General features: G+C 70.3%; 195 protein-coding genes and 3 pseudogenes (1 of these 198 only partly in view). 98 read left to right on the top strand and 100 right to left on the bottom strand.

The window, feature by feature from the left end:
• Positions 1 to 110: 110 nt before the first annotated feature.
• A complete protein-coding gene (locus tag HF323_RS00005; RefSeq protein WP_169580540.1) occupies positions 111 to 659 on the bottom strand; it encodes a hypothetical protein in 549 nt (182 codons plus the stop codon).
• Positions 660 to 1,056: 397 nt separating this feature from the next.
• Between HF323_RS00005 and HF323_RS00010 the strand changes: the two genes are divergently transcribed.
• A complete protein-coding gene (locus HF323_RS00010) occupies positions 1,057 to 1,374 on the top strand; it encodes a hypothetical protein (protein WP_169580541.1) in 318 nt (105 codons plus the stop codon).
• Positions 1,375 to 2,125: 751 nt separating this feature from the next.
• Here HF323_RS00010 and HF323_RS00015 read toward each other — a convergent pair.
• Positions 2,126 to 2,713, bottom strand: a complete 588-nt coding sequence (locus tag HF323_RS00015; RefSeq protein WP_169580542.1) for a TetR family transcriptional regulator — start codon at positions 2,711 to 2,713, stop codon at positions 2,126 to 2,128.
• A 119-nt stretch (positions 2,714 to 2,832) separates the two neighbouring features.
• On the opposite strand from HF323_RS00015, the gene HF323_RS00020 reads away from it, so the two are divergent.
• The 3 genes and pseudogenes from HF323_RS00020 to HF323_RS00030 all read left to right on the top strand — a co-directional run bounded on the left by HF323_RS00020 (position 2,833) and on the right by HF323_RS00030 (position 5,212).
• Positions 2,833 to 3,378: a small multidrug efflux protein gene (locus HF323_RS00020; protein ID WP_169580543.1), complete on the top strand. Its 546-nt coding sequence runs from the start codon at positions 2,833 to 2,835 to the stop codon at positions 3,376 to 3,378.
• 105 nt (positions 3,379 to 3,483) lie between these two features.
• Positions 3,484 to 4,278 carry an ATP-binding cassette domain-containing protein gene (locus HF323_RS00025; protein WP_211160171.1) on the top strand — a complete coding sequence of 265 codons (795 nt, stop codon included), beginning with the start codon at positions 3,484 to 3,486 and terminating at the stop codon, positions 4,276 to 4,278.
• Between the two features lie 87 nt (positions 4,279 to 4,365).
• Positions 4,366 to 5,212 (top strand): annotated as a pseudogene (locus HF323_RS00030) (IS5 family transposase).
• Here the strand turns inward: HF323_RS00030 and HF323_RS00035 are convergent.
• Complete coding sequence (locus tag HF323_RS00035; protein WP_026095586.1) at positions 5,193 to 5,522, bottom strand: hypothetical protein; 330 nt, start codon at positions 5,520 to 5,522, stop codon at positions 5,193 to 5,195. The pseudogene HF323_RS00030 and the gene HF323_RS00035 sit on opposite strands and share 20 nt — an antisense overlap.
• A gap of 184 nt (positions 5,523 to 5,706) precedes the next feature.
• On the bottom strand, positions 5,707 to 6,645 hold the full coding sequence (locus HF323_RS00040) for a LysR family transcriptional regulator (protein WP_169580544.1): 939 nt from the start codon (positions 6,643 to 6,645) through the stop codon (positions 5,707 to 5,709).
• Positions 6,646 to 6,770: 125 nt separating this feature from the next.
• Here HF323_RS00040 and HF323_RS00045 point away from each other — a divergent pair, with 125 nt between their 5' ends.
• Together HF323_RS00045 and HF323_RS00050 are read left to right on the top strand one after the other, a co-directional pair.
• On the top strand, positions 6,771 to 10,244 hold the full coding sequence (locus tag HF323_RS00045) for a bifunctional proline dehydrogenase/L-glutamate gamma-semialdehyde dehydrogenase (protein WP_169580545.1): 3,474 nt from the start codon (positions 6,771 to 6,773) through the stop codon (positions 10,242 to 10,244).
• An 89-nt stretch (positions 10,245 to 10,333) separates the two neighbouring features.
• A complete protein-coding gene (locus HF323_RS00050) occupies positions 10,334 to 11,398 on the top strand; it encodes an ester cyclase (protein ID WP_169580546.1) in 1,065 nt (354 codons plus the stop codon).
• A 59-nt stretch (positions 11,399 to 11,457) separates the two neighbouring features.
• Here HF323_RS00050 and HF323_RS00055 read toward each other — a convergent pair whose 3' ends face one another.
• Positions 11,458 to 12,528, bottom strand: coding sequence for an ester cyclase (locus HF323_RS00055; protein WP_169580547.1), 1,071 nt, complete (start codon positions 12,526 to 12,528; stop codon positions 11,458 to 11,460).
• Between the two features lie 64 nt (positions 12,529 to 12,592).
• Between HF323_RS00055 and HF323_RS00060 the strand changes: the two genes are divergently transcribed.
• From HF323_RS00060 to HF323_RS00090, 7 genes are all read left to right on the top strand, one after another.
• Complete coding sequence (locus HF323_RS00060) at positions 12,593 to 13,594, top strand: LacI family DNA-binding transcriptional regulator (RefSeq protein ID WP_169580548.1); 1,002 nt, start codon at positions 12,593 to 12,595, stop codon at positions 13,592 to 13,594.
• 73 nt (positions 13,595 to 13,667) lie between these two features.
• Entirely contained in the window at positions 13,668 to 14,696 is a 1,029-nt protein-coding gene (locus HF323_RS00065) for an ornithine cyclodeaminase (RefSeq protein ID WP_169580549.1), read from the top strand.
• A gap of 272 nt (positions 14,697 to 14,968) precedes the next feature.
• Entirely contained in the window at positions 14,969 to 16,285 is a 1,317-nt protein-coding gene (locus HF323_RS00070) for an extracellular solute-binding protein (protein ID WP_169580550.1), read from the top strand.
• 28 nt (positions 16,286 to 16,313) lie between these two features.
• Positions 16,314 to 17,189, top strand: coding sequence for a sugar ABC transporter permease (locus HF323_RS00075; RefSeq protein WP_169580551.1), 876 nt, complete (start codon positions 16,314 to 16,316; stop codon positions 17,187 to 17,189).
• Entirely contained in the window at positions 17,186 to 18,100 is a 915-nt protein-coding gene (locus HF323_RS00080; RefSeq protein ID WP_169580552.1) for a carbohydrate ABC transporter permease, read from the top strand. Before HF323_RS00075 ends, HF323_RS00080 begins: the two co-directional genes overlap by 4 nt.
• Before the next feature lie 59 nt (positions 18,101 to 18,159).
• On the top strand, positions 18,160 to 19,122 hold the full coding sequence (locus HF323_RS00085) for an ester cyclase (RefSeq protein ID WP_169580553.1): 963 nt from the start codon (positions 18,160 to 18,162) through the stop codon (positions 19,120 to 19,122).
• Positions 19,122 to 20,132, top strand: a complete 1,011-nt coding sequence (locus HF323_RS00090) for a nuclear transport factor 2 family protein (RefSeq protein ID WP_169580554.1) — start codon at positions 19,122 to 19,124, stop codon at positions 20,130 to 20,132. The genes HF323_RS00085 and HF323_RS00090 overlap by 1 nt, the downstream gene beginning before the upstream one ends.
• Before the next feature lie 57 nt (positions 20,133 to 20,189).
• Here the strand turns inward: HF323_RS00090 and HF323_RS00095 are convergent, their stop codons facing one another.
• The 3 genes from HF323_RS00095 to hisD are packed head-to-tail and all read right to left on the bottom strand — an operon-like array spanning position 20,190 to position 23,031.
• Positions 20,190 to 20,936, bottom strand: coding sequence for an aldolase/citrate lyase family protein (locus HF323_RS00095; RefSeq protein WP_169580555.1), 747 nt, complete (start codon positions 20,934 to 20,936; stop codon positions 20,190 to 20,192).
• Positions 20,933 to 21,691, bottom strand: a complete 759-nt coding sequence (locus tag HF323_RS00100) for an SDR family oxidoreductase (protein ID WP_169581298.1) — start codon at positions 21,689 to 21,691, stop codon at positions 20,933 to 20,935. Before HF323_RS00100 ends, HF323_RS00095 begins: the two co-directional genes overlap by 4 nt.
• Entirely contained in the window at positions 21,691 to 23,031 is a 1,341-nt protein-coding gene (hisD, locus tag HF323_RS00105; RefSeq protein ID WP_169580556.1) for a histidinol dehydrogenase, read from the bottom strand. Before hisD ends, HF323_RS00100 begins: the two co-directional genes overlap by 1 nt.
• Before the next feature lie 250 nt (positions 23,032 to 23,281).
• On the opposite strand from hisD, the gene HF323_RS00110 reads away from it, so the two are divergent.
• The 5 genes from HF323_RS00110 (at position 23,282) to HF323_RS00130 (ending at position 29,163) form a co-directional block, all read left to right on the top strand.
• On the top strand, positions 23,282 to 24,133 hold the full coding sequence (locus tag HF323_RS00110; protein ID WP_317450990.1) for a substrate-binding domain-containing protein: 852 nt from the start codon (positions 23,282 to 23,284) through the stop codon (positions 24,131 to 24,133).
• Positions 24,134 to 24,247: 114 nt separating this feature from the next.
• Positions 24,248 to 25,228, top strand: a complete 981-nt coding sequence (locus HF323_RS15670) for an ester cyclase (protein WP_169580558.1) — start codon at positions 24,248 to 24,250, stop codon at positions 25,226 to 25,228.
• 30 nt (positions 25,229 to 25,258) lie between these two features.
• On the top strand, positions 25,259 to 26,407 hold the full coding sequence (locus HF323_RS00120; RefSeq protein WP_169580559.1) for a cupin domain-containing protein: 1,149 nt from the start codon (positions 25,259 to 25,261) through the stop codon (positions 26,405 to 26,407).
• Positions 26,408 to 26,555: 148 nt separating this feature from the next.
• Entirely contained in the window at positions 26,556 to 27,242 is a 687-nt protein-coding gene (locus HF323_RS00125) for an alpha/beta fold hydrolase (protein ID WP_169580560.1), read from the top strand.
• 709 nt (positions 27,243 to 27,951) lie between these two features.
• Positions 27,952 to 29,163, top strand: a complete 1,212-nt coding sequence (locus HF323_RS00130; protein WP_169580561.1) for a low temperature requirement protein A — start codon at positions 27,952 to 27,954, stop codon at positions 29,161 to 29,163.
• A gap of 62 nt (positions 29,164 to 29,225) precedes the next feature.
• Here the strand turns inward: HF323_RS00130 and HF323_RS00135 are convergent, their stop codons facing one another.
• Entirely contained in the window at positions 29,226 to 29,726 is a 501-nt protein-coding gene (locus HF323_RS00135) for a MarR family transcriptional regulator (RefSeq protein ID WP_223169112.1), read from the bottom strand.
• A gap of 81 nt (positions 29,727 to 29,807) precedes the next feature.
• Between HF323_RS00135 and HF323_RS00140 the strand changes: the two genes are divergently transcribed.
• The 3 genes from HF323_RS00140 to HF323_RS00150 are packed head-to-tail and all read left to right on the top strand — an operon-like array spanning position 29,808 to position 33,731.
• Positions 29,808 to 31,946 carry an MMPL family transporter gene (locus HF323_RS00140; RefSeq protein WP_317450954.1) on the top strand — a complete coding sequence of 713 codons (2,139 nt, stop codon included), beginning with the start codon at positions 29,808 to 29,810 and terminating at the stop codon, positions 31,944 to 31,946.
• Positions 31,947 to 31,977: 31 nt separating this feature from the next.
• Positions 31,978 to 32,934, top strand: coding sequence for an ATP-binding cassette domain-containing protein (locus HF323_RS00145; RefSeq protein WP_211160172.1), 957 nt, complete (start codon positions 31,978 to 31,980; stop codon positions 32,932 to 32,934).
• Positions 32,931 to 33,731 (top strand): ABC transporter permease, encoded by an 801-nt coding sequence (locus HF323_RS00150; protein WP_169580565.1) that lies wholly within the window; start codon positions 32,931 to 32,933, stop codon positions 33,729 to 33,731. The genes HF323_RS00145 and HF323_RS00150 overlap by 4 nt, the downstream gene beginning before the upstream one ends.
• Before the next feature lie 42 nt (positions 33,732 to 33,773).
• Here the strand turns inward: HF323_RS00150 and HF323_RS00155 are convergent, their stop codons facing one another.
• The 5 genes from HF323_RS00155 to HF323_RS00175 form a co-directional block, all read right to left on the bottom strand.
• Complete coding sequence (locus HF323_RS00155; protein WP_169580566.1) at positions 33,774 to 34,436, bottom strand: GAP family protein; 663 nt, start codon at positions 34,434 to 34,436, stop codon at positions 33,774 to 33,776.
• Positions 34,433 to 34,954, bottom strand: a complete 522-nt coding sequence (locus HF323_RS00160; protein ID WP_169580567.1) for a TetR/AcrR family transcriptional regulator — start codon at positions 34,952 to 34,954, stop codon at positions 34,433 to 34,435. The genes HF323_RS00155 and HF323_RS00160 overlap by 4 nt, the downstream gene beginning before the upstream one ends.
• Before the next feature lie 160 nt (positions 34,955 to 35,114).
• Positions 35,115 to 36,551 carry an amidase gene (locus tag HF323_RS00165; RefSeq protein ID WP_169580568.1) on the bottom strand — a complete coding sequence of 479 codons (1,437 nt, stop codon included), beginning with the start codon at positions 36,549 to 36,551 and terminating at the stop codon, positions 35,115 to 35,117.
• The gene (locus tag HF323_RS00170; protein WP_169580569.1) at positions 36,548 to 37,264 is read right to left on the bottom strand and encodes a 2-oxo acid dehydrogenase subunit E2; all 717 of its coding nucleotides are present in this window, start codon (positions 37,262 to 37,264) and stop codon (positions 36,548 to 36,550) included. Before HF323_RS00170 ends, HF323_RS00165 begins: the two co-directional genes overlap by 4 nt.
• Before the next feature lie 104 nt (positions 37,265 to 37,368).
• The gene (locus HF323_RS00175) at positions 37,369 to 37,758 is read right to left on the bottom strand and encodes a VOC family protein (protein ID WP_169580570.1); all 390 of its coding nucleotides are present in this window, start codon (positions 37,756 to 37,758) and stop codon (positions 37,369 to 37,371) included.
• A 334-nt stretch (positions 37,759 to 38,092) separates the two neighbouring features.
• Here HF323_RS00175 and HF323_RS00180 point away from each other — a divergent pair, with 334 nt between their 5' ends.
• The 5 genes from HF323_RS00180 to HF323_RS00200 all read left to right on the top strand — a co-directional run bounded on the left by HF323_RS00180 (position 38,093) and on the right by HF323_RS00200 (position 42,379).
• Positions 38,093 to 38,917, top strand: coding sequence for a DUF4397 domain-containing protein (locus HF323_RS00180; protein WP_169580571.1), 825 nt, complete (start codon positions 38,093 to 38,095; stop codon positions 38,915 to 38,917).
• 11 nt (positions 38,918 to 38,928) lie between these two features.
• Positions 38,929 to 39,558 carry a class F sortase gene (locus HF323_RS00185; protein WP_169580572.1) on the top strand — a complete coding sequence of 210 codons (630 nt, stop codon included), beginning with the start codon at positions 38,929 to 38,931 and terminating at the stop codon, positions 39,556 to 39,558.
• A gap of 136 nt (positions 39,559 to 39,694) precedes the next feature.
• Positions 39,695 to 40,447 carry an ABC transporter ATP-binding protein gene (locus HF323_RS00190; protein WP_169580573.1) on the top strand — a complete coding sequence of 251 codons (753 nt, stop codon included), beginning with the start codon at positions 39,695 to 39,697 and terminating at the stop codon, positions 40,445 to 40,447.
• Positions 40,444 to 41,742 carry an ABC transporter permease gene (locus tag HF323_RS00195; protein WP_169580574.1) on the top strand — a complete coding sequence of 433 codons (1,299 nt, stop codon included), beginning with the start codon at positions 40,444 to 40,446 and terminating at the stop codon, positions 41,740 to 41,742. The genes HF323_RS00190 and HF323_RS00195 overlap by 4 nt, the downstream gene beginning before the upstream one ends.
• 16 nt (positions 41,743 to 41,758) lie before the next feature.
• Positions 41,759 to 42,379, top strand: coding sequence for a TetR/AcrR family transcriptional regulator (locus HF323_RS00200; RefSeq protein WP_169580575.1), 621 nt, complete (start codon positions 41,759 to 41,761; stop codon positions 42,377 to 42,379).
• Here HF323_RS00200 and HF323_RS00205 read toward each other — a convergent pair.
• Positions 42,351 to 43,382, bottom strand: coding sequence for a TerC family protein (locus HF323_RS00205; RefSeq protein WP_169580576.1), 1,032 nt, complete (start codon positions 43,380 to 43,382; stop codon positions 42,351 to 42,353). The two genes, HF323_RS00200 and HF323_RS00205, sit on opposite strands and share 29 nt — an antisense overlap.
• Positions 43,383 to 43,646: 264 nt before the next feature.
• Between HF323_RS00205 and HF323_RS00210 the strand changes: the two genes are divergently transcribed.
• From HF323_RS00210 to HF323_RS00230, 5 genes and pseudogenes are all read left to right on the top strand, one after another.
• Complete coding sequence (locus HF323_RS00210) at positions 43,647 to 44,618, top strand: transporter substrate-binding domain-containing protein (protein WP_169580577.1); 972 nt, start codon at positions 43,647 to 43,649, stop codon at positions 44,616 to 44,618.
• 93 nt (positions 44,619 to 44,711) lie between these two features.
• Positions 44,712 to 45,659, top strand: coding sequence for an amino acid ABC transporter permease (locus HF323_RS00215; RefSeq protein ID WP_169580578.1), 948 nt, complete (start codon positions 44,712 to 44,714; stop codon positions 45,657 to 45,659).
• A 5-nt stretch (positions 45,660 to 45,664) separates the two neighbouring features.
• Positions 45,665 to 46,473: pseudogene (locus HF323_RS00220) on the top strand (amino acid ABC transporter ATP-binding protein).
• Positions 46,473 to 47,666, top strand: coding sequence for a M20 family metallopeptidase (locus tag HF323_RS00225; protein ID WP_317450955.1), 1,194 nt, complete (start codon positions 46,473 to 46,475; stop codon positions 47,664 to 47,666). The pseudogene HF323_RS00220 and the gene HF323_RS00225 overlap by 1 nt, the downstream one beginning before the upstream one ends.
• Positions 47,667 to 47,698: 32 nt before the next feature.
• Positions 47,699 to 48,556, top strand: a complete 858-nt coding sequence (locus HF323_RS00230) for a MurR/RpiR family transcriptional regulator (RefSeq protein WP_169581300.1) — start codon at positions 47,699 to 47,701, stop codon at positions 48,554 to 48,556.
• 111 nt (positions 48,557 to 48,667) lie between these two features.
• Here HF323_RS00230 and HF323_RS00235 read toward each other — a convergent pair whose 3' ends face one another.
• On the bottom strand, positions 48,668 to 49,990 hold the full coding sequence (locus tag HF323_RS00235) for a cyanophycinase (protein WP_169580579.1): 1,323 nt from the start codon (positions 49,988 to 49,990) through the stop codon (positions 48,668 to 48,670).
• Between the two features lie 166 nt (positions 49,991 to 50,156).
• On the opposite strand from HF323_RS00235, the gene HF323_RS00240 reads away from it, so the two are divergent.
• The gene (locus HF323_RS00240; protein ID WP_223169138.1) at positions 50,157 to 51,515 is read left to right on the top strand and encodes an aminotransferase class V-fold PLP-dependent enzyme; all 1,359 of its coding nucleotides are present in this window, start codon (positions 50,157 to 50,159) and stop codon (positions 51,513 to 51,515) included.
• Positions 51,516 to 51,602: 87 nt separating this feature from the next.
• On the opposite strand, the gene HF323_RS00245 is transcribed toward HF323_RS00240, so the two are convergent.
• From HF323_RS00245 to HF323_RS00260, 4 genes are all read right to left on the bottom strand, one after another.
• Positions 51,603 to 52,286, bottom strand: a complete 684-nt coding sequence (locus HF323_RS00245; protein ID WP_169580581.1) for a signal peptidase I — start codon at positions 52,284 to 52,286, stop codon at positions 51,603 to 51,605.
• Positions 52,283 to 53,152 carry a hypothetical protein gene (locus tag HF323_RS00250; protein WP_169580582.1) on the bottom strand — a complete coding sequence of 290 codons (870 nt, stop codon included), beginning with the start codon at positions 53,150 to 53,152 and terminating at the stop codon, positions 52,283 to 52,285. Before HF323_RS00250 ends, HF323_RS00245 begins: the two co-directional genes overlap by 4 nt.
• A gap of 34 nt (positions 53,153 to 53,186) precedes the next feature.
• On the bottom strand, positions 53,187 to 53,738 hold the full coding sequence (locus HF323_RS00255) for a hypothetical protein (RefSeq protein WP_169580583.1): 552 nt from the start codon (positions 53,736 to 53,738) through the stop codon (positions 53,187 to 53,189).
• 97 nt (positions 53,739 to 53,835) lie between these two features.
• Positions 53,836 to 54,390, bottom strand: a complete 555-nt coding sequence (locus HF323_RS00260) for an alternate-type signal peptide domain-containing protein (RefSeq protein WP_169580584.1) — start codon at positions 54,388 to 54,390, stop codon at positions 53,836 to 53,838.
• 283 nt (positions 54,391 to 54,673) lie between these two features.
• On the opposite strand from HF323_RS00260, the gene HF323_RS00265 reads away from it, so the two are divergent.
• The 7 genes from HF323_RS00265 (at position 54,674) to HF323_RS00295 (ending at position 62,605) form a co-directional block, all read left to right on the top strand.
• On the top strand, positions 54,674 to 55,741 hold the full coding sequence (locus tag HF323_RS00265) for a LacI family DNA-binding transcriptional regulator (protein ID WP_169580585.1): 1,068 nt from the start codon (positions 54,674 to 54,676) through the stop codon (positions 55,739 to 55,741).
• A gap of 58 nt (positions 55,742 to 55,799) precedes the next feature.
• Positions 55,800 to 57,089: an extracellular solute-binding protein gene (locus HF323_RS00270; RefSeq protein WP_169580586.1), complete on the top strand. Its 1,290-nt coding sequence runs from the start codon at positions 55,800 to 55,802 to the stop codon at positions 57,087 to 57,089.
• A 58-nt stretch (positions 57,090 to 57,147) separates the two neighbouring features.
• A complete protein-coding gene (locus HF323_RS00275) occupies positions 57,148 to 58,089 on the top strand; it encodes a sugar ABC transporter permease (RefSeq protein WP_169580587.1) in 942 nt (313 codons plus the stop codon).
• Between the two features lie 2 nt (positions 58,090 to 58,091).
• A complete protein-coding gene (locus tag HF323_RS00280; protein WP_169580588.1) occupies positions 58,092 to 59,045 on the top strand; it encodes a carbohydrate ABC transporter permease in 954 nt (317 codons plus the stop codon).
• Positions 59,042 to 59,974, top strand: coding sequence for a carbohydrate kinase (locus tag HF323_RS00285; protein WP_169580589.1), 933 nt, complete (start codon positions 59,042 to 59,044; stop codon positions 59,972 to 59,974). Before HF323_RS00280 ends, HF323_RS00285 begins: the two co-directional genes overlap by 4 nt.
• 120 nt (positions 59,975 to 60,094) lie before the next feature.
• Positions 60,095 to 61,051 (top strand): family 43 glycosylhydrolase, encoded by a 957-nt coding sequence (locus HF323_RS00290; protein ID WP_169580590.1) that lies wholly within the window; start codon positions 60,095 to 60,097, stop codon positions 61,049 to 61,051.
• A 123-nt stretch (positions 61,052 to 61,174) separates the two neighbouring features.
• Complete coding sequence (locus HF323_RS00295; RefSeq protein ID WP_188241612.1) at positions 61,175 to 62,605, top strand: MFS transporter; 1,431 nt, start codon at positions 61,175 to 61,177, stop codon at positions 62,603 to 62,605.
• A gap of 116 nt (positions 62,606 to 62,721) precedes the next feature.
• Here HF323_RS00295 and HF323_RS00300 read toward each other — a convergent pair whose 3' ends face one another.
• The 9 genes from HF323_RS00300 to HF323_RS00340 all read right to left on the bottom strand — a co-directional run bounded on the left by HF323_RS00300 (position 62,722) and on the right by HF323_RS00340 (position 74,080).
• On the bottom strand, positions 62,722 to 63,501 hold the full coding sequence (locus tag HF323_RS00300) for a hypothetical protein (RefSeq protein WP_169580591.1): 780 nt from the start codon (positions 63,499 to 63,501) through the stop codon (positions 62,722 to 62,724).
• Between the two features lie 168 nt (positions 63,502 to 63,669).
• Positions 63,670 to 64,842, bottom strand: a complete 1,173-nt coding sequence (locus HF323_RS00305) for a GDSL-type esterase/lipase family protein (protein WP_169580592.1) — start codon at positions 64,840 to 64,842, stop codon at positions 63,670 to 63,672.
• Complete coding sequence (locus HF323_RS00310) at positions 64,839 to 66,962, bottom strand: hypothetical protein (RefSeq protein ID WP_169580593.1); 2,124 nt, start codon at positions 66,960 to 66,962, stop codon at positions 64,839 to 64,841. The genes HF323_RS00305 and HF323_RS00310 overlap by 4 nt, the downstream gene beginning before the upstream one ends.
• A 16-nt stretch (positions 66,963 to 66,978) precedes the next feature.
• Entirely contained in the window at positions 66,979 to 67,794 is an 816-nt protein-coding gene (locus HF323_RS00315; protein ID WP_169580594.1) for a carbohydrate ABC transporter permease, read from the bottom strand.
• A gap of 2 nt (positions 67,795 to 67,796) precedes the next feature.
• Positions 67,797 to 68,744, bottom strand: a complete 948-nt coding sequence (locus HF323_RS00320) for a sugar ABC transporter permease (protein ID WP_169580595.1) — start codon at positions 68,742 to 68,744, stop codon at positions 67,797 to 67,799.
• Between the two features lie 5 nt (positions 68,745 to 68,749).
• Complete coding sequence (locus HF323_RS00325; RefSeq protein ID WP_169580596.1) at positions 68,750 to 70,024, bottom strand: extracellular solute-binding protein; 1,275 nt, start codon at positions 70,022 to 70,024, stop codon at positions 68,750 to 68,752.
• Between the two features lie 180 nt (positions 70,025 to 70,204).
• Positions 70,205 to 72,022 carry a class I mannose-6-phosphate isomerase gene (locus HF323_RS00330; protein ID WP_169580597.1) on the bottom strand — a complete coding sequence of 606 codons (1,818 nt, stop codon included), beginning with the start codon at positions 72,020 to 72,022 and terminating at the stop codon, positions 70,205 to 70,207.
• On the bottom strand, positions 72,019 to 72,990 hold the full coding sequence (locus HF323_RS00335; protein ID WP_169580598.1) for an ROK family protein: 972 nt from the start codon (positions 72,988 to 72,990) through the stop codon (positions 72,019 to 72,021). The genes HF323_RS00330 and HF323_RS00335 overlap by 4 nt, the downstream gene beginning before the upstream one ends.
• Positions 72,991 to 73,039: 49 nt before the next feature.
• Positions 73,040 to 74,080 (bottom strand): LacI family DNA-binding transcriptional regulator, encoded by a 1,041-nt coding sequence (locus HF323_RS00340; protein ID WP_169580599.1) that lies wholly within the window; start codon positions 74,078 to 74,080, stop codon positions 73,040 to 73,042.
• A gap of 228 nt (positions 74,081 to 74,308) precedes the next feature.
• Between HF323_RS00340 and HF323_RS00345 the strand changes: the two genes are divergently transcribed.
• Positions 74,309 to 75,394, top strand: coding sequence for a DUF4185 domain-containing protein (locus HF323_RS00345; protein WP_169580600.1), 1,086 nt, complete (start codon positions 74,309 to 74,311; stop codon positions 75,392 to 75,394).
• A gap of 77 nt (positions 75,395 to 75,471) precedes the next feature.
• On the opposite strand, the gene HF323_RS00350 is transcribed toward HF323_RS00345, so the two are convergent.
• The 7 genes from HF323_RS00350 to HF323_RS00380 form a co-directional block, all read right to left on the bottom strand.
• The gene (locus HF323_RS00350) at positions 75,472 to 78,063 is read right to left on the bottom strand and encodes a cation-transporting P-type ATPase (RefSeq protein WP_169580601.1); all 2,592 of its coding nucleotides are present in this window, start codon (positions 78,061 to 78,063) and stop codon (positions 75,472 to 75,474) included.
• Between the two features lie 51 nt (positions 78,064 to 78,114).
• A complete protein-coding gene (locus tag HF323_RS00355) occupies positions 78,115 to 78,843 on the bottom strand; it encodes a head GIN domain-containing protein (protein WP_169580602.1) in 729 nt (242 codons plus the stop codon).
• A 31-nt stretch (positions 78,844 to 78,874) separates the two neighbouring features.
• Positions 78,875 to 79,414, bottom strand: a complete 540-nt coding sequence (locus HF323_RS00360) for a universal stress protein (protein ID WP_169580603.1) — start codon at positions 79,412 to 79,414, stop codon at positions 78,875 to 78,877.
• A gap of 89 nt (positions 79,415 to 79,503) precedes the next feature.
• Positions 79,504 to 80,169: a BON domain-containing protein gene (locus HF323_RS00365; RefSeq protein ID WP_169580604.1), complete on the bottom strand. Its 666-nt coding sequence runs from the start codon at positions 80,167 to 80,169 to the stop codon at positions 79,504 to 79,506.
• Between the two features lie 42 nt (positions 80,170 to 80,211).
• On the bottom strand, positions 80,212 to 80,880 hold the full coding sequence (locus HF323_RS00370; RefSeq protein WP_169580605.1) for a BON domain-containing protein: 669 nt from the start codon (positions 80,878 to 80,880) through the stop codon (positions 80,212 to 80,214).
• Between the two features lie 217 nt (positions 80,881 to 81,097).
• Positions 81,098 to 82,984 carry a heavy metal translocating P-type ATPase gene (locus tag HF323_RS00375; RefSeq protein ID WP_169580606.1) on the bottom strand — a complete coding sequence of 629 codons (1,887 nt, stop codon included), beginning with the start codon at positions 82,982 to 82,984 and terminating at the stop codon, positions 81,098 to 81,100.
• Positions 82,985 to 83,021: 37 nt separating this feature from the next.
• Entirely contained in the window at positions 83,022 to 83,537 is a 516-nt protein-coding gene (locus HF323_RS00380) for a pyridoxamine 5'-phosphate oxidase family protein (protein WP_169580607.1), read from the bottom strand.
• 129 nt (positions 83,538 to 83,666) lie between these two features.
• Between HF323_RS00380 and HF323_RS00385 the strand changes: the two genes are divergently transcribed.
• The 3 genes from HF323_RS00385 to HF323_RS00395 are packed head-to-tail and all read left to right on the top strand — an operon-like array spanning position 83,667 to position 86,932.
• Positions 83,667 to 85,394, top strand: coding sequence for a GAF domain-containing protein (locus HF323_RS00385; protein WP_169580608.1), 1,728 nt, complete (start codon positions 83,667 to 83,669; stop codon positions 85,392 to 85,394).
• Complete coding sequence (locus HF323_RS00390) at positions 85,391 to 86,056, top strand: response regulator transcription factor (RefSeq protein ID WP_169580609.1); 666 nt, start codon at positions 85,391 to 85,393, stop codon at positions 86,054 to 86,056. The genes HF323_RS00385 and HF323_RS00390 overlap by 4 nt, the downstream gene beginning before the upstream one ends.
• A 57-nt stretch (positions 86,057 to 86,113) precedes the next feature.
• The gene (locus HF323_RS00395; RefSeq protein ID WP_169580610.1) at positions 86,114 to 86,932 is read left to right on the top strand and encodes a universal stress protein; all 819 of its coding nucleotides are present in this window, start codon (positions 86,114 to 86,116) and stop codon (positions 86,930 to 86,932) included.
• Positions 86,933 to 86,962: 30 nt separating this feature from the next.
• On the opposite strand, the gene HF323_RS00400 is transcribed toward HF323_RS00395, so the two are convergent.
• Complete coding sequence (locus HF323_RS00400) at positions 86,963 to 87,436, bottom strand: hypothetical protein (protein ID WP_188241614.1); 474 nt, start codon at positions 87,434 to 87,436, stop codon at positions 86,963 to 86,965.
• A gap of 3 nt (positions 87,437 to 87,439) precedes the next feature.
• On the bottom strand, positions 87,440 to 88,288 hold the full coding sequence (locus HF323_RS00405) for a universal stress protein (RefSeq protein WP_169580611.1): 849 nt from the start codon (positions 88,286 to 88,288) through the stop codon (positions 87,440 to 87,442).
• 165 nt (positions 88,289 to 88,453) lie between these two features.
• Between HF323_RS00405 and HF323_RS00410 the strand changes: the two genes are divergently transcribed.
• The 3 genes from HF323_RS00410 to HF323_RS00420 are packed head-to-tail and all read left to right on the top strand — an operon-like array spanning position 88,454 to position 91,222.
• A complete protein-coding gene (locus tag HF323_RS00410; RefSeq protein WP_169580612.1) occupies positions 88,454 to 89,206 on the top strand; it encodes an SDR family NAD(P)-dependent oxidoreductase in 753 nt (250 codons plus the stop codon).
• Positions 89,207 to 89,243: 37 nt separating this feature from the next.
• Positions 89,244 to 89,795, top strand: a complete 552-nt coding sequence (locus HF323_RS00415) for a hypothetical protein (protein ID WP_169580613.1) — start codon at positions 89,244 to 89,246, stop codon at positions 89,793 to 89,795.
• A gap of 14 nt (positions 89,796 to 89,809) precedes the next feature.
• The gene (locus HF323_RS00420; protein WP_169580614.1) at positions 89,810 to 91,222 is read left to right on the top strand and encodes an MBL fold metallo-hydrolase; all 1,413 of its coding nucleotides are present in this window, start codon (positions 89,810 to 89,812) and stop codon (positions 91,220 to 91,222) included.
• 10 nt (positions 91,223 to 91,232) lie between these two features.
• Here the strand turns inward: HF323_RS00420 and HF323_RS00425 are convergent, their stop codons facing one another.
• The 3 genes from HF323_RS00425 to HF323_RS00435 are packed head-to-tail and all read right to left on the bottom strand — an operon-like array spanning position 91,233 to position 94,878.
• Positions 91,233 to 91,715, bottom strand: coding sequence for a universal stress protein (locus HF323_RS00425; RefSeq protein ID WP_169580615.1), 483 nt, complete (start codon positions 91,713 to 91,715; stop codon positions 91,233 to 91,235).
• 32 nt (positions 91,716 to 91,747) lie between these two features.
• Positions 91,748 to 94,447 carry an HAD-IC family P-type ATPase gene (locus HF323_RS00430; protein ID WP_169580616.1) on the bottom strand — a complete coding sequence of 900 codons (2,700 nt, stop codon included), beginning with the start codon at positions 94,445 to 94,447 and terminating at the stop codon, positions 91,748 to 91,750.
• A 5-nt stretch (positions 94,448 to 94,452) separates the two neighbouring features.
• Positions 94,453 to 94,878, bottom strand: coding sequence for an Hsp20/alpha crystallin family protein (locus tag HF323_RS00435; RefSeq protein ID WP_169580617.1), 426 nt, complete (start codon positions 94,876 to 94,878; stop codon positions 94,453 to 94,455).
• A 190-nt stretch (positions 94,879 to 95,068) separates the two neighbouring features.
• On the opposite strand from HF323_RS00435, the gene HF323_RS00440 reads away from it, so the two are divergent.
• Positions 95,069 to 95,272, top strand: coding sequence for a hypothetical protein (locus tag HF323_RS00440; RefSeq protein WP_169580618.1), 204 nt, complete (start codon positions 95,069 to 95,071; stop codon positions 95,270 to 95,272).
• Entirely contained in the window at positions 95,269 to 96,222 is a 954-nt protein-coding gene (locus tag HF323_RS15675; RefSeq protein ID WP_169580619.1) for a CPBP family intramembrane glutamic endopeptidase, read from the top strand. The genes HF323_RS00440 and HF323_RS15675 overlap by 4 nt, the downstream gene beginning before the upstream one ends.
• Positions 96,223 to 96,294: 72 nt before the next feature.
• Here HF323_RS15675 and HF323_RS00450 read toward each other — a convergent pair whose 3' ends face one another.
• From HF323_RS00450 to HF323_RS00460, 3 genes are all read right to left on the bottom strand, one after another.
• Entirely contained in the window at positions 96,295 to 97,452 is a 1,158-nt protein-coding gene (locus HF323_RS00450) for an aminotransferase class I/II-fold pyridoxal phosphate-dependent enzyme (RefSeq protein WP_188241615.1), read from the bottom strand.
• 61 nt (positions 97,453 to 97,513) lie between these two features.
• Positions 97,514 to 101,200 (bottom strand): hypothetical protein, encoded by a 3,687-nt coding sequence (locus HF323_RS00455; protein ID WP_169580620.1) that lies wholly within the window; start codon positions 101,198 to 101,200, stop codon positions 97,514 to 97,516.
• Positions 101,200 to 108,051 (bottom strand): DUF6603 domain-containing protein, encoded by a 6,852-nt coding sequence (locus HF323_RS00460; RefSeq protein WP_169580621.1) that lies wholly within the window; start codon positions 108,049 to 108,051, stop codon positions 101,200 to 101,202. Before HF323_RS00460 ends, HF323_RS00455 begins: the two co-directional genes overlap by 1 nt.
• Before the next feature lie 359 nt (positions 108,052 to 108,410).
• On the opposite strand from HF323_RS00460, the gene HF323_RS00465 reads away from it, so the two are divergent.
• Positions 108,411 to 108,689 (top strand): GlsB/YeaQ/YmgE family stress response membrane protein, encoded by a 279-nt coding sequence (locus tag HF323_RS00465; protein WP_169580622.1) that lies wholly within the window; start codon positions 108,411 to 108,413, stop codon positions 108,687 to 108,689.
• A 274-nt stretch (positions 108,690 to 108,963) separates the two neighbouring features.
• Here HF323_RS00465 and HF323_RS00470 read toward each other — a convergent pair whose 3' ends face one another.
• From HF323_RS00470 to HF323_RS00500, 7 genes are read right to left on the bottom strand one after another with little or no spacing between them, the layout of a single operon-like run.
• Positions 108,964 to 110,091, bottom strand: coding sequence for a glycerate kinase (locus HF323_RS00470; RefSeq protein WP_169580623.1), 1,128 nt, complete (start codon positions 110,089 to 110,091; stop codon positions 108,964 to 108,966).
• A gap of 17 nt (positions 110,092 to 110,108) precedes the next feature.
• On the bottom strand, positions 110,109 to 110,474 hold the full coding sequence (locus HF323_RS00475; protein ID WP_169580624.1) for an L-rhamnose mutarotase: 366 nt from the start codon (positions 110,472 to 110,474) through the stop codon (positions 110,109 to 110,111).
• 29 nt (positions 110,475 to 110,503) lie between these two features.
• The gene (locus HF323_RS00480) at positions 110,504 to 111,289 is read right to left on the bottom strand and encodes a DeoR/GlpR family DNA-binding transcription regulator (RefSeq protein WP_169580625.1); all 786 of its coding nucleotides are present in this window, start codon (positions 111,287 to 111,289) and stop codon (positions 110,504 to 110,506) included.
• Positions 111,286 to 112,134, bottom strand: a complete 849-nt coding sequence (locus HF323_RS00485) for a class II fructose-bisphosphate aldolase (protein WP_169580626.1) — start codon at positions 112,132 to 112,134, stop codon at positions 111,286 to 111,288. Before HF323_RS00485 ends, HF323_RS00480 begins: the two co-directional genes overlap by 4 nt.
• The gene (locus HF323_RS00490) at positions 112,131 to 113,090 is read right to left on the bottom strand and encodes a PfkB family carbohydrate kinase (RefSeq protein WP_169580627.1); all 960 of its coding nucleotides are present in this window, start codon (positions 113,088 to 113,090) and stop codon (positions 112,131 to 112,133) included. Before HF323_RS00490 ends, HF323_RS00485 begins: the two co-directional genes overlap by 4 nt.
• The gene (locus HF323_RS00495; RefSeq protein ID WP_169580628.1) at positions 113,087 to 114,037 is read right to left on the bottom strand and encodes an ROK family protein; all 951 of its coding nucleotides are present in this window, start codon (positions 114,035 to 114,037) and stop codon (positions 113,087 to 113,089) included. The genes HF323_RS00490 and HF323_RS00495 overlap by 4 nt, the downstream gene beginning before the upstream one ends.
• Before the next feature lies 1 nt (position 114,038).
• Positions 114,039 to 114,968, bottom strand: a complete 930-nt coding sequence (locus tag HF323_RS00500) for an SIS domain-containing protein (RefSeq protein WP_223169114.1) — start codon at positions 114,966 to 114,968, stop codon at positions 114,039 to 114,041.
• Between the two features lie 119 nt (positions 114,969 to 115,087).
• Here HF323_RS00500 and HF323_RS00505 point away from each other — a divergent pair, with 119 nt between their 5' ends.
• Together HF323_RS00505 and HF323_RS00510 are read left to right on the top strand one after the other, a co-directional pair.
• Positions 115,088 to 116,890, top strand: a complete 1,803-nt coding sequence (locus tag HF323_RS00505) for a sigma-70 family RNA polymerase sigma factor (protein WP_169580629.1) — start codon at positions 115,088 to 115,090, stop codon at positions 116,888 to 116,890.
• Positions 116,891 to 116,962: 72 nt separating this feature from the next.
• Positions 116,963 to 117,646, top strand: a complete 684-nt coding sequence (locus tag HF323_RS00510; protein ID WP_169580630.1) for a FadR/GntR family transcriptional regulator — start codon at positions 116,963 to 116,965, stop codon at positions 117,644 to 117,646.
• 42 nt (positions 117,647 to 117,688) lie between these two features.
• On the opposite strand, the gene HF323_RS00515 is transcribed toward HF323_RS00510, so the two are convergent.
• Positions 117,689 to 118,675, bottom strand: a complete 987-nt coding sequence (locus HF323_RS00515) for an aldo/keto reductase (RefSeq protein WP_169580631.1) — start codon at positions 118,673 to 118,675, stop codon at positions 117,689 to 117,691.
• A gap of 163 nt (positions 118,676 to 118,838) precedes the next feature.
• Here HF323_RS00515 and HF323_RS00520 point away from each other — a divergent pair, with 163 nt between their 5' ends.
• The 4 genes from HF323_RS00520 to HF323_RS00535 all read left to right on the top strand — a co-directional run bounded on the left by HF323_RS00520 (position 118,839) and on the right by HF323_RS00535 (position 123,337).
• Positions 118,839 to 119,687 carry a fumarylacetoacetate hydrolase family protein gene (locus HF323_RS00520; RefSeq protein WP_169580632.1) on the top strand — a complete coding sequence of 283 codons (849 nt, stop codon included), beginning with the start codon at positions 118,839 to 118,841 and terminating at the stop codon, positions 119,685 to 119,687.
• An 18-nt stretch (positions 119,688 to 119,705) separates the two neighbouring features.
• Entirely contained in the window at positions 119,706 to 120,467 is a 762-nt protein-coding gene (locus HF323_RS00525) for an SDR family oxidoreductase (RefSeq protein WP_169581304.1), read from the top strand.
• Positions 120,468 to 120,544: 77 nt separating this feature from the next.
• Positions 120,545 to 122,683, top strand: coding sequence for an Ig domain-containing protein (locus HF323_RS00530; protein ID WP_169580633.1), 2,139 nt, complete (start codon positions 120,545 to 120,547; stop codon positions 122,681 to 122,683).
• A gap of 114 nt (positions 122,684 to 122,797) precedes the next feature.
• Positions 122,798 to 123,337: a YaeQ family protein gene (locus tag HF323_RS00535; RefSeq protein WP_169580634.1), complete on the top strand. Its 540-nt coding sequence runs from the start codon at positions 122,798 to 122,800 to the stop codon at positions 123,335 to 123,337.
• 6 nt (positions 123,338 to 123,343) lie between these two features.
• Here the strand turns inward: HF323_RS00535 and panB are convergent, their stop codons facing one another.
• Genes panB through HF323_RS00550 form a run of 3 tightly spaced genes read right to left on the bottom strand, consistent with a single transcriptional unit; the run spans position 123,344 to position 125,852 of the window.
• The gene (gene panB / locus HF323_RS00540) at positions 123,344 to 124,255 is read right to left on the bottom strand and encodes a 3-methyl-2-oxobutanoate hydroxymethyltransferase (protein WP_169580635.1); all 912 of its coding nucleotides are present in this window, start codon (positions 124,253 to 124,255) and stop codon (positions 123,344 to 123,346) included.
• The gene (panC, locus tag HF323_RS00545) at positions 124,252 to 125,103 is read right to left on the bottom strand and encodes a pantoate--beta-alanine ligase (protein WP_169580636.1); all 852 of its coding nucleotides are present in this window, start codon (positions 125,101 to 125,103) and stop codon (positions 124,252 to 124,254) included. Before panC ends, panB begins: the two co-directional genes overlap by 4 nt.
• Positions 125,100 to 125,852 carry a DUF2520 domain-containing protein gene (locus tag HF323_RS00550; RefSeq protein ID WP_169580637.1) on the bottom strand — a complete coding sequence of 251 codons (753 nt, stop codon included), beginning with the start codon at positions 125,850 to 125,852 and terminating at the stop codon, positions 125,100 to 125,102. The genes panC and HF323_RS00550 overlap by 4 nt, the downstream gene beginning before the upstream one ends.
• A gap of 145 nt (positions 125,853 to 125,997) precedes the next feature.
• Between HF323_RS00550 and HF323_RS15560 the strand changes: the two genes are divergently transcribed.
• The 8 genes from HF323_RS15560 (at position 125,998) to HF323_RS00590 (ending at position 133,332) form a co-directional block, all read left to right on the top strand.
• Complete coding sequence (locus HF323_RS15560) at positions 125,998 to 126,555, top strand: potassium channel family protein (protein ID WP_211160174.1); 558 nt, start codon at positions 125,998 to 126,000, stop codon at positions 126,553 to 126,555.
• Positions 126,556 to 126,604: 49 nt separating this feature from the next.
• The gene (locus tag HF323_RS00560) at positions 126,605 to 126,886 is read left to right on the top strand and encodes a DUF6412 domain-containing protein (RefSeq protein ID WP_169580638.1); all 282 of its coding nucleotides are present in this window, start codon (positions 126,605 to 126,607) and stop codon (positions 126,884 to 126,886) included.
• Positions 126,887 to 126,983: 97 nt separating this feature from the next.
• Positions 126,984 to 127,733 carry a membrane protein insertase YidC gene (yidC, locus tag HF323_RS00565; protein WP_169580639.1) on the top strand — a complete coding sequence of 250 codons (750 nt, stop codon included), beginning with the start codon at positions 126,984 to 126,986 and terminating at the stop codon, positions 127,731 to 127,733.
• Positions 127,734 to 127,787: 54 nt separating this feature from the next.
• Entirely contained in the window at positions 127,788 to 128,474 is a 687-nt protein-coding gene (locus tag HF323_RS00570) for a potassium channel family protein (RefSeq protein WP_169580640.1), read from the top strand.
• A 187-nt stretch (positions 128,475 to 128,661) separates the two neighbouring features.
• Complete coding sequence (locus HF323_RS00575; protein WP_169580641.1) at positions 128,662 to 129,660, top strand: pyridoxal-phosphate dependent enzyme; 999 nt, start codon at positions 128,662 to 128,664, stop codon at positions 129,658 to 129,660.
• Positions 129,657 to 130,817 (top strand): cystathionine gamma-synthase, encoded by a 1,161-nt coding sequence (locus HF323_RS00580; RefSeq protein ID WP_169580642.1) that lies wholly within the window; start codon positions 129,657 to 129,659, stop codon positions 130,815 to 130,817. Before HF323_RS00575 ends, HF323_RS00580 begins: the two co-directional genes overlap by 4 nt.
• A 31-nt stretch (positions 130,818 to 130,848) precedes the next feature.
• A complete protein-coding gene (locus tag HF323_RS00585) occupies positions 130,849 to 132,888 on the top strand; it encodes an NAD(P)-binding protein (protein WP_169580643.1) in 2,040 nt (679 codons plus the stop codon).
• Between the two features lie 117 nt (positions 132,889 to 133,005).
• A complete protein-coding gene (locus tag HF323_RS00590) occupies positions 133,006 to 133,332 on the top strand; it encodes an ATP-dependent DNA ligase (RefSeq protein WP_169580644.1) in 327 nt (108 codons plus the stop codon).
• 203 nt (positions 133,333 to 133,535) lie between these two features.
• Here the strand turns inward: HF323_RS00590 and HF323_RS00595 are convergent.
• Positions 133,536 to 133,826, bottom strand: a pseudogene (locus tag HF323_RS00595) (hypothetical protein); the annotation flags it as partial.
• A 10-nt stretch (positions 133,827 to 133,836) separates the two neighbouring features.
• Positions 133,837 to 134,484: a TetR/AcrR family transcriptional regulator gene (locus HF323_RS00600; protein WP_169580645.1), complete on the bottom strand. Its 648-nt coding sequence runs from the start codon at positions 134,482 to 134,484 to the stop codon at positions 133,837 to 133,839.
• Positions 134,485 to 134,590: 106 nt separating this feature from the next.
• Between HF323_RS00600 and HF323_RS00605 the strand changes: the two genes are divergently transcribed.
• The gene (locus HF323_RS00605) at positions 134,591 to 135,397 is read left to right on the top strand and encodes a sugar phosphate isomerase/epimerase (RefSeq protein WP_169580646.1); all 807 of its coding nucleotides are present in this window, start codon (positions 134,591 to 134,593) and stop codon (positions 135,395 to 135,397) included.
• Complete coding sequence (locus tag HF323_RS00610) at positions 135,397 to 136,527, top strand: Gfo/Idh/MocA family oxidoreductase (RefSeq protein ID WP_169580647.1); 1,131 nt, start codon at positions 135,397 to 135,399, stop codon at positions 136,525 to 136,527. The genes HF323_RS00605 and HF323_RS00610 overlap by 1 nt, the downstream gene beginning before the upstream one ends.
• A 204-nt stretch (positions 136,528 to 136,731) precedes the next feature.
• On the opposite strand, the gene HF323_RS00615 is transcribed toward HF323_RS00610, so the two are convergent.
• From HF323_RS00615 to HF323_RS00630, 4 genes are all read right to left on the bottom strand, one after another.
• A complete protein-coding gene (locus HF323_RS00615) occupies positions 136,732 to 137,367 on the bottom strand; it encodes an NADPH-dependent F420 reductase (RefSeq protein WP_169580648.1) in 636 nt (211 codons plus the stop codon).
• Positions 137,368 to 137,435: 68 nt separating this feature from the next.
• The gene (locus HF323_RS00620) at positions 137,436 to 138,851 is read right to left on the bottom strand and encodes an aspartate aminotransferase family protein (protein ID WP_169580649.1); all 1,416 of its coding nucleotides are present in this window, start codon (positions 138,849 to 138,851) and stop codon (positions 137,436 to 137,438) included.
• Between the two features lie 121 nt (positions 138,852 to 138,972).
• Positions 138,973 to 139,275 (bottom strand): hypothetical protein, encoded by a 303-nt coding sequence (locus tag HF323_RS00625; protein ID WP_169580650.1) that lies wholly within the window; start codon positions 139,273 to 139,275, stop codon positions 138,973 to 138,975.
• Between the two features lie 83 nt (positions 139,276 to 139,358).
• Positions 139,359 to 140,531 (bottom strand): ROK family transcriptional regulator, encoded by a 1,173-nt coding sequence (locus tag HF323_RS00630; RefSeq protein WP_169580651.1) that lies wholly within the window; start codon positions 140,529 to 140,531, stop codon positions 139,359 to 139,361.
• Positions 140,532 to 140,663: 132 nt separating this feature from the next.
• Here HF323_RS00630 and HF323_RS00635 point away from each other — a divergent pair, with 132 nt between their 5' ends.
• The 4 genes from HF323_RS00635 to HF323_RS00650 are packed head-to-tail and all read left to right on the top strand — an operon-like array spanning position 140,664 to position 146,187.
• On the top strand, positions 140,664 to 141,968 hold the full coding sequence (locus tag HF323_RS00635) for an extracellular solute-binding protein (RefSeq protein ID WP_169580652.1): 1,305 nt from the start codon (positions 140,664 to 140,666) through the stop codon (positions 141,966 to 141,968).
• A 1-nt stretch (position 141,969) separates the two neighbouring features.
• On the top strand, positions 141,970 to 142,965 hold the full coding sequence (locus HF323_RS00640; protein WP_169580653.1) for a sugar ABC transporter permease: 996 nt from the start codon (positions 141,970 to 141,972) through the stop codon (positions 142,963 to 142,965).
• Between the two features lies 1 nt (position 142,966).
• The gene (locus tag HF323_RS00645; RefSeq protein ID WP_169580654.1) at positions 142,967 to 143,857 is read left to right on the top strand and encodes a carbohydrate ABC transporter permease; all 891 of its coding nucleotides are present in this window, start codon (positions 142,967 to 142,969) and stop codon (positions 143,855 to 143,857) included.
• Positions 143,854 to 146,187, top strand: coding sequence for a glycoside hydrolase family 3 N-terminal domain-containing protein (locus HF323_RS00650; protein ID WP_169580655.1), 2,334 nt, complete (start codon positions 143,854 to 143,856; stop codon positions 146,185 to 146,187). The genes HF323_RS00645 and HF323_RS00650 overlap by 4 nt, the downstream gene beginning before the upstream one ends.
• 14 nt (positions 146,188 to 146,201) lie before the next feature.
• Here HF323_RS00650 and HF323_RS00655 read toward each other — a convergent pair whose 3' ends face one another.
• Together HF323_RS00655 and HF323_RS00660 are read right to left on the bottom strand one after the other, a co-directional pair.
• Positions 146,202 to 146,519, bottom strand: a complete 318-nt coding sequence (locus HF323_RS00655; RefSeq protein ID WP_223169116.1) for a hypothetical protein — start codon at positions 146,517 to 146,519, stop codon at positions 146,202 to 146,204.
• Between the two features lie 109 nt (positions 146,520 to 146,628).
• On the bottom strand, positions 146,629 to 147,636 hold the full coding sequence (locus HF323_RS00660; protein WP_169580656.1) for a LacI family DNA-binding transcriptional regulator: 1,008 nt from the start codon (positions 147,634 to 147,636) through the stop codon (positions 146,629 to 146,631).
• Between the two features lie 143 nt (positions 147,637 to 147,779).
• Between HF323_RS00660 and xylA the strand changes: the two genes are divergently transcribed.
• From xylA to HF323_RS00695, 7 genes are all read left to right on the top strand, one after another.
• On the top strand, positions 147,780 to 148,967 hold the full coding sequence (xylA, locus tag HF323_RS00665; protein WP_169580657.1) for a xylose isomerase: 1,188 nt from the start codon (positions 147,780 to 147,782) through the stop codon (positions 148,965 to 148,967).
• A gap of 116 nt (positions 148,968 to 149,083) precedes the next feature.
• On the top strand, positions 149,084 to 150,388 hold the full coding sequence (locus HF323_RS00670) for an FGGY family carbohydrate kinase (RefSeq protein WP_188241617.1): 1,305 nt from the start codon (positions 149,084 to 149,086) through the stop codon (positions 150,386 to 150,388).
• Between the two features lie 511 nt (positions 150,389 to 150,899).
• Positions 150,900 to 151,730 (top strand): transposase, encoded by an 831-nt coding sequence (locus HF323_RS00675; RefSeq protein WP_169580658.1) that lies wholly within the window; start codon positions 150,900 to 150,902, stop codon positions 151,728 to 151,730.
• Positions 151,731 to 151,822: 92 nt separating this feature from the next.
• Positions 151,823 to 152,515 carry a GTP pyrophosphokinase family protein gene (locus HF323_RS00680; protein ID WP_169581308.1) on the top strand — a complete coding sequence of 231 codons (693 nt, stop codon included), beginning with the start codon at positions 151,823 to 151,825 and terminating at the stop codon, positions 152,513 to 152,515.
• A gap of 75 nt (positions 152,516 to 152,590) precedes the next feature.
• Positions 152,591 to 153,790, top strand: coding sequence for a cation:proton antiporter (locus HF323_RS00685; RefSeq protein ID WP_169580659.1), 1,200 nt, complete (start codon positions 152,591 to 152,593; stop codon positions 153,788 to 153,790).
• Entirely contained in the window at positions 153,787 to 154,272 is a 486-nt protein-coding gene (locus HF323_RS00690; RefSeq protein ID WP_169580660.1) for a glutaminase, read from the top strand. The genes HF323_RS00685 and HF323_RS00690 overlap by 4 nt, the downstream gene beginning before the upstream one ends.
• Positions 154,273 to 154,351: 79 nt before the next feature.
• Entirely contained in the window at positions 154,352 to 155,149 is a 798-nt protein-coding gene (locus tag HF323_RS00695; RefSeq protein WP_169580661.1) for a tryptophan-rich sensory protein, read from the top strand.
• Here the strand turns inward: HF323_RS00695 and HF323_RS00700 are convergent, their stop codons facing one another.
• Complete coding sequence (locus HF323_RS00700) at positions 155,150 to 155,893, bottom strand: GMP synthase (RefSeq protein WP_169580662.1); 744 nt, start codon at positions 155,891 to 155,893, stop codon at positions 155,150 to 155,152.
• Between the two features lie 114 nt (positions 155,894 to 156,007).
• Between HF323_RS00700 and HF323_RS00705 the strand changes: the two genes are divergently transcribed.
• The 4 genes from HF323_RS00705 to HF323_RS00720 are packed head-to-tail and all read left to right on the top strand — an operon-like array spanning position 156,008 to position 161,335.
• Positions 156,008 to 156,622: a sigma-70 family RNA polymerase sigma factor gene (locus HF323_RS00705; protein WP_169580663.1), complete on the top strand. Its 615-nt coding sequence runs from the start codon at positions 156,008 to 156,010 to the stop codon at positions 156,620 to 156,622.
• Positions 156,612 to 157,079, top strand: a complete 468-nt coding sequence (locus HF323_RS00710; protein ID WP_223169117.1) for a hypothetical protein — start codon at positions 156,612 to 156,614, stop codon at positions 157,077 to 157,079. The genes HF323_RS00705 and HF323_RS00710 overlap by 11 nt, the downstream gene beginning before the upstream one ends.
• Before the next feature lie 52 nt (positions 157,080 to 157,131).
• Complete coding sequence (locus HF323_RS00715) at positions 157,132 to 158,886, top strand: S8 family serine peptidase (protein ID WP_169580665.1); 1,755 nt, start codon at positions 157,132 to 157,134, stop codon at positions 158,884 to 158,886.
• A 4-nt stretch (positions 158,887 to 158,890) separates the two neighbouring features.
• Entirely contained in the window at positions 158,891 to 161,335 is a 2,445-nt protein-coding gene (locus tag HF323_RS00720; protein WP_169580666.1) for a CHAT domain-containing protein, read from the top strand.
• Positions 161,336 to 161,559: 224 nt separating this feature from the next.
• Here the strand turns inward: HF323_RS00720 and HF323_RS00725 are convergent, their stop codons facing one another.
• Positions 161,560 to 162,096: a LysR substrate-binding domain-containing protein gene (locus HF323_RS00725; protein ID WP_317450956.1), complete on the bottom strand. Its 537-nt coding sequence runs from the start codon at positions 162,094 to 162,096 to the stop codon at positions 161,560 to 161,562.
• Between the two features lie 259 nt (positions 162,097 to 162,355).
• On the opposite strand from HF323_RS00725, the gene HF323_RS00730 reads away from it, so the two are divergent.
• A complete protein-coding gene (locus tag HF323_RS00730) occupies positions 162,356 to 162,745 on the top strand; it encodes a DUF1304 domain-containing protein (RefSeq protein WP_317450991.1) in 390 nt (129 codons plus the stop codon).
• Here HF323_RS00730 and HF323_RS15680 read toward each other — a convergent pair whose 3' ends face one another.
• The 3 genes from HF323_RS15680 to HF323_RS00745 form a co-directional block, all read right to left on the bottom strand.
• Positions 162,746 to 163,324 (bottom strand): thermonuclease family protein, encoded by a 579-nt coding sequence (locus tag HF323_RS15680; protein WP_169580668.1) that lies wholly within the window; start codon positions 163,322 to 163,324, stop codon positions 162,746 to 162,748.
• Positions 163,325 to 163,370: 46 nt separating this feature from the next.
• Entirely contained in the window at positions 163,371 to 163,778 is a 408-nt protein-coding gene (locus HF323_RS00740; protein ID WP_169580669.1) for a transferase, read from the bottom strand.
• Between the two features lie 155 nt (positions 163,779 to 163,933).
• Positions 163,934 to 165,316, bottom strand: coding sequence for an aspartate aminotransferase family protein (locus HF323_RS00745; RefSeq protein WP_223169146.1), 1,383 nt, complete (start codon positions 165,314 to 165,316; stop codon positions 163,934 to 163,936).
• Between the two features lie 190 nt (positions 165,317 to 165,506).
• Between HF323_RS00745 and HF323_RS00750 the strand changes: the two genes are divergently transcribed.
• On the top strand, positions 165,507 to 167,090 hold the full coding sequence (locus tag HF323_RS00750) for a PucR family transcriptional regulator (protein WP_169580671.1): 1,584 nt from the start codon (positions 165,507 to 165,509) through the stop codon (positions 167,088 to 167,090).
• Positions 167,091 to 167,186: 96 nt separating this feature from the next.
• On the opposite strand, the gene HF323_RS00755 is transcribed toward HF323_RS00750, so the two are convergent.
• The 12 genes from HF323_RS00755 to HF323_RS00810 form a co-directional block, all read right to left on the bottom strand.
• Positions 167,187 to 167,528, bottom strand: coding sequence for a cupin domain-containing protein (locus HF323_RS00755; protein WP_169580672.1), 342 nt, complete (start codon positions 167,526 to 167,528; stop codon positions 167,187 to 167,189).
• On the bottom strand, positions 167,525 to 168,958 hold the full coding sequence (locus tag HF323_RS00760; protein ID WP_169580673.1) for an FAD-dependent oxidoreductase: 1,434 nt from the start codon (positions 168,956 to 168,958) through the stop codon (positions 167,525 to 167,527). Before HF323_RS00760 ends, HF323_RS00755 begins: the two co-directional genes overlap by 4 nt.
• A 142-nt stretch (positions 168,959 to 169,100) precedes the next feature.
• The gene (locus tag HF323_RS00765; protein WP_169580674.1) at positions 169,101 to 170,756 is read right to left on the bottom strand and encodes an amidohydrolase; all 1,656 of its coding nucleotides are present in this window, start codon (positions 170,754 to 170,756) and stop codon (positions 169,101 to 169,103) included.
• Between the two features lie 99 nt (positions 170,757 to 170,855).
• A complete protein-coding gene (locus HF323_RS00770) occupies positions 170,856 to 171,776 on the bottom strand; it encodes an ABC transporter permease (protein WP_223169118.1) in 921 nt (306 codons plus the stop codon).
• A complete protein-coding gene (locus HF323_RS00775) occupies positions 171,773 to 172,714 on the bottom strand; it encodes an ABC transporter permease (RefSeq protein WP_169580675.1) in 942 nt (313 codons plus the stop codon). The genes HF323_RS00770 and HF323_RS00775 overlap by 4 nt, the downstream gene beginning before the upstream one ends.
• Positions 172,707 to 173,876, bottom strand: coding sequence for a spermidine/putrescine ABC transporter substrate-binding protein (locus tag HF323_RS00780; RefSeq protein WP_169580676.1), 1,170 nt, complete (start codon positions 173,874 to 173,876; stop codon positions 172,707 to 172,709). The genes HF323_RS00775 and HF323_RS00780 overlap by 8 nt, the downstream gene beginning before the upstream one ends.
• 67 nt (positions 173,877 to 173,943) lie before the next feature.
• Entirely contained in the window at positions 173,944 to 175,113 is a 1,170-nt protein-coding gene (locus HF323_RS00785) for an ABC transporter ATP-binding protein (RefSeq protein ID WP_169580677.1), read from the bottom strand.
• Between the two features lie 261 nt (positions 175,114 to 175,374).
• Positions 175,375 to 176,178 (bottom strand): Fpg/Nei family DNA glycosylase, encoded by an 804-nt coding sequence (locus HF323_RS00790; protein WP_169580678.1) that lies wholly within the window; start codon positions 176,176 to 176,178, stop codon positions 175,375 to 175,377.
• On the bottom strand, positions 176,171 to 180,922 hold the full coding sequence (locus HF323_RS00795; RefSeq protein WP_169580679.1) for an ATP-dependent helicase: 4,752 nt from the start codon (positions 180,920 to 180,922) through the stop codon (positions 176,171 to 176,173). The genes HF323_RS00790 and HF323_RS00795 overlap by 8 nt, the downstream gene beginning before the upstream one ends.
• Before the next feature lie 61 nt (positions 180,923 to 180,983).
• Entirely contained in the window at positions 180,984 to 181,166 is a 183-nt protein-coding gene (locus HF323_RS00800; RefSeq protein ID WP_169580680.1) for a PspC domain-containing protein, read from the bottom strand.
• A gap of 143 nt (positions 181,167 to 181,309) precedes the next feature.
• Positions 181,310 to 183,037, bottom strand: coding sequence for an ATP-binding cassette domain-containing protein (locus HF323_RS00805; RefSeq protein ID WP_169580681.1), 1,728 nt, complete (start codon positions 183,035 to 183,037; stop codon positions 181,310 to 181,312).
• A 266-nt stretch (positions 183,038 to 183,303) separates the two neighbouring features.
• Positions 183,304 to 183,963: an alpha/beta hydrolase-fold protein gene (locus HF323_RS00810; RefSeq protein WP_317450957.1), complete on the bottom strand. Its 660-nt coding sequence runs from the start codon at positions 183,961 to 183,963 to the stop codon at positions 183,304 to 183,306.
• A gap of 151 nt (positions 183,964 to 184,114) precedes the next feature.
• Between HF323_RS00810 and HF323_RS00815 the strand changes: the two genes are divergently transcribed.
• From HF323_RS00815 to HF323_RS00825, 3 genes are all read left to right on the top strand, one after another.
• Positions 184,115 to 184,783 (top strand): NUDIX hydrolase family protein, encoded by a 669-nt coding sequence (locus HF323_RS00815; protein WP_169580683.1) that lies wholly within the window; start codon positions 184,115 to 184,117, stop codon positions 184,781 to 184,783.
• Positions 184,784 to 184,850: 67 nt separating this feature from the next.
• Positions 184,851 to 186,764 (top strand): M3 family metallopeptidase, encoded by a 1,914-nt coding sequence (locus tag HF323_RS00820; protein ID WP_169580684.1) that lies wholly within the window; start codon positions 184,851 to 184,853, stop codon positions 186,762 to 186,764.
• Between the two features lie 246 nt (positions 186,765 to 187,010).
• Positions 187,011 to 188,639: a DivIVA domain-containing protein gene (locus tag HF323_RS00825; RefSeq protein WP_169580685.1), complete on the top strand. Its 1,629-nt coding sequence runs from the start codon at positions 187,011 to 187,013 to the stop codon at positions 188,637 to 188,639.
• A 16-nt stretch (positions 188,640 to 188,655) separates the two neighbouring features.
• On the opposite strand, the gene HF323_RS00830 is transcribed toward HF323_RS00825, so the two are convergent.
• From HF323_RS00830 to HF323_RS00840, 3 genes are all read right to left on the bottom strand, one after another.
• On the bottom strand, positions 188,656 to 189,723 hold the full coding sequence (locus tag HF323_RS00830) for a low specificity L-threonine aldolase (RefSeq protein ID WP_169580686.1): 1,068 nt from the start codon (positions 189,721 to 189,723) through the stop codon (positions 188,656 to 188,658).
• 88 nt (positions 189,724 to 189,811) lie between these two features.
• Positions 189,812 to 190,507: an SDR family NAD(P)-dependent oxidoreductase gene (locus HF323_RS00835; RefSeq protein ID WP_169580687.1), complete on the bottom strand. Its 696-nt coding sequence runs from the start codon at positions 190,505 to 190,507 to the stop codon at positions 189,812 to 189,814.
• A 38-nt stretch (positions 190,508 to 190,545) separates the two neighbouring features.
• Positions 190,546 to 191,973, bottom strand: coding sequence for a DUF6421 family protein (locus HF323_RS00840; protein WP_169580688.1), 1,428 nt, complete (start codon positions 191,971 to 191,973; stop codon positions 190,546 to 190,548).
• A 145-nt stretch (positions 191,974 to 192,118) separates the two neighbouring features.
• On the opposite strand from HF323_RS00840, the gene HF323_RS00845 reads away from it, so the two are divergent.
• Together HF323_RS00845 and HF323_RS00850 are read left to right on the top strand one after the other, a co-directional pair.
• A complete protein-coding gene (locus HF323_RS00845; protein ID WP_317450992.1) occupies positions 192,119 to 192,565 on the top strand; it encodes an Lrp/AsnC family transcriptional regulator in 447 nt (148 codons plus the stop codon).
• A gap of 38 nt (positions 192,566 to 192,603) precedes the next feature.
• Positions 192,604 to 193,557, top strand: a complete 954-nt coding sequence (locus HF323_RS00850; RefSeq protein ID WP_169580690.1) for a diacylglycerol kinase family protein — start codon at positions 192,604 to 192,606, stop codon at positions 193,555 to 193,557.
• A gap of 98 nt (positions 193,558 to 193,655) precedes the next feature.
• Here HF323_RS00850 and HF323_RS00855 read toward each other — a convergent pair whose 3' ends face one another.
• The 9 genes from HF323_RS00855 to HF323_RS00895 form a co-directional block, all read right to left on the bottom strand.
• Entirely contained in the window at positions 193,656 to 195,188 is a 1,533-nt protein-coding gene (locus tag HF323_RS00855) for a CoA-acylating methylmalonate-semialdehyde dehydrogenase (RefSeq protein ID WP_169580691.1), read from the bottom strand.
• 52 nt (positions 195,189 to 195,240) lie between these two features.
• Positions 195,241 to 196,557, bottom strand: a complete 1,317-nt coding sequence (locus HF323_RS00860; RefSeq protein WP_169580692.1) for an aspartate aminotransferase family protein — start codon at positions 196,555 to 196,557, stop codon at positions 195,241 to 195,243.
• Between the two features lie 154 nt (positions 196,558 to 196,711).
• Complete coding sequence (locus tag HF323_RS00865) at positions 196,712 to 197,890, bottom strand: ABC transporter substrate-binding protein (RefSeq protein ID WP_169580693.1); 1,179 nt, start codon at positions 197,888 to 197,890, stop codon at positions 196,712 to 196,714.
• A gap of 81 nt (positions 197,891 to 197,971) precedes the next feature.
• Positions 197,972 to 198,802, bottom strand: coding sequence for an ABC transporter permease subunit (locus HF323_RS00870; protein ID WP_169580694.1), 831 nt, complete (start codon positions 198,800 to 198,802; stop codon positions 197,972 to 197,974).
• On the bottom strand, positions 198,799 to 199,620 hold the full coding sequence (locus tag HF323_RS00875; protein ID WP_169580695.1) for an ABC transporter ATP-binding protein: 822 nt from the start codon (positions 199,618 to 199,620) through the stop codon (positions 198,799 to 198,801). The genes HF323_RS00870 and HF323_RS00875 overlap by 4 nt, the downstream gene beginning before the upstream one ends.
• Complete coding sequence (locus HF323_RS00880; RefSeq protein WP_169580696.1) at positions 199,617 to 200,546, bottom strand: ABC transporter permease subunit; 930 nt, start codon at positions 200,544 to 200,546, stop codon at positions 199,617 to 199,619. Before HF323_RS00880 ends, HF323_RS00875 begins: the two co-directional genes overlap by 4 nt.
• Entirely contained in the window at positions 200,543 to 201,559 is a 1,017-nt protein-coding gene (locus HF323_RS00885) for a TIGR03842 family LLM class F420-dependent oxidoreductase (RefSeq protein ID WP_169580697.1), read from the bottom strand. The genes HF323_RS00880 and HF323_RS00885 overlap by 4 nt, the downstream gene beginning before the upstream one ends.
• A gap of 110 nt (positions 201,560 to 201,669) precedes the next feature.
• Entirely contained in the window at positions 201,670 to 203,103 is a 1,434-nt protein-coding gene (gene hydA / locus HF323_RS00890; RefSeq protein ID WP_169580698.1) for a dihydropyrimidinase, read from the bottom strand.
• Between the two features lie 139 nt (positions 203,104 to 203,242).
• Complete coding sequence (locus tag HF323_RS00895; protein WP_169580699.1) at positions 203,243 to 204,091, bottom strand: nitrilase-related carbon-nitrogen hydrolase; 849 nt, start codon at positions 204,089 to 204,091, stop codon at positions 203,243 to 203,245.
• 240 nt (positions 204,092 to 204,331) lie between these two features.
• Here HF323_RS00895 and HF323_RS00900 point away from each other — a divergent pair, with 240 nt between their 5' ends.
• Together HF323_RS00900 and HF323_RS00905 are read left to right on the top strand one after the other, a co-directional pair.
• Entirely contained in the window at positions 204,332 to 205,486 is a 1,155-nt protein-coding gene (locus HF323_RS00900) for a histidine kinase (RefSeq protein ID WP_169580700.1), read from the top strand.
• 50 nt (positions 205,487 to 205,536) lie between these two features.
• Positions 205,537 to 206,121, top strand: coding sequence for a response regulator transcription factor (locus tag HF323_RS00905; protein ID WP_248279576.1), 585 nt, complete (start codon positions 205,537 to 205,539; stop codon positions 206,119 to 206,121).
• 220 nt (positions 206,122 to 206,341) lie between these two features.
• Here HF323_RS00905 and HF323_RS00910 read toward each other — a convergent pair whose 3' ends face one another.
• Positions 206,342 to 207,031 (bottom strand): hemerythrin domain-containing protein, encoded by a 690-nt coding sequence (locus tag HF323_RS00910; protein WP_169580702.1) that lies wholly within the window; start codon positions 207,029 to 207,031, stop codon positions 206,342 to 206,344.
• Between the two features lie 138 nt (positions 207,032 to 207,169).
• Between HF323_RS00910 and HF323_RS00915 the strand changes: the two genes are divergently transcribed.
• Together HF323_RS00915 and HF323_RS00920 are read left to right on the top strand one after the other, a co-directional pair.
• A complete protein-coding gene (locus HF323_RS00915) occupies positions 207,170 to 207,952 on the top strand; it encodes an ABC transporter ATP-binding protein (RefSeq protein ID WP_169580703.1) in 783 nt (260 codons plus the stop codon).
• Between the two features lie 32 nt (positions 207,953 to 207,984).
• The gene (locus tag HF323_RS00920; protein ID WP_223169153.1) at positions 207,985 to 209,415 is read left to right on the top strand and encodes an ABC transporter permease; all 1,431 of its coding nucleotides are present in this window, start codon (positions 207,985 to 207,987) and stop codon (positions 209,413 to 209,415) included.
• A gap of 90 nt (positions 209,416 to 209,505) precedes the next feature.
• Here HF323_RS00920 and HF323_RS00925 read toward each other — a convergent pair whose 3' ends face one another.
• Entirely contained in the window at positions 209,506 to 210,021 is a 516-nt protein-coding gene (locus HF323_RS00925; RefSeq protein ID WP_169580704.1) for a hypothetical protein, read from the bottom strand.
• A gap of 51 nt (positions 210,022 to 210,072) precedes the next feature.
• Between HF323_RS00925 and HF323_RS00930 the strand changes: the two genes are divergently transcribed.
• Complete coding sequence (locus tag HF323_RS00930; RefSeq protein ID WP_169580705.1) at positions 210,073 to 210,708, top strand: 2-phosphosulfolactate phosphatase; 636 nt, start codon at positions 210,073 to 210,075, stop codon at positions 210,706 to 210,708.
• Positions 210,709 to 210,731: 23 nt separating this feature from the next.
• Here HF323_RS00930 and HF323_RS00935 read toward each other — a convergent pair whose 3' ends face one another.
• From HF323_RS00935 to HF323_RS00945, 3 genes are all read right to left on the bottom strand, one after another.
• Positions 210,732 to 211,226: a SprT-like domain-containing protein gene (locus tag HF323_RS00935; RefSeq protein ID WP_169580706.1), complete on the bottom strand. Its 495-nt coding sequence runs from the start codon at positions 211,224 to 211,226 to the stop codon at positions 210,732 to 210,734.
• A 30-nt stretch (positions 211,227 to 211,256) separates the two neighbouring features.
• Complete coding sequence (locus HF323_RS00940) at positions 211,257 to 211,784, bottom strand: hypothetical protein (protein WP_169580707.1); 528 nt, start codon at positions 211,782 to 211,784, stop codon at positions 211,257 to 211,259.
• A 399-nt stretch (positions 211,785 to 212,183) separates the two neighbouring features.
• Positions 212,184 to 213,047 carry a fused MFS/spermidine synthase gene (locus HF323_RS00945; RefSeq protein ID WP_169580708.1) on the bottom strand — a complete coding sequence of 288 codons (864 nt, stop codon included), beginning with the start codon at positions 213,045 to 213,047 and terminating at the stop codon, positions 212,184 to 212,186.
• A gap of 241 nt (positions 213,048 to 213,288) precedes the next feature.
• On the opposite strand from HF323_RS00945, the gene HF323_RS00950 reads away from it, so the two are divergent.
• From HF323_RS00950 to HF323_RS00960, 3 genes are all read left to right on the top strand, one after another.
• Positions 213,289 to 214,962, top strand: coding sequence for an ABC transporter substrate-binding protein (locus tag HF323_RS00950; RefSeq protein WP_169580709.1), 1,674 nt, complete (start codon positions 213,289 to 213,291; stop codon positions 214,960 to 214,962).
• Positions 214,963 to 215,067: 105 nt separating this feature from the next.
• Positions 215,068 to 216,072: an ABC transporter permease gene (locus tag HF323_RS00955; protein WP_169580710.1), complete on the top strand. Its 1,005-nt coding sequence runs from the start codon at positions 215,068 to 215,070 to the stop codon at positions 216,070 to 216,072.
• Positions 216,069 to 217,031: an ABC transporter permease gene (locus tag HF323_RS00960; protein WP_169580711.1), complete on the top strand. Its 963-nt coding sequence runs from the start codon at positions 216,069 to 216,071 to the stop codon at positions 217,029 to 217,031. The genes HF323_RS00955 and HF323_RS00960 overlap by 4 nt, the downstream gene beginning before the upstream one ends.
• 121 nt (positions 217,032 to 217,152) lie before the next feature.
• On the opposite strand, the gene HF323_RS00965 is transcribed toward HF323_RS00960, so the two are convergent.
• A complete protein-coding gene (locus HF323_RS00965; protein WP_169580712.1) occupies positions 217,153 to 218,901 on the bottom strand; it encodes an ABC transporter ATP-binding protein in 1,749 nt (582 codons plus the stop codon).
• A 224-nt stretch (positions 218,902 to 219,125) separates the two neighbouring features.
• On the opposite strand from HF323_RS00965, the gene HF323_RS00970 reads away from it, so the two are divergent.
• Together HF323_RS00970 and HF323_RS00975 are read left to right on the top strand one after the other, a co-directional pair.
• On the top strand, positions 219,126 to 219,881 hold the full coding sequence (locus tag HF323_RS00970; RefSeq protein ID WP_169580713.1) for a 5-oxoprolinase subunit PxpA: 756 nt from the start codon (positions 219,126 to 219,128) through the stop codon (positions 219,879 to 219,881).
• Entirely contained in the window at positions 219,875 to 221,425 is a 1,551-nt protein-coding gene (locus HF323_RS00975; RefSeq protein ID WP_317450958.1) for an urea amidolyase family protein, read from the top strand. The genes HF323_RS00970 and HF323_RS00975 overlap by 7 nt, the downstream gene beginning before the upstream one ends.
• Before the next feature lie 18 nt (positions 221,426 to 221,443).
• Here the strand turns inward: HF323_RS00975 and HF323_RS00980 are convergent, their stop codons facing one another.
• Both HF323_RS00980 and HF323_RS00985 read right to left on the bottom strand, forming a co-directional pair.
• Complete coding sequence (locus tag HF323_RS00980; protein ID WP_169580714.1) at positions 221,444 to 224,083, bottom strand: DUF4062 domain-containing protein; 2,640 nt, start codon at positions 224,081 to 224,083, stop codon at positions 221,444 to 221,446.
• Positions 224,077 to 226,698 (bottom strand): DUF4062 domain-containing protein, encoded by a 2,622-nt coding sequence (locus tag HF323_RS00985; protein ID WP_169580715.1) that lies wholly within the window; start codon positions 226,696 to 226,698, stop codon positions 224,077 to 224,079. The genes HF323_RS00980 and HF323_RS00985 overlap by 7 nt, the downstream gene beginning before the upstream one ends.
• Before the next feature lie 364 nt (positions 226,699 to 227,062).
• On the opposite strand from HF323_RS00985, the gene rpoB reads away from it, so the two are divergent.
• Positions 227,063 to 228,549, top strand: partial view of a DNA-directed RNA polymerase subunit beta gene (gene rpoB, locus HF323_RS00990; RefSeq protein ID WP_169580716.1) — the 5' end (the start) only. It continues 2,005 nt past the right edge of the window; only the first 1,487 of its 3,492 coding nucleotides appear in the window; it begins with the start codon at positions 227,063 to 227,065; its stop codon lies beyond the right edge, outside the window.

The following is a 228,549-nucleotide window of genomic DNA, read 5'->3' on the forward strand; positions in this document are numbered from 1 at the left end:
CCGCCGGCACACCAGCCTGGGCGACCTCAGCCCGGCCGACTACGAAGCACTTCACACCGCCGCCGAGATCGCGGCATGATCAACACACAAGAACCGTCCGGGAAACCGGGTCAGGCTCCATCCGCCGTCCCGATCACCATGTCACCCGACGCGTCATCCGTCACCGGCACTGTCACGACATCTCCCGCCGTGGCGGCCACCCGGCCATCCTCCGCAGCGAGAGAATTCCACTCACGCTCAGGCAGCACGACACCTTGCCGCAACTCCAGCCGTGCCGCCTCGAGCTCGGTCTGCTGATCCTCAGTTGAGGTGTAGCGCGTGTCGGGCGTGAACCAGGAGTCGAGGTACTCAAGCCAGTCCTCGTGGGATGCCTTGGTCGTGTCGAAGGTGGCAGCCGCCTCCAGCGCTGCGACCACGTATACCTCGGAATCCGTCGTGACGGGCTCGCCGCGCCAACCGTTCTGGACCGCGCCCGCATCGACCAGAGTGTCCCCGCCCGGTTCAGTCGACGGGCTGGTCGGAGATGACGAGGGCTGCGGGTTCTTGGAGGGGCCCGGTTGCGCATCCTGCTGGTTCACGGCCGCCGTGATGATGATCGCGATGATGCCCGCCAGCAGGACGGCGCCGCCCGTGATCGCCCACCCTCGAGCTCGGCGCACTGCTGGATTCGACGTCACCATGATCCGCACCTCCCCGCCACCGGCCGGTCCCGATCGGTGCGAGCCGCGACACGCGGGGGACACGCCGTGGTCGGCATCCTACGCACGAAACGCCTGAACCTAAAAGGTTCCTTCAATCGATTTCGGGTGGTGCGCATGGCCGTGTAGCGCGGGTTGCCAGGGGGAGGGCTCGACGCGCTTGGCACGCACCCTACGCCTGGATGGCAAGCGCTGTCTGTCGGAATTTCGGGGGACACGGAGCGCGCCGCAAGAGCAGCGCTAGCGAAGGTGTCCGTCGTTGACATGAGTGTAGGTTACATGCATACACTCCTTCTGTGTAGATGTAATTCATACGGTTCCGCTGGACGGCGACACACGGTCCGCGAAAGAATGAGACATGCCGAGAGTCGCCCGCCCCGCGAACGCAGAAGCCGCGGAGGATCCCATTAAGGCGTTCGGCAGCATGCTCAAAGCCGGCATCATCGGCCACCTCCGCGCCCACCCGAACGGCGGACGTAAGGAGATCTCCGACGCGCTCGACCTCCCCGAGCAGACGGTGATTACCGGGATCGACGAACTGCTCAGGTTCGGACTGCTTATCGCTGACCCACCTCGAGAGCAGGCGACGCGTGGGCAGCGCGTGCGTTACCGGGTTAACGACGAAGCGGTGACCGAGATGTACCTCCGGCTTGGTCTGGCGATCGGCGAGCTCTGAGCTGGCTGGTCGATGGGGCGGTCGTTGACTCAGTCCGCGTGGCTGCTCGGCAGGACGAGATCGCACGTCGCGTCGGGCGAGTCCGCTCCGGAACCATGGTTCGCTCGCCACCGCTGCGACGCTCGAAGGGGCCGTTGACGCGGTGGAGGAAATAGAGGAAACCGCACGCGTCTTCCTACTGCTTCGTGGTCGTTCGCCACGTTATCTGACCAGCGACCGCGTGTCCGAACTGCGGCATCGGCTGGCTTGACGCACTCAAACGCTGATCGCCCTCTGGCTGCAACTGGCTGGCACTGTATCGACGCAGGTGAATGCGACTGCTCTCACGATCTTGCCGCATGTCCGTCGGCGGCTCCTCGTTCAACGCTCAGGCGCCGGGTCGGACATCAGAAAAGCCACGAGCGGCGACCCCTGAAACCATCGTCTCGCGCCGCCAGCACCGGTAGCCCGCGTCAAGCAGTTCAGGCAAGATAGTGCGCTCCTCAGTACGCTGACCGCGCCCGATTCTTTCGCACGAGGGCGGGAAGCCAGACCGAAGGAGCCATCACGCGCCGGGCCGAACCTCTCGAGGGCAAGTGGCGCGAGTGGCGCCACCCCCGCTCGTGAAGTCGTGTCCCCGCCTCCCCGCAGCGCCATGTGGCCGTGCAAGTGCTGTCGACAGATCAGTCGCCGCCGGTAGGCGGGTCGAGGACAGTGGCAGTGGCGGCTCCCGAGCGGGCATTCGCAGACAGGGTGTGGCTTCGCCGACTGATCACTTCGCGTTGAACACCGCGTCTACCGCCAAGTGAAGCGTCGACGCCTCGAACTCCAGTCGTGCGGGCGAGGGCAGCATCGCGCGGTCGAGTGCGATTCCGTCTATGACGGACATGAGGAAACGTGCTCTCGCAGGCGTGTCGCCTGGATCAAGGGTGCCCTCTGATTCGAGAATCGCGAGCCATGACTCCACGCGCTGTTGCGCTTGGCGTACGAGCACGAGGTAGCCCTCACGTGCTTGATCGGTGGCCTCCGGGGCGATGAATGACTCGTAGACCGTGCGCCAGGTCGCCCTCGCCTGGTCTTCGGTGCTGAACGGTTCGAGGAGAACCCAGAGGCATTCGAGGAGCCGCTCACGCGCGGGCACCGAGGAGTCGCGGATCCGAGCGTCGGGCATCGCCTCGGCATAAAGCACGGTTAGGGCCGCGTCGAGGAGAGCGCGCTGCGTCGGGAAGTAGTGCCTCAGCGTGCTTGCGCCGACGCCAGCCCGAGCGGCCACGGCGCGCACGCTCGGCCTGTCGCTACCGGCGCGGATGATCTCCGTCGCCGCGTCCACGATCTTCTCTCGGGTGCCGATGGAAGCCACCTCCTCGCTGAGGGAATACTATCGCCTCGCACCGCGTACTAGTACAGTGTGCCGGCACAGCGTACTAATCGCTGGCTGACCTCAATCAATGTATTGCTTCGTCGCCCTGAAAGGACATCATGAATCTCATCGAGGCTCTCCAAGACCTCATGTCGCACGTTCCCGCGCTCGTGCAACCGCTCATCGTCGCATTCGCCGCAGCCATCCCATTCGTCGAGGGTGAGCTCGCCTCCGTCCTCGGCGTCTGGGCCGGCCTCAACCCGCTCGTCGCCTTCCTCGCAGCCGCGGCAGGCAACTTTCTGTCCGTCTTCGTCGTCGTCGTATTCGGCGCGCGCATCCGCGAAGCGATCACCACGCGCCGTGCCAAGCGCCGCGAACTGGTGCCGGCTGGAACGGGAACGGGCATCGAGCCTGCGCACTCGGAGGAGCCCAAGCCCGAGTCGAAGGGCCGCCAGCGCTTCCGTCGGTTCCTCGTCCGCTATGGCGTTCCTGGTGCGAGCCTCCTCGGACCCCTCGCGCTGCCGACGCAGTTCACCTCGGCGATGCTCGTTGCCGCCGGAGTCTCGAAGCGCTGGATACTTCTGTGGCAAGCGACCGCGATCATCCTCTGGACCGGCTTCGCTACCGCCCTCACCGTCGGCGTTCTCACACTCCTCTTCGGATGACGCATGCGCGAAAGAGGCCATCTCGAGCCCAAGCGAGCGCTGGTATCAGCAACCGCTCGGCTGATGGCAACGCCGCCGCCTTTGCTAGCCGCGCTAGCATTCAGCATGGCTTACATCGAGGCTCATGACCTCGTCAAGACGTATCAGCCCAAGGGTGCACCGGAGGTGCGTGCGCTCGACGGCCTCGACCTCGAGGTGCCGCAGGGTACGGTGACCGCGCTTCTCGGTCCGAACGGCGCGGGCAAGACGACGACCGTGAAGGTGTTGACCACGCTCATCCGCCCGGACTCGGGAAGCGCGCGGATCGCGGGGGTCGACGTGATCGGCGATCCGCAGCAGGTGCGGCGGATGAGCGGTGCGAGCGGCCAGTACGCGGCGGTCGATGAGAATCTCACTGGTTTCGAGAACCTGCTGATGGTCGGCAGGCTGTACCACCTGGGCCGCCGGCGTGCGGCGCAGCGTGCCCGTGAGCTCATCGAGCTGTTCGATCTCGTCGAAGCGCAGAACCGGCCGGTGAAGGGTTTCTCCGGCGGTATGCGGCGGCGCATCGACCTCGCCGGCGCACTGGTCATCAACCCGCCGGTGCTCTTCCTCGACGAGCCGACCACCGGTCTCGACCCTCGCAGCAGGCTGGCACTGTGGGACGTCATCGAGTCCCTCGTCGGCGGAAGCTTCGCCGCATCCCCGAGGCCGGTGGGTGGCGGATCGAGGGCCCAAGTCCCTCAATCACCGGGCGTCAAGGTCTGCATGTGGCATTTGCTAATCCGTAGAACGCGTGAGACGCGGGTGGAGGCGTGGAAACGGACGTCAAGTGCGCGAACGCTCAGGCTCAGCCTCCAAGATGGAGCTGTCGCGTCGGGTCGATCACGGTCATTCCGCCCGGCCAAGCTCCTCACCTAGGGCGTGTTGATCAAGAGGTTCCGCTCCTCGGTGGGTGAGTCTTGAACGGTGACGCGACAGGAGATCTCTGACGAGGTGTGGGCCGTGATGGAGCCGTTGATGCCGACGGTGACCGGTCGGTCGCGGCCGTGGACGGATCACCGGCTCGCTATCGAGGGGATGGCGTGGAAGTACCGGACCGGTGCGCCGTGGCGTGACGTTCCGGAACGGTTCGGGAAGTGGAACTCGATCTACAAGCGGTTCAACCGGTGGGCCGGGGACGGCACCTGGCAGAAGCTGCTCACCGAGGTGCAGAAGCAGGCCGACGCCGCTGGGGAAATCGACTGGGTCGTCTCGATCGACTCCACGATCGCGCGCGTGCATTAGCACGGCGCGACCCTCGCCCGGGACACAGGGGGCTGTGCCGAATCACAAGAATCCGTGGTCCGAGCCGCCTGATCACGGGATCGGACGCTCCCGCGGCGGGCTGACGACCAAACTGCACCTGGTCTGCGACGGCCGCGGCCGGCCGCTGAGCATGATGATCACCGCCGGGAACATCAACGACACCACGATGATGAGCGCGGTGCTGGAGAACATCCGCGTTCCCCGCGACGGGAAGGGCCGCCCCCGCACCCGCCCCGACCGGGTGCTCGCCGACAAGGGGTACCCCTCAAGGGCGAACCGCGCCTGGCTCCGCGACCGGAGGATCGCGGCGACCATCCCCGAGCGGGACGACCAGATCGCGCACCGCCGCAAGAAGCCGGGCCGGCCGATCGCTTTCGGCGACAAGCAGAAGGAACGCTACAAGGGACGCAACGTCGTAGAACGCTGCTTCAACCGTCTCAAGCAGTGGCGCGGCATCGCGATGCGCTCGGACAAACTCGCCCGCAACTACCGAGCCGCCGTCAGCCTCGCCGCGGCGCTGATCTGGATCAAGACCGATCTCCGCTGAGCGCTTCGCGCTCCTGCAGCGTGCGCTCAAGCTGTCCCACCGTCGGCGCACCCGCAAAGCCGCGCTCGGTCAGATAGACCCTGCACGCCAAGTCGGCAGTGTTCCCCTGGGACGGGAACAAGTCCTGACCGTCCAGAAGAATCGTGGGCGAGCCCGCGAAACCAGAGCTCACCGCCTCAGCCTCGGTGCGGATCAACACGAACTCCACCGGAACATCGCCCCGTCCGATCGAGTCGAGCACCAGCCGTACTCGATCGCCCGCCTCCTGCCAATTCGGGCAATCCTCGATATGCAGCACCTGGATCTTCACACGCCCATTCTCCCGCGCAACTCGCGGCGGCTGGCCACCCCGCACCTTCTTGATCAACACGCCCTAGTGGCGATCCTCGGGATCGAGTCGTACTGAAGCTGCCAGTTCAGCGGCGCCGGGACCCCGGAGGTCATCAGCCGCCGGAGTCGAGCGGGCCCCTTGGTGCCGGAGGCGATCGAGCCGTCTATTTCATCTTCGAAGATCGAATCGTAGTGGTCGCACCGCGGTCAGCGTCCAGTGCGAGGGGGTCTTCAAGCGCCGCCGCAAGCGCGGCTACGACCGCAGCTACGGGTGAGCTGTCTCGCGAAGCGAAACGGGTGGCCGCGAATATCTCGCGCACGGGAAACCCGGGCAGATCCAGAAGTCGCACAGGGCTAGGGTTGTCTGCCCACACGAGGTCGGGAAGCATCGCAACGGCGTGCCCCGCAGAGACGAGCCGAGCGTGGGCGGTGAGGTCGGTGGCTTCGAACTGAACGTCCGGCTCGAAGCCCGCCGCCCGACACTGCTGAACCGCCCAGTGACGCACAGCCGCGCCTTTAGGCTCGAGCACCCACGCCCGATCGCGGAGGTCCGTGAGGGCGGTGGAGCGGTCGCCAAGTGGGACGACTAGGCGAATCGGATCGGTGCCCAACACCACTCTGTCGATCCCGTCCTGCAACTGACGCGTCTGTCCGGGGTATTGCTCGGCAACGACAACGTCAAACGCGCGCGCCTGCAGCTCGAACAATCCCTCCTCCGGAGGCATCTCCGCCATCTCGACCCTCAGTGTCGGCAGGCGCCGACTCAGCCACGACAGCGCCTTCGGGACAAGCGCCTGTGCTGCCGTCGCCATCACAGCCATGCGCACTGGCATCGCCGCCGCCTGACTTTGTGAGAGCTCGGCGCGGGCGGCCTCATCGAGCTCAAGAGCTCTCGCGGCGTGGCGAGCGAGCAGGCGGCCCTGTGCCGTGAGACGCACCCGGCGCCCATCCGGTTCCAGCAGCGCGACGCCCGCCTCGCGCTCGAGGATCGCCAGCTGCTGCGACACAGTGGACGGACTGTAGGCGAGTGCCGTTGCGACCTCTGCGATCGTGCCTCTCAAAGCGAGTTCATGAAGAAGGCGCAACCTGCGTAGTTCCAACACGACACGCCTCTCTCAATTCATCAGTAAAAACGAACAGTACTGATCATAAATGTTCGCTTTTCACGAGGCTTACGCTTCCGCACACTGGACTCGCATACCAACCATCGGCACTCCCAGGAAGCACCATGACGTACACCATCCCCTCCGGTACCAGCGCCGATATCGCAGCACTTGCCGACGACGCCGTCGCGCTCGTGGAACACTGGCTGGCGGAGAGCCGGGACGTCCCTGTGGATGCCGCGGCGAACCGACTCGCCGGAGTGCTTCGTGATCCCAACGGCCTGGCCTTCACTGTCGGCTTCGTCGACGGTGTCGTCCGCCCGGAGGACTACGCGGTCGCGGCCGGCAATCTCCGGCGCCTCGTCCCACTCACACCGGCCTTCCTCCCCGCACCGCTGCGGGCCCTCATCCGCGCGGGGGCCGCGCTTGCCCCGGCTTTTCCCGGCATCGTGATTCCCCTCAGCAGGCGGGTTCTGCGCGAGTTGGTGCGGCACCTTATCGTCGACGCTCGCGACGCGAAACTCGGTAGCGCCATCAGCCGCATCCGCGCGACAGAAGGCACACGCCTCAACGTGAACCTTCTCGGCGAAGCTATTCTCGGCGAAGACGAGGCCTTTCGTCGTCTGGCCGGAACCCGGCGGCTGCTCGAGCGTCCAGACGTCGATTACGTGTCCATCAAGGTCTCGTCGACTGTCGCTCCGCACAGCCCGTGGGCCTTTGACGAGGCCGTTCGGCACGCTGCCGATGCCCTGGCACCCCTCTACCGGATCGCGCTCGCTCGCGGCAAGTTCATCAACCTTGACATGGAGGAGTACAAGGACCTCGATCTCACGATCGCAGTCTTCACAAGCCTCCTCGAGCGGGACGAGTTTCGCGCTCTCCAAGCGGGAATCGTGCTGCAGGCCTACCTACCCGACGCGCTGGGCGCGATGATCAGGCTGCAGGAGTGGGCCACCGCCAGACTCGCCGCGGGCGGGGCCCCGATCAAGGTGCGCGTCGTGAAGGGTGCGAACCTTCCCATGGAGCGAGTGGACGCCGAAATCCATGACTGGCCGCTCGCGACATGGCACAGCAAGCAGGCGTCCGATGCCTCGTACAAGGCCGTCTTGGATTACGCGCTGCATCCGGAGCGGGTGGCCGCGGTGCGCATCGGCGTCGCCGGCCATAACCTCTTCGACGTCGCACTGGCCTGGCTGCTGGCGAACAAGCGCGGCATAGCCGCGAGCGGGTCCGATCCGGCTGTCGAGTTCGAGATGCTCCTGGGGATGGCGACGGCGCAAGCAGCGGTGGTGCGCCGGACGGTGGGTTCGCTGCTTCTCTACACGCCCGTGGTGCACCCGGCGGAGTTCGACGTCGCGATCGCCTATCTGATCCGCCGCCTCGAGGAAGGGGCGTCCGCCGAAAACTTCATGTCGGCCGTGTTCGATCTGGGGGCCGACCCCGAGCTGTTCGCACGGGAGCGGCAACGGTTCCTGGCATCGGTGGGGACGATGCCGCGGGATGTGCCCGCACCGAACCGGAGTCAGGACCGTGCGCTGCCGTCCGCGCCCGCGTCGACCGACGGCTTCCGCAATACCGCCGACACTGACCCCAGCCTCGCCTCGAATCGCGCATGGGCGGACGGCATCCGCTCGCGCATGCGGGACTCGACCCTCGGCGTGTCGACCGTGCGTAACCACACGCTATCGCGCGCCGATGAGGTCGACGCCGTCGTCGACCGTGCCGTGCTCGCAGGCCGACGGTGGCGCTCGCTGGGCGCCGAGGCGCGAGCGGCCATCCTCCATCGCGCCGGCGACATCCTCGAATCGCGTCGCGCGGACCTGCTCGAGGTGATGGGGTCCGAGGCTGGGAAGGTGCTCGAACAAGGCGACCCCGAGGTCTCCGAGGCGATCGACTTCGCCCACTACTACGCCGAAAGCGCGAAACGCCACGCGCGGATCGACGGAGCCTCCCCCCGTCCGGTCCAGCTCACGGTCGTGACCCCGCCGTGGAACTTCCCCGTCGCCATCCCCGCGGGCTCCACGCTTGCGGCCCTCGCGGCAGGCTCACCAGTCATCGTGAAGCCCGCTCGTCAGGCGTGCCGCAGTGGCGCTGTCATGGTCGAAGCCCTGTGGGAGGCGGGCGTGCCTCGCGATGTGCTGCAGTACGTGCAACTGGCGGACCGTCGACTGGGCGAGCAGCTTCTGACCAGCCCGGCCGTGGAGCGCGTCATCCTCACCGGCGGCTACGAAACCGCCGAGCTCTTCCGCAGCATCCGACCCGATCTGCCGCTGCTCGCCGAGACCAGCGGAAAGAACGCAATCATCGTGACGCCGAGCGCGGACCTCGATCTCGCGGCCAAGGACGTGGCGTACTCGGCTTTCGGTCATGCCGGGCAGAAGTGCTCAGCCGCATCGCTCGTCGTGCTCGTGGGGACCGTCGCCACCAGCGAACGCTTTCGCCGTCAGCTCCTCGATGCCGTGGGCTCGTACCGGGTGGGGGATCCCAGTGACAGCTCGAGTCGCATCGGTCCGCTCATCGGCCCAGCCAACGGCAAGCTGCTACACGCGCTCACCACCCTCGAGGCCGGCGAGACATGGTTGATGAAGCCCGAACAGCTGGACGATGAGGGTCAGTTGTGGCGTCCAGGCATCCGGGACGGAGTCCGACCGGGAAGCCCATTCCACCTGACGGAGTACTTCGGGCCGGTGCTCGGCATCATGACCGCCGAGTCGCTCGATGAAGCGATCGCGATCGTCAACGCCATCAACTACGGCCTCACCTCCGGCCTGCACTCGCTGGACGATGACGAGATCGCCCGCTGGATGTCCTGCGTGCAGGCGGGGAACCTGTACGTCAATCGCGGGACGACCGGAGCGATCGTCCAGCGTCAGCCGTTCGGCGGCTGGAAGAAGGCCGCAGTGGGGGCCGGCGCGAAGGCGGGCGGACCGAACTACCTGATCGGACTGTCCCGGTGGGAAGACGTCCCGATCGCCGCCGCGGCGCCGCGCGACGCACTGTCTCGGGCAGCGCTGCGTGCCGCGGCGGGTCTTCCATCGGAGCAGAGGGCTTGGCTCGCGGGCGCACTGTCGACGGATGTCGCGGTGTGGGAGGCGGAGTACGGAGTGGTGCGCGACGCGACGGGGCTGCAGACCGAGCAGAACGCGCTGCGCTACCAGGCTGTGCCCGTGACCGTCCGCGTCGAGGATCCCGCCGTCACGGGCCGGCTCGCGCACGCAATCCGCGTCGCGGCGGCCGCTCTGCGCACAGGAGCCTCGCTGACGATGAGCGTGGGCACCAGCTTGCCATCCGACGTGGCTACCTGGCTGGAAGATGCCGGCGTGGTCGCCGCCGTCGAGGCGGCGCCCTCGTGGGCGGAGCGAGCGCAGAACCTGGCCGAGCGCGGCGGCCGAGTACGCCTGCTCGGTGCGTCCGCGGCCGATTTCGCCGCCGTCGCGGGTGGCTCGCCCGCGGTCGCCGTATATGACGGCGCGGTCGTGTCGGCCGGCCGGATCGAGATGCTGACGTTCCTGCGCGAGCAGGCCGTGTCGATCTCGGCGCATCGCTTCGGCACGCCACGCCGCGTGGTCGTTCCGGTGCTCGCCCCTTCTCACCGATGAACGGGGTATGCGTCGGCGGCGCTCGCATACATACGCATACACTTGGTTCGGGGAGCGGTCCCGCACCCGGCTCGCAGAGGAGAGATGTCATGGATGCCATCGGTCGCGCGTCGGACAAGCTGACAATCGTGAAGCTGCTCATCGCGCTCGCAGACGCCGACGCAGGCGGAGCGAGGAAGGCGCTGGCGGAGCACTGCCACGAAGACGCGGTCTTCGAGGTGTTCCATCCGTTCAACACCCTTCGCGGAGTCGGCCAAGCCGCCGACGGATTCTTTGAGCCGCTCAAGGCATCGTTCCCCGACTACGAGCACCGGCTGGGACTGTGCATCGCCGACGTATACGAGGGTCGCAACGTGGTGTCGACGCTCGGGCATCTAATGGGCACATGGTCGGAGCACTGGCTCGGCATCCCCGCGACACACGGCCTGACGTTCCTGCGATTCGGGCTGAACGCCGTCATGGAAGAGGGGAAGGTCGCCAAGGCGTACATCCTCTTCGATGCTGTCGACGTGATGAGGCAGGCGGGACGCTATCCGTTCCGCGCGATGCCCGGGAGTGCGGAGCAGTGGCCCCTCCCCCCGATCGACACGGGCGCGACCGCGCTCGGGCACGACGGCGACCTCGGCGGGCGGACGCTACGGATCGTGCGCGAGATGCAGGGGAGCCTCGGCTCGGGGTCGGAGCTGGCCGACCACGTCCTCACCGTCGACCACAGTCCGCACTGGCACACGAACATGAACTGGTACGGTCCGGCGGGAATCGGCTCCACCCGCGGGCAGAGGGGATTCGACGACTACCACGGCGCGCTGTTCATCCAGGCGTTCCCTGACCGCACGGGCTTCCCCCGTTCGCCGGGAGGGCCCGAAGAAGCGCCCGGCCACTACATCCAGGCGGGAGACGGCAGGTTCGCCGTAACGGGCGGCTGGCCGTCCCTGCACGGCACGCACAGTGGGGGACAGTGGCTGGGGATGCCGCCGACGCGCCGCCGGATCGAGATGCGCGTCGCGGACTGGTACCGCGTCGACGAGGACGACAAGCTGATCGACAACTGGGTGCTGATCGACGTGCTCCACATGCTCGCGCAGATGGGCTACGACGTGCTCGACGACCTCACCTTCATGGTCGACCCTCGCAAGCCGCGCTGGATCGCCTGAGCCAGAGGGTCGCGTGAACGCGCCCGTCGCGGATCGCGGGGATCCGCGACGGGCGCTTCTTACCGAGCCAAGGGCGCGGCGGGGTTCGCCCGCAGCTGCTCGATCTGCACGCGCAGAGCGAGCTCGTCGTACACGCGATGCTCCCGATGGATGCTGCCGGACTCGACGAGGAACTGCGAAGCGCCGATGATCTGCACGGGAAGGCCGGTGGCGGCTCCGTACACCCCGTAGCCCGAGTACGAGCCCTCCAGCAGCCAGATCGCGGTGATCCGGCGACCGGCTCGGGCCGAGTCGTGCGCGCAGATGTCGAGGACGCGCATCCGCACGTCGGGGAACGCGGAGTGGATGTCCAGCGTCTCCGTCGAGTACTGCGCAATCCCCTGCAGGGTGCGTCCGCGCGAGGTGTGCAGGACGACGTCCTTGCCGAAGTGGTCGGCCAGGCGGTCGTGCCGGTGCGTGTTCCACACCGCGTCCATGGCGGCGAGAACCCGCTGGCAGTCGTCGTCGGCCGCGGTGCGCGGACGGTCGCCGGACACCCCCGCGCGCAGCGGGTCGGCGGGGATCGCAAGTTCGAGGGGTCGCCACGCGGATCGCTCTGCCATCTCCAGCGACAGCCGCTCCAGGTCGAAGCCGAGATCCGTGACAAGGCGCGCCTCATCGCGCACGACCCACTCCTCGACAATCCGGCCGTCCCTCACGAGGCAGTGTGCCAGCGCGCGCTTCTCGAAATGACGACCCGTCGGCGGCCCGTACTCCGTCCAACCCGTGTTGGTGCCTGTGCTGTAGACGCGATGCGCCGAGACGAAGCCGCCTCCGCGCTGCTCCCAGACGACATCCTCACCGAAGCCCACTTCGTCGGGGAATGAGCGGATGCTCTGCAGCGTCCCCTGGACGACGGGCTGGACGCCGCGTGAGGTTCCGTACGCCCCGTGCAGGACGACGTCCTCCGCGTAGTAGCGCGAATAGATCAGCCCCACTCCCCGGTCGACCCAGATCTCGTCCGTGCAGCGGAGGATGTACTCCTCCACGCTGCTGAACGGGGCGAAGGCGCTCGTGGGAAGCGAGGGGGAGTCCTGCGCGGATTCGGTCTGTGTGGTGAGCCGCGAGTCGGCGTGCACATCGGTTCGCATTCATCTACAGTATACGTATGCATGCCGCATTACCAGAGTGGGCGGTGCAGGGAGGGGTGCGGCGATGGCGGTGACCAGTCACGATGTCGCCCGTCTGGCCGGCGTGTCGCAGGCCACGGTCTCCCGTGCGCTGCGGGACGACCCGCGGGTGTCGCAGCAGACGAGGAATGCCGTGGCCGAGGCCGCGCAGGCGCTCGGGTACGTGCGGAGCGAGATCGGCCGCAGCCTCTCCACCCGGTCAACGCATCAGATCGCGATGGTCGCCGACCTCGACAACGCGCTCTACCCCAGGTTGGTTGCGCCTCTTCACGATGCGCTGATGCACCGCGGCTACCGGATGGTGGTGCTCGCCGAGCGCGGGGACGAGATGGCCGCGTTCACCCGGCTGTTGGACGGCTCGGTCGACGGCGCGGTGCTCACCACGTCACAGCTGCGTTCATCGCTGCCCTTCATGCTGCGCACCAAGCAGTTCCCCTTCGTGCAGATGAATCGCATCAGCGATCTCGCCGAGGCCGACAGCGTGACCGCCGACAACAGCGCGGGAGCCGCAGCGGTCGCCGGGCTTCTCGCGGCCCAGGGGCACAAGCGCATCGGGGTCCTGGCGGGGCCGGACACCACGAGCAGCTCGCGAGACCGCGAGGCGGGCTTCCGCGAGGCGCTCGACAAGCGCGGGATCGATCTGCCGTCGCGCCGCGTGGCGCGCGGCGAGTTCACCTACGGCGACGGCAGCCGTGGACTTCGCGAGCTGATGTCGGGGGATGACCGACCGACGGCCGTCTTCTGCGTCACAGATCTGCTCGCGGTGGGGGCTCTCCACGAGGCGCACGTCATGGGACTTCGCGTGCCGGAGGACGTCTCGATCGTCGGGTTCGACGATCTCGAGCTCGCTGCGTGGCCGGGAATCAATCTCACCACGGTGCGGGTCGACTTCCTCCGCATGGCGGAGCTCGCCGCGGACCTGATCCTCGATCGCCTCATCGTCGGAAGGGCCGCGCCCACGAGGCATCACGTTTTGCCGACCGAGCTGATCCTGCGCGGCACCCATCGGTCGCGGCTAGCACGGTGAACCGGGCCGCGCACGACCCGACAACACGGCACCGCGACGCGCGCGGTGCTGACAAGAATAGAGAGGTGACGCTGTGACGTCATACGTGGGAGTCGTGGACATGCTGCGGTGGATCGCACAGACCGGCCCCGAGCGCATCATGACCGAGATGGCCGACGCCATCGAGGGCGACTTCCGGCGGTGGGAGTCGTTCGACAAAACCCACAGGGTGGCGAGTCACACTCCGTTCGGAGTCATCGAGCTGATGCCCATCAGCGACGCGGACGTCTACGCCTTCAAGTACGTGAACGGGCATCCGTTCAACCCCGCCCGTGGGTTCCAGACCGTCACGGCGTTCGGCGTTCTCGCCGACGTCCACAACGGATACCCGGTCTTCCTGGCGGAGATGACGCTGCTGACGGCGCTGCGGACGGCGGCCACCTCGGCGATGGTGGCCCGGACTCTCGCGCGCCCCGAGGCGCGGACCATGGCGATGATCGGCGCGGGCAGCCAGGCGGAGTTCCAGGCGCTGGCGTTCCGCGGGGTGCTGGGCATCGACCACCTGCGTGTCTACGACGTGGATCCGGCCGCCACCGAGAAGCTGATGCGCAATCTGGTCCCGAGAGGGTTCGAGGTCATTCCGTGCGCCTCCGCAGCCGAGGCCGCACGGGGCGCCGACATCGTCACCACGTGCACGGCGGACAAGGCAGTCGCCCGGGTGCTCGCCGACTCGAACGTCGCTCCAGGGATGCATATCAACGCGATCGGCGGCGATTGCCCCGGCAAGACGGAGTTGGATCCGGCGATCCTCGAGCGCGGCCCCGTGTTCGTCGAGTACGAGCCGCAGACCCGGATCGAGGGGGAGATCCAGGCAGTGGAGCCGGACTTCCCGGTGACGGAGTTCTGGCGCGTGCTGAACGGATCCGCACCGGGGCGGACCCACAGCGAGCAGATCACGATCTTCGATTCGGTGGGCTTCGCGATCGAGGACTTCTCGGCGCTTCGTCACCTTCGCGCAGGCGTGGCCGGCACGCAGCTCGAGCAGACCCTCGATCTCGTCGCGTCCCCCGAGGACCCGAAGGATCTGTTCGGGATGACGAACCTTCCCGTTCCCGTCGGCTGAGGCCGTCGCGCGCGGCACACGCACGGCCGTCGACGCGAGCTTCATTCAGCCAAGCCAGGGATACTACCTGCGGCGCAGTCGTGACGGCGACCCGGCCTGATCACTCTCCCGCGCCATCGCGCGCCATCCTGGGTGCATACAACGTGCATACGGGTGCACATACTGGATTCACTCTCTCGAATCCCGATATTCCGCCCCTGTTGGCCTTGACGGAGTGGGGTGAATAATGTTCAGATATACGTATTCATGAATCCGAAACAAGGAGGTTTCCGATGGCACGATCACTCAAGATGGCGGGGATGACCGCGGCGGGCGCGATGTCCGTCGTTCTCGTTCTGACCGCGTGCGGCGCCGGATCACGTTCCGGCGCACAGTCCGTCGACGCCGTCGACTGCGAGTTTCCCGAGCAGGACCCGGCGGTCAAGGTCAACGTCCTCGCCTACAGCTCTTCCGCGACCGACCCCTTCACGAACATGATGGTCGCCAGCTGCTCCAAGGACGGGGTGGAGGTCGCGCACGCGCCGATCGACTTCAGCGGTCAGTACACGAAGACCGCGACGACCCTAGCCGGTGACACGGGCACCTACGACATCATCGAGATGTATTCGGGAGCCGTGCCGAGGTACGGGTCGACCGGAGCGCTGCTGGACCTGAACGACCTGTTCGAGCAGTACGCCGAGTCGCACGACCTCGACGAGCTGGCCCCGGCGATGCTCGAGGGACTGTCCCACGACGGCAAACTCTACGCGCTGCCCACGCAGGCCAACGTCTTCACGCTCGCCTACCGGGAGGACATCTACGAGGACCTGGGCCTCGATGCGCCCGAGACCTACGCGGACGTCCTCGAGGATGCGAAGGTCATCCAGGAGAAGGGCGGCATCAAGTACCCCGTCGCGCTCCCGTTCGCCGACAGCACGTCGACGCTCTACGAAGGCACTCTCGCTTCCCAGGGCGCGACCTACGTCGATCCCGAGACCGGCGAGCCCACATTCCTCTCCGATGAGGCGAACAGCGGCCTGAGTGCACTGGCCGACCTCGCCCCGTATATGGACCCGCAGGTGATCTCGTTCGATCAGCCCCGGGTGCAGCAGCAGCTGTTCAACGGCACGGCGGCCATCGGCATCATGTACTCCGGCCGGCTGTCGGACCTCGCGGACCCCGAAGTTTCGCAGTACCCCGATGCCTTCGCGTATGCGCCCGCGCCGTCGGTCGAGCCCGGCGGGAAGACCAGCTCGATCCTCTCCGTGGACGGATGGTCCATCCCGAACAACACCAAGATCGACCCCGATCTGCTCTTCCGGCTGATGGTCGCCTCGATCACCGAGGAGGCCTCGGAGCAGGCGGTGCCGCACGCCTATCCGGCTCGCGTCGACGTCGTGACCGAACGGAACACTCCGTACGCCGAGGCAGTGGAGGCAGCGCTCGCCAACGGCGCCGGCACTCCGCCGATGGAGACCTGGCTGGGTACGGTGCAGAGCGACACGTCCGCACTGCTTCAGCGCGCGATCACGGGCCAGTCCTCGGTCGAGGACGCGCTCGCTGCGGCGCAGAAGGCCGCGGCGCCCGCGATCAGCGGATCCGCCGGATAGATCTCGGGAACGCGAGAAGGAGACGGGAATGCGACACCGCGACCTGTGGCTGGGGGTGGGGCCGACTCTTGCTGTCATGATCCTGCTGCTGGGTGTGCCGCTGATCTACACGGTCGTGTGGAGCTTCCAGAGCGTCGAGTTCGGAGCGCCGGGGGAGTGGATCGGCCTGGGCAACTACGTCCAGGTCCTCGCCGACCCGATGTTCCGATCAGCCGTCGCCTTCACGGTGGGCTACTCCATCATCAGCACGGTGGTGCTCCTGGCCCTCGGATTCGCGCTCGCGACTCTGCTCCACCACGCGGGGCGCGGCAAGTCCGTGTTCCTCGGCGTGCTGCTCGTGCCCTACGTGGTGCCGGCCATCCTCGCGGCCACGGCGTTCTCCTGGCTGTTCGACAACAGCTTCGGCGGACTGGTCAACTTCATCCTGGAGAAGACCACCGGCCAGGAGGTGCAGTGGTTCACCGAGACGTGGGCCAATCGCGGCCTCGTCCTCATGGCCGGCATCTGGCTGGGAGCGCCGTTCTACATGCTGGTTCTGCTCGGGGCGCTCAAGGGCGTCCCGGGCGAACAGCTCGAAGCCGCCGTCGCCGACGGCGCCAACTGGTGGCAGCGCCAGTGGCATGTGGTCATCCCGACGCTCGGACCGATGTTCCGGTTCCTGGCGCTGATCGGCATCATGAACGCCCTGGGGATCTTCGACATCCTGATCCCTCTGGCACCCAACGCCGAGACGGTGGGCTCCCAGTCGGTGAGCCTCTATGTGTACCAGAACGCCTTCGCCCGCGACCAACAGGACCTGGGCCTGGGCAGCGCCGTGAACGTCCTGATGATGATCGTGATGTTCGTCCTCGTCTCGCCCTTCGTCCGCAACATCTACCGAGAAGTGAAATCAGGCACCGCATGATGCTCCCCGCACCTGCACTTCCCGTCGAGGAGACCGCTCCGGCGACCCAGACGCTGGTTCAGCCGAAGCGCGCTCGCTCCACGCGAGCCCAGCGGTCGCGTCGAGCCCTGGTCCTCGTGACCCTCGCACTGCTCGCCGTCTGCTTCGTCATGATGTCGCCCTTCATCTGGACGGCCATGTCAGCGCTGAAGCCGACACGGGTGGCGTTCGCCAACCCGCCGGTGTTCTTCTTCGAGCCGACGATCGACGCGTTCGTCCGGCTGTGGGAGACGACGGACTTCGCGTTCTTCACCATGAACACGCTGATCATCGGCGTGATGGCCGTGGTGGGGACGCTCTTCCTGGCGGCCCCTGCGGCCTACGCTCTTGCCCGGTTCGGGGGCCGCACCAGTGCCATCATCCTCGCTTTCGCGCTCCTGATCCGGTCGATCCCGGGCTTCGCGATCATGCTGCCCATGTACGACTTCGCCACCGCGCTCGGTGTGTACGACACGAAGATCGCGTTAGCGGTCGCCTTCGTCGCCGTGGACCTCCCCTTCACGGTCTGGCTGCTGCGCAACTTCTTCGCCGCGATCCCCGTGGAGCTCGATGAGGCGGCGATGATCGACGGCTGCTCGAGGTGGGGGTCCTTCCGACGCGTCATCCTCCCCCTCATGCAGCCAGGTCTAGTGACGGCGGGTCTGCTGACCTTCCTGCTCGCCTTCCAGTCGTTCCTTCTTCCGGTCGTGCTCGCCGACATCAACGCGCAGACGGTGCCGGTCTTCCTGTCCACGCAGATCGGCCAGTCCCTGCCCCTGCTCCAGCAGGCCGCGGCCGGCATCGTGCTCCTGACGATCCCGGTGCTCGTGCTCGCGGTGTTCGCGCAGCGCTACCTGGTGGCGGGCCTCGCCGCCGGCGCTGTCAAGGGCTGATCCGGACGCCGCCGACCCCCAAGACTCCCACCCGGCTTTCCGCCAGAGAGGCAACGACGATGACCCAGCCGCAGCGCACGATGAGCGTCTACCCCTACACCGACGTGGTGGACTTCGTCGAGAGAACGACGTACGTCATCTGGAACGACAGACAACCCGATCTGGTGCACGAGTGGTATCTGCCCGAGACGGTGATCTGGACCGATGGCGGCGACATCGTCGGCGAAGACGCCGTCACCGCGGACACCTGGGAGCGCCGACGTGGCTTCTCGGACTACTACGGGGTCATCGATGACACCATCTGGACGGGCGACGACGAGTCCGGCTACCGCACCTCGATGCGGTGGATCGCGCACGGCACCCACGACGGTGAGAGCCGGATCGGTGCTCCGACGGGCCGCCGGGTGGCCAACAGCTCGATTTCGCACTGCGTTATCCGCGGGGACCAGTACGTCGAGGAGTGGGCCGGCGGCAACAGCCTCCGGTTCCTCGAGCAGCTCGGCCTGGACACGGAGGCGGCCGCGAAACGGCTGACCTCGACGTCCGCGCCACGGGGTGAAGAGGCACGGGAGGCGACCCGGCGGCTCGGGGTCACCGTCCCCGCGATCCCGGAGGTCGTCGACGGCCCGGGCCGCGTGGTGGCCGACCTGCTTCACGGCCTCTATAACGACCGCGACCTCTCCTGGGCGGATCGCGTGTACGCTCCCGGTGCGCCGTACTCGTTCAGCACCAGTCGAGTCGGCTTCGGCGCGGCTGGCGCGCGGGCCGAGGTGCAGCGCTGGCTCGACCTGCTTCCGGACCTCAGCCTCGAGATCGAGGAGCTCTACTGGAACCTCGACGGCGAGGACGGCGGACGGGTGGCGGTGCGCTACCAGATCCAAGGTCACGCCCACGACGAGACCGGCAAGGAGCGACCGATCTCGCTCATGGGCTTCCACCACATCCATGTCCGTGGCGAGAAGGTCGTCGCGGAGTGGGCGGAGTACAACGAACTCGCGCTTCTCGCGCAGATGGGCCGCTGATGGATTACGCAGCTGAGAAGGCCGTCGTCCGCGCGCACCACGCCGCCATCATGGCCGCCGGTCCGCAGTCCGTGGCTGACGTTCTCGCGGAGCGCACGTCTCCCGACTGGCACTGGCGAGGGATGCATCCCTTCCACGAGCAGGTCGGCCACCGGGCCGTGGCAGAGTCGTTCTGGGCGCCCTTCCTCGCCTCGATGTCGCGGCTGCAGAACCGTCCGGACATCTTCATGGCGGGACGCAACGAGATCGACGGGTTCTCTTCGGTCTGGGTCACCTCGATGGGTCACTTCATGGGCCTGTTCGACCAACCCTTCCTCGGGATCGCGCCCACCGGCCGCATCGCGATGCTGCGGTACGCCGAGTTCAACCGGGTGGAGAACGGCCGCATCGCCGAGACGGCGATGTTCTTCGACATCCCGCACCTCATGATCCAGGCGGGGCAGAATCCTTTCCCACCGCAGACCGGGGCCCATCTGGTGCAGCCCGGTCCGGCGACTCACGAAGGCCTGATGTACGGGCCGCAGGACCCTGCGAGGGGCACGGAGACGCTTCGGGCCATCAACGCCATGCTCAACGGCATGGGCCAGAAGTCCGAGGAGTCCTACGCCGCACACCTGGCGCACACGTGGCACGACGACATGATCTGGTGGGGACCGGCGGGCATCGGGGCCACGTACACGATCCCGCGGTACATCGAGCAGCATGCGATCCCGTTCCGGGACGCGCTGAACGAGGGGTATCGCTTCAACGGGCACCTCTGCCGGATCGCCGAGGGCGACTTCGGCGGATTCTTCGGCTGGGCTAACCTCACGGTCAGGAACTCCGGCGGCTACCTCGGCATGACGGCGGGTCCGGACGCTGCCGACATGAGGGTCGTCGACATCTATCGAGCGCAGGACGGCAAGCTCGCCGAGAACTGGATCTTCATCGACCTGCTGCATTACCTGAACATGCAGGGCCTGGACGTTCTGGAACGCATGCGGTCGCTCCGGCACTCAACACGGCCATGAAGAGGAGCCCAGCACCCGGCAGGCAGTCGCGTCCGGTGCCGGGCTCCTTTTCGTGGGTCAGCGCGGTGCCGACAGCACGTCGCTCAGGCTGCGCATGAGCACGTCGGTGAGGTTGAACACGACGAGCGATGCACCGGCGGAAAAGGCGGCGGATGCGGCATCCCGCGTTCCCACGATGTCCATGCGGAGGATGCCGGCCTCGGCGACCGCGCGGTGGACCTGCCGCGTCGCCTCGGCGACGGGAACGTCGTGCGGGCCGGTGGCAGCCGCGAGATCGGAAGGCCCGATCATGAGGCCGTCGATGCCGCGCGTGGTGGCGATCTCCGCGACCGCCGCGACCCCGGCGGGGGACTCGATCATGCCGATGAGGAGCGTCTCGTCCGACAGGCGCGCCCGGTGGCTCTCGCGATCGACCGTGCCGAAGCGGCCCGCGCGGTTGTACGTCGCGAAACCGCGACGTCCGACGGGCGGATAGTGGGTGGCCTGCACCGTGATGTTCGCGTCGGCGGGCGTGTCGAGGTGCGGCACGAGCACGCCCTGCGCGCCCTGGTCGAGCGCTCGCAGGATCGCCCCGTGATCGCCTTCCCCCACCCGCACGATCGTCGTGATACCGTAAGCGGCGGCGGTGGCGATGTGCTGGCGGAGGGCGACGCCGTCGGCCGGCCCGTGCTCACCGTCGACGACGACGAAGTCGGTGCCGGCGACGGCGGACATCTCGATGAGTTCCTCGTTGGGCATTCGCAGCAGCACGCCGAGGAGCTTCTCGCCCGACCTCGCCCGCAGGCGTAAGGAAGGTGTGTTCATGCCACCATCCCCGCCGAGAGGTCGACGTCCGCGCCGCACAGTCCGGGCATCGCCAGAATGGCGACCACCGCCCGCGCGACTTCCTCCTCGGTGACCATGCGGCCCAAGGCCGACCGCGACACGAAGGCGGCCTCGGCGTCGGCGGCAGAACCGCCCGACCGCTCCGCCTCGAGGCGGAAGTTGCGCTCCATGCGGGGGCCGGCCACCGGCCCCGGGGAGAGCGTGTTGACGCTCACTCCCTGAGGCCCCGCCTCGAACGCGAGCGTCGAGGTCAGGCCGATGACCGCCATCTTCGAGGCGCAGTACGGGGTGCGATGCACCAGGGGCCGCTTGCCCGACACCGAAGCGATGTTGATCACGTCGCCGGATCCGCGCTCGTACATCCCGGGCAGGAAGGCCCGGCAGAGCAGGAAGATCCCGCGTACGTTCACCCCGAACACGTCGTCCCACTCGGCGGGCGTGATGTCGACCAGATCCGCCACCGGGCCCGGGACCCCCGCGTTGTTGACCAGGATCGAGATCTCGACCTCGCTCAATCGCGCGCGCAGCGCATCGACGGAGTCCGGGTCGGCCACATCGCAGGCCTCCCAGCGGGCGCGCTCGCCGAGATCGGCCACGACGGCGGCGAGCTTCGCCTCGTCCCGCCCGACCAGCACCACGTCGGCTCCTGCGCCGTGGAGCATCGAGGCGATCGCGGCGCCGAGCCCGCTGCCGCCACCGGTGATGAGCGCCGTGCGCCCGGCGAGCGAGGTCATCACGAGGTCGGCGTCAGCGGCGCGAGGTCGGCGTCGAGGGCTTCGTCGATCCAGTCGAAGCGGCGACCGCTGTGGCGCCAGGCGCGGGCATCGCCGGACCGGGCGTGGCCTTCGAAGAGCTCGACGCGCGCGGCTCGGCCGCAGACCTCGCCGAGAAGCGCCGACGACGCCGGATCGACGATCTCCTGGTAGGTCACGGTGCGCAGGTACTTGCCGACCCAGAGTCCGCCGGTGTACCGGGCGGCACCGAGCGTGGGCAGCACATGGTTGGTGCCGATGACCTTGTCGCCGTAGGACACGCAGGTGTTCTCGCCGAGGAAGAGCGCGCCGTAGTCGTGCATCTTCTCCAGCGCCGCGCGCGGCTCGGCAGTGAAGACCTGGACGTGCTCCGACGCGAACCCGTCCGCGATCACGTAGGCCTCGTCCAGGTCATCGGCGACGATGACCTGGCCCCAGTCCCGCCACGCCGGCTCGGCGTAGTCGCGCGTGGAGAGGTGCGGCAGCAGCCCCTCGACCTGCTCGATCACCTGTTCGCCGAGCGTCCGTGAGGTCGTCACGAGCACCGCCGGCGACTCCGGTCCGTGCTCCGCCTGCGACAGCAGGTCCACCGCGGTGAGGAAGGGGTCGGCGGTCTCGTCTGCGATGATGAGGATCTCGGTGGGGCCGGCGAAGAGGTCGATGCCGACCTCGCCGAACAGCTGGCGCTTCGCCTCCGCGACATACGCGTTGCCCGGGCCCGCGATCAGGTTCACCGGTGCGATCGTCTCCGTGCCGATGGCCATCGCGGCCACGGCCTGGACGCCTCCGAGGATGTAGATCTCATCAGCCCCCGCGAGCTTCATCGCGGCGACCGTCGCTGCGGGGATCTCGCCGCGGATCGGCGGAGTGCAGGCGACGACGCGCGGCACGCCGGCCACCTTCGCCGTGATGATCGTCATGTGCGCCGATGCCGTCAGGGGGTACTTCCCCCCGGGGATGTAGGCGCCTGCAGCCTGCACCGGAACGTGCTTCTGGCCGAGGTGAACCCCGGGAAGCGTCTCGACCTCGATGTCGACGAGCGAGTCGCGCTGAGCCTGGGCGAAGGTGCGGACCTGCTCCTGCACGAACACGATGTCGTCGATGACCTGCTGGTCCAGCGTTCCCATGATCCGGGCGACGGCGTCGTCGTCGAGGCGGAAGGCATCCGCCGTCCAGTTGTCGAACTTCTCGGCGTAGCGCTGCACTGCGCTGTCGCCCTCGTGACGGATGTCGGCGATGATCTCGCGGACACGGTCTGCGACATCCTTCTGGGCGGTATCGCCGAACGATTTGGTGGGTGCGCTCTTCAGATGGGTGGCCATGCCTGTGGAGTCCTCTCGCTGCATACGTATGTCTTAAGTATGCATGCCTCTGTACCTCTGTCAAGATCGCTAGACTCTGACGACATCCGGGGAGGCCGCATTGGGAATCACGAGTCATGACGTCGCCCGGCTTGCCGGGGTCTCGCAGCCGACCGTGTCGCGGGCTCTCCGCGACGACGCGCGGGTCTCTGAGGAGACGAGGCGGCGAGTTCGCGAAGCGGCCGTCCGACTCAACTACGTTCCGAGCGACGTGGGTCGTGCGCTGTCGTCCGGACGGACGCGACGAATCGGGCTTCTCGTGACCGATCTGGACAACGAGTTCTACGCGCACATCATCGCCCCGATGCACAGGGAGCTCGAGCGCCGCGGTTATCAGCTCATGCTGCACACCGAATCCGGCGACAGCGAGACCGTCGTCGAGCGACTGCTCGCCAACGGGCTGGACGGCGTGATCCTTGCCACGACCACACTGGACGCCGTTGCGCCGCTCCGGCTCCGCGACCGTGGGATCCCCTTCGTCTACTTCAACCGGGTGGGCCGCATCGCCGAGGCGGACGCGGCGACCGTCTCGCCCGTCAGCGGCCTGTCCGCCGGCGTCTCCCGCGCCTACGAACTCGGCCATCGCCGATTCGGCGCCGTGCTGGGGCCGCGGGAGACCAGCACAGGGCAGGAGCGAGAGCAGGCCCTGCGCGAGGCGCTGGGCGGGTTGGGGATCCCGTTGGATGCCGCCTACGTGCGCACCGCGCCGTATGACGCGGCATCCGGAGACTCGGCTACGGCCTCGCTGCTCGCCCTTCCCGAGCGGCCCACCGTGATCTTTTGCGGCAACGACGTCGTGGCCATCGGCGCGCTGAACGCTGCGAAGCGGGAAGGCGTACAGGTGCCCGACGAGCTTTCCATCGTCGGCTTCGACGATCTGCCCGTGGCTTCCTGGCCCATCGTTGAGCTCTCGACGGTGTCGTACGATCTCGCCGGCATGGCCGCCGCGGCCGCGGAGGCTTTGACGCGGCGCATAGCCGACCCCACAGAGCCGTACGCGCGCACGGAGTTCGAGACCGCCTTCGTCGAGCGCCGCACGCTCGGCCCGGCTCCCGTGCGCTGAGGACCACGCGGCTGCGGCTGCAGGCCTCTTGCAATCCGTTTGTGCATACGCATACACTGCTGACCAATACAGACGATCGGCGGGCATGCCGGTTGACGAACGCAAGGAGCAGCAGTGCCTCTCGACGCGGTGGCCTATCGGCCCTACTCCGACCCGGACGACTTCATCCGTGAGGTGACGGACCTCATATGGGTAGACCGCTCGATCTCGTTCATCCGCCAGAACTACGAGGAGGATGCCGTCGTACACGGCGCCTACGGCACGACGACGACCTGCGACGCAGTCGTCGAGTCCACGCTCGCGCGCATTTCGGCCTTGCCGGACCGTGCCGGTCAGGCGGAGGACATCGTCTGGGAGCAGCGTGGGGACGACGGGTTCCTCAGTTCCCACCTCCTCATCTGGGGCGATCTGCCCACCAGGAGGCACAGCCGCACCATCGCCAACTGCCACTACCGTCGCGGTCGCATGGTGCAGGAGTGGATCGTGCGCGACAGCCTTGCCGAGGCTCTCGAGCGGGGCGCCGATCTGGACGAGCTCGCCCGTGCGCGGGCGTTCACCGGCTACTCGGGCTCGTGGACGCGTCCCGCGCCGGTCGACCCGATCGTGTTCGGCGACTCGGGGGCACGCCCCGACGACCACCGTTCCGAGGTCGAACGGGTGCTGGAGATGATCGAGCGGGTGTGGAACCAGCGAGACCTGCAGAAGGTCGAGTCATACTTCGACCGCGACCTGACGCTGGTGACGGTGGGCAATCGCCTGATCATCCGACCCGAGGGCTACCGTCGTGCGCTCCTCGGATTCCTCGAGTCCTTCCCCGGAGGCCGGTTCGAGGTGCGCGACATCCAGACCAACTACGACGTCCGCTACGCCGGGCTGCGGGTCGCCGTGACATGGAAATTCGTCGGCGATTACACCGGTAAGCCCGCTTACGGCGCGGTCACCGGCCGGCCCGTCGACGTGCTGGGGATCTCGCAGTTCACGTTCCACGGTGGCGCGCTGGTGAAGGAAGTGCGCATCTGGGACGACATCGCCCTGAGAGCACAGATCGCCGGCATGCGCGGCGACGAGCCGCTCGGCGCGCCGAGCTTCCACTGAAAACACGAGACGAGAGAAAGAGAAATCAGAATGAGTGACGTCGTCCTCGACAAGACCGAGATCGAGCGCCGCACGATCCGGCGCACGGATTGGGTGGCCTGCAACGCAGCGTTCATCGACTGCCGGACGCCCGGGTCGGACCAGAAGGAGAACTACGCCTTCATCGGCGCAGGGGTCTCGCAGAACGCCTCTCAGGTGATCAACCTCGCCGAGAACCACGGCTTCAACACCGGCGCGGCGGGCATGCCCAACGGCATCTCGAACAACCTTCACCTGCACTTCACGGCGGAGGTCTTCATCAACCTCGGCGGCCAGTTCCGGCTGCGCTGGGGTGTGGACGGCAAGGAGGGTCAGTACGTCAGCACCGACGGCGACATCATCTCGGTGCCGACGTGGATCTTCCGCGGGTTCACGAACGAGGGCCCCGACGACGGCATCCTCTACACCGTCCTCGGGCGCGACGTCACCGGCGGGATCATCTGGGGCCCCTCCGTGTTGAATGAAGCCAAGGGATACGGGCTGTACCTCACCGCGGACAATCGACTCATCGACACCGTCGCAGGTGACGAGGTGCCCGAGGACGTCGCGCTCATCGCCCCCATGCAGCAGCGCTATATCGACGAGCTGTCGAACTATTCCGTCGACGAGATGCGCCAGCGCGTCGTCCAGCCTGGTGATCGAACCTATAGCCGCAACGCGCTCCTCTGCGCGAACCTGCCGGGCGGTGCGGCTGAGCTCGCACTCGTCATCGGCTATGGCATGACCGAGGACCGCCGGCAGGTGCCGGCGATCCACGAGCCGCACTCGTTCAACGTCGCGTGGGTGCGGGCGGTCGAAGATGAGGGGATCCTGCGTCATCGCCACGACAAGGCGCAGGCGATCCTGGTGAAGTCCGGCCGATGGCTTGTGACCCTCAACGGCGACCCTGACGAGACCGTCGAGCTCGGTCCGTCGGACGCTCTCTCCATCCCTGAGGGAGCGTGGCGCGCGTTCCGCTGCGTCGACGCAGGCGAGGCCGACGCCGGCGAGCTGTTGGTCATCAACTCCGGCGACGACCGGGTCTACCTCGACTGGGCTCCCGAGGTGGTGGACGCAGCGCGAGATGCCGATCGCATGCTGGACCCAAACGGATACCTTGCGCCTGTCGGAGTGATGGTAACCGCGACCGAGGACGACTGACGACCCCGAGGCGGGAGATGAATGCGGTGGGGTCACTCGAGCTGACATTGGGCGACCCCACCGATCATTCCGGGAGCTCCGCTCGACCATTTCATCGGGCTGTCGAGCGGCTGCCTCATGCGCGCCGCCGCTGCCCGGGAAGGCTGCGATGATCCCCGTGGTGCTGCTACCCGGCATGAACTGCTCGGCCGACCTCTGGTCGGAATGCGTCGCCGGTGACGTGCTCTACCCGGAGCTCACTAGTACGAGCATCGACGGTCAGGTGGACTCGCTTCTCGATCGACTGCCAGAGCGGTTCGTGCTCGGCGGCTTGTCGCTCGGCGGAATCGTCGCGATGGCGCTCGCCGCCCGTGCGCCAGACAGAGTGAGGGGGCTCGTCCTGGCGGCCACCAACGCGAAGGCGCCGACCGATCTTCAGCGACGTGGTTGGGCTGATTGGATACGCCGCCTGGATGCGGGTGAGACCGCGCGGGACCTCCAGCGCAGCATCCTGCCTGCCCTTCTCATGCCGACCTCGGGTGAAACACGCCCCGATCTCTTGGAGCGCACGTTAGCGATGGGGGACGCAACCGGCGAAGCAACGCTGCGAAATCAGCTCGTCATGCAGGGCACCCGCATTGATCTCCGCTCCAGACTTGGACGAATCTGTTCGCCTACATTGGTCGTTTCCGGGCTCCGCGATCCGATCTGCCCGCCTTCCTTCCACGCCGAGCTCGTCGAGGCGATTCCCGATGCGAAACTAATGACCCTCGACACGAGTCACCTCGTGCCGATGGAGCAGCCTGCTGCATTTGGTCGGCTACTGCGGACCTGGCTAAGGCACCTGGAGATATAGGCGTGACCTGATCCCGAACTGGGGTAAATCACACGGCAGTTCGGGGCAGGGAGTGCACACAAGATCTCGCTCCTCGTCGGGCGCGTGGCGGGCCTCGCCGTGACAAAGAATTGAGAAGGATTGGTGCGGCCCGGCACAGCGCGCATGGTCGGCGCAACCTCGCATCCTGCGGACTCATGCGGCTGCCAACTTGAGATCGTTGAGGAAGCATCGTTGGCGAGGGTTCAAATTCCGCTGTCTCCGCGCGGGAACAGAAGCGGGAACAAACGCAATGAAACGCGTGCGACTCGATGCAGCGTTTGAGAACTGCGACCGTTGATTTCATGCGGTTCTGTGACCTCATGTGACCCCTGTGACCACATCCCGTATGCGTTCAAATCCCACCGTCACCGCCATAGACAAGCCCCGCGAGCCCTTGTAAACACTGGGATCGCGGGGCTTTCTTCTTGCCCGAGATCCCGCCGTGAGAACACGCGTTCTCCGGCGGCCTCGCGCGAGGCGTGAACGAAACCCTCGGCGCGACCGATCCTCCTCGCCGGCGCACCGCCGCCATCCTCGGCTCGAGCCCGCACTCCTGGCGGCGAGGAGCGGCTGCGAAGGCGGGCGCGGTGATTGACGCGGTGGCGGGGATGACGGTCGAGCATGGATCCGCAGCAGTCTCGACTGCGGCGCGACCCGAGCCCGCTGTGGCGGCTTCTACACTGACGGTGTGACTGCGAGGCGTGCAGAGCATCCGGGCGCCGGCCGCCGTCGGGTGCTGCCGATCCCGAGTGTGGCCGACGGGACCAGTCGCGTGACGACGTTCGAGCTGTTCTTCGATCTCGTCTACGTCTTCGCCTTCACCCAGGTCTCGCGGCTGATGGCCGAGACGCACAGCGCCGCGGGAATCGCGCAGGCCCTGATCGTTCTCGCCCTGCTCTGGTGGACCTGGGTCGGATTCAGCTGGATCTCCAACACGGCATCGGCAGATCAGCCCTTCTTGCGCACGGTGATGACGGCCGCGATGATCGCCGTGTTCGTGGCGGCCCTCACCATCCCCGAGGCTTATGAGGACCTCGAGGGCGGATGGAGCGGCCCGGTCGTCTTCGCTGCCGCGTACACCGCGGTGAGGCTGATCCATCTGGCGCTCTACAGCGTGGTGGGCTGGCGGTCGCGGGCGCTGCGCCGGCAGTTGGGGATCTTCCTGATCGCGCTGGTGCCGGCGGTGCTGCTCGTGCTCGTGGGTGCCCTCGTCGGTGGGGCCGCACAGGTGTGGCTCTGGCTGATCGCCATCGTCTATGACGTCGTAGCAACGCGTGTGGGTTCGGCGGTGGGGCGGGGGTGGAGGCTGCCGTCCGCGGAGCATTGGGCCGAGCGGCACGGCCTGGTGGTCATCCTCGCCCTGGGTGAGTCCATCGTCGCGATCGGCGTCGGCGTCGCCCGAGAGCCGATCGACCTCCCAATCGTCGTGGGGTCGGCGATGTCGGTCATCGTCTCGGTCCTGTTGTGGTGGTCGTACTTCGCGCGCCTCGCCGCCGCCGGCGAAGCTGTGCTGGCGGCGCGCGATGAGAAGGAGCGAGCGATTCTGGGGGCGGATGCCTACTCCTACGCCCACTTCGTGATCATCGCCGGGATCATCCTCACTGCCCTGGGTATCGAGGACGCCATGAAGCACATCGACGACACAGAAGCCTTCGGCTGGTTCGGTGCCGCCGCGCTCGGCGCGGGCATCGCCGCATTCGCGGTCGGGACGATCCTCTTCGCCCTCTTGATCGGGCAGCGCCGGTTCCTGATGCGAGGGGTGGAGGCCGTTCTCTTCGTCGCCGCGATCCCGGTCCTCGCAGGAGTTGCACCCCTGTGGGCGCTCACGATCGCGGCCGCATCGATGGCGGCGATCGCGATCACCGAGAGTCGCTTGCACCGCCGGGCTGCTCGCTCCTGAAGCCGGGACGTCGGATCCGCCCCGGGGACCGGACCGTCAGCGTCACTCATCCGGGGCGTTGATCAGCCCTGGCCCGGCGTCGCGTGGGAACGGTACTCGTCGACCACCTGCGCGAGGTAGTTCGTGATCACCGACCGCTCGTCCGGGGTATAGCGATCCAGCACCGCGTCGACGCCGAGGATCATCGGCATGAGCACCGACATCGCACTGCGACGAGAGGTCTCGGTCGGCACGATGAGGACGGCGCGCCTGTCGGTCGGATGCGGCTCGCGAGTGACGTGCCCGAGGGCGACGAGGCGATCGACCATGGCGGTCGTCGACGCCGTCGAGATGTGGAGCCGCCGTGCGAGGTCGCTCGGACCGAGCGGGCCAGACGAGAGAAGATGCTCCATCGCCTCGAGATCGGTCGGGTTCACCGTGAGGTGGGACTGGAGCCGCTTCTCGAACAGGTCGCTCATCTCGATGACCGTGCGCAACAGCATCGTGGCCTCGCGCACCGCGGGCACACCGTTCCCGGATGCTCCCGGGGCGGCGTCCACCGGGGCCGGCACCTCTGCGTCCATGGCTCGAGTCTACCAAGTGTTGCAAAGTTTGGCTTATTACTAGATAATCTAGTTACATGGGAAACTAGGAAAGGGGGAGCCGTGGACGGCTTTCTTCGCTTCGTCACGTCCGCAAAGACGTCGTGGATCGTTCTTGTCTTCGCCGCCCTCTTCGCCGGCGCGTTCTTCGCTCTGGGAAGCGGTTCCGACGAGGAGACCGCCCCGACCGCCGGTCTGCCCGACTCCGCGGAGTCCGTGCAGGTCGACGAGCTCCTCGAGGAGTTCCCGAGCGCCGACACGACGTCCGCCCTCCTTGTCTTCGCGGCAGACGATGGTGAGATCTCACCCGAAGATCTCGCGCTCATCGGTGCGAAAGCCAGCGGAGAGCTCGCGGAATTCACCCCCGACGGTTTCGTTCCTCCTGCTCAGGTCTCCGAAGACGGGACCGTCGCGCTGCTCGTCGTTCCGCTCGATCCCGAATCCGACGTGGACCGCCAGGCGGAGCGTGCCGCGGAGATCCGCGACGCTGCATCCGCCGGCCTGGAGGATGTGCGCGTATACCTGACGGGCGCCGAAGGCTTCGAGGTCGATGTCGCTGCGGTCTTCGCCGGAGCAGACTTCACGCTCCTCCTCACCACCGTGATCGTCGTGGCGATCCTGCTGCTCGTGACCTACCGCAGCCCATGGCTGTGGATCGTGCCGCTGGTCGTCATCGGCGTCGCCGACGCCGTGGCCGGCATCGTCGCCACCCGCGTTGCGAGTGCTGCCGGAATCGTGCTGGATGCGTCGATCTCCGGCATCCTCTCCGTGCTCGTCTTCGGTGCCGGGACGAACTACGCGCTCCTGCTCATCGCCCGCTATCGCGACGAGCTGCGACTGAGCAGCGACCGCCGTGAGGCGATGCGCCGTGCCCTCCGGGGAGCGGGACCGGCGATCATCGCGAGCGGTTCGACCGTCGCGCTCGCCCTGGGAACGCTCCTGTTCGCCGAGATCGCCGGCAACCGCGCGCTCGGGCTCGCCTGCGCGGTGGGCGTGCTCGTGGCGATGGCGTTCGCGCTCATCGTGCTGCCTGCCGCCCTCGTGCTGTTCGGCCGTGGCCTCTTCTGGCCGTACGTTCCCCGTTTCGGCTCGCCTGACGCCATCTCCCGCAGCCCGTGGGGAAGGCTCGGCCGGGCCGTGTCCCGCCGTCCAGCGCTCGTCGCGGTCGGCGGATTCACCGTGCTGGCGGCGCTCGCGAGCGGACTCTTCTTCGTGCAGACCGGCCTCTCGCAGAGCGACCGCTTCCTGGAGAAGCCCGAGGCCGTGCAGGGTCAGGAGGTCCTGGCGGACGCCTTCTCCGCCGGCACCAGCTCTCCGGCCACCGTGGTCGTGGCATCCGACGACGCAGCCGACGCGGTCACCACCCTCGTCGACGTCGACGGGGTCGACACGGCCGCCGTCGCCGAGGAATCCGGTGATCTCGCCCGCATCGACGTCGTGCTTTCGGACGCGGCCGAGACGCCGGAATCGTTCGCCACGGTCGAGCGGATGCGCGAGGCGCTCGCCGAGTCGGATGCCGCGGGCGCACTGGTCGGCGGTCTCGACGCCCGATCCCTCGACATCGCGCAGGCGCAGGCGCGCGACCAGGCCCTCATCATCCCGTTGATCCTGGTGGTCGTGCTGATCGTTCTGATCATCCTGCTGCGGGCGATCGTCGCTCCGCTCCTCCTCCTGCTGGCCGTCGTCGCGAGCTACTTCTCCGCTGTCGGGGCGAGCTGGTGGCTCTTCCAGTCTCCGCTCTTCGGCTTCCCCGCGATCGACACCAACGTGCTGCTCTTCAGCTTCCTGTTCCTCGTGGCGCTGGGCGTGGACTACAGCATCTTCCTCGTGACGCGTGCGCAGGAGGAGGCGCGGACGCTCGGCACCACCCAGGGCATGATCCGCGGCCTCGCCGCCACCGGTGCGGTCATCACGAGCGCCGGCATCCTCCTGGCGGCGGTGTTCGCGGTGCTCGGCGTGCTTCCCCTCATCACGCTCACGCAGATCGGCGTCATCGTCTGCATCGGCGTGCTCATCGACACGCTGCTCGTGCGTACCGTCATCGTGCCGGCGATGGCCTTCCTCACGAGGGATCGCTTCTGGTGGCCGCGTAAGCCGGCGATCAGCGATGCGGATGCCGCGGCCCGACACCTCGATGCACTCGCCGTGTCCCCGGCCGGCGCTGAGCGGGTCGAGGACCGTCCCATGGTCGAGACGCGCTGACCCGCCAGTCAGCGAACGAAGGAGGATGACGATGCCAGCCATCTCGGCGACGCGTCTCACGCGCAGATTCGGTCCGGAGCTCGCGGTGGACGCCGTCGACCTCACCGTGGAGGAGGGGGAGATCTACGGCTTCCTCGGGCCGAACGGCGCGGGAAAGTCGACCACGGTGCGGATGCTCGTCACCCTCCTCGCGCCCAGCGAGGGCGACGCGATCGTCGCGGGTGCGTCGGTGTCGCGCGATCCCGACACGGTCAGACTGCGGATCGGCGCCGCGCTGCAGGCGACAGCGCTGGACAAGAACCAGACCGGTCGGGAGATCCTGGTGCTCCAGGGCCGCCTTTACGGTCTGAGCCGCGCCGACGTCCGTCGTCGGGTCGAAGAGCTGGCCGAGCTCGTCGATATCGGTCCCGCGCTCGACGCGCGAATCTCGACCTACTCGGGAGGGATGAGGCGCCGCCTCGACCTGGCCGCTGCTCTCGTCCACGCTCCACGAGTGCTGTTCCTCGACGAGCCGACCACGGGCCTCGACCCGGTCAGCCGGGCCCGCATGTGGGACGAGGTGCGGCGGCTCAACCGCGACGAGGGCGTCACCGTGTTCCTCACCACCCAGTACCTCGAGGAGGCCGATCGCCTGGCCGACCGGATCGGAATCATCGATCGGGGACGCATCGTGGCGGAGGGGACGCCGTCCGCGCTCAAGCGCTCGGTGGGGACGGACCTCGTGCTGGCTGCGGTGGCGGACCCTGGCGACGAGCTGGTCGAACTGCTCCGGCGCATCCCCGGAGTCGACCGTGTCGACCGCCACCTCGACGGGCTGACGACCGCCGCTCAGGACGGTTCGCTCATCGTCGGCCCGGTCGCGGTGGCTCTGCACGAAGCCGGCGCCACCGTGGGGGAGCTGACGCTGCGGACCGCTTCGCTGGATGACGTCTTCCTCGAGGTCACGGGGTCCCGGTTCGCTGCCGCCGAGGCCGGAGGTGCAGCATGACCGTCGCCGCGCCCGCACACGCGACGCTCGCCCGACCCGCCGGGTTCGGCCGCGACTTGTTCAGTGTCGCCGGACGGGCTCTCCGCGGGGCGGTCCGCGAGCCCGAGGCAGTCATTCCCGCGCTGATCATCCCGATCTTCTTCTTCGCCGTGAACGTGGGCTCGCTGCAGGAGATCGCCCCGGCCGTGGGTATCGACGACTACCGCGCCTTCCAGCTCCCGGTCGCGATCATCTTCGCCGTGACCGGAGTCAACCGCGCGCAGGCACTGCAGCAGGACATCGCCGGAGGGTACTTCGACCGCCTGCTCATGGCGCCTGTGGCGCGGTCTGCGCTGCTGCTCGGACTCCTCGTCGCGGACTTCGTGCTGGTCGTCGCACTGTCGATTCCGGTGCTCCTCCTCGGGGCGCTGCTGGGGATCGGATACGTCACCGGGCCGATCGGGCTTGTCGTGTTCCTGCTCCTGGCCGGTGCGTGGGGACTCGCCTTCAATGGATTCGCCTACGCGATCGCGCTGCGAACAGGCTCGGCCGGAGCCGTAGGGGCGAGCTTCGTCCTGTTCTTCCCGTTCGCGTTCCTCACCACGACGTTCGTTCCCGAGGACGCGCTGACCGGCTGGCTCGCCACCGTCGCGGTGTACAACCCCGTCACGTACGTCCTCGCCGCGCTGCGTTCGCTCATCTCGGAGGGATGGGATCCCGTCGCCCTCGGCGCAGGCGCCCTCGCGGTCCTCGTCGTCGCGGCGGTGTCTTTCACGCTCTGCATACTGGCGATGCGCGGCCGCATCAGCCGCGGCTGACGGCGCTCATCCCCGTGCTGTGAGGCGACGTGTCCAGCGGACTCAGATCCAGAGCGGGAGCGTCCCGACGCCTATGCCGAGAAGTATGAGGATGATCGCGATCGGAACCGAACGACCGACGGTGCCACCGCTGAAGCGGTCGACGAGGCGTACGAGCCGCAACCTGACGCGGTCGCGTGCGATCAGGCCGACACCGAGCAGCACGAGGCACGGCAGGCAGTAGATCAGGGTGTATCCGGCGATGACGGCAAGTCCGACGCCGACACCGGTGCCGTTGCTGACGAGTCGTTCGAGCGCGATGAAGTAGGGAAACGCGTTGGGAAGGTCGGCGGCGGTGAGGACCATCCCGAAGGGCACGGCGGTCGAGGGTCTGAACCATGCGGGCAGCGTGATCGGCTGACGAGGCCGTTCCGTGAAGCGGTGTATGCCGGCGACGATCAGCCCGACGCCGGCAGCGCCGAAGGCGAGATAGCGCAGCGCGAGGACGATTCCTTCGACCGCGCTGGCGGCTGCGCCGGCGGTGAGGAACAGTGCGGCTCCGACGGTGAAGACCGTGATCGCCGCTCCGACCACGGCTGCTCCGGCGAGGAGTGCCGGACGCCGGGGCGCGGCGATGAGGATGAGGGTGACGGCGACGATGGTCGCGGGATTCAGCGAGTCCAGCAATGCGAGCCCGGCGATGCCGGCGAGGAGCGCAAGCGTCATGGGCCGCTGTCGCCCGTCGCGCGGGACAGCAGGAACGCGAGCAATCCGTCGATATCGGATGGTGCGGTCTCCAGGCCGGCGACGGCGTTGGCCACCAGGGCATCCCCGACGAGACGGATCACACGGGCGTGCACGGGGTCTCCGACCTCGGTGGCGATCATCGCCTCCCACCGTGCGGTGGCCGCCCGCGCCTCGGCCAGGAGTTCGTCGAATCGGGCGTCGCCGGGCAGGTAGGCCGACGCGAGGGCCTGCATGAGCTCTCGCTCCTCACGGTTCGGCAGCGACAGGCGTATCCACTCCTCGGCGGCTCTGCCTTCGGCGGCGGCGGCTGTCATCGCGCGATCAACCTCGGCGAGGGCGGTGCGCGCCAGCCCGATCACCAGTGCCGCGCGCGTGGGGAAGTGGTGGATGAGTCCCCCCTTGGAGATGCCTGCCGCTTCCGTCACCGAGTTGAGGGACGGAACGAGCCCCCGCTGCAGGGTGAGGCGACGAGCAGTGGCGAGGATCTCTTCACGCATGACTCCACCATAGCGTACCGACCGACCACCCGGTCGGTACGCAAGCGTCCGTTGACCCCCGCATGTGGGCGTCGGTGAGGATCGCTGGGCACGGAAGGCGGAGTGGCTCCGGGCCGCACCTTCGTACGCAGAACCATGAGGCCCCTGGGCAGCACATGGATCATCTGGGCGCGCGCTCCCCACTCGGGTTCGGCAGAGCGGGGTCGATGGGTGTGAGCGGCGGGTAACTGGCCTCGATCACGGTCGCTGCCATCAGGCACAGGTCCTCCCGGAACCGGCTGCCGATCACCTGCACGCCGATGGGAAGCCCGTGAGCGATTCCGACGGGCACGGTCACCGACGGCAGGCCCAGCACGTTGCATGCGGTCGTGATGGACATCTTCGCGAACGTCCCGGCGACGTCGGCGAGGCTGCCATCGGCCCGGAACGGCAACGCCCCGTAGACGGGCGCCACGATCACACGGCCGCCACGGAGGAACTCGCCCCACGCCCGCAGAAGTTGCAGCCGGCTGATGTATGCGGCGAGCGTGCGGGCCGCCGTGGGCGGTTCGGCCATCGCGAAGAGTTGGTCGACGAAGGTCGCCTGGGGCTGACCCCACGGCGGCGTCATCGTCTGCATGGCTGTCGACATATCGGACGTGAGGATGTCGAGCCACACGGCGGCGGCCCGATCGACTTCGGGGGGATCCTCCTCCTCGACGATGTAGTCCGCGGCGGACAGCGCTGCGCCTGCGGCGCGCACGCCGGCCTGGATCTCCGCCGCGGTGTCGTGTGGAGCGGGGTTCGGGACGACTGCCGCCCTCGGGGGCGAGGGGACGGGCGGACCGTCCAACGGGGCAGGCACCGTCCACGGATCGCGCCAGTCTTCCCCTGCCATGACCGTGTAGGCGAGATGGAGATCGGCGACGGTCCTCGCGAGCGGGCCCTCGGCGAGCATGAGCTGCAGACTCAGCGGCAAGTCGCCCGGTTCCTGCATCGGTGCGCGCGGGATGCGGCCGAGCGTCGGCTTCAGCGCGGCGATGCCGCAGCACGCGGCCGGCCAGCGGAGCGATCCGCTGAGGTCGCCTCCGATGCCGAGGGGACTCATCCCGGTTGCGATTGCCGCGGCTTCCCCGCCGCTCGACCCGCCCGGGGTCACATCGAGGTTCCAGGGGTTGAACGTCGGCCCGTAGAGACTGCTGACGGTGTGCCAGCCGATGCCCAGGTCGGGACAGTTGGTGCGGGCGAGGGGAATCGCGCCCGCGCGGCGCAGGCGCCCGACGTGGGGGGCATCCTCGAGCGGGATCGCGTTCGACAGCGCAGCCACTCCCTGTGTCGTGGGCGAGCCGGCGAGATCGATGTTCTCCTTGACCGTGAACGGGACCCCGTGCAGCCGTCCGAGCGCGCTGCCCGACGCGACCGCCTGATCGGCCTCGCGTGCCGCCTCCCGTGCATCGTCGGCCAGGACGAGCACCACCGCGCCGATCAGATCATCGATCTCGGTGATCCGTTCCAGGTGTGCCTCGATCACATCGGCGACCCGGACATCACGCGACCCGACGGATGCCGCGATCTCAGCCGCGCCCAGGCGCCAGAGCTGTTCATGGATCGCGGTCATGGAGCGCCACCTCCGCCAGCATCCTCGGTGGTCAGCACCGATGCGCTCTCGACCAGACGGCGAAGATCGGCGACGAACCTCGCCGCCGGCGCACCGTCGACGACGGCATGATCGACGGCGATCGCGACATCGACGACCTCACGCGGAACGACCTCGCCGTCCACATATCGAGGGCGGATGCTGATCCCCCCGACGATCATCTCGAGCGACATGATGGTCGGCGGCGAGATGGCGAAACCGCTTCCTCCGCCGAACATGCCTACGCTCGTGACCGCCACCGTGCCGATGCTCTGCCGGATGCGCACGGATCTCGCCATCGCCAGGTACATCAGCCGTCGCCCACCGGGTATGACGAGCACGGCTCGCCCCCATCGGTGCAGGATCCGCCCGGGCGGCCCGGCGAAGGACTCGCCCTTCGCGGCCCGCAGCTCGGCAGTCAGGTCGGCGACCGACCGCGTCTGCGCGTCACGCAGCACCCGCGGAAACGCGATGGGGCGTTCCGGCGTGGGCACCTCGACCAAGACGGTCACATCGACGAAGGAATGGACGATGATCCGACCGCACCAGTCGCGGTAGCCGTGGACTTCGGGGCTCTGCTCCGCAGCGCGGGCCAGGCAGGCGACGAGGAAGGCCGTCATCGACAGCGGTTCGGATCCGGGAGCGGTGAGCAGCTTCCGCGCCTCGGTGACGTCCAGTTCCACCAGACCGATCATGGGATGGATCCGTCGCCCTGACCGCAGACCGGCCACCATGATCCGTCGAGCGATGCCCGGCGGTCGCGCGGACCAGGTCCTTCCGCTGGCGGGTGAGGCAACGGTCACGAAGACTGCACTTCCGAGGTGGTGGAGGGGTCTGGCGGCGTCGGCGTTTCGGCCATGAGCCCGATCGTGTGACCCTCCGGGTCGGCGATCATCGCGAAGGAGCCGAATCCGCTGATCGGTCGGGGCTCGACGATCTGGGTGCCACCGAGCTCGATCGCGCGATCGATCGCGGCGGCGAGGTCATCGACACCGATGTACACAGTGACGTATCCGGGCGTACCTGCGCTGGTCTGCATGATCCCGCCGCCGATGCCACCGTCTTCGCGCTCGACCAGGCCGTACTCCTCGTCGCCGGTGATACGCCACCCGAACAAGTCCGAGTAGAACCGACGAAGCCGCGCAGCGTCTTGCGCTCCGATCTCCCAATGGACGACAGGTCCGGTCATGGCGGTGCTCCTTGTTCGGGGTGCGCGGTCATGGCGAGGGGGCGCCTCCTGTCGGAGACGCCCCCTCGAACTGCACCAGTCTGGGTGCTCGATCGACGCAGTCAGTCGGCGAGCCCCTCTTGAGCGACTGCCCGGGCGCGACCCGTGACAGCGACACTAGGCGGGTGCCGGGTGCGCGCCCGGGGACTTTCGTCCCGCGGCATCACGTCGACAACGCGGCCAGGAGCGGCGGGGTGTCCCTCGGGTACAGCATGCCCTGCATCTGAAAACGTGCCCGTGCGGGAATGACTCTTCGATGGGCGGCGACGGGCCGCTCCGACGAAGGAGGAACACCGTGCGAAAGAAGATTCTCGCGGCCGTCGCCGCCGGGGCCATCGCCGCCCTGGGTGCGATCGCGCCGGCCAGCGCCGACACCTCGAGCAACGCCGTGCTCTCGGTGCTGCATGGCATCCCGGACACCCCGGTCGACGTGTACGTCAACGGCGAACTCACGATCGACGACTTCGAGCCCGGAACCCTGGCCGGTCCGCTCGACCTTCCCGCCGGCGACTACCAGGTCGCGCTGACGGCCCCCGACGCCACCGATGACAGCTCGCCCGTTCTCGGGCCGGTGGACCTCACCCTCGACGCCGGGGTCAACTACACCGCGGTCGCGCACCTGGACGAAGGGGGATCGCCGACGGTGACGCCGTACGTCAACGACACCTCGCCGACCGCGGCGGGCGAAGGGCGCCTGACGGTGCGTCACGACGCGGCCGCGCCGGCCGTCGACGTGCTCGCGGGCGGCACGCCGGTGATCGAGGGGCTCGCCAACCCGGATGAGGCCTCTCTGGATCTGCCGGCCGGCACGATCGAGGCATCCGTCGCGGCTGCGGGCACGACCGAGCCCGTGATCGGTCCCGCGCCCGTCGAGGTGCAGGAGGGCGTGCTCACCATCGTGTACGCGTGGGGCAGCCTCGAGGACGAGAACCTGGATCTGGCGGTGCAGACCATCACCGGCCTGCACTCCGGCCCCGACGGAGTCGAGTCCGGAACGGGCGGGCAGCTCGCCCAGCGCGACATGATGCAGCAGTCGCTGTGGGTGCTCGGCGGTCTCGCCGTGGCGGCGACGATCGCAGCGACGGCCGTGTTCGCGGTTCGCGCGCGGGCCGAGCGCTGAGAGACCGCGACATGCGCAGGACGACCGCAGGGGCCATCGGGGTCCTTGCGGTCGTCCTCCTGCTGACCGGGTGCACCTCACCCGAAGGAGTCGCGCTGCCGACGCCGACAGCGTCACCGAGCCCGACGGTCCGGCCCACCCCCACCGTCGACGTGCCGGTCACGGCAGCTACGGCGAAACCCTCGCGGACGCCGGTGCCGCCCGTGAGGGTGATCGCGCCCTCGGTAGGGGTCGATGTCGCGGTGAAGCCGGTGGGCGTCGAGCCCAGCGGCTTCATGGAGATCCCCGAGAACCCTGAGATCGGCGGGTGGTATCGCTACGGATCCGATCCCTCGAGCACCGATGGGAACGTCGTGATCGCGGCGCACGTCGACTCGCGGAAGTACTCGATCGGACCCTTCAGCAGGCTGCGGGATCTGGCGGTCGGCGCTGTTCTCGAAGTCACCGATGCCGAGGGCCGAGTGCACCGTTACGCGGTGGACAGCGTGGAGTACATCCCGAAGAAGGAACTGGCGGGCGCCGACCTCTTCGCGCGTGAGGGATCGCGGCGCCTGGTCCTGATCACCTGCGGGGGTCCCATCGATCCCGCGACCGGCCTGTACGCCGACAACGTGGTGGCGATCGCGAGCCCGATGGCGTGATCCGGCGGGCCTCGTTGCCTCCGTTGTGGAGACGCGGCGCCTTGCTCTCCCGAGGTCCTTCAGCGAGATCTCAGATTCGTGCAGTGAATGCGGTATAACATGCAGTTACTGCACTTTCTCTCCGAAGGGATCCGTTATGACCGCTGCGCTCGCCGAACCCGATCTTCTGGGCGGACCACCGCCGCTCCTTCGCGCCCGGGGGCTGACGCGCACCTACGGCCGCGGAGACGCCGCCTTCCATGCCCTCCGCGGCGTCGATCTCGACATCCATCGGGGTGAGTCGATCGCCATCGTGGGCAAGTCCGGCTCCGGGAAGTCGACGCTCATGCACCTCCTCGCCCTGCTCGACCGCCCCACCGCCGGCGGAGTCGAGGTCGACGGGTCGGATGCCGCATCCCTCCGTGCCCGCGACCTCAACAAGCTCCGCAACGCCACGTTCGGGTTCGTCTTCCAGCAGTTCTTCCTCACCGCCGGACAATCGGTGTTCGAGAACGTCAGCCTGCCCCTCGTCATCGCGGGCCTGCCCGCACGCGAGCGGCGGAAGCGCACGATGGCGGCGCTGGACGCTCTCGGCATCGCCGACAAGGCATCGAATCGCGCAGTCGACCTCTCCGGGGGCCAGAAGCAGCGCGTCGTCATCGCTCGGGCGCTCGTCGGCGAGCCCTCGGTGATCTTCGCCGACGAGCCGACCGGCAATCTCGACACAGCAACGGGCGCTCAGGTGGAAGACATCCTGTTCGGACTGCAGCGCGATCGCGGGATCACCCTTGTGGTCGTCACGCACGACAGCGAGCTCGCCGGACGGTGCGAGCGATCAGTCACCATCGCCGATGGTGAGATCGTCGCCGACGCTGCATCGGCCACGGCCTTCCGGGAGGTGTCGCGATGAGGACGTCGGATGTGGTCCGCACCGCGACGCGCAACGCGTTCCGCAGCAAGCTGCGCACCACCCTCACGGTGCTGAGCCTCTTCGTCGGTGCGTTCACCCTGACGCTGACGACAGCGCTCGGCGCGGGCGTGAACGACTACGTCGAGCGACAGGTCGCCACGCTGAGCACGGGTGACATCCTGTTGGTCAGCCCGGCCGCATCGACCGACACGCAGGAGGGTCCGAACGAGTACGACCCGGATGGCAGGCAGGAAGGATCCGCGGGCAACCCGCTCACCGGCAGTGCGCTGCTCAACCAGGACGACATCGACGCGATCGAGGCGATGGACGGAGTACGGCGAGTGGAGGCCGTCAGTCAGATCCAGGTCGACTGGGTCGCGGCATCCGAGGATCCGGACGCGAGGTTCGAGGTCGACATCAATCCGACGTCGTCGATCGGGCGGAGCGACCTCGTCGCCGGCGAGCAGCTGGACCAGGAGGCACCCGGAAAGCAGATCGTCCTCCCCGAGGATTATGTGGCAGCGCTCGGCTTCGCAGACGTGCAGGATGCCGTCGGCGAGACCGTCGTGCTCGGATACACCGACGCGGAGCGTGCCGCGGCGGAGGTCGAGGCGACGGTCGTCGGAGTCGCCCGGACGAGCCTGTTCGCCGCCGGCGCGGGGGCGAACGCGGCGCTGGTCGATGAGGTGGCCGATGCGCAGGCGGTCCCCGGCCAGCCCCGCTCGTGGCCGCTCGCCGTCGCGTATCTCGATGGCTCGGGCGAGGACGGTGCGGTGACCGACGCCGACATCACCGACGTCAAGGCGGACCTGGCGGACGCCGACCTCGCGGGGCAGACCGTCGAGGATCAGCTCGGCATCGTCCAGACGGTCATCAACGGGATCATCGGCGTGCTGAGCGCCTTTGCGATCATCGCGCTCATCGCCGCCTCCTTCGGCATCGTCAACACTCTCCTGATGAGCGTTCAGGAGCGAACCAGGGAGATCGGCCTCATGAAGGCGATGGGGATGTCGAACGGTCGCGTGTTCGGGCTGTTCAGCCTGGAGGCGGTGGTGATCGGATTCCTCGGCTCGGCCCTCGGCGCGCTGGCCGCAGTGGCCGTAGGCTCCGCTCTCGCGGGAGGTCTGTCGCAGACGGTGCTCGCTGATCTGCCAGGACTGCAGGTCCTGCTGTTCGAGCCCGCCGGGGTGGTCACCGTCATCGTGGTCATCATGGTGATCGCGTTCGTGTCCGGTGTGCTGCCGGCGCGCCGCGCCGCGCGCCAGGACCCCATCGAGTCGCTACGGTACGAGTGACCCAGGAGCGCAGATCATGTCCATCCCCGCACGTCCTCGTCGCAAGGACGCCGTCGCCAAGGCTGCGGCGATCGAGGCCGCCGCCGTCGACCTCGTCCTCGAGCTCGGCTACGACGCGGTGACGGTGGACATGATCTGCGCCCGGGCGGGCGTGAGCCAGCGCACCTTCTTCAACCACTTCAAGACGAAGGACAACGCGGTCATCGGCCCGGGCGCGCCCAGCATCGATGAGCGCGCCGCGCGCGCGTTCATCGTCTCGGCGAGTCCGCTCCTCGAGGAGGCGATCGGCCTGATCCGCATCGACGCGGGGGCGATGGCGGAGGACCCGCGGCTGCTGGCCCGCCGTATCCGAGCCGTGGCCACGAATCCGATCCTGATGGCCCGGCAGATGGAACGGCTGGTCGCGATCGAGCACGACCTGCGCGAGATCATCGAGCTCCGCCTCCGCACGCAGTACCCCGACGAGTCCACGGAGCAGCTCGGCGAACAGGCGGAGATCATCACGCACGTCCTCGCCGGCGTCATGCGCTACATCGGTCAGTCCTGGGCACGTCAGGTGGAAGAGGGCGGTGCCCCGACGGTCGATCCGGCGACGATCAGCGCCTCGCTCAGCGCCGCCGTTCGTAAGCTCGCCTGACCGCGCCGCGCCAGAGCGGCTCGGCCTGGGTGAGCTCCTCCTCCGTGGCGAGGCGGAACGCGCCGGCGGGGGCTGCCGTCACCGCGGTGCGAGGCTGCCCCCGGGTCGCGATGAGGCTGGCCACGACGGCGACCGCGATGATGCCCGCGACGACCGCGAGACTGACGGTCGTCGGGATCTTCACGACGTCGAGCAGCATCATCTTGATGCCGACCCAGACGAGCACCGCCGACAGGCCGAGCTTGAGATAGACGAAGCGGTGGACGAGGTCGGCGAGCAGGAAGTACATCGCGCGCAGGCCGAGGATCGCGAACGCGTTGGCCGTGAACACCAGGAACGGCTCCGAGGTCACGGCGAAGATCGCCGGGATGGAATCGACCGCGAAGATGATGTCAGTCACTTCGACCAGCACGAGCACGGCCAGAAGCGGGGTCGCGAGCACGGCGCCGGCGCGTCGGATGAGGAACCGCTGCCCGTGGTAGGCGTCGGTCATGGGCACGATCCGGCGGAACAGGGCGATCACCCGCGATCGCTCGGGGTGCACGTGCTCGTTGCGGGAGATGAACATCCGCACGCCCGTGACGATGAGGAACGCCGCGAAGACGTACAGGATCCACGAGAACTGATCGATCAGCACTGCGCCCGCCGAGATGAAGATCGCGCGGAACACCAGTGCCCCGAGCACGCCCAGGAACAGGACCCGGTGCTGGAACTCCCGGGGGACGGCGAACGACGCGAAGATGATCGCCCACACGAAGACGTTGTCGACCGCGAGCGACTTCTCGATGAGGTATCCCGAGTAGTACTGCTGCCCGTACTCGGCGCCCCAGACGTTCCACACCACCGCGCCGAATCCGATGCCGAGGGCGAGCCAGACCGCGGACCACAGCGCGGCCTCCCGCACGCCGATGACATGAGCCCGGCGGTGGGCGAACAGATCCACGGCGAGCATGATCAGAATCACGCCGAGAACTCCGAGCCAAGCCGAGAAAGGAACGTCCATGATGCCTCCACGATCGAGTCGTGAAGGTCTGGTCAGCGGATGCTCCGTCGCACCGGGTTGCGGACGCGAACCGTACTGTCGGCACGAGGCGAGGACTACTCCCCTTCGGTTTCCATGACAGCACATCACGGGTGATCTGGGCTGGGAACGACCGGAGAAGGATGAAACACAGATTACGAAGTAGACACATGCTGGACATTTCGTAACGCGTATTACATGATGGACCTGCGCTCAGAGGCGAGCGCGTCACGAGAAAGGTCCACGATGGAACACCTCACCCCTCGCCTGCGCCGAGCCGCGGTCGCAACGGCCGCTCTGGCTGCAGGCGGCCTGATCCTGGCCGGCTGCGCGGCCGCATCCGGCGACGAGACCACGTCCGCCGAGTCGGCCGACGGCGTCGTCGAGATCGTCGGCGTCGAGGTCGCCGTCGACGAGGCGGCCCGCGAGCTCCTGCCCGAAGACATCGCCGACACCGGGAGCGTCGCGGTCGCAACCGACGCCCCCTACGCACCGTTCGAGATGTTCGTCTCCGAAGGCTCCGAGGAGCTCACCGGCGTCGACGTCCTCCTCGGCCAGGCGATCGGCGTGAAGCTCGGCATCGAGTTCGAATTCGCCCAGCAGGGCTTCGACGGCATCATCCCCGCCCTCCAGGCCGGCAACTTCGACGTCACGATGTCGGCGATGACCTCGAGCGTCGAGCGGATGGACGTGCTCACGTTCGTCGACTACTCGGCGTCGGGCACCGGCATCCTGACTCGCGCGGGCAACCCCGACGAGATCGAGACCTACCTCGACCTGTGCGGCAAGAACGTCGCCGTGCAGTCCGCCACCAGCCAGGCCGAACTCGTGAACGGCGTATGGCAGGCGGAATGCGAGGCGGAGGGGCTCGACCCCATCGTGCTGTCGGAGTTCCCCTCGGATTCGGACGCACAGCTGGCGATCACCGCAGGCAAGGCCGCGGCATCCCTCCTCACCAAGCCCAGCGCGGGCTACGTCGCCAAGACCACCAACGACGGCGACACGTTCATGGTGATCGAGGACCCGACGGCTCCCAACGGATACAACGCGACCCTCAACGGCATCGGCGTCCTGAAGGAGAACGAGGAGCTGGCGGCCGCCATCCAGGCCGCGCTGCAGTCCCTGATGGACGACGGAACGTACACCGCCATCCTGGCCGAGTTCGGCGTCGAGGGCATCGGCATCGACGAGGCGACCATCAACGGCGCCGCGAACTGAGACCCGCTCCCGGTGAGGCCGATCCCACGGCCTCACCGGGGGGCCCGATTCCCCCCACTCCCGGGCATTGGCCCGCCGACATCGAGGAGCACCATGGCCGCAACGTCGCAGCCGCTCGCCGCGAGCGCCCCGCCCGGGAGCGCCGCCCCCTCCCGCCACGAACCCATCACCACCGTCCCGCTGCGCCACCCCTGGCGGTGGGTGTCGGGCGTCATCGTCGGGCTCCTGACCGCGTCGCTCATCCTCGCCTTCGCCCAGAACCCGGCGATCGACTGGCCGACCGTCGGCGAATACCTGTTCGCGCCGCTGACGCTCCAGGGGCTCGCGACGACCATCTACCTCACCATCGCGGCCATGGTGATCGGCCTCGGCGGCGGCATCGTCGTCGCCGTCATGCGCCTGTCCCCGAACCCCGTCCTCCGCGTCGTCAGCGGACTGTTCGTGTGGGTCTTCCGCGGGACTCCCGTGCTGCTGCAGCTGATCTTCTGGGGATTCATCGGCGCGTTCCTTCCCAAGATCGTGCTCGGCATCCCGTTCACGAGCATCGAGTTCTGGTCGATCGAGACCAGCATGCTGATCCCCGCGACCGTGGCGGCGCTGCTCGCACTCGGCCTCAACGAGATGGCCTACGCGTCCGAGATCGTGCGCGCCGGCATCCTGTCGGTCGATCACGGTCAGACCGAGGCTGCATACTCGCTCGGGATGAGCCCCGCCCGCACGATGCGTCGCATCATCCTGCCCCAGGCGATGCGGGTCATCGTGCCGCCCATGGGCAACGAGGTCATCACGATGCTCAAGACGACGGCGCTCGTCTCGGTGATCGCGGGGCGCGACCTGATGTCGAACCTCCAGATGGCTTACGCCCAGAACTTCAAGATCATCCCGCTGCTCGTCGTCGCGGCGATCTGGTACCTCGCCCTCACGAGCATCCTCGCGATCCCGCAGGCCTGGCTCGAGCGCCGCTACGGGCGCGGGGTGGCCGGCGCGCGGGAGAGCGCGGTGGGCCGGATCCTGCGCAGCTGGAAGGACGGAAAGAAGTGACCACCATGCTCCCCACAGAGCCCGTCGTCTCGACCGACTCGGCGCAGACGGCCACCGCCGCCATCATCGACGCGCAGGACGTGCACAAGCGGTTCGGCGCGCTCGAAGTCCTCAAGGGGATCACCCTTCAGGTCGAGCGCGGCCAGGTGGCGTGCCTCCTCGGTCCGTCCGGCTCGGGCAAGTCGACCTTCCTGCGCTGCATCAACCACCTCGAGAAGGTGGACGCCGGCGTGATCAGGGTCGCTGGGCGCACCGTGGGCTACGAGGAGCGGAACGGCAAACTGTACGAGCTTCCCGTGGCAGCGGTCGCACGTCAGCGCCGCGGGTCGGCATGGTCTTCCAGCGGTTCAACCTCTTCCCGCACATGACCGCGCTCGAGAACGTCATCGAGGCCCCCGTTCAGGTGCTGGGCACCGGTCGCGCCGCGGCGAAGGAGCGTGCTCTGCACCTGCTCGAGCGCGTCGGCCTCGCCGACAAGGCCGCGGCGTACCCGAGCGCGCTGTCGGGCGGGCAGCAGCAGCGGATCGCGATCGCGCGCGCCCTCGCCATGGACCCCGAGGTGATGCTGTTCGACGAGCCGACTTCCGCGCTCGACCCCGAGCTCGTCGGCGACGTCCTCGACGTCATGCGCGACCTGGCCGACTCGGGGATGACGATGATCGTCGTCACCCACGAGATCGGCTTCGCCCGTGAGGTGGGCGACCTGGCCGTGTTCATGGACGGCGGCGTGGTCGTCGAGCAGGGCGCTCCCGCCGATGTGCTCGGCAATCCCCGCGAGGCTCGCACGCAGGCGTTCCTCGCCAAGGTGCTGTAGTGCCCCCTCTCCCGGCCGCCGTCGCGACGCCGACGGCGGCCGCTCTCCGCGCGTGGTGCGTCCGCGCGATGCCCGGCTTCCGCCGTGACCTGCGGGAGCTCGTCTCCATCGACTCGGGTTCGGCTTCGCCGGCGGGGGTGGATGCCGCGGGCGACTGGTGCGCCGCGCGACTGCTCGACCTCGGGTTCGAGGTCGAGAGGCAGCCGACGCCCGCCGTCGGGGCTGAGCGCTTCGGGGGAGTGGTCGTCGGGCGCCTGCGGGGGTCGGGTCGCGCCCGCATCCTCCTCTTCGCTCACCTCGACACCGTCTTCGCCGACGGGACGGCTGCGGCCCGGCCCTATCGCGAAGAGGGCGGACGCGCTTACGGGCCCGGAGTCTGCGACGACAAGGGTGGCGCCCTCGCGGGGCTCTACGCCGCGCAGTGCCTCATCGAGTCGGGATTCACGGGGTTCGCCGAACTCGTGCTCGCCTTCACCCCCGACGAAGAGGTCGGGTCGCCGGCATCCCGGCCCTTGCTCGCGACCCTGGCGACGGGCATGGACGCCGCGCTCTGCCTGGAGTGCGCGCGCGAGAACGGCGACCTCGTCTCGGCGCGCAAGGGCGTGGCCGACGTCCGCGTCGAGGTGCGAGGACGCGCCGCTCACGCCGGGGTGGAGCCCCATCGCGGACGCAACGCCGCCGTCGAGGCGGCGCGGCTGCTGCTCGACGTCCACGGGCTCAACGGCGCTCGTCGCGGTTTGACGGTCAACATCGGCGTCGTCCAGGCGGGGGAGCGGGCGAACGTCGTCGCCGCCGCCGCGAGTCTTCACGGCGAGGTGCGCGCTGAGACGCTGGACGATCTGGAGTGGGCGCTCACGCGCATCGAGATGCGCGCGAACGAGACCGTCGTGCCGGGTGTGACGGCCATCGCGGAGCGGGGGGACGTGTGCCCGCCGCTCGAGGGCTCGTCCACTTCCGGGCTCCTCGCTGCGGCGCACGTCGTCGCCGGCGAGCTGGGGCTGCGCATGGATGCGGCGGCCACCGGCGGCGTGTCGGATGCGAACTTCGTCGCGGCGACCGGTGTGCCCGTGCTCGACGGCCTCGGCCCGATCGGCGGGGACGATCACGCCGAGAGCGAGTGGCTCGACCTCGGGAGCGTTCCGGATCGTGTGGCCCTCCTCGCCGGGCTGGTGATCCGCGTGGCCTCGGGGTGAGCGCGCTACTGTCGACTCCGGAGGTGCCCCACATGGCGGAGGCCGGTATTGCGGAGTCGATCCGCCGCGGGATGGGCGACTGCTCGCCCGCCGAGCGGAAGGTCGCGCGCGTGCTGCTCGCTGCGTACCCGTCGGCGGGATTCGAGACGGTCGCGCGGCTCGCCGAACGGGCGGGGGTGAGTGGTCCCACGGTGCTGCGATTCGTGCAGCGCCTCGGCTACCGCGGGTTCCCCGATTTCCAGGATGCCCTCCGCCGTGACCTCGACGAGCGCTCGGCGTCGCCGCTGCGCATCTATGAGGCGCGCACGCCCGCCGGGCCGGACTCCGCGTCGCTTCGCGATCGCGCCGCCGCGATCTCGATGGCGACGCTCGAGCGGACGTTCGCCGAAGTGAGCACACACGAGCTCGACCGCTGCGTCGAACTCATCAGCGACGCCTCCGGTTCCGTCCTCATCGCCGGCGGTCGATACAGCAGTCTGCTCGGCCGCTCCCTCGCACTGCACCTCGAGCAGCTGCGTCCCCGCGTGCGGATGATCCCGGATGAGCCGTCGGCGCGTGCGGCGCTCGCCGAGGACCTGAGCCGACGCGACGTGGTCGTGCTGTTCGACTATCGCCGCTACGAGGAGCACACCCAGCGTCTCGCTCGCGCGGCGCGTCAGCGTCACGCGTCGGTCGTCCTCTTCACGGATATCTGGCTGTCTCCCATCTCGTCCGACGCGGACGTGGTGCTCACGAGCGCGACGACCGCACCATCGCCGTTCGACGCGATGACCCCGGTGCTCGCACTCATCGAGGCGGTCGTCGCCGGATGTCTGGAGCGCCTCGGCGACGCCGCCGTGGAGCGGATGGCCCGAGCCGACCGGTCCGCCAGCGACCTCGGACTCTACTGACCTCCGCGCCACTGACCTCCGCGCTGCGCGGGGGCGCTGCGCTGCGGGGCGCCAGGACGCGAGAACGACCGGCCGCGCACGCGCGACCGGTCGTTCTCGCTGCGCCGTGGGTCAGGGCGCGGCGACGATGTCCATCCGGAGCTGTGAGAACGACACGCCACCGGCGGGTGTCCTCCACGCAGCCGTCGCCTCGTCGCGCGTGAGCCGGGTCACGAACCGCGGACCCGACTCGTAGCTGGTCCCGTCGCCGGTCCGCGCCGAGGAGGCGACGACCTCGCGGGCGAGGTCGCGGAGGGAGTAAACCCCACCTTCGCCGTCGAGCGAATCCCAGACGTCGGCGACGGCCGAGGCATCCGCTCCCCGCGGCTTCACCGGGGCGGACCCGCGCGCCCGCTGCACCTCGACGGCGTCGCCGAGGGTGACACGGTCGCCCGCGGTGGCATAGCTCCAGCGCACCCCGGTGACGCCCTCGGCCGTCGGCTGCGCGGCGCGCAGATCGAGCACCGAGACACCGTGCTCACCGACCACCGTTCCCTTGCCGCTGCGCCGGTCGAGGACCAGGGCGGTCGTCTCGTCGATGCCGAGGACGAAGGGGTGGCCCGTCGCCAGCGCGAGTTGCGCCGCCCGGCCCTGCCGGCCCCAGGTCGTGAAGTGGCTGTCGATGAGAACGCCGTCGACGAAGCCGAAGCCGCCGTGGGGAAGGTATCCCAGGGCGCGGGCATCGTCGAGATAGCCCGGCGTCGCGCCGTCCCGCCATGCCTCGTACGACTCACCGCCTGTGATCATGTCCTCGCCCTGCTGGATGGTGAGTCCCGCGCTGACACCGGACACGACGCCGCGGGCAGCGACGGCGCGGATGGCGGTCATCACGGGGGTGTCGTCGCAGTCGGTGAACGCCTCGAGCGGCGCATCCGCGCACTCGAAGAGCGTCCGGACGTATCGCATCTGGTCCCCGCCGCCGAAGAAGACCCCGGTGGACGCTTCGATGGCGGCGCTGACCTCGGGATCGAACGCCTTCGCGGGCGTGTAGACGTCGCCGTCGTAGTTGATCGCGGTGTCGATGGGCACCGCGTACGTCTCGGCGCCGAACCGCTCGAAGAGGGCGGAGTAGTACAGACCGTTCGCGGCGGCGTTGTTCTTCGAGGCATCCGCGGCGTCCTGCGGCGTGCGTGCGGCCGACGCCGCAACGGTCACGATCGCGATGCGCGCTCTCGCAGGCCCCGAGCCGTCCGGGTCGGCGAGGTCGACGATCGACCGCAGGATCTGATCGTTCTCCTTGAGGTTTCCGCCGATCAGCACGGCATGGGGTGACACGCGTTCGGCGGCTGCCGCGTGCTCGGCTGCTGCTGCGGCCGGCTGCGGCGTGAGAGTGATCACGGCCGCAGCCGCGACTGCGGCGGCGAGGGTGCCGCTCCGGCGATGAGGGGTGCGCATGGATCTCCTTTGAAACATGGGATACAGAACTGCCGTTGACGTGTCAGAATCTAACGCACATTACAAACCGATGAAAGGGTGCTCGATGAAGGGATCTCCCGCCGCTCCGGTCGCGGAACTCGCGGGGCCGACCGCCGAAGAGGTGCCGTCCGCGGCGGCTGCGCCCATGCACGCCGTCACCCCGCAGACCACCGACATCGTCTCGGACGTCCTCGACTACGCTCGCCGCCGTGCTCTGCTGCCGGCGGTGCCCCTCGACCGGCCGATGTCGCCGGCTGAGCTGCGACGGCTGGCGGGGAGATCCATCCGGCGGGACGGCATCGGGGCGCGACGCGCACTCAGTGTGTTCGAGCACGTGCTCGCGCCCGCGTGCATATCGACTGATCATCCCGGCTACCTCTCCTTCATCCCCTCGGCGCCGACCAAGGCCGCGCTCGCGTTCGACCTCGTCGTGTCGGCGTCGGCGATCTACGGCGGGTCGTGGATGGAAGGGGCCGGAGCGGTCTTCGCCGAGAACGAGGTGCTCGAATGGCTCGCCGAGGAATTCGGGCTCCCGTCGAGCACGGGAGGCGTCTTCGTGCAGGGCGGGACCATCGGCAACCTCTCTGCGCTCGTCGCCGCGCGCGAGGCTGCCCGGCGCACGCGTCGCGAACGAGGCGAGCGCATGCCGGAGCGGTGGGCGGTCGTGTGCAGCGATGAAGCGCATTCGTCGATCGCATCCGCCGCGGCCGTCATGGATGTCGACGTCCTGCCGGCGCGAGCGGACGAATCGGGCCGCCTTCGCGGCTCCGCCGTAGACGACGTGATCGCGCTCGCCGACGGCGCCGTCTTCGCGGTCGTCGCGACGGCCGGGACCACGAACCTCGGCATCGTGGACGACATCGCCTCGATCGCCGACGTCGCTCGAGCGCGCGACGTATGGCTCCACGTCGACGGTGCCTATGGGCTGGCCGGGATGCTCGCTCCGAGCGTCAGGCACCTGTTCGCGGGAGTCGAGCACGCCGACAGTGTGATCGTGGACCCGCACAAGTGGCTCTTCGCCCCCTTCGATTCGTGTGCGCTCCTCTACCGCGACCCCCGTGTGGCGCTCGCCGCCCACACGCAGAAGGCGGAGTACCTCGACACCCTCACCGACTCCGCCGACGGGAACCCCTCCGATCTCGCGATCCAGCTCACCCGCCGCGTCCGCGGCCTGCCGCTCTGGTTCTCGCTCGCCACGCACGGCACCGCGCTCTACGCCGACGCGATCGAGGACGCCATCGGCCGCGCCCGCCGCGTCGCCGACGAGATCGCCCGGCGCCCCGGACTCACCCTCGTTCGCGAGCCGGATCTCTCGGTCGTGGCGTTCCGCAAGGACGGCTGGACCGCCGGCGACTATCAGGCGTGGTCGGATCGCCTTCTCGAAGAGCAGCGCGCGTTCGTCGTGCCCAGCTCGCACGCGGGTCAGCCGATGCTCCGGCTTGCGATCGTGTCGCCCCTCACGACCGATGCGCTGCTTCGGGAGATCATCGACTCCCTCTGCTGAGCAGAACGCCGCTGCGCGGAGAGCGTCAGGAAGGCCGGGGGTTCGTCGGAAGCGGTGCGTCAGCCCGCGTCCCCGAGCCGGCCCGAGCTAGATCGCGTCGAGATCCGGATCCGCGAGCGCAGCCTTCTCGCGACGGCGGTCCCGCACGCTGATCGCGATCGTGACGAGCCCGTACACGAACAGTCCGCCGACCACGACGGGCAGCGCCAAGGCGCGCGCCTGGCCGGTGACGACGTTGTTGATCCAGCCGATGTAGGGGACGGAGTACCAGAGCTCCCCGACGATCTGGACCGGCTGCACCGGCTCGGGGTCGTCGGCGTCGTTGGCGTCGCCGCGCGTGATGAACAGCGGCGTCCCGTCGGCGGCGGCGCCGACGGCGACCACCCGGTGGGTCACGACCTCGGGCTTGCCCGACTCCAGCTGATACGTGATCACGTCGCCGAGGTTGATCTCCTCGACCGGCACGGGCTTGACCACCACGAGCGTCCCGGGGGAGTACAGCGGAACCATCGAGCCGGTCAGCACGGTGTAGGGCTTCGACCCCGTGATCGCCGGAACGACGATGACGATGATCGCCAGCAGAGAGACGGCTCCGAGAAGCACCCACGAGAGCGCCTGGAACAGCATGCGCGGGAACGACACGCGGTCGTCGTCGGCGGGAGCGCCATCCGTGCCCGCGGCGGGGGCTGAGGCATCCGGCATCGTGTTCGTCCCCTCGGCGGGCGCTTCGTCTCGGCGCTCAGCGTACTGGTCCGCGATCGTCGCGTTCATGCGCACTCCAGGTTCTTGGACTTGGACGAGGACTGGAAGGTGAGCCGCGCCACGGCGATCGAGCCGCCCTGCGCGTTCTTCACCGTCACGTACGTCTCGGCGGCTTCGGCGCCCTGGCCTGCCGGGTAGGTGAGGCTGAGTGCGCCACGCGAGGCCGACGTGACGGTGCCGGTGAGGGTGGCCCCGGTGTCGTTGCGCACGACCGTGTAGGTCCCGGGGGCGACGGCGGTGGGGAGCATCAGATCGACGCTGTTGCCCGTGGTCTTGCAGGCAGCCCAGCCGGTGCTCGAGACGGCGAGCTGCGCCTGCGCGTCATCGCGCCAGTTGTGCTGCGTCGCGGTGGCGGTGGTCGTCAGGGTCAGGCTCGGTGCGGGAGCGCCCGCTCCGGTCAGGGTGTGCGTGTCGGTGTCGGTGACCGCGAGCTTGATGCAGGCGTGCACGGTCGCGCCGGAGGCGACGGGTGCCGACGCCGTCCACGACGATGAGGTCAGTGCGCTCTTCGGCGTCACGCCCGCATAGACGCCGTCGGTCTGGCACGACCCCGCATCGGCGGAGAAGGCGACCTGCACGGTGGCGATGGCGGCGGCGCCGAATCCGGATGCCGCGGCCACGGTCACGGTCTGACCGCCCCACGGCGCCGAACCGTCGTTGGTGAGCGGCGCCGAGAAGTACTTCGTGCCCGCCCAGCCGGTGAAGCCGGCCGCGGACGGTGCGACCGCGACGGGCGCGATCGAGAAGGTGCTCGCCTGCGCGGTCACGGCGAGCTGAGTGCTCACGACCCAGTAGGCGACGGCCGACAGCGGAGCGATGACGACCAGGCCGATCGCGGCCACGAGTGCCGCGATGAGCTTCGCTCGCTTCGTCATGATGTGCCTTCGTCCTCGAGGTGCCGTGGCGGGGTCAGGGCGCGGTCTGCGTGCCCGTGATGGTCAACGACACTGCGGCGGTCTGGCCCTGCGTGCCGTTGGGTGCGCTCGCTGCCAGACTCTGCCATACGCAGACGGTGCGAGTCGCGCCCGTGGTGAGAGTGTTCGCGACGGCCGTGGTCTGCCCGGCGGTCGTGCCCTGCCACCGGCCGGTGTCGGCGGGCCACGAGGTGGGCGGCGTCGCCGCGCAGGCCCCCGACTGCACGGCCACCGTGAGCACCACGCTCGCGGCCAGGGTGCCGGTCGCGCTGAACGAGCTGCTCAGCGAAAGCGCCACATCGCCGGTGTTGGCGATCGACCGCGTCGCGATGAGCTGTGCGGGTCCGCCTGGGTAGACCCCGGCGGTGGATCCGCCGGTTCCCGAGATCGAAAGCGCCGCCTCTCCTGTGGAGACCGAGACGGCGTCGGCCTGCGCGGTGGAGACGAAGGAGCTGAGCGTTCCGGGCGCGAGCACCACGGCAACGGCCACGACGCCGGCGATGAGCCCGGCGACCCCGAGGGGGCGTCCGCTCTTCTTCCGTGACATCTTCTCGTCCGTTCTCGTGGTGCGCGCGGCGGGTGATGGAGAAGGAGCCGGGCGGCTTTCCGGGTACACGCCCGGCCCCTTCAGTCGTGGGCCGTTGTCAGGACGCGCCGTTGGCGGTCTGCGTGACGGTGACGGTGGTGGCGCCCAGGTTCCAGCTCTGGTTCATCGTCGCCGCGGCGGTGTCCGCCGAGGCGTTGCTGCCGAAGGGCCAGGTGAGCGTGAAGACGAGCTGGCCGTTGACGGTGCCGCTCGCGACGTCGAACGAGGTGCCCGAGATCGCGGCGCCGTTGTAGGTGCCCGCGACGGCCGGGGTCAGGTGCGCCGGCACGGCGGCGAAGCCGCCCCAGGCGATCGTGGCGTTGGCGGTGAGGTTGGTGCCGTTGGCCTTCGTCTGGAAGGGGACCGTGTAGACGATGGTGTCGCCGGGGACCATCTTGAACGACGCGAGCGTGCTCGTGATGTCGGTCGTGGTGCTGCCGCGCTTGACCTGCCAGGTCGCCCCCGAGGTGAGTGCGACGTTCAGCTCGCCGGTCTGGATCGTGGCGGTGCTGGTCTGCGCCGAGCCCTGCCAGTAGGCGAGCGATCCGCCGCCGCCGAGCAGCAGCGCGATTCCGGCGGCGATGGCGATCGTGCCCTTCATGGACTTCTTCATGTCGGTTCCCCCCAAGGGATCTGCGGGTGTCTGAGCCCGGATTCTCTGAGACATCTGCGCGGTGCGCTTGCCTGATGAGAAGAGTCTGGAAAACCGACCTCGTCATGCCGATCAGAGAACCGCAACGTTTCCGCAAGGAATCCACGAGGCTTCCGCGAACCGCAAGACAGCCTCTGCGCCGGCTTCGCCCTTCCTTTTCTGAAAGTCGCGCTTGACGGGGGGAGGAGGACGGGTTCATAATCGTCCCCGTCGGATAAATCGATTTATCACAAGGATGTGAAGAGTGCCTCGTGCTCGTATCTCGGACGTCGCAGCGGCGGCAGGCGTGTCGGTGACGACCGTCTCGCTCGTGATGAACGATGTCGAGTCGCGGATCTCGGAGGACACCCGCAATCGCGTCCGCGAGGCCGCGCGAGCCGTCGGCTATGCGCCGAACTCGGTGGCCCGCGGACTGCGCACGCAGCAGACGCGAACGGTCGGCCTCATCTCTGATCAGATCGCCACGACGCCGTTCGCCGGGCGGATGCTCGCCGGCGCCCAGGACGCCGCTCGGGAGTCGGGCCACCTCGTCTTCCTGGTCGACACCGGCGGCGACGACGACATCGAACGCAACGCGATCAGCGCGCTGACCGCTCAGCAGGTGGACGCGATGATCTACGCGTGCATGTGGCACCGGGTCGTGGATGCTCCCGCAGGCCTCCCCCCGACCACGGTGTTCCTCGACTGCCGCCCCGCGGGAGGCGGCTTCCGCAGTGTCGTGCCCGATGATCGCGCCGGCGGGTACACCGCGACACGGGAACTCATCGACGCGGGGCACCGGCGGATCGCCTATCTCGACACCGACGACGCTCCGATCGCGTCCCGGCTGCGTCACGAGGGCTACCTCGAGGCGCTGTCCGAAGCCGGCATCACGGCCGACCCCACCCTCCACGTGACCGGTGCCACCACCGCTCAGGGCGGCCGATCGGCGGCCGACCTCCTCCTCGATCTTCCCGACGACCGGCGTCCCACCGGCGTCTTCTGCTTCAACGACCGCATGGCCGTCGGCGTCTACACCGCCGCGCATCATCGCGGACTCGAGATTCCGCGCGACCTGTCGGTCATCGGCTACGACGACCAGCAGCTCGTCGCCGCGGAGCAGGATCCCCCACTGACCACGATCGCTCTGCCCCATTACGACATGGGTCGCTGGGCGATGGAGGTCGCGCTCGGCGTCCGCGCGGAAGGGGATGAGGACGCCACGCACCTGATGGAGTGTCCCGTCGTGAGACGAGACTCCGTAGGCCCGCCGCCGGCGCAAGTCGCCAAACCGAACCGGCGACGGGCTTCACACACCGAACGACTGCCGTAGGCAGTCTCCGATCAGCGGCCGGCGCACGCGTCGACCGCCAACAAAAGGAAACCACAGAATGCGCAGAACGACGCCGATGTTCGTCTCGGCCGGGCTGGTGGGGGCAATGGTCCTCACCGGCTGCGGTCAGGCGGGTCAGGGTGAGACCACGACCGAGGATGGCCGCACCGAACTCACGATGTGGACTCACTCCGCCGGCAACCCGGCCGAGCTCGAGGTCTACGAGCGGATCATCTCGGACTTCAACGACTCGCAGGATGAGTACGAGGTCGTCCACGAGTCCTTCCCCCAGGGCGCCTATAACGACGCGATCGTCGCTGCCGCGGCATCCGGCGACCTTCCCTGCCTGCTCGATCTCGACGGACCGATCATGCCCAACTGGGCCTGGGCCGGATATCTCCAGCCGCTCGACCTGCCGACCGAGCTGACCGACTCGCTGCTGCCGACGGCGGTCGGCGTGTGGGAGGACGAGATCTACTCGGCGGGGTACTGGGATGCCGCGCTCGCGATCTTCGCCCGCAAGTCCGTGCTCGAAGCGAACGGGATCCGCATCCCGACGGTCGAGGAGCCCTGGACCGCGGACGAATTCGACGCCGCGCTCGCCGCGCTCAAGGACGCCGGATACGAGACGCCGATCGACATCGGCGCCGAGGACACCGGCGAGTGGTGGCCCTACGCCTACTCGCCGTTCCTGCAGAGCTTCGGCGGAGACCTGATCGACCGCTCCACGATGCTCAGCGCCGAGGGCGTGCTCAACGGGCCGGAAGCGGTCGAATGGGGCGAGTGGTTCGCCGGGCTGTTCGCGGACGGATACGCCGACAACAGCGGCACGGTCGGCAACCAGGAGTTCGTCGACGACGAAGTCGCCCTCAGCTACACCGGCGTGTGGAACGCCGTCGCCGCTCTCGACGCCGTCGGCGACGACCTGCTGATCCTTCCCCCGCCGGACCTGGGCAACGGCCCGAAGATCGGCGGCGGCTCATGGCAGTGGGCGATCTCGTCGGAGTGCAACGACGCCGACGGCGCCCGCCAGTACCTGGAGTTCAGCTTCAAGGACGAGTACATCACCGAGTTCGCCGACAAGCAGGTCGTGATTCCCGCCACCGAGGCCGCCGCGCAGGCGTCGGAGTACTTCGGCGACGAGGGAGCGCTCCGCCCGTTCGTCGAGTTCTCGCAGGAGTACGCCGTGCTGCGGCCGGAGACGCCCGCATACGCGGTCATCTCGAAGACCTTCGAGACCGCCGCGAAGGACATCATGAGCGGCGCCGACGTCCAGGAGACGCTGGATCGCGCCGTTTCGGAGATCGACGCGAACATCGAGTCCAACGACGGCTACGGCTTCCAGTGATCACCGTGCCGGCGGGAGCCGAAGCGCTCCCGCCGGCACACCTCGAGAGAGATCTGCCATGACTGTCACACCTCCGACGGTCGCCGCCGAGGAACCTCGGCGCGCCTACCGTCGCTTCCGCTCCATCCGCGGACGAGAGACCTGGGCCGGACTCGGGATGATGGCCCCCGCGGGCATCCTCCTCGTCCTGTTCCTGATCATCCCCGTGATCCTCGCGTTCACCCTGTCGTTCACCAACGCGCGGCTCATCTCGCCGAACCCGCCGCGCTTCGTGGGATTCGACAACTTCATCCGCGCCTTCACGGCCGATCCCGTCCTCATCCAATCCATCGGGAACACGGCGGTCTTCGCGCTGGTCGTCGTCCCCGTGCAAGCCGCCCTCGGCCTGCTCCTGGCCGTGCTGGTGAACCGGCGCATGCGCGGTGTCACCGCGTTCCGGGTGATCTTCTTCATCCCGGTCGTCACCTCGATCGTCGTGGTCTCGATCCTGTGGAAGTTCATGTACCAGGACGACGGACTGATCAACTCGATGATCGACGCACTCACGTTCGGGCTGTGGTCGGGCGCGGACTGGCTGAACGACCCCCAGACGGCGCTGGGTGCCATCATCTTCATGTCCATCTGGCAGGCCGTCGGATTCCACATGATCATCTGGCTGTCGGGGCTGCAGACCATCCCCGAGGAGCTCTACGAAGCGGCGAAGATGGACGGCGCGAGCCCGTGGCGCCAGTTCACCAACGTCACCTGGCCGGGCCTGCGCCCGACGATGGTGTTCGTCCTCGTCACCATCACCATCGCCGCGCTCGGCCTGTTCGTCCAGGTGGACGTGATGACGCAGGGCGGGCCGGTGAACTCCACCTCGACGATCGTCTTCTACGCGGTGCGCAAGGGATACGAGCAGCAGGAGATCGGGTATGCCGCCGCGATCTCGCTCATCTTCTTCATCGCGGTGCTCATCGTCGCGCTCGTCCAGCGTCGGCTGACGCGAGAGAAGGACTGACCATGTCCGTCACCAGAACGCTGACCACCGCCCCGCGCGATGCGCGACGCCGCGCGAAGATCACGCCGGAGTCGAGCGCGAAGGCCCAGCGCGTGCGCGGCAGGATCCTGCTGTACCTCGCGATGAGCCTGTTCGGGATCGTGTTCCTGTTCCCGCTCGTGTTCATGTTCGTGTCCAGTCTCAAGCCCGACAGCCAGATCCTGCAGGATGTCGACTCCGTCAACGCCTTCCTGCCCGTCGGCGACATCAGCCTCGACAACTACTTCGGCGTCTTCGACCGCGTCCCCGTCGCTCAGTTCCTGTTCAATTCGGTGCTCGTGACGGTGCTCACAGTCGGTCTGGGTCTCGTCGTCAACTCGATGGCCGGATTCGCCCTCTCGAGACTGGAGTGGAAGGGCCGCATCGTCGTGCTGGCCGTCATCATCGCCACGCTGATCGTGCCCTTCGAGACGATCGCGGTGCCGATGGTCTACTGGGTGGCGCAGCTGCCCACCCTGGTGCTCGAGGGCGGCGTGGTCAAGTACGACTTCGGCTGGCTCAACACCTACGAGGTCCAGATCGTGCCGTTCATCGCGAACGCGTTCTCGATCTTCCTGTTCACGCAGTACTTCTCGACGATCCCGAAGTCCCTCGACGAGGCAGCGCGCATCGACGGGGCCAGCTGGTTCACGATCTACCGGCGGATCCTGGTGCCGCTGTCGGGTCCGGCCTTCGCGACGGTGGCGATCCTCACCTTCCTGCCGGCTTGGAACCAGTACCTCTGGCCGCTCATGGTGGTGCAGAAGGAGGAGCTGCGGCCGGTCATGGTCGGGATGCAGTACTTCTTCCAGCTGAACACCGCATGGGGCGAGGTGATGGCCTACACATCGCTGATCACGCTCCCCGTCCTCATCGTGTTCCTCATCTTCCAGCGCGCGTTCGTCAGCAGCATCGCCGCCAGCGGGGTGAAGGGATGACGGCGACGGATGCCTCGCGCATCGTCGTCATCGGCGAGGCTCTCGTGGACATCGTCCACCGTCGATCCGGTGTCGTCGACGAGGCGCCCGGAGGAAGTCCCGCCAACGTCGCGCTGACCCTCGGGCGTCTCGGGCGGCGCCCCGAGCTCATCACGCGCCTGGCCGACGACGAGCGCGGCGACCGGCTTCGGAACTGGCTCGAGGAGTCGGGGGTCACCGTCACGGCGGTGTCCGCGGCGCGGACCGCGACCGCGGTGGCACACCTCGACGACTCGGGTGCGGCGACCTACGAGTTCGACCTGGACTGGGGGCTCGACGGCATCGATGCCGCGGCACTGACGGATGCCCGGCTGATCCACGTCGGGTCGGTCGGCGCGGTTCTCGAGCCGGGCGCATCGCAGCTGGCGTCGCTCGTTCGAGCGGCGCGGGATCGTGCGACGATCACCTACGATCCCAACATCCGCCCCGCGCTGGTGACCGACCCCGCCGCGGTGCGCCGCCGGGTGGACGAACTCGTCGGCCTCGCCGACGTCGTCAAGGCGAGCGACGAGGACATCCGGTGGCTGCATCCGGGTCGGGATCTCGCCGACGTCGCGCGGGACTGGCACGTCCGCGGACCCGCGATCGTCGTGATCACGCGCGGCGCCGACGGGGCCCTCGTCCAGACGGCGGAAGGTCGCGTCGCGATCCCGGCCGAACGCACGCCGGTCGTCGACACGGTGGGAGCCGGCGACACCTTCATGGGTGCTCTCATCGACGGCCTGGTCGGACTCGGCGGATCCGGAGCGGCTCTGCGGCGGCCGGGTGGAGGCATCTCGGAGAGCGCCCTCGAATCGGTGCTCGTTCGCGCGGCGCACGCAGCGGCGATCACGGTCTCGCGTCCCGGAGCAGACCCGCCGTCCGCTGCCGAGCTGGCGGCCGTGCACTGACAGCGGCGCGCGACGCCTCACCGACTCACCCGCCGTTCGCGGCACGACCCTCGGCTCCGGCCCGAGCACACAGACCGACCCAGCGCGGAGGACCGCGCTGCTCACACGAAGGATCGCATCTTGTTCGACCTCCCCGGCTCCTGGGTATGGGACTTCTGGTTCGCTGACGACGGCGACCGGTATCACCTGTACTTCCTCTACGCCTCCCGCGCACTCCACGACCCCGACGCCCGTCACTACCGCGCATCGATCGGGCACGCCGTCTCGACCGACCTGGTCGAATGGACCCAGGTCGCCGACGCGCTCGTGCGCAGCGACGCTCCCGCGTTCGACGACCTCGCCACCTGGACGGGTTCTGTGGTCCGGCATCCCGACGGCACGTGGTTCCTCTTCTACACCGGGTCGTCCCTCGCCCCCGATGGCAAGAACGTCCAGCGCATCGGGTACGCGACCTCGAACGACCTCGAGACCTGGACCAAGAGCGGCGGGCCGGTGCTGGAAGCGCGGGCACCCTGGTACGAGACCCTCGACAGCGGCGCATGGCACGACGAGGCCTTCCGAGACCCGTGGGTGTTCGCCGACCCCGACGGCGACGGCTGGCACATGCTCGTCACCGCCCGCGCGGCCCACGGGCCTGCGGACGGTCGCGGTGTGGTCGGTCACGCGTGGTCGTCGGACCTGCGCACGTGGGAGCTGCGGGAACCTCTGACGGCGCCGACCGCCAACGGGTTCGGTCAGCTCGAGGTGACGCAGGTGGAGGTCGTCGACGGTCGACCGATCCTGATCTTCTCCTGTCTCGACGAGCACGCTGCGGCGGCGCGGAGAGGCCATGCAGGGGGCACGTGGGCGGTCCCCGCAGAGTCCCTGCTCGGTCCTTTCGACGTGGACGCCGCGTACCCGCTGACCGACGAGAGTCTCTACGTCGGCAGGCTCATCCAGCGCCGCTCCGATGGCCGATGGCTGCTGTTCGCCTTCCGCAACGCCGACGAGAAGGGCGCGTTCGTCGGTGGAGTGACGGACCCGATGCCCGTCGCGTGGGAGGGAGAGCGGCTCGTCGTCCGCCCTCGAGAAAACTGATCGGCAAGGGTCCCAGCGACATCCCGGACGCTCTCTGGCGAGAAATCGCTCCCATCCGAAATACCCCTGCGGGGTATCTTGTATACCCCCATAGGGTATCCGCCCGGAAAGAGAGAAGCGATCATGTCAACATCACAACCGCCGGCCCGACGCCGGTGGCTCGGCCTCGCGCTGATTGCTGCGGCGCAGTTCGTCGTCATCATGGACACCTCGATCATCGGTGTCGCTCTGCCCGACATGCAGGCAGAGCTCGGTTTCACGCCGGAGTCCTTGTCGTGGGTCTTCAACGCGTACGTCATCGCGTTCGGAGGGCTGCTGCTTCTGGGAGGTCGTCTTTCCGACCTCTTCGGAGCTCGGCGCATCTTCACCACCGGCTGGGTGGTGCTCGCCGCCGGGTCGGTGCTGGCCGGTGCTGCGGGCAGCGTCGGAGTGGAGCTGGCCGGACGCGCGGTGCAAGGAGCGGGCGCAGCCCTTATCGCCCCCGCCGCCCTGAGCCTCCTCGTCGCCCTCTTCGGCGGCACGAAGGATCTGCCCCGCGCGTTCGCCATCTACGGCGCCGCCGCCCCGATCGGCGGCACCGTGGGGGTCTTCCTCGGTGGGGTGCTCACCGAGTACGCGAGCTGGCCGTGGGTCTTCTACATCACCGTGCCGATCGCCGCGCTCGTCGTGATGCTCACTCCCGGGTCGTTGCCCCGGCTCGCCGGTCAGCGCGGGTCGGTGGATCTCGCGGGAGCGATCACCGGCACAGCCGGCCTGGCTGCCGTCGTGTACGGCGTCGTGCGCGTCCCCGAGGTCGGCTGGCTGGCAGTCGAGACGCTCGTCGCCCTGGGTGCCGGCATCCTGCTCCTCGTCGTGTTCATCGCCGTCCAGGCTCGCTCGCGGCAGCCCCTCGTCCGCCTGGGCATCTTCCGCGCTCCGCAGCTCGGTGCGGCCAACGTCGCACAGCTGCTGCTCGGTGCGGCGTGGGTGCCCATGTGGTTCTTCCTGAACCTGTACCTGCAGAACGTTCTCGGGGCGAGCGCCTTCGGCGCCGGTGCCGCCCTCCTGCCCATGACGATCCTGATCGTGCTCGGAATGACGCTCGTCGCACCGCGTCTGCTGGCGAAGTTCGGGCCGAAGCCTCTCGTGGTGGCCGGGTTCGGCTTCCTCGCGGCGGGTCTGGTCTGGCTCGCCTCGATCCGCCCCGACGGCAGCTTCGTCGTGGACGTGCTCCCGGCTTCGCTGATCGCCGCGTTCGGAATGGCGCTGGCCTTCGTCCCGTCGCTCGGCGTCGCGATCGGGGCGGCACGCCCCGAAGAGACCGGGATCGCCTCAGGACTGGTGAACACCAGCTACCAGATCGGCTCGGCGGTGGGTCTGGCCGGTGCCACCGTTCTCAGTTCGATGATCATCTCGGGCGGCGTCGAGCCGGCCGACCTGACGAACGGCTACTCGGGGGCGTTCATCGGCGCGGCGATCGTCGCCGCCCTCGGCGCCGCGATCGCGGCCGTGACGCTGCGTCGGTCGCAGCGGGCCGAGGTCGCCGACAGCGAGGAGCAAGCCGTGAAGGCCTGACGCCGAACTCGGCGACATCCGTTCGGACGGCGAGCGGAAGCGTGCGCGGCGCGCACGGATCTGAAGGTGCGGAGCCCCGGCGTGGGCGGCCGCACCTTCAGATTGCCCCCGCTCGGTCAGCTCGGTGCGGTCGGCGGTGCCGCCGGCGCCGGCGAGACGGCCGGCTGCCGGCGCGCGCCGACGGCAAGCAGCACGGATCCCGCCACGATCGCGCCGAGGCTCCAGAGAAGCCCGATTCCGCCCGCGGCGAGCATCCCGGCCGTCGCCGGTCCGAGGAGGTCGCTTCGGACGCCGGCGCTCAGATCCACCTCGATGCCCATGCTCGCGTCCGCATTCATGACCACGATTCCCCAGTCTCCGGTCGTGAGCGGCCAGTCGATGTGCTGAGGACCGGTGCCGCTCGCGGACGTCACCCAGATCTCCTCTTCCTCAGGCGGCGAGGAAGGGGCGGTGCCGGGCACCTCGCGGTACTCGACGTCGAACGGCGCGCCCCGCAGCTCGTGCAGCTCGCTGTGCTGGACGCCGTCGAGGTAGGCATCGATGTCGTCCTGTCGCGCCACGCCGATGAACACCGCCCCGGATTGCGACGTCGCCGTCACACGGAGCGTGGCGAGATCGAAGGGAAGCGCGCGGACATCGCCGCCGATGCTCATCGGATCGTCGCGCTCGGTCGTGATGGCGTAGGAGTCGGTGGTGAAGGTGCGCTCGGGCGAGACGAGGAATCCTTCGTCATTCCGAAGTCCGCCGACCGCGGCCGTGGCGATTCCTCCGATGAGGATTCCTGCCGCGCCGAGTGAAGTGAGCAGCCCCAGCACGAGAAGGATGATTCCGCCGACGATCGCCGCCGTGCGACTGCCGTCCATCCGCTGGGCAGGGACCGGAGCAGGAGTGGTCATGCCCCCACGTTCGCTCGTTCCGGCCGGGTGGCACAGTGCCGAAAGTCCCTTCGGACTCGCCTGATGCCGCCTGGGTGACAGAAGGAGCGCACGGACGTCGCCGTCAGCAGGCCGGGGCGGGTCTGCGACCGCGCGAGGGCGGCGGGACGCGCGGCGGCAGGAGCCCCATCACGGCGTCGGCGCGGGGGCCGGAGACCACCGCTCCAGCACCTGATGCGCGAAGCGCTCGCCGATCAGCCGCTGGACGTCGGGCCCGGGGTGCAGGTTGTCGGGCAGCGGCATCCGCCGGGCATCGAGGGCGCCGTACAGCGTGGATCCGTCGACGTAGTGGAGGTTCGGATCGCCTCCTCGCCTGCGTTCGACGATGTCGGCGAGTGCCGCGCGGATCGACCCCAGCGAGAGCTTGCCCAGGGCGACGTCGGCCTCGGTTCCCCCGGCGATCGACCACTCGTAGGGCCGCGTCGGATCCTGCACGGTCGGGCCGGCCGCGAGCTCGACGGGCTCGCAGTAGATGGGGGAGATCACGACGATCGGGGTCGACGGATGCCCCTCGCGGAGGGTGTCGAGGAAGCCGTCGACTGCGGGACGGAACGTGCGCATCCGCATCGTGTCGCCGTTCACGAGATTGATGCCGACCTTGAGGCTGATGATGTCGGCCGGCTGATCCCGCATGGTCCGCGCGGTGAACGGATCGAGCATGGCGCTGCCCGAGAACGCCAGGTTCGTCAGCGTGACGTCCGCGGCGAGCGCGGCCACGACGGGCCACGTGCCGGTGGTCGAATCGGCGCGATATCCGTGGCTGATCGAGCTGCCGTGGTGCAGCCAGCGCGCCCTCGGGCGTTCAGCGGGTCGCGCGACGGGCGCGTCGGCGCGCAGCGCGAGGACCTCGACCGCATCGGTGTACGGCAGCCAGAGCTCGTACTCCCTCTCGACCCCCGGGAGCCCCGAGAAGCGCACGGTCGAGGGCGGGCCCTCGACGACGCGGCCGGACGGGTCCTCGAAGGTGAAGAGGTACCGTGTGCCGGCGATCGCGCCGGCCTGCGCGACGACATCGCCGCCGGTCGTCAGGTCGTAGAGGCTCGGGGGGAGGACGGATGCCTCGTCCGCCGCCATCCGTCGGGCCGACACGTCGAGCTCGATGACGGTCGCCGCGGTGCGCAGCGCGAGTCGCACGCCGGCGCTCTCTGCCGACGTCTGCGCCATGAACAGGTCGGGCACCTGCGCCCGGGCCCACGCCGGAAGCCGGTGCGGGAGCAGGCCCCGAGCCGTGGGCTCCACCTCCACGGCCCCGCGGATCTCGAGGTCGCCCGGGTCGATCGTGCGCAGCAACGTCGCCGTCATGTCCGGTCGATCACTCGTCCGTCCGCGTGCACGTCGACGAGACGGTCGCCCACGCGCAGGCCGCGGAGCACGGCCGAAGGGTCGAGCTGCGCGACGCAGCCGTCGACCTCGCCGAGGCCGTCGATACCGGGAGCCGCGCCGAACAGCGACTCGATCACGAGCGCGACGTAGGCTCCCGCCGATGAGCACGCCCAGTCGTTGATGTACGGCAGCTGCGGCGGCGCCTTGCGTGCTCCGCCGTTGATCAGCGGCTGCGCCTCCTCGACGAAGTGCGCCTGAGCGGGCGGCCCCTGATTGGCCGTGCGCGCGAGACCCGGAAGCCAGTCGAGAGCCACCTTCGGCTCGCCGAGCGCGACGAGCGCGCGTGCGGCGTCGGCCGGCCATGCGGTGTAGGCGCCGTTCCACTGGTGGTCCGGGCGCACGCTGTACGAGGCATCCGGATCCCACGGCGACAACGCGCGCAGCCACTGCGGCGTCTGCAGCTCGCGCTGGAAGAACGCGACCATCTCGGCGCGCGTCGTCTCGTCGAGGTCGTCCGAGATCGTGGTCCCCACGATGTTGAAGTCGTAGCAGTGCCGGACGGGGAGCTTCGACCCGTCGGGCTGGCGTGCCGCGAAGAACCCCTCGCCCGGCAGGTAGAGCTTCCGCACCTCGGCCACGAGCTCCTCTGCCTCAGCGCGCAGCTCGGCCGCACCGGCGGCATCGCCTCGTGCGTCCAGCACCTCGGCGGTGACGCGCAGGTTCCAGACGTTCGCCGCGTTGAAGCTGGCGACCTCGTGCGTGTACGAGCTGACGCACTCGAGCAGGTTCTCGATCTCGCCGTAGTCGGCGAGCGTCGAGGAGCGGCGAAGCCCCTGCCACGCCCGCGCCCAGAATCGGAGGTGATCGAGCACCGAACGCCCGTCCTGCTGCTGCTCGTCGAGGAACGCGGCATCGCCGTTGAACCGCAGGTAGTCCCGTACGAGGCGTGTCATCGCATAGTCGTTGACCGAGTACCACTGGCCGACCGGACCTCCGGTGAGCGAGGAGGTGCCGAAGAGCGTGTGCGTGTCGCTCGCGATCCAGTGGCTGAGCTGGCGGCGCATCGCTGCGGGATCCAGCAGCGCGTGCGTCACCGAGCTCAGGCTGAAATCCCAGATGAACGTCGTGGTCGCCCAGTAGTTGGGCATGAGGGTGTCGTAGCTGCGTCCCAGGACGTTGCCCGCATGGTCGCGACGGAAGTACAGGATGCCGAGAATGCCCCACCAGTACAGCCGGCGCAGCGGTTCCGACGTGGTCTCGAGCATCGGCAGGTGACCCGAGAACTCGCTGTTGCCGGGGGTGACGGCTGCCTCCAGCTGCGCGTTCCAGTAGCGCTCGGACTCCGCGACCGCGCCCGGGACGTCGGCGGCGACGGCGTCGTAGGCGGCGACGGCCTCGTCGCGGGTCCGGCCGACGGCGTTGACGTACCCGAAGCGGCCTTCGCCGCCGGCATCCACGTCGAGCACCACCGTGACGTCGCCGCCGCGGCCCATCCCGCCGATCCCGACCATGAAGTCCTCCGAAGCCGGCGCGACGCCGCTCGGGCGTGCCGTCGCGGGGACGTCGACCCCCTGCACGCTCCACGCGGACGCGGCGTCGTCGACGAACACGAGCCGGGAATCGTCGACGGATGCCTCGTTCTTCGCGTCCGGCGACTCGGGGGTGTTCCACGCCGCCTCGCCCGACACGACGCGGGCCGCGAGCGAGAGCATGACCTCGACCGCACGGCGCTCGGCGCCCGTGTTCCGCACGCGCACGTCGATCGCCACGGCGGTCGTTCCCGGCACGACCACCGTTGTCGTCTCGAGTTCGAGCCCCGGGAGCACGACGCGGCGGACGACCCGGTCGGCACGCCATTCGTGCGTGATGGGAGCGCCGTAGGACTTCACGATGCGACCGTCGACGAAGGCCACCGCGGTCGTCGCGAGGCCCTGCGAGACGGGCGGGAACTGCACCGCCGTGACCGACGTGAGGTCATGATCGACGCGCACCGTGCCGAGATGGTTGGTGAGCCCGGACGGCGCCACCATGTCGTCGTAGTGGTGCGTGATCGGGTCCGCCGCCAGATCGGCGACCGTCGGGACGTGGGACGAGCGCATGAACAAGATCGAACTCCTAGTACTGCCCGAGGGCGAGGCCGCGGGCGAAGAACTTCTGCGTGAAGAGGAAGAGGATCACCGTCGGCAGCGAGACCAGGACGGCCGCCGCGAGCACGGTCGAGATCTGGGCGCCACCGTACGTGCTCTGCATGCCGGCGAGCGTGGTCACGATCGGGCGCACGTCATCGGACTGGCTGAGCGTGAGACCCAGAAGCAGGTCGTTCCAGATGAAGGTCGCCTGCAGGATGAAGATCGCGACCAGAGCGCTCGAGGCCATCGGCACGTAGATGCGGGTGAAGATCCGCCACGTCGTGGCGCCGTCGAGCACCGAAGCCTCGAAGACGTTGTGCGCGACGCCGGTGAAGAAGTTGCGCATGACGAAGGCCGAGAACGGGATCGAGATCGCGGTGTACACGATGATCATGCCGAGGTGCGTGTCGTAGAGCCCGGCGCGCGAGTACGCGTCGAACAACGGCAGCAGGATCATCTGGAGGGGGAAGACGGTGCCTCCGAAGATCACGACGAACCACAGGAAGCCGCGCTTGAGGCGGAGCGCGACGATCGCGAATCCCGCCGCGGCGCCGACGACCACCGCGATGATCGGCGACACCACGGCGTAGATCAGGGTGGCGACGATGCTGTCGCTGAGGCCGGACAGCTGCATCGCATCCGCGATGTTCGTGAAAAGGGCGAACTCGCCCGACGGGATCCACGCCTCGTTCGAGGTGAAGGTCGTCGGGGACTTGCTCGCGTTGACCAGCAGCAGGTAGACCGGCAGCAGCCAGACGAGCCCCAGGATGACGAGCGTTGCGGTGCGGAGGGTTCTCGACATGATCACATCTCGTGCTTCGGTGAGAGCTGCTGGCGGAGGTAGAGCACCGACGCGACCAGCGTGACGACGGACAGGAAGACGGCGATGGCCGAGCCGAGCCCGTAGTCGCTGTTCACGAACGTCTCGCGGTACATCGTGAGCGCGAGCGTCTCGGACGCCCGGCCGGGACCGCCCTTGGTCATGGACAGCACGATGTCGAACGTCTTCAGGCTGGCGACGATCGAGAGGCCGACGACGACCGCGGTGAGCGGGCGGAGCATGGGCCACAGGATGCTGGTGAAGAGGCGCACACCGGTGGCGCCGTCGACGCGCGCCGCCTCGAGCGGCTCCTTCGGGATCGACTGGAGGCCGATCGTGAAGAGGAGGGCGTTGACGCCGACCCCCTGCCACGACGCGGCGATGATCATCACGACGGTGTTCAGCGGAGCGTCGACGAGCCAGCGCGGAGGGTCGGTGATCCCGAACACCGAGAGCGCCTGATCGAGGGCGCCGTTGGCGGACAGGATGAAGGACCAGATGACACCCACGCCGATGCCGGAGATGGCGTAGGGAATCAGGAACGGCAGCCGAAGCCAGACGCCCCCGGGAAGGTTCCAGGTGAGGAGCGCGAGCGCGAGGCCGACGCCGACGGGCACCAGGAGCGTCCCGGCCACCCACAGGAGCGTGTTCAGGAGGGCGCCGACGAAGGCGGGATCCTCGAACATCTCGACGTAGTTGTCGAGGCCGACCCACTCGGGATCGCCGAGACCGTTGTACTCGGTGAAGCTGAGGAAGGTGGTCCACAGCAGCGGAAGGTAGAGGAGGACGGCCACCAGGAGCACGCCCGGGGCGATGAAGCCCCGGGCGGAACCCTGGTACGGCGTCTTCCGGCTCCGGCGGGCCGGGCGGCGCGGGGTCCCGGTGGAACCACGCGCCGCCCGCTCCCGGGCGGGCGTCTCGACGACAGCCATGCGTATTACTCCTGGTCGGCCCAGTACTTGTCCGCCTCGGCCTGGATGGCCTCGAGGAACGGCATCGGGTCGCCGGGGTTGGCGTTGAACGCGCCGAACTGCTCGAGCGCGACGGTGAGGATCGGCGTGGGCGTGGCCTCGAAGTACCGCGTGAACAGCGTGTGCTCGCCGTCGGCGACCGTGGTCCCGAGGTCGGAGAGCATCGGGTCGTTGACGGTTGCCATCGGGTTGAACGCGACGTCACCGCGAGCGGCGTTCCATGCCGTCTGCGCATCGGGCGACATCCACCACTCCGAGTACGCCAGGCCGAGGTCCTTCTGCGACGAGTTCTCGGCGACGCAGAGGGGGCCCGACTCGACCGCGACCGGGGTCGTGCCGAGGTCGGGGTTCACCGCGGGGATGACGAACATGTCGTAGTCCTCGCCCGACACCATTCCGGCGCCGTCGAGCGACCCGTTGAAGAAGGAGCCGAAGTTGATCATGGCGAAGTCGCCCTGCTTGAGGCCGACCGCGGGGTCGGTCGTGCTGCCCGCGTCGCTGAACCAGCCCTTCTCGTGCTGGTCGAGCCACAGGTTCATGATCTCGACGATCTCGGGATCGGTGTACTTGACGTCCCCGGTCGAGAGGCCCTTGTAGAGCTCGGGGTCGGTGCCCGCGACCAGCTGCTGGAACCACTGGAACGTGAACAGGATGCTCGTCTGGTAGTACGGAGTGATGCCGGCGTCCTTGAGCGTCGCTGCCGCGGCGTCGAGCTCCTCCCAGGTGGTCGGCTCCTCGATGCCCTGCTCCTCGAAGATGTTCTTGTTGTAGTACATGACCCAGTACGCGATGTTCATGGGCACGCAGTACTGCTTGCCGTCGATCGTGTACTCGTTGCGCAGGTCCTCGGTGGCCCATCCCTCGTCGATCGCCTCTGTCCACAGGTCCGTGGTCTCGGCGACGAGGTTCTCGTCGACGAGCTGCTTGAGGGAATCGCCCGTGTGCCAGGTGAACAGGCCGGGGCTCTTCTGGGTGCGGAAGGACTGCTTGATGAAGGCGTCGTACTGGGCGGCGTCGGAGTAGCCGGTCGTGTTGAGCGTGATGTCGACGGCTTCGCCACTGGTGGCGTTCAGCTCGTCGAAGTCCGGCTCCCACGCGGCCTTGTCGGTGTAGAAATCGAGCTCGCCCGTCGTGGCGGCCTCCTCATCGCCGTTGCCCCCGCCGCCTGCGCAGCCGGTCAGCAGCAGTGCGGCAGTGGCGAACGCGGCGATGCCGGCTCCGACCATGCGTCGTGACTTCACTGGAACTCCCTTGTTCTTGGTCTGGTATCGTTACCAACCGCTCCGTCAAGCTATCAACTCTCTCGAGGGGATGCAAGGGCGGGCGATCGCGCGGCGGATGCCGCTTCGGTGTGTGCAAGATATTCAATTGTCGGTCGGTGTTCAGTTGTCCGCGCACGCCGCGAACGGCGCCCGCGGCGCTCAGCTGTCGCTGGAGCGTGTTCCCCGCACGTACGCCTTCACGGTGCCGAAGCGCTCGCTCCGGGAGTTCGGCGTCCTGCGGATGACGTAGGGGCCCACGGCCGCGGGAACGATGAACGTCTCCGCATAGTGGACGGTGTAAGGCGCGAATGCGCCGGTCGGGCTCACGATCTCGACCTCATCGCCCTCCACCAGATTCAGGACGTTGACGGTCCCCTCGGTGTCATGGGCGGCCTCCTGCTCGAACCAGTGACGGCGCACCTCGATGAACTCGAGCTCGTGCAGGCCGGTGCGCTCTTCGACGAGCCCGGGCTCGCGCCGCAGCTCCTCCACCTGGCCCACGAGGTTCCGTTCGACCCACTCGGTGTCGCGGTCCCACTGGATGTTGTGCTCGCCGTGGTCGATGTGGACCGGGCGCGGGACGCCGTCCAGTCCCACGCGGCCCCAGTCCCAGAGCTTGAACGTGAAGATGTACGGCGTGGCCGAGATCTCGAGGACCATCGAGTTCTCGCCCGAGCAGTGCACGGTGCCCGCGGGGATCGCGAAGTGGTCGTGCTTGCGTGCAGGGAAGACGTTCACGTACTTCTCCGCGTCGAAGGGATGCTCGCCGTCGGTCGCCGCGCGCAGATCCGCGAGCATCTCCTTCGGGTCCGTTCCCGTCTTCAGCCCGAGGTAGACGACGGCGTCGTCGGCCGCGTCGAGCATGTAGTAGCTCTCGTCCTGGGTGTACGCCATGCCGAACGTGTCGCGGATGTACTCCGTCAGCGGGTGCACCTGGAGCGAGAGGTTGCCGCCGCCCATCGTGTCGAGGAAGTCGAAGCGGATGGGGAACTCGGCTCCGAAGCGCGAGAAGGTGCGCTCGCCGAGGAGCTCGCGGGGACGGCTGAGGACGAGGTCCATCGCCGGGATCTCGACCACGCGACCACCCGCCTCGAGGAGCAGCGAGTTCTCCTCGGGAACGCAGTCGAAGCACCACGCGTAGTTGTGGACGGTCGGGTCGAGGTCGAGGGTGTTCTTCATCCACTGCCCGCCCCACACCCCGGGATCGAAGAACGGGACGACGCGGAACGGCGCCGCCGTGGCGCCCGCGAGCGCGGCGCGGAAGTCGGCCCCGCGCACGGCCCCGGCGACGTCGAGCGCGGCGTTGCCGTCGACGACGAGATCGATGCGGTCGAACAGCGTGCGCTTGTGGCGATCGGCCGTGCGCCACTCCACGAAGAATCCGCGCTTGTACTTGCGCAGCACATCGAGGTCGGCGTTGCCGGCGCGCCAGTTCGTCGCGCCGGCGCGCATGCGCTGCTGGATCTCCCAGCGTGCGAGATCGACCAGCACGAGCGCATCCGCGCGCCGACGCGCCGCGAGGTCGGCGCCCCAGCCGACGAGGACGACAGGTCCGGTGCGGTTCTCGGTGCGCTGCTGGAGGGCCGCGAGACGCTCCCGGTCGTAGAACTCGTCGATGGTGAAGTGGCTCATGACGCCGAAGACGCGGTCGTCGGTGAGGTTGCGGGCGATGAGCGCGTCGATGGCCTCCGGGTCGGCGGCTGCGGCATCCTCCACGTCGATCACCTCTGCGTGAGGCAGCGCCGCCCGGATGCTCGCCGTGATCCCGGGCACATCACCGCCCGGATAGACGTCCACCGCGATGAGCGGATGCCCCGTCGCCGTCGAGGCGATGTCCATCGCCGCCCTCCACGCGTCGGCGCCCACCAGCACCTCGCTGCCGGCGGGCAGCGGAATGGTCGGGTACTTCTCGTAGCTGCTGCGGTCGTCGCGCAGGTAGTCCTCGAGCGGGGTGCTGCCGGAGTCGACGGTCGTCATGGTCGTCCTTTGCTGGGGAGATCGTCGGCGAGTGCCGCCAGTCCTCGGAGGACTGAGGTGGAGGGATCGTCGGGAGTGACGAACGGCGGGCGGAACGACGACGACCACAGGTCGGCGTGCACGCGCTCGCGGAGCGCGGGAAGGATCACCTCGGCTGCCCGCATGATGCCGCCGGTCACGATCACGACGTCGGGGTCGAATGCGTGGCACTGGGTGACGATCACCGCGGCCCACGTGCGGATGTAGCGGTCGAGGATCGCGGCGGACTCCGGCTCATCGCGTGTCTGGACGAGATCGATGATGCCGATCGTGCCCCGTTCGGCGAGGTGGTCGGCGAGTCCGGGACCGAGCGCGAGGACTCCGGCGGCGGCATCCGCGGCGAGCGCCCACGTGCTCGCGAGCGCCTCGGCGCACCCGATGTTGCCGCATGGGCAGCGGGGGCCGTCGAGGTCGACGGTGATGTGACCGCCGAGAATGGCGCCGTGGCCGTGGCGGCCCCGGACGACCCGGCCGTCGAGGACCGCAGCGGCGCCGATCCCGGTGCCGAGCACGATGAGCAGGGCGTCCCGGCTCCCTTGCGCGCAGCCGTCGGTGATCTCGCCGACGAGCGCCGCCCGGGCGTCGTTCTCGACGGCGGCCGGGCAGCCGAATCGCTCCCGCGCCCACGCCGAGAGGTCGATGCCGTGCAGGTCGGCGTACTTGCCGTGCGCGGCGAGCAGGCTCGAGCTGTCCGGGTCGACCACGCCGGGGACGGCGATGCCGATGGCGCGGGCGGGTTCACCGGCGAGGAGGAGGTCGACCCGGTGGGCGACCTCATCGAGCCCGAGGCGGCCGTCGACGGCGGCGAACTCGGTGGCTTCCACCAGGCGACCGGAGTCGAACGAGCCGAGCTTCACGGCGGTGCCGCCGAGGTCGATCGCAACGGTGCGCATCGGCGTGGCCTCCTCGTCGGTGGGGTGGATTGGCATTGGTAACGTTACCATAGTCAGCGTGCGAGCAACGCGCAAGTCCGGCCGCTCAGGCGAGCGGCACAGGCGGGGCGACGTTGACCGGCATCTCCACCAGACGCGCCGGTCCGACGCGGCCCGCCCGGTCGGCGAGGCGGGTCAGCAGCAGCCGGGCGGCTTCGCGGCCCAGCTGGCGCGGGTCGTGGTCGACCACCGAGACCGGCACGGGCATGAGCTCCGCCAGCTCGAAGTCGTCGAAGCTGACCAGCGACGGCATGTCCGCCGCCCGAGCGCCCGACCGCAGGCGACGGCCGATCTCGCGCAGCGCGCCGATGCTGTTGCGGTTGTTCGCGCTGAAGAGGGCGGTCGGCGGCTCATCGAGATCGAGGAGCCGGCGCGTCGCCTCGCTCGCTGAGCCGCCGTCCTGCTGCTCGCGCAGCACGAGGGCGGGATCGGGGCGGATGCCTCGCTCCTGGAGTGCGCGCAGATAGCCCTCGTAGCGGCGGGCGCCCGTGAACGCCGAGCTGACGTTGCCGAGGTAGCCGATGCGGGTGTGCCCGGCGTCGAGCAGGGCGATCGTGCCGCGATACGCACCGCCGACGTCGTCCAGCAGCACCACGTCGACGTCCAGCCCCTGGATGCGGCGGGAGGCGAGCACCAGCGGCACGTCGCCGAGCCGCTCCGGCTGCAGGTGATCGGAAGGGCCGCCCGAAGGCACCAGGACGAGGCCCTCGACCTGCCGGCCCAGGAAGTCGGCGACGAGCTGGCGCTCGCGCGCGGGATCGCCGCCGGTGTTGCCCAGCACGATCCGGCGGCCGGTCTCGGCCACCGCCTCCTCGACGCCCAGGGCGAAGTTGCCGTAGTAGGGATTGCCGAGATTCGTGATCGCGACGCCGATCAGCCCGCTCGCCTGCCCCGGGCGCAGGCTGCGTGCGTTCTCGTTGCGGTAGTAGCCCAGTTCGCGGACCGCCTTGAGGACCTTCTCCTGGAGCTCGGGCCGCACATTCGCGCCGCCGGCGAGGGTGCGCGACACGGTCATCGGGCTCACTCCGGCGTGCTGCGCGACCTCCTTCACGGTCGGCAGCTTGCCGGGCTCGCTGACGCCGACCATGTGGGCTCCTCCTGTCTCGCCGCCGGACTCAACGTATACCGCTGTGCGCGCACCGAGCGATCGAAGGGCGTAGCCATCCGCGGCGAGTCTTGCTACGCTCCCGTGATTGGTAACGTTAACAGGAACGGCGGCGACCCCACCGTTCCCTGACCGGCAAAGATGCCGGGGAGGAGCAAAGCAGTGCTTCATCTTCACAAGCGACCCGGGCGTCTCGCCTTCGCTTCCGCAGTGGGGGCCGTCGCACTGGTGGCGACGTCCGCACCGTTCGCCGCCACCGCAGCCCCGACCTGCGCCGTCATCTCCGCGGCGGTCGACACCGAGCTGCGCGACCGATTCGGCGAGTACGGCGACACCGCCGGCAGGTGGACGGGAGCAGACTCGGCCTACAGCGTCGAGCTGCCCGACGGCCGCACCGCGTGGATCTACTCCGACACGTTCCTCGGGGAGGTCGACGACACGCATGGACGCCCGCTGGACTCGCCGTTCATCCACAACTCGATCAATGTCGACGATGACGGCGTCATCACGACCTATACGGGCGGCTCAGCCGAAGCGCCCGAGTCGCTGGTCAAGGTCGAGGGCGCCGACGAGGGACGCGACTGGTACTGGTTCGGCGACGCCACGGTGCACGGCGACGAGCTTCAGGTCATGCTCGTCGAGTTCGTCAAGACGGGCGACACCATGTGGGACTTCCGGTTCGAGGGCAACGGGGTGGCGACGTTCGACGCCTCGACGCTCGAACTGATCTCGGTCGACGACGTCGCCACCGACGGCATCAACTGGGGCTCGGCGATCTACGAGAACCCGGACGACGGCTACACCTACGTCTACGGGGTCGAAGACCTCGGGGCGCAGAAGTTCGCGCACCTCGCGCGCGTGGCCGGCGGCGACCTCGCCGACGGTGAGTGGGAGTATCTCGGCGACGCCGGCTGGTCGGCCGATCACACCGCCACCAAGCGGATCCTCGAGGGAGTCTCGAACGAGTTCAGCGTCAGCAGGTTCCAAGGGCGCTACACGCTCGTCACCGGCGACGCCACCGAGATCCTGAGCTCCAAGATCGTCATGTACCGCAGCGACAGCCTGGAGGGGCCGTGGACCGGCAAGACGGTCCTCTACTCCACGCCCGAGACCAGCGGGAACGTGTTCACCTACAACGCCAAGGCGCACCCGCAGCTCGGCGACGGCCACACGCTGCTGGTCACGTACAACGTGAACAGCTTCGACACCGACGACCTCTACACCGAGGTCGACAACTACCGCCCGCGGTACGTCGAGGTCGACGCCCGGATCAGCAACAGCAGTCACTGCCGCTGAGTCAGTGGACGATCGGATGCCCCGTGGCCGGCCCGCCACGGGGCATCCGCATCTTCCCTCGACGTCGACGCGGGCGGCTACATCGCCGCATGTCCCTGCCGTCGGCGCGCACGCCCCCTCACTGCCTTCCATGCGGCGTCGGTCAGCAGCACGGCCGGAATCGACAGGGCGGCGAGAAGCCACCCGGTCGGGGTCGGCATCGTCCCGCCGAGGAGCCCGGCCACCGGCGGGATGGCGAGGAACGCGAGCAGCAGCAGAGCCTGCACGGCGACGGCGTAGAGCACCAGGCGATTCCCGAGGAGGTTGAGCCGCCACACCGGCCGCACGGTGCTGCGGCACGCGAACGCGTTGGCCATCTGGCCCAGGGCGATGGCCGCGAACGCGGTCCCCGACGCCGTGCGCAGAAGCGGAGCCGAGACATCCGCCCCCCACTGCCAGCCGCCCTCCACGAGAACGAGGAGGAATGCGGCCAGTGCCACGACAGCCTCCGTCATGCCGAGGACAAGCAGGGCGCGGGTGAGCAGCCCGCGGTCGACGAGCGAGCGGCTGTGGCGCGCGCGCATGACATCGTCCCGCGGCGGCTCCGCCCCCAGCGCGAGAGCAGGGAGCATGTCGCTCCCGATGTCGAGCGCGATCACCTGCAGCACGCCGATCGCGAGCGGCACCGAGCCGCCCGTCATCGCCCACAGCACGAAGGGGGCGAGCTCGGCGACGTTGTCGGTGAGGTGGTAGGTGAGGAACCGCCGCACGTTCTTGAACGTCGCGCGACCGAGTTCCACGGCGACCACGATGGTCGCGAAGTGGTCGTCGAGAAGGACGAGGTCGGCGGCCTCGCGGGCGACATCACTGCCGGTCGCGCCCATCGCGACCCCGACGTCCGCCTCGCGCAGAGCCGGAGCGTCGTTGACGCCGTCGCCGGTCATCGCGACGACGTGTCCGTGTCCGCGCAGCGCGCGGGCGATCCGCAGCTTGTCGGCGGGGGTCGCGCGAGACACGACCACGCCGTCATCATGGTCGATCGCGTCGGCGAGCTCGGCGTCCGTCTCGGGGAGCTCGCGGGCGTCCAGCACGACCCCCCGGGGCCCCAGCAGCCCGACCTCCCGGGCGATGGCGGCGCCGGTTCGCGGGTGGTCTCCCGTGATCATGGCGATCCGGATGCCTGCCGAACGGCACTTCGCCAGCGCGTCGGCGACGCCGTCGCGTGGCGGATCCTCGAGCGCCAGGATGCCGATGAGGTCGAGTTCCCGCTCCATCTCGGGCGATGCGGCGCTGCGCCAGGTGCGGCTCGCGACCGCGAGGACGCGGCGGCCCCGCCCGGTCAGATCGTGCACGGCGGCGGCGACGTCATCCGGTACGGCGCGGCAGCGGGCGAAGACCGCCTCCGTCGCGCCGAGCACCGACACCCGGCCGTTGCTCAGAGCGGAGCTGATCATCCGCTCGGGCGAGTACGGCCGTCGGTCGGCACGGGGCTCCTGGACGATGCCCAGACGCAGCGCGAGGCAGTGGAACGCCGCCTCCATCGGATCTCCGGTCGCCGTCCACCCGCTCGGTCCCTGCGCGACGCGACCGGCCACGCAGCTGAGAGCCGCCAGCGCGACCGAGGGCGCGAGCGCGATCGCCGCCTCCTCGCCGGTGAGCTCCGCGACGGGATCGTAGCCGCCGCCGTGCACGCGCACCGTCCCTGCCAGGGTGACGACCTCGACGACGTTCATGCGGTTCTGCGTCAACGTGCCCGTCTTGTCGGTGCAGATGAAGGTGGTCGCCCCCAGCGTCTCGACCGAGTCCAGCCGGCGCACCAGAGCCCGGTTGTCGGCCATCTTCTCCGCTCCGCGGGCGAGCGACAGCGTCACTGTGGGGAGGAGGCCCTCCGGGATGAGCGCCACCGCCACCCCCACCGCGAAGATGAAGGCGCTCGTCACCGCGAGCCCCAGCGCGAGGGACGCGGCGCCGAGGCCCACGCCGACGGCCGCGGCGATGACGGCCACGACCCGCACCACCCGCTTCAGCTCCTGGGTCAACGGGCTGGGCGGGCGGGCCGCGCCCGCGACGAGCCGCTCGATGTCGGCAAGTCCCGTGCGCGACCCGGTCGCGATCACCACCGCGCGCGCCTCGCCCCGCACGACGAACGTGCCGGTGCGCAGCTGCTCACCGCTCGCGTGACGCACCGCCACGCTCTCTCCGGTGACGAGCGACTCGTCCAACGCGAGATCGTCGGACTCGAGCACCTCGAGGTCGGCGCCCACCCGGTCACCGGCGGCGAGCAGGACGACGTCGCCCGGCACGAGCTCGATCACGGGGATCGCCATCGGAGTCCCGTCGCGCAGGACGCGCACGTCGGACGGGAGAAGCTCCCGCAGGCGCTGAGCCGACGTGTCGGCGCGGTACTCCTGCCAGAACGCGAACGCCGCGTTCAGGAGAACGATCGCGACGATCGCCACGGCGAGTGCGGGGGTGCCCGCGAGGAGGGCCAGCCCGGCGGCGACCCAGAGAAGCAGGGCGAGCAGATGGGTCAGCTGCGCGGCCAGCATGCGCAGCGCCGACCGGCGCCGCGGGGCGGGGACCGCGTTCGGCCCGACCTCGGCGAGTCGTGCCGCGGCTTCCCGGGTCGTGAGCCCGCCGGTGACCACCGTCACCGGAGTCGGCCGGTCACCGCCCGACCCCGCGTTCACCGGTGCCTCGTTCGGGCAGGGCTCCTCCAGGGCGCCGGGCGCACCGCCCCATCAGCGCCGCACGACCTCACCCGATCCCCACACTTCCGTGTCTAGACGGGGGTCCCCCGAGTACGTCACGCTTCCGCTCCCGGCGATCTGCGCCGCGAGCTCCTCCGTCGCCGAGACATCGGCGTCCCCCGACCCGCGGATGACGACGGCGACGTCCCGCGCGTCCAGGTCCATCGTGTCGACGTCCCCGCTCCCGTCGATCTCGATCGAGACATCGGCGGCCGTACCCGACACGCTGGCATCCCCCGATCCCGCGATGCGGATCTCGACACGATCGGCGTCGAGACCGGTCCAGGACACGTCGCCGGAGCCGTTCAGCCGGACCTGAACCGATCCGTCGCCCGCGACTCGCGCGTCGACGTCGCCCGAGCCGTTCAGTTCGACAGCCTCCAGCCGCGGCAGTGTGAGCTCGTACCGCACGCTCCCGAATCCGAACATGAAGCCGGGCGACTCCCCGAGCACGAGGGTGTCGCCGTTGACCTCCGAGGTGAGGCGGCCCATCGCGTCCTCCGGCGCGTGGATCACCAGCGCAGGGTCCCCTTCCGCGATCGACAGCTCGCCGGACGTGCCGAGCACGACGCGGGTGACGTCGTCGACGGCGCGCTCCTCGGAGCTCGCCGGGCCACCCGGGAACATCGGCATGCACGCGGTCACCGCGAGACCGCACGTCAGGACGGCCGTCGCGGTGGTCGCCCGCCGGCCGCCGGCGGACGCTGCCCGGGGCATCATGGGTGACCCGCCAGGGCTGCATCGGTGAAGATCATCGGGTCTCCGCTTCGTCGACGTGCTCGGAAGCGGTGCGCGCCCGCAGCGGCCACTCATGGACGATCAGGACCGGACAGTGGCCGTGCGCGGCGCACGCCCTGCTCACCGACCCGAGCAGCAGGCCGGCGAAGCCGCCGTGACCGCGACTGCCGACGACGAGCATCGCGTTGTCGCGCGATGCGTCGATGAGCTCTGCGGCGGCGCTCCCGCGCCGAGCCGCGCCCGTGAACCAGTCGGGAACCCCCTCGGGAAAGGCGCGCTCGGCCTCGGCGCGGACGACCTGCTCGGCATCCTTCTCGAGCTCGTCGTACGACTCCGGGTAGTACCAGGCGTCCCCCCACGCCAGCGCCGGATAGTCCCAGACGACCAGCCCGTGAAGCGGGAGTCCGAGCTTCGGAGCGATCTCGGCCGCGTATCGCAGCGCCGCCCGTGAGGATTCCGAGCTGTCGATGCCGACGAGGATGCCCGGCTGCGTCCACGGAAACGACTTCCCGGGGGTCGGCGCGGGAACCGGCTCGCTCTGCTGCTCTGGCATGCGGCCATCGTGCTCGACCGCGCCTGCCCGGCTCGGGCCGAAAGTCCCGCGCAGCGGCACGGCGCGCGCCCCGCCGCGGCGGCTGCCGGTCAGGCCGGGTCCACGGTGACGCGATTGTCGACGTGCGTGACGTGCGGCGAACCCCACGCCGCCCTCTCGGCCTCACGCCGCTCCGCCCATGACGTCACCGAGCCCGACAGGACGACGGAGGTGCCGGCGACCGAGACGTCGATGCGGCCGGCGTCCACGAGCGCGTTGCGCGCGAGCGCGCTGCGGATGCGGTCCACCGTGTCGGGAGCGGTCGGACGCGGGGCCAGTGCGATCATGTCGCTCACGGCGTAGACACCGCGCAGCTCACGCACCGCGCGTTTGGCGGCGCGTCGCTGATAGTCCCACTCGGCCTCGCCGGTGAGGACCACGGTGTGGTCCTGGATCTCGGCCTTGACGGTGTCGGGCACGTTGACGGCCGCCTTCAGCGCCCGTTCGACCTCTCCGGCGATCTCCCGCTCGCTGACGGGCCAGCCGCGCTTCGGATAGACCGTCAGGTGGTCGATCACCGTGCGCACGCCGCGCACCCGCAGCGCGGCGCGCTTGGCGGCGACGCGCTGCGCGAAGTCGTCGACCTCCCCGGAGAGCGTGACGGCTCCGTCTTCGACGGAGACGCCGATTCGGGATGCCTCGACCTGCGGCATCCACTCCAGTTCGTTCTGCACCGAATCCCGGACGTCGCGATCGCGACGGGCAATGACGGTCATCGTCGTTCCTCTCTCAGGGCGCTCGTCCCACGAATATTCGCTCTACTGGAGCGGCTCCACGCTGATCCGGTTGTCGACATCCATGACATGCGGCGACGACCATGCGGCATAGCCCGCCTGGGACTTCTCCGCCCAGGAGTGCACCACCCCGGTGAGCACGACGTTCGAGCCCTCCACCGAGACGTGGATGGTCTGAGCGTCCAGCAAGGCGTTGCGCGTCAGCGCGTCGCGAATCCGCTTCTCGGTGTCGTGGGCCGACGGCCGGGATCGAAGCGTGATCTGGTTCTCGACCCGTACGACCCCGCGCAGGTATTCCGCGGCGCGGCGTGCCGCGACGCGCTGATACTCCCAGTCGACCTCGCCGACGAGGGTCACGGTGTGGTCCCGGATCTGCGCCTTGACCGCATCCGGCACGTTGATCGCCGCCCGCAGTGCCCGGTCGACCTGCTTGGCGATGTCGGTCTCGGTGACGGGCCATGCGGCTCTCGGGTGGATGACCATGTCGTCCACGAGCGCTCGAACGCCCCGCACCCTCAGCGCGGCGCGTCGGGCGGCGATGCGCTCGGCCATGGTGTCGATCTCACCGGAGAGTGTGACGGTGCCGTCCTCGACGGCGACCCCGACGCCGGCCGCGTCGACTTCCGGCGTCCAATCGAGTTCCTCTTCGACATCCGTCTTGATTGCGCGGTCGTCGCGCGTCGCGGTGGGCATGTCGCTACCTCTCTCGCTGGGGCTTGGCTCATCGCCAGCCTGGATCGCGCAGACATCCGGCGTCGGGACCTTCGTCCTTCAGCAGCCTCCGGCGACAGTGACGGGGAGGCGTCCCCAGGACGCCTCCCCTAGCTGCAACAGCCGCGGAGTTCATGGACGCAGCTCGTCGGGACTCCGTCAGACGTCGGCTGTACGGGCGCTACCCGCACGCCGGAGGTTACGCGGCTCGGGAGGCCGGAGCCGGGACGAAGGTCCCGCCGCGCGTGGTCGGTTCGCCCCTGCGCCGCCCGAGGGCACGCAGAGCCCACAGGATCGACAGCACGTCGACGGCTTCTTGCAGCAGCGCTCCGACGAGGGCCGGCAGGTATCCGAAGGCCGCGACGAACATCAAGCCGGCGCTCAGCCCCATACCGAGCCACACGCTCTGCAGGGCGATGCGGATCGTGGACCGCGCCGTGGCCTGGACCGCTCCGACTCCGCGGATGTCGTCCTCGAGAAGGACGACGTCGGCCGACTCGCTCGCGGCCGTCGCCCCCGCAGCTCCCATCGCGATGCCGACGTCGGCCGCCGCGAGCACGGGGGCGTCGTTGATTCCGTCGCCGACCATGACGACCGGACGGACGGAGAGACCCTGGACGACGGCGACCTTGTCGGCGGGCAGGCAGGCCGCGTGCACGTCGGTGATGCCCACCGATGCGGCGATGTGCCGCGCGGTCTCTTCGTCGTCCCCCGTCACCATCGAGATCGTCGTGACGCCGTTGCGCCGGAGCTGCTCCACCAGCGCCGCAGCATTCGGCCTCGTCGTGTCGCGGAAGATCAGAGTCCCCGACCAGCGGCCGTCGATGGCGAGGTACGTGGCCATCTCGCCGGGCTCGAGTGCCGCGCGCAGTATCGAAGCGCCCGTCTGCGCCTCGATGAACGACCGCTTTCCCACGAGGACTCGCCGACCGTCGATCTCAGCCGACACTCCGTGTGCGGCGGTCTCCTCGGCGAGGTGCGGCGCACGCAGGCGGATCCCCTCGGCGAGTGCGGCGCTCTCGGTCGCGCGGGCGAGAACGTGGGGGGACACCTGCTCCGCCTCGGCTGCGAGTCGGAGCGCGTCGGCACGCGACACCCCGCTCTCGGTCCGGACCTCCACGAGGGCAGGTCGGCCGCGCGTGAGGGTACCGGTCTTGTCGAAGATGAACGTTCGTGCGCGGTGGAGGATCTCGAACGCTCCACCGGTCTTCACGATGACTCCTTGCCGGGCGGACCTGCTCATGCCGGCGATGAAGGCAACCGGCGCGGCGACGAGCAGCGGGCAGGGCGTGGCCACGACGAGGACCTCGGCGAAGCGCGCCGGGTCCCCGGACGCCCACCACGCGGCGCCGGCGAGGCCGAGCGCGAAGAGCGTGAAGGGGATCGCGTAGCGATCGGCGAGGCGTACGAGCGGCGGTCGGCTGCGCGAGGCCGCCTCGACGATGCGCACGATCGACTGGTACTGGCTCTCCGCGGCCGGACGCAGGGTGACGATCGTGACCGCTGCCGAGCCGTTGACCGTTCCGCTGAGCAGCTCGTCGCCGACGGCCTTCTCGACCGGCACGCTCTCGCCGGTGAGCGAGGACTCGTCGACCACCGCGCCTGTGTCGACGAGCCGGCCGTCCACGGGCACCAGCTCGCCGGGGCCGACGACAAGTCGATCCCCGACGCGCACCTCGTCCACATCGACGTCGCGCATCTCCTCGGCGGAGACGACGAGATGAGCGATTCTCGGCGTGCGATCGATCAGCGCGCTGAGATCATGCCGGGCACGGCGTCCTGCGAAATCCTCGAGCGCTTCGCCGGTTGCGAGCATGAGGACGATCACCCAGCCCGCCCAGTACTCGCCGACGGCGAGAGTCGCAGCGATCGCGACGACGGCGAGGGCATCCACGCCGAAGGCGCCGCTTCGCAGTTTGCGCAGCATCATCAGCGCACTTCGGCCGGCCATGAACACCGCGAAGGCCACCAGGAGCCAGGACGCCGCAGCGACGCCCGAGAGCTGGAGCACACCGGCGGTCAGGCCGACGGCGAGAGCACTCGCGAGGAAGGGGTAGGTCCGGACGAGTCTCAGCCCGCGTCTCATTCCGCTCGGGTGCGGCCGGGGACGGTCGGCCATCAGATCACGTGTCCGAGACCCGCGGCGGCAGCGAGGGGATCTTGAAGGGAACGTCGCGGTGGGGCGTCGGCGCCGGATGCGCGCCGGTCGCAGGAAGCGAACGCGTCTCCGGCGTGGGGGGCGCATCACTCCGGGTGAACCGGCGCCCGGTGACGGTCTGCGCGACGAGCTTGAGGACGAACGGCTTGTAGCGCGGGTTCGACGAGACGAGCTTCGTCACGCCGGCACGTTCGATCTCCACCTGGTCGGTGAGGCGGCCGATGCTGCCCCGGACGACGACGCTCCACAGTTCGTCGCCGTCGGCGCCGTCGACCTCGAACCCCGCCACGGGATGCGCGGCGATCCGCACCAGCTTCGAGTCATGTGCGGTGCGGATGTATACCGCACCCCCGTGGGCGAGGAAGTTCACGGGGAACACGTCGGGCACGTCCTGGTCACCGATCAGCGCCAGGCGCCCCAGGGTCTCGTTCTCGAGCAGGTGCCAGCATTCGGACGTGCTCAGGTGCCTCACCGTCGTCATCGGGTTCCTTCCTCTCCCCTCGCATTCGATCAGCCCTGGTCTGGCGCGAGCGGACCGAAGGTCCCACCGGTCTAGCGGTGGGCCTGCCGCAGTCCTAGTCTGAACGGGGCGGAAGAGGGGAGCCCGCCGATGGCCGCGGACGACAGCCTCGCGTTTCCGGACGGTCCTCGCCTCGAACTCGACGAGGCACTGATGGCTCTGCTGAGTCAGGCGGAGAAGGTCCGGCACACGCAGGGGCGCTTGCGCGCGCTCCTGGCCGCCACCCAGTCCGTTGTCGAGGCCATCGATCTGTCGTCGCTGCTCCGGCGCATCGTGGAGGCGGCGATCGCCCTCGTCGACGCGGAGTACGGCGCACTGGGCGTCATCGCTCCGGATGGCACGCTCCTCGAGGAGTTCATCTACGTCGGGCTCGACGATGCCACCGCGGCCCGCATCGGGCACCTCCCCGAGGGGCATGGCCTGCTCGGCGCGCTCATCTCCGACCCGCAGCCGATCCGCCTCGCGGAGATGGAGGCTGACCCGCGAGCGGCGGGATTCCCTGCGCATCACCCCTCGATGACGAGCTTCCTCGGCGTTCCGATCCGGGTGCGCAACGAGGTGTTCGGCAATCTCTACCTCACCAACCACCGCGACGGGGAGTTCAGCGACGCGGACGAGCAGCTGATCTCGGCGCTCGCCTCGACGGCGGGGTTCGCGATCGACAACGCCCGGCTCCTGGACCACGCACTGACGAGGGAGCGCTGGATGAGGTCGGGTGCCGAGCTCTCGGCGGCTCTGCTCTCTTCTCCGACCGACGGCTCCTTCGACCTGATCGTCAGCCGCCTCTTCGAGCTTCCTGGCTCCGACAAGGTATCGGTGGTGCTCACGGACGACGAGCCGGGCCGGCTGCGTGTCGCGGCCGCGCGAGGAGCGGACGAGGCGACATTGCGCGGCCAGGTCGTGGCAGCCGAATCCGTGTGCGCCGGCTCGGCGCTCGCCGAAGGACGCACCCGCGTCCTGCCGCGGCAGACGCTGCAGGAGCAGGACGTCCTCCGCATCGCGGACGGATCCGAGCTCGGGCCGGCGCTGGTCGTTCCGCTGCGGGCTCGCGCGCGGCTGTGGGGCGCCGTCTGCATCGCGCGGGAGCCCTCCGGCAGACGGTTCACGCAGGCCGAGATCGACAGCGCGGCGGACTACGTCTCACGCGCCGCCATCGCGCTCGAGCTCGCCGCGGCGCGCGAGGAGGCGCAGCGAGCGATGCTCGCCGATGACCGCAGTCGCATCGCCCGGGACCTGCACGACCACGTCATCCAGCAGCTCTTCGGAACGGGACTCACGCTGCAGGCGGTCGCGGGGTCGCTGCCTCCCGGTCCGGACGCTCAGCGCGTGAACGACTCCATCGACCAGCTGGACGATGCGATCTCGCAGATCCGCACGGTGGTCTTCGCCCTCTCACGGCGAGACGAGACCACCATCCGCCACCAGATCATCGATGTCGTCGCCGGCCTCTCCGGATCCATGGCGCGCCCGGCCGGCATCCGATTCACCGGGCCGGTCGACCATCTGATTGTCGGCGACCTCGCCGCCGATGTCGTCGGGGTCTCGCGCGAACTGCTCAGCAACGCGGTCCGTCACGCCCATGCCGACGGGATCTCTCTCGAGCTCTCCGTCGAGGACGGCTGTGCGGTCGTCGTCGTCGTCGACGACGGCATCGGCATCGGCGACATCGCCCGTCGCAGCGGCCTGGACAACCTCGACCAGAAAGCGCGCGGTCGTGGCGGCTCGTTCAACCTCGAATCCGCCGACGGCGGAACGATCGCCACGTGGCGGGTGCCGCTTCGGAACGGAGCGGCCAGGCGGAAGGACGGACCCACATGATCGAAGTCTTCCTCGTCGACGACCACGAGATCGTGCGCCGCGGGGTGGGCGACCTGATACGGTCTCAGCCCGACCTCGACGTGATCGGTGAGGCCGGGACCGTCCGGCAGGCGGCTGGCCGCATCGAGGCCACTCGGCCCGACGTGGCGCTGCTCGACGTGCGGCTGCCCGACGGCAGCGGGATCGACCTGTGCCGCGACATCCGCTCACGGGTTCCCGATGTGAAGTGCCTCATCCTCACGGCGTACGACGACGACACCGCCGTGAGCGCCGCGGTGATGGCCGGTGCGTCAGGGTACGTGCTCAAGGACGTCGGAGGAACGCGATTGATCGACGCGATCCGGGCGGTGGCCGCCGGCCGGTCGCTGCTCGATCCGCGCCTGATCCAGCGCGCCAGTGCGCAGATGCGGGAGCGGGCGGACAACGATGATCCGCGACTCGGGTCCCTGGGGCTGCGGGAACGACAGATCCTCCGCCTCATCGCCGACGGCCTTACCAACCGCCAGATCGGCGAGAAGCTCGGAATCGCGGAGAAGACGGTGAAGAACTACGTCTCCTCGATGCTCAGCAAGCTCGGCCTCGAGCGCCGCACGCAGGCGGCCGTCTTCCAGCTCGAGCACGCAGACCCTGCGCGGGGCTCGGCTTCCGCGCGCAGGACTTAGGTCCTGCGAACCCCCTCGGCCGCCTCCCTACGTTCGGAGGACCGAAGGGGGGCGTCGATGGAGCGTGTTCTGCTGGGCTACGACGGCACGGCCGGCGCGGACGCCGCGCTCGACTGGGTGACCGACCGGGCACTGCGGCGGGACGCCCGGGTCGAAGTCGTCATCGTCACGAACCCTCTTCTCCAGGATCGGCCGATGGCCGAGGAGCAGCTCGCGCGTGCGGAGCGCCGACTGCACACGCAGATCCCCGCGCTCCCCGTCGAGACCGCTCGCATCGACGGTCGCATGCCGGGCGCGCTCGTGGATGCCGCCGCCGATGCCGACATCCTGGTGATCGGCGCCGACCCCGACCGCCCGGCACGTGAGGCCCTTCACGGCTGGATGTCGTTGCGCGTGAGTTCGCGCTCGAGCGTGCCGACCTGCGTGGTCCCCGCCGGGTGGTCCGCCCTCTCGGGCCCCGTCACGCTCGCCCTCGCGACCGACACGTCGAGCGATGCGGCTTCGGGCTATGCGGCCCGCGAGGCGCACGCCACGGGTGAGAGCCTGCGCGTCGTGCACGCGTGGTCGACGCCCCTCTCGTCGGCGCAGTCCTCGGCGATCGCCGTGCCGCGCCGCGAGGCGCGCGACCAGCACCAGGAGCTGCTCACCCGCTCCATCGACGGGATCAGGCAGCTCTTCCCCGGCCTCGTCGTCGAACCGGTGCTCGTCGCGGACAACGCCGTCGCGGCCCTGAGCCGGGCGGCCGCCGACAGCTCGCTGCTCGTGATGGGCACGCACGGGAAGGGCGTCCTCGCGGGCGGGTTCTCCGGCTCGGTCGGCCAGGACCTGATCGGCAGCATCCGCACGCCGGTCGTCGTCGTCCCGTCGAGCGGGTGACCTCGAGGGGTCGCTCCGCGATCCGCCGGGTCAGCGATCGATGGGAAGCGATCCGTTCCTGCCGACGGGGACCGCCGTCGAGCGGCGGGGATGTGGCTCGAACGAGAGGACGCCCAGCCGCAGCAGGGTCAAGCCGATCTCGAGCAGGCCCAGCACGAAGTAGATGGCCTGCAGCGGGCTGAAGGGGATGTAGATCATCTGGACGAAGATCCAGATGAGGCACGCGAATCCGGCCACGGCCGAGAGGAGCGCGGCCCAGCCGTCATGACGTGCAACGGCGAAGAACGCGACGCCGTGCGGCACGGCGACGAGGGCGATGAGCGCGACGCCGGGCAGCGCGTACGAGTCGAACGGCGAACCCGACAGGTAGTCGCCGGGCGGGATCAGGACCGTTCCGAGCGACGGGCTGATGCTCCCGAGCACCAGCGCGACGCCGCCGGCGAGTGCGGTCACGGCGACGAATGCCAACGATGACAGCAGGACGATCCTCTGCAGGCGAGCCATCGGTCATACCTCCTCTTCGAAACGCGAGACCCGTGCCTCGCTGGGAACGACGGTGACGGGGCACTCCGCATGCCACAGCACCTCCTGTGCGACCGAGCCGAGCAGGCTCCCCTCGAACACGCCCCGATGGTGCGTTCCGATGACGAGCATCGAGGAGCGCCCCGCGAATCGCAGCAGGGAGGCGGAACGGCTGTCGCGGACGAGTTCCGTGGTGACCGACATCGTCGCGTACCGCTCCATGACCCGTGAGAGGGCGCGGTCGATGACCTCGCGGTGTTCGGCGACCACCGATTCCGGAGTCCGGACGAGCACGGTGCTCCCGGAGAACGAGGGGGTCGGCATGAGCCAGGCGTGCACGAGTCGCAGCGGGACATCGGTGATCCGGGCCTCCCGTGCGGCGAACGCGAGCGCGGCCGCCGAGGACTCATCCGGGGCGACACCGACGGTGACGGCATCGGCGCGGCTCACCCAGCCGGCGGGGATCATCGTGACGGGCACGCGCGATTGCGCGCTGAGCCGGAGGGGGGTCGCGCCGGCCGCTGTGGCGCGGATCGGGTGGCCGAGGTTGATGCCCACGACCAGCAGGTCCGACGCCTGCGCGAAGTCGCCGAGCGCCGAAACGACGTCCCCCTCCAGCCGGTGCAGGGCGATGCTCGTACCCGGCGCCCGTTCGCGAAGGAAAGCCTCGGCCTCCCCCAGTTCGTCCAGAGTCTCCGCGCGGTCCCTCGCGAACGGTGAGACGACATTCACGACGCCGACGGCGGCGGTCTCCCGCGAGGCGCGCTCTGCGACCCACTCGAGCGCCGAGGCCGAAGCGCGCGTGCCGTCGAAGCCGAGAACGATGCGTTCCATCCGTGCCCCCTGATCGCTCGTGGCGTTGCCGCGAGGCGACGGTACGACGCCGGGGCGATCCCGGAGAGGGTCCTTGGTCCCGCGCGGTCTGCCGCAGGGCGGGACTTAGGGCCCGGCATCCGCACCGACCCGACGGTGCAATGGCATCGACACGAAAGGAACGTCATGACTGAGAACGCATCTCGCTTCACCGGACGCACCGTCATCGTCACCGGTGCCGGCTCGGGGATCGGCAGGGCCACGGCGGCGCGGCTCGCCGCGGAGGAATGCCGTGTGATCGCGGTCGACGTATCGGCGGAGCGGCTGGAAGGGCTCACCGGCGACGTGGCGGGCGACATCGTGGCCGTCGCCGCCGACATCACCGACCCCGCCAGGGTCGCAACCATCCTCGACGCCGCAGGCGACCGCATCGACGGTCTCGCGAACGTCGCCGGCATCATGGACGGGTTCGAGCCGACCGGCGAGATCCAGGACGCGACGTGGGACCGCGTGATGGCGGTGAACCTGACCGCGATGATGCGGCTCATGCGCGCGGTCATCCCCGGGATGGTGACGCGCGGGCAAGGGAGCATCGTGAATGTCGGTTCGGAGGCCGGCCAGCGCGGATCGGCGGCGGGCACGCCCTACACGACCTCCAAGCACGCCGTGAACGGACTGACCGTCAGCACGGCGTTCTTCTACACGCCCCGCGGCGTGCGGTGCAACGCGGTGGCGCCCGGTCCGGTAGCCACGAACATCGAGGCGCCCTTCCACTCGGAGTGGGGCCAGGCGCGCATCGGGCCGTTCCTGCAGACCAACGTTCCGACGGTCGCACGGCCGGAGCAGCTCGCCGCCGCGATCACGTGGCTGCTGAGCGACGACTCCTCCAACGTCTCGGGTGCCGTCATCCCCGTCGACGGCGGCTGGGCGGCGATCTGACATGGCACGCACACCAGCACAAGAGGAGAGCAAGGACATGAATCACGAGCCCACAGGGACCGTCGCCATCGTCTACGAGTCGATGTTCGGGAGCACGCGCCGGATCGGCGAGGCGATCGCCGAGGGACTCGGCGCCGGACAGCAGGTCACCCTGATCCCCGTCCGTGACGCGCACTCGCTGCCGGACGATCTGTCGGTGCTGATCGTAGGTGCCCCGACGCATGCACACGGACTCAGTCGTCCCGAGTCGCGGGTCGACGCGGTGAAGTGGGCGGCGAACGAGCAGATGGATCTCGAACTGGAGCCGGAGTTCGATGCGCCGGGCATCCGCGAGTGGCTCAAGCAGTACGAGCCGCAGGTCGCCCGGCACGTGGCGTTCGACACCCGAGTCGACATGCCGCGCATCTTCACCGGATCGGCGGCCGCCGCGATCGACCGCAGGATGTCGAAGCTCGGCTCGCGGCGGCTGGCCGAGCCGATGAGCTTCCTCGTGGACCGCAACAGCCACCTCGAGGCCGGCGAGATCGACCGCGCGAAGCGGTGGGGTGCCGAACTCGCTGCCGCGCTCGCGCCGACCGCGGCGCACTGAGGCGCTGATCCGCCATGGCCGGAGGGTCGAGCAGACACGATCCGGATGCCCCGGCGCGCCTCGCCGGTCCTTCGCTGCAGTTCCTCGGGGCCGCCGACACCGTGACCGGCTCGCGCTATCTGGTGCGCTCCGGTGACCGTCGTGTGCTCGTCGATTGCGGAATGTTCCAGGGGTACAAGGTTCTGCGCGCCCGCAATCGCGCCCCGTTTCCCGTCGCACCTTCGTCGGTCGACGCGGTCGTGCTGACGCACGCGCACCTCGACCACTCCGGCTACCTCCCGGCGCTCGTTCGCGACGGTTTCCGGGGGCCCGTGTACACCACGGCGGGGACGGCGGACCTGTGCCGCATCATTCTGCCCGACAGCGCTCACCTCCTCGAAGAGGAGGCCCGCCACGCGGCGGCCAAGAAGTGGTCGAAACACGCCGACCCACGGCCGCTCTACACGGTCGAGGACGTCTCCACCGCCCTCGAGCGTCTGGAGCCGCGCCGCTTCCATGAGTCGACGTCGATCAGTCCGGCGATGCAGCTGGAGTTCGTGCCCGCCGGGCACATCCTGGGTGCGTCGGGAGTCCGCCTGACGGTGGACGGGCGCACCGTCCATTTCACCGGTGACCTCGGTCGCGCCACCGATCCGCTCATGCTCCCGCCGGAGCGGATGGGGGCGGCGGATGTCCTCGTGACGGAGTCGACCTACGGTGATCGGAAGCACGACCCGGAGGATCCCGAAATCGTGCTCGGTGACGTCATCCGGCGGGTCGCCACGCGCGGCGGAGTGGTCCTGCTCCCCGCGTTCGCCGTCGGGCGCACCGAGACGATCCTGCTCCACCTGTCACGTCTGGCCGAGCGCCACGAGATCCCCGAACTGCCGATCTTCGTGAACAGCCCGATGGCGGTGTCGGTGGTGGACATCTATCGCCGATACCCCGCCGAGCATCGGCTCGACACCGACGAGCTCGGGCGGGTCTACAGCTTGCCGACGCTCGTGCGCTCGGTGGACGAATCGAAGCTGCTGAACCTGCGGGGTGGACCGATGGTCGTCATCTCGGCCAGCGGAATGCTGACCGGCGGACGCATCCTCCACCACCTCGTCGCGTATGGATCGGACCCCGCGAATGCGATCGTCCTCACCGGCTTCCAGGCCGGGGGCACGCGAGGCGCCGCCCTGCTCGGCGGAGCCGGGAGCCTCCGCATCTTCGGCAAGGACGTGCCTATCCGTGCGGAGGTCGTGAATCTCGACTCCATGTCGGCGCACGCGGATGCGGACGAGCTGCTCGCGTGGATGCGCAGCGCACCACAGGCGCCCGATTCGGTCTACGTCACGCACGGCGAACCGTCGGCCGCCGATACGCTCCGCTCCCGGATCATTCACGAGCTCGGCTGGCCGGCGAGGGTTCCCGAGCACCTCGAGACGGTGCCGCTGGCGTGAGGATCCGACCTCAGCGGTTGTGAACGACGAGCACGGGACAGCGTGCCCGCGCGGCGCATGCGTCGCTCACCGAGCCGAGGAGCAGTCCGGTGAACCCGCCGTGGCCACGGCCGCCGACGACAAGCAGGGCAGCCTCCTCCGACAGCTTCACCAGCTCGCGAGCCGGGCGCCCGCGTCGCACGCTGGAGGTGAACCACTCCGGCACCTCATTCGCAAAGACCTGTTCCGCCGCGGATGCCAGGACCTCGTCGGCTCCCGGACCCGGATCGGGATGGTCGTCGGGGGAGGAGTACTCGCCGGAGAGGAGCGTGGGATAGTCCCAGAGGAGGACCGCGTGGACGGGGAGCCCGAGCCGGGGAGCCATGTCGACCGCGTGTCGGAGAGCTCTCACCGAGGAGGCCGAACCGTCGACCCCCACGAGGATTCCCGGGTGCTCCCATGGCAGGGGAGGACCCGCCTCGTGCGGGGCGGGGTCGCGAAAAGCTTCCGGCATGGACTCAGCCTCGTGGCGCGAGCCCGCGCGTGTCAGGCCGAAGGTCCCGTCGCCGGGGACCTGTGCCGCCGCGCCGCGAGTCGCCGTACGAGCTTGTCGACTTCGACGATCACCAGCACGGTCGAGGCGAGGCATCCCGCGAGCAGCCACTGGCTGAAGGCCAGCGGCGCGAGACCGAGCAGCTCGGCGGCAGGAGCCCACGAGACGGCGACCCAGAGCAGCAGGATCGATGCGACCACCGTCGTCAGCAGCAGCCGGTTGCGCAGCGGGCTCAGCGCGATCAGGGAGAGCCGTTCGGATCTGGCGTTCCCGACCTGGAACACGTTGAACAGGACGAACGTCACGAGCGCCAGCGTGCGCGCGGTCTCGAGGTCGGCACCGCCGCGCAGGGACCACTCGAACATGAGCAGCACGACGATCGCCATCCAGACGCCCGTGATGAAGGTCCGGAACCAGAGCGCCCGCGAGAGCACTCCTTCGCTGCGGGGTCGCGGCCGGCGCGACAGCTCGTCTCCCTGTGCCGGCTCGAAGGCCAGCGCGATGTCCTGAACGCTGTCGGTGACCACGTTGATCCAGAGGATCTGGACGGGCAGGAACAGCAGCGGCTGCCCGAGCAGGACGTTCATCGACAGGGCGAGAACGCCGGCTACCGCCGTGGACAGCAGGAAGAACGTCGCGTTTCGGATGGCGGCGAACGTCACACGGCCCTGCTCGACCGCCGAGACGATCGTCGCGAAGTTGTCGTCGGTCAGGACGATGTCCGCCGCATCGCGTGCGACGTCGGTTCCGGAGCGTCCCATCGCCACCCCGATCGAAGCCGCCTTCAGCGCGGGCGCGTCGTTGACCCCGTCGCCGGTGACGGCGACGACCTCGCCGCGCTCCTCCAGCACGTGCACGATTCGCAGCTTGTCCAGAGGCGTGACGCGCGCCGCGATGCCGGTCTCCTCCAGCCTCGCCGCGAGGATGGCGTCGTCCAGCGACGCCATCTCCGTGCTCGTCACCGGCGGCCGCCCCACGTCGATCCCGAGTCGCGCGGCGACCGCGCAGGCGGTCGCCGTGTGGTCTCCGGTCAGCATCTTGACGGCGATCCCGGCGCGATGGCACGCCGCGATCGCTTCCTCCACTCCCGCCCGCGGCGGATCGGTCATCGCCTCGAGTCCGAGCAGGGTCAGGCCGCGGGGTGCCGGCATCGGATACGAGACCACCTCGTCGGGTCGAAGTGCTCGCTCGGCCGTCGCGATCACGCGCAGCCCCTTGCCGGCGAGTGCCTCGTGCGCACGCCAGATCGGGCCGTCCCTGCCGACCGGCTCGTCCGACCCTGCGACCGCGCGGCTCGCGCCGGCGACGAGGTCGAACGCGCCCTTGACGAAGAGGAAGCGCCGGCCATCGGCATCCCGCCGCACCGACTGCGAGAGGCGCGCCTCGACCTCGTAGGGAGCCGCGATCTCTGCCGCCGCCGCGAACTCGGCGTCGTCGACGGCGCCGGCGTCCAGCGCGATGGCTGCGGCCGCGACGTCGACCGCGTCGCCGATCCACTCGCCGTGCGCATCGCGCACCGCCTCGTTGGTGAGGGCACCGGCCCGCAGCGAGCGCCGGGCGAGGGCGGTGAGCGGATCACCGGGACGCCAGAGTCCGTCCGCGGTCCAGACCGCCTCGACGCCGAGCCGATTCGCGGTGAGGGTGCCGGTCTTGTCGGTCGCGATCACCGTCGTCGACCCGAGTGTCTCGACGGCGGGCAGCGTCCGAACGATCGCTCCTCTGCGCGCCAGACGCGAGACACCCACGCTCAGGGCGACCGTCAGGATCACGGGGAGGGACTCGGGGATGGATGCCACGGCGAGCGCCACCGCCGTCCGGAACATCTCGGCGAGGCCGTAGCCTCCCGCCAGGCCGACGACGAAGACGAAGGCGACGGCGATGAGCAGGGCGATGCCGATGTAGCGTTCCAGATCCCGCGTCACCTTCTGCAGCGGAGTGGGATGGTCCGTCTCCTGCACGAGATCGCTGATGCGGCCCAGCTCGGTGGCGCGGCCGGTGGCCACGACCACCCCCGAGCCGCGGCCGCGCATCACCAGGGTTCCCGTATAGGTCATGTTGGCCCGGTCGGCGAGCGCGGTCGTCTCCGCCAGGGCGCCGACTGCTTTGCCCGACGCGAGCGATTCGCCGGTGAGAGCCGACTCGTCCACCTGCAGATCGAGCACCGACAGCAGTCGGATGTCGGCGGGGACGCGGTCTCCGGGTTCGAGCAGCACCACGTCGCCGACGACCACGTCCCGCGCGGCCAGCACCTCCGTGCCGCTGTCGCGGCGCACTCTCGCCGTCGGAGCCTCCAGCGAGGTCAGCCCTCGCAGATCTCGCTGCGCCTTCCGCTCCTGCCAGAACCCCAGCACCGCGTTGAGGAGGACGACCAGGAGGATGGCGGCGGCATCCACCCACTCCTGTTGCACGACGGTCGCGGCCCCCGCGATCAGGAGGATCAGGATGAGCGGGCTGGCGAACTGGCGCAGCAGCACCGTTCCCCACGAATCCGGCTTCGGCCGGGGGAGCGAGTTGGGGCCGCCCGCACTCCGGCGCCGGGCGGCTTCGTCGCTCGGGAGGCCGCGCTCCGAGGATCCCACGCGTGCGAGGACCTCGTCGGCGCGGATCGCGTGCCAGGACGGGGCGTCCGCGTGCGACCGAGCCTCCGACGGCCCGGGCGGTCTCGTCAGACGCCCGGGGCCGTCGGAGCGCATCGTGATCACTCGTCGTGGGTGCCGATCGAGATCCTGCGCGGTGCAGCCGTCTCGGTCAGCGGGACCCTGACCTTCAGCACTCCGCCGCTGAAGGTCGCGGTGATCGCGCCCTCATCAGCCTGCTCCGGAAGCACGACACTCCGATAGAAGCTGCTGCTGCTCTCGCGCACCACGTACTCCTTCTTCTTGTCCTCTTCCTTCTCCCGACGTTCCGCCTGGATCACCAGCGCGCCCGCGTCGACGTCGACGCTGATGTCCGACTCCTGGAAGTTGGGGAGGTGCGCCTCGACCACGAGTGCCGTGCCGTCCTCGGTGTACACGTCCGTCGTCGGCATCCTGCTCTGCAGCGAACGGAAGCCCCCGTCGAACATGTCGCGGGTCAATGCCGAGAGCTGGGCGAAAGGATCCGCTCTCACAAGGTTGCGTGCCATTGCTGACTCCTATCTTTCAGGGGCGTCCCGCGCCCACCGCGAGCGTCGCACGTCGCCGATGGCCGCAGCGGGACGATGGTCCCCCGCCGGGCCGGGGTCGAGAAAGCGAACGCCACCGCGACGGGACGTTCGGCCCACTGCGCAGACCGGGGCCCGAAGACGCTGGACGCGATCGACACGGGAGGCACGGATGGAAAGCAGCGGACGGACGGTGAGGGTCGTCGAGAAGGCGGGGCCCTGGGGATTCTTCTTCCTCCTCGCCTACATCGGAGCGGCGATCTACTTCATCTCCTACTCGGACGGGAGCTTCTGGGCCGTCGTTCTCGGCCTGCTCCAGGCGGCGGTGTGGCCCGTGTACGTCATCTACTACACGCTCGCTCTCCTCGGCGCGTGATCGCAGACACGGCGATGGACGCGACGACGGCAGGCCTTCGCGCGGAGCTGCGCGAACCTGCCTGGCGAGCCGCTCCCCCCGGTGCGAGACCGGCGATCGGCCTGAGCTGGAGCCTCACCGTGCTCGCCAGTGCGATCCCGTTCATCGTGGCAGCGGAGCTCTTCGACACCGTCCCCTGGTGGATCGCCGCCGCACAGATCGGCCTCGCGCTGGCCGTGCTCGCCGGCTCCCTCCTCATCCGGCGATTGCGCGCGCTGTGGCGGTTCAGCGTCGTGATGGCGGTCCTGCTGTGCGTGCTGGCCGCATCCGCATCACTCGATCTCACCCCCGCCGTGGACGGCCTCCTCGGTCCCGGCGCCTTCGATGCGCGCATGCTGGCTGAGCAGACGGAGAAGCTCGCTGCGGCGCTGGTGATGATGTCCGTGCTCCTGCTGCTCCGCTACCGGCCCGGTGAGTTCTACCTGCGCGTCGGCGACCTGACGGCGCCCATCCGCCCGGTCCGGCTGCTCGGCTTCCCGCGGCCGGATTCGTGGCGTCGCTTCGGACTCATCTGGGGCGTGGGGATCGCCGCCGTCCTCGGGATCGTTCAGTTCGCCGTGACGCGCCCGTCTTCGGCCGTGCTCGCGTCGCTGTGGCCGATGCTGGTGCCGATCGTCGCCTTCGCCGCGATGAACGCCTTCTCGGAGGAGATGACGTACCGGGCGCCGATGCTGGCGACCCTCGACCCGGCGGTCGGCAGCGGTCACGCCCTGTGGCAGTCGGCGCTCTTCTTCGGCGTCGCTCATTACTTCGGCACCCCCGGTGGTCTGCTGGGCGCCGCGGCGTCGATCTTCATGGGATGGCTGCTCAGCAAGGCGATGCTCGAGACGCGCGGGCTGTTCTGGGCCTGGTTCATCCACTTCCTGAGCGACGTCGCCATCTTCGCGTCGATGGCGGCCGTCCTCGCCTGAGTCGTTCCGGTCCGCGTCCGGGTCCGCATCCGCCGTTCTCCGGCGCCGGCCGGGTCACCGACTCCGCCGCGGTCAGGGCTGCACGGCCGCGAGCCGGCTCACCGCCTCGGTGATGGTCTCCGGCGCGCATGCGATGTTCATGCGCGCATGGCCGGCACCCTGCGCTCCGAAGGCGGGCCCGCTCGCCAGAGCGACGCGCCCCTTCCGGCGCGCGGTGACGGAGGGGTCGTCACCCCACCCGAGCGCCGACATGTCGAGCCACGCGAGGAAGCCGGCCGACGGCCTCCGCAGCCGCACCGCCGGCAGCGTCGCGGCGAGCTCCGCTTCGAGGTGATCGACGTTCGCCTCGATCGCGGCGATCGTTCCGTCGAGCCACTCCGACCCGTGTGCGAACCCCTCGCGTGTGGCGATGAGTCCGAAGTGCCCGGTGCGATAAGTCACCTCGTCGGGGAGTCCGCGGATGAGCTCGGTCATGCGGTCCGACGCCGCGACGAAGAACGCTGTCTTGAGCCCGGCCAGGTTGAACGCCTTGCTGCCCGACTCCGCGGCGATCCCGTGCGCACGAGCCTCGTCGGACACCGACAGGTATGGCGTGAACGGCCCCCCGCCGTGGGTGAGGGGCGCGTGGATCTCGTCGGCGAGGACGAAGCCGTCGTACCGGGCGACGATCGCAGAGAGCTCCTCGAGGGTGGCGCGGTCGTGAACGAGTCCGACCGGATTGTGCGGGCTGCACAGGAGCACGCCCTTCGCGCCTGCGGCCAGCGCACGATCGATCCCCTCGAGGTCGAGGGCGAAAGATGCCCCGTCGTCCCGAAGCGGCACCTCGACGACGCTCGCCCCTGCCTCGGGGATCAGGTCGTAGAACGGCGGGTACACCGGGGGCGTGATGATCACGCCGTCCCCCGGCCCTGCCAGCCGCCGAAGGGACTCGACGATGACGACGCTCACGTCCGTCGTGGTGCGCATGCGCTTCGGATCCGGCGACCACCCCCATCTGGTGGCGGCGAAGTCACGGAACGCGTGCTCGGCGTCGGCGTCCCGGGTGCCGACGTAGCCGGTGTCGCCGAGCTCGATCGCCTCGTGCAGCGCCGCGGCGATCGCCGGCGCGAGCGGGAAGTCCATCTCGGCGACGAACATCGGCAGCACGTCCTCGGGATACGTGCGCCACTTCGCGCTGGTGCGCCGGCGCAGCGTGGTCATCGGGTCGGCGGCGGTCGGGATGCTCGTCATGGGACTCCTCGATGGGACCCGTCCGTCGAGGGCCCGTGCTCCCAGTGAACCACTCCCGCGACTACGCCTCGCCGGTCACGGTCACCTCCGCCCCGTCGGGCGCGATGAGCGTGACCGCGACGGACACCGGTGCGCCCAGGGGCACGCCGATCTCGATCGCGCCGCCGATCGGACGGCCCGGGCGCCTCACGCGCCGGAACGAGATCGAGCCCACGGTGATGGGCGGACGCGGGGCTCCGGGGATCGCCGCGAGATCCACCTCGGCGCGCAGCGGCCGCAGCGCCGGCAGCGGCAGCGGCAGGCGGAACGGCCCGCGTGTCGCCCGGCGTCCGGCGCTGACGCGCAACCGGTAGGTCTCATCGAAGGGAGCATCGGTCAGCACCGCCACGACGACGCCGCTCAGCGGCCGCGGGGTGATCCCCAGCAGCTCCAGCGTCGCCGCAGGAGGCGGAGGCGGCGGGGTCCAGCCCGGGATCGTGAGGGTCCGGGTGGTCGCGCGGCCGCGCGGGTCGGTCAGGACCGCTTCGACGGTGACGGATGCCGCGGCATCCGCTCGCTCGAACCACAGCGCGAGCGGCGACCTGCCTGCCGCGCGCGCTCCGCGCTGCCAGACCGCCGGGCCTCCCGGGGCTGTCGTGAGCGGCGTCTCGGCGAGAGACGCGAGCGACACGGGTCCGACATCGACCGGCGTCGGTCCTGCGCCGGTGATGCGGGCCCGCAGGGTGTGCTCGCCGAGTGCCACCGATGCCACCGGAGCCGTGGTCGCGGTGCGGACGACGAGGCCGGTGTGCGCGGCATCCGTCTCCGCGGACACGAGGTCCTCGAGAACCGGCGGCGTCTCGGGCGCCGCGAGCAGCGAGACGACGTCGGAGGCGGGGGAGTGCAGTCCGCGGATCGCCTTCTGCGGCTCGACCGCCTGCGGCACCGCGATGGCCCGGACGAGCCACGGCGTCCACGCGGGCGGCAGGGCGCCCTGCCATTGCGCGGCGTAGACCGGCGTGCCCGTCACCGCGTCGAGCACCGGCGTGCCGCCGTCGAGCTTCGGTGTTGCGGTCACCTCGGCGAACGGCGGACCCATCGTGTCGGCGCGGAGGGCGGCGCGGTCGCTGCGGGTGCGCAGCAGCCGGAACCGCTCCACCGGGATCGCGCTGGCCGCCTCGAGGGTGAGGAGCGTCTCGACCCCCGCTCCGACGGCGACCGGCGCCGAGCGCACCACCGGCGGCTCGGGGCGGGTGAGGCGCGGCGCGATCACCGCGCGCAGGTGCTCGTGCGGCTGCGTCCCGCCCGTGCCCTGCGGCCACGGGGACTCGATCGCCGTCGACGAGACGATCGTCACCGCGAAGAGGTGGATGTCGGTCGAGCCCCTCGGAAGGGTGACGTCGGTCGTGCGGACCGCGGCGTCGACCTCGGCCATGCGGCGGAACGCGCCGCGCTGACGATCCGGCGAGAGCGCGTCGTACGCCGCCCGGAGGGCGACGAGACGCTCGGACGGGCTGTCGGTCGGATCCGCCTGCGGCGAGAGGCCCGCCGTCTGGCGCAGCGCCGTCTCGGCGCACTCCCATACGACCGCGGTGCGCGCGTCCGCACCGGCGGCCAGGCTCCACGAGACGGCGGCGTGCGAGCATCCCGACGCATCGGGCAGACTCGCGAGCGGCACGTCGGGCAGGAGCGGAGGCGGAAGCGGATGCACCGGCAGGGGACTCGCAGCCCGGATGTCGGTGCGCGCACCGTAGGGGGTCGGCGACGGGCCCGTGAGCAGATGGCGTTTCGCCCACAGTGACGCCTCCCACCGGCGGACCGTCGCGAAGTCGAGTGTGGGGACGCTCGCCGTCAGCCGGTACCGCCGGGCTCCGTCGCCCCGCGGTGCACCACCGAGCGGCGCGGTGCCCTCTTCGTTCAGCTCGACCACGGTGCATCCGATGCCGGTGGGCACATCACCCGAGAAGGTCACCGCGAGGTCGCGCGCGAAGCCGTCCGCGGGCACGACGTTCGGATCCGGCACCGGCGCTGCCGGCGGTGGAGGCGGCGGCGCGGGACGGAACACCACGCGCACGTCGATCCGCGACGGCCGGCGCTGCGTCCACTCCGTAGCGACGTCGACCTCGAGGGTCGTCGGCGCCGCGGTCGAGCCCGCGTAGCGGGTGTCGAGCTTCGCCGTGACGATGGCGGGCAGCTCCGGCGCCGGTTCGTTGCCGGCGTAGGGGATGTCGCGCCACGGCGACCACACGCCGAACACGTCCGCCACGGCGAGGCCGTAGCTCACGGAGCGCCCCCCGCTGCCGAGCGGGATCGTCGCGGGAGCGTGCATCAGACTCGCGCGGTCGAATCCGGGCTGCCCCTGCGCCGCGTCGGGCGAGACGGCGACCGTGCGCCAGCCCTGGGGGTTCCGGCGCTCGATGATCGGCTCGGCGGTGGGTGCACCGGCCTCGGCGACGATCGCCGCCTGCTGTGTCGGGGTGCCCAGCATGGCCGACGCGAGGGTGCGCCGATAGGAGAGGCGGATGCTCTCCCCCCACGCCTCGTCGGGGTTGCGCGGCTCGACCAGCCCCGCCCGCGTCGCGCTCGCCTGCGTCGGGGCGGCGATCTGGCTGAGGCGCGCGCCGCGCGGCGCGTAGGCGGCGAACTCCGCTGAGCCGGTGCCCGGCGGGAGAGGCTGGCCCTCGACGACGCGCTCGCCGGGCGCCAGGGCGTTCCCGTACTTCGCGGTGACCATGAGCTCGTCCCCGCCGATGGGGATCTGATCGTCGCCGAGGGGCTCGACGACGTAGGCCGAGCCGAAGCCGGTCGCGAGATTGAGGAACGGGTCCACCTGCGCGGTGAGCCCGAGCACCGCCCACGGCCGGACGTCGGTCCTCGTCGGCAGCGAGGAGGTGCGAGCCTCCTCGTGGTGAGGGGCCGTCACCGAGGTCCAGGCCTCCGTGATCATCTGAGCGAACTCGGGGAGACCGGGGTCGTAGAGCGGCTCCACGGCGGGGAAGACGAGCTTGCGCAGCTCCTCGACCAGCGCCACCGGGTCGGGCTCCTCCCACGCGGGCGCCTGGATGCCTCCGGGTGTGAGCGCATCCCAGCCGAGAGGCGGGGCTCCGCGCAGGATCCGGCGGACCGCCGCGTCGAACGGGCGCTCCGGAGCGTCGACCCAGCCCTGATCCTGGGTGTCGTAGTCGCCCAGCGGCGAGTCGACCGGCAGGCCGACGAGTTCGAGCGGCACCCAGTCGTCGGCGTTCACGATGTCGTGCAGGGCGGTGATGGCGACGCTCGGCGAGTGACCGTTGACCAGGACCGCCCACGTCGCGCCGCTGGTGCGCAGGTCGAGGTTCGCCGTCGCGCCCGCGGGCACGTGCTGCGCGATGGCTCCGACGGCGCCGGCGATGCCGTCCCGGCCGGTGCGGTAGAGGAACAGACCCACCGGCTGCGCAGGATCGGAGGGGAGGCACCGCACGACGACCCGGCCGGCGTCGACGCCGCCCCAGGTCAAACGCAGACCGTCGGATGTGCCGTCGACGGCGGCGTCGACGGGTTCCGGCTTGCGTCGCTGCGACACCGGCCGGCGCCACACGGTGAAGGGGCCATGGGGGACGCCGAGCTCGGCCGAGCACGCCCACGCGAGCCGCACGTCGCCGGAGCGGCGCTTGAGCCGCTCCCAGTCGACCTTCTCGCCGAGGAGCTGGAGGCGTGCGCGAGCGACGTGGGTCCAGTCGATCTCGACCGCTTGAGCCCGCATGCGGAACGGGTCGGCGATGCGTGCCATCAGTCCTCCACCTCCCAGGGCGCCCGCTGCAGGTCGACCCGGACGGCGGTGGTCGCCGTCTCGGTCGTGCTCGTGGGCATGACGTCGCGGTGCACGAGGGCGAACCGCGCCTCGCATCCGCGTGCGGCCGGGCCGAGGATCGCGATCGCCCTCGTCCCCCCGGGTCCGCGGATGATGCGCTGCACGGTCGCCCGCGGCAGGTCCCCGGCCGCGGGCGCGGTGGTGTCGGCGCGCAGCACCAGCCACTCGCCCGGCCGGCCCGCCCAGTACCCATGGCTCGGGTCGGGTGCGTCGGGTGGCGCTGCGATCCACGTCGGCACGGTGCGCGTGCGCCAGAGCGGCTCGCTGCCTTCGATCACCACCGCGAGCGGCTGCGGCACGGCGGCCGTGCTCCACAGGACGCTCGTGCGCGGCCAGTCGGGGACGGCGCCGACATCGAGACCGGCGAGCTGGAGGGCGTTGTCGACCGCGGCGCCCGTGGGCTGATCGCCGAGCGCCGAGATCGCCGAGAAGTCGGCGACCGCCCGGTGCTCGGTCGTGGCGCCCGAGGTCAGTGCCGCCAGGTCGGCGGTGTCGCGGAACCTCGAGGTCGTGAACCCGACCCGGTGGACGAGGACGGCATCGGCCCCGGTCCCCTTGACGACGCTGTGCACGTCCACGAGGTAGTCCGTGAGCGGCTCGAAGTCGTACTCGAGGGTGGTCGTGTACACGTTCGTCGCGTCGGCGTCGACGTTCACGCAGCCCAGCCCGTCCTCGGCGATCATCTCGAGGGCCGCCGTGTGCCAGGGCTTGAGCACTCCGTCAGCGCTCTCGAGCGTCGCCAGGACGCCGTCGGGATCGATCGGCAGGACCACCCCGTCTGCCGGGCTCCCGCCGCCGGGAGGAGCGGGATGGTCCCCGGATGCCGCCCGCACCGTCACCCGGAGTTCGCGGCCGTACGCGTCGAACAGTCCGGTGACACGCTGCGTCGCGAAGACGATCCGCACCTTCTCGCGCGTGAAGACGCCGACCTCGTCCATGCTGGGCGACGTGCTGGTGATCCACGGGTCGAGATCGATGGGTGCGGTCGCCGACGTCCGGAACGCGAACGTCTGCGGAGACGGCACCGGATTCCAGCCGTCGCCGTCGTCACCGGACGCCGGCTGCGTCTCGCCGGTCTTGCTCGTCGCCTCCCACGACACCGCGATCGTGTAGTCCCGGCCCGGCATCAGGAGCGCAACGTCGTCGGTGCCCTTGGAGAGCGCGTTGGACAGTGCGGTGCGATCGCGGTCGGTGGTCAGTTCGTCCCAGTCGAAGCGCTCCGTCTCGCTCGCGAACCCGCCGGTGGCCGCGACCACGACGAACGGGTCGGTGAGCTGCTGGCGGTACATCTCGCGGCGGCGCCCGATGACGACGCGGAGCGTCCCATCGGGCACGTGCTTCAGCGGCACGAAGGCGGGGATGAGCAGCTTCCCGCCCTGCCGCAGCCGGCCGGCGATCACCCCCGCGCGCCACACCGGATCAGCCCACGGACCTCCCGGCTCGACCCACTCGTCGGGAAGGCGGTGCGCGCCCCCGAGCATGTCGGACCCGTCGAGCGGGCGCTCGTCGAGGGTCGTTCCGTCGCGGCTCTCGCAGCGGATCACGACGCCGCCGTTGAGCCCGCGCTCGTCGACCAGCAGAAGCACCGCGAACGCGGTGAAACTGTCGTCGTCGCGCACGAAGGCGACCGCATCACCGAGCTCGTGCGGGCGGAACCGCGACTCCTTCCATGCCTGCTTCACCAGGGCCCGCTCGTCATCGGTGCCCCACGGTGCCGGCTCGTCGAGGTCGCGATACGGCGAGCGCAGCACCGCGCCGCGGCATCCGCCCCGCTTCGGTCGCCGGCCGCGGCGGATCGGCTCCCGTTCCGCACCGTCGTCGGCCGCACCGGCCTCCCATCCGCTGCGCTGAGCCGTCGCGGCGAGGTCGTGAAGCGATCCGCCCTCGCTCAGGTAGGCGGTCGCCTCGGCGAGCGAGACCCCGCTCGAGAACGCGCCCGCGCTGAAGGTCGTGGGCGGCAGGCCATCCCATCTGCCGAACGGGTCGCGTGGATCCACCGGCTCGCCGTTCGGGTCGAAGCACGCGACCTGGTCGCCGATGACGACGGCGGGCGCCGTGCCCTGTGCGTGGTCGATACGGGGTTCGATGCGCCACGGCTCGATCACGCGCACGCGCGCATCGGCCGGCTGGCCCCGGACCGTGCCGGGAGGATCCGGCCACAGCACCCCGGTGAGGCGCCAGCCGTCGTCGCTCGGGCCGTCGGGGCTGTCGTGGAAGGTCCACAGCACGCGCGCCGGTGGGGCGCCCTGCGCGCACACGGTGCCCCACTGGTGTCGCACCGTCTCGACCAGGTTCTCGCCGTACGGCACGGCGGTCGGCGTCGCGGTGGGCAGCCAGTCCAGCAGCGCCAGCGTCGGGCCGGCGTGCGGCCCCGTCGTCGCGAGCGGGGCGAGCCACGTGCTCGGTGCGTCGCCGGGTCCGATGCCGCCAGTGACCATGATGGTATTGACGCGATACCGCCACCAGCGGTCGCCGACGCGGGTCCAGAAATTGGGCCCGCCCGGCGGAAGGTTCACGGGGGGCTCGCCGAGGATCTCGACGTCCGTCCCTCCGGGTCCGCCGTTCATGTGCGGCGCGGTGCGGAACGAGATGAGCGGGATCGCGTCGATCGGCACGACCGGAACGGGCTCGCTCGTGCCGGTGCGCGCCGCGTCGCCGAGTTTGCCGTCGATGACCTCGCCGGCGCCTGTGCCCTCGACCTTGGCCGGTGTGCGCGCGATGAGGGAGACGCCCGAGATGAGATCGAGCGGCGTCGGCGTCGGCGTCGGCTCGGCGCCGATCGTCAGGCTGACGCACCCCTTGACCGAGAAGAAGAAGAAGTCGACGCTGCCGCACACCTCGCCGTGGACGTACGGCTGCTGGCTGATCGATCCGTCCGGGTTCTCGCGCGTGCCGACCTGCACCTCGAGGGTGGCGCTCGCCGAGATGCCGATGATCCACAGTCGCAGCTCGCCGCGGACATAGATGATGCCGGCGAGGTAGAACGGGTCCAGCCCGAGGATCGCGTCGAACCCGGCGGCGACCTCGAGGTAGAGCCCCACCGACTTGCTGCCCATGAGCACGGCCTGCAGGTGGAACCCGGTGGCTACCGCGAAGCCCGACGGCACCGCGAGCGGCGGAGTGGTCCCGAGGGTGATGCCGTTGCCGTGGACCATGAGGTACCCGCTGCCGCGGATGACGTCCAGGACGCTCACCGTCACGCGCTCCGCTTCGGGGAACCGCCCCAGATCGACGAACCAGTTCTCGGGGTTCGCCGTCTCGAAGCTCGCCGTCACGGGGACGCGGACCGTCAGGATGCTCTCGATCTCGTAGGCCGCCACGATGCCGATCAGGATCGATCCTCGGGCGAAGTCGATGTCGAGCACGGCGAAGAACGTCGCCGTCTGGTTGCTCCCGAACACCGGTGGCAGGCTCAGCACATCGGCCTTCATGATGAGCACCAGTCGCGGGCCGGGCAGTTCGATCAGCACGATGCCGTCGAGGTGCACGGTGAAGCCGCCGTCGACGGTGCCGACGGCGAGGCCGGCCGCGAAGGCGAAGGCGCCGGGCTCGAGGGTCCACCCCTCGGGCGCCATCACCTGACCCGTGCGCGGGTACTGGGCCATCACCCAGTCGAGAGCAGGCGTGAGCGACCCCGCGAACGGGGATTCGTCTCGGCGGTAGTTGACGCCGACGCCGCCCATGAAGCCGTAGATGCCGAGGCCCGAGCTGCCCAGCAGGATCGGCACGGGGAACTCCACCCGCCCGCCGACCAGCACGCCGGTCACCCCGCGCGCCGGGTCGCGCTCGACCGCGAGCACGGCGGCGACCCGGATGTTCACCGGTGTGACGGTCAGGTCGAAGGCGCCGCGGAACCCGAATTCGGTGAATTCCAAGGAGCCCGAGCCGTGCAGCGTTCCGGGGATCTCGATGCTCGCGCGCAGCTTGGTGATCTGCAGGTCGAGCGGCGGGCCGTCGAGACGCACGCGCACCCGCACCGCGTCGACGCTCACGATTCCCAGGTCGACGCCGAGCCCGACTTCCACCTCGAGGTACGTCGGGTTGTCGCGGCTGACCCGGAAGCCCAGGATGCGAAGGATCTCGTCCAGCGGCGGCGTCGCGGTGAGGGCGCCGGCCGGCACGTCGAGCGAATAGCCGCGGCTCGGGTCGAACACCGGCAGCGGCACGTACTCGAGCCCGCCCGGCGTGGTGCCGGTGCCCCACTCCGAGCGCACGCCGATCGCCTTGTAGCGGGCCTTGATCGGCTTGGCGGGATCGACGCGCACCAGCTCGATGTCGAAGCTGAACGCGATCTCGAGGTCGAGCAGGATGCTGATCTGAGCGCCGCGATCGGATGCCGCGGTGATCCCGTCCGGTCCCAGCACGCCGCTCGAGACGACCAGCTCGCCGCCGCGGAGCATCAGCTCGTGGGTGTGGAGCACATCGCTCGCGCCCAGCGCGACGCTGCCGAGCGCGACGATCGCGCCTGCGGCGGGCGAGAGCTCCACCGCACTCGCCGTGAGCGGCGCCATCACGGCGAGGGCGCCGAGCACGTTCAGCGTCTGCGCGTTCGCCTCGCCCTCGGTCATGATCGCGAGGCCGTCGAGGTCCTGGTCGGCGGCGCGGAACTCCGCCGTCACCTCCCAGGCCGCGCGGTCCTCGCTGAGGCGGAGGCGCACGAGGAACAGGCAGATGCCGTCGGAGGCGTTGCGTGTGCCGGAACGCAGCGGGCTCTCGCCGCGGCGCGCGAGCGACGACTCGGCCGTCGTCTCGATGTCGAACTCGCCGTAGATCTCGGCGCGGACGAGGGTGTCGCGGACGATCTCGACGCGGACGCCGATCTTGCGGAAGCAGTCCGGGCGCTGCGCCTGCGGAGGCCGCGGGTCGGTGCGCGGTGCGGGCGGCAGCACGGTGCGGGTGATCTCCGCTCGGCAGATCTCCTCGGTCGCGGGCACCGGCTGCCACCGGGCGACCGCGAGCCACCAGTACGACGAGCCGCGTGCGGGCCGAGGCGTCACCGCGTCCATCAGCCCGGGAATCGTACCCGTGGAGTTGGCGAACGCCGATCCGTGCGGGGTTCCGGCCGCGACGTTGGTGAAGCCGGCGTTGCGCAGTGCGCGGATCGCGGCCTCCATGCGCCGCCGCGAGAGCAGCAGGTTGTGGCTGTCCTGGGTCGTCGACCCGGGATCCTCGTGCGAGGCGTACCCGTCGACGGTGATCAGCTGACCGGCTCCGATCTGCGCCACGCGGGCGGCCATGGCGGACTCGAACGCCGATCCGCCGGTCGCGCTCGTCGTCCGGCCCGATGCCGGCCGGTCGCGCATGTCCTGGTTGCTGTCGGCCCACGCCAGGCGGGCGTCTTCGCGGACCTGCTCCTCGGGTGAGAGCGGGGGGACCGGTGCCGGCACCGGAGCGGGGGGCAGCTGCCCGGCGGTGGGGCGGTCGAAGTGGAACCAGCAGCCCGCGGTCTGGGCGACCCCGGCCGGGATGGTCGCGGTCACCGATACGGGCGCGCCCGCGGCGACCGGGACGGTGAGCGTCTCGCCGGTGTGGCTGCCGCCACTCCACGTCCACGCGACGCTGCGGCGTGGCTCCAGGCGGACGGTGACGTGCGTGGCGGTCTCGCTCTCCTTGACGATCACGTGGGTCCCACGCTGGGTGGGCCGCACCTCGGTCGTCGATCCCCCCGGCGCAGCACCGCCGGAGGGTGCGGTCTCCCGCTGCACCGTGATCGTGCGGACCGTCGCCGGGGCCGGGCCGCCGTCGTCGGCGGTCACCGTGATCGTCATCGTCCCCGTGGCGGGCGTCGTGACCGGGGCGCGGTCGTCGGTGACCGGCATCCCTCCTCCGACGGTGATCGAGATCTCGACCGGCGCGATACCGCCCTCCGTGTCGACGACGATCTCGGAGCTCTCTGGCAGCGCTGCGGTGCCGCTTCCGGGGTCGGGGATGTATCGGCCGCCGGTTCCCCGGAAGCTGACGTGGATGCGCGGAGCCCCGCCGCGATTGACGACCTCGGCTTCGAAGATGCCCGTGATGCCCTGGTGCTCGCCGACGCCGATCCACAGGTTCCGGACGCCTGCGCTGACGGCAACGCCCTCGAGCCCGCCGGGGGAGACGAACAGGCGCAATTCCGGCAGGAACAGGCCCTGCCAGGCCGCGGGCTGCACGCGTGCCTCAGGGGGCAGGCCCGTGGGCGCTGCTGCGCCCGACAGATCGAGCACCGCCGTGCGATAGGCGAAGCCGAGCGTGGAGCCGGGTCCGATCAACGCGTAGGGCGGCTCCATCCGGACGAACTCGTAGATGTCCTCGGTGCCGCCGCCGGACGTGGTCGACGAGGACAGCAGCTTGACCCCGACCGACTGGCCGGCCAGCTGCATGACCCGCACCCGCAGCTGCGGCACGACGAAAGAGACGTCGGGGAACGCCGGGTCGGGGATCAGCTGCCCCTGGGGGTCGAGTTTCGCCCCGACGAGACCCGGGACCCGGATGGCGGCGAGCGGAGACGTGATGATGACCCGCCAGCCCGAGGCAGGCGCCCGGAGCACGCCGACGGCGACCGTCACATTCGGATCCCGCAGCTGCAGCAGCGAGCCGCCGGTGCCGAGGCCGCCGGTCGCGAGATCGAGCCCCGGCAGGCCTGTCACGCTCTGGGTGACCGTGGCCACATCCCAGGTTCCGAACTCGTCGGTATCGGTCGAGGTCGTGACCGTGTCGGTCATCTGCTCGAGCAGCGGCTGGAGGCGATCCGCGCCGCCGCCCGCGCCGGAGAGAGTGTCCCAGAGGCTCATGGCGCCCCTTCCGCAGGGTGGATCACCGGTGGTGGGCCACGCCCGCAGGCGCGCCCGATGTCGAACTCAGAGAGGTTCGCACTCCCGTGCTGATACGCCCGCACCCTTTCCGCGTGCGTTCAGCAGATCCCCCGTTGCGATGCGATGCACATCATCCTCCGGGCCGTGCCGTCGCGCAAGACCTCGGACGACGAGCACTGCACCAGCGCGGCGCGGGCCGGGAATGATACGCCGTATCGCGTCCCGAATCCATGGGTAGTTGCAGGGAATCCGCGCCCGCTAGCGTCCTTGTACCGCCTTAGGCGCTCGAATGCCGGCCTCACCCCCCGGGGACGGCACGAACAAGGGAGAGGGAAAACATGCTCTGGACCATCCTCGGGCTCATCATCATCGGCCTCATCGCAGGTCTCATCGCTCGCGCTGTCATCCCCGGCAAGCAGAGCATGGGCATCCTGCTGACGATCGTCCTCGGAATCGTGGGATCGTTCGTCGGCGGCTTCCTCGGGTTCCTGCTCTTCGGCGCGGACCCGAGCGGCGGCTTCCTGCAGCCGGCCGGCATCATCGGCTCGATCCTCGGGGCGATCATCGTGCTCGGCCTGTACGTGCTGTTCACGCGCCGCCGCAGCGTGGCCCGGTGATCCACACCTGCTGACTTCCAGCGCCCGGACGGGGCTGCGCGACTGATCCGCGCAGCCCCGTCCGCGTGTGCGCACACCGGTGTCTTCGGGAGGGACCCGGGAGATGCCGGGTTGGGGACCGACATCTCCCGGGTGTGGAGGGAGCCCCCGGCTCGACCTCACACAGGGGATGAGAGCGACACACCAGAGCGCTCTCGATACGTAGAGACACAACGGGCCTCGCCATTACGCGGTTTCGCAGAATTTCTTCCAGAAGTTCTGCGCGACGGGTCGGTCAGCGCCGAAACCGCTGCGCCAGCTCGGCTCCCGCCGCCGAGAGCCAGCGCGCAGGCTCTGCGAGAGCGGCGTCGGCGCTGCCCGAGATGACGGTGAGCGACAGCGCGTGCGCGAACTCCGCCGTCGACACGTCGGGGGCGATGCGCCCGGCGACGAGCGCGGTCGGAACGTCGGCCGCGCGGGCGACCGCGCGCACGAGAGCGGGCGCTTTGCCGCTCTCGGACTGCCCGTCGTAGGAACCCTCGCCGGTGACGACGAGGGATGCCGTCGCGACCGCATCCTGCAGGCCGACAAGATCGGCGACGGCCTGCGCTCCCGGCACGAGCTGCGCGCCCCATGCGAGCAGCCCGAAGCCCGTTCCGCCCGCGGCCCCCGCACCCGGTGACTCGGGATCGGCGGCGAGCAGGGAGGCGAGGTGGCCCAGACCCAGGTCGAGAGCCGTGACCGTTCCGGGATCGGCGCCCTTCTGGGGCGCGAAGACCGCCGCCGCGCCCTGGGCGCCGCACAGCGGATTGGTGACGTCCGTGAGCACCGTCACGCCGCCCGGCGGCAGCGCGGCCAGCGAAGAGAGGTCGGCTGCCGCGATCGAGCTGAGGCCGCGCCCGCCGGGCGGGACGGCGCGGGCCGAGGCATCCGTGAATCTCGCCCCCAACGCCGCGAGCATGCCGGTGCCGCCGTCCGTCGACGCACTCGATCCGATGCCGAGCACGAGGCGCGAGACACCGTGCGCCAGCGCCGCCGCGATCGCCTCGCCGAAGCCGCGGGTGTCGGCATCGAGCGGACGCAGTCGCGGCGGGCGACCGAGCAGCTCGATTCCCGAGGTCGAGGCGAGCTCGACCACGGCGGTGCCGCAGGGGGCGTCCTGATCGGGCGGGAGCAGCAGCCAGGATGCCTCGACCCGCCGATCGTCAGGACCGGTGACGGTCACCGGCATCCGCGTCGCACCCGGGACCGACGCCGCGAACGCGTCGAGCGTGCCCTCGCCTCCGTCGGCCATCGGCAGGAGCCGCAGCTCACGGATCGGGTCGACCGAGCGCCACCCGTCCCGCACGGCACGTGCGGCCGCGGCGGCGCCGATGCTGTTCTTGAACGAGTCGAGCGCGATGACGACGGGGCCCGCGCTCATCGGGTCGCTCGGCCGCATCAGCCGGCGGTCTCGGACCACGCGGTGCGCACGTCGTCGCCCGATACCTGGCGGTTCGGCGTCATCGCCCAGATCGGCTCGAGGTGCAGGGTCGCGTCGGGCGACGGCGAGCCCAGCGCCCCGATGATCTCGTCCCATTCGGGGTCGATGGGGTCCAGCGCCGCCAGGCGGCGCGAGAGGGCCTCGAATCCGTCGGCGGTCTCGAGAACGTGGACGAGCTCGTCGCCGTCGCGCCAGATGCTGTAGCGCACGACCCCCGCCTCGCGCAGGGCGCGGGCGATCGCCTCGGGTATCTCGGCGTGGACACGGCGATAGGTGTCGGCCGCGCCCGGTCGCAGGGTCGTGCGCTGGACGAAGAGTTCCATGGGGGAGGCTTCCTGTCGGAGGATGTCGTCTAAGCGAGGATGAGCTCGTAGCCCGCGTCGGTGACACGCTGTCGCTGCTCGGCGGTGGCCGAGGCATCCGTGATCACCGTCGAGAAGAGACCCGGACGCCCGATCCCCGCGAACGAGCGCCGGTCGAGCTTCGTCGCGTCGGCGACGATCACCGCGCGCTCGGCGCGCGAGGCCATCAGCGCGCTGACCGAGGCCTCGCGCTCGTCGTGGGCGGTCGGGCCGACGGCCGCGTCGAAGCCGTTGACCGCGATGAACGCGATGTCGAGGGTGATGCTGCCGAGGACCGCCTCGGCGTAGGAGCCGACGAGCTCATAGGACCGCGCGTGGACCACGCCGCCGGGCATGACGGTCTTGATCTGGGGACGCATGGCGAGCTGCATGGCGATGTTGACGGCATTCGTGACGACGGTCAATCCCGGCTCGGCCGACGGCTCCATGACGTCCGCGCGCGACATCAGGGCGTCGGCGATGGCGGTGGCGGTGGTGCCACCGCTCAGCCCGACCACGGCGCCGCGGGGAACGAGCGTGCTGGCTGCGCGCGCGATCGCCGCCTTCGCCTCGGGATTCTGCAGCTTTTTGTACCGCAGCGGGAGGTCGTACGCGACGGAATGGGCGACAGCGCCCCCGCGGGTCCTCGTGAGGAGCTGCTGCTCGGCGAGCGCATCGAGATCACGGCGCGCGGTCGCCGGTGACACCGTGAGCCGCTCGACGATCTGGTCGACCTCGATCTGACCGGTCTCGGCGAGCAGGTCCAGCACGGCGCTGAGTCGGTCGGCTCGATTCATGTGACTCCACCCGTCGATGCGAACAGGGCGAGCAGGCGGGCGGACTCACCCCGCACCGCAGCGCGGCCTGCCGCGATGTACTTGCGTGAGTCTACGGCCGTGGCGTTCTCGGCCAGGAATGCCCGCAGCGCGCTGGTGAAGGCGCTGTTGAGGTGGGTCGACACGTTGATCTTGGTGAGGCCGGCCGCGATCCCTTGGATGATCGTCTCGTCGGGCACCCCCGAGGACCCGTGCAGCACGAGGGGGACCGCCACGCTGTCGGCAAGGCGCGAGATGAGGTCGAGGTCGATCGACGCGACCCGTTCGGTCATGGCGTGCGAGGAGCCGACGGCGACCGCGAGCGCGTCCACCCCGGTCTCGGCGACGAACGCGGACGCCTCTGCGGGATCGGTGCGGACTCCCGGCGTGTGCGCACCCCCCTTGCCCCCGATCTCACCGAGCTCCGCCTCGACCAGCACCCCCGCTGCGGCGGCCCGCTCGACGACGCGGCGGGTCTGGGCGACGTTGTCGGCGAAGTCGAGCTTCGCGCCGTCGAACATGACCGACCCGAAGCCGGCATCGATCGCGCGGAACGCCAGCTCGGGGTCCTCCGCGTGGTCGAGGTGCACCGCGACCCTCGCCGGCGTGGCCTCGGCCGCGGTCAGCATCGCGCGTGCGATGGGGTCGAAACCGCCGTGGTAGGCGACGCAGTTCTCCGAGAGCTGCAGGATCACGGGCAGCCCGGCGTCCTCGGCGCCCGCGATCAGCGCTTCCGCCGTCTCGAGGTGGACGACGTTGAAGGCGCCGATGCCCCTCCCTCCGGCGTGAGCCTCGTCGAGGAGCGTGCGGGTGGCGGTGAGGGTCATGCAGTCACCTCGGTGATCGTCGTGATGAGCACATCGGCCTCGAGGGCCTCGTGCCGCGGGCTCAGCTCTCCGGCCAGCGGCATGAGCACGGCGGCGGCCGACCAGGCCGTCGCGCGCCGGGCCAGGGCGATCCGTGCTGCATGCGCGGAACTCCCGGCCGACCACAGGTCGTCGCCGGCAGCCAGAGCAGCGGCCACGGCGGCGACGGCGGCATCGCCGGCGCCCGTGGCGTTGCCCCGGAGAGGCCGCGGAAGGCGGGCTGAGATCGGGTCGCCTTCTCGCGGGAAGAGGGCGAGGCCCTCCTCGCCGAGGGAGAGCACGACGAGTCCGGCGCCGAGATCCCGCAGAGCGCGCGCGCCGGCACGAGGATCGGCCAGCCCCGTCGCGGCCTCAAGCTCTTCGCGGTTGGGCTTGAGCACGTGCGCACCGGCGCGCGCGGCAGCCAGGAGGCCGGGGCCGCTGGTGTCCACGACCACCGGTGCGGACCGGGCGACGCGGCCGACCAGAGCGGCGAGCTCGCCCGGACCGAAGCCGGGGCGGAGGCTGCCGCTGATGGCGACCGCACCGGCGGAGACGGCGACCGTCTCGGCTGTCTCGGCCAGCGCGGTCGCCTCGGCCAGCGTGAGCGGCGCGCCCGCCTCGTTGAGGATGGCCGTCTCTCCGGTCGCCTCATCGACGATCGCTGCGCTGCGGCGGGTCGGTGACGCCGTGGGGATCAGCCGATGGGGAACACCGGACTCCTCGAGGTCGACGCGGAACTGGTCGCCCGTCGCCCCGCCGACGGCCGTCAGCGCCACGACGTCGTGACACAGGGAGTGGAGCACCCGCGCGACGTTCAGGCCCTTTCCGCCGGCGCGCGCGGTACCTTCCGGAACACGGTGGGTCGCGCCCGGGACGAGGCGCGTGACGTGCCACGTGAGATCGAGCGCGGGGTTGGGCGTGACGGTGAGGATCATGCGGCGACCTGCTCACGAGCCAGGAGCGCCGCACCCAGCAGGCCGGCCTCGGCGCCGAGCTGCGCCGCCACGAGACGGGGGCGCCGCTGGTAGCTCAGACGTGCGTCCAGGCGCGAAGCCAGAGGGTCGAACAGCGCGGCCCCGGCGCGCGAGAGCCCGCCGCCGATGACGATGGCCTCGGGTGCGATCGTCGAGGAGATCTGCGTCAGCGCGAAAGCGAGGGCATCGAGCGCGGAGTCCCATACGGCCGCGGCATCCGGATCACCGGAGGTCGCGAGCGCGACGACTTCGCGTGCCCCGGCCACACCCCGACCCGATCGCTCGCTGTAGCGGCGCGCGATCGCGCCCGTCGAGGCGATCGCTTCGAGGCATCCGCGTCCGCCGCACACGCACCGGGGTTCCTCGGCGACGGGAGCGTGCCCGATCTCGCCGGCGTATCCTCCGCCGCGGTGCTGACGACCTCCGAGGATCAGCGACCCCGCGATCCCCGTGCCGATGATGACGACGACCGCGTCGTCGACGTCGCGCGCGGCTCCGAGCCGATGCTCCGCCCAACCCGCGGCGGCCACGTCGTGGTCGAACGCGACCGGGAGTCCGAGAGCGATCTCGGCCAGGGCGCGCAGGGGGGCGTCGCGCCAGCCCATGTTGCTCGCGTAGACACCGGTGCCACGGTGGGCATCGACGATGCCCGGTACAAGCAGTCCGGCCGAGCCCGGGCGGACGTCGGGGTGCGCGGCGCGGAGTTCGGCGGCGAGTCCGGCGACGTGGCGCACGACCGCCGCAGCCGTGCGTGCGCCATCGCGGGGGGTCGCGGTCCGGCGGAGGCCGAGCACCCGGCCCTCGGCGTCGACCACCGCCGACTTGGTGTCGGTTCCACCGACGTCGAACGCCAGCACGGCGGTGCCGGCGCCGAGCGGCGACGGCGCCAGCGCGCGGTCGGTGCTCATGTCAGCCCCCGAGAATGACCGAGCGCGTGAGGTTGCGCGGCGAGTCCGGGTCGAGTCCCCGGGCTCGCGCCCTCAGCAGCGCGACGCGGTGCGCGCGCACGAGTTGGGCCATCGGATCCGACGCGTCCGTCTCGAAGCGCGCGCCGGTCACCGCAACATCGCCCGCCAGCCCGGCGGGGGGCTCACCGAAGTGCCACGTCACGCGCCCCGGCGCGGCGATCGAGATCGGGCCGTGGCGGTACTCCATCGACGCGTACGACTCCGTCCACGACTGCGACGCCTCGCGCATCTTGAGGGCAGCCTCGTGCGCCAGGCCGACGGCCCAGCCGCGGCCGAGGAACGTGTACTGCTCGGCGTCGACCAGCGCGGGATCGAGGTCGTCGGCGACCGCCGCCTGGGCATCGGCGATCGCGCCGTCGAGGCTCTCGCCCAGCGATGCGCGGAAGAGCGCGAGGGCAGTCGTGGCGAACCGCGTCTGCACCACCGAATGCTCGTCCGCGAAGGGGAGCGTGATGGCGTGGTCGACGAGATCGACCCCGGGGGATGCCTCGTCTCCGATGACACCGATCGTGCGGACCTGGCCCCGCACCTGCTCGAGGAGTTCGAGCACTTCCGTGGTCGTTCCCGATCGGGTCAGTGCGACGATCGCGTCGTAGCCCCTGTCGACGAACGCCTCGGAAGCCGCGAAGGCGTCGGTCTCGCCCTGACCCCCGGACTCGCGCAGCCAGGCGTACGACTGCGCGATGAACCACGAGGTGCCGCATCCCACGACGGCGACGCGCTCGCCGAAGGCGGGGAGGGCGCGCTGCTCGTCCCGCAACGCGGCCGCGCGAGCCCACGTCTCGGGCTGCGAGGCCAGCTCGCGTTCCATGTGGGTGCCGAGGGTCGTCGCGGGCGAGGACGAGGACAGCGCGATGTCAGGGATGCTCATGGCTCCTCCGGGCAAGGGTGAGAGTTTGATGATTGTAAATGATCGATAGTGCTGCAAAGCAATCATCCGTATGATTGATTCGACCACGTTGCGCGCGAACTGTCCAGACGGAGACCGAGATGAGCGAAGCCTCGGAGCGGGGGAGAGAGGTCTCGCGCAGCGATGACGACCTCCTCGCGGAGGCGCGCGCCGGCTGTGCGGAGGCGTTCGGCGAACTGTGGCGCCGCCATCAACCCAGGGCCGTGTTGTTCGCGCGCCGCTACTCCGCGATCGCCGCGGCGGACGATCTCGTCGCCGAGGCTTTCGCTCTCATCCTCGACGCCCTGCGCGCGGGTGGGGGGCCGAACTCGGCGTTCCGCCCGTACCTCTTCTCGGTCGTGCGCAACACGGCGTTCCTCTGGGCGCGCGATCGCAATCGCGAACAGGACACCGACGACTTCGACGACTTCGTCGGTGCGACTTCCCCCGAGGCATTGAGCGTGGATGCGGCGGAGAAGTCGATCACGCTCCAGGCGTTCCGGGCGCTCCCGCAGCGCTGGCAGGACGCCCTGTGGTACGTCGAGGTCGAGCAGCTCCCCCGCGACGAAGTGGCGACACTGCTCGGCCTGACCCCCAACGCGGTCTCGGCACTGGCGTTCCGCGCGCGTGACTCGTTGCGCACCGCATGGCTGCAGGCGCATCTCGACACGGCGACGCTGCCGCGACCGTGCCGGGCGACTTCCGCCCAGCTGGCCGGCTACGCGCGCGGGAGCCTGTCGCGCCGGGACGCACGGAGAGTGGGTGCCCATATCTCGCGCTGCCCCGACTGCCGCTCACTCCTGGATGAGCTCGACTGCGCGGCGTCCCGGCTTCCCCGGGTCGTCCTGGTCGCCTTCCTCGGCGTGGCGGGCGCGGCGGCGTACCGGGCCGGCGATCTCGCGGCGCCGGTGTCGGCAGCGGCGGCCACGGGATCGACCGCGATCTCCTCGCTTCCTGGACCTGCCGGGGCCGGGAGCGCCGCCGCCGCCACGCCCGGTTCGCTGGCCTCGGCGCCTTCGCTCCTCGGCTTTGCGGCCATCGGTGTGGCCGTCGCGGGTGCGCTGGCCGTCGGGACGATCGCCGCGGGCGGGGGCGCGGAGACGCCGGCGACCGCCGAGGCGACGGCGATCGCACGGGCCGAGCCGCCCGTGCCCTTGCGGGTCCCCGCTGACCGCGCCGACGGCGGGACGCCCCCGAGGGCCCCGGAGGTGCAGCCGCTTCGTGAGAGCGCACCCGAGCCTTCGCCGCCGGCCCCGGACGCGCCTCCGCCGTCCGACGCGCCACCGGCCCCTCCCTCCTCCGACGACCCTGCGCCCGTCGTGGAGCCGCCCGAGCCGACACAGCGACCGGCACAGCCGGCGGCACCGATGATGTCGACTCGATGGGCACCGGGCGCGCTCGCCCCGCCCCCCTCGCCGCCCGCCGGCGTGGCCGCTCCTGCCGGCGAGCTCGCGGTGGACCCCCAGGGCTGGGTGCAGCCCTCGGCGGCGGGAACCGGCACCCCCGGCGCCGTCGTGGAGATCCTGCTCGCGGGCGCCGTCATCGCCACTGCCCCGGTCGACGCCGGGGCGTGGAGCGTCCCCTCCCTCGCGCTCCCGCTCGGCGACAGCCCGCTCGAGATGCGCCAGCGGGAGGGAGGAGAGACGTCGCCCCGGGTGCCGCTCGGTGTGGCGACGCTGCGCACCCCGGACGTGGCGGTGGCGCGTGTCTCGGCCTGCACGGCGACGTTCACCGCGCCACCCGGCTACGCGATCCTGTACGAGGGCTACGCCGCGCCCGCCGACTTCATCTCGCTCACCGTCTCTTCTCCGCAGGCGATGCCGCAGGTCGTTCGCGCTCGCGTCGTCGAGAAGGCGACCGGACGGACCTCGAGCGGGTTCGAGGTCCTCGTGCCCGCCTGGTAGACGCCGACGACGCTCGAGCCAGCGTCGACGAGAGATCCGATGTCTGGCGCGGCGCATCATTAGGATGGCGCCATGGCCGTGACCGATGAGGCGATCCTCAAGATCCGCGAGATGATCACGTCCGGTGATCTGGCTCCCGGGGACCGTCTTCCGCCCGAGAAGGAGCTGAGCGAGCGGCTCGGTCTGTCGCGAAGCTCCCTCCGCGAGGCGGTCAAGGCGCTCGAAGTCATCCGCGTGCTGGATGTCCGCCGAGGGGACGGGACCTATGTCACGAGCCTCGAACCGCGCCTGCTCCTCGAGGCGATGGCCTTCGTGGTCGACCTGCACACCGATCGATCGGTGCTCGAGATCTTCGCCGTGCGCCGCATCCTCGAGCCCGCAGCCGCCGCCCTCGCCGCGGAAAGCATCACTCCCGACGCGCTGGCCCGGCTCGACGACATGATCGGATCCATCCATCCGGGGACGGAGGTGGAAGAGCTCGTGCGGCACGACCTGGACTTCCACCACGCGATCGTCGAGGCATCCGGCAACGCGTACTTGAGCGGGCTCGTCGAATCCATGTCGAGCGGCACCGTCCGCGCCCGTCTCTGGCGCGGCATCACGCAGCGCGGCGCGACCGAGCGCACGATCGCCGAGCACCGCGGCATCCTCGAGGCGCTGCGCCGGGGAGATGGGCGGCTCGCCGAGGCGCTCACGCTGGTGCACATCGCGGGTATCGAGGAGTGGCTGCGGGATGCCTCGCGGCCCGAGTCCTGACGTGCGCGCTGCCCGTCGGGGCGACGCCGGGGTCCGGTCCCCTCAGTGGTCGGCCGGGGGATCCGCGGACAGGAGGGGATCCCTGACGAGCCCGCGCTGCGCAAGGGTCGACCACAGCTCATCCGGCAGCGGCGCAGCCATGCGCGTGAGGTTCTCGCGGATCGATGAGGCGTTCGCAGTTCCGACCACGACGGTGGCCACGACCGGGTTGCGCAGGGCGAACTGCAGTGCGGCCGCAGGAAGCTCGACGCCGAACTCACGGCACGTGCGCGCCACCTCCTCCGCGCGGTCGAGGATCTCACGCGGCGCCTCGCCGTAGTCGAAGGTGCCGCCGTTGCGAGGGGCCGTGCTCGCGAGCAGGCCGGAGTTGAACGGCGCGGCCGCCACGATCTTCACCCCTCGCTCTGCGGCGATCGGCAGAAGGTCGTCAGCCGCCCGCTGGTCGAGGAGCGTGTACCTTCCTGCGACCATCACGACGTCGAGGTCGCCCTCGGCAACCGCCCGCGCGGCGACCGCGGAGTCGTTCACGCCGACGCCGATCGCGCCGACGACCCCCTCGTCGCGCAGTGCTGCCAGGGCGGGCAGCCCTTCGGCGAGACCTCGGTCGAGGTCGTACGCCTCGGGGTCGTGCAGGAAGGCGATGTCGATGCGGTCGACTCCCATCCGCTCGAGGGAGTCCTCGATCGAGCGCCGCACGCCATCGGCGCTCGGATCGAATCGGCGGACGAGGTCGTCGGGCACGTCGAAGCCGTTGGCGAGGTCCCGGCCGCCCGAGAACGCGGGATTGGGATCGAGCAGTCGCCCCACCTTGGTCGAGATGAGGTACTCGTCACGCGGCTTCTCGCGCAGGAACGCCCCCAGGCGGCGCTCCGCCAGTCCCAGTCCGTAGTGGGGGGCGGTGTCGTAGTAGCGGATGCCGCCGTCCCACGCTGCGTGCAGGACCTGCCGGGCCCTGTCGTCGTCGACTTCGCGGTAGAGGTTGCCGATCGGGGCGGTGCCCAGTCCGAGGCGGCCGAAATCGACGGTCATGGGATTCCCCTCCGAGTGGGTTCTGTCCGCCACCGGTGGCGGACGGTCCATTGTTGCATCAAACATCCGACGTATCGGGTGCTTGATCCTCGAACCTATGCGACAATCGGCGCGTGGGGTGAATTCCGATCCCCAGAGTTCCGACGTTCGGAGGAGTGGTTCGATGAAGTTCTCACGGCTGGGGCCGGTCGGCGCGGAGATGCCCGTCGTCTGGGACGGCGAGCGCGCGTACGATCTGCGGCCCATCACGGACGACATCGACGGCGCCTTCCTCGAGCGGGGTCCCGCCGACGCCGTGCGCCGGGCGCTCGACGAGGGCCGGCTGCCGCTCGTCCCCGATGCTGCGGCGCTGCGCGTCGGCGCACCGATCGCCCGGCCGTCCGCCGTCTACTGCATCGGGATGAACTACGCCGCGCACGCCGCGGAGTCGGGCTCGGCCCCGCCCGAGAACATGGTGATGTTCATGAAGTCGCCGAACACGATCGTCGGCCCGGACGACGCGCTCGCGATCCCGAAGGGGAGCACGAAGACCGACTGGGAGGTCGAGCTCGGCGTCGTGATCGGGGCCCGCGCGTCGTACCTGGAGTCCGTGCTCGACGCGCGCGGGCACATCGCCGGGTTCGTGATCGCCAACGACCTGTCCGAGCGCGACTGGCAGCTCGCGGTGTCGGGCGGCCAGTGGTCGAAGGGCAAGTCCGCACCCGGCTTCTGCCCTCTCGGCCCGGTGCTCGCGACTCCCGACGAAGTCCGCGCCGACGACCTCCGCCTGCGCAGCTGGGTGAACGGGGAGCCGCGCCAGGACTCGCGCACCGCCGACCTCATCTTCGGCATCGACCGCATCGTGTGGGAGCTGAGCCAGTACCTCGTCCTCGAGCCGGGCGACCTCATCCTCACCGGCACCCCCGAAGGCGTCGCGCTGTCGGGGCGCTTCCCGTACCTCGCCGCCGGCGATGTGGTCGAGCTCGAGATCGAGGGTCTCGGACGCCAGCGTCAGAACGTCATCGCCCGCTGAACCGGAGAGAGCATCGTGATCAGACCGCTTGAGAACCTCGTCGCCATCGTGACCGGCGGAGCGTCCGGACTCGGAGCCGCCATCGCGCATCGCCTCCGCGAAGGCGGCGCGACGGTCGCCGTCTTCGATCTGAATCCGGATGCTGCGCCGCACGCCGATCTCGCCGTGGCGGTGGACGTCACCGACGACGGCTCGGTGGTCGCCGGTGTCGCCCAGGTCGCCGAGGCCTTCGGCCGCATCGACATCGTCGTGAACAACGCGGGAATCGGCGCGCAGGGCGACATCGCCGCCAACACCGACGAGGAGTGGCACCGCGTGTGGGACATCAACGTCGTGGGCGTCGCGCGGGTGAGCCGGGCCGCCCTCCCGCACCTGCGCCGGTCGCCCGCCGCCGCCATCTGCAACACCTCGTCCGTCGCCGCCACGGCCGGCCTTCCGCAGCGCGCTCTCTACAGCGCGACCAAGGGGGCGGTGCAGTCGCTGACGCTTGCCATGGCCGCCGACCATCTCCGCGAGGGTATTCGGGTGAACGCCGTGAACCCCGGCACGGCCGACACTCCGTGGATCGATCGCCTCCTCTCGGCTTCCCCGGACCCGGCCGCCGAACGCAAGGCCCTCGAAGCCCGGCAGCCGCATGGACGGCTCGTCTCGGCCGACGAGGTGGCCGAGGCCGTGGCCTATCTCGTGAGCCCGCGGTCCGGGTCGACGACCGGAGTCGCGCTCGCGGTCGACGGCGGCATGCAGGCTCTGCGCCTGCGTCCGCTCACAGAATCGAAATAATTCGCAAAACCGCGTCACCGATCTGCCCGATCTGTCTCTACCGAGTGCAGTTCCCCTCACACGGAAGGCAGTTTGCAATGACGCGAAAGATCACACCATTCGCGGTTCTCGCCGCTCTGGCGGCGACCGCCCTTTTTTCCGGCGGCATCGTCGCACCCCCGGCGAGCGCCACCGCGGTGGCGCTCGGCTCCCCGTGCGCCGCTGATCCGCTCCTCGACGAAGCGCAGCGGGCCATCGAGGTCCTGGCCGAGGACCTGAGCGCCTTCACCGAGGCGGCCGCCATCAACTCCGAGGCCATTGCGGCGCTCAAGGCGATCGCGACGAAGGACGACTCGCTGTGGCTCGATGAGTGCGGAAAGGCATTCTTCAGCGAGCCCTTGGCCGAGCATGACGATCACATCGACCCGGTGGTCGACGCGGCCGCTCCCGCGGTGAGCCTGATGCGACCTCTCAGCGAGACGTTCGAGCTGGAGTCCCGGCCCGGATCCGATCGGACGATCTTCCTCGACTTCGACGGGCACACCATCGAGGGCACCGCGTGGAACAAGCGGGTGAACAGCGCTCGCATCGTCGCCGAGGCCTACTCGATCGACGGCGACGAGTCGACCTTCAGCGATGCCGAGCGCACCGAGATCCAGCGCGTGTGGCAGATCGTCTCCGAGGACTACGCGCCGTTCGACGTGAACGTCACCACGCGCAACCCGGGTGATGCCGCCATCACACGCAGCTCGGCCGCTGACCTCCAGTTCGGCTCGCGCGTGGTGATCACCGCCGATCCCGGCAACATGCAGAAGCTCTGCGGATGCGGCGGGCAGGCGTACATCGGCGTGTTCAGCCACGACAGCGACCACGCCTACTACCAGCCCGCGCTGGTGTACACGGACGGAGTCGGCACGACGGGCAAGGCCATCGGCGAGGCGACATCGCACGAGGTCGGGCACAACTTCGGACTCACGCACGACGGCACCCCGACGGCCGACTACTCGAAAGGCACCGAGCCCTGGGCGCCGATCATGGGCGTGGGCTACGCCCAGCCGGTCTCCCAGTGGAGCAAGGGCGAGTACAGCGGAGCGAGCAACACCACGCAGGACGACCTTGCGGTGATCGCACAGAGCGCGCCCCGCGTCGCCGACGACCACGGCGACGGGGCTGCCGCGAGCGCGATCGCGGACGGTCAGGAGATCGAGGGTGTGATCGAGACGCGGACGGACGTCGATGCATTCCGGTTCACCGGCAGCGGCTCGACGACGATCACGGTCAGCACACCGCAGCAGTTCGGCGATCTGGACGTGCTCCTGACGGTCCGCAATGCGCAGGGCGCGGTCGTCGCGACGGTCGACCCGGGCGTCGCGAAGGTGAACGAGTCGCAGGCGACCGGACTCGGCGCGACGTGGAGCGGAGATCTGCCGGCCGGCGGCGCCACCTACACCGCGACCGTCGACGGCATCGGCACAGGTGACCCGCTCACCCCCGGGCTGTACTCGGACTACGGCTCGCTCGGGCGGTACACGATCTCGGTCGAGACCGGAGGTGCGGCGCAGCCGCCCGCCCCGGTGCTGGCGATCAAGCCGGCGGCGCCGGCCGCAGCGACGGTCGGCAAGGCCTACAGCGCGACACTGGCCACGGCGTCGGGCGGGACGGCGCCCTACCGGTTCTCGGCCGCGAACCTTCCCGCCGGGCTGTCGCTCGATGCGGCGAAGGGCTCCGTGAGCGGCACGCCGTCCGCGGCCGGAACGTTCGACATCGCTGTCTCGGTCACCGACGCGAAGAACGTCTCCGCGAAGACCTCGGTACGGCTGACGGTCAACCCCGCGCCGACCACGCCCCCGGCGACGCGGGCGACCGCCGTCGCCTCGCAGTCCTTCAGCGGCAAGGTCGGGTTCGCCTTCGGCGCCCTGCTCGTGGCCACGGGCGGTGACGGGCGCTATGCCTGGTCGGTCGCGTCCGGGACTCTTCCGGCCGGTCTCACGCTCTCGCCGGCCGGACTCCTCTCCGGAACGCCGACCACCGCAGGGACTTTCGCCTTCGGCGCGAAGGCTGCGAGCGCCGGCACCGCGGCGACCGGCATCGTCACGGTGACGGTCGCTCCGAAGGACGCGACCGGCACGTGGACCTGGTCGTGGTCGTGGTCCTCGACGGGCGGCACGGGCGGGCCGATCATCCTCATCCCGGGCCAGCTCGGCCCGTCCGCGTTCTGGACCGCCGTGCCCGTCTGACGCGCACGCGCACCGAGGGGGTCCCTCCTGCTCCGCAGAGGGGACCCTCTCCTCGTGCGGGGGCACGCACGCGGATGCGTCGGATCGCCGCGTGCGGCCCTAGGCTGGTCGCTTATGGCGCTCGGGGCGACGATGCACACCTTCTCGGTGCAGTTGGCCGACGTCGACCGCGGGGTCTACGACGACCTCGCGCTGCGGGTGGCGCAGCATCCGTCCGAGACGGCCGCATTCATGATGACGAGAGTGCTCGCGTACTGCCTCGAGTACGAGGAGGGCATCGCGTTCACCGAGGGCGTCGCCGCCACCGACGAGCCCGCGGTCCTGATCCGCGACGTGACCGGGCGGATCACCGCGTGGATCGAGGTCGGCGCGCCGGATGCCGACCGCCTCCACCACGGCAGCAGGCTCGCCGACCGCACGGTCGTCTACACGCACCGCGATCCCGCCAAGGTGCGCGCCGCGTGGACCGGCAAGCGGATCCACGGGGCCGACGCCGTTCGGCTGTACAGCTTCGATCCTGGATTCATCGACGCGGCAGCGGCCCTTCTGGACCGCCGCAACACCATGACGCTGTCGGTCACGGAGGGGCAGCTCTACCTGGAGCTGAACGGTTCGACGCTCTCGAGCACCGTGCACGAGCACGGTCTCGAGTGAGGTCGCTCAGGCGCGCTTGACCCGCGGCGGGGCGCTGGCGTCGAGGATCGCGCGCAGCCTCGCCGCCTCCTCGGCGGGCATTCCGTAGCCATGCTCCGGCTGAGGGTACGCACGAGTGCGCACCTCGCGGGTGTACGCCGTCACGCCCTCGATCATGGCGGAGCGCACGTCGGCGTAGCGCTTCACGAACCGCGCCGCGTGCCCGTCGTAGATGCCGAGGAGGTCGTGGAACACCAGCACCTGACCGTCCGTCGCCGGACCTGCGCCGATCCCGATCACGGGGACGCTCAGGCGCGGCATGATCGCCTCGGTCACCGCCGAGGGGATCGCCTCGAACACGATGGCGAAGCACCCGGCATCCTGCAGTGCCACCGCGCTCTCGCAGAGCGCGACGGCCTCCTCGGCGGTGCGTCCCTGCGCGCGGTACCCGCCGATCGTCGCCGCTGTCTGCGGCGTCAGCCCGACGTGGCCCATGACGGGGATCCCGGCGGCGACGATCGCCCGGGCGCGGTCGACCGACGATCCGCCGCGCTCGATCTTCACCGCGTCGCAGCCGGTGGTCTTGACGAAGCGCTGCGCGGTCGCGACGGCCTGCTCATCCGAGCCCTCGTACGAGCCGAAGGGGAGGTCGGCGACCAGCATCGGGCTCGAGAGGCCGCGCCGCACCGCCGAGGTGAGCATCAGCATCTCCTCGACGGTCACCGGCACGGTGCTCTCGTGGCCGAGCACGGTCATCGCCGCCGAGTCGCCGACCAGCACCATGTCGACGCCCGCCGCTTCGGCGATCTGCGCACTCGGGTAGTCGTAGGCGGTCACCATGACGATCGGCTCGGCGTTCGCCTTCTGGGCTGCCAGCCTCGCGAACGTCATGCGCGGACGCTCGGCGGGAGCGTCGGGGGTGCGGGTTCCAGCGCTCATGGTGCGGCCTCCAGGATGCGATTGTCGATGAGCCGGGCCGCCCCGACCCGCGCGGCGACGGCCAGCAGGGCCGGTCCGTCCACGCGGGCGAGCTCCCGCAGATCGTCGGGGGAGCGCAGCTCCAGGTACTCGGGTTCGATCCCGGCGGCGGCCAGGACCTGGGATGCCGCGCCGACGACGGCCGAGGCATCCGTCCGCCCCTCCGCCACCGCCTGCTCGGCGGCCCCCAGCGCGCGGTTCAGCGCGGTCGCCTGTGCGCGAGCGGCCGGGTCCAGGTAGACGTTGCGCGAGCTCATCGCCAGGCCGTCCGCCTCGCGGACGATCGGGCATGCGACGACGCGCACGGGCATGTCGAGGTCGCGCACGAGGCGACGGATGACGAGCACCTGCTGGGCATCCTTCTGCCCGAAGTACGCGTCATCGGGCGCGACCATCTGGAAGAGCTTCGTGACGACCGTGGCGACGCCGTCGAAGTGGCCGGGCCCGCGCGACGCCCCGTCCAGCACTTCGGTGATTCCGGCGACGTGGATCGTGGTCGCGAAGCCGTCGGGGTACACCTCGGCCACGGCCGGTGCGAAGAGCACGTCGACCCCGGACGCCTCCGCGAGGCGGGCATCGCGCCCCTCATCGCGCGGATAGCTTGCGAGGTCTTCGTTCGGCCCGAACTGCGTCGGGTTCACGAAGAGCGACATGACGACGAGGTCGTTGCGCTCCCGTGCCGCGCGCACCAGCGACAGATGGCCGTCGTGGAGGGCGCCCATCGTCGGGACGAGCCCGATCGAGGCTCCCCGAGCGCGCGCGTCGCGCACGGCGCGGCGCACGTCGGCGACGGTTCGGACGACTCTCATACCGGGGACTCCTCCGTTCGTGCGAGTGCGCGGGTGCGATCGCACAGTTCGTCGAACAGCGCGAGCAGTTCGGGCGCGTGTGCCGCGACCGCCTCACGCTGACGCGCGACGGTGGCCTCGTCTCCGCGGACGATGGGTCCGGTGAGCGCCGCGCGCGGTCCATGCTCGGCCCAATTCTCGACCGTGCCGCGCACGAGCGGAACCAGGTGCCTGCGGAAGTCGGCAGGAAGACCGGATGCCTCGGCCATCCGTTCTGCGGCGGCTTCCAGCGTCACGGCGAAGTTGGAGGCGATGGAAGCCGCGGCGTGGTAGCCGGCGCGCTGGGCGTCCGTGATCTCGAAGGGCTCACCGCCCACGGCACGGGCCAGGTCGGCGGCCACGGCGAGCGCTTCGGGCGACGTGCCGGCCACGGCGCAGCCGACGCCTCGGAAGGCGTCCGCGCCCTCACCACCCGTGAACGCGCGCAACGGGTGCAGGCCGAAGTCGACGCCCGCCTCGGCAAGGGTGGTCGCGCCGGAGGTGTGGCCGACGAGGGCGCCGTCGGACCGTACGGCGGCGGCGACCTCGGCGATCGCACGGTCCGGCACGGCGAGGAGAATCACCTCGGCGGGCGCGACAGGCGCGCCCCGGCCGACGGGCCCGGCCACCTCGTAGCCGGCCGCCCTCAACGCCGACGCGGCGGCACGGCCGACACGACCGGAGCCGACGACGCTGATGCGCGGGACGCGGTGGGGGTGCGGGGTGCTCATGGTCGTGCTCCGCGGGCGGGGTGCGGCACCCGTCGAGTATCCCACTGCCGCCCGCGGCCGGAGAAACCCGGAGCGAGTCACTCGGCGCGGGTGATGCATGGGCGCCGCGGAGCGGCCACCGTGGAATCCGAGGGGAGGAGGAGCCGTGTCGGAACCCCCGATCGAGCGACTGAGCCGAGCGCAGCGACGCCGGCTCGTCGCGTGGGGGCTCCTGCGCGCGCTCATCGCGGCCGTCATCCTCGTGACGCTGTACTTCGTGATCCCGCTCGACTGGATCGACGGGCTTTCGGTCGCTCTCGCCCTTCTCGTGGCGGCCGCGATCCTGATCGGGGTCTCGGTCTGGCAGGTGCTCGCGATCATCCGGGCCGGAGAGCCGGGGATTCGCGCCATCGAAGCGCTGGCCGTCATCGCGCCGCTCTATCTGCTCGTCTTCGCCGCCACGTACTTCCTCATGGCTCACAACGATCCCGCGTCCTTCTCGGCCGAGCTCGGCCGCATGGATGCGCTGTACTTCACGGTGACCGTCTTCGCGACGGTCGGTTTCGGCGACATCACGGCGGTCGGCGAGAGCGCCCGGGTGATCGTCACGGTGCAGATGGTCCTGAATCTGATCCTCCTGGGCGCCGGCGTGCGCCTGCTCACCATGGCCGTCAAGCACGGCCGCAGCGAGAAGGCCGGGGAGCCGCCGGCTGCCGCCGAATGACGGCCGAACGGCTCCGTGTTAGCGTGAGCGCGACCGAGAGGGGGACTGCGTGAGCGAGTGGGTCGACGCCGTTCTGCGCACGCTCCTCGAGGTCCTGGCCGGTGCGGCCGTCCGCGAGCCGGACGCGCTCGCCGTGGCGGTCTTCGCCCTCGCGGCGGTCGCGGTGCTGGTGCTCGCGGTCGCCCTGCGCGACGTCGCGCTGGGCGCTGCCGGCTCCACCCCGCACCCGCTTCGCGCGATCGACATCTCGGTCCAGCCGGCGCAGAGTCACCCGGATGCCGCCGGGCACTCGCGTCCGCGAGCTCCGGGGCTGGCGGTTCCGGCCGCCTGAGCCCGTTTCGCCGTCCGCCCGGGAGAGGGCGCTGCTCGGCGTTCCCGGTGCCCTGGTGGCCGCTTCGCCACCAGCTCACCGACCGAACGGACTCCCCATGGACCTCTACGCCTTTCCTCCCATCGCCTTCCTCCTGGAGGCGGCCTCCTCCGGACTCGAGCGGCTAGCCGATCTGCTGACCCCCCTCGCGGGCGACGCGGCGGCTGCGGCATCCGTCGTCCTCGTCACCCTCGTCGTGCGCGCCCTGCTCCTGCCCCTGGGCATCGCACAGGCCAAGGCCGAACAGGCGCGAAGTCGCCTGGCGCCGAGGCTTCGAGCTCTGCAGCGGCGCTACCGCGCCGATCCGGAGCGCCTTCGCCGCGAGACCATGGATCTCTATGCGACCGAGGGGATCTCGCCGCTCGCCGGATGCGCTCCGATGCTCGCCCAGGCGCCGGTGCTCGGCTTGCTCTACGCGCTGTTCGCCGTCGGGACGATCGCCGGCCACCCGAACACGCTGCTCGCGCAGTCGCTGCTGAGCGTTCCCCTGGGGACGAGTCTCGTCGCGGCCCTCGCGACCGGCGCCGCGACGATCCCGGTGCTTGCGGTGTCCGGTGGCCTTGTCGTTGCGATCGCCGCGGTCGCCGAGATCACCCGCCGCGCGTTTCGCGTGACGATCGCGCCGGGAGCGGATGCCTCGTCTCCGGGTGCCGGCGGAGTCGGGCGCGTCGCGGGCGCCCTGCAGTTCACCACGGCCGCCGTCGCGCTCTTCGTGCCGCTTGCCGCCGCGCTCTATCTGGCGACCACGGTCACGTGGACTCTGGCGCAGCGCCTCCTGCTGCGCCGTCGCTACCCGCTGACGACGTGAGCAGCGCGCAAGATCACCCCGCGCGGGTGGCGGGGCGGGTGCCAGAATCCCGCCATGTCCGCACCCCGCACAGAGCTCAAGAACACCGGATACGAGATCTTCATCGGCATCCTGTCGGTGATCTCGATCGTCAACCTCGTCCTCGTCTACGCGTTCGTGAAAGATCCGGGGCTCCAGCAGATCCTCAACGTCATGAATGCGCTCTTCAGCGCGATCTTCTTAGGCGACTTCCTGTACCGGATCTTCACGGCGCCGTCCGCCTCGGCGTACTTCTTCCGCCATTTCGGCTGGGCCGACCTGCTCGCCAGCCTCCCGTTCCCGCAGGCGAAGATCCTTCGCACCTTCCGCCTCGTCCGCGTGACCCGCCTCCTGCGGGAGGTCGGCCCGCGCGCGGTGTGGAGCACGATCACGCGGGACCGCGCGAACAGCGCGCTGCTGGTGCTGCTGCTCCTGGGCATCCTGGTGCTGCAATTCGGCAGCCTGCTGATCCTGCGGCTGGAGCAGTACGCCCCCGGCGCCAATATCACCAGTGCCTCGGATGCGCTGTGGTACACCATCGTCACCATCTCGACGGTGGGCTACGGCGACCAGTACCCGGTCACCGACGCCGGGCGGCTCGCCGGAACCATGGTGATCGTCACGGGCGTGGGCATCTTCGGCACCTTCACGGGCTATCTCGCGAACCTCTTCCTCGCCCCGCGGCGCAAAGAGGCGGCATCCGACACCGCCCCGCCGGAGTGAGCGCTGCTCGTGCGGCGGACGTGGGGGTGACGCGCGGGCGGGGAGATCGTCCGTGACGGGTGCGGCGGCCTCGGGCTAGACTTTCCGACGTGTTGACCTGTCGCTGTTGTCGCTGAGTGCCTCCGGCATCCCTCCGCGACCCCGACAGCAACCCCGCGCACCGCGCGGCGACACCGAGGACACATCCGTGCGTTACGCCGAAAGCGTGGCCGACCTCGTCGGCAACACCCCCCTCGTCCGCCTGAACCGCGTCACCGACGGCATCGCCGCGACGGTGCTCGCCAAGGTGGAGTACTTCAACCCCGGCAGTTCGGCGAAGGATCGCATCGCCCGCAACATCGTCGAGGCGGCCGAGCGCGACGGGCTCCTCAAGCCCGGCGGCACGATCGTCGAGCCCACGAGCGGCAACACGGGTGTCGGGCTGGCCCTGTTCGCCCTCCAGCGCGGATACCGAATGATCTTCGTCGTGCCCGACAAGTTCGCGGGGGAGAAGGTGGCGGTCCTGAAGGCGTACGGCGCCGAGGTCGTCATGACCGACACCAACGTGCCGCCGGAGGATCCGCGCTCGTACTACAGCGTCTCGGACCGGCTCGCCCGAGAGATCCCCGGCGCGTTCAAGCCGAACCAGTTCGCCAACCAGAACGGTCCGCGCGGGCACTACGAGACGACGGGTCCCGAGATCTGGCGCGATACCGACGGACGGGTCACGCACTTCGTCGCCGGGATCGGCACCGGCGGCACCATCACCGGCACCGGCCGCTTCCTGCGCGAGGCGTCCGGCGACAGCGTCCGCATCGTGGGGGTCGACCCCGCGGGCTCCCTGTACTCGGGAGGCCCGGTGCACAGCTATCTCGTCGAAGGGGTCGGCGAGGATTTCTGGCCGGAGACGTTCGATCCGACCGTCGTGCACGCGTACGAGCGGGTGGACGACGCCGAGGCCTTCGCGATGACCCGCCGCCTTGCGCGCGAGGAGGGCCTCCTCGTCGGCGGATCCAGCGGCATGGCCGCCGTCGGAGCGCTTCGCGTCGCCCGTGACCTGCCCGCCGATGCCGTCGTGGTGGTGCTGCTTCCCGACCACGGCCGCGGCTACCTCTCGAAGATCTACGACGACGAGTGGATGCGCTCCCGCGGATTCGACGTCGACGCCCCGCACGCTTCCGACCGACCCGAAGGACACCCTGCATGAGCGACCCCACCGCCCCCCGCGGCTTCGAGACGCGTGCCGTGCACGCCGGTCAGGTCTTCGACCCGACGACGGGGGCGGTGATCCCGCCCCTGCACTTCTCGACGACCTTCGTGCAGGACGGCATCGGCGGACTCCACAACGGCTACGAGTACGGCCGCAGCGGCAACCCCACGCGCACGGCCCTCGAGACCCAGCTCGCCGCGCTCGAGGGTGCCACGCACGGCCTCTCGTTCTCGTCCGGCCTCGCCGCCGAGGACGCGCTGCTGCGCGCGGCGCTCCAGCCCGGCGACGAGGTGCTCCTCGGCAACGACGCGTACGGCGGCACCTACCGGCTCATCGCGCGCGTCCTCGGCCCATGGGGCGTGAAGGTGCGTGTCGTCGACATGCGCGACCTCGGGGCCGTCGAAGCGGCGCTGCGCGAGCGTCCCGCGAAGATCGTGTGGGTCGAGACGCCGAGCAACCCCCTGCTGCACATCACCGATGTGGCCGGTCTGGCGCGGCTCGGCCACGCCGCAGGCGCGCTCGTCGTCGTGGACAACACGTTCGCGTCGCCGGCGCTGCAGCAGCCGCTCGCGCTGGGCGCCGACGTCGTGGTCCACTCGACGACGAAGTACCTCGGCGGCCACTCCGACGTCGTCGGCGGTGCGCTCGTGCTGAACGACGATGCCCTGCACCAGCAGCTGAAGTTCCTCCAGTTCGCGGTGGGCGCCGTGTCGGGTCCGATGGACGCGTGGCTCACCACGCGCGGAGTGAAGACGCTGGCGATCCGCATGCAGCGCCACAGCGAGAACGCGCAGGCCGTCGCGGAGTTCCTCGACGCGCACCCCAGGATCGCCCGCGTGCACTACCCGGGGCTCGCTTCGCACCCCGGGCACGCGCTGGCCGCGCAGCAGATGAGCGGCTTCGGCGGCATCGTCTCTGCGGAGCTCGCCGACGCCGCATCCGCTCGCCGTTTCGCGGAGTCCACTCGGATCTTCCAGCTGGCGGAGTCGCTGGGCGGGGTCGAGTCGCTCATGAACTACCCCGACGAGATGACGCATGCTTCGGTGCGCGGCACCGATCTCGCGGTCCCCGAGGAGCTCGTGCGGCTGTCGGTGGGCATCGAGAGCGTCGCCGACCTCATCGGCGACCTCGACCGCGCGCTCGCGGCCCTCTGACCGGCGGCCCGGAGCGACGTAGTCTCGGAGGATGAGCGCGAGTCCCGGCATCCCGTCGCCTTCTCGGAACCGTCCGGGGTCCGCGCTCGCCGCGCCCCTGCGCATCGGCGCGACCACCGTGCCGAACCGGATCATGCAGACGGCGCACTCCAAGCAGTACTCCGACCGGGTCGAGTCCGAGCGTGAGACGGCGTACTACGTTCGGCGCGCCGAGGGTGGCTGCGGCCTCTTCATCGCGGGCAATCACTTCGTGCACCCGTCGGGGTCGATCCGCGGTTTCCAGGATGCCTTCCGGCCCGAGTCGGTGGCCGCGAGCAGGCGCATGACCGATGCGATCCGGGATGCCGGCGCCCGCGTCTTCGTGCAGCTCAACCATCACGGCGCCCAGGCTCAGCCCGACCGGCCGGACGGCCCCGGCACCGTGTATGCCCCTTCGCGCATACTGTCGCCGTCGACCGCCCATGCGACCCGTGCGATGGACCGCGATGACATCGCCGCGCTCGTCGACGGCTGGGCGGTCTCGGCCGCGAATGCGCGCGAGGGCGGCTTCGACGGGGTCGAGATCCACATGGCGCACGGCTACCTGCTGCACCAGTTCCTCTCCCCGCTCTACAACGCCCGGACCGACGAGTACGGCGGCGATCTGGACGGCCGAACCCGCTTCCCGCGCGAGGTGCTCCGCGCGGTGCGCCGTCGCGTGGGCGACGACTACACCGTCGGCATCCGGATCGTCGCGAACGAGTTCCACCCCGACGGACTCGACGGCCCCGCGATGCGCGAGGTGATCGCGCGGCTCCGCGAAGAGGTGCGCATCGACTTCCTCGACCTCGCCGCCGGCGGCTATCACAACGTCCACTACGTCTTCCCGTCGTCTCCGATGCCGTATGCCTGGCTGCGTGACGACGTCGCCGCGGTGAAGGCGGCGAACCCCGAGGTGCCGGTCTTCGGTGTCGGCGCCGCCCGCTCGGTCGAGGAGGCCGAAGAGGTCGTCGCGTCCGGCCTCGCCGACATGGTGGCCCTTACGCGTGCGCAGATCGCCGACCCCGACCTCGGCCGGAAGCTGCTCGGCGAAGCCTCCGCGCAGGGACGAGGCATCCGTCACTGCATCCGCCTGAATCAGGGATGCCTCGGCCGCGGGAGCCGCGGACTGCCGATGTCGTGCACCGTCAACCCGCTCGCCGGGCGGGAGCGCGAGCGCGGCGAGCGCCCGCGCGCCGCCTCACCGCAGCGCTGGGTCGTCGTCGGCGGCGGGCCGGCGGGCATGCGCGCCGCGGTGGAGCTGGCGACCGACGGTCACGAGGTCACGCTCCTCGAGCGCACGTCGGGGCTCGGCGGGCAGCTGCGGCTCGCACGCCGCGTTCCCGGCCGGGAAAGCATCGGGCTGCTCGTGGACGACCTGGTGCGCGACCTCGATGCGGCGGGGGTGCACGTGCGCCTGGGTGTGGCCGCAGACGCCGAGCTGCTCCACGCGGTCGGCGCGGACGGGATCGTGGTCGCGACCGGTGCGGTCGCACCGGCGACGACGTCGCTCGCGCTCGGCGGCGCCTACCGCGTCGCTCCGGAGGCCGGCGTCACGGTCGACGCGTTCGCGGCGCTCGCCGATCCCTCGCGTCTCGGCAACCGCATCGCCGTCGTCGATGCGGACGGCACGGCCTATGCTGCCGGCGTCGTGCTGACGCTCCTCGGGGCTGTGTCGGAGCTCGAGCTGGTGACGCCGTTCGAGACGGCGTTCCCCCATGTCGGCGCCGGGTACGACCGTCCGCTCCTGCTGGAGCGGCTGGCGGCGCACGGCGGGTTCCGGCGTCGCCCGTCGCAGCTCGTCGAGGCCGCAGGTCGCGGATTCATCGTGGCGAGCGACACCCTCACGGGCGAATCGATGCGGTTCGAGGACCTGGATGCCATCGTGGCCGCCGAGCCCCGCTCGGCGGTGGGACTCCCAGGTCTCGACGGAGCCGCTCCGCGCGTGGTGACGATCGGTGACGCCTACGCCCCCCGCACGATCGACGCCGCGATCTTCGAGGCGGTCGAGCTGGCGTACGACGTCGCCGGCCTCTCGACCTTTCGGGGCTGACCGGGGGATCGTCTCTCCAGCGCTCATCGATCTGATCGCGGGCTGTCCTCGGGCGAACGGGTGCTCCCGCTCCACGCGTCGTTCGCACCGCGGTGGCATCGGGCCTATGCTCCTCGCATGGGCCGGTTCATCTACGACACGTCCGCGAATGCCGTCGACATCGACGATCGCACGCTGGCGCACCTTCGCATCGTCGTCATGAACAAGCTGCGCCGTTCCGAGCCCTTCATGTTCGACGTCGAGGTCGGAGACGGCAGCGGGCGCCGCAGCTTCTGGATCCACCCGTCGGTGCCGTTGCAGTTCCACTTCTTCGGAAGCCGGATGCCGCGCATCAACCGGCTCTGGGTGGAAGAGCTGATGCAGGCTGCGAGCGGGCCGGCAGGACTGACGATCCTCCCCGAGCCTGCCGAAGAGCCCTCCGCCGAGGCTGCGCACGCCGGTTGACCACGCGCCGGAGGGAGCGGAGTGTCCCGGTCCGGCCAGCTCGACGATCCGGTTCAGTCGGTCGTCGGGATGTCCTTCGCCGTGACGTCCTCGCCGGCGACCGTCAGCCGGTCGACCTCGAGACTCTCGACCTCGACGCTGCCGAGGGAGAAGTCGGCTTCGGCGCCGTCGCCGACCACCGGCACCGGCCCGGTGTCGAAGTGCTCGGCGACCAGGGTGATCCCGCCCGAGGAGTTCGCCGAGTTGGCGAGGTCTTCGATCCACTCGCGGCTGAGCTCGGTGGGCTCCGGGTCGTCGAACACGAAACGCAGCGGGATGGACGGATGCAGCCAGATGGTGCTGCGACCGCGAGCCTGGTCGTCGGGGTGCCGCCAGGAGACGGTGAAGCTCTCATCGCGGCGGAGCTTCGTCGCGATCACGACCTTGAGATGCGCCAGTGCGCGGTCCTCGATGTGGATCGGCGTGCCCGACCCTCCGTAGTAGATGGTCCCCACGGGGCTCAGCCTAACCCTCGGGCGCGGTCAAGGGGTCGTGCGGTGCGAGAAGGCGCGCCAGCAGGTCGAGCGCCTCGCTCTGGGGGACGGACTCGTCGAGCATCCATTGCGCCTGGAGGCCGTCGGACGCCGCGATGACGAGCGACGCCACGGCGTCCGGGTCGACGTCGGCGCGCAGCCGTCCGGCGGCCTGACCACGTCGCACCCGATCGACGAGGTCGGCGCGCACGCGGGCGAAGCGGTCCGTCGCGAACCGCGTCGCGTGGGGATGCCCGTCCTCGAGTGCCGCCGCGACGAGGGTCGAGTACAGCTGCACGAGACCGGGGACGGCGTGATTGCGCCGAGCCGACTCCGTCATGATGTCGACGGGCGACGCATCGATGCTGTGCGGATGCTCCTCGCCCTGCTGCCGCTCGGCCTCCTTGTACACCTCCACGAGCAGGTCCTCGCGAGAGGTGAAGTAGTGCGTGAGGGCCGCGTGCGAGACGCCGAGCTCCTGAGCGATCGACCGCAGACTGGTACCGGCCGAGCCCCGGCGCGCGAACACGTCGATCGCGCGATCGAGGATCTGTCTGCGACGCGCGAGCCCCTTGGCGTACGGCCCGCGGGTTCGCGGCGCGCTGTCGTCCTCGGGGGAGGGGGACGCGTCGTCGGGCATGGTGAGATCCTAGCCGAACAAAAACCTCCGAGTGGAGGTTTTGTGCTAGCTTGCTGGAATGCGCCCGCCGGGTGCACGTCATCGTCGACCGCCGAGGAGAGGTTCCATGTCGGCACTCACATCCGTTCAGCTGTTCACCGTGAAGGACGCTCTCGAGTCCGACCTCGACGGCACGCTCGCCGAGGTCGCCCGCCGCGGCTTCACCGCCGTCGAACCGTACGACTTCGTGCGCCGGGCCGAGCCCCTCGCCGCCGCCCTCTCGGCGCACGGCCTGACGGCACCGACCGGCCACGCCTTCCTCGCCTCGACCTCGTTCGTGAATCCCGACGGCAGCGGCACCCAGGTGCCGGTGGCGACCCACGACGAGGTCTTCGACGCCGCCGAGATCCTCGGCATGGGCACCGTGATCGACCCGTACACCGAGCCGGCCCGCTGGGAGACGCGTGAGCAGATCGAGGAGACCGCCCGCCTGCTCAACGCCGCCGCCGAGCGCGCGGCCGGTCGGGGCCTGCGCGTCGGCTACCACAACCACGCGCACGAGCTCGAGGCCCGGTTCGACGGGGTGAACGGGCTCGAGCTGCTCGCGGACCTCCTCGACCCGCGCGTCGTGCTCGAGGTCGACCTCTACTGGGCGGCGCGCGCCGGAGTCGACTCGGCTGCGCTGCTCGAGCGTCTCGGCGCCCGCGTCATCGCGGTTCACGTGAAGGACGGCACGCTCGACGCCGAGGCGATCACGGCCTATCCGCCCGCCGATCAGGTGCCTGCCGGAAACGGGAACGTTCCCCTCGAAGCGGCGCTGGACGCGGCATCCGCCCTCGAATACGCCATCGTGGAGTTCGACGCCTATGCGGGCGATCTGTGGGACGGGATCGAGCAGAGCCGCCGGTTCCTCGACGAGCGGGCGGCCCGCTGATGGCGGCCCCGGTCGGCGTCGGCCTCATCGGCGCCGGAAACATCAGCGACCAGTACCTCACGAGCCTCACGCGGTTCCCCGACGTGAACGTGCTCGCGATCGGCGACGTCCTCGAGGACCGCGCGCGCGAGCAGGCCGAGAAGTACGGCGTCCCGCGGTCCGGCGGCGTCGACGTCGTCCTCGGCGACCCCGACATCGAGATCGTGGTGAACCTCACGATCCCGGCCGTCCACGTGGAGGTGTCCGAGGCGATCATCGCGGCGGGCAAGCACGTGTGGACGGAGAAGCCCATCGGCGTCGATCGCGCGTCCTCGCTCGGGATGCTCGAGAAGGCGGATGCCGCGGGCCTGCGTGTCGGCGTCGCGCCCGACACCGTTCTCGGGCCGGGGGTCCAGACCGCCAAGCGCGCGATCGCGCGCGGCGACATCGGACGCCCGCTGTTCGCGCAGACGACGTTCCAGTGGCAGGGACCGGAGATCTTCCACCCGAACCCCGCCTTCCTCTACGCCGTCGGCGGCGGACCACTGCTCGACATGGGGCCGTACTACGTCTCGGCACTCATTCACGTGTTCGGGCCGGTCGCCGCCGTCGCCGCGCTCGGCCTCAAGGGATCCGAGTCTCGCGCAGTGCAGGTCGGGCCGCAGGCGGGCGAGCAGTTCCCGGTCGAGATCCCCTCGACGGTGTCTGCTCTGGTCCAGTTCGAGGAGGGCGGCCAGGCGCAGAGCCTCTACAGCACCGACTCCCCGCTCCTGCGGCACGGCGTCGTCGAGATCAGCGGCACCGAGGGAACACTCGTCATCCCCGACCCGAACACGTTCGGGGGAGCGATCACGATCACGCGTCCGCTGAAGGAGGCCGTGGTTCCGCCCGCGCCCGTCGTGCAGGAGGTGCGGGACGTGCCGCAGGAAGGCGTTCTCGCCGGGCGCGGACTGGGAGTGCTCGACATGGCCCGGTCGATCCGCGCCGGACGCCCGCACGTGGCGACGGGGCGATTCGGCTACCACGTGCTCGACACGCTGCTCTCGATCGAGGAGTCGGTCGAGAGCCGGTCCTTCGTGCCGGTCGAGAGCACGGTCGATGAGGTCGGCTCGCTGCCCGCCGACTTCGATCCGTTCGCCGCCACCCTCTGACGCGATTCGTCTCGCTTCGCCCGCCCAGCGGCCGGGCGGGGTGTTGCCCGGCTCATCTGCGGGAGGTCGGCTCATCTGTCGAGCCGACGGCTCACGGATGAGCCGACGAAGCCTCGGCGGGCGCCGCGCAGGAGTTCGGCGGTGCCGGCAGGCTGCCCGGGTCGCTGAGCGGGGAGCGAAGCGACGAGACGAAACGCGTCCTGATCAGCGAGTCGCGCGCGCGAGGTTCGCCTCGAGCTCGGACTTCGTCTGCGCCACGACGTAGGCCGGCTGGTCGCGCTCCACGCGCCAGCTCTCGTCCACCGGCCCGATGTCGACGGTGTCGAAGCCGAACTGGTCGTAGAGCTCAGCGACGAAGGCCGAGGCATCCGCGTGGTCGCTGGCCGTCGCGAGCGCGCGGCGTCCCTCGGTGCCGGCGGGCGCACCGGTCGTCAGGATGTCGCCCGACATGATGTGGTTGAACGCCTTCGCCACCTTCGACTCGGGCAGGTGCTCCTGCAGGAGCCCCGTCGTCGTCGCGCGCTTCTCGTCGAGCTCGGCGATGCGGCCGTCGCGCTCCCAGTAGTAGTTGTTCGTGTCGAGGACGATCTTGCCGGCGAGAGGCTCGACGGGCACGTCCTGGTAGGCCTTGAGCGGCACGGTCACGATGACGACGTCGCCGGATGCCGCGGCATCCGTCACCGTCCCGGCCGTGGCGCGCGCACCCAGCTCGGCGACGAGCGCCGTCAGCGTCTCGGGACCGCGCGAGTTGCTGATCACGACGTCGTACCCGCGGTCCACCAGGCCGCGCGCGAGGGTCGATCCGACGTGTCCTGCTCCGATGATTCCCACTGTGGTCATGCCGGGGGTGAACGCGAAGACGCCCGCCGGGAATTCCCGACGGGCGTCTTCCTGAGTCTCAGGGAGACTCAGAGCCTGGTCCAGGCCTCCGTCAGCACGGAGCGCAGGATCTGCTCGATCTCGGTGAACTCCGCCGGTCCGATGGTGAGCGGCGGTGCCAGCTGGATGACCGGGTCGCCGCGGTCGTCGGCGCGGCAGTAGAGTCCCGCGTCGAAGAGCGCCTTCGAGAGGAACCCGCGCAGGAGTCGCTCGGACTCGTCGTCGTCGAAGGTCTCCTTCGTCGCCTTGTCCTTGACGAGCTCGATGCCGAAGAAGTACCCGTCTCCGCGCACATCGCCGACAATCGGCAGGTCCTTCAGCTGCTCGAGCGACGACCGGAAGAGCGGCGAGTTCTCGCGCACGTTCTCGAGCAGTCCCTCGTCTTCGAAGATGTCGAGGTTCTCGAGCGCGACGGCGCTGGAGACCGGGTGGCCGCCGAACGTGTAGCCGTGGTAGAACGCGCGGTCGCCGTGGGCGAACGGCTCGTAGATGCGGTCGCTGATGACGGTGCCGCCCAGCGGCGAGTAGCCGCTCGTGACCGCCTTGGCGAACGTGATCATGTCGGGCTGGTAGCCGTAGGCGTCGCACGCGAACATGTGGCCGATGCGCCCGAACGCGCAGATGACCTCGTCCGATACGAGCAGCACGTCGTACTTGTCGCAGATCTCGCGCACGCGCTGGAAGTAGCCCGGAGGCGGCGGGAAGCAGCCGCCGGAGTTCTGCACCGGCTCGAGGAAGACGGCCGCGACCGTGTCGGGGCCCTCGAACTGGATCATCTCCTCGATGCGGTCCGCCGCCCACACGCCGAACTCCTCGAGGCTGCCGGTGGGCGCCCCCATGTCTTCGGCGCGGTAGAAGTTCGTGTTCGGCACGCGGAAGCCGCCCGGCGTGAGCGGCTCGAACATCGACTTCATCGCCGGGATGCCGGTGATCGCGAGCGCGCCCGACGGTGTGCCGTGGTACGCGACCGAGCGCGAGATCACCTTGTGCTTGGTGGGCTTGCCCTGAAGCTTCCAGTAGTACTTGGCGAGTTTGAACGCCGTCTCGACGGCCTCTCCGCCGCCCGTCGAGAAGAAGACCTTGTTGAGGTCGCCCGGCGCGTAGCCGGCGATGCGGTCGGCGAGCTCGATGGCCGCCGGGTGCGCATACGACCAGATCGGGAAGAACGCCAGCTCCTCGGCCTGCTTGGCGGCGACCTCGGCCAGGCGCTTGCGGCCGTGGCCGGCGGCGACGACGAAGAGTCCGGCGAGGCCGTCGATGTAGCGCTTGCCCTGCGAGTCCCAGATGTGGTGGCCCTCGCCCTTGACGATGATCGGGACTCCAGGCCCCTCGGTCATCACCGACTGGCGGGCGAAGTGCATCCAGAGGTGGTCCTTCGCCATCTGCTGCAGTTCGGCCTCGCTGCGAGCGGGGCGTCGGGTCACGGATTGCGCGGTGGTGGACATGGAACTGCCTTCCGTCGGGCTTTTCCCCGACGATACCCGCGCGCACGCGCGGCGGCCATGACGGTTCGTCCGGTTCGCCCGGCGGATGCGGCGGACCGTCCGCCGCCGCCTCGGGCCGCGCTCAGTACTGCGCGTCCGGCATGGGCGACGACGGCGCGGGCGTCGTCGGGTCGGGCGTCGGGGCCGGGGGCTCGGGCGTGGACGGCTCGGTCGGCGAGGGGAACGTCGGCTCCTCCGGATGCGGCGCGAGCGGCTCGTCGGGCGTGGGCGGGTTGGGCTCGGCGGGGAACGGCGAGGGGTCCTCGGCGGGGATCGCGGGCTCCGGCCTGCCCGGCACCGTGCCGGGCTCGGTCGTCGGGTCGCCGGGGATCCCGGGGTCGCCAGGTGCTCCGGGGCCGCCGGGGAACGTGTTCGGATCGCTCATGAGAAGGACCTCCTGCGTCCAGCGTGCGCCGGGTCGGGGCATCCCTCACCCCGCTTGACCCCGCGGATAGGGCGGTGTAACGGTCAGGCGGCGGGGCCGGTCGGATCGGCGAGCAGTCGCTTGAACGCCGCCTCGGCGGCGCCGATGAGCAGGCGGTCCTCGGCGAGGGAGGCGACGCGGATGTCGAGCCCCTCCATGTTCGAGGGCATCGCCTGCGCGCCGACGGCAGCGGTGAGCCCGGCGAGATCGATCGACGCGAGCGTCGCCAGGAACCCGCCCAGCACGACGACGGACGGATTGAGCACGTTCACGGCGTTGGCCAGAGCTGTGGAGAGGATGCCTCGCTGCCGCGCGACCTCGGCGGTCACCGCGGGTTCTGCCGACGCGGCGAGTGCCTCGGCCAGCGTCGGCTCGTCGGCGGCTCCGAGTCCGACGGCGTCGAGGAGGAGCGCGCGGCTCACCTCGTCCTCGAGCACGCCGCCGTCGGCCCGCCGGTCCGACTCGGACTGGATTCCCGGGCGGTTCTGGCCGAATTCGCCGGCATAGCCCCCGGCGCCGGCCACCGGCATCCCGTGCACGATGAGGCCGCCGCCGATGCCGCTCGCCCCGCCGTTGAGGTAGACGACGTGATCGATGCCGCGCGCCGCCCCGTAGAGGTGCTCGGCGAGTGCGCCGAGGCTCGCGTCGTTGCCGACCACGGTGGGCAGCCCCGTCGCCGCGGCGACCAGGTCGCGCACCGGCGCGTCTGTCCACAGCAGGTGGGGGGCGTTCCGTACGAGGCCGTCGGCGGCCCGCACCAGTCCGGGGACCGCGAGCCCGACTGCGACGATGCGCGCGCCGGTGAGCGGCCCGGCGCGCCACTCGCCGATCCGCTCCGCCACCAGGGTCGCGGTCTCGTCGGGCGTGAGCAGGTGGTCGATGTCGATCCGCTCGCGCAGGACGAGCTCGCGGTCGAGGCCGACCGCGGCGAGGGTCAGCGCGTCGACTTCGGGATTGACCGCGATCGCGATGACGCCGGGAGCGATCGCGACGACGGGGGACGGCCGGCCCACCCTTCGGGACGGGTCGGGCGCACGCTCTTCGACCAGGCCGAAACGGGCGAGTTCCGACACGAGGTCGGCGATCGTCGAGCGGTTGAGGCCCGTCGCCTCGGTGAGGGCCGCGCGCGACAGAGGGCCCTCGCGATGCACCAGCCGAAGAAGCCGAGCCAGATTGCGCTGGCGCACGCCCTCGGCGGAGGCGGCCTGATCGTTCACGCCCCCACTGTACGGCCGGGCGAGGCATCCGCCCCGGATTTGTTGCTCTTGACTCGAAATGTCGGGCGACATACTCTTGCACCGTCCACATCACTTTCGACGAAGCAGTCGAAACTTTCGAGAGGTTCGAGGATGAACACACGCAGCAGGACGCGGATCGCCGCAGGACTCGCCGCGACCGCCCTCGTCATGGGTGCGCTCGCCGGCTGCGCCGGCTCCGGCACCGACGGGGGCGAGGGCGAGGGCGACGGCGAGAACGTCACCATCACCTGGTGGCACAACGCCACCTCGGGACCGATGCCCGCCGTCTGGGAGGAGGTCGCCGCCGAGTTCGAGGCCGCCAACCCCGGTGTCACGGTCGAGCAGACCGGCTACCAGAACGAGGAGCTGCAGCGCACCCTGATCCCCAACGCCCTGGCCGCGGGCGACCCGCCGGACCTGTTCCAGGTGTGGCCGGGTGGCGAGCTGCGCGACCAGGTCGAGAACGGGTACCTCATGGAGCTCGACGAGGCGATCCCCGACACGATCGAGGCGGTCGGCGCGACGGTCAACCCCTGGCAGGTCGGCGGGGCCACCTACGGCGTCCCCTTCACGTTCGGCATCGAGGGGTTCTGGTACAACACCGAGCTCTTCGAAGAGGCCGGCGTCGAGGTGCCGACCACCCTCGACGAGCTCATCGATGTCGTGGGCGAGCTGCGCGACGCCGGCATCACGCCGATCGCCGTCGGCGCGGGCGACAAGTGGCCGGCCGCGCACTGGTGGTACCAGTTCGCCCTCCACTCCTGCTCTCCCGAGGCGCTGCAGGCCGCCGAGAGCGAGTACGACTTCTCGGACGAGTGCTTCGTCGAAGCCGGTGAGCAGCTGCAGGACTTCCTCGCGATCGAGCCGTTCCAGGAGGGCTACCTCGGAACGCCGGCCCAGACCGGTGCGGGCAGCTCGGCCGGTCTCGTCGCCAACGGGCAGGCGGCCATGGAGCTGATGGGCCACTGGAACGCCGGTGTCATCGGCGGCCTCACCCCCGACCAGGAGATCCCCGAGTTCCTCGGCTGGTTCCCGTTCCCCGCGATCGAGGGCTCGGACGGAGACCCGACCGCCGCGCTCGGCGGCGGGGACGGATTCGGATGCTCCGCCGAGGCGCCCCCGGAGTGCGCCGAGCTCCTCGCCTACATCATGAGCCCCGAGGTCCAGGCCACGTTCGCCGCCAGCGGTTCGGGCATCCCCACCGTGGCCGAGGCGCAGAGCGCACTCGAGGACCCCAACCTCAAGATGGTCGCCGAGGGCCTCGCGGCCTCGTCCTTCGTGCAGCTGTGGCTCGACACCGCCTACGGCACGACGGTCGGCAATGCCATGAATGAGGGCATCGTCAACCTCTTCGGCGGCAACGGCACGCCCGAGGACGTCGTCACCAAGATGGAAGACGCCGCAGGCACGCTCTGACATGACTGCTCTCCTCACGCCCGGGCCCGCGGTCACCGCGGGCCCGGGCCCCACCCCGGCCGCGCGCGAGACCCGCCGTCGCGAAGGACGCAAGCGCGTCGAGATCCTGCTCTTCGTCGCACCCGCCCTCGTGCTGTTCCTCGGGTTCGTGATCGTGCCCGTGATCCTCGCGGCGGTCTACAGCTTCTACAACCTCCCGGCCGCGTTCCAGTGGGACGATCTGGCCGACCCCGAGCGCTTCGTCGGCTTCGACAACTACGTGCGGGCGCTGACGACCCCGGAGTTCCTGCGAGCGATCGGCAACAACTTCTTCATCGTCGTGATGTCACTGCTCATCCAGGGGCCCATCGCGATCGGCGTCGCCCTGCTCCTCAACCGCCCGCTCCGCGGGCGTGGCGCCCTCCGGCTGCTCATCTTCGTCCCGTACGTGCTCGCCGAGGTCATCGCGGGTCTGTCGTGGAAGCTGCTGCTGCAGCCCAACGGCGCCGTGAACGCGATGCTCGAAGCCGTCGGTCTCGGCGCCCTCACCCGCAACTGGCTCGCCGACCCGGACATCGCGCTGTGGACGATCTTCTTCATCCTGACGTGGAAGTACATCGGCTTCGCGATCCTGCTGTTCCTCGCCGGTCTGCAGGGCGTGCCGGACGAGCTCGGCGAGGCCGCCCAGCTCGACGGGGCTTCGTGGTGGCAGATCCAGCGCCACATCACGATCCCGCTCCTCGGGCCGACCATCCGCATCTGGGCCTTCCTGTCCATCATCGGTTCGCTGCAGGTGTTCGACATGGTGTGGGTCACCGTCGCGCCGACCGTGCGCGGCATGGCCACCGAGACCATGGCGACCTACATGGTGCAGCAGGGCCAGTTCGCCGGGCAGCCCGGCTACGGCAGCGCCATCGCCGTCATCCTCTTCCTCATCTCGCTCGTGGTCGCCCTCGTCTACCAGCGCCTCGCGCTGCGTCGTGACCTGCGGGGCGCCCTGACCAGTGGAGTCCGCTGACATGTCCGCCACCACCACGATCGTGACCGGATCGCCCCGCGCGGCCGAGCCCGCCGGGCGCCGCTTCGACTGGGGGCAGCCGTTCGTCTACCTGGTCGCTCTCGTCATCGTCGCCGTCGCCGTCGGCCCCGTCCTGTACGTCTTCATCGGCGGCTTCCGCACGACGGCCGACCTGAACGCGAACCCGGCCGGCATGCCCGACCCCTGGACGATGCAGAACTGGGCCGCCGTGCTCGGCGCCCCCCGATTCTGGGGCAACGTGCTCGCGAGCACGCTCCTGGCCGTCGCGACCACCGCCGGCGTCGTCATCGCCGGGATCATGGCGGCGTTCGTGATCGCCCGCTACAGCTTCCGCGGACGCGAGGGGCTCTACACCCTCTTCGCCGCCGGCCTCATGTTCCCGCTGACGGTCGCCGCGCTGCCGCTCACGCTCATGCTGCGGACGATGGGACTGCACGGCACCTACCTCGGCGTCATCATCCCGGGAATCGCCTTCGCGCTGCCGACGACCATCATCATCCTCGTCCCGTTCCTTCGGGCGATCCCCGACGAACTCGAGGAGGCAGCCGTGATCGACGGCGCGACCCGGATCGGGTTCTTCTGGCGCATCCTGCTGCCGCTGTCCAAACCCGGACTGGTGACGGTCGGGATCCTCGCGTTCGTCGGCAGCTGGAACGGCTACCTGCTTCCGCTGCTCGTGATCAGCACCGGCACGCTGCCGCAGGAGTTCTGGCCGCTGCCGCTGGGGGTGACGCAGTTCTCGTCGCAGTACTCGCAGGACACCGGTGCCGTGCTCGCGTACACGTCGCTGGCGATGATCCCCGCGCTCGTGTTCTTCCTCGCCATGCAGAAGCAGATCGTCGGCGGCCTCACGGGGGCGGTGAAGGGATGACCGCATCGGCACGCGTCGAGGACCTCATCGCCCGGATGACGCTCGAGGAGAAGATCGCACAGCTGTACGGCGTCTGGGTCGGCGCCTCCGACGAGGGCGGCGACGTCGCGCCGCACCAGCACGACCTCGACGACGCCGTCGACCTCGACGCGCTCGTGCCGCAGGGACTCGGGCAACTCACGCGCCCGTTCGGCACGAAGCCGATCGACGCCGCGATGGGCGCGGCATCCCTCGCCCGCACGCAGGAGCGCATTCGCGCGGCATCCCGATTCGGCATTCCGGCGCTCGCGCACGAGGAGTGCCTCGCGGGCTTCGCGGCGTGGGGCGCGACCGCGTACCCGGTGCCGTTGTCGTGGGGCGCCACGTTCGACCCCGCGCTCGTCGAGGAGATGGCGCGGCGGATCGGCGACGACATGCGCTCCGTCGGCGTGCACCAGGGCCTCGCGCCGGTGCTCGACGTCGTGCGCGACGCGCGCTGGGGCCGCGTGGAGGAGACCATCGGCGAAGATCCGTACCTCGTCGCGACCGTCGGCACCGCGTACGTCCGCGGTCTCGAGTCGTCGGGCATCGTCGCGACGCTCAAGCACTTCGTGGGCTACTCCTCGTCGAAGGCCGGCCGCAATCTCGCCCCGGTGTCGATCGGCCCGCGCGAACTCGCCGATGTGCTGCTGCCGCCGTTCGAGATGGCGGTGCGCGAGGGCGGCGTCCGCAGCGTCATGAACTCCTACACCGACGTCGACGGCGTGCCTTCCGCGGGAGACCGGGCTCTGCTCACGGGGCTGCTCCGCGAGGAGTGGGGCTTCGAGGGCACGGTCGTCGCCGACTACTTCGCGATCGCGTTCCTCAAGCTCCTGCACGGCACGGCGGAGACGTGGGCGGATGCCGCGGCCCAGGCGCTCGAGGCGGGAATCGACGTCGAGCTTCCGACCATCAAGACCTTCGGCGAACCGCTGCGGCGTGCCGTGAGCGAGGGGATCGTGGACGCGGGACTGATCGACACCGCGCTGCGCCGGGTGCTCGCGCAGAAGGAGCAGCTGGGCCTTCTCGAGCCGGAGTGGTCCGCCGTTCCCACCACGCTCGCCGGGAAGGACCTGGCCGACCTGGATTCACTCCGCGGCAGCGTCGACCTCGACCCGCCCCGCAACCGCGCGCTCGCCGCCCGGCTGGCCGAGGCGGGCATCGTTCTCGTCCGCAACGACGGCACGCTGCCACTCGGAGCGCCGGCGTCGATCGCGGTCGTCGGCCCCAACGCCGACGACCCGTACGCGATGCTCGGGTGCTATTCGTTCCCGGCGCACGTCGTGTCGCAGCATCCGGGAGTCGACCTCGGCATCCGCATCCCCACCCTCCTCGACGCGCTGCGCGAGGAGTTCCCGGCCTCGGCGATCACGCATGTCGCCGGGACGACGGTCGACGGCGGGGAGACGGACGGGATCCCGGATGCCGCGGCAGCCGCCGCCGCGTCGGATGTCGTCGTGCTCGCGCTGGGCGACCGGGCGGGGCTGTTCGGCCGCGGCACCAGCGGTGAGGGGTGCGATGCGGAGTCGCTCGAGCTCCCCGGCGCGCAGCAGCAGCTGGTCGATGCGATACTCGACACCGGCACGCCCGCCGTCCTGGTGCTCTTCGCGGGGCGCCCCTACGCACTGGGGCGGGCGACGACCGAGTCGGCCGCGGTGGTCGAGGCGTTCTTCCCCGGCGAAGAGGGGGGCCCGGCCGTCGCCGGCGTGCTGAGCGGGCGGGTGAATCCGAGTGGACGGCTGCCCGTCAGCATCCCGGCGACGCCCGGCTCGCAGCCGACCACCTACCTCGCGGCGCCTCTCGCGCAGCGCAGCGGCGTCTCGAACGTCGATCCGACGGCCGCGTTCCCCTTCGGTCACGGCCTCGGCTACGCGGGGTTCGAGTGGGACGGCTTCGCGGGCGATGTCGCGGAGGTCCCCGTCGACGGCGAGGTGCGGCTGCAGGTGCGCGTGCGGAACGCGGGCGAACGGACCGGTACCGAGATCGTGCAGCTCTACCTGCACGATCCGGTGGCCTCGGTCGTGCGGCCGGTCCAGCGCCTCGTCGGGTACGCCCGCGTCGACCTCGCCGCGGGCGACGCCGCCGAGATCCGCTTCACCGTGCCGGCCGATGTCACCTCGTTCACCGGCCGGGACGGCCGCCGCATCGTCGAGCCGGGCGACGTCGTGCTCAGCGTCGGGCGGTCGAGCGGCGACCTCTTCTTCTCGCACACGGCCCGCCTCACGGGCGCGGTGCGCCGCGTCGATCACACCCGGAGGCTCCATCCCGACGTCGCCGTCGTGCCGGTGCAGGCGGGTGTCCCCGTCGGGTGATGCGGGCCGCCGAGCTAGGGCGCGGGCGGGTCGTGCGGGGCGATCCTGGCGACGGCGGTGGCGAAGTCGAGCGTCTGCAGCACCTCGACCGCGCGGGCGTAGCGGGTTCCGGCCAGCACCACGAAGACGGCGCCGGCGACGTCGATGAATCCGACGGTGCTGCCGTGGACGGTCACCTCGTACCGGTCGATGTCGACTCGGTCCCACCGGACGGCGGAGTCTTCGGGCGCAGGCGGCTCGGGACGGCGTGGCGGCAGCTCGCGGAGGGTCCGGATGGTGCGTGAGCGCAGCGCGCTCCTCCGCGCGGACGGGGCGGGCCTTTCGAGAACCATGAGCACCACTCCTCTCCTCCGTCCGTCGATGATCCCGCGCGGGAAGGCGCGCACGCGGGTCTTGACTCCGCGAGGGGCGGTGGATTAGAGGCCGTCATGCGGCGTCGGCTCAGCTGCGGGGAGGGGCGGTGCTCCCGCGCACCACGAGATGGGTCGCGAGGTCCATGCGCAGCGTGTCGACGGTGGCCCCCTCGGCCAGGCGCAGCGCCAGGCGCGTGGCCTCTTCGCCCATCCGACGGAGAGGCTGGTGCACCGTGGTCAGCTGCGGGCTCATCCAGCGCGCGAGCGCGATGTCGTCGTAGCCCACCACCGACAGGTCCGCGGGCACGCTCAGCCCGGCGGCGGAGCCGGCGGCGATCGCGCCGAGAGCCTGCAGATCGCTGCCGGCGAAGATGGCGGTCGGCGGATCGGGGAGCGCGAGCAGCTCGCGCGCGTGGAACTCGCCGCCACCCGGATGGAAGTCTCCGAAACGGATGAGCGCGGGATCGATCGGCAGTCCGGCGGCGTTCATGGCGGAGCGGTAGCCGTCGACGCGGGCGAGCGAGCACATCATGTCTTCGGGGCCGGTGATCGCGGCGACGCGGCGATGGCCCAGTTCGATGAGATGACGAGTGGCCATGAGACCGCCCGACCAGTTCGCCGAACCCACCGACGGCACGTCCGGGGACGGGTCGCCCGCGGGGTCCACGATGACGAACGGGATGCCTCGCGAGCGCAGCTTCTCGCGGTAGCGCTCCTCGATGTCGGAGAACACGAGCACGACGCCGAGCGGGCGACGGCGGAGCACCCCGTCGATCCAGTCGGCCGACGGGGCGTGCCGGTCGCCGCTCACCGTGAGGACGACGGAGAGTCCCGCTGCGTAGGCGACGTCCTCGACGCCCTCGATGACCTCCATCGACCAGCTGGGCTCGAGCTCATGGAAGACGAGCTCGACGAACTCGCTGCGCTGCGCGGACGTGCGGCGCTGGTAGCCGTGGCGCGCGAGGTGCTCTTCGAGTCGGGCCCTCGTCGCCGGGGCGACATCGGTTCTGCCGTTGAGCACCTTCGACATCGTCGCGAGCGACACCCCCGCCTCGGCGGCGATCTCTGCGAGCGTCACTCGGGCGGAGTCGACCATGCGTCGATGGTATCGCCCGAAACTATCGACGTCGTGCCGGTATCTCTCGGACGCATCCCCGCGATCGCACAGTGGACGCGGCATCCGATCTGATATAGGTTGTCTTGAACAACATTTTGTTCACCGTCGAACTCAGGAGCCTCATGCCCACCCCCACCCGCGAAGACAAGTTCTCCTTCGGTCTGTGGACCGTCGGCTACAACGGCACCGACCCCTTCGGCGGCCCGACCCGCCACGCGCTCGACGTCGTGCACGTCGTCGAGAAGCTCGCCGAACTCGGCGCGTACGGTCTGACGTTCCATGACGATGACCTGTTCGCCTTCGGATCGTCCGACTCCGAGCGCCAGACGCAGATCGACCGCCTCAAGGGCGCCCTCGACGACACCGGTCTCATCGTGCCGATGGTCACGACGAACCTCTTCTCGGCCCCCGTCTTCAAGGACGGCGGCTTCACCTCCAACGACCGTCAGGTGCGTCGCTTCGCGCTGCGCAAGGTCTTCCGCCAGCTCGACCTCGGTGCCGAGCTCGGCGCGAAGACGTTCGTCATGTGGGGTGGCCGTGAGGGCGCCGAGTACGACTCGGCGAAAGACATCCGTCAGGCGCTCGAGCGCTACCGCGAGGCCGTGAACCTGCTCGGCGACTACGTCACCGACAAGGGCTACGACATCCGCTTCGCGATCGAGCCCAAGCCCAACGAGCCGCGCGGAGACATCCTGCTGCCGACTCTCGGCCACGCGATCGCCTTCATCGACTCGCTCGAGCGTCCCGAGCTCGTGGGCCTCAACCCCGAGGTCGGCCACGAGCAGATGGCGGGACTCAACTTCGCCGCGGGCATCGCCCAGGCGCTCTTCCACGGCAAGCTCTTCCACATCGACCTCAACGGTCAGCGCGGCATCAAGTACGACCAGGACCTCGTGTTCGGGCACGGCGACCTGCACAACGCGTTCGCGCTCGTCGACCTGCTCGAGAACGGCGGCCCCGGCGGCGTCCCCGCCTACGACGGTCCCCGTCACTTCGACTACAAGCCGTCGCGCACCGAGGACGAGGTGGGCGTGTGGGAGTCCGCCGCCGCCAACATGCGCACGTACCTTCTGCTCAAGGAGCGCGCCGCGGCCTTCCGTGCCGACCCCGAGGTCCAGGAGGCGCTCGCCGCCGCGAAGGTGGACGAGCTCTCCGTCCCGACGCTCAACGAGGGCGAGACGTACGACGACTTCCTCGCCGACCGCTCGGCCTACGAGGACTTCGACACGAGCGCTTACCTCGGCGGCAAGGGCGCCGGCTTCGTGCGCCTCCAGCAGCTCGCGACCGAGCACCTGCTCGGCGCGCGCTGACCGACCCAACCCTTGCGTGTCCCGAACTTTCCGCTGCGTGTCCCAGACTTCACCGTCTTGAGGCACTGTCAGCGGCAAAGTTCGGGACACGATCGCACCGAGGAGGGTGACAGGTGATGGCATTGGTGATGGGCGTCGATTCGTCGACGCAGTCCTGCAAGGTCGTGATCACGGATGCCTCGACCGGCGCCGTCGTCCGCGAGGGGCGCGCCCCCCATCCCGACGGCACGGCCGTCGACCCGGCGGCGTGGTGGGATGCGCTCCAGTCCGCCATCACGGCCGCCGGCGGACTCGACGACGTCGGGGCGTGGGCGATCGGCGGACAGCAGCACGGGATGGTGGCGCTCGACGCCGAGGGCCGCGTCATCCGCGACGCCCTGCTGTGGAACGACACGCGCTCAGCGGGCGCCGCCGCCGACCTCACGCGCGAGTTCGGTGCCGATGAGCTCGCCCGGCGGACGGGCCTCGTCCCCGTGGCATCCTTCACGATCACCAAGCTGCGCTGGCTGCACGACGCCGAGCCCGAGAACGCCGCACGTGTCGCCGCCGTGGCGCTCCCGCACGACTGGCTCACGTGGCGACTGCGCGGATTCGGGCCCCGGGGGGACTCCCCGCGCGGGCCGGTTCTCGAGGAGCTGATCACGGACCGGTCGGATGCCTCGGGCACCGGCTACTGGGATCCCGTGACCGGCGGGTACGACCGTGGACTGCTCGCCGCCGCCCTCGGACACGACGCCGTGCTGCCCCGCGTGCTCGGCCCGGAGGAGTGGGTCGAGGATGAGGCCGGACGCCGCGTCGGCGGAGGAGCCGGCGACAATGCCGGCGCCGCACTGGGCCTCGGCGCCGGCCCGGGCGACGTCGTCGTCTCGATCGGCACGAGCGGCACGGTGTTCGCCGTCAGCGACGAGCGCACGGTCGACCCGACGGGCACCGTCGCGGGGTTCGCCGACTGCACCGGCCGGTTCCTGCCCCTCGTCGCGACGCTCAACGCCGCTCGCGTGCTGGACGCCGTCGGTCGCCTTCTCGCCGTCGACCATGCTGAGCTGTCGCGGCTGGCCCTGACCGCCGAGCCCGGCGCAGGCGGCCTGACTCTCGTGCCGTACTTCGAGGGCGAGCGCACGCCGAACCTGCCCGACGCGACCGCGTCGCTCACCGGCATGACGCTCGCGTCGACGACGCGGGAGAACCTGGCCCGCGCCGCCGTCGAGGGCATGCTCTCGGGACTCGCCGCCGGGCTCGAAGCGCTGCGCGGACTCGGCGTGCCCCTCGAGCGGGCGCTGCTGGTCGGCGGCGGCGCGCAGTCCGAGGCGGTGCGGACGATCGCCCCCCTCGTGCTCGGGCTTCCGGTTGAGGTTCCCGAGCCGGGTGAGTACGTCGCCCTCGGCGCCGCGCGCCAGGCGGCCTCGGTTCTCGCGGCCTGACGCCGCGGCATCCGTCCCCCCGGGCCAGATTCAGGCACCACGCCGGGTGTGGGCTGCACGCGAGGTGTGTCGGCCGGCGTGTCGCCTGGATCTGGCACGGCGTGGCGCGCGGAACCCCCGGTTTCCTGACGAGGAACCCGGAAAGCCGCCGTGCCGGCCCCGGCGCCGGCGGCCGTCGGTGGGCTTTTCCTGGTTTTTGTCGCCGCACCCGCCGCTGCCCCTTGGGCCTGCCGCCACGAGCGTGCTGGGCCGTCGCGTGCACAACTCCTGCTGTCCCGCCGGCTCGGCTGCCGCAGACCGCCCCGTTCTGCGGCGCCGGCCGATCCGCGGCGTCAAGGAAGAGGAGTTGTGCCCTCCCTCGGCCGCCTGGGTCCGCGCCGCCGCCGCGGGGCCGGATTCAGGCACCACGCGAGGTCCGCGCCGGCGGCAGGAGCTCCCCGCGGCGTGTCGCCTGAATTCGGCACATCCCGCACGGTCGCCCCTCGCGGCGTGTGTGAGCCAGGATGGGCGTGTGGCTGACCGTTCCGACCTCGATGCGATCGCGGCTGAGCTCTACGCCCTCCCGCCCACCGAGTTCACTGCCGCCCGCAACCGGAGCGCCGGCATGGCCGACCGCTCGATCGCCGCGCAGGTGAAGTCGCTGCGCAAGCCGACCGTCGCCGCATGGGTCGTCAACCTCCTGGCCCGGGAGGGACAGCTCGCCGACGCGCTCGAGCTGTCGGCGGCTCTGCGCGAAGCGCAGGAAGACCTCGATGCCGCCGAGCTCTCGCGCCTGGGCCGGCAGCGTCGGCAGCTGGTGTCCGCCCTGGCCGCGCAGGCGGTGGACCTCGCGAAGGAGGCCGGCGTCTCGGTGAGCGGCGCCGCACGCGAAGACGTCGAGAAGACGATCAATGCGGCGGTGATGGATGCCTCGGCGGCCGCCGCCGTCATGACCGCCCGGCTCGTCGCGCCGCTCGAGGCGGGGACGTTCGAGGCCGCCGACCTGGCCGACGCTGTCGGCGGTTCGCTTCCCGGCGTCGCGGAGCCGCCTGCACCCGACGACCTCGCCGAGCGCCGCGCCCGCAAGGCGGCCGAGAAGGCCGCGCGGGAGGCGGAGCGTGCCGCCAACGAGGCGGAGCGCGAACTCGCCGTCCTCGACGCGAAGCGGGCGAAGCTGCGCGAGCGCGTGGACCATGTCTCGGAGCGGATCGATGACCTCCGCCGCGATCTCGAGCGGCTCGAGGGCGAGCACGCCAGCGCGACCGCGGCGCTGGCGGCCGTCGAGGGGGAGCGGGAGGGCGCGGCATCCCGCTCCCGTGCCGCGGCGAAGGAGGCCGACCGGGCTCGCGCGGCGCTGGAGTGAAGGAGTTCTCACAGGAGTCTCGTAGCCGTCCTGCCTAGCGTGGTCCCATGGCGAACACGGCGCCCTCGGCGCACGCAGCGGACCCCGACGATATGGCGATCACGGTCTCGGCGGCCGAGCTGCGGGAGCTGCGGGACGAGTTCGAGCGCTTCCTCATGGAGTACCGGTTCGGCATGCAGGAGGTCGAGACGAAGCTCGGCATCCTGCGCGACGAGTTCCAGCTCGTGCACGACTACAACCCGATCGAGCACGTGACGAGCCGCGTGAAGTCGCCCGACAGTCTCGTGGAGAAGGTGCAGCGCAAGGGCGTCGAGCCCGACTTCTCGTCCATCCGCGAGGCGATCACCGATATCGCGGGGGTCCGCGTGACCTGCAGCTTCGTCGCCGATGCGTACCGCCTGTTCGATCTGCTGACGGCGCAGGACGACATCACCGTCCTCGCGGTGAAGGACTACATCGCCCATCCCAAGCAGAACGGCTACAAGAGCCTCCACGCGATCGTGGAGGTGCCCGTGTTCCTGTCGAGCGGCCGGGTGGACGTGCCCGTCGAGGTGCAGTTCCGCACGATCGCGATGGACTTCTGGGCCAGTCTCGAGCACAAGATCTACTACAAGTACGACACGAAGGTTCCTGCGGAGCTGCTCGACAGCCTCAAGGACGCCGCCGAGACCGCCGCCGAACTGGACGACCGCATGGAGCGCCTGCACAGTGAGATCCGCGGCGGTTCGCACGTGCGCCCGCCGCAGCTCCGGCCCGTCGCTCCCCGCCCGGCCATCCAGGCCTGACCGAGGGCGTCCCAGCCGAGAGCATCACCCGGGACGGGTGGGTCGGCGCGCGCGGGCCGTCGCTAGGGTGTGTGCGTGGACGACCTCGAGCCGACGCTCTTCCTCATCCCCGTGCTGGCGGTGCTCGCGCCGCTCGTCGCCCGGGGAATCGGCCGGTGGGTGAGGGTTCCGATCGTCGTCTTCGAGCTGCTGCTCGGCATCCTCGTCGGTCCCAGCGTCCTCGGGTGGGCGCAGCCGGATGCCTTCATCGACGTGCTGTCGGAGTACGGCCTCGCCATGCTGTTCTTCGTCGCGGGATCCGAGATCGAGTTCGCGGCGTTCCGCGGGCGCACCGGCCGCAACGCGGCGCTCGGCTGGCTGCTGAGCCTGGCGATCGGCGTCGGCGCGGCATGGATCTTCGTGCCGGGCGAGGAAGCGGTGATCATCGGCGTCGCGCTGTGCTCGACCGCGCTCGGCACGATCCTGCCCATCCTCCGCGACGCGGGGGAGCTGAAGACGCCGTTCGGCCGGGCCATCGGGGCGATCGGCGCCGTCGGCGAGTTCGGGCCGCTCATCGCGATCTCCCTGTTCCTCGGCACGCGCGAGCCCGGTCCCTCCGCCCTCGTGCTGCTCCTCTTCGCCCTCCTGGCCGGTCTCGCCATCTGGCTCGCCATCCGGGTGCCGCGCGGGGCGATGCACCGCTTCGTCAACTCGACGCTCCACACCTCCGGGCAGTTCGCGATCCGGGTCGTCTTCGTCATTCTGGCCGCCCTCATCGCGGTGAGCATCCTCCTCGACCTCGACATCCTTCTCGGCGCGTTCGCCGCGGGCATCGTGTGGCGCCTCATCATGCGCGACGCCGCCGAAGCCGACCGCGAGGCGGTCGAGAGCAAGGTCGAGGCGGTCGCCTTCGGGTTCCTGGTTCCGGTGTTCTTCATCTATACCGGCGTCACATTCGACCTCAGCGCCCTCCTCGCGCAGCCGGTGCTGTTCCTGCTCCTCCCCGCCGCCCTCCTGGTGCTGCTGCTGGTCCGCGGGCTTCCGTCCACGCTCGCCGCCCCGCCGGACGCGTCGCGTCGCGATCGCCTTGCGATCGTGTTCCTCGGCGCCACGGGCCTCCCGATCATCGTCGCCGTGACCGCGATCGGCGTGGACGAGGGGATCCTGTCGTCGGCGGCCAGCGCGCTGCTCGTCGGCGCGGGCATGCTGTCGGTGCTCCTCTTCCCCCTCGTCGCGATGTCTCTCCGCGGCGCCCGCACGCGGGCGACCGTGCCGGTCGAGGATGACATGGCGTGAGCATCCCCACCCTCCTCGACTCCGCCCGCGCGAGACTCGCCGACGCTCCGCGCGAGGGGCTGGGCGAGGTGCTCGAACCCCGCCGCATCCTCGGTCTCGCACGTGCCCCGCGCATCGTGCCGCGCGGCACCGCCTGGCACCTCGGGGTGCTCCTGCTCACCGACGACGCGCTGCTCGCGACGGGCGATGTGATCCGTGCCCGCGCAGAGGCGCGCCGCGGGTACACGGCCGAGTCGCAGCGTCAGCGTGCTGAGCTCGCGGCGGCTGCCCGGCGCGGCGGGTTCGACGAGGGGGCCACGGTGCACCTCGGGTGGAGGATGCTCGACCTCGACGCGGTCGCGCGGGGAGAGGCATCCGGCCCGCTCGCGCTCGTCGACGGCGTGATCGGCGTGCGCTGGAGCGCCGGGGGAGGGTACGTACCGCTCGAGCGGTATCTCGACGAGCGCGTCGCCCTCCTGCTCGACCCGCCGTCCGGAGCCTGAGCGCAGTCGGCCGGATAGACCTCCGGTCGGGGGCTGTCAACCGGATGCGGTGCGGCAAGAGCTTTCCTAGTCTGAGGACATGACCAGAGACCTCGCCCGCCAGATCGCGGTCATCAGCGCGTTCTGCTTCATGATCATCGCCGCCATGGTCGGCACCGGCCTGCTCGGCGGAACCCCCGTACAGGATCTGCAGGACGGCGCGCTCGACGCCGACGGCTCGTACCTCGCCCCCGCACGCCCGGCATTCTCGATCTGGACCGCCATCTACGTCGGCCTCTTCGGGTACACGGTGTGGCAGGCGTTCCCCGGCCAGCGTGAGCGGAGCCGGCAGCGCGAGCTCGGCTGGTTCATCGCCGGCACGATGGTGCTCAACGGCGTGTGGCTGGTCACGGCCCAGTTCGGGACGCTGCCGCTCACGGTCGTGGCGATCGTGGCGCTCCTGGTGCTTCTGTGCGTGACGTTCCAGCGCCTCGTCGCGCGCCCGGGTCGCGGCTGGCAGGACGCGCTCCTCATCGACGGCGTGACCGGTCTGCATCTCGGGTGGGTGACGCTCGCGACCGTGGCGAACACGGCAGCGTGGCTGACCACCGTCGTGCCCGAGAGCGCCGCCGACTCTGCGGCGCTGTGGGGCGTGCTGGTGCTGATCGTGGTCGCCGTGATCGGCGTCGTCCTGGCCTGGGCGAGCCGCTGGCGCATCGCTCCCGGACTCGCGCTGGCGTGGGGCCTGTCCTGGCTCGCCGTCGGGCGCCTCGCGTTCGAGCCCGAGAGCACCGCGATCGGAGTGACGGCGATCATCGTCGCCGTGATCGTGATCGCCGTCCCGTTCGTGGGCGCCGTGCTGCATCGCGCCGCCGACGTGCGCAACGCCGAGGTGTGATCAGGCCGGGCCGAATCGGGCGGCGAAGCCGCGCAGCAGGCGCGCCGGTTCGGTGACGGATGCCGCGAGCACCCGTGCCGCGAGCACGTCGTAGTGCTCCGCCTCGAAGTACCCGTCGTCCCGGTAGACCGCCATGCGCTCGGTGAACGCCTTCGTCGTGGGCTCGGGGTGGAACTGCGTCGCATAGAGGCGGTCGCCGACGACGTAGGCCTGCACCGGGCACGCGTCGTTGCGAGCGAGGAGTGTGGCGCCGGGCGGTGTCGCGGCGGTCCCCTCCTTGTGCGCGGTGAGGGCCGTGAAGCGCTTCGCGAGATTCCCGAAGAGCGGATCGGATGCCGCGCCCTCGGTCAGCTCGATGGTCACCGGGCCGGTGTCCTCGGGGTAGCGGCGGCTGACCTCGCCGCCGAGCATCCGGGTCACGACCCCGATGCCGTAGCAGGTGAACAGGGCGGCGGGTCCGTCGCCCTCGGCCGCGCGAGCCGCGATGCGCTCGAGGTCGGCCTCGAGGCGCCGCTGCACGTCGGTCTTCGTCGACTCGGGATCGGCGAGGTTGAACGGGCTGCCACCCACCAGGAAACCGCTGTAACGGTCGAACGCGTCCTCCGGCAGCGGCTCGCGGACGAGGTCGTGATGGGCCACGTGCGCCTCGTCCCGGCGCATCGCGGTGCGGAACGACTCGTACTCGGCAGCGGCGGCACCCTGTTGCGGCCGCACGCAGACATAGAGCAGGGGCGCGGTCGTCATGCCGGAAATTCTAGGTCGCGGCATCCGTCCCCGCGATCTCGGCACGTCGCCCGTGACGGTGTGTATCAGACCGCCTCTATCGCACTCCAGGTCAGTGTGGACACAATGGGCCCTATGACGCATGCTGGGGAGGCATCCGTCGACTCCGCCGAGCCGACGCGCTGGGAGCACGCCGCCGCGCTGTTCCTGCGCTGGCGCGAAGGCGACAGCCGCGCCATGGACGAGCTCGTGCGCCTCATGTCACCGCCGCTGTGGCATGTCGTGCGCGCATACGGCCTCGATCACGCGCTCGCGCAGGACGTCGTGCAGACGACCTGGCTGACGCTGGTGCGCCGGCACGAGACGATCATCGACCCGCAGGCGGTCTCGGGCTGGTTGACGATGTGCGCACGCCGAGAGGCGTGGCGCGTCGGAAAGCAGCATCGCAAGGCGGACGCCACCGAGGCCGAGTCGCTCGAACCCCATCTGCCCGTCCACGAATCCGCCGAGCAGACCGCCGCGCACGATGACGAGAACCGTCGTCTGTGGAGCGCGGTGGCGACGCTCAACGAACGATGCCAGCGCCTGCTGCGGATCGTCGCGTTCGAGGACCGGCCCGACTATGCGCGCATCGCCCAGGACCTGGCGATGCCGATCGGCTCCATCGGACCGACCCGCCAGCGGTGCCTGGGCAAGCTCCGCGCCGCTTTGGAGGGCGACGGATGGGGAGGAGACGATGATGGACACTGAGGACTTCGCGGCGGACGCGGCGCTCTTCGCGCGCATGCGCCGGATGTGGGAGGACGTCGACCCGGTGCCCGCCGACATGGTCGACCGGATGGTGGCCGCCGTCGCCGTCGAGGACCTCTCTCGCGAGTACGCGCTGCTGACCCTGGTCGAAGGATCGCTCGGCGCCGTACGCGGCGAGAGCGATACCGCGACCCTCCAGTTCAGCGACGGGACGACGAGCGTGCTGCTCCATGTGACGGCCACCGAGGGCGGCGGGCGGCGAGTCGACGGGTGGGTGGATGCCTCGGCGCTCGCCATCCGGCTGGCACAGGGCGACCGCGAGTGGTCCGCCGAGCCGGGCGAGCACGGCCGGTTCGCGTTCGAGAACGTCACTCCCGGGGTGTCGCGGTTGCGGCTCGTGGTCCGGGATGCCGGTGGGGAGCTGCGCGACTTCCAGACCCCCCAGTTCGAAGTGTGAGAGACCCGGCGGCCGCGGCTGGGCGCGGCCGCCGCCCCGAGAGGAGCACTGAATGTCGGACCTGCCCCCTGACCTCCCGCCCCGGCGGCCGCCGAACGAGACCTGGCGCAGGCGCTACGAGGCGACGAGGCCTCTCGGCGTGGGCCTCGACCCCTCGGTCGAGCCCGAGCCCGGGATCCCGGCCTATCCGACCGACTACGCGCCGACGCATCTGCTGGTGAGCGCCGGTGAGGATCTGACGAAGGTCGACACCATTCTCAGCAGCGCGGCCCGGCTGTTCGGCTGGTCGGTACGCGTCCGTCACCTGGACGGGCGCCCCATCGACGATCTCGGGGCGGAGGAGGAGGCCAACCGCGACCGCCGTCGGGAGGCCGAGTCCTCGGCCCCCGAGGGCGGCGAGCGTCCTGCTCGCCGGCTTCCGCCGCTCTATCGGGCCGACATCCGCCAGGACCCGAAGGTCGGCGTCGACGATCAGCCGGTTCCTCCGGTCGACGCGTGGCGGCTGCTCAAGGCCGCGCGCAGCGGAAGGATTCCGCCGTCATCGGGCGGTGAGGATACGCAGGGCGGCGCAAGCGAGCGAAGCGACGCGGAGACGCTCCCGCGCGGCGTCGGGCTCGATCACGTGCTCTCGGTCGGGCCGTACGGCCGCACCAACCCGTACGGCCGCACGAACCCGTATGGCCGCACCAACCCCTACGGGCGCACCAACCCGTACGGGCGCACGAATGCTCCCGGGCCCGACTCCTACGCCGAGCCCGGCAGCGGCGGTCGCGAGATCGTGACCTACGTCGGACCTCGGCCGGTTCGCACGCCCGACGCTCATGTGAAGGGTCGCCGGCCAGTCGTCGCCGTACTCGACACGGGGTGCGGGGAGCACGCGTGGCTCGGGGCGCCCGTGGTCCTCCGCGACCCGCGTTCGCCCGATGGGCCGATCGGATTCCACGACCCCGACACCGATCCCGAGGTGTATCCCGACCAGGCCGGTCCGCTCGACGGCTTCCTGGATGACGCAGCCGGGCACGGCACGTTCGTGGCCGGTGTGGTCCACCAGCTGTGTCCCGATGCCGAGATCATCGCGGTGCGCGTTGCGAACAGCCAGGGGACGGTGCTCGAGGGCGAGTTCCTCGACACGATCCGCCTGCTCGTCGAGTGGATGCAGCACCCGGAGGGCAAGCAGATCGACGTCATGAACATCTCGCTCGGGTACTACCACGAGACGCCCGACGACGAGCACTACGACAGTCTGCTGGGTGCGCTGCTGGAGGAGGCGCGCAAGGGTGGATGCGCGATCGTCTGCTCGGCCGGGAACGACTCGACGGAGCGGCCCGCCTTCCCCGCCGCGCTGTGGCGCTATCCCGTGGCCGCCTCCGAGGAGGACAAGAAGGCGCTGGAGACCGCCGCTCCGCATGTGGCGGTGGGTGCACTGAATCCCAACGACCGCACGATCGCGCTGTTCAGCAACGTCGGCGACTGGGTCTCGACGTACGCGCCCGGCGTCTCGATCTTCAGCACGTCCCCCGGCTTCGTGGGCGGCATCCAGGCTGGCACGCGTGACGACCTCTACCACGTGCCCGGGCTCAAGACGCCGCTTCCGCGGCAGAGCCTCGATCCCGACGATTGGCGCGGGGGGTTCGCGATCTGGAGCGGCACGTCGTTCGCCGCGCCCTACATCGCGGGGAAGCTCGCGCAGGCGATCGCGCCCGAGCTGATGCACGGCGCGCTGACCACGCCGGAGGAACGCAAGAAGGCCCTGCGCAAGGCCGCCGAGAAGCTGGAGTTCACTCCGCCCATGCAACCGCCAAGATAGGGGAGTGACCCGCTCGGCGGACCAGCTGCGTCAGCAGGCCGTGGACCTCGTGAACCGCGGCCGCTTCGACGCGGCCACGGAGCTGCTGGAGAGCGCCGACCGGCTCGCCGATGACGTCAACGTCCGCGCGCGGATCGCAGGAACGCGCGCGTACGTCATGGCGCGCACCGGCCATGTCGCCGACGCCGAGCGCACGTGCCGCGAAGCCCTCGCCCAGGATGGGCTGAGCGATCACACCGTCGCGATCCTGGCAGGCCAGCTCGGGGCTCTCGCCGAGGAGGCGGGGCGCCTGGGCGAAGCGGAGCAGTGGCTCACGCGTGCGATCGATGCGCTCGCCGACGACCCCGTTGCGCAGGCGAACACGCGCGTGAACCGCAGCCTCGTCCGCATGGAGCATCGTCGCCTCGCCGACGCCGACGACGACCTCCGCCTCGCGGCCCAGACGTTCGCCGCTGAGGGGATGCCGGTCGCCGAGGCGCAGGCGAACCACAACCGCGGATACGTCGCGATGCTGTCGGGCGATCTCGTCGGCGCGCTGCAGGCGATGGTGAGCGCCGCGGGGACGGCGGGAGATACTCCGGTCGGCGCCGCTGTGGGCGACCTCGACCGTGCGGAGGTGCTGCGAGACGCCGGCCTCACCACCGAGGCGGAGGCGATCCTCGCGCGCGTCGCCGCATCGTTCGGCGACCTCGACATGCCCCTCGACCGCGCCCGGGCCGAGCTGAACCTCGCGCGGTCGCTGCTCCATCACTCCCCCGTGCGCGCCGCCGAGGTCGCCGATGCCGCAGCAGCGAGGTTCCGCGCGCTCGATAATCGGGCATGGCTCGCGCGCGCCGAGGGCGTGCGTCTCAGGGCGCTCCTGAGCCCGGATGCCTCCGCGACCCCGCCCACGGCGGAGGAGGTGTCGGAAGCCGTCCTCGCGCTCGAGCGTCACCGTTTCCGCAACGACGCGGCCGCGCTCCGGCTCGCCGGCGAGCTCTCCCGCGCCGCGCGAGGCCAGCCCTCGGCCACACGCATCCGGCCCGCCCCCACGGCGTCGATCGAGGTGCGGCTACTCGCGCATGAGGCACGCGCGGCGCGAGCCCGAGCGGCAGGTCGGCCGGCGCTCGTGCGGCGGCACGCGGCATCCGGACTCGCCACCCTCTCGCGCTGGCAGAGCTCGTTCGGCAGCCTCGACCTGCAGACGTCGGTGGGGATGCACGGGACGCGGCTCATCTACGCAGGGCTTGAGGCCGCCGTAGAGTCCGGCGACCCGTCGGTCGTGTTCGAGTGGTCCGAGCGAGCGCGCCACCTCAGCCAGCAGGTCGTGCCGCTGCGCCCGCCGCCCGACCCCGAGCTGGCGCATCAGCTCGCCGAACTGCGGATGATCCGCGCGGAGGATCCGACCGAGGAGTGGCTTGCCCAGCCGCGCGCCGCGGCGCTGCGGGAGCGGGCGCGGGAGCGGCAGTGGTCGGCCACGGGCGCCGCGGCGACGGCGAGCCCCGCGAGTCTCGACGAGCTCCGGGCAGCACTCCCGGCAGATACGGCGCACATCGCCTACGTGTACTCCCGGGCGGCGCTCGTCGCGCTCGTCGCCACCGGCGACTCCGCCGAGGTCGTCGCGCTCCCGGGGTGGGAGAAGGACCGCGCGCTCGCCGGCCTGCGAGCCGACCTCGACATGGCTGCGTCGGTGCGCACCGGTCCCATGGCGGCAGTCGTGCGCAGAGCGCTGGACGCGCGGCTGGCCGATCTGTCGCGCGCGATCCTCGAGGTGCCGCTCGCCCGTGCGGGCCGGCGGCGGCTGCTCATCACGACGCCGGGGGTGCTCAGCGGCGTCCCGTGGTCGATGCTCCCGGCCTTGGCGGGACACCCCTTCACCCTCGCTGTCTCCGCCTCCCGATGGATGCGCATGCGTCCCGGCGACGACACCCGACGGCGGTCGGCGGGGTTCGCCGTCGGTCCGCGGGTCGAGCGCGGCGGGGAAGAGGCCGAGGTCGGGGCATCCGCGTGGTCCGGCGCGACCGTGTACCAGGGTGCCGAGGCCTCGGTCGACCGCGTCACGCAGCTCGCGTCCGACGTGGACGTGCTCCACGTCGCGGCGCACGGACGGCACGCGGTCGACAACCCGCTCTTCTCGGGCCTCGAACTCGCCGACGGCACGCTGTTCGGCTATGACATCGATCTCATCCCCGACGTGCCCGACACGGTCGTGCTGTCCGCCTGCGAGGTCGGCCGCTCTTCGGTGCGGTGGGGCGAGGAGGCGATCGGCATGACGCGCATCTGGCTGCACGCCGGCACGCGGGCGGTCGTCGCGGCTCCCGTCATCGTCGCCGACGATGCCGCGTGCGAGCTCCTCGGTGCGATGCACGGCGGGCTCGCCGCGGGCGAGTCGCCGTCCGAGGCACTGGCTCGCGCGGCGGAGCGGACCGGGATCGTCGCGCCCTTCCAGGTGCACGGCGCGGGTCTGTGAAACTCTTTCGCCGGGCATGTATCAGACCGGTCGGAAGGCGCTCCTGATCATCGTGACTGCTCACGCGTGAAGGTGTTCTGGGGGACACCGGCGACTGGGAGCGGGAAGCCGGATCTTGGGGAAGCGTCTGGGGGCGCGCGGCTTCCGGAGCAGGAACACGGGGGATGTCGCAGAGACCCAGGTCGGCGACATCCCCCGCCTTCGTGTGCCGGCAGGCGAACGCGTCAGCCGCGCGAGGAGTTCGCCGTGCGGCCCCGCACGATCCCGACGAACGCCTCCACCTCGGGCGTCGTGCGCTCGGCGACCCAGGCGAGCGCGACGCTCGAGGCGCGTCCGTCGCGCAACGGGCGATACTCGACGTCCTTGCGGTGGTGCAGGCGTGCGAGCGACATGGGCACCACGACCACGCCGACGCCCGCAGCGACGGTCGCGATCGCCTCGGCCGTGTCGGCGGGGCGAGCGAACGCCGGGGCGACGGAGCCGGGCACGTCGAGCCGGAGGACGTCGTCGTGCGGGACGATGATGACCTCGCCCACGAGATCGGCGAGTTCGAGGTCGTCGGCCGCAGTGAGGTGGGAGTCGACGGATGCCACGACGACCGGCACCTCGTCGTAGAGCGGAATCACGTGCAGGCCGTCCGGGTCGAGCGGCAGGCGGACGATCGCGGCGTCCACCGCTCCCTCGATGAGGGCGTCGCGTTCGTCGGCGACCGCGAGCGGCACCAGCTCGAGCGACGTGCGGGGCATCCGCTCCTTCCACACGTCGATCCACCTGCCGGGCGTCGCCCCGGGGACCGCGCCGAGCCGGAACCTCTCGGCCGGCGGACTCGGGGGCTCGGGGGACGGCGCCGGCGACGGCCGAGGGGTGCGTCGCGCCTGGGGCCTGCCCTTCGGCTGCCCACCACGCGACGTCGAGGGGCGGGCGGCCGAGGCATCCCGTCCCCTGCCGCTTCCGCGCGAACCGCCGCCCTTCGCCATAGGCCTCAGCGTAGCCGGGGCGCTATCGTTCGCTCATGGCGCGATCCTCGCCACGGTCTTCGCCGCGCTCGCCGCGCTGCTCCACGTGTACATCTTCGTGATGGAGAGCGTGCAGTGGACGCAGCCGCGCATCTGGAAGCGGTTCGGGCTGACCGACCAAGCCGCCGCCGAGACGACGAAGCCGCTCGCGTACAACCAGGGGTTCTACAACCTGTTCCTCGCGATCGGCACCGCGATCGGGCTCGTGCTCTACCTGTCGGGCGCGGCGGAATCCGCCCTGCGTGCCGCCGGGCTCGCCCTCGTGCTGTTCTCGCTGGGGTCCATGGTCGCCGCCGCCCTCGTGCTCCTCACGACGGGTGGCAGATACCTGCGGGCGGCGCTGCTGCAGGGAACCCTGCCGCTGATCGGCTTCGTGCTCTTCCTCTTCGCCTGATCAGCCGCACGCCCCCCAGCGCCCGGTTCCGGATGCCTCGGCGCGCGCCTGCGCGTCGGCGAGCACGTCGAAGTACGCGACGTTCGGCGCGATGCGGATCGCCTCGGCATCGCCCGCCGCGACGAGTTCGAGGTTCACGAAGGTGCCGTCTTCGCTCCAGACGTTGAACAGGCGGCGATCGTAGGCGTCCCACGTGTCATGGTCGGGCGCCGCCCACACGGTGGAGCCTTCGGGCAGAAGCTCCGCGAGGTGAGAGCGAGCCTCGTCGGCCCAGCACTCGGGCGTCGGCGTCCCCTCGGGGGTGTCGATGCCGATGAGCCGGATGCGGATCGGAGCGGCCGTGGTGACGATGTCGTTGGGCTCCTGCATCTGCGCCTGGATCGTGTCGCCGTCGTACACGTAGCGCACCGTCAGGGGGAAGGCCCCGGCCGGGCGCTCGATCGAGAGCGCGGCGGTCTCGCCGTCGCCGGATGCCGCAGCGTCGCCGTGCTTGTCCGTAACGGCGGAGAGCCAGATGACGGCGGTCAGCACGCCAGCCGCCATGACGGCGACCCCGATCGCCCAGAGCACCCGCTTCACGTGCGTCACGCTACCGCGCGACACAGACGGTGGACTGACCCTGCGGCTACGCGGCCAGGCGCAGTCCGCGCTGATCGGTGGCGACGCGCTCGCCGTCGGCGATCGTCTCGTCGTCGCCGATGAGCGAGCCCACGGCGACGCGCGCCTCGCTGCCGACGTGCGTGCGCACGCCGATCTTGGCTCCCGCGCCGATCGCGGCTCGCGGACCGATGTGCGCGTGCGGTGCGATGTCGGCGTCCGGGCCGATGACGGCATCCGTCTCGACCCACGCTCCGCGGCCGACGTGCGCGCCCGCGGCGATCTGCACGCCCGGTTCGACATATGCCCCGGCCTCGACGATGGCGCTCGGGTGCACCTTGGCCCCGTGCGCGATCAGGCCTCGGCCGTTGGCGTGCTTGCGGTAACGCAGCGTCTCGCCCCGGTCGTTCTCGATGTCGACGTAGTTCTTGCCCACTGTCCCCTCCTGCAGCACCGGTTGGTGCCGAGTACAGGAATAACCTCTACCCTTGCCAATTCATTCCCGCGCATCGGATGCCTCGGATGCACCCGGTTGCATAATCTTCGTCGCCGAGCTATGGGACGGATTGGAGCGTTCCGGGTCAGGGCTGCTCAGCGCACGTGATCGTCGGCGTGAGAGAGGGCCCGGTCGATCACATCGAGCCCGCGCACCAGGTCTTCTTCGCCGATGACCAGCGGCGGGGCCACGTGCACCCGGTTGAAGTGGGTGAACGGCCAGACACCGTCCCGCTTGCACGCCGCGGCGACCGCGGCGACGGGAGCGGCATCCGTCCCGCTCGCGTTGAACGGCACGAGCGGCTCGCGGGTCTCGCGGTCCTTCACGAGCTCGATCGCCCAGAAGAGACCCATGCCCCGCACGTCGCCGACCGACGGATGCCTCGTCGCGAGGTCACGCAGACGGGGCTCGATCACGCGCGAGCCCAGATCCCGCACACGGGCGAGGATCCCGTCGCGCTCGAACACCTCGAACGTCGCGACCCCGGCCGCGCACGCCAGAGGGTGGCCCGAGTAGGTCAGTCCGCCGGGGAACGGGAGGGTGTCGAAGTGCGCGGCGATGCGATCGGAGATCACCACGCCGCCGAGCGGCACGTAGCCGGAGTTCACGCCCTTCGCGAAGGTGATGAGGTCGGGGACGACGTCGAAGGCCTGGAACGCGAACCATTCCCCGACCCGGCCGAAGCCGACCATCACCTCGTCGGCGATGTAGACGATGCCGAACCGGTCGCACAGGTCGCGGACCCCCGCGAGATAGCCCGGGGGCGGCATGAGGACCCCGTTCGTGCCGACGATCGTCTCGATGACGATCGCCGCGATCGTCGACGCGCCCTCGAGGATGATCGTCTGCTCGAGGTGCGCGAGCGCGCGCTGCGCCTCTTCGTCGGGCGACGAGGAGTGGAACGGCGAGCGGTAGACGTAGGGTCCGAAGAACTTGGCCGTCGAGCCGTCGGCCGGCTCGTTCGGCCAGCGTCGCGGGTCGCCGGTCAGCGCGATGGCGGTCGCGGTGTTGCCGTGGTAGCTGCGATACATCGACATCACCTTGCGGCGACCGGTGACCAGGCGCGCCATGCGGACGGCGTTCTCGTTGGCGTCGGCGCCGCCATTGGTGAAGAACACCTTGTCCATCCCGTCGGGTGCGACGGCCGCGATGCGGCGCGCGAGGTCGCCGCGGACGTCGTTGGCCATCGACGGCTGGATCGTCGCGAGGCGACCTGCCTGCCGCTGGATGGCCGCGACGAGGTCGGGATGCCCGTGACCGAGGTTCAGGTTCACCAGCTGCGAGCTGAAATCGAGGTACGCGTGACCGTCGTAGTCCCAGAAGCTCGCGCCCTCGCCGGCAGCGACGGGGAGGGGGTCGATGACGGCTTGCGCACTCCACGAGTGGAAGACGTGTCCGCGGTCGTCGGCCCGAACGCGAGCGCCCGCCTCGGGGTCGGGGAGGGGGCGGGTCTTCCCGGTCGGATCGGTGTGGACCATGGTGCGGGGGAGAGAGTCGGTCATCGTCGTTCCCGGGGTGCCCGGACAGATCGACCGAGCATGGTTTAGGCTGAGTGTCGCCCAGTTTGTCAGAGTAGAAGTTGGTGCAACGGTGCCCGACCGTCGCGAAGATCGATCGATCCATACGGATCGTCTGGTCGCCGGATCCGCCCTCGAAACCCTCCCCACCGTGCGGGAGGTCATCGCGCTGGATGCCGTCGTCCAGGGCGTGCCCGAGGTGCTCGTCGGGGACGAAGCGCTCGACCGTCGCGTGCGCTGGCTGCATGTCTCCGACAACGCAGGGGTGGCCCGTCTGCTCGACGGCGGGGAGCTCCTGCTGTCGACCGGCGCGGCGTGGCCGGAGGACCCCGCCGACCTCCGGCGCTTCATCGGCGAGCTCGACGACGCCGGTCTCTCGGGGCTCATCCTCGAGCTGGGGACGCACTATCGGTACGTGCCGGCGGTCGTGGTCGAGGCGGCCCGCGAGCGCGGTCTGGCGCTGATCATCCTCCACCGGGAACTGAAGTTCATCACGATCACCGAGGCCGTCCACGCCCGGATCATCACCGGACAAAGCGACGCGCTGCGTTCGCGCGATGAAGTGCGCGAACGGTTCACCGCTCTCGTCCTGCGCGGCTCGCCCGCCGACTTCATCGTCCACCAGCTCGCCCAGACACTGGGAGCCCCGGTGATCCTCGAGAACCGCGGACACGAGGTCGTCGCCGCCGAGGTGCCGCTCGCGCTCGAAGAGGAGCTCTTCACCGAGTGGGAGCTGCGCTCGCGCTCCGCCCACCGCCGTTCCGAGCAGCGCCGCGAGCGCGGGGCGGCCCCCGGACCCGAGGACTGGCTCATCGTTCCCGTCGAGGCGCGCGGGGTGCGCTGGGGAAGTCTGCTCGCGCTGCCCGGGCCCGATCACCCCGCGGGACGCACCGCGGTGCTCGAGCAGGGCGCCATCGCGCTCGCGGTCGGCCGGCTCGCCGACGGCGAAGCCGACGAGTGGGGACGCATCGGGCGACGACGGCTCGTCGACGGGCTCCTCGCCGGCCGTTTCGCCGGGGCCGGTGGCGCCGCCGCGCGGCTCGAGGCCGCGGGCCTTCCGCTGCGGGGGGCGCGACTCTACGGCGTCGTGGTGTCGGGCGCGCCGGTGTCGGCCGAGCGAGCGGATGCCGCGGCTCGGGCGCTGCGCGGGCGGGTGCTCGCCGGCTCGGCGCCCGATGGGGTCGCCGCGCCCGCCACGGCGATGCTCCTGTCGCTGCCGGCCGACACGGTGTTCGACGACGAGGCCGCCCTGCGGTTCGCGGGATCGCTGGTCGAGACGGCCGACGCCGACCGCATCACCGTCTCGGTGGGACGCGGCTCCGAAGGACTCGACGCCGCCCTGGCATCGCTCCACGACGCGGTCGACCTCGCCCGCGGTCGGCGGCGCCGCACCGGGAGGGGGCCCCAGCTGCGCCGCGCCGAGAACCGCCCTCTGGTGCAGCTCGTGACCGCGCTGCGCGACGATCACCGCGTGCTCGACCACGGCGAGCGCATGCTCGCGCCGCTCATCGTTCACGACCTCAGCCGGGGCGGCGATCTGCTCGACGTCCTCGAGGCGATGCTCGCTCACCCGGGCAACCGCACGGCCGCGGCATCCGCTTCCCACCTCTCCCGCTCGGTGTTCTACCAGCGCATCGCGCTCATCGAGGAGCTGCTGGGCGCCGACCTCGACGACGGCGAGACGCAGACGGCGCTGCACCTCGCGCTCCTGGTTCGCCGCAGCGCCGGCCGCTGATCCCCCGTCCACTCAGGGCCGAGGGGCCTCAGACGACGACCTCCGGGGTGGAGCCGGTGATCTGCGGGCTCTCGCCGCGAAGCGTGCGCCAGACGGCTACGCCAGGTACACCTTGCGCAGGGTCTCGCTCACGGTCCAGACGGTGCGCATGCCGGCCTCGAGGCGCACGATCGAACCGACCCGAAGTTCGATCGCCGGCAACGGCGGGTCGACGAACTCGACACTCGCGGACCCCGCGACCACGACGAACACCTCGTCGATCTCGACGTCGGACATCGCGCCCGGCGTCATCTCCCAGACACCGATGCCCATGTCCTCATCGAGGTCGACCGCCCCGGTCGCAGGCGACCCGGCGACGAGCTGCGCGGCGGGCACGGGAGTGAGGGGCACATCGACCTCCATCGCGGAGACGATGGCGCCGGCATCCAGTTCGGTCATGAGTCGAATCCCAGCCCGAGCGCGTCGAGCGTCTTGAGCAGCAGGTTGCGGCGGCCGCGGTTGTGGTCGGCGCGGTCGAGCGACCAGCGCGTGGCGTTGATCCCGATCGCGGCGGCCGGCTCGGGCGGGAAGGGCAGCGGACGCTTGCGGACCATCTCGAGGTCGGTGCGCTCGTTGGAGACGCCGTCGAGCAGGTCGAGCATGACGTCTCCCGCGAACCGGGTCGACCCGACACCGAGCCCGGTGAAGCCGGCCGCGTACGCGACCCGCCGGTCGCGCGCGGTGCCGAAGAAGGCTGTGAACTGCGTCGACGTGTCGATCGCGCCGGCCCACTTGTGGCTGAAGCGCAGGCCCTCGAGCTGCGGGAACGTCGTGAAGAAGTGACTTGCGAGCTTCTCCCACGACTCGGGGCGGTTCTCGTACTCGGGACGCACCTTGCGGCCGTAGTGGTAGATCGCGTCGTAGCCGCCGAAGAGAATCCGGTTGTCCTTCGAGATCCGGTAGTAGTGGAACTGATTCGCCAGGTCGCCGATGCCCTGTCGGTCCTCCCACCCGATGGAGGCGAGCTGCGCGTCGGTGAGCGGCTCGGTCATGAGGACGTAGTCGTACACCGGCACCGTCATGAGGCGGTTGCGCTTGATGAGCGACGGGAACACGTTCGTCGCGAGCACCGCGCGGTCGGCGTCGACGCGTCCGCCGTCGGTGACGATCGAGACGCCTGAGGGGCCGGGTGTCTCGATCCCCGTCACGCGGGATCGCTCGAAGATTTCGACGCCGCGCTCCTCGCACACGCGGGCGAGCTCGGCGGCGAGCCTGCCGGGGTGCAGCATGCCGCACGTGTCCTGCTCCCACACCGCCGCGAGGTAGGTGGGGGAGTGGACGGATGCCTGCGCTTCCGCCTCGTCGAGGTAGACGACGCCCTCCTCGCCTTCGGCGGCCCACTCCTGCAGCCACTGGACCTGGTGGGGCTCGACGGCGGGCGCGAGCTGGCCGGTGCGCTCGAAATGGAAGTCCATGCCGTAGGTCGCTTCGGACGCCTCGATGGCGTCGAGGTTCTCGCGCCCGAGACGGTCGAGAGCGGGCATCTCCTTCGGCCAGCGGGCCATGCCGTTCTCGTGGCCGTGCGTGAGGCTCGCCTCGCAGAACCCGCCGTTGCGCCCCGAGGCCGCCCATCCGACACGTTGCGCCTCGACGACGACGATCTTCGCGTGGGGGTCGCGCTCCGTCGCCAGCAGTGCCGTCCACAGGCCCGTGTAGCCCGCGCCGACGATCACGAGGTCGGCTCGGTGCTGCCCGGTGAGGCCGGGCCGGTCGGGAAGGAGTCCGGGAGGGAGGTCGTCGCGCCAGAACACCGAGTGAGCGGCGCCGTCGAGGGCGTGTCGGATGACGGATGCTGCCGGCCGCTGTCGTTCGAAGACGGTCGTGCCCACGGATATCACTTCCCTGTCGGTTCGGTGCTCCCATCCTGACGTCACCCCGCGCCCCGAGGGAGGCGATCCCTGTCAGGAATCTCGGGCCCCGCCGGACGCCCTGTGCGCTCACAGGCCGGACGTGCGGGGTGGGATGCCTCGGCTATGCGTCGGGCGCCGCATAGACGCGGTCGCCCTCGACGAACGTCTGCAGCACGCGGGTCGCGCCGATCTCGTCGGCGGCTCCGTCGAACGGATCACGGTCGAGTACGACGAGGTCGGCGAGCTTGCCGACCTCGATCGTTCCCGTCGTGCGGTCGAGGTGGTTCACCCACGCCGAGCCCGCGGTGTATGCCGTGAGCGACGTCGCGAGGTCGATCGCCTGCTCGGGGAGGAACGCCTCGTACTCGCCCTCCTTCTGACCGGGAGCTGCGGTGCGGTTGACGGCGACGTGGATCGCCGCGAGCGGATCCGGCGTCGAGACCGACCAGTCGCTTCCCGCCGCGAGCACGGCACCCGACCGGAGCAGATCGCCGAACGGGTACTGCCACGCGCTGCGAGGTTCGCCGAGGAACGGCAGCGTCAGGTCGACCATCTGCGGCTCGAGGGCGGCCCACAGCGACTGCATGTTCGCGGCGACGCCGAGCTCGCGGAAGCGCGGGATGTCTTCCGGATGCACGACCTGGATGTGCGCGATGTGGTGACGGTTGTCGCCGCGGCCGTTCCGCGCGATCGCGTGCTCGACGGCGTCGAGGCATTCGCGCACCGCGCGATCGCCGATCGCGTGGAAGTGGACCTGGAACCCCTCGGCGTCGAGGAGCGGCACCGCCTCGTTCAGGATCTCGGGCGGCACGAACGAGATCCCGGAGTTGTCGGTGAAGTGCCCGTGTCCGTCGCAGTACGGCTCCAGCATCGACGCCGTGAAGTTCTCGGCCACGCCGTCCTGCATGATCTTGATCGACGTCGCCGCGAAGCGTCCGCCGCGGTAGCTCTCGCGCCGCTCGAGCAGGGAGGGGATCTGCTCGAGCCCTTTGGTGCGGTCCCACCAGATGGCGCCCACGACTCTCGCGGTGAGCGTGCCATCGGCGGCGGCCTGGAGGTACGCCGGACCGGGGTCGCCGGCGTCGCCGTACGAGCCGACGATCGCGTCCTGCCATGCGGTGATGCCGAACGAGTGAAGGTAGCGCTGGCCGACGAGGAGCGCCTCGGTCAGGCGCGCGAGCGGCTCCTCGGGCAGCATCCGGTTGACGAGGCCCATCGCGCCCTCGTGCAGCGTGCCGGAAGGGCTGCCGTCCGCGTCGCGCTCGATCCGGCCGTCGGGCGGGTCGGGCGTGTTCCTGTCGATTCCGGCGAGGCGCAGGGCCGCCGAGTTGACCCACGCGCCGTGCCCGTCGCGATTGGGGAAGAACGCCGGCCGGTCCGAGACCACCGTGTCGAGGGCGGCGGCCGTCGGCGTGCCGCCGGGGAAGGCCGACATCTGCCATCCCCCGCCGAGGATCCACTCGTCGTCGGGATGCCGCTGCACGTACTGCCCGATGGCCTCGAGGTACTCGTCGGCGGTGCGGAGCTCGGCGAGGTCGCAGCGCAGCATGTCCAGCCCGCCCCACACCGGGTGCACGTGCGCGTCCTGGAACCCCGGAAGGAGCATCCGTCCCTGCAGGTCGACGATCTCCGTCTTCGGACCGACGAGATCGGCGACGTCGTCACCGGTGACCGCGACGATCCGCCCGTCCTTCACCGCGACGGTGCGTGCGCGCGAGCGCACGGTATCGGCGGTGAAGACGGGTCCGCCCGTGAAGATCAGGTCGGCGTGTGGCATGGTCGGCTCCTTCGGTGGCGTTTCGTCTCGTTCGCTGCGCTCCCTCGCTCGACGACCGCGGCTCCCGGTCGCTGAGCGAGCGAAGCGAGACGAAACGCGTCAGCCGCCCGTCATCGTGCGCGCGATCTCGGTCGCCGAGTCGCCCGCACGCTTGAGCACGAGTGCGACCAGCGCGAGGGCGATCAGCGTGAGGAGCAGCATGATCGTCGAGACGGCCGCGATCTCGGGGCGCAGGCCCGAGCGCACCGCGCTCAGCACGTACACCGGCCACGGCGTCGTGCCCGAGACCTGCACGAATGCGGCCACGATCGTGTTGTCCAGACTCAGGGTGAACGCGAGGAGGAAGCCGGCCAGCACGGCCGGCATCGCGAGGGCGAGCGTGACCCGGCGGAACGTCGTGATCGGCTTCGCGTACAGGTCGCTCGACGCCTCCTCGAGGTTGGCGTCCTGCCCGACGAGGCGGGCGCGCACGATGTACGACACGACGGCGGTCGCGAACAGCGACGAACCGATCGAGAGGCGCACGATGCCGTCGTTGAACATCCCCAGTCCCATGTCCTGGCCGAGGAAGACCAGCCAGGGAAGCAGCGCCACAGCGTCGACGATCTCGGGCGTCACCGACACCAGCAGCAGGAGCCCCAGGAACCACCAGACCCACTTGCCGGGGTAGCGCGCCATCGCGATGCCCGCGAGCGTTCCGAGGGCCGTCGCGATGATCGCCGCGATGAAGGCCGTGATGAGCGACACCCGGACCGCGCTCTGGATCGCCGGCTTCTCGAGGATCGTGAGAAAGGCGTCGACCCCGAAGCCGTCCCACGCCACCAGCAGACGCCCGGTGTTGAACGAGTAGATGACGATCACGATGATCGGCAGGAAGAGGAAGAGCATCACGAGGACGCCCCACACGTTGAACGCGATGTCCGACCACGAGCGCCTCGCGCGCGGCAGCTTCGCCCGCGCTCCGGGGGCGGTGCCCTGCTGGGCGCGCAGCATCGTCTCGGTCGCCGTCTCGGTCGTCATGACGCCACCTCCGCGGGGGCCTTGGTCGAGGCATCCGCCCTCACCTGCTCGTCCACGGGACCGAGCACCAGCCGGTTGCGCGTGCGGAAGGGCAATGTGGCGAGCCAGATCACCACGGCCGCAGCGCCGATCGTCAGCATGATCACGAGCATCAGCATCACGGCCATCGCCGAGCCGAGGGCCCAGTTCTGCGCGGTCTGGAACTGGCTGGCCACCAGCTGTCCGACCATGTTGCCCTGCGCGCCGCCGAGGACGGTGGCGGTGATGTAGTCCCCCATGAGCGGGATGAAGACCAGCAGCACACCCGCGATGATGCCCGGCTGCGACAGCGGCAGGGTCACGCGGAAGAACGTCGTCCACTTGCCCGCGCCGAGATCCTTCGACGCTTCGCGCAGCGCCGGTCCGACGCGGTCGAACGCGACGAACAGCGGGAGGATCATGAGCGGCAGGTAGTTGTAGACGACGCCGATCACGACCGCGGTGCGCGTGTACATGAGGGCGAGCGGCCCGTCGAGCACCCCGATCCCCTGCAGCAGCGTCGACAGCCAGCCCTCGGGCGCCAGGATCACCTGCCATCCGATCGTGCGCACCAGGAAGTTCGTCCAGAACGGCACGAGGACGAGGGCGATCAGGATGCCTCGGCGCGACGGCTTCACCTTGAAGGCCATCCAGTACGCGACGGGCGCCCCGATGAGGAAGCACAGGACGGTGCCGAGGATGCCGACCCACAGCGTGTTCTGGAACGTCGCGAAGAAGGTCGGCGAGAGCGCCTCGCCGTAGCGATCGAACGACAGGATGTCGTTCGCGTGCGTGCCGAAGATGCCCGGCTTGTAGCCGAAGCTGAACCAGACCACCATCGCGACGGGCGCGACGAAGAACAGCACCAGCCACGCCCACGCCGGCGCCGCGAGCGCTGCTCCGGCCGAGGGCCTACGCACCAGCGGCGGCCTTCATCTCGTTGTGGATCTCGACGCGCGTGGTCTGCGAGTCGTTGAGCTCCTGCTCGTGCATGGTCTCGAGCTGCTCGGGAGTGAAGAAGATGAAGTCGCTGAGGTCGACCTCGCTCGTGTCCATGTCCTTGCCGCCGACGTTGTAGCCGATGTAGTCGAGGTTCAATGCGAGGCTCTCGGGCGACATCGAGTAGTTGATGAACGCGTGGGCGGCCTCCGGGTGCGGGGCACCCTCGGCGATGGCCCAGTTGTCCATCCAGAGCTCCGTCTGCGGCCCCGGCAGCACCCACTGCCAGCGGTCGGGCTCGCTCGACTCCTGGATGCCGAGGCGTGCCTCGCCGTTCCACGACTGCATGAGCACCTGCGAGCCCTGCACGATCGCGGTGCTCGGGTACGAGTCGAATGCGGCGACGTGCGAAGCGACCTCGCTGACCAGGAACTGGCGGGCGGCTTCGAGCTCGTCGGGGTCCTCGGTGTTCCAGTCCATGTCGTTGGCCCAGAAGTACGAGCCGATGGTTCCCGCCGGGTCGTCGAGCATCGACGTCTTGCCGCTGGCCTCGTTCTGAGCGGCGTCGAAGAAGTCCGCCCAGGTCGCCAGCTCGCGCGTGATGACGTTCTTGTCGTACACGAAGCCGGTCGTGCCCCACGCCTTGCAGACCGAGTAGTCGTTGCCCGGGTCCCAGGCGCGCCCGAGGTACGCCGGGTCCATGTTGGAGATGTTCGGCAGGAGATCCTTGTTGAACTTCGTCAGCAGGCCGTTCTCGATCATCTGCGGGATGAACACGCCCGTGGGAACGACGATGTCGTAGCCCGACGTGCCCTTCGCCGCGACGAGCTTCGCGATGAGCTCCTCGTTCGAGCTGTACGAGTCGAGCGTCACCTTGGGACCGAGCTCGGACGTGAAGCCCGAGACCACATCGGGCGAGTCGTAGTCGCCCCACGTGTAGACCGAGAGATTGTCCTCGAGCGTTCCGCCGGTCGCCTGCGGCTGAGGCGAGCCCCCGCCGGAGGGCGAGCACGCCGCGAGGGCGGCCGCGCCGCCCGCGATGGCGGCGATGCTGAGGAACCGACGGCGCGAGAGCTCGCGCATGATCGCCGGGGCCGAGCCCTCGGGGGCGAGGATCCGGAGGGGGTTGCGGGAGTCGGTCATCGGGGTCTCCTGGTTCGGGTCGGGGAGCCGGGTGAGCGGATGCTGCGGCTGTTCTGTTGTGGAAGGGTCAGACGGTCGGCGGGGCGACGTAGCCGCCTTCCTGGGCGGCCTCGTCGGCGGGGAACAGCAGCACGTTGCTCGCCGACCAGGTGCAGACGACCGCCGCGCCGATCTCGAGCGCCGGGGCGTCGGGCGTCGGCCGACGCACGATGAGGCTCTGGTCGTCGCCGAGGCTCACCAGATACTGCATGGTGTCGCCGAGGTGGGACACGCCGATCAGCTCGCCGCGGGCGGAGTTCGCACCGGATGCCGCGGCGGCGGTGTCGGCTTCGATGCGGATGTACTCGGGGCGCACCGCGGCCTGACCCTGGCCGGATCCGGTCAAGGAGGCGCCGGACGCGCGGACGAGCGCGTGAGGAGATGCGATCGCCGCGCCGGACTCCTCGATGTGACCGCGGAAGAAGTTCTGCTGCCCGACGAACGCGGCGACGTAGGCGGACGCCGGTCGGGCGTAGACCGTGTCGGCATCGGCGAGCTGCTCGATGTGGCCGGCGCGCATGATCGCGATGCGGTCGCTCATCGAGAGCGCCTCGCCCTGATCGTGGGTGACGAAGACGAAGGTGATGCCCAGCCGTGCCTGCAGCAGCTTGAGTTCGAGCTGCATCTCCTCGCGCAGCTGCCGGTCGAGCGCGCCGAGCGGCTCGTCCAGGAGGAGCACCGCGGGGCGGTTGACGAGCGCGCGCGCGAGCGCGATGCGCTGCTGCTGGCCACCGGAGAGCTGGGTGGGCCTGCGGTCGCCGAAGCGGCGCATCTGCACCAGGTCGAGCGCCTGCGTGACCTTCTCGCGGATCTCGGCCTTCGGGGTGCGGCGCTGCTGCAGGCCGTAGGCCACGTTCTCGGCCACCGAGAGGTGCGGGAACAGGGCGTACGCCTGGAAGACGGTGTTCACATCGCGGCGATAGGGCGGCACGCCGCGCACCGACTTGCCGGACACGCTGATGTCGCCGGCATCGGGCTGCTCGAACCCGGCGATCATGCGCAGCGTCGTGGTCTTGCCGCAGCCCGACGGCCCCAGCAGCGAGATGAACTCGCCGGGCTTGATCGTGAGTGAGAGGTCGTCGACGGCGATCTGGTCGCCGTACCGCTTTGTCACGCCCGACAGCACGACAGCACCGCGGCCTTCCGTCGGAACGGGGGTGTTCGCCGGAGCCGTCTCCGCGTCAGTCGCCGTGGTCACCTGATGAGGTCCTCCTGCAAGCGGGCTGCGCGACGTTGCACAGCCGGGTGGGATGTGTGGGTCATTCAATATCGGCTGGCCGACACCCCGCAACGGCGCGCTCGTCGAACCGGACGATTCGCGGCGGGACGGGCGCCCATGCGACAGATCGTCCGGAGTTGTGTAACGGTAAGGAAACCGCGGGGTTTCGGCCCGCTCACGCTCGACCGCCGTGGGGTGGGCGCGAGGCGACCTGACAGATCGTCCGCTCGACGGAGCCGATCATTCGCCCGCCGGCGCCGTCTGGCACGCCGGGCACCAGAAGACGATGCGCTCCCGCGTCGGATCGGCCCCGAGGGAACCCCCGCGGATCGGGGTGCCGCACCGTCTGCAGGGCCGGTTCTCACGTCGGTACACCCACGTCGATCGCCCCGGCCGGGCGTCTCCGGTGAAGGTCCTTCCGGAACGGTCGCGGTTCGCGCGGATCATGCGCGCGCCGAGGTCGACCAGGGCGGCAACGTCGGTGAGATTCGCCGGTGTCGTGGGCAGGATGCCGCGGACGAAGAGGATCTCGTTGGCGTACTCGTTGCCGAACCCGGCGACGTTGCGCTGGTCCTGGATCGCGACGTGCACGGCCCGGGAGTCGGCCGCCAGCCGCCGTGCGGCCTCGGCCGGATCCCACGAGTCGGACAGCGGGTCGGGGCCGAGGTAGCCGACCAGCTCTTCCTCGTCGGCTGTCGGCACCAGCTTGATGTCGGCGAGGTCGAACCCCACCGTCTCCCACTCGGAGCCGTCGGGAGCCGTCGCGTCGATCAGCGCGCGCGCCTTGAAGGCGGCATTGCGCCAGCGATCGCCGCGGCGGTACACGTGCCACTCGCCTTCCATCTTGAGGTGCGAGTGCAGCGTGTACGAGCCGATCCGGTGCAGCAGGTGCTTCCCGCGCGCGACCACGTCGTGCACGGTCTCGCCGCGCAGGTCGGCGGCGGCCAGCTGCGGCACCCGCAGTTCGAACCGCGTGACCTGGGCGCCAGCGAGGACGTCGTTCAGCGTGCGGGCCGTGCGGAAGACGGTGTCGCCCTCAGGCACGCGCCGGTCCCGCGTTCTGCCGGGCGGCTCGCTCGAGGTCGCCTGCGGTCAATCGCCGCAGGGTGAGCCCGCGCGGCGACTCGACGAAGCCGGCATCGCGCAGTGCGCGCCCCCAGCCGGTGCCGTGCACGAACGCGCCGTTGACCTGCTCGATCGTGAGCGTGTCGAGCTTGCGGGCCCGAGCGGTGGTCACGAGGTCGCGGGTCGCCGCGTCGATCGCGCCGGCGTCTCCGGTGAACGCGAGGGCGGACTTCCCTCCCCGCTCGAGGTACAGCACGAGGGCGCCGTCGACCAGCACGACGAGCGCGCCGGCTTTCCGGCCGGGCCGGTGGCCGACACCCTCGAGCGCGGGCCAGGCCAGCGCAGCGCCGTAGGGATTGGCCGGATCGGTCGCAGCGAGCGTGACGGCTCGCAGCGGCGGCGGGTCGGGCAGCCCCGCGAACTCGCGGATCCGGTCGACCGTGGTCGACGCGGCGAACTGCGCCGCGCCGAGCTTCTCGACGACGTAGCCCCGCCGGCAGTGGCCGGCCTCCTCGAAGCCCGCGAGCACCCGGTAGGCCTGCGCGAAGCCGCCCGGCAGGCCCTCGGCCTGCACGGATCCCCGCGTGACGATGCCGTAGCGATCGAGCAGCAGGCTCGCTGCGGCGGTGGCCCGGAGCGACGGATCGGACTCGGGCGCCGGCAGCAGCGACCACCGGCCACCGAGCGCGGGTGGGCGTGCGGGGACGGATGCCGCGACCGCCCGCACCGCGGCGCCGCGGTAGAGCCGGGTGCGGGGCGCCTTGCGGGCGACGCGGTGAGCCTGCGAGCCGCCTCCGACGAGCGTGCGGACCGGCGCGAAGGTGTCGTTCGTGACCCGGCCCGACCACGTGAGCCGCCACAGCGCCTCGAGGACGGACTGCTCGTTCTCGGCTTCGGTGAGCTGACGCAGCTGCGCCGCGAAGAACCCTCCGCCGGCGGCGAGGGCGGACAGGATGCGAGCGTCCAGCGATTCCGGTGCGACCTCTTCGTCGGCGACCGTGAGGGTGAGAGGCAGGGCGTCGGCGGGGTGGAGCGCGATCCACCCGTCGCGTCCGGCGAGGCTCCCGTGTCCGGACCAGGCGACCTCACCCGTGGCGGTGAGCTCGTCGAGCATCGCCGGGGCGTAGTCGCTCACGCGCGCGGGAAGGATCAGAGACTCCCACGCGCTCGCCGGGATCGGCACGCCCGCGAGCTGCTCGACGACCGCGGCGACGCCGTCCACCCCTTCGAGAGGACGGGTCACGTGCTGCCAGACCGGAAGGAATCGCGCGAAAGCGTCCTGCGGAACCGGCTCGACGCTCCCGCGGATGGCGGCGAGCGACCGCATCCGCAGGCGACGCAGCACCTCGGCGTCGCACCACTCCGTGTCGTCTCCGGCTGCACCCGTCGACGCCGGAAGGAAGAAGCCACTCGCGATGCGACCCTGGGATTCGAGTCGCTGCAGGGTGAGCCGGGCCACGGCGATACCGACGCCGAGGCGCTGGGCTGCGGCATCCGCCGTGAACGGGCCGTGCGTCCGCGCGTACCGCGCGACGAGGTCGCCCAGGGGATCGGCGAGCGGCTCGAGGAATGCGGTCGGGATGCCGACGGGCAGGGCGACCCCGATCGCGTCGCGCAGGCGTCCGGCGTCTTCGACCGCCGCGAAGCGCGGCACGCCCGCGATCGTCACCGGGATGGCCCGCCGCGCGGTCACGAGCGCGTCGAGGAGCGCCGCCGCCTCGTCCACGCTCGCCGTCGCGCCGTCGGCGCCGTCGCTGGACGGCTGCAGGCGCGCCGCGACTTCGGCGGCGTCGAGCGGACCGAGGATCCGCAGCAGGTCGGCGACTCCCTCCACTCCCCGCGCGCGGCGCTCGGGGTCGAGCCGCTGCGCCTCGCGCTCGAACTGCGCGATGACGTCCGGGTCGAGCAGCTCGCGCATCTCGACCTTGCCGAGAAGCTCGGAGAGCAGGGCCGGATCGACCGACAGGGCGGCGGCGCGACGCTCAGCGAGGGGGGAGTCGCCCTCGTACATGAACGCACCGACATATCCGAACAGGAGATCGCGTGCGAACGGTGACGGCTGGGCCGGCTCGGTCTCGATCAGGCGGATGCGGCGATCGCCGATGCTGCGGGCGATACGCAGAAGCGACGGCACGTCGTAGACGTCCTGCAGCACCTCCCGCAGCGTCTCGAGGATGATCGGGAACGTCGGGTACTTGCGAGCGACCTCCAGCAGCTGGGCCGAACGCTGACGCTGCTGCCACAGCGGGCTGCGGCGCCCGGGATTGCGCCGGGGCAGGAGGAGCGCCCGAGCCGCACACTCCCGGAATCTCGAGGCGAACAGGGCGGATCCGCCGACCTCGTCAGTGACGATCTGCTCGAGCTCGTCCGGGTCGAAGACGAACAGATCGGCGCCCGGCGGGTCGGCCGAGGCATCCGGGATCCGGGCGATGATTCCGTCGTCGCTCGCCACCGCCGCGCCCTCGACCCCGAGTCGCTCGCGGATGCGGGCATTGACGGCCAGCGCCCACGGGGCGTGGACCTGCATGCCGTACGGGGAATGGAGGATGACGCGCCAGTCTCCGACCTCGTCTCGACCGCGCTCGACGGTCAGCTGGCGGTCGGTCGGCAGTGTGCCCGTGGACTCCCGCTGCTCGGCGAGGTAGGCGAGCAGGTTGCCCTGCGCGTAGTCGTCGAGGCCTGCCTCGCGCAGGCGCTCTTCCGCCTTCTCGGGTTTGGTGGTCGACACTTCGCGCGAGAACCTGCCGAGCGCTTCGCCGAGCTCGGCGGGGCGCCCGATTCCGTCACCGTGCCAGAACGGCACCTTTCCCGGCTGGCCGAACGCGGGCACGACGTTGACGCGGTCGTGCGTGATCTCGACGATGCGCCAGCTCGTGGTGCCCAGGGTGAACACGTCGTTCACCCGCGACTCGTAGACCATCTCTTCATCGAGCTCGCCCACGCGCGCGTTCTGCGACTCCCCGGCGATGAAGACGCCGAACAGCCCGCGGTCGGGAATCGTGCCGCCGCTCGTGACGGCGATGCGCTGCGAACCGGGGCGGCCGGTGAGCGTGCCGTGATCGCGATCCCAGATGAGGCGCGGTCGCAGCTCGGCGAACTCGTCGGACGGGAATCGGCCGGCGAGCAGATCGAGCGTCGCCTCATAGGCCGAGCGGGGCAGCGACCGGAACGGCGCGCTGCGCTTGAGCGTCTCGTACCATCCCTCGACGTCGATCGGCCCGAGCGCACACGCGGCGACGGTCTGCTGGGCGAGGATGTCGAGCGGGTTCTGCGGGATCGAGATGGCCTCGATCTGCCCGGCGAGCATGCGCTCCGTCACGATCGCGGTGTGCAGCACATCGCCGCGGTGCTTCGGGAAGAGCGCAGCCCGGCTCACCTCGCCGACCTGGTGACCGGCGCGTCCGATGCGCTGGAGTCCCGAGGCGGCGCTCGGCGGTGCCTCCACCTGGATCACGAGGTCGACCGCGCCCATGTCGATGCCCAGCTCGAGGCTGCTCGTCGCGACGACGCACCGCAGCACGCCCGACTTGAGCTCCTCCTCCACCTGCGCGCGCTGCTCCTTCGACACCGAGCCGTGGTGCGCCTTGGCGAGCACCGGGTCGGCCCCGGCGGTCGCGCCGGCCTGCGCCATGGTCGCAGCCGGAATCGCGGGATCAGGCAGGTCGAGCCCGAGCCGCTCGGAGTAGATCTCGTTCAGCCGCCCCGTCAGCCGCTCGGCGAGCCGCCGCGAGTTGCAGAACACGATGGTCGACCGGTGCTGGAGGATGCGGTCGACGATCGCCTCCTCGACGTGCGGCCACACCGACCCGGTCATCTCCATCTCACCGCCACCCGTGGCCCGCTTCGACTGCCCGTCGGCGAACCAGTCCTCGTCGATCACCTCGCCGGTCGCCGCATCGGCTTCGGCCGGCGACCACGGCTCGGTCCCCGGTGGGGGCGGGGGATTGAGCATGTCGTCGATCGGAACGACGACCTTCATGTCGAAGGCCTTCGATGCCTTCGGGGCGACGATCTCGACGGGCGCGGCGCCGCCGAGGAACCGGGCCACCTCGTCGATCGGCCGGACTGTCGCCGACAGGCCGATCCGCTGCGCGGGATGGTCCAGGAGCGCGTCGAGCCGTTCGAGGCTGACGGCGAGGTGCGCACCGCGCTTCGTGGCGGCGACCGCGTGCACCTCGTCGACGATGACGGTGTGCACGCCCCGCAGCGTCTCGCCGGCGGCGCTCGTGAGCATGAGGTACAGCGACTCGGGCGTCGTGATGAGGATGTCGGGCGGCGCCGACACGAGCTTGCGGCGGTCGCTCGACGTGGTGTCGCCGGAGCGGACTCCCACCGAGACGTCGGGCACCGCGATGCCGAGCCGCCTCCCGGACTGGCCGATGCCCACGAGGGGCGAGCGCAGGTTGCGCTCGACATCGACGCCGAGGGCCTTCAGCGGCGAGATGTAGAGGATTCGGGTGGGGGATGCCGAGGCATCCGCTCTGCGCTTCTTTCCGCGCCCGGGGGCGGACTCGGGCGCGACCTGCTTCTCGCGGAAAACCCGGTCGATCGCCCACAGGAACGCCGAAAGCGTCTTGCCCGAGCCGGTGGGTGCGACGACCAGGGCGTGCTTGCCGTGCGATATCGCGTTCCATGCGCCGACCTGCGCATCGGTCGGCGCCGCGAACGCACCGCGGAACCAGTCCTGCGTGGCAGGACTGAACCGCTCGAGCACATCGCTCATCCCTCCATCTTGGTCGGTGCCGGCGACATCCGGGCGGGCTTGACCCGCTCGTCTCTTACGGTCACCGCTCGTCGGGAACCAGGAGCCACAGCGCCAGGTAGACCCAGAACGACAGCCCGAAGAACACGAGGCCGAGGAGCGTCACGATGCGCACCGCGGTGACGCTCGTCGAGAAGCGATTCGCCATACCCCGGCACACTCCGGCGAGCATGCGGCCGTCTCGGGGGCGCATCAGCACGGTCATGCGCACATCCTGCTCCTTCTCGCATGCGGGCGGGAGGGGGCCGTTGCCGAATCGTTGGAAAACGGATGCCGGTCCTTCCTCTCGCTCGGGTTGGTAGCGCACGGCACCCGCCCTCTTCTGATGGCGGATGCCGCGCGCCGGCGTCACCGCTCGGTCAGCGTGCCGTCGCGGCCGAGCTCGAGGGTGAGGCCCACGCCGACACGCTCGAGGAACGCGTCGTCGTGACTCACCACCAGGACCGCGCCGCGGTAGGACGCGAGGGCGTCGACGAGCTGCCCGACCGTGTCGAGGTCGAGGTTGTTCGTCGGCTCGTCGAACACCAGCAGCTGCGGCGGCGGGTCGGCCAGAAGCAGCCGGGCGAGGGCGACCCGGAACCTCTCGCCGCCCGACAGTGTCGACACCGGGCGCTCGACCGCGGCACCTCGGATGAGGAAGCGAGCCAGCCGGTTCCGCAGTTCGGGAATCGGTACGGCGGGCGCAGCCGCGCGTACGTTGTCGAGCACCGAGGCGTCGTCCGCGAGGCCGTCCACGCGCTGCGGCAGGTAGCCGACGCGGTCGGTGTGCAGCTCGACGCGCGCCAGGTTCAGGAAGAACCGGCCCCCGGGCGGCGTGTCGGGTGACGGCGGCGGCGTGTTTCCTGAATCTGGCACTGGAACGCCCGCGGCAGCGCCCGCGCCAGGGCCCGCGCCAGCGGCCGCAGCTCCAGGAACCCAGGCTCCCGAAGCCCCACCCACCAGCGCCTCGAGCAGCGTCGTCTTGCCGGCCCCGTTCGGTCCGATGAGAGCGACGCGCTCGGGGCCCTGGATGGTCCAGGAGCGCTCGCCGTCGCCGATCGTGGCGATGCGGCGTCCGAGCGGGACGCCGGGGTCGGGCAGGTCGATCTTGACGGCGTCGTCGTCGCGCACGCGCTCCTCGGCGGCCGAGAGAGCGGCGCGGGCGGCCGCCTCGCGATCGGCCTTCTCGCCGCGGAGCTTGCCCGCCGATACCTGCGCGGCCATCTTGCGTCCGCCCGCGACGATCTTGGGCACCCGCTTCTCGAGCTGCGCCTTGCGGCCCATCGCCGCGCGGTGCGAGATCGTCGTCTCGGCGCGGATGCGGTCGCGCTTCTCTCGGCGCACCGCCTGGGCGGCGGCGCGCTCGGCTTGGCGGGCGGCATCCTGCTCACCGTCCAGCCACGCGCGCCATGCCGAATACGGGCCGCCGAACACCGCCAGCTCGTTGCCGTAGAGCTCGGCGGTGTCGTCCATCAGCTCGAGCAGGGCGAGATCGTGGCTCACGACGATCAGGGTCCCGCGCCACGAGCGGACCATCTCTCCCAGCCGGGAGCGGGCGTCCCGGTCGAGGTTGTTCGTCGGCTCGTCGAGGAGCGCGATCGGAGCCCCGCCGAGGCGGATCCCGGCGACCGCGGTGAGGACCGCCTCACCGCCCGACAGCTGACCGACACTGCGATCGAGCATGTCGGGCGCGAGTCCGGCCTCGGCGAGAGCGGCGTGCGCACGGGCTTCGACGTCCCAGTCGCTGCCGACCGCATCGAAGTGTCGCGGGTCGGGATCGCCGGACTCGATCGCGCGCAGCGCGCGAAGGGTCTCGGCGACGCCGAGCAGGTCGGCGACGGAACGGTCCACGTCGAGCGTGAGCCGCTGCGGCAGGTACGCGGCATCCGCGGTCTTGTCGACGTGGCCGCCGTCGGGCGTGAGCTCGCCGGCGATGAGCCGCAGCAGCGTGGACTTCCCGGAACCGTTGCGGCCGACGAGGCCGGTGCGGCCGGCGCCGAACGAGCCGGTGACGCTGTCGAGGGCGGGCGTGCCGTCCGGCCACGCGAACGAGACGCGGTCGAGGATCACGGACGGGGTGAGAGTGTGAGCGGGCATGAGGCCTCCTGGTGTCGGTCGTGCGCTGACACCGGTGGCCGCGTACGGCCGGCAGGCATGCCGGAGCCGAGGATGAAGCGGCAGGTCGACGTCAGCGCGGAATCGGAAGCGCTGGAACGTCGACGGATCGACGGAACAGCGCGATTACAGCGCGGTGGCGTCGATGAGCTTCAACGGAATTCCTCACACTCGGGACAGAGGCAGGAGCCAGGATAGCGGATGCCTCCGCCCTCGCGCCTGAGAATCCGAGGTGCCGGCGTCGACCGTCAGGTGTCGAGGCGCTCGAGCTGCTTGTCGAGGAAGGCGCGCACATCGGCGAGCTCCTGCTCGGAGACGCTGTGCGTGAGTCCGGGGTACACCCGGCCGCTCAGGTCGACATGCCCGGGCAGCCACTCCGTCGTGTGCGCGATGAGGAACTCGGGGATCACGTCGTCGTTCGTCCCGCGCCCCCAGAACACCGGCGGACGGCGGTCGGCCAGCTCCGCGTCACGCGGCAGGGCGCCGGGCGTGGCATAGCCCGACAGGTTCACGGCGAAGGCGAACCGGCCCGGATCCAGGCGCATGGCCTGCAGCGAGACGGCGGCGCCCTGGGAGAAGCCGAGCAGGCCGACGCTGCGGTGGGCGGATGCCACGGCATCCGTCCACTCCAGAAGCCGGGTCGCGGCCGCGGTGGTGTGAACGGGGTCGCGGTCTTCGAGGTTCTCGATCGGGTACCAGGAGTATCCGGGCGCGGGAAACGGCGGCGCGAGGGGCGCGCGCACCGCTGCCACCGCGAACTGCGCGGGGAGGTACGGCACGAGACCGAAGAGGTCGCGTTCGTCGGCGCCGTAGCCGTGGAGCAGCACGAGGAGGGGGCGCCCCTCCCGGTCGCCCGCGTCGGCGGACCACAGCACGGCGTCGGCGTCGAGAGGCGCGGGGTTGCTCACGCGTCCATCCTGCCCCTCACTTGCGCTGTTCGCGCACCTCTCCTCCGGGTTGCGCCGGCGTGTGGAGGTTGATTCAGCAGTCCCGGAGGCACCGGTGCCGCACGGCTCGCGGGTACCGGTGCAACGCGCCCGCCTGGGGTATACAGGAGGCATGCCGGTCCGCACCCCAGACCCCGACCCGAATGAGAGCGACGACTCGGGTGTGCCGAGCGATCCCCTCCGAGGGGTGGGTGCGTCGTTCGGCCGGGGCGGGCATCCGGTCGGCGACGGCACGTTCGGGTCGCCGACGCCCGGGAGCGCTTCGAACCCCGGTTGGCTGACCGACGTCGAACTCGCCGAGGCGCGTCGCCGGCTGCCCATGCTCTATGTCGAGGCGCTGCCGGTGCGCACCGACGGCGTGGGCGCCGTCACCGAGGTCGGCATCCTGCTGCGTGCGACCCCGCTGGGGGAGATCACCCGCACGCTCGTCTCCGGCCGCGTACGCTACGGCGAGACGGTGCGCGATGCGCTCTTCCGCCACGTCGAGAACGACCTCGGACCCATGGCGTTCCCGCTGCTCCCGCCGCAGCCGGCGCCGTTCACGGTCGCCGAGTACTTCCCCATCCCGGGCGTGAGCGCCTTCCACGACGACCGGCAGCACGCGGTGTCGCTGGCCTTCGTCGTCCCGGTGACCGGCACCTGCGAGCCGCGACAGGACGCGCTTGAGGTCACGTGGATGGCGCCCGAGGAGGCGGCATCCGACGCCCTCTCGGCGGAGATGGAGGGCGGCCGCGGCACGCTTGTGCGCCTCGCACTCGCGAGCGTCGGGGCACTGCGCTGACGCGATCCCGGCTGCAGCGAGCGGTTCGTGCGGCTTCGCCGCCGGGGGACGGTCTTAGGCTCGGACGGTGAGCATCGCGCCGATCGACTTCCCCACCGACCTCGCGGGCTGGACCGCGTTCGCCCAGGACCGCGCCGCCGAGCGCCTCGCGCTCGTCGCGCGCGTGGACGAGCGGCTCCGCACCGAGCACGAGCTGCCGGTGGTCGACCGGCTCGAGCTGTGGAACGACGCCGACATCGCCCTGCGCGAGGCGCTCAGCGAGGCGTATGTGGTGAGTGAGGCGCACCCCGAGGCATCCGTCCGCGAGATCGCCGAGGCGCAGGTGCAGGGGATCGAGTCGATCTCAGCGGCGCGCCTTCTCGACCAGGGGCTGTGGACGGCGTTCGCGGATGCCTCGGCCGACGGCCTCGACGACGACCAGGTGCGCCTGCTCGAGCACGTGCGCCGCGACTTCCGTCGAGGCGGCGTCGGACTCGACGACACCGGTCGCGCGCGCGTGCGGGCGCTCGCCGAGCGCGACACCGAGCTCTCGCTCACCTTCTCGCGCAACATCCGCGAGGGACGCCGCGAGATCCAGGTGCCCGTGTCGGGCCTGGCGGGCCTTCCGCAGGACTTCATCGACGCGCACCCGGTCGACGAGCACGGCTTCGTGACTCTCACGACCGAGTACACCGATCTCATGCCGGTGCGCGAGTACGCGACGGATCGCGCGACCCGGACTGCGCTCGTGAGCGCCTACAACGATCTGGCGTGGCCCGAGAACGAGGCCGTGCTGGCCGAGCTGCTCGAGGTGCGCGCCGAGCGCGCGGCGGCGCTGGGCTATGCCGATTGGGCCGAGTTCGAGACCGAGACCCGCATGATCGGCGGCGGCGCCGAGATCCCGGCGTTCCTGAGCAGGCTCGACGAGGCGTCCCGAGAGGCGGCTCTCACCGAGTACGCGGCGCTGCTGGAGCGGCTGCGCCGCGATGTTCCGGATGCCTCGGCCGTCACGGTCGCGGACTTCTGGCATCTCCTCAGCGTGATCAAGAGCGAGCAGTACGACGTCGACGCGCAGTCGGTGCGCGCATACTTCCCCTTCGAGCGTGTTCTCGACGGCGTGCTCGACGTCACGGGCCGGCTGCTCGACGTCGAGTACGTCGCGGTCGACGCGTCCGCGTGGCATGAGGACGTGCGCTCGTACGACGTCATGCGGGGCGGGGAGCGGATCGGCCGCATCCACCTCGATCTCCACCCGCGCGGCGGCAAGTACAGCCACGCCGCGTGCTTCCCGGTCGCGCCGGGGATTCCCGGCCGGATCCTCACCGAGGCCGCACTCCTGTGCAACTTCTCGCGCGGACTCCTCGAGCACGACGAGGTCGTGACGTTCTTCCACGAGTTCGGCCACCTCGTGCACGAGATCCTCGGCGGACGCCAGCGCTACGCGCGGTTCACCGGGTTCGAGACCGAGTGGGACTTCGTCGAGGCGCCCAGCCAGCTGCTCGAGGAGTGGGCGTGGGACGCCGACGTGCTCGCGTCGTTCGCCGTCGACGCCGGCGGCCGGCCGATCCCCGCGGAACTGGTCGCGAAGATGCGCACGGCCGACGCCTTCGGACGCGCCCTCGAGGTGCGGCGCCAGCTCGGCCACGCCGCCGTGTCGTACCACCTGCACGTCGACCGGCCCGCCGATCTTCAGGCAGAGACCGAGCGGCTCTACGCCGAGTCGTCGCCCGTGCAGCCGATCCCGGGGCTCCACCCCTACGCCGGGTTCGGCCACCTCACGGGGTACGGCGCGTGCTACTACACGTACCAGTGGAGCCTCGTGATCGCGCGGGATCTGCTCACCGGCTTCCCGGATGGGCTGATGGATGCCGAGGCGGCCGGCCGGTACCGCGCCGAAGTGCTCGAGAAGGGCGGATCGCGTGATGCGCGCGACCTGGTCGAGGGGTTCCTGGGTCGCCCGTACTCGTTCGAGGCCTACCGGGACTGGCTCGCGGGGTCCTGACCGGCGCGGCTCGTCGCCGCGGCTCCGCCGGGCTGTGGATTCCGGCGGCGGCACACAGGTCCGCCGGGTATCCTTCACCTGCCCACACCGCAGTCCACTGCGACACACCCCCCTGATGTCGTCGAGGTGACGCGTGTGCGGCGCCTCGCCCACCTCGCTCTCCCCGCTCGGTGCGCTGCGCCGGACCCGCTTCGCCCGTACCCGAAGCGATCCGACGGCAGCACCCCGAAGAAGCGGAGACCCCCGATGCCAGACAACGCGGTTCCGGCCCGCACGGCCGACGACTCGACGTTCGATCGCCTGCTCGCGGCGCAGGCCGACGCCACCCCCACCACCACGTTCGCCACGGCGTTCCGCGGCTACGACAAGGACGAGGTCGACACCGCCGTCGCCGAGCTCGAGGCCCGCGCTCGCTCGGCCGCCGAGCAGCTGACTGCGCTGAAGCAGAACCAGCGTCGTGCCAGCGCGGTCGTCGCGCAGACCCGCGAGAAGATCGCCGCGCTCGAGATCGAGCTCGAGGCCGCCACCCGCGAGCGCAGCGAGGCGGTCGCCCGCCTCGAGTCGGCGGTGACGACTGCGACCGCCGAGTCCCGTGACGCCGTGGCGGCTCTCGAGGCCGAGCTCGCCGCCACCCGCGCCCGCGCGTCGGCGTCGGAGCAGCGCGTGCAGGCGCTCACCGAGGAGCTCGTCGGCGCGACCGACGACACACCCAACGGCCAGCAGTTCGAAGAGATCCTGCGCGTCGCCGAGGAGCAGGCCAGCGTGCTGCTGCGCAACGCCACGGTGCAGGGCGAGCGACTGCTCGAGGCGGCGCGCGCCGAGATCGAGAGCCGGCGCAAGGACGCACAGGCCGAGGCCGACGCGATCCTGTCCCAGGCGCAGCACGAGGCGCAGCAGGTGCGGCTCCGCATCGACACCGAGCTCACCGCGCACCGCTCGACGATCGAGCGCGAGGCCGCGCACGCCGCAGAGAAGGTGTCGCAGGCGGAGCGGGAGGCCGCGGCGATCCGCACCGAGGCCGAGAAGGGCGCCGCCGCGCTGCGCTCGATGGTCGCGCGCGAGACGGCCGAGGCCCGCGCCGAGGCCGAAGAGGCCGTGCGCGAGCTGCGCGTTCGCGCCCTCGACTTCGAAGCGTCGCTGACCCGTCGGCAGGACGACGCGCAGCAGGAGTTCCTCGTCCTCCACAACCAGGCCGTTGCGCACGCCGAGCGCATCACCCAGGACGCCAACGAGCAGGTTTCCGCTTCGCTCGACCACGCCCAGCGCGTCTCGGCGAAGGCCGAGGACTTCGAGCGCCTCATGCGGGCGCAGGCGCAGCAGATCGAAGCCGACGCGCACCTGCGTGCTCGCGAGCAGCTCGATCAGGCACGCGTCAAGGCGCAGCGCATCATCGACCTCGTCACGACGCAGGCGCAGACGGTGCTCCGCGACGCGGAGGACCGCACCCGTCAGCTCCGCTGGCAGCAGCACCAGCTCACGAGCTTCATGGCCGAGGTGAAGGAGATGATCCGCCCCGACGCGCCGATCGCGGCCGCACAGCCCGCCGATCTCGCCGAGGTCGCCGGTCAGGCTCCGATCGAGGTCGTCGTCGCGCCGGAAGACGTCGACGCCGAGCACGAGGAGCTGGCCGAGGCCGCACTCGACGCCGAGCACGAGGAGCTGGCCGAGGTCGCACTCGACGCCGAGCCGGGAGCGGTCGGGACCGACGAGCCCGGGACCATCGAGTCTGAGCTCACGGTCGGCGAGCCGGAGCTCGAGGTCGCGGAGCCGGCCTCCGACGGCGGCGAGGAAGGTGCGGAGATCGCCGAGGAGCAGCAGGCCGAGGCATCCGTCGACGACGTCCGGGTCGAAGAGCTCGAGTCCTCCGAGAAGTGAGTCCGCTCGGGAGGCGTCAGGCCGACGTCTCCCGAGCGATCGCCGCGAGGAACGCGTCGATGTCGTTCTCGCTCGTGTCGAACGAGCACATCCAGCGCACCTCGTTCTTCGCGGCGTCCCAGTCGTAGAAGCGGAAGTGCTCGCGCAGGCGGTCGGCCACCCCGTCGGGCAGCGTCGCGAAGACGCCGTTCGCCTGCGTCGGCTGCGTGAACGCGACGCCGCGGATCGAGCCGTCGGCGAGGCCCGCCTCCACGCCGCTCCGCAGGCGCTGGGCCATCGCGTTCGAATGCGACGCGTTGCGAAGCCAGAGGTCGCCCTCGAGCAAAGCCACCAGCTGCGCCGAGACGAACCGCATCTTCGACGCGAGCTGCATGTCGAGCTTTCGCAGGTAGGTGAGTCCGGTGGATGCCTCGGCATCGAGGACGACGATCGCCTCGCCGAGCATGGCCCCGTTCTTCGTGCCGCCGAAGCTGAGCACGTCGACGCCCACGTCGCGCGTGAAGGCGCGCAGGGGCAGCCCGAGCGACGCGGCAGCGTTCGAGATGCGGGAGCCGTCCATGTGCAGCCGCATGCCGTGGGCGTGGGCGTGGTCGGCGATCGCGCGGATCTCGTCGGGCGTGTACAGCGTGCCGAGTTCGGTCGACTGCGTGATCGACACGACGAGCGGCTGCGCGCGATGCTCGTCTCCCCAGCCCCAGGCCTCGCGGTCGATCAGCTCGGGGGTGAGCTTTCCGTCGTCGCTCGGGACGTGGAGGATCTTGATGCCGCCCACGCGCTCCGGCGCGCCGCCCTCGTCGACGTTGATGTGCGCCGTCGACGCGGAGATGACGGCGCCCCAGCGGGGGAGCATCGACTGCAGGCCGACGACGTTCGCACCGGTGCCGTTGAAGACCGGGTACGCCTCGACGCCCTCGCCGAAGTGGCGTGCCATCACCTGCTGCAGCCGCTCGGTGTACACGTCCTCGCCGTACGCGACCTGGTGACCGTCGTTCGCGGCCGCGATGGCGGCGAGCACCTCCGGGTGGATGCCGGAGTAGTTGTCGGATGCGAAGCCCCGGGTGTTCGGGTCGTGGATCGTGGTCACGGTGTTCCAATCTAGTTCGTGCGTCCGCAGCCGTCGTCGGGCGCATCGCGACGGAGCGCGCTCCGTGCTGCCGGGGGACGGCCGCGCGTCAGAGGGCGGGGTCGGTGAGGTCGACGGTGGAGTCGTTGACCTCGGCGGCATCGCTCGCCCACAGGTCGGCGAACCGCTGCGCGAGGGCGTCTTCGAGCCCGTCGAGGCTCTTGACCCGGAAGACGACGGATGCCGCGGCCAGCGGCTCGCCCGCATCCCTGGCCGCCTTCGCGAACCCCTGAGCGACGGCCCGCGCCCACGCCTCGGTGGCCGCTTTCACCGCCGCGTAGTTCGCACCGCCGGCCAGTGGCCGGGCGACGGCGGTGGACGAGACCACCGCGAGGCGCCCCGCGTCGGACGCCCGGAGGTCGGCGTCGAACGCCCGGCTCACGTGGCGCAGTGCCGTGAGGGATCCTTCGAGGAACCGGAAGTCGGCCTCGGTCTGGCCCGCCAGCCCGCCCCCGCCGCGCCAGCCGCCCACGAGGTGGAGGATGCCGTCGACGGCGCCGTGCTGCGCGTGCACGCGCTCGGCCAGCGCGGCCACCGCCGCCTCATCGGCGAGGTCGCACACCTCGGTGCGCGCACCCGCCTGCGCGACGGGGTCGAGCTTCGAGGCATCCCGTCCCACGGCGACGACGCGGGCACCGGCGGCGACCAGCGCCCGCGTCGCGGCGAGGCCGGCGGCACTGGTCGCGCCGGCGATCAGCACCAGCCGTCCGTTCACCCCGCGCGGGACTTCGGGCTCAGCGTTCATGCCGGCAATCTACGCAGGAGGCACGCCGAAGGCGAGGCTCAGGCATCGCCGCCGGTGATCCCCGCGGTCGATTCGATGACCGGCTTCATCTTCTTGTCGAGCGCCTCGAAGAACATCGACAGCGGGAACTCGTCGTCCATCACGGCGTCGGTGTAGCCCTTCGGGGGGCCGGAGAGGATCTCGTCGGAGAGGCCGCGCGCCCATGCCGAGGCCGGGTGGGGCGTCAGCGTGCCGCGCACCAGCTCGTACGCGGCGAGCCAGTGAGCCGTCTTCGGGCGGTCGATCGAGCGCCAGTAGAGCTCGTCGATCGCGTCGGCGAGGGCGACGACCGCGGCCGGCACGTCATCCCAGTCGAAGGCGAGGGCCGTGTCGGTCCAGTGCAGCACGCCGCGCTGGTGCAGCCAAGCGAACAGCAGCTGCCCGCCCAGTCCGTCGTAGTTGCGCACGCGCGAGCCGGTGATCGAGAAGCGGAAGATGCGGTCGAAGATGACCGCGTACTGCACGAGCTTCGCGTGCTCGAGCATCTCCGTCTCAGCCGTCGTGAGCGTCTCGCGCGCCGAAAGACGTCCCTGGATCGCGACGCACTCGCGGAACGCCGTCAGGTCGCAGCGCAGCTCCTCGAGCGAGTACAGGAAGTACGGCATCCGCTGCTTGATCATGAACGGATCGAACGGCAGGTCGCCGCGCATATGGGTGCGGTCGTGGATGATGTCCCACATCACGAACGTCTTCTCGGTGAGCTGCTGGTCGTCGAGCATGCGTGCGGCGTCGTCGGGCAGGTCGAGCTTCGTGATCTCGGCGGCGGCGCGCACGACGCGGCGATACCGTGCCGCCTCGCGGTCCTGGAAGATCGCACCCCACGTGAACGAGGGGATCTCGCGCATCGCGACCGTCTCGGGGAACAGCACCGCGCTGTTGGTGTCGTACCCGGGCGTGAAGTCGACGAATCGCAGCGAGACGAAGAGCTTGTTGGTGTACTCGGTCTCGAGCTCGGCGATGAACTCCGGCCAGATCACCTCGACGAGGACGGCTTCGACGTGACGATCGGCCGATCCGTTCTGGGTGTACATCGGGAAGACGACGAGGTGGCGCAGGCCGTCGACGCGGTGTCGCTGCGGCTGGAAGGCCACGAGCGAGTCGAGGAAGTCCGGCACCCCGAACCCCTCGTCCATCCAGCGCCGGAAGTCGCTCACGGAAGCCTCGAGATACTCGGCATCGTGCGGGAAGCGCGGCGCGAGCTCGTCGATCGCGGTCACGATCGCGTGCACGTGCTCGCGCGCTGCGGCGTGTGCCGAGGCATCCGGAATCGACCCGTCCTTGATCTGGAGGGGCTGCAGAGCGGATGTCGCGCCCTTGAGTCGCAGCCAGGCGTCAGAGGCCTCCACGCCCTGAGCCAGCGCGATGGCGTCCTCGACGACCTCGGGTTCGCCGACGATGGCCTTGGTGGTGGCGGGGCTGATGGGCATGGTGAACCTCCGTTCGTCGATCGGTGACGCCTCCAGTGTACGGGAAATGTTCCGGTGAAACATGCCGAAGGCAGGAAGACTTCCTGTTGGCGATCGGTAGAGTTGTTGCATGAGCACGCGCGACGACACCGCCGCCCCCGAGCCGGTGGACGACCCGATCGACGCCGCGATCGTCCGCGAGATGTCGCTCAACGCCCGCGCGACGCTGGCCGAGCTGTCGGCGGCGACCGGTCTCTCGGTCTCGGCGGTGCAGACGCGCCTGCGGCGGCTCGAAGCGCGCCGCGTGATCACCGGATACCGGGCCACCCTCGACGCCGAAGCCGTCGGCAAGCCGCTGTCGGCGTTCATCGAGATCACCCCGCTCGACCCTGCTCAGCCCGACAACGCGCCCGAGCTGCTCGAGCACCTGAGCGAGATCGAGGCCTGTCACTCGATCGCCGGCGACGCGAGCTACATCCTGTTCGTGCGGGTTGCGTCGCCACGGCACCTCGAGACGCTGATCCGCGACGTCCGCCTCGCGGCGTCCGTCAACACGCGCACGACCGTCGTGCTGCAGACGTTCTACGAGAACCGCCCGCTTCTTCCCGCCTGACCGCCGCCTGGCGACGAGAGCCGAGTACAGTCAGGCAGATGGAGGGGTCTGTAGCCGGCGGGTCCGGGCATGGAGTGCTGCTCGTGCGCAATGCGCAGTCCGGGACGGCCGTCATCCGTTCCGACCCTGCCGCGACGTTCGCCGAGCGGATCCCCGAGGCCGTCGTCCACGAGCTGGCCGAAGGCGAGGACCTCGAGGAGGTGGTCGCCGCCGCGATGGAGTCGGATGCCCCGCCCGCCGTCCTCGGCATCTACGGCGGCGACGGCTCGGTGTCGCGGATGGCGCACTTCGCCCGTCGATACGACCGCCCGCTGCTCGCGATGCCCGGCGGAACCTTCAACCACTTCGTGCGGGCGCTGGGGCTCACCGACGTCGACGTCGCGATCGACGCCCTCGAGGCGGGCACGACCGAATCGGTCGGCGTGGTGGATGCCACCGCCGACGACGGCGAGCCGATCACGGTGCTGAACGTCGTGTCCGTCGGCGCATACCCCGCCTTGATCGACGAGCGCGAGCGGCGCAGCAGCCTCGGCAAGTGGCTCGGCGGGGTGGCGGCGACGTGGACGGCCCTGCGCCGGACCGAGCCCCTCACGATCTCGCTCGGCGGCCGGCGGGCCCGCGTGTGGTCGGTGTTCGTGAGCGCGGGCCGGAACGACCCCGACCGCGTCGCGACGATGCAGCGGCAGGAAGCGGATGCCTCGGTCCTCGATGTGCGGATACACCACGCCCGCGGGTCCCGCGTCCGCGCGCTGGCGTCCCTGGCGTTCGGCAAGCGCACGGCCGCCCTGCTGCGCGCGGTGCGCCTCTTCCCCCGTGATGCCGACATCGAGCGGCTCGTGGTGCGCGACCTCGACATTCGGGTCACGCCGCGGGCGGGGCATCCGTCGGTCTTCGTGCACGACGGCGAACTCGAAGAACGCGATCCCGCAGGGTTCCGGCTGCGGTGCGTCGCCGTCCCCGACGCGCTGCGGGTGTACGCCCCGCGGGAGTGAGGCGTTTCGTCCCGTCGCTTCGCTCCCCGCTCAACGACCGGGGTGCGTTGCCGGTCGTTGAGCGAGCGGAGCGAGACGACGCGCGGCCGGCGCAGGACTCAGTCGTGCTGCGGGAAGCCGAGGTTCAGGCCGCCGTGCGACGGGTCGAGCCACCGCGAGGTGACGGCCTTCTCAGCCGTGAAGAACTCGAACCCGTGCGGACCGTACGCCTTGGCGTCGCCGAACAGCGACGCCTTCCAGCCGCCGAACGAGTGGTAGGCCACGGGCACCGGGATCGGCACGTTGATGCCGATCATGCCGACCTGGGCCTCACGCTGGAAGCGGCGGGCCGCGCCGCCGTCGTTCGTGAAGATGGCGGTGCCGTTGCCGTAGAGGCTCGAGTTGATGATGCCGAGGCCCTCCTCGTAGCCCTCGACGCGGACGACGGAGAGCACCGGACCGAAGATCTCGTCCTTGTACACCGCCGACGACGTGGGGACGTTGTCGATGAGCGTCGGTCCGAGCCAGAAGCCGTTCGGGTCTCCGTCGATCTCGACGTCGCGGCCGTCGACCACGACCGAGGCGCCGTCGGTGCCCGCGATGTCGAGGTACGACGTGACCTTGTCGCGGTGCTGACCCGTGATGAGGGGGCCCATGTCGCAGCCCTTCATGCCGTCGCCGGTGCGGAGCGTCGCCATGCGCTCCGAGACCTTCTGCACGAACTCGTCCGCGATCGTGTCGACCGCGAGGACGACCGAGATCGCCATGCAGCGCTCTCCCGCCGAGCCGAAGCCCGCATTGACGGCGGCGTCGGCGGCGAGGTCGAGGTCGGCGTCGGGCAGCACGAGCATGTGGTTCTTGGCGCCGCCGAGGGCCTGCACGCGCTTGCCGTGCGAGGTCGCCGTCTCGTAGACGTACTTCGCGATGGGCGTCGAGCCGACGAACGAGATCGCGCGGACGTCGGGGTGCTCGAGGAGCGCGTCGACCGCCTCCTTGTCGCCGTGGACGACGTTGAGCACGCCGTCGGGGAGCCCTGCCTCCTTGAGGAGCGCGGCGAGCCAGTTCGCGGCGGTCGGGTCCTTCTCGCTGGGCTTGAGGATCACGGCATTGCCGGCCGCCAGCGCGATGGAGAAGAACCACAGCGGAACCATCGCCGGGAAGTTGAACGGGCTGATGATGCCCACGACGCCGAGCGGCTGGCGCAGCGTGTAGACGTCGATGCCGGTCGAGACGTTCTCGGAGTACGCGCCCTTGGTCAGGTGACCGAGGCCGCACGCGAACTCGACGACCTCCATGCCGCGCGCGATCTCGCCGAGCGCGTCCGAGAGCACCTTGCCGTGCTCCTTGGTGAGGATCTCGGCGAGCTCGCCCTTGCGGGCGTTGAGCAGCTCGCGGAACGCGAACAGCACGCCCTGACGCTTCGCGATGGATGCGTCACGCCAGCCCGCCCAGGCCTCGGACGCGGCGTCGACGGCGGTCGCGACATCCGCCTTCGAGGCGAAGCGGACCTGCTTCTGCACGGTCCCGAGCGCCGGGTTGAAGACCTGTCCGGTCCGCTCGGACTCGCCAGACCACGCTCCGCCTCGCACCCAGTGCTCGAGGATCGTGGTCGTGGACTGGTCGGTCCGCTCCAGTGTGGTCGTGTCGGTCATGGTGTTCCTGCCCTCCATTGGGAAGCCCTCCTCGTGAGAGGACGCGCACGCGTCAAGAGAGGTCCTCTTCGACGCTCGTCAGAGCTTCATCGTAAATCGACATGGCCTGAGCCACTTCGTCGTCGGTGACCACGCACGGCGGCACGACGTGGATCCGGTTGTCGGCGGCGAACGGCATGAGGCCGCGCGTCGACAGCACTTTCTTGAGCCGGCCGATGACATCGGCGCCCACCGGCTCGCGGGAGTCGCGGTCGGCGACCAGCTCGATCGCCCAGAAGACGCCCTCGCCCCGCACTTCGCCGATGAGGCGGTGCTTCTCGGAGAGATCGGCGAGACCGGGGCCGATCGCGTCCGTGCCGATGCGGCGTGCGTTCTCGACGATGCCCTCGTTCTCCATCGCGTCGATGGAGGCGATGATGGATGCCGCAGCCAGGGGGTGACCGGAGTAGGTGAGTCCACCGGGGAAGACGCGGTCGTCGAACGTCGCCGAGATCGCGTCCGAGATGATGACGCCGCCGACCGGGACGTAGCCGGAGTTGACGCCCTTCGCGAAGGTGATCAGGTCGGGCACCACGTCGTAGCCCTCGAAGGCGAACCAGCGGCCGGTGCGGCCGAACCCGGCCATGACCTCGTCGAGGATCAGGATGATCCCGTAGCGATCGCAGAGCGCACGCACCCCGGCGAGGTAGCCCGGCGGCGGCAGGAGGATGCCTGCCGTCCCGGGAACGGACTCGAGGAGGATCGCGGCGATGGTGGACGGCCCCTCGGACTGGATGACGCGCTCCAGGTGGTGCAGCGCCCGCGCCGACTCCTCCTCGGGGGTCGTGGCCCAGAACTCGCTGCGATAGAGGTACGGCCCGAAGAAGTGGGCGTGACCGCGGGCGTACTGGTTCGGCATGCGACGCCAGTCACCGGTCGCGACGATCGCGGCACCGGTGTTGCCGTGGTACGAGCGGTAGGTCGACAGCACGGTGTCGCGGCCGGTGTGGAGCCTCGCCATGCGGATGGCGTTCTCGTTCGCGTCCGCGCCGCCGTTGGTGAAGAAGACCTTCGCGAAGCCGTCGGGCGCCTTGTCGAGGATGCGCCTCGCGGCGCGCCCGCGGGCGAGGTTCGCGGTGGCGGGGCCGATGGTGGCGAGTTCGGCGGCCTGCGCCTGGATCGCCGCCACCACGGCGGGGTGCTGGTGGCCGATGTTGACGTTGACGAGCTGGCTGGCGAAGTCGAGCATCCGGTTGCCGGCGTGGTCCCACACCACGGTGCCCGAGCCGCCGGCGATGACGGGGAGGTCGAGCGACGCCTGCGCCGACCAGGAGTGGAAGACGTGCGCGCGGTCGAGCGTCTTGGCGGTGGCGTCGAGGTCTTCCGACATGGCGCGGTCCTTCCGGTGTGGCGATTCCCCTCCCGTAACGCTCGTCGTTCGATCGAGCCGGGTCAACCGACGATCGCAGTCGGGGAGAGCGTCGCGTGAGACGGAATGTCCGGCCGCACCCCGCTCAAAGGGTGCGGCCGGACGGGATGGCTGACTACTGACCGCCCTCGGTGAGCACGACGTCGATCGGGGTGTATTCACCGCCGACCTCGACGCCTTCCTCCTCGAGTTCGGCGAGCGCCTGTTCGATGTACTCGTTCGAGTACGCCGACTCGGCGGGCTCGGTCGTGATGAGCTCCAGGCCGTCCTGGTTGACGGCCGACAGGGCGCCGGCGACCGTCTTGTCCCAGGCCGCCTGGTCGACGAGGCCGAAGTCCGCTCCGGTCCAGATGAGCTTGTTGACCTCGTTCATCTGCCAGAGCTGGTGCACCGGTCCCACCGGGAACGCCGCCTCGGCGTTCGAGGCGATGTCGTAGACGATCTCCGCGGCCTCCTCCGGATTGTCCCGCGCGAAGATCCAGCCCTTCGTGACCGCCTTGAGGAAGCGCACGGCGGCGTCTTCGTACGCGGGGTCGTCGGCGAGCCGTTGCGTGTCGGCCCAGATCGCGTCCTGCAGCATCGCACCCTCGGTGTCCTGGTACGAGACGACGTCGAAGTCCTCGGGCTGGTACAGCTCGCCCGTCTCGGGGTTCACGACCTCGAGGATCTGCGCCCATTCGTTGTAGGTCATCGCCTGTGCGGCGTCGACGTCGCGGTCGAGCAGGGCGTTCATCGAGAAGTCCTGGGTCGTGATCGACACCGTGCTGGCGTCGAGGTCCTCGGCGGCCATGGCCGCGAAGATCTCCCACTCGTTGCCGAAGCCCCACGAGCCGATGCGCTTGCCCTCGAAGTCCTCGACGGACTCGATGCCGTCGCCCTTCCACGAGACCTGCAGCGTTCCCGACTCCTGGAACACCTGCGCGATGTCGGTCAGCTCGACGCCGGTGGCCTCGAGGGTGCCGAGCACCTTCGGGACCCACGCGATCGCGAAGTCGACATCGCCGGCGACCAGTGCGTCCTGCGGGACGATGTCGCCTCCGGACGGAATGATCTCGACGTCGCCGAAGCCCTCCTCTTCGAAGTAGCCCTGATCGAGGGCGACGTAGTAGCCCGCGAACTGCGCCTGCGGCAGCCACTGCAGCTGCAGCTTCACCGACGTGAGGGGCTCGAAGTCCTCGTCTCCGCCGCCGCCGTCGGTGTCGGGATCCGACGAGCCGGCGCACGCGGCGAGCGCGAGCGCGGTGACGGCGAGGACGGATGCCGCGGCGAGGCCGCGCCTGGTGCTGTGTCTCATGCTGGTGCCTTTCGTGAGTGGTGCTTCTCTTTCTTCGGGTGGTCGAGCTGCTTCGGGTGGGCGCCGTCGAACCCGTGCCGGTCAGGCCGGCGATCTTCTCGTCGCCAGCCGCTCCAGGAGCGAGGTCACGAGGAAGAAGACGAGGCCGATGAGGATGCCTCCCAGCACGTAGGCCCACGCGAGGGCCGCCCGGCCGGACTTGGCGTAGGTGGCGATCGCCGTGCCGATGCCGTCGGCGGGGCCGCCGAAGTACTCGGCGACGAGGGCCGCGATCACGGCGAGGGAGCTCGCGATCCGCAGGCCGGTCATGAGGTACGGCAGCGCCGTGGGCAGCGTCAGGATGCGGAACGTCTGGGATCCGGATGCCCCGGATGCCCGCATCAGGTCGCGATGCACGGGTCGCGTCTGCCGGAGCCCGCGCAGCACGTTGACGAAGACGGGGATGAACGCCGCGATCGTGGCGACCGCCTGCCGGCCGAACTGGCTGGATGCGCCGAACATGGTGTTGAGGATGGGCGTGATCGCGACGATCGGGATGACGGCCAGTGCCGAGACGAGCGGCGCGAGCATGCCGTCGATCGGGCGGGCGGCGGCCGCCAGTGCCGCGAAGAGGATCGCGAGGACCGAGCCGGCGACGAGGCCGACGAGTGCGTTGGTGGCCGTGATCATCATGTCCTCGGCGATGATCGGCCAGCGCAGCACGAACTCCTGCGCGATCGCGAGCGGGCTCGGAAGCATCCGGGGAGCGGTTCCGGATGCCACCCACAGCGCCCATACGGCGAGGATGAGGATCCCGACGACGAGAGGGGCCACGAAGCGCAGCCATCCCGGCAGCGGTCTCTCGCCCGGCGCACGGGCGCGTCGCCGCTGCCCCGGGGGAGCGGGGAGCATCGTGGTCGCGGCATCCGTCATCGCTCGTTCGCCCTCTCGATCCGCGTGCCGTGGAGTGCCTCGCGCACGGCGGTGACGCGGTCGAAGTACTCGGTCGACTCGCGCAGCCCCTCGTCTCGCGTCTCGCCCAGGCCGGTCGTGATGACATCGGTGATGCGGCCGGGGCGCGGGCTCATCACCACCACGCGGTCCGACAGGAAGACCGCCTCGGGAATCGAGTGCGTCACGAACACGACCGCGGCACCGGTCTCTGCGGTGATGCGGGTGAGCTCGGACTGCAGGTACTCCCGCGTCATCTCGTCGAGCGCGCCGAAGGGCTCGTCCATCAGGAGCAGCCGGGGCCGCGCGGCGAGGGCGCGGGCGATCGCCACCCGCTGCTGCATGCCGCCGGAGAGCTGATCGGGATAGCGGTCGATGAACTCGGTGAGACCCACGAGCTCGGCCAGCTCGGCGACGCGCGCGGCGCGCGCGGCCTTGCCGGTGCCGTGCAGCTCGAGTGGCAGGCCGATGTTGGCGGCCACGGTGCGCCACGGGAGAAGTCCCGCCTGCTGGAACGCGATGCCGTAGTCCTGGTCGGCGCGCGCCCGGGCTGCGGGCTTGCCGAAGATCTCGAGCGTCCCGCTCGTGGCGCCGTCGAGGTCGGCGATGAGCCGCAGCAGCGTCGACTTGCCGCAGCCGGACGGTCCGATGAGGGAGACGAACTCGCCCTCGGCGACCTCGAGGTCGACCTCCGTCAAGGCCACGACCTCACCGGTCTTCGTCGGGAACACCTTGCCGACGCCCGCTGCTCGCACGGCGGCGCGTGCCGAGGCATCCGTCTGCATGTCTGGAAGGGTCATGCCGGCGCTTCTCCTCTGCGGTAGTTGGCCAGTCCGAGGCCGATGAGTGCGACGGAGCCGGCGGCGATCAGGCCGAGCGCGATCGAGCCGAAGGTCGGACCCCAGGGGGCGGCGGGGTCGCTCGATGCCTGCCCCGCCAGCTGGATGAGCATGCGGCCGATGCCGCCGCGCATGCCGATCGACACCTCGGCGACGACCGCCCCGAGCACGGCGTTCGCCGCCGCGAGCCGCAGCGCGGGCAGCAGGTGCGGGACCGCGGCGGGCAGCCGCAGCCGCAGCAGCGTGGGCCAGTAGCCGGCGGCGTAGCTGCTCATGAGGTCGAGGTGGATGCGGTCGGGCGATGCCAGGCCCCGCAGCACGCCGACGGCGACCGGGAAGAACGCCAGGTACGACGCGATGACGGCGACCGAGAGCCATTGCGGCCACGCGCCGCCGCCGCGGTCGATCTGATTGCCGATGGCATTGACCACCGGCGCGAATGCGATGAGGGGGACGATCTGGCTGACGACGATCCACGGCAGGAGGCCCCATTCGACCAGCCGCCAGCGCTGCATCGCGAGGCCGAGGATCGCCCCGACCGCCACGCCGATCAGCCATCCGACGGCCGCGATCCCGAGGGTGACGAGAGCCGCGCCCAGGACGGACACCCACAGCGGCGGGGTGTCTCCGCCGCTCGTCGGGGCGAACAGCCGGGCGACCATGTCCCAGACGTGCGGCATGGCGCGGTCGTGCGTGCGGGGCAGGATCAGGACGCCCGAGCCGGATTCGCCCTCGACGGCGCCGATGGTCACGCCTTCGGCAGGGCCGAGGAACTTGTACAGCTCCCAGATCAGCAGCACCGCGAGCACGCCGAGCGCGCCCCACGCCACCACGATCCAGCCGCGCAGCTCGCCCTGCCGCCGGGCCGACCACCCGATCGGCCTCATGTCTTCGCCGTCACATGCGCCGAGAGCGCGGGGATGACGGTCTCGCCGTACACGCGCAGGGTCTCCTCCTTGTTGTCGTGCTGGAGGTACCCGGCGAACTGGGTCACGCCGAGCGCGCGCAGCTGTTCGAGCTTGGCGATGTGCTCGTCGGCGGTGCCGAGGATGCAGAAGCGCTCGACGATCTCATCGGGCACGAAGTCGACGTGGTCGTTCTCGGCCTTGCCGTGGGTGTTGTAGTCGTAGCCCTTGCGTCCCTCGATGTACGACGTGAGGGCGTCGGGCACCGCGCCGTGCTCGCCGTACTTCGCGACGATGTCCGCCACATGGTTTCCGACCATGCCGCCGAACCAGCGGCACTGGTCGCGCATGTGCTGCCGATCGTCGCCGATGTACATCGGTGCCGCGACGCAGAACGCGATGGCATCCGGGTCGCGTCCGGCGGCGGCCGCGGCATCCCTCACCGTCTTGATCATCCAGGCCGCGATGTCGACGTCGGCGAGCTGCAGGATGAACCCGTCGCCCACCTCGCCCGTGAGCTTGAGGGCCAGGGGACCGTACGCCGCGACCCACACCTCGAGCTCCGAGCCGCGGCTCCACGGGAACTGCAGCGTCGCCCCCTTGTGCTCGACGGGCCGCGAGTTGGCGAGCTCGCGGATGACGTGGATCGACTCCCGCAGCTCCGCCATCGACACGGGCTTGCCGTTGGTGACGCGCACGGCCGAGTCGCCGCGACCGATGCCGCAGATCGTGCGGTTGCCGTACATCTCGTTGAGGGTGGCGAAGACGGATGCCGTGACCGTCCAGTCCCGTGTGGCGGGGTTCGTCACGAACGGCCCCACGGTCACCCGCTTGGTCTCGGCGAGGATCGCGGAGTGGATGACATACGGCTCCTGCCACAGCAGGTGCGAGTCGAACGTCCACACGTGACTGAAGCCGTGAGCCTCGGCGAGCTTGGCCAGCTGCACCGTGCGCGCCGCCGGCGGATTGGTCTGGAGGACGACTCCGAAGTCCATGTCACAGCCTTCCCGGGAGCGTGTCCCGAAGTTCTCGGATCATGTCCCGAAGTTCATCGGCCGCGCGGCCCGCAGACGGTGAACTTCGGGACACGATCACGTCAGCATCGTCAGATCAGGTACTGCGACAGGCCGCGCTTGAGGAAGCGGCCGTCGCCCTTGGCGCCCAGGTACTGGCCGTCGTCGACGATCACCTTGCCGCGGGAGACCACCGTGTCGACGTGCCCGTCGATCTCGAATCCCTCCCACGCCGAGTGGTCCATGTTCATGTGGTGGGATGCCGCCGAGATCGTCGTGTGCCCGTTCGGGTCGTACACCACGACGTCTCCGTCGGCGCCGGGCTGGATCACGCCCTTGCGCCCGTAGAGCCCGAACATGCGCGCCGGGGTCGTCGAGGTGAGCTCCACCCACCGCTCCAGGGTGATCTTCCCCGTCACGACGCCCTGGTACATGAGGTCCATGCGGTGCTCGACCGAGCCGATGCCGTTCGGGATCGCACGGAAGTCGTCGAGCCCGAGCTCCTTCTGGCCCTTCATGCAGAACGGGCAGTGGTCCGTCGACACCATCTGGATGTCGTTGGTGCGCAGCGCCTGCCACATGTGGTGCTGGTGGCCCTCCTTGCTGCTGCGCAGCGGCGTGGAGCACACCCACTTCGCGCCCTCGAACTGCCCCCACTCCTCGCTGAACGCGCCGAGCTGCTCCTCGAGCGACAGGTAGAGGTACTGCGGACACGTCTCGCCGAACACGTTCCAGCCCTGGTCGCGCGCCCACGCGATCTGGTCGACGGCCTGCTTGGCGCTCACGTGCACGGTGTACAGCGGCGCGCCGGTGAGGTTCGCCAGCATGATGGCGCGATGGGTCGCCTCCTCCTCCATCTGCCACGCACGCGCGATGCCGTGGTAGTACGGCGCCTTCTTGCCGGCTTCGGCCAGCTGCGCGGCGAGCACGTCGATGGCCGGGCCGTTCTCGGCGTGCATCATCGTGAGTAGACCGGTCTCGGCCGAGACCTGCATCGCCTTCAGCACCTGCGCGTCGTCGGAGTAGAACACGCCGGGGTAGGCCATGAAGAGCTTGAAGCTCGACACCCCCTCGTCGAGCAGTCCCCGCATCGCCGCCAGCGAGTCCTCGTCGACACCGCCGACGATCTGGTGGAACCCGTAGTCGATCGCGCAGTTGCCGCGCGCCTTCTCGTGCCAGGCGGCGAGGCCGTCCTGCACGCGCTCGCCGTAGCGCTGCACGGCGAAGTCGATGATCGACGTGGTGCCGCCCCACGCCGCCGCGCGGGTTCCGGTCTCGAAGGTGTCGGACGCGTTCGTGCCGCCGAACGGCAGTTCCATGTGGGTGTGCGCGTCGATGCCGCCCGGGATCACGTACTTCCCGGTCGCATCGACGACGGTGTCGACGGATGCCGCGACATCCGTCCCCAGCAGCTGCGAGCCGGGCGCCAGCACCGCGGCGATGGTCTCGCCGTCGATGAGCACGTCCGCCTCGCCGCGACCCGTCGCCGAGACGACGGTGCCGCCCTTGATGAGTGTGGTCGTCATGAGTCACTCCCTCCCTGTCTCGCTGCGCGGTGTGGGGTGCCGCGTCGCATGCCCCCGCGTCGGCCCGCGGCCGGCGCTCCCGCCAGTCCCGATGCCAGCGACGCGGCACCCCACACCGCTCCGCGGGCGCATGCGGCGCTCACGGCTTCGCGATCTTCGTGTAGGAGTCGGGGCGACGATCGCGGTAGAACTGCCAGTCGTCGCGCATCTCGCGGACCATGTCGAGATCCAGGTCGCGCACCAGGAGTTCTTCGTGCTCGCTCGAGCCGCGCGCGCCGACGAAGTTCCCGCGCGGGTCGATGACCTGGCTCGTCCCGTAGAAGTCGACGGCGAGGTCGCCGTACTCGTTGTCCTCGCGGCCGACCCGGTTGGGCTGCAGCACGAAGTAGCCGTTCGCGACGGCCGCCGCCGGGCCCTCGACCTCCCAGAGCCGGTTCGACAGGCCGGGCTTCGTGGCGTTCGGGTTGAAGACCATGTGGGCGTCGTTGAGGCCCAGTTCTCGCCATCCCTCGGGGAAGTGCCGGTCGTAGCAGATGTACATGCCGACGCGGCCGACCGCGGTGTCGAACACCGGGTACCCGAGGTTGCCCGGACGGAAGTAGAACTTCTCCCAGAACCGGTCCAGGTGCGGGAGGTGATGCTTGCGGTACTTGCCGAGGATCGTGCCGTCGGCGTCGACGAGCACCGAGGTGTTGTAATAGACCCCGGTCTCGGCCTCCTCGTAGATGGGCAGCACCGTGACCACGCCGAGCTCCTTCGCGACGTCGGCGAACCGCTGCACGATCGGACCGTCCGCAGCCTCGGCGAAGCGGTAGTACTTCTTGTCCTGCGTGATGCCGAAGTACGGGCCGTAGAACAGCTCCTGGAAGCACATGACCTGCGCTCCCTGCGAGGCGGCGTCGCGCAGGAAGCCCTCGTGCTTGTCCAGCATCGAGTCCTTGTCGCCCGTCCAGGTGGTCTGCGAGATGGCTGCGCGTACCGTCGTCATGGTGTCTCCGTCCGTGCTCGATCAAGGTCCCTCGGGCCGGGACCGGCGGGGTGAGACCGAAGGAGCAGCCCCGCCCCCTGATCCTGTCGAGTCGACGTTTCCCGTCGGTTTCGGCCTGTGACGCGACAGTAAAGCCTCACCTGGCAGGTTGCAATGGTTGGGTGGGCAAACCATAGGAACGAGCGCGAGATACATCGGGAGACGGATGCCTCGGCATCCGCTGTCGCGTACCGTGAAACGGTGTTCCGCCGCCTGAATCCGTACCAGTTGTCGCTGGACGTGGCGCTCGCGGTCCTCTTCGGGCTCGTCGCGCTGTGGGCCGAGCTCGGCTACGGGTGGGGGAGCGCGGTTGAGCCCCTGGCGAGCACGGCGACGTGCGTGCTGATGGCCGGGGCGCTCGCGATGCGCCGGCTGTCGCCCGCGCTCGCGCTCGGACTCGCCTGGTTCGGCGCGATCGTTCAGATGTCGTTCGGGCGTCCTCCGATGGTGGCGGACATCGCGATCTTCGCCGTGCTGTACGCCACCGCCGCCTACGGCTCCCGCACTGTGTTCTGGGCAGGACTCGCCTCGAGCCTGCTCGGCGCCGTTGTCATCACGGGCTACCTGTTCCTCATCCCCGAGCTCGCGGGTGGCGGGCTGAGCCGGTCGACCCTGCCGCTGGCGGTGGTCGTGCTCGTCGCCGCCGCGTTCGCGCTGGGCCTGTCGTGGACGCTCGGGGCGCTCGTGCGCACCGCCGTGCGCGCCCGCGAGAACCGCCGCGCGCAGCAGCTCGCCGAGGCCGAAGCCGTCGCCGAGCAGGAGCGGGTGCGGATCGCCCGCGACATGCACGACGTCGTCGCCCATTCGCTCGCGGTCGTGATCGCCCAGGCCGACGGGGCACGGTATGCCGCGGCATCCGATCCCGCCGCGACGACCGCCGCGCTCGGCACCATCTCGACGACCGCCCGCTCGGCGCTCGCCGACGTGCGGCTGCTGTTGACCCAGCTGCGGCACAGCCAAGGCGACGGTCCGCAGCCGACCCTCGCGGATCTCGAGGAACTCTATGCGCAGGTGCGCGCGGCCGGGGCCGAGCTGCGCGTCGACGTGGATCCTGCGCCATCGGGGGAGCCGCCGGCTGCCGCGCAGCTCGCGGTGTACCGGATCCTGCAGGAGGCGCTCACGAACGCGCTGCGTCACGGCGACGGAGGACCCGTCGACGTGCGGCTGGCGTGGCATCCGTCCCGCGTCGATCTCGAGGTGCGCAACGGCGTGACGGGGAGCGTCCCCGGAACCCCCGGGCACGGCCTCATCGGCATGCGCGAGCGTGCCCAGCTCGCCGGCGGACGTCTCGACGCCGTGGCGGAGGGGGACCGGTTCGTGGTGTCGGCGTCCCTCCCGATCGGAGGCGTCGCGTGATCCGTGTCGCTCTCGTCGACGACCAGGCGCTGTTCCGGGCCGGCGTGCGCATGCTGGTGGACTCGCAGCCCGATCTTCAGGTCGTGGCCGAGGCATCCGATGGACGCGAAGCGATCGACGTGGTGCGGGCGGCGCGACCCGATGTGGTGCTGATGGACATCCGGATGCCGGTGATGGACGGCCTCGCCGCCACCGCCGAGCTGCTCGCCTACCCCGAGCCGCCGCGGATCGTGATGCTCACGACGTTCGATCTCGACGAGGCGGCCGCTCGGGCCATCCGTCAGGGGGCGAGCGGATTCCTGCTCAAGGACGCCGACCCCGAGTTCCTGCTCGCGGCGATCCGAACAGTGCACGCGGGGTCGGCCGTCATCGCGGCGTCGGCCACCCGCGACCTGTTCGCGCAGTTCACGGATGCCTCTCCCCGCCCGGTCCCCGAGAGCTTCCGCGGTCTCACCGATCGCGAGCGCGAGATCTTCGGGCTTGCCGCACGCGGCCTCTCCAACGCCGAGATCGCCGCGCGGGAGTTCCTCAGCGAGGCGACCGTGAAGACGCACATCAGCCGCATCCTCACCAAGCTCGCGCTCCGCGATCGCGTGCAGCTCGTGGTCTTCGCGTTCGAGCACGGGCTCGCCTAGACGCGTCACGCGTTTCGTCCCGCTGCGCTCGTTCGGCGACCAGCTGCCGCGGGCCGGGCCCGGCGGCGGCCCGAGTACCGGGGCGTGCACAGCTCCTCCGGGAATGCGGCGGCCGCGCTCCCGCGGGAGATCGAGCGGCACTTGTGAGGAGTTGTGCCCGCTCGCACCGGGCGAAGCGGTCGGCGTCAGCGCCCTTCCCGGCCGGGCGAAGCGGGCGGCGTCAGCGCCCTTCCAGCGCCGCACGGTGCGCCGCGTACCTGCGCCGCCCGATCAGTCGCCACGCCAGGCGGCCGGGCGCGGGCATGTGCGCGTGGAGCCACGCGTCGCCGCCGTCCGGCTGCGCCGCGAGGATCTCGCCGAGCTGCTGCCAGGTCTGGCCCTTCGGGATCGACCGGCGGCCGTGCTCCGAGAACCACTTCACCTCCGCCTCGGTGATCGTGCGCTCCATGACCGGCACGATGTTCGCCTCCTCGTCCGGCAGATGCACGGCGAGCGCGGCGTTGACGCCGTCGAGTGCCGCGAGGACCGGCGCGGCGTCGACGGACCGTGCCGAGGCGCGCCACGCCGGCAGGGCATGGTCCAGCGACGTCAGCTGCACCAGCATCTCGGCGTGCTGCGCCTTCATGCGTTCGACGTGCGAGGCGCACGCGGGGGCGCGCTGCTCCAGTGCATCCCACAGCCGGGCGTCCTCGCCCTCATGGTGCGCGTGGAGGCCGAGCGACATCGTCTCGAGCTGCGTGGAAACGACGTCCGCATGCGCGACGTCGCCGTCGGCGACTCCGCGCACCAGCTCGGGCCCCTCACCGAACCCGCGACGGAACAGCCGGTGGATCTCGACCATGCCGCTGGCGTCGCACGTCTTGGGGCCGGCGGGCGCGTCACCGCTCGAGGGCAGGGGGGTGGCGGGCATCGAGTCTCCCTCGTTCTCGGGTTCTGCGGCGACCATAGACCCGCGAGGCGATCACCGGAAGAGATCATCCTCCAGATGTACGTCGATGCGCCCTGGGGCCGACGCGCGACACCGGAGCTGCTTCGTAGCGTCGAAGCCATGGAGATTTCATCGACCGACCTGGGGCTGGCTGCCCGGGTCCAGCAGCTGACCAAGGTCTACGGCACCGGCGCGGGCACGGTGCGAGCGCTCGACGGCGTGTCCGTCGGGATCCGCCGCGGCGAGTTCACCGCGATCATGGGCCCTTCCGGTTCGGGCAAATCCACGCTCATGCACATCATGGCGGGGCTCGACGCGCCGACCGCGGGGAGGACGTGGATCGGCGACACCGACATCACCGGACTGTCCGACCTCGAGCTCACGATTCTGCGTCGCCGCCGCGTCGGCTTCGTGTTCCAGGCCTTCAATCTGGTTCCCACGCTGGACGCGCTGGGAAACATCATGCTTCCGTTCGACCTGGACGGCCGACGTCCGACGACGCTCGAGCGGGCGCGCATCGACGGACTCGTCGAGACGCTCGGGCTGACGTCGCGACTCGCGCACCGTCCGCATGAGCTCTCGGGCGGGCAGCAGCAGCGCGTGGCGATCGCGCGTGCCCTGGCGACGTCGCCCGACCTCGTCTTCGCTGACGAGCCGACGGGCAACCTCGACTCACGCAGCGGGCGCGAGGTGCTCGGCCTGCTCGCCGCGGCGAGCCGCGACCACGGCCAGTCGATCGCGATGGTGACCCACGACCCGGTGGCCGCGAGCCATGCCGACCGCGTGCTGTTCCTCGGCGACGGACGCATCGTCGCCGACAAGCCGCGTCAGAGCGCCGAGGAGATCTCGGCGTACATGCTCGCAGCCGAGCTCGGCGCGGGTGCGCCGGCGGTGTCGTCGTGACCGCCGTCGCAGCACCGCTGAAGGACGAGCGGATGCCGCGGGCCTCGGGTGCCGGCCTCACGTGGCTGCGTGACCGGGGCATGGGCGCCAGCATCCTGGTCGCGGCGATCTCGAGCGCGTTCGGGGTCGTGCTGCTGTCTGCCACCGGGTACATCGCCGCCGTCCTGAGCGCCGCCCCGTACCTCGGTGACAGCGCCCAGCTCCAGATGATCCTGTCGATCCTCACCGTCGTCTTCGTGGGCGTGGCGGTCTACGTCGCGGGAATCGTGACGGCGAACACCTTTGCGACCGTCGTCGCGGGCCGCACCCGGCGAATCGCGCTCATGCGTCTGATCGGAGCCTCGGCTCGCTCGCAGCGGTCGGAGATCGCACGTCAGGGCTTGGGTGTCGGCGCGATCGGCGCGGTCACGGGAGTGATCGCGGGCGTCGCGCTCACCGTGGGAGGGATCGCGGTGCTCGAGGCGCTGCTGAACATCGAGGATGTGCAGTACTCCGTCGTTCAGGTGGTGCTCCTCGTCCCGGCGGTCATCGTCGCGCTCACCACGTGGGCCGCTGCATGGGTCGGCTCCCGTCGTGTTCTCACGGTCACGCCGCTCGAGGCACTGGGCGGATCGGTCGAGGCCTCCCACGAGTCGCTCACCGGTCGAAAGGGCCGCAATGCTGTCGCCGTCGTGATCTTTCTGATCGGTGCGGCACTGCTCGCAGCCGGTATCGCACTCGGTCTGATCACGCCGTTCGGCGTGGTCGTCGCGTTCTTCGGTGGTCTCTTCTCGTTCACCGGTCTCGTTCTGGGCTCGACGATGCTCATGCCGCCGGTGCTCCGGGCGGTGGGGAGGGTCTTCGGCCGTTCGGCGACCGCACGCCTCGCCGCCGAGAACGCCCTCCGCTATCCGGAGCGCTCGAGCCGCATGGCGATCGGCGTCGTGATCGGCGTCACGCTCGTGACGATGTTCGCCGTCGCACTCGAGACGGTGAAGTCGGTCATCGCGGTCTCGGCCGGTGGCGAGCTCGACACCCAGTTCACCACGATCATCGACACGTTCTCCGGCATCATGATGGGACTCGTCGCGGTGTCCGCCGTGATCGCGGCCGTGGGACTGGTGAACCTGCTGACCCTCGGGGTCGTGCAGCGGCGGCGCGAACTCGGTCTGCTGCGCGCCCTCGGCGTCTCGACGGGTCAGGTGCGCCGCATGGTGCTGCTGGAGGCGGCCCACATCACGATCACGTCCGTCATCACGGGACTCGTGCTCGGCACGGCCTACGGGTGGGCGGGCGCGCAGTCGCTGCTCGGCTCGACGCCGATGCCGCCGGCGTGGCAGTCGCCAACGCTGGTCGCGCCGGCCGTGCCGTGGCTGCCGGTCGCGCTGATCGTGGCGGCGACGGCGATCCTCACCCTCGTCGCGGCGGTCGTCCCGACGCGGCTCGCCACCCGCGTCGCGCCGGTGCAGGCGCTCGCGGACTGAGGGCGGGACGAAGCGTTCGGGCGCTTCGACGCGGATGCCGCGGTCAGGCTTCGGCCGCGGCATCCGTCGTCCATCGTTGAACGCGCGGGGTCAGATCACCGGGTCGCCGTCGGGATCGAGGTCGTGGGCCCACGTCGGCGCGAGCGCGCGGATGCGTGCCCCCCGCCACTGCCAGGCGCTCCACAGCACCGGCCAGAGAGTCGGCGCCGTCGGCCCGCCGATCACGAGGCGATCGCGCCAGAGCGTGCGGCCCGGTTCGCCGGGTGCCGGCGAGACAGCCATCTGGTGGTCCCACACATCGAGACTCGACAGCGGACCCGTGAGCGGGATGCCGCTGTCGCGGAAGATCCGCACGGTGCCGTGGGGCTCTTCCACTTCGCGCTCGCTCACGTGGATGAGCTGCCGGCCGGCCGGCACGCCGCCGAACGCCGACAGCTGCACCGGCACGTCGTCCCCGGGCGACCAGGAGGTCGGCAGCCCGTTCGGCACCATCGGCTCGAGGTCGAGCAGCGGACCGTAGAGTTCGGCGACCGCGCGCGGCGAGTGCAGCGCCCGCCACGCGGCATCCGGGTCGCAGTCGATGACGAGCTTCAGCAGGATGCGCATTGCTCCAGTCTCGCACCGGGGTGGGCCGACCGGTCCGCGTACGCTGGACGGATGCCCGGGCAGCTCCACCCCTTCGACCAGTCCTCGTACCAGGTGCGCTTCGAGTGGGGTGCTGACGGGCTCGCGCGCCTCGCGCCGTCCGACATCGTCGTGGTGGTCGACGTGCTCCGCTTCTCGTCGACGGTCGTCCAGTCCCTCGAGCGCGGCGAGCCGGTGGCGCTGGATGCCTCCGCGCACGCGGTCTCGCTGAACGGCGCGGCCGTCGCGGCCGCCGCGAGCGGGCTCGTGCTTCTGGGCGCACTGAGGAACCGGGCATCCGTCGCCCGCGCGATCCTCGCGGAGCAGGAGCGTCGTGGCGCGCGCACGAGCGTCGCGGTGATCGCGTGCGGCGAGCTGACGTCGCAGGCGCCGGCCGGCCTGCGATTCGCCGTCGAGGATCTCCTCGGCGCGGGGGCCGTCATCGACGCGCTCGCCGAGCTCGGCATCGATCACTCCTCGCCCGAGGCGGCTGTCGCCGGGGAGGGCTTCCGCTCGCTGCGCGGCGCGGCCACGCACCTCCTCACGGCGAGCGCGTCCGGGCGCGAGCTCGAGGAGATCGGCCGCCGCGCGGACGTCATCGCCGCCGCCGCGGTGGATGCGGCATCCGTCGTCCCGGTCTTGCGCGACGGGGTGTTCGTCGCGCTCTAGGTGTACCTGGCGGTCAGGTTCATCTAGGCCTCGCGCGGAGTCATCGCCGCGAGCCGGGTGGCCGAGGTGATCTCGCGCCGCGTCCACGTGAATGCGTAGCGCTCGTCGAAGCGCGGCGCGCATTTCGCACACGAGGTGGGCCGGGTCGCGCGGCGGTGGCGGTAGGCGACATGACCCGACGGGCACACCCCGATCCACGGTGCGAGGTCTGTCGCCGTCTCGCCGTGATGCGTCGTGCCGCCGACGTAGCCGAGGTCGCGCGCGACGGCCTTCCATTTCGGACCGTGGCCGGCCGTCGGCCCGGCGAGCGCGTGCGCCACCTCGTGCAGCAGCGTCTGATGGTTGGTGTCGTCGTCGTAGCGCGCCGTCAGATAGCGCGACACGCTGATGCGCTTGCGCGTGTAGTCGCACAGGCCCGCTCGGCGCTTGGCGTTGTCGAACCCGAACGACCAGGTGCTATCGAGGTGTACGGCGATGAGCGCCTCGGCCCACTGGCGCACGCGGTGCAGATCCGACATGGAGGAGAGAGTAGGTCCAGCCTGCGACAGTCAGCTGGCGACGGATGCCGCAGCCCGCCGCCGATCGGCGGCATCGATGGCCATCAGCGTCGACTCGAGCTGGTCGTCGGGCGCACCGGACTCCTGACGCAGGAACAGGGCGCGCTTGAAGTCGCGGCGCGCCGACTCGTAGTCGCCGGCCTCGTAGCTCACCTTGCCGCGGTGCTGGTACGCGAAGGCCGCGATGCCGGCCCAGCCCTGACCCTCCGCCTCCTCCGCGCAGGTGGTGAGCTCCTGATCGGCGGCGGCGAACTGATGACGCGCCTGCAGCACCGACGCGTGGAGGATTCGCGCGCGCAGCAGATCCTTGCGGGTTCCCGCCATGCGCGCCACTCGCACCGACTGCTCGGAGACGACGAGTGCGTCCTCGCTGCGGTCCAGCACCTTCAGCAGCCATACACGCTCCAGCAGCGCAGGGAGACTGCGCTGCTCGCCGAGTTCGTCGAGGCGCTCGCGGCACTGACGGGGGTCGACCTTCTCGCGGAGGGTGTCGGGGTCGTACCCGCGGATGTAGCTCACAGCGACTCCCTTCGCACGCATTCGATCGCTCCATCCAGTGTGCAGCGCGTCCGTCGGATCATCGGCGAGGGCACGCCGAAGCGGCTTCTATGAGCGGTGTTCTGGAACGGCGCGGGTGCCCGGTCTCGCCGCTCCCTCGCGGGCTGCGGGGGCATGTCCCGAAGTTGGTCGGTTGCACGGGCATCCGCCGCTCTTCTGCGGGCCGCTGGTGCATGTCCCGAAGTTGGTCGCTGGCATCGCCGCTCTCTCGCCGGCCGCTGGTGCATGTCCCGAAGTTGGTCGGTTGCACGGGCATCCGCCGGTCAACTTCGGGACATGACCCGCATATTTCGGGACATGCCAAGGGGTGGGGCGGGGGAGGGGGGACCGGCGGGGGCCGGGGCGGGCGGCCGCGTGGGGTCAGCGGTCGAAGACGGATGCCGCGGGCTTCGGCGACGCGGTGGAATCGCCGTCGGTGGCGATTCGCGCGCCACGGGTGAACTCGACCACCTCTGCACCCTGTGCGACCTTGGCGGGGTGGGGGCCTGCCGCCATGAGCCGGGGCAGCCACTCCGTCGGGAGAGGCGCCCGCGAGGCGGCGATCACGAGGTTGCCGAAGCGCCGTCCCTTGAGGGTCTGCACCTCGGCGAGGATCACGATGTTCTCGAGCACGGCGCCGATCGTCGCGGCCTGGCGCCGGGCGAAGGCGAGTCCGGCGCCGTCGGCGACGTTGACGAGGAGCACGCCGTCGGGCGCCAGGTACCTCGCCGCCTCGCGGTAGAACTCGACCGTCGTCAGGTGCGCCGGCGTCTGCGCACCGGAGTACACGTCGGAGACGACGAGGTCGGCCGCGCCCACGAGTCCCGCGGGCAGGCGCCCCAGTCCCTCGCGCGCGTCGGCGATCCGCACGCGGATCTGGGCTCCGCGGGGCAGCGGCAGGTGCTCGCGCACCAGGTCCCACAGCGCCGGTTCGAGCTCGATGACCTGCTGCCGCGAGCCGGGCCGCGTCGCCTCGACGTAGCGCGGGATGGTCATCGCACCGGCGCCCAGATGGATCGCGGTGAGGGGCTGGCGAGGCATCCGGAGCCTGTCGATCACCGCGCCCATGCGCGCCACGTATTCGAAGTGGAGATGCGTGGGATCGTCGAGATCGACGTGCGACTGAGGTGTGCCGTCGACGTCGAGCTCCCACCCGCCGCCGAACGCCGAGCGGACGATGCGCGCCGCCGTGCCGTCGGAGAGGCGCACGGAGGGGGCGGATGCCTCGTCCCTCCCGCGCCCCATGGGTCCACGTTAGCCCGTGCCGCCCGCGATGATGCTTCTGCCCTCCGCGGGCACCTGTGGATGAGCAGATCGATCAGTTCGCGGCATCCGATACCGTCGAAACACAATCGAGACACAGGTGTAATCGTCGGTGCCTGCCGCTGCGGGTAGCGTCGATGCATCACACCCCCTGAGGGCACGCGCACCTCTGCTCCACGACGATGTGCAGCGACGCCCACACGATACGGAAGGTGCACAGCACATGCTCCACACCCGGAAGCGCCGCCTGCTGAGCGGCGCTGCGGCGATCGCCATCGGTGCGGTCGTCCTCACGGCCTGCGCGAGCCAGCGCGATGGCGGCGGCGACAACACCGGCGAGGCGAGTGACGTCGACTCGACGTTCGTCTTCGCCTCCTCCGGCGACATCTCGGGTCTCGACCCGGCGATGGCGAACGACGGCGAGACGTTCCGCGTCTCGCGCCAGATCTTCGAGGGTCTCGTCGGCGTCGAGCCCGGGACCGCCGACCCCGCTCCCGGCCTCGCTGAGAGCTGGGAGCAGTCCGAGGACGGCCTGACCTACACCTTCCAGCTCAAGGAGGGCGTGACCTTCCACGACGGCACCGACTTCAACGCCGAGGCCGTCTGCTTCAACTTCGACCGCATGAACAACTTCACCGGTGTGGCGGCGAGCGAGAGCCTGTCCTACTACTGGGGCAAGCTCATGCGCGGCTACGCCGACACCGGCACCTCGATCTACGGCGGCTGCGAGGCCACCAGCGACACCGAGGTGGCGATCACCCTGACGCAGCCGTTCGCCGGCTTCATCCCGGCGCTGTCGCTGCCGTCGTTCGCGATCCAGAGCCCGACGGCGCTCGAGGAGTTCTCGGCTGACGAGGTCGGCGGCACCGCCGAGGCCCCCGTCCTCAGCGAGTACGCCCAGGGTCACCCGGTCGGCACCGGTCCGTTCAAGTTCGACGAGTGGTCCGTGGGCGAATCCGTCACGCTGAGCGCCTACGAGGACTACTGGGGCGAGCAGGGCCAGGTCCAGGAGGTCATCTTCCAGGTGATCGGCGAGACCACCGCCCGCCGCCAGGCACTCGAGTCCGGCTCGATCGACGGCTACGACCTCGTCGCGCCCGCCGACCTCGGCGCGCTCGAGGAGGCCGGGTTCAACCTGGTCAACCGCGACCCGTTCAACATCCTCTACCTCGGCATCAACCAGCAGGCACCGGGACTGTCCGACCCGAAGGTGCGCCAGGCGATCGCCCACGCGATCGACAAGGAGCAGCTCGTCACGCAGGTCCTGCCCGAAGGCACCGAGGTGGCGCAGGAGTTCATGCCGCCCGCCGTCATCGGCTGGAACGAGGAGGTCACGACGTACGAGTACGACCCCGAGACGGCCCAGGCACTGCTCGCCGAGGCCGGCTACGACGAGTCCAACCCGCTGACCATCCAGTTCAACTACCCGGTCAACGTGTCGCGTCCGTACATGCCCAACCCCGAGCAGATCTACACCAACCTGGCGTCGCAGCTCGAGGCCGTCGGCATCGTGCTCGAGCCGGTCGGCGAGGAGTGGAACCCCACCTACCTCGACCGCATCCAGGGTGGCGCCGACCACGGCATCCACCTGCTCGGCTGGACCGGCGACTACAACGACCCCGACAACTTCGTCGGGACGTTCTTCGCCAGCCCCGGCAACGAGTGGGGCTTCACGAACGAGGAGCTCACCGCTGCCCTGACCGAGGCGCGCGGTCTCGCGACGGCCGAGGAGCAGGAGGCCGCCTACCTCGCGATCAACGAGCAGATCATGGAGTACCTCCCCGGCATTCCGCTGGCTCACCCGGTGCCGACCCTCGCGTTCGCAGAGCGCGTGACGTCGTACCCGGCCAGCCCCGTGCAGGACGAGGTCTACAACATGATCGAGCTGAGCGAGTAAGCACGACACAGCGGGCGCCGCGGCCGTTCACCCGGTCGCGGCGCCCCGCCCGCTGTTCGGCCCGCTCGCGCGGCCTCGGCCGCCCACCCCGGAGAAACCCACCCCGTGCTACGCACCATCGGCCATCGGCTCCTCCTTCTCATCCCGACGCTGTTCGGACTCTCCGTCCTGCTGTTCCTGTGGGTCCGCGCCCTTCCGGGCGGGCCCGCCGTCGCTCTCCTGGGCGAGCGGGCGACCCCTGAGGCGATCGCGGAGATCAACGAGGCCTACGGCTTCAACAAGCCCCTGATCGAGCAGTACCTGACCTGGATGGGCCAGCTCCTCTCCGGCGACTTCGGCGTCTCGCTCCAGACGCGCCAGCCCGTCGTCGAGGAGTTCTTCCGTCGCTTCCCGGCGACGCTCGAGCTGACGATCTTCGCGATCATCATCGCCGTCGGCGTCGGCATCCCCCTCGGCTATCTGGCCGCCCGCCGTCACGGCAAGGCGTCCGACCATTTCCTGGTCGGCGCCAGCCTGCTGGGCATCACGATCCCCGTCTTCTTCCTCGCGTTCATCCTCAAGTGGATCTTCGCCGTGCAGCTCGGCTGGCTCCCGTCCGAGGGGCGCCAGGACCCGCGCATGGACGCGACGCATTACACCGGCTTCTACGTTCTCGACGGCATACTCACGGGTGAATGGGATGCCGCGTGGGACGCCTTCCTGCACCTGATCCTTCCCGCCATCGCGCTCGCGACCATCCCGCTCGCGATCATCACCCGCATCACGCGCGCGTCGGTGCTCGAGGTGCAGAACTCCGACTACGTGCGCACCGGCATGGCCAAGGGAATCTCCCGCTCGACGATCCGGTCGGGCTTCATCCTGCGCAACGCGATGCTTCCCGTGATCACCACGATCGGCCTGCAGGTCGGCCTGCTGATCTCCGGCGCCGTCCTCACCGAGACGGTCTTCGCGTTCCCGGGCATCGGGTCGTTCCTGTACCGCGCGATCTTCTCGCGCGACTATCCCGTGCTGCAGGGCTTCATCATCTTCATCGCGATCGGCTACGCCCTCATCAACCTGGCGGTCGACGTCTCGTACAGCTTCATCGACCCGAGAGTGAGGGTCTCATGACATCCGCGATGCTTCCTCCCGCCCCGAGCGGCGGCCCGGTCGACGACACCTCCGTCGACGACAAGGAGCTCCTGTCCGCCAAGACATCGGGCGGCGGCTTCTGGCGCGACGTCTTCCGGCGCCTGCGCCGCAACCCCAGCGCCTGGGTCGGCGCCGCGATCGTCGCGGTGTTCCTCCTCGTCGCGATCCTCGCACCGTGGCTGGCTCCGTACGGCCCCACCGAGCTGCCCGGCCAGCGCTACATCACGCCGACCCACATCCCGGGCCCCGGTGAGATTCCCGAGTTCCCGCTCGGCCTCGACCGCTTCGGCGGCGATGTGCTGTCGAAGCTGATCTGGGGTGCCCGCGCCACGCTCATCATCGGTGTCGTGTCCACCGCCATCGGCCTCATCGGCGGCATGATCCTCGGCTTCCTCTGCGGCATGTTCGGCGGCTGGGTCGACACGCTCATCATGCGCATCGTCGACATCATGCTCTCGGTGCCGTCGCTCCTGCTCGCCGTGTCGGTCGCCGCGGTGATCGGCCAGAACCAGGCATCGCTCATGATCGCGATCGGTGTCGTCCAGGTGCCGGTGTTCGCGCGGCTGCTGCGCGCATCGATGCTCCAGCAGCGCAACGCCGACTACGTCCTCTCCGCCCAGACCCTCGGTCTCGGCCGGGGGACCATCACCATGAGCCACGTGCTCCCGAACGCCGTCGGCCCCGTCATCGTCCAGGGAACCCTGTCGCTGGCCACCGCCGTGATCGAGGCTGCTGCGCTGTCGTACCTGGGCCTCGGCGGAGACGTTCCGCAGACGGCCGAGTGGGGCCGCATGCTCACGTATGCGCAGCTCGAACTCGCCATCGCGCCGTCGCTCGCGTTCCTCCCCGGTATCTGCATCACGGTGACCGCGCTCGGCTTCACCCTGCTCGGCGAGGCGCTGCGCGAGGCGATGGACCCTCGCACGCGGGCCAGGTAGTCCCGGGATACCGCTACGCGATTCGTCGCCTGGGAACGCATGCTCCGCCGAGTGCGAGGCGGGAGCACGATGCCCCCGGACCGCGAAGCGGACCGGGGGCTCGCCGCCCGGCGATCGGGCGTCAGACGGCGATGTCGAGCTCGTTGCCCGGAATCGAGGCGAGCAGGCGACGCGTGTAGGGGTCGCGCGGATTCGTGAAGATCTCCTCGCTCGACGCGGCTTCGACGAGCGCGCCGTCTTTCATGACGCACACGTAGTCGCTGATGAGGCGCACCACCGCGAGGTCGTGCGAGATGAACAGGTAGCTGAGCCCGTACTCCCGCTGCAGGTCGCGCAGGAGCGTCAGGACCTGGTCCTGCACCAGCACGTCGAGAGCCGACACGGGCTCGTCGCAGACGATGAGGTCGGGCGACAGCGCGAGCGCCCGCGCGATGGCGACACGCTGGCGCTGGCCGCCGGAGAGCTCGGACGGATAGCGGCGGAGCATCGTCTGCGGAAGCGCCACGTCGTCGAGCAGCTGCCGCACGCGCGCCGTACGCTCCTTCGCCGAGCCGCGCTTGTAGAACTCGAGCGGCTCGGTGATGATCCGCTCGATCGAGAACATCGGGTTCAGTGACGAGTAGGGGTCCTGGAAGATCGGCTGCACCCGCTGGCGGAACTGCTTGAGGTCGCGGCCCTTCAGCTTCGCGACGTCCTGCCCGTCGAAGCGGATCTCGCCGCTGGTCGGCTCGACCACCTTCAGGATCATGCGCGCCGTGGTCGTCTTGCCCGAACCCGACTCGCCCACGATCGCGACGGTCTCACCGCGCGGGATGGCGAACGAGACGTCGGAGACGGCGCGGAAGTCCTCTTTGCTGCCGCGCACCTTGTACACCTTGTTCAGGCCCTCGACCTCGAGGATGTGGTCGGGAGCGCCGTCCGCAGTGGTGGCAGGGACCCGTTCGGTCGTCGCGGCGGGGGCCTCGGCATCCGTCCCCTCGTCCCTCGGCGTGATGTCTGCCCGGGGGACGCCGGGGACCGAGGTGCGGAACACCTCGGGCCGCAGGCGCACGGCGGCCACCGACGGTGCCGCCTTCACGAGCGCCTGCGTGTAGGGCTGCTGCGGGTCTTCGAGGATCTGACGGGCCGGCCCCTGCTCGACGATGCGCCCGCGGTTCATCACAACGACGCGGGAGGCGCGCTCGGCGGCCAGACCGAGATCGTGGGTGATCAGCATGACCGCCGTGCCGAGCTCGCCGGTCATGCGGTCGAGCTGGTCGAGGATCGTCTTCTGCACCGTGACGTCCAGCGCGCTGGTCGGCTCGTCGGCGATGAGGAGCTTCGGGTTGCAGGCCAGGCCGATGGCGATGAGCGCGCGCTGACGCATGCCGCCCGAGAACTCGTGGGGGTACTGCTTCGCACGCTCCGCCGCGTTGGGGAGGCCTGCTGCCTCGAGCGTCTCGATGACGCGGGCGTCGACGTTCTTGCGCGTGGCCAGGCCGTGGGCGAGCAGGGTCTCGGCGATCTGCTTGCCGATCTTGGTCACCGGGTTGAGGTTCGACATCGGATCCTGCGGCACGAGGCCGATGGTGCGGCCGCGTACGCCGCGCATCACGCTCTCGGGGGCGCCGACGAGGTCTTCACCCTCGAGCATGATGCTGCCGCGTGTGACCTTGCCGTTGCCGGGAAGGAGGCCGATCACGGCCATCGCCGACGTCGACTTGCCCGAGCCCGACTCGCCCACGATCGCGAGCGTCTCACCGGCGGCGAGCTCGAAATCGACTGCCTCGACCGCACGCACCGGCCCTTCGATGGTCTGGAACTCGACCGCGAGATCGCGGACCTGGATCAGGGGAGTCCCGGCAGCGAGACGTTCGGTGGATCGGGCCATTGGTCCATCCTGCCCCTCCCGGCCCGTACCCGCATCCGTCCCTCCACAGCCTTTACGCAGTCGTAACGAGCGGACTGCACCGTCGCGGCCCGCGGCGGCGAGCAGGCGGCACGCCGAGACATGCCGAACCTCGCCAGTATGCTCACCGTCACCACCGCGGCGAGCGTCCTGACCGCCCGGCGCATCCCCGACCGCCGCGGCGCCGAGCGCACTACCGTGGGAGCATGGCGGCCATCGACCTCAACGCCGATCTCGGAGAGACCGTCGGCGGCGTGCCGACGGCGGACGACGAGGCGATGTTCGCGGTGATCTCCAGTGCGAGCGTCGCCTGCGGCGGACACGCGGGGGATGCCACGTCCATGCGCGAAGCCGCCGCCCGGGCCACGCGTCACGGGGTCGCGGTCGGTGCGCACCCCGCCTACCCCGATCCGGCGAACTTCGGTCGCCTCCCGATGGGGATGCCACCCGACGACCTCGCGGAGTCCGTCGCGATGCAGCTGGGCGCGCTGATCCTCGCCGGTGCCGACGTCCGCTATGTCAAGCCGCACGGCGCGCTTTACCACGCCGTCATCGTGGACCGCTCGCACGCCCGCGCCGTCGCCAGAGCCGTCGCGGATCAGTCCGCCCTGATCGGGAGAGCGCTGCCCATCCTCGGCCTGGACGGAGAGATCGCCGCCGCGGCGGCGTCGGCGGGCCTGCCGTTCGTTCGTGAGGCATTCCTCGATCGGGGATACACGCGCAGCGGCGGCCTGGTGCCGCGGACGTCCCCGGGCGCGCTGCTCGACGATCCGGTCGAGGTCGCCGCGAGAGCCGTCCGCCTCGTGCGCGAGGGCGTCGTGCGCGCGGAGGACGGGACAGAGGTCTTCGTGCAGGCGGCGTCGCTCTGCCTCCACGGCGACAGCCCCGCCGCGGTCGAGATGGCCCGCGCCGTGCGCTCGGCGCTCGACGCGGAGGGCATCGAGGTGCGCGCCCCGTGGTGAGTGCCCGGCTGCTCCCGATGGGCGAGCGGGCGTTCCTGCTGGAGACGACGAGCCTCGACGACGTGCTCGCGGTCCACGCGGCGCTCCGTGAGACACGTCCGGAGGGTGTCGCGGACCTCGTCCCGGCCGCGCGTACGGTGCTGGTGCGGATCGATCCGCAGGTGCTCCCGCTCGCCGCCGCCCGTTCCTGGGCCGTGGCTGCCGCCGACGCCGCCGGCCCTGCCCGAGCCGAGGACGCGCCCCCCGTCGAGCTCGCTGTCGTGTACGACGGTGCCGACCTCTCCGAGACGGCTGCGCTCCTCGACGTGAGCCCGGAAGCTCTCGTGCGCCGGCACGCCGCCGCGTCGTGGAGGGTCGCGTTCACCGGCTTCGCGCCGGGATTCGGGTACCTCGTGAGCGACGACTGGCCCTACGACGTGCCGCGGCTGGACTCACCGCGCACGCGCGTTCCGGCCGGGGCCGTCGGGCTCGCGGGCGGGTTCTCCGGCGCCTACCCCCGTGACACGCCGGGTGGGTGGCGGCTGATGGGCGCGACGGACGCGGTGCTGTTCGATCCGGATGCCTCGTCCCCGGCGCTCCTCGCGCCGGGTGGGCGCGTGACCTTCCGGCCCGTCGACGCCCTCGACACGGTCGTCGTCGCATCCGGAGCCCGCACCGTCGAACGGGCGGCCGCGCCCGCGTTCGAGGTGCTCGAATCGGGGCTCCTCGCGACGCTGCAGGACCTCGGCCGCGACGGGGCAGCGTCCCTCGGCGTGGCGAGGTCGGGAGCCTTGGACCGCGCCGCGCTGCGCACCGCGAACCGGCTGCTCGGCAACCCCGAGTCGGCGGGCGCGATCGAGATCACGATGGGCGGGTTCCGCGCCGTCGCGCGCACCGACCTCTGGTTCGCCGTGGCCGGCGCCTGGGGTCCGGTGCGTCTGGGCGGCCATGAGGTCGACCCCTACGAGGCGCACGCGTGGCCGGCCGGCACCGAGCTCCACGTCGATTGGTTCGCGCACGGCGCCCGGGCCTACCTCGCCGTGCGGGGAGGCCTCGACGGCCGTGCCGCGCTCGGGTCGCGATCGACGGATCTCCTGGCCGGTCTGGGCCCGGCCGCGCTGAAGGCCGGCGACCTGATCGGCGTGCGGGACGAGGCATCCGCCCCCGTCCCTGTCGCCCCGCTCGCACCATGGGGCGCGCCCCACGACGACGAGCTCACCCTCGAACTGGCGCCGGGACCCCGGGCGGACTGGTTCTCGCCGACGGCGCTCGCGTCGCTGTTCGAGTCGGTGTGGATCGTGTCGAGTCAGGCCGACCGCGTCGGGGCGAGGCTCGACGGTCCTGCCCTCGAGCGCACGCGAGGCGACGAGCTGCCGAGCGAGGGCATGGTGCCGGGCGCGCTGCAGGTGCCCCCGAGCGGCCGTCCGACGGTCCTCCTCGCCGACGGGCCGGTCACGGGCGGCTATCCGGTGATCGCCGTGGTGACGGATGCCTCGCTCGACCTGCTCGCGCAGGCGCGGGCCGGCACGCACATCCGTTTCCGCCATGCGCGCGCGCCGGGGTGAACCGGCGGCAGCCCACGGTCACCAGTGGCGCAGGGTCTCCTCGACGGCAGCGTGCTCGCTCTGCGGGAGCGCGAGGAGCACGGCTTCCGAGACGCTCATCTCGGCGCCCGCCGCCTCGCCCGCCGCCACGCTGTCGGGGTCGCGGCCGCGGAGGATCTCGAGATACGGGGTGTGCACCGTGAACGCCTCGACGTCGAAGATGCCGATCCGGCGGCGGATCACTCCGGCAGCCACCGCGAGGGCCGCCGCCCGCCATGCCTCTCCGTGCGCCGCTGCGACGGCGCACACGCCCTCGAGGCTGTAGGCGACGCCCTCCTCGTAGTGCAGCCGCACCGACAGGAGCAGGGTGCGCACGAACTCGCCCTCCGCCTGCTCGATGCGTCCCAGCTGGAACGTGAGGCGGGCCCGCAGGTTGCCCGCGACCGAGGTGGTGAAGAGGTCTCCGCGTGCGGCGGCCACCTCGGTCGCGCGGTCGAAGTGGGCCAGCGCGTCGTCGGTCTGGCCGCGCACCCATGCCAGTCGTCCCAGCGACACCTCCGTGATCGCCTCGGCCCATCCGTTGCCGAGTTCGCGCAGCTTGGCGACGGCCTTTCGCAGCTCCTTCTCGGCCTTGGCGATGTTCGGGTCGACGAGCTGCACGCGAGCGGTCGCGCGCGCGGCGAGCGCCATCGCCGCGGCATCCTCGTCCCCGCTCTCGGTGAACAGCCGCACGCATTCGCCGAGTCCGGCGACGACCTGCTCGCTGGGGCGCTGCCACATCTCGCCCCACAGCGCGAGGAACCAGGCCACCGCCCGGGTGTGCTGGGTGATCGGGCGCTCGTGCTGCTTCTCGAGGAGCTCGAGCATCCACAGTCGCACCTCGGCGAAGAAGCCGGAGATCCACCAGTAGATGAGCAGGCTCCAGGCGAAGTCGCCGGCGTCGTCGAGCCGGTCGGTGTAGATGAGGTGGCGCACCGCGGCCCGGAGGTTCGGGAGCTCGAGACCGAGCTCGACGACCGCGTCCGCCTGCGTCTCGCCGCCGAGGCCCGGTGAGACGCGGCGAACGAGCGCGAAGTAGTAGTCGGCGTGCGCCGCGCGCATGGTGTCGGCCTCGCCGCGCGCCTTGAGGCGTCCGATCGCGTACTCGCGCACGATGGCCAGCAGCGAGAACACCGACCGCCCGCCGATCTCGGTCTGCTTCACGAGGGAGCCGTCCACGAGCGCCGCGAGGGAATCGATCTCCTGTCCCTCCCACGAGCGGCCCGCGCCGAGCGCCTCGACGGCGTCCAGCGTGAACCGTGTCGCGAAGACGCCGAGATCCTCGAGGAGGTCGCGCTGCGCGCTCGGCAGCAGGCTCACGCTCCAGTCGATCGTCGCGCGCATCGTGCGGTGGCGTTCGGGGAGGTCTCGCACCGCCGCCGTGAGCAGAGGCAGGCTCTGCGCGAGCCGGTCGGCGATGCCGGCGGGCGAGAGGATGCGCACCTTTGCGGCGGCGAGCTCGATCGCCAGCGGCAGACCCTCCAGGCGGCGGCAGATCTCCGCCAGGTCGGCGGCGTTCTCCTCCGTCACGTCGAACCCCGGCTTGACCGCCTGCGCGCGGTCGACGAAGAGTGCGACGGCCGCCGACCGGCTGGCTCGGTCGATGCTGGCCGGAGCGTCTCCCGGCGGCGTCGTCAGCGCCGGCACCTCGAACACGCGCTCGCCGCGGATGCGCAGCACGATGCGGCTGGTGACGAGGAATGTGGCGGTCGGGGCCACCGTGTACAGGCGCACCAGCACAGGGGCGGCATCCACGATCTGCTCGAAGTTGTCCAGGACCACGAGCACCTTCCGGTCGGCCAGCGCGTGCGAGATGCGCTCCTCCAGTCCGGCCTCGCCGTTGTCGCGGATGCCCAGCGTGTACGCGATCGTCGGGAGAAGCAGTCCCGGCTCCAGCACGCCCTCCAGCAGGACGAAGTAGGTGCCGTCGGGAAAGAGGTCCTCGGTCGCGATCGCCGTCTCGATGGCGAGGCGGCTCTTGCCGATGCCGCCGGGACCGATGAGGCTCACGACCCGGTCGGTGCCGCGCGCGAGCAGGTCCCGAACGGCGGCGATGTCGGCCTCGCGGCCGATCGTCGTGGTGTACGGCACGGGGACTCGCGCCACGAGGGCGGCGGCTGCCGTCTCCGGGTCGGGCTCTTCGTTCAGGCGGGACTCGTCGAACCGTTCCGCCAGGAGCATGGCGAGGTCGCTCGCGACCTGGTCCTCGAGGTCTTCGGGGGATTCGAAGTGCAGGTAGGCCGCCGTGTCGTCGGCCTGGATGCGCGAGATCAGCTCGGTGAGGCGGTCGTCGCGGGCATCGGACGCCTTGATGTAGATGAGCTTCGGCATGGTCCTGGGCGCCAGGTTGTACTCGTCCTCGAGGCCCGAGATCTCCTCCTCGGGCGCGACCCACCCATAGCTCGAACCATAGATCCCGACGAACACGTCGCTCTGCGACAGGTACGACCGATACAGCTCGCGCGGCGGATGCGGCCGTGCCCCGAGCTCGAACATCACGGGGGCGAGCCGCATGCGCTCGATGGCGCCCTTGACCACGCGCCGCTCGTCGGCGAGCTCGCGCAGCGTGGAGCTCACGAACACGCGGATCCGCTGATCGGGGGTTCGGATCACCGGATGCGGCGACTGCGGGTTCACCATCGGAGGAGCGCCTCCCTCGCCGGGGCCTCGACGTCGGGCAGCGCGAGGGCGACGGCTTCGGCCGGGCTCATCTCGGCGCCGGCGCGCTCGCCGTCTGCGACGCCCTCGGGATCGATCTCGCGCAGCGCGGCGAGCGGCTGCTCGTGGACGGCGAACCCCTCGACATCGAACATCCCCGTCGTCTGGCGCAGCGACCGCGTCACCGCGGCGAACACCCCGGCGCGCCACGCGTCGCCGCGGATCGCCGCGATGGCGCACATTCCTTCCAGTCCGTACGCGGCGCCTTCGAAGAACCGCAGTCGCGCCGACATGTCGAGCGTGAGGAACCACTCCTGCTCGGCCGCCTCGACATCGCCGAGCACGAAGAAGATGCGGGCTCGGTTGTTGCCGGCGACCGCCCGGGTGAAGATGTCCCGCTCGGCGTCGGCGATCTCGGCCGAGCGGTCGAAGTGCACGCGGGCGTCGGGGATCGACCCCCCGCCGACGCTGATGAACCCGAGGCCCACCTCGGCCAGCGCCTCCCCCCATCCGTCCCCGAGCCGGTGCAGCGTGGCGACGGCCTGCGTGAGCTCGGTGTGCGCGGCGACCGCGTCCGGGTTCGGGAACTGGATGCGGGTCGTGCCGCGCGCGGCGAGCGCCATGGCGGCGGCATCCTCGTCTCCGCTCGCGGCGAAGAGCCGCACGCACTCTCCCAGGTCGGCGACCACTTGATCGCTGGGTCGCTGCCACATCTCGCCCCACACCGAGTAGAAGAGCGCGATCGCCCGTGCGCGGTCGGACAGCGGGCGCTCGCTCTCGAGCAGTTCGACCATCCACAGCTTCACTTCGGCGAAGAGGCTCGAGATCCACCAGTACGGGAGGAGCTGCCAGGCGAAGTCGGCCGCTTCCTCGAACAGGCCGGCATGGACGAGGTGACGCGCGGCCGCGCGCAGGTTGGGAAGCTCGTGCCGCAGCTCCGCGACGGCGTCGGCCTGGCCGGGCCCGCGCAGACTCTGGGCGATCCCGCGCACGAGTCCGAGGTAGTGGCGACCGTGCGCGATCTGCATCTGCTCGAGTTCGCCGCGAGAAGCCAGGTGCTCGACGGCGTACTCGCGCACGATGGCAAGCAGCGAGAACGCCGACCTCCCCGCGGTGTCGACCTGCTTCACCAGGGATGCGTCGATGAGGGCGGCGAGCGTCTCGATCGCGCCATCGCCCCACGCCCGCCCGGCGCCGATCGCTTCGACCGCCTCCAGCGAGAAGCGGGCGGCGAAGACTCCGAGGTCCTCCAGCATGTCGCGCTGGTCGACCGTGAGCAGGCTCACGCTCCAATCGATCGTCGCGCGCATCGTGCGGTGCCGCTCCGGGAGGTCGCGCGCCGATGTCGACAGCAGCGGGAGGCTTCGCTCCAGTCGTTCCGCCACGTCGTGCGCGGTGAGCAGTCGCAGCTTCGCCGCGGCCAGCTCGATCGCCAGCGGAAGCCCCTCGAGCCGGCGGCAGATGTGGATGACGTCGGCGGCATTGTCGGCCGACAGCACGAACTCCGGCTTCGCTGCCTGAGCGCGCTCGGCGAACAGCAGGCATGCGGGAGATAACCGCGCGCGCTCGAGCGTCGCCCGCACGCCCTCCTCGGGCGCGGCGAGCGCGTCGACCTCGAACACCTGCTCGCCGCGGATGCGCAGGATGCTGCGGCTGGTGACCAGGAACACCGCTTGCGGCGCCAGCGTGTACAGCTGCACCAGGACCGGCGCCTCCTCGATGATCTGCTCGAAGTTGTCGAGGACGATCAGCACCCGGCGACTCTCCAGGGCGCGGGCGATCCGCTCCTCGAGCGACCCGCCGCCGGTGTCTCGGACGCCGAGGATGTAGGCGATCGTCGGCAGCAGGAGGTCGGCTTCGAGCACGCCCTCGAGAGGGACGAAGTAGGTCCCGTCGGGGAAGAGGTCGGCGTTGGCGTGAGCCGCCTCGATGGCGAGGCGCGACTTGCCGATCCCCCCGGGTCCGATGAGACTCACGACGCGATGCTGACCTCCGCCGAGGAGGGCGCGCAGTTCGGCCAGCTCTCCTTCGCGGCCGATCGTCTGGGTGTACGGAACGGGCACCCGCGCGGCCACCGACTCCGACGCCGCCCAGGCGGCGGCGTCTCCGGTACGCGACTGATCGAACCGCTCGGCGAGGAGCGTCGCCAGGTCTGCGGCGACCTGGTCGCCCAGCTCCTCGCTCGACGCGAAGTGCAGATACGCGGCGGTGTCGTCCGCCTGAATGCGCCCGATGAGCTCTGTCAGTCGTTCGTCACGCCGGTCGGCATCCTTGATGTAGATGAGCTTGGGCATGCTCCTGGGCGCGAGGTTGTACTCGTCCTCGAGGCCGGAGATCTGCTCTTCGGGCGCCACCCAGCCGTAGCTCGATCCGTAGATCCCGATGAACACGTCGCTCTGCGCGAGGTAGGACCGGTAGAGCTCCCGGGGCGGATGCGGGCGCGCCCCGAGCTCGAACATCACGGGCGCGAGTCGCAGCCGTTCGATCGCATCCTTCACCACCCGACGCTCGTCGGCGAGCTCGCGCAGCGTCGAGCTCACGAACACCCGGATCCGCTGGTCGGGCGTGCGGATCACGGGGTTTCGGACCCCAGTCATGTGCACATCATGGACCCGCCAGGACCACTCCCGCCATCATTCTTCGCGGACTGGACCGACCCGCACCCCGATCACCCAGCCCGGATCGCCCGGTCGGATGGGGGAAGAGACGGCCCATTTCGCGGGTTATACCGCAGCATCCGAAACTCGTCAAGGATCCCGCTGGACATGGCGCGTCATCCCACGTATAGTTGGTAGTTGCGCTCTTGGATTCCCCCTGCCCTCATATGGTGGTCGGCTGTGCCTGCGCGCCCTCGCTCCATCGGCGAGGCGTGACGCGCGGGCAATCGGGGACGACGACTGAGCACTCCACCCTGACGACAAGGAAACGTGCCCCTGAACCGGGCCCACGGAGGTAATCCCCTTGGCTGCTGCGCGCAACGCATCCACCACCACCCCCAAGAACGGCCGCGGAGCTTCCCGCCTCTCGTTCGCCAAGATCTCCGACACGCTGACGGTCCCCGACCTGCTGGCGCTTCAGACCGAGTCCTTCGACTGGCTCGTCGGCAATGACGCGTGGAAGACGCGCGTCGCCGAGGCCAAGGCGGCCGGTCGCTCGGACGTCCCCGAGGTCAGCGGCCTCGAGGAGATCTTCGAGGAGATCTCTCCCATCGAGGACCTGAGCGAGACCATGCAGCTCTCGTTCACGAACCCCTACCTCGAGCCCGAGAAGTACTCCATCGAGGAGTGCAAGGAGCGCGGCAAGACGTACGCCGCCCCGCTCTACGTCGAGGCCGAGTTCATGAACCACCAGACCGGTGAGATCAAGACCCAGACGGTCTTCATGGGCGACTTCCCGCTCCAGACCGACAAGGGCACGTTCATCATCAACGGCACCGAGCGTGTCGTGGTGTCGCAGCTCGTCCGCTCGCCCGGCGTCTACTTCGACAAGACCCCCGACAAGACGTCCGACAAGGACATCGTCTCGGCCCGCGTCATCCCGAGCCGCGGTGCGTGGCTCGAGTTCGAGATCGACAAGCGCGACCAGGTCGGTGTGCGCATCGACCGCAAGCGCAAGCAGTCGGTGACCGTCTTCCTCAAGGCGCTCGGCCTGACCAGCGAGGACATCCTCGCCGAGTTCGCCGGCTTCGAGTCGATCGAAGAGACGCTGTCGAAGGACACCATCCTCTCCAAGGAGGACGCGCTCCGCGACATCTACCGCAAGCTCCGTCCGGGCGAGCAGGTCGCCGCCGAGGCCGCCCGCGCGCTGCTGGACAACTTCTACTTCAACCCGAAGCGCTACGACCTGGCCAAGGTGGGTCGCTACAAGATCAACCAGAAGCTCGGCCTCGACAAGCCGCTCACGGACTCGGTGCTCACGGTCGACGACATCGTCGCGACCATCAAGTACCTCGTCCGCCTGCACCGCGGCGACGTCACCTTCGAGGGCGTCCGCGCCGGCAAGACGGCCGAGATCCGCCTCGACATCGATGACATCGACAACTTCGGCAACCGTCGCATCCGCGCGGTCGGCGAGCTCATCCAGAACCAGGTCCGCACCGGTCTGTCGCGCATGGAGCGCGTCGTCCGCGAGCGCATGACGACGCAGGACATCGAGGCGATCACGCCGCAGACCCTGATCAACGTGCGTCCCGTCGTCGCCGCGATCAAGGAGTTCTTCGGAACGTCGCAGCTGTCGCAGTTCATGGACCAGAACAACCCGCTCGCGGGCCTCACCCACAAGCGCCGCCTCTCGGCCCTGGGCCCCGGTGGTCTGTCGCGTGAGCGCGCCGGCGTCGAGGTCCGCGACGTCCACCCGTCGCACTACGGCCGCATGTGCCCGATCGAGACGCCGGAAGGCCCGAACATCGGCCTCATCGGCTCGCTTGCGTCGTTCGCGCGCATCAACGC

Origin of the sequence: Microbacterium sp. MF43 (assembly GCF_012847295.1) — a bacterium.
Classification (GTDB): Bacteria; Actinomycetota; Actinomycetes; order Actinomycetales; family Microbacteriaceae; genus Microbacterium.

What these genes read in the sequence shown, in the direction of transcription:
- HF323_RS00010 (WP_169580541.1), top strand. Translation starts at nt 1,057, where the DNA reads ATGCCGAGAGTCGCCCGCCCCGCGAACGCAGAAGCCGCGGAGGATCCC.
- HF323_RS00020 (WP_169580543.1), top strand. Translation starts at nt 2,833, where the DNA reads ATGAATCTCATCGAGGCTCTCCAAGACCTCATGTCGCACGTTCCCGCG.
- HF323_RS00025 (WP_211160171.1), top strand. Translation starts at nt 3,484, where the DNA reads ATGGCTTACATCGAGGCTCATGACCTCGTCAAGACGTATCAGCCCAAG.
- HF323_RS00045 (WP_169580545.1), top strand. Translation starts at nt 6,771, where the DNA reads ATGACGTACACCATCCCCTCCGGTACCAGCGCCGATATCGCAGCACTT.
- HF323_RS00050 (WP_169580546.1), top strand. Translation starts at nt 10,334, where the DNA reads ATGGATGCCATCGGTCGCGCGTCGGACAAGCTGACAATCGTGAAGCTG.
- HF323_RS00055 (WP_169580547.1), bottom strand. Translation starts at nt 12,528, where the DNA reads ATGCGAACCGATGTGCACGCCGACTCGCGGCTCACCACACAGACCGAA.
- HF323_RS00060 (WP_169580548.1), top strand. Translation starts at nt 12,593, where the DNA reads ATGGCGGTGACCAGTCACGATGTCGCCCGTCTGGCCGGCGTGTCGCAG.
- HF323_RS00070 (WP_169580550.1), top strand. Translation starts at nt 14,969, where the DNA reads ATGGCACGATCACTCAAGATGGCGGGGATGACCGCGGCGGGCGCGATG.
- HF323_RS00075 (WP_169580551.1), top strand. Translation starts at nt 16,314, where the DNA reads ATGCGACACCGCGACCTGTGGCTGGGGGTGGGGCCGACTCTTGCTGTC.
- HF323_RS00080 (WP_169580552.1), top strand. Translation starts at nt 17,186, where the DNA reads ATGATGCTCCCCGCACCTGCACTTCCCGTCGAGGAGACCGCTCCGGCG.
- HF323_RS00085 (WP_169580553.1), top strand. Translation starts at nt 18,160, where the DNA reads ATGACCCAGCCGCAGCGCACGATGAGCGTCTACCCCTACACCGACGTG.
- HF323_RS00090 (WP_169580554.1), top strand. Translation starts at nt 19,122, where the DNA reads ATGGATTACGCAGCTGAGAAGGCCGTCGTCCGCGCGCACCACGCCGCC.
- HF323_RS00095 (WP_169580555.1), bottom strand. Translation starts at nt 20,936, where the DNA reads ATGAACACACCTTCCTTACGCCTGCGGGCGAGGTCGGGCGAGAAGCTC.
- HF323_RS00100 (WP_169581298.1), bottom strand. Translation starts at nt 21,691, where the DNA reads ATGACCTCGCTCGCCGGGCGCACGGCGCTCATCACCGGTGGCGGCAGC.
- hisD (WP_169580556.1), bottom strand. Translation starts at nt 23,031, where the DNA reads ATGGCCACCCATCTGAAGAGCGCACCCACCAAATCGTTCGGCGATACC.
- HF323_RS00120 (WP_169580559.1), top strand. Translation starts at nt 25,259, where the DNA reads ATGAGTGACGTCGTCCTCGACAAGACCGAGATCGAGCGCCGCACGATC.
- HF323_RS00125 (WP_169580560.1), top strand. Translation starts at nt 26,556, where the DNA reads ATGATCCCCGTGGTGCTGCTACCCGGCATGAACTGCTCGGCCGACCTC.
- HF323_RS00135 (WP_223169112.1), bottom strand. Translation starts at nt 29,726, where the DNA reads ATGGACGCAGAGGTGCCGGCCCCGGTGGACGCCGCCCCGGGAGCATCC.
- HF323_RS00145 (WP_211160172.1), top strand. Translation starts at nt 31,978, where the DNA reads ATGCCAGCCATCTCGGCGACGCGTCTCACGCGCAGATTCGGTCCGGAG.
- HF323_RS00150 (WP_169580565.1), top strand. Translation starts at nt 32,931, where the DNA reads ATGACCGTCGCCGCGCCCGCACACGCGACGCTCGCCCGACCCGCCGGG.
- HF323_RS00155 (WP_169580566.1), bottom strand. Translation starts at nt 34,436, where the DNA reads ATGACGCTTGCGCTCCTCGCCGGCATCGCCGGGCTCGCATTGCTGGAC.
- HF323_RS00160 (WP_169580567.1), bottom strand. Translation starts at nt 34,954, where the DNA reads ATGCGTGAAGAGATCCTCGCCACTGCTCGTCGCCTCACCCTGCAGCGG.
- HF323_RS00165 (WP_169580568.1), bottom strand. Translation starts at nt 36,551, where the DNA reads ATGACCGCGATCCATGAACAGCTCTGGCGCCTGGGCGCGGCTGAGATC.
- HF323_RS00170 (WP_169580569.1), bottom strand. Translation starts at nt 37,264, where the DNA reads ATGATCGGTCTGGTGGAACTGGACGTCACCGAGGCGCGGAAGCTGCTC.
- HF323_RS00175 (WP_169580570.1), bottom strand. Translation starts at nt 37,758, where the DNA reads ATGACCGGACCTGTCGTCCATTGGGAGATCGGAGCGCAAGACGCTGCG.
- HF323_RS00185 (WP_169580572.1), top strand. Translation starts at nt 38,929, where the DNA reads ATGCGCAGGACGACCGCAGGGGCCATCGGGGTCCTTGCGGTCGTCCTC.
- HF323_RS00190 (WP_169580573.1), top strand. Translation starts at nt 39,695, where the DNA reads ATGACCGCTGCGCTCGCCGAACCCGATCTTCTGGGCGGACCACCGCCG.
- HF323_RS00195 (WP_169580574.1), top strand. Translation starts at nt 40,444, where the DNA reads ATGAGGACGTCGGATGTGGTCCGCACCGCGACGCGCAACGCGTTCCGC.
- HF323_RS00200 (WP_169580575.1), top strand. Translation starts at nt 41,759, where the DNA reads ATGTCCATCCCCGCACGTCCTCGTCGCAAGGACGCCGTCGCCAAGGCT.
- HF323_RS00205 (WP_169580576.1), bottom strand. Translation starts at nt 43,382, where the DNA reads ATGGACGTTCCTTTCTCGGCTTGGCTCGGAGTTCTCGGCGTGATTCTG.
- HF323_RS00210 (WP_169580577.1), top strand. Translation starts at nt 43,647, where the DNA reads ATGGAACACCTCACCCCTCGCCTGCGCCGAGCCGCGGTCGCAACGGCC.
- HF323_RS00215 (WP_169580578.1), top strand. Translation starts at nt 44,712, where the DNA reads ATGGCCGCAACGTCGCAGCCGCTCGCCGCGAGCGCCCCGCCCGGGAGC.
- HF323_RS00230 (WP_169581300.1), top strand. Translation starts at nt 47,699, where the DNA reads ATGGCGGAGGCCGGTATTGCGGAGTCGATCCGCCGCGGGATGGGCGAC.
- HF323_RS00235 (WP_169580579.1), bottom strand. Translation starts at nt 49,990, where the DNA reads ATGCGCACCCCTCATCGCCGGAGCGGCACCCTCGCCGCCGCAGTCGCG.
- HF323_RS00240 (WP_223169138.1), top strand. Translation starts at nt 50,157, where the DNA reads ATGCACGCCGTCACCCCGCAGACCACCGACATCGTCTCGGACGTCCTC.
- HF323_RS00245 (WP_169580581.1), bottom strand. Translation starts at nt 52,286, where the DNA reads ATGAACGCGACGATCGCGGACCAGTACGCTGAGCGCCGAGACGAAGCG.
- HF323_RS00250 (WP_169580582.1), bottom strand. Translation starts at nt 53,152, where the DNA reads ATGACGAAGCGAGCGAAGCTCATCGCGGCACTCGTGGCCGCGATCGGC.
- HF323_RS00255 (WP_169580583.1), bottom strand. Translation starts at nt 53,738, where the DNA reads ATGTCACGGAAGAAGAGCGGACGCCCCCTCGGGGTCGCCGGGCTCATC.
- HF323_RS00260 (WP_169580584.1), bottom strand. Translation starts at nt 54,390, where the DNA reads ATGAAGAAGTCCATGAAGGGCACGATCGCCATCGCCGCCGGAATCGCG.
- HF323_RS00270 (WP_169580586.1), top strand. Translation starts at nt 55,800, where the DNA reads ATGCGCAGAACGACGCCGATGTTCGTCTCGGCCGGGCTGGTGGGGGCA.
- HF323_RS00275 (WP_169580587.1), top strand. Translation starts at nt 57,148, where the DNA reads ATGACTGTCACACCTCCGACGGTCGCCGCCGAGGAACCTCGGCGCGCC.
- HF323_RS00280 (WP_169580588.1), top strand. Translation starts at nt 58,092, where the DNA reads ATGTCCGTCACCAGAACGCTGACCACCGCCCCGCGCGATGCGCGACGC.
- HF323_RS00285 (WP_169580589.1), top strand. Translation starts at nt 59,042, where the DNA reads ATGACGGCGACGGATGCCTCGCGCATCGTCGTCATCGGCGAGGCTCTC.
- HF323_RS00295 (WP_188241612.1), top strand. Translation starts at nt 61,175, where the DNA reads ATGTCAACATCACAACCGCCGGCCCGACGCCGGTGGCTCGGCCTCGCG.
- HF323_RS00300 (WP_169580591.1), bottom strand. Translation starts at nt 63,501, where the DNA reads ATGACCACTCCTGCTCCGGTCCCTGCCCAGCGGATGGACGGCAGTCGC.
- HF323_RS00305 (WP_169580592.1), bottom strand. Translation starts at nt 64,842, where the DNA reads ATGACGGCGACGTTGCTGCGCACGATCGACCCGGGCGACCTCGAGATC.
- HF323_RS00310 (WP_169580593.1), bottom strand. Translation starts at nt 66,962, where the DNA reads ATGCGCTCGTCCCACGTCCCGACGGTCGCCGATCTGGCGGCGGACCCG.
- HF323_RS00315 (WP_169580594.1), bottom strand. Translation starts at nt 67,794, where the DNA reads ATGTCGAGAACCCTCCGCACCGCAACGCTCGTCATCCTGGGGCTCGTC.
- HF323_RS00320 (WP_169580595.1), bottom strand. Translation starts at nt 68,744, where the DNA reads ATGGCTGTCGTCGAGACGCCCGCCCGGGAGCGGGCGGCGCGTGGTTCC.
- HF323_RS00330 (WP_169580597.1), bottom strand. Translation starts at nt 72,022, where the DNA reads ATGACGACCGTCGACTCCGGCAGCACCCCGCTCGAGGACTACCTGCGC.
- HF323_RS00335 (WP_169580598.1), bottom strand. Translation starts at nt 72,990, where the DNA reads ATGCCAATCCACCCCACCGACGAGGAGGCCACGCCGATGCGCACCGTT.
- HF323_RS00340 (WP_169580599.1), bottom strand. Translation starts at nt 74,080, where the DNA reads ATGGTCGGCGTCAGCGAGCCCGGCAAGCTGCCGACCGTGAAGGAGGTC.
- HF323_RS00355 (WP_169580602.1), bottom strand. Translation starts at nt 78,843, where the DNA reads ATGATGCCCCGGGCAGCGTCCGCCGGCGGCCGGCGGGCGACCACCGCG.
- HF323_RS00360 (WP_169580603.1), bottom strand. Translation starts at nt 79,414, where the DNA reads ATGCCAGAGCAGCAGAGCGAGCCGGTTCCCGCGCCGACCCCCGGGAAG.
- HF323_RS00365 (WP_169580604.1), bottom strand. Translation starts at nt 80,169, where the DNA reads ATGACCGTCATTGCCCGTCGCGATCGCGACGTCCGGGATTCGGTGCAG.
- HF323_RS00370 (WP_169580605.1), bottom strand. Translation starts at nt 80,880, where the DNA reads ATGCCCACCGCGACGCGCGACGACCGCGCAATCAAGACGGATGTCGAA.
- HF323_RS00375 (WP_169580606.1), bottom strand. Translation starts at nt 82,984, where the DNA reads ATGAGACGCGGGCTGAGACTCGTCCGGACCTACCCCTTCCTCGCGAGT.
- HF323_RS00380 (WP_169580607.1), bottom strand. Translation starts at nt 83,537, where the DNA reads ATGACGACGGTGAGGCACCTGAGCACGTCCGAATGCTGGCACCTGCTC.
- HF323_RS00385 (WP_169580608.1), top strand. Translation starts at nt 83,667, where the DNA reads ATGGCCGCGGACGACAGCCTCGCGTTTCCGGACGGTCCTCGCCTCGAA.
- HF323_RS00390 (WP_169580609.1), top strand. Translation starts at nt 85,391, where the DNA reads ATGATCGAAGTCTTCCTCGTCGACGACCACGAGATCGTGCGCCGCGGG.
- HF323_RS00395 (WP_169580610.1), top strand. Translation starts at nt 86,114, where the DNA reads ATGGAGCGTGTTCTGCTGGGCTACGACGGCACGGCCGGCGCGGACGCC.
- HF323_RS00400 (WP_188241614.1), bottom strand. Translation starts at nt 87,436, where the DNA reads ATGGCTCGCCTGCAGAGGATCGTCCTGCTGTCATCGTTGGCATTCGTC.
- HF323_RS00405 (WP_169580611.1), bottom strand. Translation starts at nt 88,288, where the DNA reads ATGGAACGCATCGTTCTCGGCTTCGACGGCACGCGCGCTTCGGCCTCG.
- HF323_RS00410 (WP_169580612.1), top strand. Translation starts at nt 88,454, where the DNA reads ATGACTGAGAACGCATCTCGCTTCACCGGACGCACCGTCATCGTCACC.
- HF323_RS00415 (WP_169580613.1), top strand. Translation starts at nt 89,244, where the DNA reads ATGAATCACGAGCCCACAGGGACCGTCGCCATCGTCTACGAGTCGATG.
- HF323_RS00420 (WP_169580614.1), top strand. Translation starts at nt 89,810, where the DNA reads ATGGCCGGAGGGTCGAGCAGACACGATCCGGATGCCCCGGCGCGCCTC.
- HF323_RS00425 (WP_169580615.1), bottom strand. Translation starts at nt 91,715, where the DNA reads ATGCCGGAAGCTTTTCGCGACCCCGCCCCGCACGAGGCGGGTCCTCCC.
- HF323_RS00430 (WP_169580616.1), bottom strand. Translation starts at nt 94,447, where the DNA reads ATGCGCTCCGACGGCCCCGGGCGTCTGACGAGACCGCCCGGGCCGTCG.
- HF323_RS00435 (WP_169580617.1), bottom strand. Translation starts at nt 94,878, where the DNA reads ATGGCACGCAACCTTGTGAGAGCGGATCCTTTCGCCCAGCTCTCGGCA.
- HF323_RS00440 (WP_169580618.1), top strand. Translation starts at nt 95,069, where the DNA reads ATGGAAAGCAGCGGACGGACGGTGAGGGTCGTCGAGAAGGCGGGGCCC.
- HF323_RS00450 (WP_188241615.1), bottom strand. Translation starts at nt 97,452, where the DNA reads ATGACGAGCATCCCGACCGCCGCCGACCCGATGACCACGCTGCGCCGG.
- HF323_RS00455 (WP_169580620.1), bottom strand. Translation starts at nt 101,200, where the DNA reads ATGGCACGCATCGCCGACCCGTTCCGCATGCGGGCTCAAGCGGTCGAG.
- HF323_RS00460 (WP_169580621.1), bottom strand. Translation starts at nt 108,051, where the DNA reads ATGAGCCTCTGGGACACTCTCTCCGGCGCGGGCGGCGGCGCGGATCGC.
- HF323_RS00465 (WP_169580622.1), top strand. Translation starts at nt 108,411, where the DNA reads ATGCTCTGGACCATCCTCGGGCTCATCATCATCGGCCTCATCGCAGGT.
- HF323_RS00470 (WP_169580623.1), bottom strand. Translation starts at nt 110,091, where the DNA reads ATGAGCGCGGGCCCCGTCGTCATCGCGCTCGACTCGTTCAAGAACAGC.
- HF323_RS00475 (WP_169580624.1), bottom strand. Translation starts at nt 110,474, where the DNA reads ATGGAACTCTTCGTCCAGCGCACGACCCTGCGACCGGGCGCGGCCGAC.
- HF323_RS00480 (WP_169580625.1), bottom strand. Translation starts at nt 111,289, where the DNA reads ATGAATCGAGCCGACCGACTCAGCGCCGTGCTGGACCTGCTCGCCGAG.
- HF323_RS00485 (WP_169580626.1), bottom strand. Translation starts at nt 112,134, where the DNA reads ATGACCCTCACCGCCACCCGCACGCTCCTCGACGAGGCTCACGCCGGA.
- HF323_RS00490 (WP_169580627.1), bottom strand. Translation starts at nt 113,090, where the DNA reads ATGATCCTCACCGTCACGCCCAACCCCGCGCTCGATCTCACGTGGCAC.
- HF323_RS00495 (WP_169580628.1), bottom strand. Translation starts at nt 114,037, where the DNA reads ATGAGCACCGACCGCGCGCTGGCGCCGTCGCCGCTCGGCGCCGGCACC.
- HF323_RS00500 (WP_223169114.1), bottom strand. Translation starts at nt 114,968, where the DNA reads ATGAGCATCCCTGACATCGCGCTGTCCTCGTCCTCGCCCGCGACGACC.
- HF323_RS00505 (WP_169580629.1), top strand. Translation starts at nt 115,088, where the DNA reads ATGAGCGAAGCCTCGGAGCGGGGGAGAGAGGTCTCGCGCAGCGATGAC.
- HF323_RS00510 (WP_169580630.1), top strand. Translation starts at nt 116,963, where the DNA reads ATGGCCGTGACCGATGAGGCGATCCTCAAGATCCGCGAGATGATCACG.
- HF323_RS00515 (WP_169580631.1), bottom strand. Translation starts at nt 118,675, where the DNA reads ATGACCGTCGATTTCGGCCGCCTCGGACTGGGCACCGCCCCGATCGGC.
- HF323_RS00520 (WP_169580632.1), top strand. Translation starts at nt 118,839, where the DNA reads ATGAAGTTCTCACGGCTGGGGCCGGTCGGCGCGGAGATGCCCGTCGTC.
- HF323_RS00530 (WP_169580633.1), top strand. Translation starts at nt 120,545, where the DNA reads ATGACGCGAAAGATCACACCATTCGCGGTTCTCGCCGCTCTGGCGGCG.
- HF323_RS00535 (WP_169580634.1), top strand. Translation starts at nt 122,798, where the DNA reads ATGGCGCTCGGGGCGACGATGCACACCTTCTCGGTGCAGTTGGCCGAC.
- panB (WP_169580635.1), bottom strand. Translation starts at nt 124,255, where the DNA reads ATGAGCGCTGGAACCCGCACCCCCGACGCTCCCGCCGAGCGTCCGCGC.
- panC (WP_169580636.1), bottom strand. Translation starts at nt 125,103, where the DNA reads ATGAGAGTCGTCCGAACCGTCGCCGACGTGCGCCGCGCCGTGCGCGAC.
- HF323_RS00550 (WP_169580637.1), bottom strand. Translation starts at nt 125,852, where the DNA reads ATGAGCACCCCGCACCCCCACCGCGTCCCGCGCATCAGCGTCGTCGGC.
- yidC (WP_169580639.1), top strand. Translation starts at nt 126,984, where the DNA reads ATGGACCTCTACGCCTTTCCTCCCATCGCCTTCCTCCTGGAGGCGGCC.
- HF323_RS00570 (WP_169580640.1), top strand. Translation starts at nt 127,788, where the DNA reads ATGTCCGCACCCCGCACAGAGCTCAAGAACACCGGATACGAGATCTTC.
- HF323_RS00580 (WP_169580642.1), top strand. Translation starts at nt 129,657, where the DNA reads ATGAGCGACCCCACCGCCCCCCGCGGCTTCGAGACGCGTGCCGTGCAC.
- HF323_RS00585 (WP_169580643.1), top strand. Translation starts at nt 130,849, where the DNA reads ATGAGCGCGAGTCCCGGCATCCCGTCGCCTTCTCGGAACCGTCCGGGG.
- HF323_RS00590 (WP_169580644.1), top strand. Translation starts at nt 133,006, where the DNA reads ATGGGCCGGTTCATCTACGACACGTCCGCGAATGCCGTCGACATCGAC.
- HF323_RS00600 (WP_169580645.1), bottom strand. Translation starts at nt 134,484, where the DNA reads ATGCCCGACGACGCGTCCCCCTCCCCCGAGGACGACAGCGCGCCGCGA.
- HF323_RS00605 (WP_169580646.1), top strand. Translation starts at nt 134,591, where the DNA reads ATGTCGGCACTCACATCCGTTCAGCTGTTCACCGTGAAGGACGCTCTC.
- HF323_RS00610 (WP_169580647.1), top strand. Translation starts at nt 135,397, where the DNA reads ATGGCGGCCCCGGTCGGCGTCGGCCTCATCGGCGCCGGAAACATCAGC.
- HF323_RS00615 (WP_169580648.1), bottom strand. Translation starts at nt 137,367, where the DNA reads ATGACCACAGTGGGAATCATCGGAGCAGGACACGTCGGATCGACCCTC.
- HF323_RS00620 (WP_169580649.1), bottom strand. Translation starts at nt 138,851, where the DNA reads ATGTCCACCACCGCGCAATCCGTGACCCGACGCCCCGCTCGCAGCGAG.
- HF323_RS00625 (WP_169580650.1), bottom strand. Translation starts at nt 139,275, where the DNA reads ATGAGCGATCCGAACACGTTCCCCGGCGGCCCCGGAGCACCTGGCGAC.
- HF323_RS00635 (WP_169580652.1), top strand. Translation starts at nt 140,664, where the DNA reads ATGAACACACGCAGCAGGACGCGGATCGCCGCAGGACTCGCCGCGACC.
- HF323_RS00640 (WP_169580653.1), top strand. Translation starts at nt 141,970, where the DNA reads ATGACTGCTCTCCTCACGCCCGGGCCCGCGGTCACCGCGGGCCCGGGC.
- HF323_RS00645 (WP_169580654.1), top strand. Translation starts at nt 142,967, where the DNA reads ATGTCCGCCACCACCACGATCGTGACCGGATCGCCCCGCGCGGCCGAG.
- HF323_RS00650 (WP_169580655.1), top strand. Translation starts at nt 143,854, where the DNA reads ATGACCGCATCGGCACGCGTCGAGGACCTCATCGCCCGGATGACGCTC.
- HF323_RS00655 (WP_223169116.1), bottom strand. Translation starts at nt 146,519, where the DNA reads ATGGTTCTCGAAAGGCCCGCCCCGTCCGCGCGGAGGAGCGCGCTGCGC.
- HF323_RS00660 (WP_169580656.1), bottom strand. Translation starts at nt 147,636, where the DNA reads ATGGTCGACTCCGCCCGAGTGACGCTCGCAGAGATCGCCGCCGAGGCG.
- xylA (WP_169580657.1), top strand. Translation starts at nt 147,780, where the DNA reads ATGCCCACCCCCACCCGCGAAGACAAGTTCTCCTTCGGTCTGTGGACC.
- HF323_RS00670 (WP_188241617.1), top strand. Translation starts at nt 149,084, where the DNA reads ATGGCATTGGTGATGGGCGTCGATTCGTCGACGCAGTCCTGCAAGGTC.
- HF323_RS00680 (WP_169581308.1), top strand. Translation starts at nt 151,823, where the DNA reads ATGGCGATCACGGTCTCGGCGGCCGAGCTGCGGGAGCTGCGGGACGAG.
- HF323_RS00695 (WP_169580661.1), top strand. Translation starts at nt 154,352, where the DNA reads ATGACCAGAGACCTCGCCCGCCAGATCGCGGTCATCAGCGCGTTCTGC.
- HF323_RS00700 (WP_169580662.1), bottom strand. Translation starts at nt 155,893, where the DNA reads ATGACGACCGCGCCCCTGCTCTATGTCTGCGTGCGGCCGCAACAGGGT.
- HF323_RS00705 (WP_169580663.1), top strand. Translation starts at nt 156,008, where the DNA reads ATGACGCATGCTGGGGAGGCATCCGTCGACTCCGCCGAGCCGACGCGC.
- HF323_RS00710 (WP_223169117.1), top strand. Translation starts at nt 156,612, where the DNA reads ATGGACACTGAGGACTTCGCGGCGGACGCGGCGCTCTTCGCGCGCATG.
- HF323_RS00715 (WP_169580665.1), top strand. Translation starts at nt 157,132, where the DNA reads ATGTCGGACCTGCCCCCTGACCTCCCGCCCCGGCGGCCGCCGAACGAG.
- HF323_RS00745 (WP_223169146.1), bottom strand. Translation starts at nt 165,316, where the DNA reads ATGGTCCACACCGATCCGACCGGGAAGACCCGCCCCCTCCCCGACCCC.
- HF323_RS00755 (WP_169580672.1), bottom strand. Translation starts at nt 167,528, where the DNA reads ATGACCGAACTGGATGCCGGCGCCATCGTCTCCGCGATGGAGGTCGAT.
- HF323_RS00765 (WP_169580674.1), bottom strand. Translation starts at nt 170,756, where the DNA reads ATGCCACACGCCGACCTGATCTTCACGGGCGGACCCGTCTTCACCGCC.
- HF323_RS00770 (WP_223169118.1), bottom strand. Translation starts at nt 171,776, where the DNA reads ATGACGACCGAGACGGCGACCGAGACGATGCTGCGCGCCCAGCAGGGC.
- HF323_RS00780 (WP_169580676.1), bottom strand. Translation starts at nt 173,876, where the DNA reads ATGACCGACTCCCGCAACCCCCTCCGGATCCTCGCCCCCGAGGGCTCG.
- HF323_RS00795 (WP_169580679.1), bottom strand. Translation starts at nt 180,922, where the DNA reads ATGAGCGATGTGCTCGAGCGGTTCAGTCCTGCCACGCAGGACTGGTTC.
- HF323_RS00800 (WP_169580680.1), bottom strand. Translation starts at nt 181,166, where the DNA reads ATGACCGTGCTGATGCGCCCCCGAGACGGCCGCATGCTCGCCGGAGTG.
- HF323_RS00805 (WP_169580681.1), bottom strand. Translation starts at nt 183,037, where the DNA reads ATGCCCGCTCACACTCTCACCCCGTCCGTGATCCTCGACCGCGTCTCG.
- HF323_RS00815 (WP_169580683.1), top strand. Translation starts at nt 184,115, where the DNA reads ATGCCGGTCCGCACCCCAGACCCCGACCCGAATGAGAGCGACGACTCG.
- HF323_RS00825 (WP_169580685.1), top strand. Translation starts at nt 187,011, where the DNA reads ATGCCAGACAACGCGGTTCCGGCCCGCACGGCCGACGACTCGACGTTC.
- HF323_RS00835 (WP_169580687.1), bottom strand. Translation starts at nt 190,507, where the DNA reads ATGAACGCTGAGCCCGAAGTCCCGCGCGGGGTGAACGGACGGCTGGTG.
- HF323_RS00840 (WP_169580688.1), bottom strand. Translation starts at nt 191,973, where the DNA reads ATGCCCATCAGCCCCGCCACCACCAAGGCCATCGTCGGCGAACCCGAG.
- HF323_RS00850 (WP_169580690.1), top strand. Translation starts at nt 192,604, where the DNA reads ATGGAGGGGTCTGTAGCCGGCGGGTCCGGGCATGGAGTGCTGCTCGTG.
- HF323_RS00855 (WP_169580691.1), bottom strand. Translation starts at nt 195,188, where the DNA reads ATGACCGACACGACCACACTGGAGCGGACCGACCAGTCCACGACCACG.
- HF323_RS00860 (WP_169580692.1), bottom strand. Translation starts at nt 196,557, where the DNA reads ATGTCGGAAGACCTCGACGCCACCGCCAAGACGCTCGACCGCGCGCAC.
- HF323_RS00865 (WP_169580693.1), bottom strand. Translation starts at nt 197,890, where the DNA reads ATGAGACACAGCACCAGGCGCGGCCTCGCCGCGGCATCCGTCCTCGCC.
- HF323_RS00870 (WP_169580694.1), bottom strand. Translation starts at nt 198,802, where the DNA reads ATGACGGATGCCGCGACCACGATGCTCCCCGCTCCCCCGGGGCAGCGG.
- HF323_RS00875 (WP_169580695.1), bottom strand. Translation starts at nt 199,620, where the DNA reads ATGACCCTTCCAGACATGCAGACGGATGCCTCGGCACGCGCCGCCGTG.
- HF323_RS00880 (WP_169580696.1), bottom strand. Translation starts at nt 200,546, where the DNA reads ATGAGGCCGATCGGGTGGTCGGCCCGGCGGCAGGGCGAGCTGCGCGGC.
- HF323_RS00885 (WP_169580697.1), bottom strand. Translation starts at nt 201,559, where the DNA reads ATGGACTTCGGAGTCGTCCTCCAGACCAATCCGCCGGCGGCGCGCACG.
- hydA (WP_169580698.1), bottom strand. Translation starts at nt 203,103, where the DNA reads ATGACGACCACACTCATCAAGGGCGGCACCGTCGTCTCGGCGACGGGT.
- HF323_RS00895 (WP_169580699.1), bottom strand. Translation starts at nt 204,091, where the DNA reads ATGACGACGGTACGCGCAGCCATCTCGCAGACCACCTGGACGGGCGAC.
- HF323_RS00905 (WP_248279576.1), top strand. Translation starts at nt 205,537, where the DNA reads ATGCTGGTGGACTCGCAGCCCGATCTTCAGGTCGTGGCCGAGGCATCC.
- HF323_RS00910 (WP_169580702.1), bottom strand. Translation starts at nt 207,031, where the DNA reads ATGCCCGCCACCCCCCTGCCCTCGAGCGGTGACGCGCCCGCCGGCCCC.
- HF323_RS00915 (WP_169580703.1), top strand. Translation starts at nt 207,170, where the DNA reads ATGGAGATTTCATCGACCGACCTGGGGCTGGCTGCCCGGGTCCAGCAG.
- HF323_RS00920 (WP_223169153.1), top strand. Translation starts at nt 207,985, where the DNA reads ATGCCGCGGGCCTCGGGTGCCGGCCTCACGTGGCTGCGTGACCGGGGC.
- HF323_RS00925 (WP_169580704.1), bottom strand. Translation starts at nt 210,021, where the DNA reads ATGCGCATCCTGCTGAAGCTCGTCATCGACTGCGACCCGGATGCCGCG.
- HF323_RS00930 (WP_169580705.1), top strand. Translation starts at nt 210,073, where the DNA reads ATGCCCGGGCAGCTCCACCCCTTCGACCAGTCCTCGTACCAGGTGCGC.
- HF323_RS00935 (WP_169580706.1), bottom strand. Translation starts at nt 211,226, where the DNA reads ATGTCGGATCTGCACCGCGTGCGCCAGTGGGCCGAGGCGCTCATCGCC.
- HF323_RS00945 (WP_169580708.1), bottom strand. Translation starts at nt 213,047, where the DNA reads ATGGGGCGCGGGAGGGACGAGGCATCCGCCCCCTCCGTGCGCCTCTCC.
- HF323_RS00950 (WP_169580709.1), top strand. Translation starts at nt 213,289, where the DNA reads ATGCTCCACACCCGGAAGCGCCGCCTGCTGAGCGGCGCTGCGGCGATC.
- HF323_RS00960 (WP_169580711.1), top strand. Translation starts at nt 216,069, where the DNA reads ATGACATCCGCGATGCTTCCTCCCGCCCCGAGCGGCGGCCCGGTCGAC.
- HF323_RS00965 (WP_169580712.1), bottom strand. Translation starts at nt 218,901, where the DNA reads ATGGCCCGATCCACCGAACGTCTCGCTGCCGGGACTCCCCTGATCCAG.
- HF323_RS00970 (WP_169580713.1), top strand. Translation starts at nt 219,126, where the DNA reads ATGGCGGCCATCGACCTCAACGCCGATCTCGGAGAGACCGTCGGCGGC.
- HF323_RS00980 (WP_169580714.1), bottom strand. Translation starts at nt 224,083, where the DNA reads ATGGTGAACCCGCAGTCGCCGCATCCGGTGATCCGAACCCCCGATCAG.
- HF323_RS00985 (WP_169580715.1), bottom strand. Translation starts at nt 226,698, where the DNA reads ATGACTGGGGTCCGAAACCCCGTGATCCGCACGCCCGACCAGCGGATC.